This window comes from Streptomyces sp. A0958, from assembly GCF_004795035.1.
GTDB lineage: Bacteria > Actinomycetota > Actinomycetes > Streptomycetales > Streptomycetaceae > Streptomyces.
The window spans coordinates 222496-431010 of record NZ_SSBK01000001.1 but is presented as its reverse complement, the minus strand read 5'-3'; the positions used below and the strand labels follow the sequence as shown (position 1 = coordinate 431010).

Genomic DNA, 208515 nt, shown 5'->3' with positions numbered 1-208515 from the left:
TGCGACGGACTGACCGGCCTGCCGGACGCGGTCAACACGGTCTGGCCTGCGACGATCGTACAAACGTGCGTGGTTCACCTCCTGCGGAACAGCTTCCGCTACGCGGCCGGGCAGGACTGGGAGAAGATCGCGAAGGCGCTCAAGCCCGTCTACACCGCGCCGACCGAGGACGCCGCCCTGGAGCGTTTCCTGGAGTTCAGCGAGGCCTGGGGGCGGAAGTACCCGGCGATCGTGCGGCTGTGGGAAAGTGCCTGGGCGGAGTTCGTCCCCTTCCTCCAGTTCGATGTCGAGATCCGGAAGATCGTGTGTACCACCAACGCGATCGAGTCCGTCAACGCCCGTATCCGCAAGGCCGTGAGGGCCCGCGGCCACTTCCCCACGGAACAGGCCGCGCTGAAGTGCGTCTACCTCGCGGTGATGAGCCTGGACCCCAAGGGCACCGGAAGCAAGCGCTGGACCATGCGATGGAAGGCCGCACTCCAAGCCTTCGACATCACCTTCAACGGCCGGCTCACCGCCGGACGCCGGTAGAAACAATCAACCGAGTCCCACCGTTCGCTGTACAGACCCCCACTGGGAAGACCTCGACCTCGACGGCGGCACCGCCACCATCCACCGCTCCCTCCAGCGCACCCGCACCCAGGGCCTGACCGTCCTGCACACCAAGACCCTCGCCTCCGAACGCCGCATCGCGCTCCCCACCGAATGCATCAACTCCCTCAAGATCCACCAGGAACAGCAGCAAGAAGAGCGTCAGGCAGCCCGGGCGGATTGGACGGACAACGGGCTCGTCTTCACCACCCCGAAGGGCAGGCCGCTCGACCCCGGCAACCTCACCCGCCGCTTCCGCCGCCTCCTTCACAAGGCTGGACTCCGGATGATCCGCTTCCACGACCTCCGTCACTCGACGGCCACCCTGCTCCTGGAACAGGGCGTCGACCTCGTCGTCATCAAGGAACTCCTCGGACACGCCCACATCGGCGTCACCGCCGGCGTCTACGCCCACGTCCGGCTCCGCCTCCAGCGCCAGGCCATCGACACCCTCGGCAGCATCCTCGGCCCGACCGACACCCCCGACGACCCACCCACTGCTGCCGTCGTCCGCTGACGTTGCCGTCACCGCTGCCGTCAAACGGCCCGAGGGCCCCCTCCGCACAGAAGCGCGGAGGGGGCCCTCTTCTGGGCAACGGCTACCCGACCTCCCATTAGGAATGACCTAGTGGGAAATTACCGACGAGCGCCGCCTAAACGTCTACGGCAGGCCCTGAACCGTCCATACCAATCAATTCCGGCCGCTTCTCAAGAGAGCCCCAGTCGAGGATCTCGCGAAGCTTCCGAGACAGATTCCCTTCGTCGACCTGAGCTTCACTCAGGTTCACTTCGACAGGCGTCGAGATTTCAAGAATCTCCGCATCCTCAGCAGTGAATTCCAGCGCTAGAACCAGATTGGAAAACCGCACGCTCCGAAGGCAACCGTAGACGGTGAAGCCTCGCTCAGTAGAGACGTTATAGGAATCCATTCCAGACTGGACTTCTTGCTCATCAGGCTCATACGTGGATCGCTGAATTGAGAACGATCGCGGGACCCCAGCACCATCCACGCCAGCAAGTCCCACCTCAAGGGTCTCTTCGTCCTCGTAATCCTCGAAGAACCCAACCTCTGTGGCAGTCAATCTCATCATTAGCGCCTCCTCCTTCCAGCTGTCCATGACCCAGCTCCCTTGGCGCCAGACCATTCGTATGTGACCGAAACTCCCAACTCATTGACCATGCGGTTCATCGCACCCTTGCACCGCGAGCAAGGGGGGAGTTGGCCTTGCATCTTAACCGAGTCGCCAGCACTCAACGGGAACTTGCCAGCGAAGGGATCGTTCGGGAGCGAGACCTTCGGTCCAGTGGAAGCACCCGCCATGCGTGAGAATCGATGCTCCGTATGCGTGAAAGCCGAGTTGTTGGGATATCCGAGCGAAGCCTCTTCAGGCGTCATATCGCCGCTCTCCAGCGAGATATCGCTCTTACTTCCATCTGACGACGTCACGGAGATATCGCACATGTGCCCGTTACCGCCAGTGTTGTGAACGAGTACCGGCGTGGCCCCCGCCAGCACATAGTACGTGTGCGTGTCACGGACGGTGAGGTTGTGGACGGTTTCGCCGGCTGCGGTCCAGCGTTCGACCGCGGTGATCTGGACATACGTTCCGGCGCTGGTGCGGAGCCATTCGCCGGCCTTGAGGTCGGTGGCGTCGATCCAGGCGTCGAGCGCTTCGACCCAGAAGGGGTGGCCGTCCGTCGCGGTGACCGAGGCGGTCTCGTCGCCCCGGTCGCCGTCGGTGTCGACCGTGACCTTGACCAGGTGCTTGAGACCCTCGCCCTTGATCTCGGCGGTGACCGTCTCGACCGTCTTCCGCCCGGTCTCCGGGTCGGTGGCCAGGACCTTGTCGCCGACCTTGACGTCCTCGATGGCCTTCGTCGAGCCGTCGGCCATCACGACCTTGGTGCCGGGGACGAAGCTGTTGGCGACCGAGCAGGACCCGCTCGACTCTCCCGCCTTGCCCGCACCGCCGTCACCGCTGCTGCCGCCCTTGCTCCGTGAGGAGCCGCCGGAGGAACCACCCGACTTGGTGGTATCGGCCTTGGCGCCACCACCCGAGCTCTTGTGGGTCGCCGACGCCGAGGAGACCTTGGGCGCCGCCTTGGCCTGGGCCTGTTTCTGGACCGGGCTGCCTGTCTTCTTCGTCTGGTTGACGGCCTTGTTACTGGTCGTCTGTTTCTTCTCCGCCGCCTTCTTCTTCGCGGCCTGCGCCGCCTTCTTCGCCTTCTCTATCGCCGCCTTCTTCGCCGCGAGCGCCTTGTGCTGCGCGGCCTTGGCCGCGGCCAGGACCGCCTCGGCCTTCTTCTTCGCCGAACGCCAGGCCTGGATCGCGTTGATCGTGCGTTTGACGGCCTTCAGGACGGAGGGGATCTTGCCGAGCTTCGTCCACGGAATCGCGCCGATGATCAAGCTGCCGCACGACCACATGTCACCGCCGAAGCACGCCATCGCGTCGTTGAATCCGATGAAGTCCTTCAACGTCGACCAGGCGACGGACAGCACCACCGAGGACAGCGAACGCCCGGAGTCGGACTTGGCCTGCGCGATCTGCGCCAGGCTCAGCCCCGCGCCGGCCAGGGCCGCCGCCGTCTCCGACGCCGTCAGGGAGACCGCCAGACCCGTCGGGTCGGACAGCGTCACCGGGTTGTTGTGGGCGTAGGTGTACCCGTTGGCCTGCATCGGGTCCGCGATGTCCAGCACCGGGTCCGCCGACAGGAAGCGCCCGACGGCCGGGTCGTACATACGGGCACCGAGCTGGGTGTAGCCGGAGGCGTCGTCCGGGGAGACGCCCAGGAACGCCGCACTGGTCCGCGGGCCGGTACCGGAGGCAGCGGCGCCGCGCTCGTTGCCGAAGGGGTCCTGCTTACGGACCCGCACCGGCATCCCGTCGGTCATGGCGACCTCGGCATACGTACTGCCCTGGTGGTCACCGACCTCGGCGGCCAGCGTGCTGGCCTTCTGGTAGCCGTACTGGTGACGCAGCACGCTGCCGCCGGGCGCCCCGTAGCTGCGCTGCGTGGAGACCAGCTTGCCCGCCGCCTGCGTGGTGACCTCGGTCTCCGCCAGGTGGAGCGTGGCCTGCTTGCCCTGGACGGTCAGCAGACGGCCGCCGTCCGGACCGTAGATGTAACGGGTCTCGTTCTGCGCCTCCCACTTCTGCGCGGCCGAGGTGGCCGAGCAGGTGGTGAGGACGGTGGAGGTGCTGTCGGCGGTCGCGCCGCCCTCGACCGCGACGCAGAGGCCGGTGCCGACGTGCATCAGCTGGCCCGACGCGTTGCGCTTGATCTTCTGGTCGGCGGAACCGTCGCACTTGTGGAGTCGCAGATCAGACCCCGCGGAGGGCGAACCGGGCGCGACGCACCAGGTGCCGCCGTGGAAGGTCATCGTGCCGACGTCCGGGTCGGACTGGCCGGGCGCCACCTGGAAGGACCACTTCTGGGAGGCCGCTCCGTTGCAGGAGTACAGGTTGACGGGCCTGTTCTCCTCCGGCTTGCCGCCGTTCAGGTCCAGGCACTTGCCGCCGGGGCCGACGTAGGAGGTCTTGCCGCCGCTGCCCTGGCCTGTGAGGCGCTCCACCTGGCCGTCCCAGGTCCAGGTGAGGTCCTGGGTGTCACCGTTCTCCAGCGAGGTGACCTGCTTGGTCTCGCCCGTGAGCTCGTAGAGCCGTTCGGCCTCCGCGGTGACCTGGGCGCCGGCCGGAGTGGTGTACTTCTTGGTCACCTTGGTCAGGGTGTGCGGCTGGGAGCCGTCCGCCTTGCCGTAGGTGTAGGTCGTCACCGCGTCCTTGGCGGTGGCACCGGTGAGGTCCTTCTCGGTGAGCTTCGTCCGGTTGCCGAGCAGGTCGTACTCGTAACTCTGCCAGTAGCCGGAGTCGTCCGGGCCGGCCGTCACGTTGAGGGCGCCGCCCTCCTTGACCGGGCCGTCGGCGCAGTGGTCGAGGTCGGCGGAGGTCCACGCCTCGGTCAGCTGGCCGATCGGATCGTAGGTGAAGCACTGGCGTTCCTGGATGCCGGTCGAGCGCTCCCGGATACCGGTGACGTTGCCCGCGTTGTCGTACGAGTACGACCGGTGGGAGGCGAGCTTCCCGCCGACCACCGAGGTGTCGCCGTTCTGCTCCCGGTACACCTGCTGGTCGGTGAGGGCCCCGGAGGCGTCGTCGAAGCCGGCGAGCGCCCACACCCGGTGGGGCTGGGCTCCCAGCGTGGAGCGCAGCAGCTGGCCGTACGGGGAGTACTGGGCCTCGGAGCCGTACCAGTCCTTGCCCGAGACCGAGAGCGGCAGCCCGTCCTCGTTGTAGCGCACGACCAGCTTCTCGCTGTCGAACGCCCCCGCAGCGGGGATGGTGCCGTCCAGGAGGAGACCGGTGTCGCTGTAGTGGTACGTGGAGGTGTAGGACTTCCGCAGGCCCCAGGTGGTGGCGACGGATTCCGGCAGCGACAGCGTGGTGGAGCGCGGCTGGTAGTCGGCGGTGTAGCCGTCGACCGACATCGTGTATTCCTGGCCGTCCGTGACCCGCCCGGATGCGGCCGGCAGGCCCTTGCCGCCTGCGGCGGTGTCGTACGTGCTCCAGGCGAGCAGGTCGCCGGTGGGGCCGTCGAGGCGTTGCTTCGTGGGGCGGGACAGCTCGTCGTACTCGGTCCAGACGGTGACTCCGCGCGCGTCGGTCGTGGTGACGGGCCGGTCGCGGTGGTCGTACGCGGTGGTGCTGGTGCCGCTGTCCGGGTCAGTGGCCGAGACCATCCGGCCGCGACCGTCGTACTTCCAGCTCCAGCTCCGCTTCGGGTTCTGTGCGCTGTACGCCTTCACCAGCTGGCCGAGTGCGTCGAACTCGTACTTCACCGAGGTGTACTGGGTGCGTTCGGCGTCGGTGAAGGTGTCGACCTGGGTGGTGCGGCCCATCGAGTCGGTGCGGACGCGGTAGGAGGCCGCGCCGGAGGGGTTGATGACCGTGGACCAGTCGGCGCCGTACTCGTAGCGGGTCGAGCGGGCCGCCATCTCGCTGCCGCCGAGGATCGGCAGTTCCTTCACCACACGGCCGAGGCCGTCGTAGGTGTAGCGGGTCGCGTTCGGTACGGCGGTGTCGGCGAGCGGGGTGAAGAGCCGGCCGTTCGGCTTGCCGTCGGCCAGGTAGGCGTTGTTGGTCTGCCAGACCTCGCCCGAGCTGTTGTACAGCGTGTCGGTGATCAGCCGGCCGCCGCCGGTGGCCTCCTCCTGCGCCTGGCGCTCACGGCCCAGGCCGTCGTAGATGGTGACGGAGGTCTCGACCCGGTCCCTGTGCCCCCGGCTCTTGGTGACCACGTACGGAGGGAAGCGGTCCGACTCCTCCGGGTCGTTCTTCGAGATGTGGTACTCGGCGGCGAAGTCCGGCACCGCGGCGGACGACCGGGCGCGGCCCGGGGCCCATGCCTGGACGATCCGGCCCAGTGGGTCGAACTCGGTCTGCGTGGCGTGCCCGTTGGCGTCGGTGCTCTTCGTGGTGGTGCCGCGGCCGGGCTCGACCTCCTGGGTGGAGGCGTGGCCCTTGGAGTTCGTCTCGGTGACGCCGAACGTCTGGCCGTGGACCATGGTGTACTCGGTCGTGGACGACCTGCCGTCCGGGTCGGTGGCCTTCACCACGCGGCCCAGGGAGTCGAACCCGACGGTGCCGTCGGACTGGAACCCCGACCCGTCGGCCTTCAACGACCAGGTCTGGGTGGCCAGACCCCGGGTGGAGCCGGTCAGCGCGGCACCGTACTCGCCGCTGTCGTAGGCGGTGCGGGAGCCGGAGGCGAGCTTCTTCAGGTCGGTGAAGTCCGCCGTGGCACACGGAGTGGCGCTACTCAGGGTCTGCTTGGTCAGACCGATGATGTTCTTGTCCGTGCGGTGGACGTACTCCAGCTCGGTGCAGGAGACGTCACCGACGAGGCCGGGGTCGGCCTTGTCCTTGAGGGTCTCGATCCGTACCGGCAGGCCGTACTCCGCGTCGTAGCCGGTCTTCGTCTCCGATGTGTGGACGGTTGACTTGCCGTCCTTGCTGTAGGCGAGCTGGCGCGGTTCGGTGACCCGCCAGGCCTTCAGTGGGTCGAGGCCGTCGCCCCGGGTGCGGGAGGCCAGTTCGGTGGCTTCCGGAACGGTGACGGAACGAGTCAGCCAGGCGGTGTCCGCGTCGGTGGCCTCCGCGTAGGTGAGCTCCTCGGCTATGCGGCCGGCGAACGGCTCGCGGTCGTAGGCGATGTGTGTGCCTGTGATGTCCTTGACCGGGACGCTGTCGCCCATGCCGCGGAAGAACCGGGTGACGGCCTTCGTCCGCTTGCTGCCGATCGTCTTGTCGTCGGCGCCCGTGAGCACGGTGGTCCGGTCGAAACCGGCGAACTGCGAGTACGTCCGCGTGGACTTCTTCGTGAACTCCTGCTGGGCCAGCTTCCAGCCGGCGGTGCCGTACGTGTACTTGGTACTGGTCGAGTAGGCGCCGTCGACGTTGGGCAGTTCCTCGATCTCCTGGACCACGTACTTGTGGAACCAGTCGATGTCCTCCTTCTCCGGGTCCGGGTGCCAGAAGGAGGGGTAGCACAGACGTGTGTTGCCCTTCAGCGCGGCCTTGTCCGACTTGCCGGGCAGCCCCTGTCCGGTGGCGCACTGCCCTTCCGGCTGCTTGTACGTGACGACGGTCTCGCCCCCGTACTCGTTGATCACGCGGCCGATGCGCAGACGGGAGAAGCCGGGGCGGGGGTCCTTGTCACCGCGCATCACGCGGTTGGGCATGTCGTCCGCGTTCGCCTCGAACCGGACCGGGTTCAGCTGCTCGCTCGCGTCGGTGTCACCGTTGCGGGCGAAACCGGTGCGGGTGATCGTTTCGAGCCACAGAGCGGTGTTCGGGCCGGTGCGCAGAGAGGGGAAGGACTGCTTGAGCTGGTAGCGGTCCACCGCCTGACGGGCCGTGGTGTCGGTACGCCGCTGCGCGGAGGTCTCGATTCGGTCCAGGCGCTTGGTGGACCAGAATGAGGGCGCGGCGTTCCAGCACATCTTGCCGGAGGCGCACCGCAGATCGGCCGGGGTGTCGTACCAGATGCGGTACTTGCCGGGGTCCTTGGACGTGAAGTTGGCCTCGTTGCACGCGAGGGAGCCTTCGGCGTAACAGCGTGGGGCGACCTCGAAGGCGACGCGGCCGGGGGCCTCCGCGGAGAAGATGGTGTTCTTGCGCTGGCCGTAGTCGATGTGCAGGAGGTAGCCGTCACGGTCGTAGGAGACCGGGGCCTTCCAGTTGAAGTTCCGGGCGTAGTGGTTGGTCTCCTTCTTCCACCACAGGGACATGGCGTTGCCGTGGACGTCCTCGACGTAGTCGAGGTTCCACCGCCAAGCCTGCTCGCAGTCGGAACCCTTCCAGTCGCCGGCCTTGTAGCAGGGCTCGCCCGCGTGGTTGCCGAACACCGGGACCGTCAGGACCGAGTGGGTGACCGGGTCCCCCTTGGACCAGCCCGGCAGATGGTTCAGGCCGAAGTGGTACCTGGTGCCGTCACGGGTGGTGACGATCCAGTACTCGCCGTCGGCGTCCGTGTTGTCCTTGGACGTGTCCTTGATGATCTGGATTCGGGAGCCGTCGCCGTTGGCGGTGAACCACTCCTTCTGGTCCGCGTCCCAGACCAGCTCGGTCGTCGCTCCGCCGAGCGTCAGGGTCGCGTTGTCCGAACCCCAGCACAGGTCCCCCGTCTTGTGGGACGCGTTGTTGGAGCCCGCCTTCTTGGCGTCCTCGCGACAGGAGGCGTAGGTGCGGGTGATGGAGCCGGCGTTGTAGTCCCAGCCGTCACCGATCCAGGACGCCTGGTTGTTGGTGGCCGACGTCCGGCCGTCCACCGACTGGGAGGAGTAGGACAGAGCCACCTGAGGGGTCAGACCGCCGGCCGCCTCGGGCACCTGCACCTGGTAGCCGTAGGTGAAGGCGCCGGAGGACGAACCGGCCGCCCAGGAGCCGGACGACTGGAGCGGGGTGGCGGTGAAGTCGCCCGCCGCGGAGGCTCCGGTGTCCAGCACGCCGACGGCGCGGGAGCCGGTCTCGGCCGAGCCGGCCGCGCTCATCGCACCGGACGCCTTGGAACCACTGTCGGGTCCGAGGAGTTCGGACACCGGGACGGTGGCGGAGACCACCCGGCGGGTCCGGAGGGTCTCGCCCTCCTTCTCCGCGGCAGCCCGCAACTTGGCGGTGCCCTTCGGGTGGACCAGTTCGATCTCGCTGGCCAGCGGCTGCACCTGCGCCGTCGCGCCGTCCGCCGCCTCCTCGGCCGCCGGTTCGGGAGCGCACTCGCCTTCGGTCGGCGCGTCGACCACGCAGTTGGGCAGCAGGACGACGCCGAACCGGTCTGCGGCCTGCGGTCCGTACAGGTCGGCGAAGGAGGTGTAGTCGACCCCGACGGTGACCTCGGCGTCCGGGTCGGCGGTGGCCGGCGGGGTAATCTCCATCAGCAGGCCGTCGACCTCGGCGGCCTGTGAGTCCTCTGGCGCCTTCAGATCGACGGTCCACTCTCCGGCCAGCGCTGCCGGATCGCCTTCCTCGGGTACGCCGAGCGAGACCGTCGGTACGTTCTCGACCGGGACCGACCTGCCCGGTTCCACGTCCGTCAGGTCGGCGGTGCCCACACCCGGTGACCACTGCTCCACGGCTTGCGGGGCGTACGGGGTGGTGGCCTGCTCGGGTGCGGTCGTCAGGTGCTTCTCGGCGCTCTCGTCCTGTTCCGTCCGCGTGCTCTCGGGCAGATCGGGGAGTTCGACCGCCATCGCCTCGCGGGGCTTCGGCGGAACGGCCACCGCCTCCAGCGACAGGCCGCCCCAGGTGAGCGCCGACGCCAAGGAGACGATCACCGCCATACGGAGATGCCGACGTCTCCGTCGGCATCTTCCGGACAAGGCCGGCCGGCGAAGCCCCGGCCAGGACCCCGGACCTGCTGCACGCATGCGTCGACTCCCACCTTGCGCAAAGGACGGCGGACATTGGAAACGCCAAGCAGCGCCCCCTGTGTGGACGCACGCGCCGGGAATCTTCACAGGAACCACAAAGAATGATCAAGAAACGCAGCGTGACCGCCCGGCGCCGTAAGTGATCTCCGCCACGGGAGAAAATGATCTTGAACCCATCCAATGAGCCGAACGGGATCTTCCGCCCACACCGCTTCACTCGGGTGCCTTGCGCCCCAAAAAGCCATGGGTCGCAATCCCTTTCGCCCCCCGACCCCGTCACGCTGAGTTTTGATCACAAAACAATAAGTCTTTACTTTTGGGTGGTTGCCCCGGTCGCATGCGATCGTGCGGGCGCCTGTCTCCCCGCGCTCGGCAAGGCGGGGACACGGACATATCGACCCGCCCATCCGTCCGGTCCCCTCGGAGAAGCCCGTGACCGTGCCACGCCCGCTCAGACCGTTCGTGCGCAGCCGCACACGGCTGTCCGTCACCCTCGGCCTGCTCGTGGCCGCGCTCACGGCGTCCCTGCTGCCGTGGCTCACCGGCTGGCCCGGGGACGAGGACGCGACGCCGCAGGCCCGAGGCGGCGCCGCCGAGGCGTCCCCCGCCGGCGACCACCCGCGGACCGAGTCGGAGGCGATCGACGCGGCCCACCGCACCGGCAAGAAGGTCCTCGTCGAGGCGGCCACCACCGCCACCACGCTCACCTGGGCTCTGCCCGACGGAAAGATGCGTCAGCAGATCCACGCCACCCCGCAACGGGCGAGGAACGCCGACGGACAGTGGGCGCCGATCGACACGACTCTGCGCCGCACCAAGGACGGCATCACCCCGGTGAACGCCGTGACACCGGTCCGCTTCTCGGCCGGCAGCCGTCCGGAGCGCGCCGACCGCGGCTTCCTCCGGGCCACGCCCGGCGCCGAGGACAGCGTCCTGGCCGAGGTCGAGCTGGAAGGCCACACCGTGGCCTACACCTGGCCCGAGCCACTGCCCGAACCGGTGCTCGACGGCCCACGGGCGCTGTACCAGGAGGTCTTTCCGGGTGTCGACATGCTGCTGGTCGCCCGTGAGGAGGGCGGCTTCGCCCAACTGATGGTCATCAAGTCGTCCGAGGCCGCGCAGAACAAGGAGCTGAAGACCCTCGTCTTCGGACTGCGCTCCGAGACGGCACAGTTCGAGCACAACCCCACGACCGACACGGTCCGTGTGCTGGACTCGAAGAAGGGCAGGGAGATCGGTTCCGTGCCCACCCCGTTCGCCTGGGACTCATCGGGCCGCGACCCCGAGCTGGAACCCGGCTCCGAGGCGCACACGGCCACCGGAACCGCCGAGGACGTCCTGGCACTGTCCGGCCTGAGCGGCATCGAACCCGGCGCGCAGAGCAGCCCGTTGCGGACCGCCCTGGACAAGGACGACGACGGGGCCCGTCTCAGCCTGGACCTGGCCGAGACCGGTCTGCTGCAGAACGACGACGTCCACTACCCACTATTCGTCGACCCGTCGATCAAGCCGGCCTGGAAGTCCTGGACCGTCGCCTACAGGCCCTACCCGAACTCCAGTTTCTACAACGGCACCAACTTCAGCTCCGGCACGTCCGACGCGCGCGTCGGCTACGAGAGCGACACCAAGGGCCTGGCACGCTCGTTCTGGACGATGGGCTTCTCCAGCACCCTGAAGGGCGCCACCGTCACCAAGGCGCAGTTCAAGGTGCTCAACAACCACTCGTGGTCGTGCGACGCCCGGCAGTTCCACCTCTACCGCACCGGGGCCATCTCCTCCGGCACGACATGGAACAAGCAACCGAGCTGGTCGTCGCTGCTCCAGTCGCAGTCGTTCGCCCACGGCTACAACAGCTCCTGTTCCGACGAGTACGTGCTGTGGAACGTGAAGGCCGGTGCCCAGTACGCGGCCGACGCCGGCGCGTCGACCCTCACTCTGGGCATGCGGGCCAACACCGAGACCAGCGCCTACACCTGGCGCAAGTTCCGCGCCACGTCGGCCGCCCTTGAGGTGGACTACAACCGCAAGCCCAACGAGCCGACCGGCGGCACCACCACCCCCGGCGGCGCCTGCCTGGCCGCCCCGGCCAGCCGAGCCGTCGCCAAGACGAACATCGTGCTCTCCGCGACCGCGACCGACCCGGACAAGAACCTCTCCAAGCTGCGCTTCCGCTGGTGGAAGTCGGGGGCCAGCGCCCCCGCGGGCACCCTGGTCACCCCGAACAGCAGCGGCAAGGCGACGCTGACGATCCCGTCCAGCAGCCTCGCGGACAAGACCACCTACAAGTGGGACGTCCGCTCGGAGGACACCGCGGGCGCGGTCTCCACCTACTTCCCGCCCGGTGACCAGCCCTGCCAGTTCACCGTCGACGGCTCCGCGCCGCCCGCACCCGACGTGACCAGCGTGGACTTCCCGGAGGCCACCCCGGACGGCCTGACGTGGTCCGAGAAGAAGTTCGGCGCGACCGGCGTCTTCACCTTCAGCTCCCCCGGCGCCACCAAGTTCTCGTACACGCTCACCGGCGCCGACTACACCGAGAAGGCCGCCACCACCACCAAGGACGAGTCGGGCAACAGCGTCGGCGTGCTCACCCTGACCCTTGCCCCGCCCGGCGCCGGCCCCAACAGCATGCGGGTCTACGCCCTCGACGCGGTCGGCAACAAGTCGAAGGACTACACCGACTACGTCTTCTACGTGCCGCCGCGGGACACCGCGGACGCGCCGGGCGACCTCAACGGTGACGGACGTGCCGACCTGCTCACCATCAACGCGAACGGCGACCTCCGGTCCTACCCCGGCCTGCCCGACGGCGAGCTCTACACCTCGCTCGCGGCCGGCTACTCCACCGGCGGGAAGCTGAACCCCGCCGGCCACTGGTACGCCCCGGCCACCGGCAAGGCCGCGTTGATCACCCACTACGCCGACGTCTACCCCGGCGACGGCGTCACCGACCTGTTCGCCCGTACCCCGGACGGCAGGTTCTGGCTCTACCCGGGTGACGGCTACGGCAGCTTCGACGTGGACAAGCGCCTGGAGGTCCGTCTGCCCTCGGACACCCCCGACCCGGCGGCCTGGGTCCAGCTCAAGGCCGTCGGCGACATCACCGGTGACCGGCTCCCGGAGGTGTTCGTGCGCACCGGCGACGCCCTCTGGGTGCTGCGCGGCTACACCGGCGGCGCCTTCCAGGAGGCGGTCCGGTTGAGCGCCAGCGCGTGGGAGGTGCGGGACATCGTCAACGTCGCCGACATCGACCTGGACGGTACGCCCGACCTCCTCTGGCGGAACACGTCCAACGGGAACATGTACATCCGGCACGGCAAGCCCGGCACGGCCACCGGGAGCGTGGACCTGAACTCGCTCAGGACGGCCGCTGACTCCCGGGAGGGCAAGGACACCTCGTACGGCACGGGGTGGACCGGCGCGAAGATCGACACCGTGATCGGCATTCCGGACATCAACGGTGACCGCGTCCCCGACATCTGGGCGCGCTTCACCGCCGACGGATCGGTGAAGGTGTACCACCCCTCCACCACCAACACGAACCCCGCCGCGAAAACCGTGATCTCCGGCGGCTGGGGGACCATCAGGGCCTTCGGCTGACGCCCCGTCCCGGCAAGGCCGGCGGTCCTGGCGCCACCCCGCACCCGGACCGCCGGCCCCTCATACCGCGCCCTCCCCGCACGGCCCCGTTCCCCTACGTGACCGAGCCCACCCCCCGCTCCCGGGGAACTCCCGCGACAATGAAGACGTGATCACCTCACCCGCGCGGAGCCCCCGGCGCGCCGAGCACGCCGCGACGCCGTACGTCGACCTCTCCCGGGCGGAGTGGAGCGCGCTGCGCGACAAGACACCGCTGCCGCTGACCGCCGACGAGGTGGAGCGGCTGCGGGGGCTCGGGGACGTCATCGACCTCGACGAGGTGCGGGACGTCTATCTGCCGCTCTCGCGCCTCCTCAACCTGTACGTGCAGGCCACCTCCGGGCTGCGCGGCGCCCTGAACACCTTCCTCGGGGACGCGGGCAACGGGCAGGGCGCGCAGCGCGGGACGCCGTTCGTCATAGGGGTCGCGGGCAGTGTCGCCGTGGGCAAGTCCACCAGTGCCCGTATCCTCCAGGCGCTGCTGGCCCGGTGGCCGGAGCACCCGAGGGTGGAGCTGGTGACCACCGACGGCTTCCTGCTCCCGATGAAGGAGCTACACGCGCGCGGCCTCATGTCGCGCAAGGGGTTCCCGGAGTCGTACGACCGGCGCGCCCTGACCCGTTTCGTCGCCGACATCAAGGCCGGCAAGGACGAGGTGACCGCACCCGTCTACTCGCACCTGATCTACGACATCGTGCCCGGCGAGCGGCTCACCGTACGGCGTCCGGACATCCTGATCGTCGAGGGGCTGAACGTCCTCCAGCCCGCCCTGCCCGGCAAGGACGGCCGCACCAGGGTGGGACTCGCCGACTACTTCGACTTCAGCGTGTACGTGGACGCCCGGCCCGAGGACATCGAGACCTGGTACCTCAACCGCTTCCGCAAGCTGCGCGAGACGGCGTTCCAGGACCCGTCCTCGTACTTCCGCAAGTACACGCAGGTCTCCGAGGCGGAGGCGTTGGAGTACGCGGCCACCATGTGGCGCACCATCAACCGGCCGAACCTCGTGGAGAACGTCGCTCCGACGCGTGGACGTGCCACGCTGGTGCTGCGCAAGGGGCCCGACCACAAGGTCCAGCGGCTGTCCCTGCGCAAGCTCTGAGCCGTTCGAGCCGCCCGAGCCTTCACGAGGAGCGTTGTGCTGCATCTGCGCCTGATCGTGCCCGCCGACCGTACGGACGAGGTGACGGGCCTGCTGGAGCGGACCGCCGGCACCGCCCACCTCGTGGTGCTGCCCGGGGTCGCGCGCGACCCCGCCGGTGACGTGGTGGTGTGCGACGTCGCGCGCGAGGCGGGCGACGAGCTGATCGGGGCGCTGCGGCGGCTCGGGGTCGACCGGTACGGGGCGGTCACCGTCGCCAACCTGGACCTCACGCTCTCCGCGTGCGCCGAGGAGGCGGAGCGGGCCGCGCCGGGCGAGGGTGCGGACGCGGTCCTGTGGGAGGAGCTGTCCGAGGCGACCCACGAGGAGTCCACGTTCAGCGTCACCTACCTGGCGTTCCTCTCCGTCGCGACGATGCTCGCGGCCTGCGGTGTGATGCTCGACAACTCGATCCTCATCGTGGGCGCGATGGCGGTCGGCCCGGAGTTCGGGCCGCTGGCCGGGATCTCCACCGCCCTGGTGCAGCGCGCCCCGCACCTCGTGTGGCGCTCGCTGTCGGCGCTCGTCGGCGGCTTCGCGGCGGCCATGGTGCTGACGTCCGGGTTCTCCTGGCTGATGGACCTCTTCGGACTGTTCGACCAGGGCATGATCGAGGCCGACCGGCCCAACACCGCGTTCGTCTGGCAGCCGGACTGGCTGTCCTTCGTCGTCGCGTTCCTCGCGGGCGTCGCCGGGACGCTGTCGCTGACCTCGGCGAAGTCGGGGGCGCTGATCGGGGTCGCCATCTCGGTGACCACCGTGCCGGCCGCCGCCAACGCGGCGGTGGCCTTCAGCTACAGCGACTACGCCCAGATGTCCGGCTCCGCGCGCCAGCTCCTGGAGAACCTCGGCGGCATCGTGCTCGCCGGCACGCTGACGCTGATCGCCCAGAAGGCGCTGTGGCGCGCCGCCCAGCGCCGGCAGCGCGCCCAGGAGCCCCCGGCGGCGGCCGAGGGGAACGGCTGAGGCGGGTGGGCGGCGAGCCTTCGCGGCGCCACCGCCCACCCCCGGCCCCGGCCGCAGCCCGAGCCCCACCCCCGGCCCCGGCCGCAGCCCGAGCCCCGGCCCCGGCCCCGGCCGCAGCCCGAGCCCCGGCCCCGGCCCCGGACTACCCCAGCGCCGACTTCACGACATCCGCCAGCTGCCCGGCCACCGCGCGTGCCTGCTCGATGTCCGCCGCCTCGACCATGACCCGTACCAGCGGCTCCGTGCCCGACGGGCGCAGCAGGACGCGGCCGGTCGCGCCCAGCTCGCGTTCGGCCTCGGTGACGGCTGCGGCCACCTCCTGCGAGGTGTGCACGCGGGACTTGTCGACGTCCGGGACGTTGACGAGGACCTGCGGCAGGCGCTCCATCACGCCGGCCAGCTCCGCGAGCGGGCGGCCCGTCGCGGCGACGCGGGCCGCCAGCATCAGGCCGGTCAGCGTGCCGTCGCCGGTCGTGGCGTGGTCCAGGACGATGACGTGGCCGGACTGCTCGCCGCCCAGCGCGTAGCCCTCGGCCTTCATGGACTCCAGGACGTAGCGGTCGCCGACGGCGGTCTGGACGAGCTGGATGCCCTCGCGCTCCATGGCGATCTTGAAGCCGAGGTTCGACATCACGGTGCCGACGACGGTCTCCCCGCGCAGTTGTCCGGCCTCCCGCATGGCGAGGGCCAGCACGGCCAGGATCTGGTCGCCGTCGACCTCCTCGCCCGCCGCGTCCACGGCCAGGCAGCGGTCGGCGTCGCCGTCGTGCGCGATGCCGAGGTCGGCGCCGTGCTCGACGACGGCGGCGCGCAGCAGCGCCAGGTGCGTGGAGCCGCAGCCGTCGTTGATGTTCAGGCCGTCCGGCTCGGCGCCGATCGTGATGACCTCGGCCCCGGCGCGGGCGAAGGCCTCGGGCGAGACGTGGGCGGCGGCGCCGTGGGCCTCGTCCAGGACGACCTTCAGGCCGTCGAGCCGATTGGGCAGGACGCCGATGAGGTGGGCGACGTAACGGTCGAAGCCCTCGGTGTAGTCGGTGACGCGGCCGACGCCGGAGCCGGTCGGGCGGGACCACGGCTCACCGGTGCGGTGCTGCTCGTAGACCGTCTCGATGCGGTCCTCCAGCTCGTCCGCCAGCTTGTGGCCGCCGCGCGCGAAGAACTTGACACCGTTGTCCGGCATGGCGTTGTGGCTGGCCGAGAGCATGACCCCGATGTCGGCGCCCAGCGCGCCCGTGAGGTAGGCCACGGCCGGGGTCGGCAGCACGCCGACGCGCAGGACGTCGACGCCCGCGCTGGCGAGGCCGGCCACGACGGCGGCCTCCAGGAACTCTCCGGAGGCTCGTGGGTCACGGCCCACGACGGCCGTGGGCCGATGGCCCTCGAAGGTGCCCGCCTCGGCCAGTACGTGCGCCGCGGCCACTGAGAGGCCGAGCGCGAGCTCGGCCGTCAGGTCCGCATTGGCGACACCGCGCACGCCGTCCGTGCCGAAGAGTCGTCCCACTGGTGTCCTCCGAAAGTGCTCCGAAACGCAAAGTTCAGATCAAGTAACCAACAAGCCTATGAACGTCTTATGTCGTTATATGCCCGAGGATGTCGATAAACGAACGCCCCGGCAGCACGAGGTGTGCCGCCGGGGCGAACGTGTAACGCGGATGAGCAGGCGGTTTAGCGCTTGCTGTACTGCGGGGCCTTGCGGGCCTTCTTGAGACCGGCCTTCTTGCGCTCGACCGCACGGTCGTCGCGGGAGAGGAAGCCGGCCTTCTTCAGCGTGGCGCGGTTGTTGTCCACGTCCGCCTCGTTCAGCGCACGGGCCACACCGAGGCGCAGGGCGCCGGCCTGACCCGAGACGCCGCCACCCGAGATGCGGGCGATGACGTCGTAGCGGTTGTCGAGCTCGAGCACCTTGAAGGGCTCGTTGACTTCCTGCTGGTGCACCTTGTTCGGGAAGTAACCCTCAAGGGTGCGACCGTTGATCTTCCACTTGCCGGTGCCCGGGACGATCCGGACGCGGGCGATGGCGTTCTTGCGACGGCCGAGGCCGGCGGCGGGCTGCGGGTCGCCGAAGCGGCCGGCGAGCGACTCGGAGGTGTACTCACCCTCGACGGGGACCTCCGACTCGAAAGTGGTCACCTCGGCGAAGGTCTCCTCGCCCTCGGTGCCCACAGCCTCGTCGGTGCTTGTCTCAACAGTGGTCTCGGCCACGATTCTCCTCAGATCTTTCTTTACGTCTTTGGGGGGAGGCCGGAACTACTGCGCGACCTGGGTGATCTCGTACGGGACCGGCTGCTGCGCAGCGTGCGGGTGCTGGTCGCCCGCGTAGACCTTCAGCTTCGAGATCATCTGACGGCCCAGGGTGTTCTTGGGGATCATGCCCTTGATGGCCTTCTCGACGGCCTTCTCGGGGTTCTTCGAGAGCAGCTCGTCGTAGCGCACGGAGCGCAGACCGCCCGGGAACCCGGAGTGGCGGTACGCCATCTTCTGGGTCTTCTTGTTGCCCGACAGGTGCACCTTGTCGGCGTTGATGATGATGACGAAGTCGCCCATGTCCATGTGGGGGGCGTAAATCGCCTTGTGCTTGCCTCGGAGGAGGTTCGCAGCCGTGGTGGCCAGACGGCCCAGGACGATGTCCTGCGCGTCGATGATGTGCCACTGGCGAGTGACATCGCCGGGCTTGGGGCTGTACGTACGCACTTCGTAGCCTTCGCTTCTTCAGTGGATGGGGTCCAGACACACGGCACCTCTGAAGCGATCATGCAGCTGGGGCTCACAATGCCGGGGACGCTGCCCGTATGCGAGCCACTGGTAACTGCTCCAGAGAACCTACGTAAGGGCCCTTCGCGTGAGAACGACGCAGCCAATACGTATAACAAGGGTCGACACTACCCGCCCCGCCCCGGACGGGTCAAAACGCGGGGCGGCCCTTGGGCGGGCGGCATCCCCGGGGCTCGCCCCGGTCCGGGGCGCGGGTCTCTGTCCTCAATCGCCGGACCGGCTTGAATAAGGCGCCGGCCCCGTGGGTTCGCCCCGTCCCGAGGCGGAGGGTTCCGTCCTCAATCGCCGGACGGGCTCAAAAGCACGCCCGCGCTCCCTGGGTGGGGTCCGGGGTCCCTCCGGGGCGTCTCCTCGGACGACGAACGTTCCGCCGGTACGCAGTGGCACCCGGGTATCCGTTCCCCGTCCTGCGGGGACTCCCCTGCACGCCCCCGGACCGGCCGCCGTGCGTCTGCGGCAGACGTACCACCGGCGTACAGACGCAGGCACACGTGGGTGGGGGCGTGCAGGGCAGTCCCCGCAGAAAATGGCGTACGACCCGGGTCCTCCACGTACCCGGGTGAACACGCCGTTTTTGAGGAGTCTGCCCGGAGGGCCCCCACCCCCACCCACCGGACAGAGGCGCGGCCCGCACCCACCGGACAGAGGGCGCGACCCGCACCCCGCGGAGGGGCCCCGCGTCACCGCGCCCGCTCCACCCGCCGCTCGTCCCACACCGGCTCGGGCGTCTCCCGTACGACCCCGTCCGAGCCGAAGACCAGGAACCGGTCGAAGCTCTTGGCGAACCACCGGTCGTGCGTGACGGCCATGACCGTGCCGTCGTACACCTCCAGGCCGTCCTGCAACGCCTCCGCCGACTCCAGGTCCAGGTTGTCCGTCGGCTCGTCCAGCAGTAGCGCGGTCGTGCCGGACAGCTCAAGCAGCAGGATCTGGAACCGGGCCTGCTGGCCGCCGGACAGCTTCTCGAACGGCTGGTCGCCCTGCCGCTCCAGCTCGTAGCGACGCAGCACGGACATCGCCGCGCCCCGGTCCTTCGCGTGCTCCGTCCACAGGATGTCGACCAGCGTCCGGCCCAGCAGCTCCGGGTGGGAGTGGGTCTGCGCGAAGTGGCCGGGGACCACCCGCGCGCCGAGCTTCCACTCCCCCGTGTGCGCGACCGGCTCGCCCGCCAGCAGCCGCAGGAAGTGGGACTTGCCCGAACCGTTGGAGCCGAGGACCGCGACCCGTTCCCCGTAGTAGATCTCCAGGTCGAACGGCTTCATCAGGCCGGTCAGCTCCAGGTTCACGCAGGTCACCGCCCGCACCCCGGTCCGGCCGCCGCGCAGCCGCATCCGGATGTCCTGCTCGCGCGGCGGCTCCGGCGGCGGGCCCGCCTCCTCGAACCTCCGGAAGCGGGTCTGCATCGCGTGGTAGCGGCTCGCCATGTCGGGGCTGTTCGCCGCCTGCTGCCGCAGCCGCAGGACGAGCGCCTTCAGCCGCTTGTGCTCCTCCTCCCAGCGCCGCAGCAGCTCCTCGAAGCGCGCGAACCGCTCCTTGCGGGCCTGGTGGTACGTGTCGAAGCCGCCACCGTGCACCCATACGTCGCTGCCGGCCGGGCTCGGCTCCACGCTGACGATCTTCTGCGCGGCCCGGGACAGCAGCTCGCGGTCGTGGGAGACGAAGAGGACCGTCTTACGGGTCTCCTTCAGCTTCTCCTCCAGCCACCGCTTGCCGGGCACGTCCAGATAGTTGTCCGGCTCGTCGAGCAGCAGCACCTCGTCGGGCCCGCGCAGCAGCGCCTCCAGGACCAGCCGCTTCTGCTCACCCCCGGACAGCGTGCGCACCTCGCGCCACTGCGCCTTCTCGTACGGGACGCCGAGCGCGGCCGTCGTGCACATGTCCCAGAGCGTCTCGGCCTCGTACCCCCGCGCCTCCGCCCAGTCGCTCAGCGCCTGCGCGTACGCCATCTGCGCGGCCTCGTCGTCCACGGTGAGGATGCGCTCCTCGGCCCGGTCGACGGCGAGCGCGGCCTCCCGGATGCGGGGCTGGGCGACGGAGACCAGCAGGTCGCGGACCGTACGTTCGTCGCGCACCGAACCGACGAACTGCCGCATCACGCCGAGCCCGCCGCTCACCGACACCGAGCCGCCGTGCGGCTGGAGCTCCCCGGCGAGCAGCCGCAGGAGCGTGGTCTTGCCGGCCCCGTTCGCCCCGACGAGGGCGACCACGGCACCGTCCGCCACCCGGAACGAAGCATCGCCGAGCAGCACCCGCCCGTCCGGTAGGTAGTACTCAAGATGGCCTGCTTCGAGATGTCCCATGCACAGCATTGTCACGGGCCGCGAAGCATTGGCCCAACCGATTTGGCTTCGGTCTAGGATGCGCGGCATGAGCTTTGGGCAAGGGGGGCCCTCCTGGGGGCCGGCGGGGCCGGGAAACAGCGGGACTCCGGACTGGGAGGCACTGGCCGAGGCGTCCGCGGCGCGCGCCAGGCGCAAGAAGTTGCTGCTGATCGGCGGGGGCGCGCTGGCCACCGCGGCGGTCGCCGCGATCGTGGCGACCGCGGTCATCTCGGCCAACAGCAACCACTCCGACGGCACCGCCGGCAAGCACACCGGCGAGCTGCCCTCGGCGAGCGCGCTGCCCAGCGAGACCACCGAGCCCGAGCCGTCCTTCTCCTCGGTGGCGCCGCCGCCCCCGCCGGACCCCAAGGACTACATATCCGACGTGAAGAAGGACCGGCTGCCCGTCACCGTCGACGCCTTCTTCCCCGGAAAGACCCTCACCTCCGGCGACCGCGTCCACACCAAGGGCGCCACCCACAGCACCACCCACTGCGCCACGACCACGCAGGGCGCGCTCGGCTCGATCCTCACCGCCAACGGCTGCGACCGGGTCATCCGGGCCACCTACAGCCACGACGGCGTGGCGGTCACCGTCGGCATCGCGGTCTTCGACACCGAGGCCCAGGCCAAGAAGACCGCCCAGCAGGCCAGTGGCGGCATCGCCTCGCTGAGCGGGTCGGGCGTCCCCGTCTTCTGCCGCGACGGCGCGATCTGCCGCCGCACCGCCAACTCCTACGGCAGGTACGCGTACTTCACGGTCGGCGGCTTCACCAACGGCAAGGACGTCACCAAGGCCGACAAGAACGTGTACGCCGTCGGCGACGACCTGACGAACTTCACGTTCCGTCAGATCCGCCACCGGGGCGAGGTCCAGGCATCGGCCGCCGCGACCGTCACCACGACCTGAGCCTCCCGGGTCAGCAGCAGCCGGCCCCCGGCAGGGTCCGCACATTGCGGGCCTCCACCGCCCGCGCGGCCAGCAACTCATCGGCCGGGTACGCCACTTCCTCCAGCGTCAGCCCGTGCGGGCGCACCACGTGCACCCCCGGGTCGCGCACCCCGGCCGCCAGCACCTCGGCCGGCCACGGGTCGGGGCGGCGCCCGTCGCCCACGAACAGCATCGCCCCCACCAGGGCGCGCACCATGTTGTGGCAGAAGGCGTCGGCCTGCACGGTCCCGGTGATGACCCCGGACGCCTCGTCCCGTACCCAACTCAGCTTCTGCAGCGTCCGGATGGTCGTCGCGCCCTCGCGCTTCTTGCAGTACGCGGCGAAGTCGTGCTCCCCGGTCATGCGCACGGCCGCGGCGTTCATCGCGGCCACGTCCAACGGCCGGTCGTGCCACAGCACATGGCCCCGCACCAGGGGGTCCACCCCGCCGGGCCGGTCCGCCACCCGGTAGGCGTACCGACGCCACAGGGCCGAGAACCGGGCGTTGAACCCCGCCGGTGCCTCCGCGATCCGCCACACCCGCACATCGGGCGCCATCCGCCCGGCCAGCCGCCGCAACAGCTTCTCCGCGTGCTCGGCCCACACCTCGGCCGGCAGGTCCACATGGGCCACCTGGCCACGGGCGTGCACCCCGGCATCGGTACGCCCGGCCACCGTCAGGTCGTACGTGCGCGAGGAGCGGGTCACGGTCCGCAGCGCGTCCTCGATCTCCCCCTGGACCGTCCGCCGCGCGGTCTGCTTCGCCCAGCCCGAGAAGTCCTTGCCGTCATAGGCCAGGTCCAGCCGCACCCGCACGAAGCCGGGCTCCACCTCGTCACTCACCAGCGCATCCTCTCAAGATCCCGCACAGCCGAACGGGCCCGCACCGCCCCGGAGGGTGATGCGGACCCGTTCAGTGGTTCCGGAACGCTCAGGCGTCCTTCGCGTCCTCGACGGACTCGACCGGGGTCTCGTCCTGCTTGGCCGCGTCTTCCTTGACCGCACGCTTGGTGGCGGCCTCGGCCTCACCGGTGGCCTGCTGCGCCACGGTCAGCGCCTCGACCAGCTCGATGACGGCCATCGGGGCGTTGTCGCCACGACGGTTGCCGATCTTGGTGATGCGGGTGTAACCACCGGGGCGGTTCTCGTACCGCGGGGCGATCTCGGTGAAGAGCGTGTGGACGACGCCCTTGTCCGTGATCGACTGCAGCACCAGGCGACGGTTGTGGATGTCGCCCTTCTTCGCCTTGGTGATGAAGCGCTCCGCGACCGGACGCAGGCGACGCGCCTTGGCCTCGGTCGTGGTGATGCGGCCGTGCTCGAACAGCGACTTCGCGAGGTTGTTGAGAAGAAGCTTCTCGTGCGCGGCGCTGCCGCCCAGACGGGCACCCTTGGCGGGCTTCGGCATGGGTTTTCTCCTTGTGTGCTGCACCGGCCGTATCAGGTACCGATGTCAGTTCCCGCGCGGCGGTCGCCACGCGGAAGTCTTCCTTTCAAGCCCGTCCGGCGATTGAGGACAAAGCCCTCGACCCGGGGTCCGGGCTCAGTACTGCTCGGTCTCCACGAAACCGGCGTCCGCGTCGTCGTCCGCCCCGAAGGCGTCCGCGGCGGCGGTCGGGTCGAAGCCGGGAGGCGAGTCCTTCAGCGCCAGGCCCATACCGGCCAGCTTGGCCTTGACCTCGTCGATCGACTTCGCACCGAAGTTGCGGATGTCGAGCAGGTCCGCCTCGGAGCGGGCCACCAGCTCGCCCACCGAGTGGATGCCCTCGCGCTTGAGGCAGTTGTACGAGCGGACCGTGAGCTCCAGCTCCTCGATCGGCAGCGCCAGGTCGGCCGCGAGGGCGGCGTCCGTCGGCGACGGGCCCATGTCGATGCCCTCGGCGTCGATGTTGAGCTCGCGCGCCAGACCGAACAGCTCGACCAGGGTCTTACCGGCCGACGCCATGGCGTCACGGGGGCGCATGGCCTGCTTGGTCTCGACGTCGACGATCAGCTTGTCGAAGTCGGTGCGCTGCTCGACACGGGTCGCCTCGACCTTGTACGTGACCTTGAGCACCGGCGAGTAGATGGAGTCGACCGGGATGCGGCCGATCTCCTGGCCGACCTGCTTGTTCTGGACGGCGGAGACGTAGCCGCGACCGCGCTCGACGGTCAGCTCCATCTCCAGCTTGCCCTTGCCGTTCAGCGTGGCCAGGACCAGGTCCGGGTTGTGCACCTCGACACCGGCCGGCGGGGCGATGTCCGCGGCGGTGACCAGGCCGGGGCCCTGCTTGCGCAGGTACATCACGACCGGCTCGTCGTGCTCCGAGGAGACGACCAGCTGCTTGATGTTGAGGATGAGGTCGGTCACGTCCTCCTTGACGCCCGGCACGGTGGTGAACTCGTGCAGGACACCGTCGATGCGGATGCTGGTGACAGCGGCACCCGGGATCGAGGAGAGGAGCGTGCGGCGCAGGGAGTTGCCGAGCGTGTAGCCGAAGCCGGGCTCCAGCGGCTCGATGACGAAGCGCGAGCGGAATTCGTCGACGACCTCTTCGGTCAGCGACGGACGCTGAGCGATCAGCATGATGTGAATCCTTCAGTCGTGGGCGCCCACTATTTGACACCCGACAGATGAAACAAGGATACGGGCGGTACGCCCCCGCAGGGGGCACACCGCCCGTACCCACGCTCCTGCCGTACGGCCGTCACCGGCCGTGACGGATCAGACGCGGCGACGCTTCGGCGGACGGCAGCCGTTGTGCGGCGTCGGGGTGACGTCCTGGATCGAACCGACCTCCAGGCCCGTGGCCTGCAGGGAGCGGATCGCGGTCTCGCGGCCGGAGCCCGGACCCTTCACGAAGACGTCGACCTTGCGCATGCCGTGCTCCTGCGCGCGGCGGGCGGCCGACTCGGCGGCCATCTGCGCGGCGAAGGGGGTGGACTTGCGCGAGCCCTTGAAGCCGACGTGGCCGGCGGAGGCCCAGGAGATCACGTTGCCCGAGGGGTCCGTGATCGAGACGATGGTGTTGTTGAACGTGCTCTTGATGTGCGCGTGGCCGTGAGCGACGTTCTTCTTTTCCTTGCGACGCACCTTCTTGGCTGCGCCCTGACGACCCTTGGGGGGCATGTCTTGACTCCAGATGGAGAGGGGAGGTGATCGGTCCTACAGCGAAGACCGCTGGTTGCTGCGCCTGTCCGGAGGTCCGGACGCGCGCAGTGCGTCCGCTGAGGACTACTTCTTGCCCGGCTTCTTCTTACCGGCGATCGCGCGACGCGGACCCTTGCGGGTACGGGCGTTGGTGCTGGTGCGCTGGCCGTGGACCGGCAGACCGCGGCGGTGACGGAGACCCTGGTAGCAGCCGATCTCGACCTTGCGGCGGATGTCGGCCTGGATCTCGCGGCGGAGGTCACCCTCGGTGCGGAGGTTGGCGTCCACGTACTCGCGGATCTTGACCAGGTCCTCTTCGGCCAGGTCACGAACGCGGGTGTTCGGGTTCACGCCGGCGGCGGCGAGGATCTCCTTGGACCGGGTGCGCCCGATACCGAAGACGTAGGTGAGGGCAACCTCCACGCGCTTTTCGCGCGGGATGTCAACACCTGAAACGCGTGCCATTCAATGGCTCCAGTTGTCATTTCGGGGGTCTTCCGCAGAACCACTCCCGACCGCCGACCCCTCGCTGGGAGAGGTGGTACGCCCGGGTCCCCGGCCCCCGCCGGAGGTGTCGTCAGCCGTGGCTTGGACGGGCTCTGCGTATGTACGTATTACGTGCGTCGCGCGAAGAACTGCGAGATGCAGGGGGTCGTGCGTCAGCCCTGGCGCTGCTTGTGGCGCAGGTTGTCGCAGATGACCATGACCCGACCGTGACGGCGGATCACCTTGCACTTGTCGCAGATCTTCTTGACGCTCGGCTTGACCTTCATGGGATGTCAGGTTCTCCGGGTCAGTGCCAGCACCCCGCCGAAGCGAGATGTGGGCAAGATCTACTTGTAGCGGTAGACGATCCGGCCACGCGTCAGGTCGTACGGGGAGAGCTCCACCACGACCCGGTCGTCCGGGAGGATTCGGATGTAGTGCATCCGCATCTTGCCGGAGATGTGCGCGAGGACCTTGTGACCGTTCTGGAGCTCTACCCTGAACATGGCGTTAGGGAGAGACTCGATCACGGTGCCCTCAATTTCGATGGCACCTTGCTTCTTGGCCACGCTTCGCCTTTCGAATCGGCTACCTTGATCGTCTCTCGTCGCCGCATGCGGACACACGGATGCACGAGAGCCGACGAGTCAGTCTACGTCAGCGGACTCCAAAAGACGAATCCGTCAAGTTTGCCCACCGCGGGAGATCCTTAGACCTCGCGGTGGCCGTCAATCATCCCAGAGGGTCGGGAGCCGCTTCCACGCCATATTGCGCCAGCTTCTCGCGGCCGCAGTCCGGAGCGGTCAGGACCAGCGGCCCCTGCTCCGTGAGGGCGATGCTGTGCTCCCAGTGCGAGGACCAGGTGCCGTCCGTGGTGATGACCGTCCACTCGTCCTCCAGCACCTCGGTGTGGGGCGTGCCGAGGGACACCATGGGCTCGATGGCCAGGCAGACGCCCGGGACCAGCTTGATGCCCTTGCCGCGCTTGCGGGAGACGTAGTTCAGCAGGTGCGGGTCCATGTGCATCTCGGTGCCGATGCCGTGCCCGCCGTAGTCCTCGACGATGCCGTACTTGCCGGTCGCCGGGCGGGGCTGGCGGCGGATGTAGGACTCGATCGCCTTGGAGATGTCGACCAGGCGGTTGTTCACCTTCATCGCGGCGATGCCGGCCCACATCGACTCCTCGGTCACCCGGGAGAGCTCGACCAGCTCCGGAGCGTGACCCGTGCCGACGAAGGCCGTGTACGCGGCGTCGCCGTGCCAGCCGTCGACGATCGCGCCGGCGTCGATGGAGATGATGTCGCCGTCCTTGAGAACCGTCTTGTCGTCCGGGATGCCGTGGACGACGACCTCGTTGACCGAGGTGCAGATGGTCGCGGGGAACCCGCCGTAACCGAGGAAGTTCGACTTCGCGCCGTGGTCGGCGATCACCTTGCGGGCGACCTGGTCCAGGTCCCGGGTGGTGGCGCCGGGCACCGCCGCCTCACAGGTGGCCGCGTGGATGGCAGCGACCACCAGCCCCGCCTCACGCATCTTCGCGATCTGCTCGGGGGTCTTGATCTGCACCATGCTGCGGCGCCTTTCGGGTGGGGACGGTGACGGGGGGCGGGTGATCCACGATACGGCGGATACGGGGGCAAGCAGTCGGCCGCGGCGCCCCAAGGGCGCCGCGGCCGACTTCACTGCCGAGTACTACACGTGCGCGCGCTCAGCCCTCGTCGGACTTCTTCAGCGCCTCCATGGCCCGGTCGGTCACGTCGGTGACCTTGCCGAGCGCGGAGATGGTGACCACCAGGTCCTGCGACCGGTAGTAGTCGATGATCGGCTCGGTCTGCGTGTGGTAGACCTCCAGCCGGGTACGCACCGTCTCCTCGCTGTCGTCCTCGCGCTGGTACAGCTCGCCGCCGCAGGTGTCGCAGACACCCTCGGTCTTCGGCGGGTTGTAGGTGGCGTGGAAGACGTGCGCGCTGTCGTTGCGGCAGATGCGGCGACCCGCGATCCGCTTCACGACCTCGTCCTCGGGGACCTCCAGGTCGAGCACGGCGTCCAGCTTCACGCCCTCGTCCTTGAGCATCACATCCAGGGCTTCGGCCTGACCCACGTTGCGCGGGAAGCCGTCGAGCAGGAAGCCGTTGACCGCGTCCGGCTGGGACATGCGGTCCTTGGCCATCCCGATCGTCACCTCGTCCGGCACCAGCTGCCCCGCGTCCATGTAGGCGCGGGCCTGCTTGCCAAGGTCAGTGCCCTGGCTGATGTTGGCGCGGAAGAGGTCGCCCGTTGAGATGTGCGGAATCGACAGGTTCTTGGCAAGGTACGCAGCCTGCGTTCCCTTGCCGGCACCCGGCGGGCCGACGAGGACGATTCGCATCAGCGGAGGAACCCTTCGTAATTGCGCTGCTGGAGCTGACTCTCAATCTGCTTCACGGTCTCCAGACCCACACCCACGATGATGAGGATGCTCGTCCCGCCGAACGGGAAGTTCTGGTTAGCGCCGCCGAAGCCTGCCAACGCCATCGTCGGCACCAGAGCGATCAGACCCAGGTACAGCGAGCCCGGCCAAGTGATCCTGTTGAGCACGTAGCTCAGGTACTCGGCAGTAGGTCGACCAGCCCGGATACCCGGGATGAAGCCACCATACTTCTTCATGTTGTCGGCCACTTCCTCGGGGTTGAACGAAATCGCCACGTAGAAGAAGGCGAAGAAGACGATCAACAGGAAGTAGGCGGTGATGTAGTACGGGTGGTCACCCTTGACGAAGTGGTCCTTGATCCAGGTGGCCCAGCCCGCGGTGGAGTTGGAGAACTGGACGATCAGGGCCGGGATGTAGAGCAGCGAAGAAGCGAAGATGACGGGGATCACACCCGCCTGGTTCACCTTGAGCGGGATGTAGGTGGACGTACCACCGTAGGAGCGGCGCCCGATCATGCGCTTCGCGTACTGCACCGGGATACGGCGCTGGGCCTGCTCGACGAAGACGACCAGGGCCACCATCACGAAGCCGATCAGGATGACGGTGCCGAACTCGATCCAGCCGTCCGCGAGCTTGCCGCTCGTCTTGATGGCCCACAGGGCGCCGGGGAAGCTCGCGGCGATCGAGATGAACATCAGGATCGACATGCCGTTGCCGATGCCGCGGTCGGTGATGAGCTCACCGAGCCACATGACGGCGGCGGTGCCGGCGGTCATCGTGACGACCATGACGACGGTCGTGAACATCGACCGGTTCGGAACGATCTGGTCGGCGACGGGGCAGCCGCTGAAGAGCGCACCGCTGCGGGCGGTGGCCACCAGGCCGGTTCCCTGGAGGATGGCGAGCGCGACCGTCAGATAACGCGTGTACTGCGTGATCTTGGTCTGGCCGGACTGCCCCTCCTTCTTGAGCGCCTCGAGTCGGGGAATGACGACGGTCAGCAGCTGGAGAATGATGCTGGCCGTGATGTACGGCATGATGCCGAGCGCGAAGATCGTGATCTGCAGCAGCGCACCACCGCTGAACATGTTCACCAGGCCGAAGAGGCTGTTGTTGCCCTTACTTGCCTGATCAACACAGGTCTGGACGTTCTCGTAGCTGACTCCCGGTACCGGGATGTGGGCCCCGAGCCGGTAGAGCACGATGATGCCGAGTGTGAAGAACAGCTTCTTGCGCAGGTCGGGCGTCTTGAACGCCCGGGCGAAGCCGGTGAGCACGGTGCCTCCTGCGACCCCCGCGCAGAGCGTAGAGGTGACGGTCTTGAGGATCGACGGATACGTAACAGTCAAAGGGCTCCCGGGCGCGTGCGCCCAGGGGTTACCACAGCAACGGACGCCACCTTACCGGCGTACATGCCCCCCTAGGAACGACCAACCGGGGATGCCCTATATGAGAGGGCATCCCCGGTCGGATGTTCAGGCCACCGATGTGTCCGAGTTGTCTCAGACGAGCTCGGTGACGGTGCCGCCGGCGGCGGCAATCTTCTCCTTGGCGGAGCCGGAGACGGCGTCAACCGAAACCTGCAGCGCCACGGAGATCTCGCCCTGTCCGAGGACCTTGACGAGGTGGTTGTTGCGCACGGCACCCTTGGCGACCAGGTCGGCCACCGTGACCTCTCCACCCTCGGGGTAGAGCGTCGCGAGCTTGTCCAGGTTCACGACCTGGTACTCCGTGCGGAACGGGTTCTTGAAGCCCTTGAGCTTCGGGAGACGCATGTGGAGGGGCATCTGCCCACCCTCGAAGCGCTCCGGAACCTGGTAACGGGCCTTGGTGCCCTTGGTACCACGACCAGCGGTCTTACCCTTGGACGCCTCACCACGACCCACACGGGTCTTGGCGGTCTTGGCGCCCGGGGCAGGCCGGAGGTCATGCGCCTTCAGCGGCTTGTTCTCCGCCATGTCAGTCGACCTCCTCAACCGTCACGAGGTGGCGGACGGTGTGCACCATGCCGCGGAACTCGGGGCGGTCCTCCTTGACAACCACGTCGTGCAGGCGCTTGAGCCCGAGCGAACGCAGGGTGTCGCGGTGGTTCTGCTTGCTGCCGATGTACGACTTCGTCTGCGTGATCTTGAGGCGAGCCATTACGCACCCGCTCCCGCACGCGCACGAAGCAGGGCCGCGGGGGCGACGTCCTCGAGCGGCAGACCGCGGCGGGCCGCGATCTCCTCGGGACGCTGCAGGCCCTGGAGGGCCGCCACGGTCGCGTGCACGATGTTGATCGGGTTCGAGGACCCGAGCGACTTCGACAGGATGTCGTGAACGCCGGCGCACTCGAGAACGGCGCGCACCGGGCCACCGGCGATCACGCCGGTACCGGGGGAAGCCGGCTTGAGCAGGACGACGCCCGCAGCCTTCTCGCCCTGGATCGGGTGAGGAATGGTGCCCTGGATGCGGGGGACCTTGAAGAAGTTCTTCTTGGCCTCTTCGACACCCTTGGCAATGGCCGCGGGAACTTCCTTGGCCTTGCCGTAACCGACACCGACGGTGCCGTCACCATCGCCCACCACGACCAGCGCGGTGAAGCTGAAGCGACGACCACCCTTCACAACCTTGGCGACACGGTTGATCGCGACGACACGCTCGACGTACGCGGTCTTCTCGGCGGCGGCAGCGCCGCCGTCACGGCCCTTCCGGTCCCGCCGCTCGCCGCCACCGGCACCGCTTCCGCGGCGCTGGGGTCCAGCCATTGGATTTACCTCTCTCTGTTACGTCCGCTGTGCGTAGGAACCGGGGCTAGAACTTCAGCCCGGCTTCACGGGCGGCGTCAGCCAGAGCGGCAATCCGCCCGGCGTACTGGTTACCACCGCGGTCAAACACGACGGCCTCGACGCCTGCGGCCTTGGCACGCTCGGCGACCAGGGCGCCGACCTGCTTGGCCTGGCTGCTCTTGTCGCCCTCGCCACCACGGATGGAGACGTCCAGGGTCGACGCCGACGCGAGCGTGTGGCCCGCGATGTCGTCGATGACCTGAGCCACCATGTGGCGGTTGGACCGCGTCACGACCAAGCGCGGACGCTCCGGCGAACCGGAGATGTGCTTGCGGACGCGGATGTGGCGACGCTTGAGAGCGGCGCGCTTGTACGCGTCGCCCTTGGCGATCTTCACGCCGTATGCCATCGCTACTTACCAGCCTTTCCGACCTTGCGGCGGATGACCTCGCCGGCGTACTTGACGCCCTTGGCCTTGTACGGGTCAGGCTTCCGCAGCTTGCGGATCTTGGCCGCGGTCTCGCCGACCTTCTGCTTGTCGATGCCCTCGACGGTGAACTTCGTGGGGGTCTCCACCTTGAAGGTGATGCCCTCCGGGGCCTCGATCAGGATCGGGTGGCTGTAGCCCAGGGCGAACTCCAGGTTGGAGCCCTTCGCCTGGACGCGGTAACCGACACCACTGATCTCGAGCGCCTTGATGTATCCCTGGGTCACACCGGTGATCATGTTCGCCACCAGCGTGCGGGACAGGCCGTGCAGGGCCTTGTTCTGACGCTCGTCGTTCGGGCGGACGACGTTCAGAACGCCGTCCTCACCCTTGGTGACCTCGATCGGCGCGGCAACGGTGTGCGTGAGGGTGCCCTTGGGGCCCTTCACCGCGACCGTACGGCCATCGATGGTGACGTCCACACCGGCGGGAACCTGGATGGGGAGCTTGCCGATTCGCGACATGAGCTATTCCTCCGTTCCCGACTACCAGACGTAGGCGAGGACTTCCCCACCTACGCCCTTCTTCTGAGCCTGCTGGCCGGTCAGGAGACCGTGGGACGTGGAGATGATCGCCACGCCCAGGCCGCCGAGGACCTTCGGCAGGTTGGTGGACTTTGCGTAGACACGCAGACCCGGCTTCGAGATTCGCTTGATGCCGGCGATCGAGCGCTCGCGGTTCGGGCCGAACTTCAGCTCGAGAACGAGGTTCTTGCCGACCTCGGCGTCCTCGACCTTCCAGCCCGTGATGAAGCCCTCCTGCTGGAGGATCTCCGCGATGTGCGACTTGATCTTGCTGTGCGGCATCGTGACGTCGTCGTGATACGCCGAGTTCGCGTTACGCAGACGCGTGAGCATGTCTGCGATGGGATCAGTCATGGTCATGAGTTGGCCTTCGGCCTCTCTCGCCGGGGTTTCCTGTATGCGCCATCCCTCTCCCCGCTCAGAGGCGGGACGGGTGCGGTGCGGGGACCTACGGCGTAGTAAGTCGGTCTTGGGCGGCAGGCGCCCAACCCTGCAAGCCTACGGCATGCGGGGCCGGACTCCTGCCGACCAGATGCTTACCGAGAGTCTCCGGTGATTCCCAACGCCCAAAGGGCGAAGGAGAATTACCAGGAGCTCTTGGTCACGCCCGGCAGCTCGCCACGGTGAGCCATCTCACGAAGGCACACGCGGCACAGGCCGAACTTGCGGTAGACGGAGTGGGGCCGGCCGCAGCGCTGGCAGCGGGTGTACCCGCGGACGCCGAACTTCGGCTTGCGGGCGGCCTTAGCGATCAGAGCCTTCTTCGCCACGGTCAGTTCTCCTTGAACGGGAAGCCGAGGTGACGAAGGAGGGCACGACCCTCGTCGTCATTGGTCGCCGTGGTGACCACGGTGATGTCCATGCCCCGGACCCGGTCGATCTTGTCCTGGTCGATCTCGTGGAACATGACCTGCTCCGTGAGACCGAAGGTGTAGTTGCCACGGCCGTCGAACTGCTTGGGCGACAGGCCACGGAAGTCACGGATACGCGGCAGCGCGAGCGACAGCGTACGGTCCAGGAACTCCCACATGCGGTCACCGCGGAGGGTGACGTGGCAGCCGATCGGCTGCCCCTCGCGCAGCTTGAACTGCGCGATCGACTTGCGGGCCTTGGTGACGGCCGGCTTCTGACCGGTGATCGTGGTGAGGTCGCGCACGGCGCCGTCGATCAGCTTGGAGTCGCGGGCGGCGTCGCCCACACCCATGTTGACCACGATCTTGACCAGACCGGGGATCTGCATGACGTTCTCGTAGGAGAACTCCTCACGCAGCTTGCCGGCGATTTCCTCGCGGTAGCGCGTCTTGAGACGCGGCGCGGTGGTGGTAGTCATCAGATGTCCTCACCGGTGCGCTTGGCAACACGGATCTTGTTGCCCTCGTCGTCAAAGCGGTAGCCGACGCGAGTAACGACCTTGTTGCCGTCCTTCTCAACAACCAGCTGCACGTTGCTGACGTGGACGGGCGCCTCGGTCGTCACAATGCCACCGGTCTGCGAACCGCGAGCGGTCTGGCCGGCCTTGGTGTGCTTCTTGACCCGGTTGACACCCTCGACGAGGACGCGGTCCTGAGCGGGGTAGGCCACGATGACCTTGCCCTGCTTGCCCTTGTCCTTACCGGTGATGACCTGAACCAGGTCGCCCTTCTTGATCTTCATGCTTACAGCACCTCCGGCGCGAGCGAGATGATCTTCATGAACTTCTTCTCGCGCAGCTCACGGCCCACCGGGCCGAAGATACGGGTGCCGCGGGGGTCGCCGTCGTTCTTCAGAATGACGGCGGCGTTCTCGTCGAAGCGGATGTACGAGCCATCCTGACGACGACGCTCCTTGACGGTGCGAACGATGACGGCCTTGACGACGTCACCCTTCTTCACGTTGCCACCGGGGATCGCGTCCTTGACGGTGGCGACGATGACGTCACCGATGCCCGCGTAGCGGCGACCCGAGCCACCGAGAACACGGATGGTGAGAATTTCCTTCGCACCCGTGTTGTCGGCGACGCGCAGTCGCGACTCCTGCTGGATCACGTCTATCTCCTGATCGTCTGCCGGTTCCCGGCAGGGGCTCCGTTGCGGGAGCCCCTGCCGAGCCTGGCGGAACTGACCTGAGGGGAATGCCCCTCAGGAATTACTTGGCCTTCTCGAGGATCTCGACGATGCGCCACCGCTTGGTGGCGGACAGCGGCCGGGTCTCCATCAGGAGGACGCGGTCGCCGACACCGGCGGAGTTCTGCTCGTCGTGGGCCTTGAGCTTGTTCGTACGGCGGATGACCTTGCCGTACAGCGCGTGCTTGACGCGGTCCTCGACGGCGACGACGACGGTCTTGTCCATCTTGTCGCCGACGACGAGGCCCTCACGGGTCTTGCGGAAGCCGCGCTCAGTGTTCGTCTCAGTCACAGTGTTCTCGCTCATCAGACGCTCTCCACCGTCTCGATGCCCAGCTCGCGCTCGCGCATCAGGGTGTAGATCCGGGCGATGTCCTTACGGACGGACTTGAGCCGGCCGTGGTTTTCGAGCTGTCCGGTCGCCGCCTGGAAGCGGAGGTTGAACAGCTCTTCCTTGGCCTCGCGGAGCTTGTTGAGGAGCTCCTCGTTGCCCAGCTCGCGCAGCTCGGACGCCTTGGTACCGGCCGACATCACGACTCACCTGCCTCGCGCCGAACGATCCGGCACTTCATCGGAAGCTTGTGAGCAGCGCGGGTGAGCGCCTCACGAGCAATCTTCTCGTTCGGGTAGGACAGCTCGAACATCACCCGACCCGGCTTGACGTTCGCGATCCACCACTCGGGAGAACCCTTACCGGAACCCATGCGGGTCTCGGCCGGCTTCTTCGTCAGGGGACGGTCCGGGTAGATGTTGATCCAGACCTTGCCGCCACGCTTGATGTGACGGGTCATCGCGATACGAGCGGACTCGATCTGACGGTTCGTCACGTACGCCGGGGTCAGCGCCTGGATGCCGTACTCGCCGAACGCAACCTGCGTGCCACCCTTGGACATACCGCTGCGCTTCGGGTGGTGCTGCTTGCGGTGCTTGACCCTACGGGGGATCAGCATTTCGGTCAGGCCTCCGTTCCGGTGCTCTCAGCAGCCGGAGCAGCGGCGGGCGCCTCGGCCTTGGGGGCCTCGGCGGCCGGAGCCGACTGCTGCGGCTTGCGGCCGCGGCCGCCACGCTCGCCACCGCGGCCACCGCGGCCGGCCGGGCGGTCAGCGCCGCCACGGGCCGGGCGGTTGCCCGCACGGGCAGCAGCGTTCTCGGCGCGGACCTCGGCGATGTTCTTGACGTCGCCCTTGTAGATCCAGACCTTCACGCCGATGCGGCCGAAGGTCGTCTTGGCCTCGAAGAAGCCGTAGTCGACGTTCGCGCGGAGCGTGTGCAGGGGCACGCGGCCCTCGCGGTAGAACTCCGAGCGGGACATCTCGGCGCCGCCGAGGCGGCCACCGCACTGGACCTTGATGCCCTTGGCGCCGGCCTTCATCGAGCTCTGCATGCTCTTGCGCATGGCCCGACGGAAGGAGACGCGGGAGGAGAGCTGCTCGGCGACGGCCTGGGCCACCAGCTGAGCGTCCACCTCGGGGTTCTTGACCTCGAGGATGTTCAGCTGGACCTGCTTGCCGGTCAGCTTCTCCAGCTCGCCACGGATGCGGTCGGCCTCGGCGCCGCGGCGGCCGATGACGATGCCCGGGCGGGCGGTGTGGATGTCAACGCGGACGCGGTCGCGGGTGCGCTCGATCTCGACCTTCGAGATGCCGGCCCGCTCCATGCCCTTCGTCATCATGCGACGAATGGCGACGTCTTCCTTGACGTAGTCCTTGTACAGCTTGTCGGCGTACCAGCGGGACTTGAAGTCCGTGGTGATGCCGAGCCGGAACCCGTGCGGGTTTACCTTCTGGCCCATTACCGGGTTCCTTCCTTGCTGCTGACGACCACGGTGATGTGGCTGGTCCGCTTACGGATCCGGTAGGCACGGCCCTGGGCACGCGGACGGAACCGCTTCAGGGTCGGGCCCTCGTCCACGTACGCCTCGCTGATGACCAGCGAAGAGGCGTCGGTGTGGTCGTAGTTGTGTGCAGCGTTGGCAATGGCGCTGTCCAGCACCTTGCCAACCGGCACGCTCGCGGCCTGCGGGGCGAAACGCAGGACCGCCTGAGCCTCCGTGGCATCCATGCCACGGATGAGGTCCACCACGCGGCGGGCCTTCATGGGCGTGACGCGGATGTACCGCGCCTGGGCCCTGGCTTCCATGGTTGTCCCTTCGGTGTAAGTCATAGTCAGGTCACCCCGCGTTAGCGGCGCTTCGACTTCCGGTCGTCCTTGACGTGGCCGCGGAAGGTGCGAGTCGGCGAGAACTCGCCGAGCTTGTGGCCGACCATCGACTCGGTGACGAACACCGGGACGTGGATCTTGCCGTTGTGCACCGCGATGGTGTGACCCAGCATGGCCGGGACGATCATCGAGCGACGGGACCAGGTCTTGATGACGTTCTTGGTGCCTGCCTCGTTCTGTACGTCCACCTTCTTGGCGAGGTGGCCGTCGACGAAGGGCCCCTTCTTGAGACTGCGCGGCATCTAAACCCGCTCCTAGCGCTTCTTGTTCGTCTTGCGGCGGCGGACGATGTACTTGTTCGACGCCTTCTTGGGCGAACGAGTACGACCCTCCTTCTTACCCCACGGCGAAACCGGGTGACGGCCACCGGAGGTCTTACCCTCACCACCACCGTGCGGGTGGTCGACCGGGTTCATGACGACACCACGGACGGTCGGGCGGACGCCCTTCCACCGCATGCGGCCGGCCTTGCCCCAGTTGATGTTCGACTGCTCGGCGTTGCCGACCTCGCCGATGGTGGCGCGGCAGCGGGCGTCGACCAGGCGGATCTCACCCGACGGCATACGAAGGTGGGCCATGGTGCCCTCCTTCGCCAGCAGCTGCACGGAGGCACCCGCGGAACGGGCGAACTTCGCGCCGCCGCCGGGCCGCAGCTCGATGGCGTGGATGGTCGTACCGACCGGGATGTTGCGCAGCGCCAGGTTGTTGCCGGGCTTGATGTCGGCGGCCGGGCCGTTCTCGACACGGTCGCCCTGCGCCAGGCCACGCGGCGCGATGATGTAGCGCTTCTCGCCGTCCGCGTAGTGCAGGAGCGCGATGCGCGCGGTGCGGTTGGGGTCGTACTCGATGTGCGCGACCTTGGCCGGCACGCCGTCCTTGTCGTGACGACGGAAGTCGATCACGCGGTAGGCGCGCTTGTGGCCACCACCCTGGTGGCGAACGGTCACACGACCGGCGTTGTTACGGCCGCCCTTGCTGTGCAGGGGGCGGACCAGCGACTTCTCCGGCGTGGACCGCGTGATCTCGACAAAGTCGGCGACGCTGGAGCCACGACGGCCCGGGGTCGTCGGCTTGTACTTGCGGATACCCATTTCTCAGTCCTCGTCCGATTCCGGACGACTCGACCTCACTTAAGAGGTCGGGCCGCCGAAGATGTCGATACGGTCGCCCTCAGCGAGGGTCACGATGGCGCGCTTGGTGTCAGCGCGCTTGCCGAAACCGGTCTTGGTGCGCTTGCGCTTACCCTGCCGGTTGATCGTGTTGACCCCGGTGACCTTGACCGAGAAGACCGCTTCCACGGCCTGCTTGATCTGGGTCTTGTTGGAGCCGGGCGCGACGATGAACGTGTACTTGTTCTCGTCGAGCAGCGCGTAGCTCTTCTCCGAGACAACCGGCTTGACGAGAACGTCGCGCGGGTCGGAGTAGGTCTTGCTGGTAACGGTCGCCTCGCTCATCAGGCGTCGCTCCCTTCGGTCTCAGCGGTCTGGGGGCCAGACACGAAGGACTCGAAGGCGGCCTGGGTGAAGACCACGTCGTCAGAGACGATCACGTCGTACGTGTTCAGCTGGCCCGGCTCCAGGATGTGCACCTGGGGCAGGTTGCGTGCGGAGAGCCACGCGGCCTCGTCGTTGCGGTCGACGACCAGGAGCACGTTCTTGCGCTCCGAGATCTTGCCGAACAGCGACTTGGCGGCCTTCGTGGAGACTCCACCCTCGACCACGCCGGTGACGACGTGGATGCGGGAGTGACGCGCCCGGTCGGAGAGGGCACCGCGCAGGGCGGCGGCCTTCATCTTCTTCGGGGTGCGCTGCGAGTAGTCACGCGGCTGCGGGCCGTGGACGACGCCACCGCCGACGAACTGCGGCGCACGGGTCGAGCCCTGGCGCGCGCGGCCGGTGCCCTTCTGGCGGTACGGCTTGCGCCCACCACCGCGGACCTCGCCACGGGTCTTGGTCTTGTGCGTGCCCTGACGGGCAGCTGCCAGCTGTGCGACGACGACCTGGTGGATCAGCGGAACGCTGGTCTTCGCGTCGAAGATCTCCGCGGGGAGCTCGACGGTACCGGCCTTGTCGCCTGCCGGCGAAAGGATGTCAATGGTGCTCATTACCTCAAGCCCCCTTGGCCGCGGTACGGACCAGGACCAGGCCGCCGTTCGGACCGGGGACCGCGCCCTTGATGAGCAGCAGACCCTTCTCCGCGTCGACCGCGTGGATGGTCAGGTTCTGGGTGGTGACGCGCTCGTTACCCATCCGACCGGCCATGCGCATGCCCTTGAAGACACGCCCAGGGGTGGCGCAGCCACCGATCGAACCGGGGGAACGGTGCTTGCGCTGGACGCCGTGACCGGCACCGAGGCCCTTGAAGTTGTGACGCTTCATGACACCGGCGAAGCCCTTGCCCTTGCTCTTGCCCGTGACGTCGACCTTGACGCCGGACTCGAACACCTGGGCGGTGATCTCCTGGCCGAGCGTGTACTCGCTGGCGTCAGGGGTGCGGAGCTCCACCAGGTGGCGGCGCGGGGTCACGTCGGCCTTGGCGAAGTGGCCCTTGAGGGGCTTGTTCACCTTGCGCGGGTCGATCTCGCCGAAGGCGATCTGGACCGACTCGTAGCCGTCGCTGTCGTTGGTGCGGACCTGGGTCACGACGCAGGGCCCGGCCTTGACGACGGTCACCGGGACAACCCGGTTGTTCTCGTCCCAGACCTGGGTCATGCCGAGCTTCTCGCCCAGGACGCCCTTAATGTTCTTAGCCATCTCGCGCGTCACCTCAGAGCTTGATCTCGATGTCGACGCCCGCCGGCAGGTCGAGGCGCATGAGCGAGTCAACCGTCTTCGGCGTGGGGTCGAGGATGTCGATGAGGCGCTTGTGCGTGCGCATCTCGAAGTGCTCGCGCGAGTCCTTGTACTTGTGCGGCGACTTGATGACGCAGTACACGTTCTTCTCAGTGGGCAGCGGCACCGGGCCCGCGACCGACGCACCAGTGCGGGTCACCGTCTCGACGATCTTCTTCGCCGAGGAGTCGATGACCTCGTGGTCGTAGGCCTTGAGCCGGATGCGGATCTTCTGTCCCGCCATGGCTACTAGTAGTCCTGTCTCTCGTTAACGCTCTGGAACCCGAGGTTCTGGTAACTCCGCCTCCGACCCACGCGGTCGGGCGTGTCGCATCCCCTCTACGTAGAAGTCCCGAAGGATTTCCCAACCAAGGGGGTGCGGGCCAAGGACCGCGCTGCCGGGGGTGAAACCCCACCGGGTGCCTGGCCGGTGCCCCACTTACGCTTCCCGAAAGATTCCCGTACGTCCGGCCCGCATGGGGCCGACGAGTACTGTGGGACTCGCTTCCGGTCCTCCCGGCGGGAGGCGCGCAGCATTGACACTCAACCGAGCAACCTGGCCAGTGTGCCACACGGGTCATGAGCCTGGCCAATTGGGCCGGGGATCTTACCCCTCCCGAGTGGCTGGTCAAACGCGGGCAGGCCCCGGCCCCCCTCCCCGTACCGCATATTCGGTCGAGCGCTCCCCGCCCCCGCCCCTACAGTGACCGGCCTGGCACGGCGTCGTCACGGGGGCACAGATATGCGTACGCACTATCCGCGGACCTCCCATCTGCCCTGGTCCCCCGGGGCCACCTCGGACGACGTACGGATGACGGACCTCGCCGCGCTGACCGGCGCGGAGGTCGTGGTCACCGAGAAGCTGGACGGCGAGAACACCACGCTGTACGCCGACGGGCTGCACGCCCGCTCCCTCGACTCCGCGCACCACCCTTCCCGCACCTGGGTGAAGGCCCTCCAGGCCCGGATCGGCGCCCGCATCCCGCAGGGGTGGCGGATCTGCGGCGAGAACATGTTCGCCCGGCACTCCCTCGCGTACGACTCGCTGGAGAGCCACTTCTACGGCTTCTCCGTCTGGGACGGCGACCGGTGCCTGGACTGGGACCGGACCGTGGCGTTCCTGCGCGACCTGGGCGTCCCGGCGCCTCCGGTGCTGTGGCGCGGGGTGTTCGACGCGAAGGCGCTGCGCGCGCTGAAGCTGGATACGGGGCGGCAGGAGGGGTACGTGGTGCGCCCCGTCGAGAGCTTTCCGGCCGTCGTGTTCGGGCGCCGGGTGGGCAAGTGGGTGCGCCCCGGGCATGTGGCGACGGACACCCACTGGATGCACGCGGAGGTCGTGGAGAACGGCCTCGGACCGGCCGCCGCCCTGTGGGCCGTACGCTCCGGCGCCCCCGTCGACCCGGCGGCCCTGGCCACGTCCGTCGGCGCGGGCCCCGGCGACGGGGTCGCCGCCACGGGCCCCGGCGATGCCCCCGCCGCGCACGCCACCGCCGACGCCCTCGACGCGCTGGGCCGCGGCGGCGACGACCGGCTCGCCGGTGTCCTCGCCGCGCTGCTGCACGACACCCGCCGCACCACCCTCGCCCCCGCGCTCGCCGGCCCCCTCGGCATGCCGCTCGCCCGCCGCGTCGCGGACCTCGTCGGGCTGTACCCCGCCCTGCACCGCCCCTACCCGGACGAGGAGCGGCGGGCCGGTCTGGCCCGGATGGCGCTCGCCGCCGACCTGAGCGTCCTGCACGCACTGTCCGGGGTGCTGGCGGACACCCCCGAGGCGCGGGAGCAGGTCGAGTGGTCGGCCCTGCACGCGGAGGAGGTACGGGAACCGGCCGGCCTGAGCGAGGCCTTCACCGATCTCGCGCCCGAGGCCGGGGCCCGCTGCCTGGCGCAGGCCCGCGAGGCGTACGCGCTGGGCCGCATCACCTCCGCCGACGAGGCGGTCGCCGCGACCTGGCGGTGGCGGTCCGGGGACTTCCCCCGCCTGATCCAGCTGGCCGGCCCCTCGGGCAGCGGCAAGAGCACCTTCGGCCGGGGCCTGCCGGGCACCGCCACCTGTATAACCCTGGACGATCTGCGCCTGGCGAGGGGTTCGCGCGCCGACCAGAGCGCCAACGAGGACGTCCTGCGCGAGGGCCTGGACCGCCTGGACGCCGCACTCGTCCCGGGCGCGACGGTGGTCTGGGACGCCACCTCGCTCAACCCACGCCAGCGCTCCCTGGTCCACGCGGTCGCCCGCCGTCGCGACGCTCTCGTCACCCACGCCGTGGCGTGGATCGGCGAGGACGAACTGACCGCGCGCAACGGGCGGCGCGAGCACCCCGTACCCCCGCAGGTGCTGGCGTCCCAGCTGCACCGGTTCGTCCCGCCGTACCCCGGCCAGGCGCACCGCACCTGGTACATCGGCACCAGCGGAACCGTGGAGGACCGGGCCTGATGCGCACGAGCGAGGAGATCTACCACCGGGTCCGCTGGGACGCCCGCTTCGACCCGGCACGCTTCGTGCTGGGCGTGGCGCAGCGCGGCCGGGAGCCGAAGCGGGTGCCGCTGGACCGGTTCACGCCGGGCGGCGACATCCCCTGGCACCGGGTCCTCTTCTTCGAGGCGGACGGTGAGCTGGTCTGGGACCGGGCCACGGGCACGGACCGCATCGACGCGACGGACGCGGGCCGGATAAGGGAGTCGCGCCGCCTCCCGCCCCCGTACTTCACGGCCCGCACCCCGCACACGTACTCCCCCGCGACCGGCACCTGGGAACCGGCGCCGGCGCGGACACCCGGCCCGCCCGGCCCGCCCGGTCCGCTGACGGTCCTCACCTGGAACACGCTCTGGGACCGCTACGACAGCGACCGCATCGACACCGCCCGCCGCCGCCCCCTGCTCACCGAGGCTCTGCGCGCGGCGGACGCGGACGTCATCGCGCTCCAGGAGGTGGAGCCCGCGCTGCTCACGCTGCTGCTGGCCTGCGACTGGATACGCGAGGGCTACACGCTCGCCACCGAACCGTCCGGCCATGACGTGCCGGACCTCGGCCTGCTGCTGCTCAGCCGCCTGCCGGTGAGCGAGGCGGCCGTGCACGTGCTGGGCCCGCACAAGGCGGTGGCGGCGGCGGTCGTCGAGACGGCGGACGGCCCCGTGACGGTGGCGGTCACCCACCTCAGCAGCGACCACTCCCCCAAGGGCGCGGTCCGCCGAGACACCGAACTGGCCGATGTGGCCACGGGGTTGGCGTCGGTGGCGGGTGAGCTACTGCTCGTCGGCGACTTCAACGACGGCGGCGACCGCCCGCAGACCCGGCTCGCGATGGCGGACGCGTGGACGGAGATACACGGCCCCGCCGACGACACCCCCACCTTCGACCCGTCCACCAATCCCCTCGCCGCGATCTCCTCCCTCTCGGGCCGCGTCTCCCGCCTGGACCGGGTGCTGCTGCGCACGGACCGGCTGCGAGCGCGTACGGCGACGCTGTGGGGGGAAGCGCCGGGACCGGGCGGTCTGTACGTCTCCGACCACTACGGGGTACGGGTGGAGCTGGGCGCGGCTTCCCCGGCGGCGGGGGGCGAAACCGCCGGCTCTTCCCAAGCGGCCGGGGCCGAAACCGCCGCGGCTTCCCCGGTGGCCGGAGCCGAAACCGCTCGGTCTTCCCGCGAAGCCGGAGCCGGAACGGCCGGGTCTTCCCCGGCAGCCGAGGCCGAAACCGCCGGCTCTTCCCAAGCGGCCGAGGCGGTAACCGCCCGCGTCGCTGCGGCGCTTCCCTGGGCGCGCGTGCACCTCGTGGGCTCCCGGCGCATGGGCTGCGCACGCCCCGGCGCGGACCTGGACCTGGTGGCGGCGCTGCCCGACCTCTCAGGCGTACGGGACCGGCTCGCGGCCGCGTTCCCGGAGGCGCGGGGCCTGCGCGAGGTCACGGGCGCCCGGGTCCCGGGGCTGCGCTGGTGCGTGGACGGCCTGCGGGTGGACCTGGTCACCGTGGCGACGGGAGCCATGCCCCCGACCGAGGCGGTGGCCCGGCGGGCGGAACTGGGCGGGGCGGCGGCGGTCGCGCTGAGCGCGGTGAGCGACGCGGAGGCGGTACTCACGGCGGCGGAGCCGCATCGGGAGGCGTTCACCGCGCTCGCCCGGGAGGTCAAGGAGTGGGCGGCGGCCAGGGGCCTGGACTCCGCCCCGTGCGGCGGTCTCCCCGGCATCGCCTGGGCGCTCCTCGCCGCCCGCACCGCGCACGAGGGGGGCGGTCTCCGGGACTTCTTCGCGACGTGGGCGGCGTGGGACTGGCGCGACCCGGTGGGCGGGGGCCCGGCGGACGGCCACCCGGTCACGGTGTACACGCCGACGTCCCCGGTCCGCTCGTGCACGACACAGGTCTCCCCGGCCGGCCTCGACCTGCTCACGGCGGAACTGTTCCGGGCGTGGGAGACCCTGGACGCGGCGGACGCGGACGCGCGCGGCCGGCTCTGCGCCCCGCCCCCGCTCACCGAGCACCGCGCCTGGGCCCTGGCGGCAGCCGCCCCCTCCGACGAGGGCCGCCTGCGCGGCCGCCTCCTGGCCCTCACCACCGCGTTGTCCGAGGCGGGCGCACCGGACGTCCGGGTCTGGCCGCGCTCGCAGTCGGTGGGCAGTCGCACGGGCTACGCGATCGGCCTGGGCGCGAGGCCCCCGGAGGCGCACCGGCTGGCGGAGATCGGGGCGGAGGTCCTGCGCGGGATCAAGGGGGCGTCGCTGGCGTGGACGGACCGGGTGGGGGCGTGACGCCCGGTTGCACCGGGCTCGGGCCCGGATTCGTTCTCAGACGCCGGATGGGCTTCCGCGGACAGCCAACCGTGGCCGAAAGCGTACCGTTCAGAGTTCGCCGTAATCCAAGAGGCCATGCTCCAGCACGTGCTGCCGGAAGCCACCTGACCCGAAAGGCAGATAGTACTTCCCCTCAAGGAGGTTATCGGCAAGCTCTTCAACCATGACTGTCGTTAGTTTTTGCTCACGAATTGCATCGCACAGAATAGGGACGGTCGCCGTGACTCTGATCCCCTCCTCTTCCGCGATCCGACGCGGGGCAGCATCGTCCACCACGATTTCACAACCGTAGATTTTCCCCATGGCAAGAACTTCACATTCGCCAACGTTCTTACCACCGGCGACCAGTCGGTCGTGGTAACGGGAGAACGCCCCCACATATTCCATGGATTCCGATGAGTGGACGTGAATCCAGTCGGCCTCGACCACCTGCCGCACAGCAGGTATTTGGTCGGCGGCATTGTAGAGTTCGCGCTCAACGGCGCTCGGAATGTACACGCGCCGATCCCCTGCGAGGAACCGTAAGACGCCCAACCACCCCTGGGCGGCGAAGTGGCGCAAGGGGCCCGTGTCGAACACCCAGGCGTCTTCGGGCACTGTCACGAAACGAACCGCCAGATCTCGTCGGGCCGCCGCACGCGATGTCGCGGCAGATCCGCCTCATTGAAAGTACCTTGCAGCAATTCGAGAGCCCGGTCGCGACTGATCCGTTCGTCACGCACCAGCCGCAGTACTGCCCGCGCGAAATCGCGAGGAATTGATGTACCCTCCAGTTCCTCGATGGGCACGTTCAGATTCAGCTCGATGATATCGGTCCGGGTTGTGCGGAATTCGCGCACCGAACGGCTCGTCTCACCGTCAGCCAGGTCCAGCTCCCTCAGCCGTGTCGCCAGGGTGGCCATATCGACGCGGTATTCGCTGGCCAGCAAGATGGCCGCACTGCGCTCCTCATGCTGCGCAACCTTCTTTAGCCATTCCCGGCAGACCGCCGTCCGAGGCAGGAGAAGGGCGCGCGCAAACCGATCAAGGCGCGACTCCATCGGATCGTCACCGCCAGAATGCGCGGAGACTCGCCAGTCCACGGTGTAGTCGTCTGCAATGAGGTAGTGGCCGAGTTCATGCGCAAGCGCCAGTCGTCTGCGACCGACTTGCATGTGGCTGTTGACGAGACTGACCCCGCCACGGCGCAACAGGATCGTCCCGGCGTCGGCGGTGTCCTCTCCGATGTCGCGAGAAAAGGCCAGGAGCCCGAGGGCCGCGGCCTTGTCGGAGAGCCGACAAATCGGTTCGTCCGCCGAAAGCTCCATCAGTGCACGTGCTCTCGCGGCCAGCGCTTCGGCGTCGGAGTTCGTCGAAGGCGCCCTGATGTCGGCTTGAGCGACTACGTCAGCAGCATCAAGGCCGAGTTCCTGAACGCCCAACGCATCGATGAACTCGACCTCGCCGGCAAGGTTCGCAAGAAGCGTGTCGATCTGCGAGTCGACAGTGTCCAGGCCCTGACTGGACCTGTGCGAGACAAGCGCCGGGACAGGCTCCTCGAAGAACGTGAACATGCGAACACCGAGCGCGGAGGCGATATCGGACAGCTCCAACGCCGTGACTCTGCGGACGCCCCCCTCGATCTTGTTCACCGCCGTGCGCTCGATGCCCACCATCTGACCAAGTTCCTCTTGGCTCATACCCATACGTTTACGGGCATCTCGGATGCGCTCACCAAGCGTGCGTGCGTCGATGCTAGCCATACGTGCGATTCTCGCACGCTGCCGGGCGAGCGTCGAGCTGATCAGCGGCCCAGCCCCGCGCTCTTCCGGAAGGGCCGGCCCCGCCCGCCCGGGGCCGTGGCGCGGGCCCGATGCACGGCGGGGCGCACCTACTACTGATCAGCGCCCGGCGGCGTACAAAACGAAGCCCGCCCACGCGGCCGTTCCGAAGGCGAGCTGCGGCACGGACAGGTCCTTCGAGTCACGGACGCGCACGGAGCCGGGCGCAGCCGCGACCTCCACGCATTCGTTGCTGTTGCCGCTGTCGCTGTAGCTGCTCTTGAACCACTCCAGCCGAGAAGTGTCGCCGCCAGAGTCCTTGGTGATCATGTCTCTCCCAGTGCGTGCTCGATGAAGGCCCGCGACTCCCGAGGTGTGAGAGCCTGTGCCCGGATGATGCCATGTCGCAACTCGATGATGCGCACATGCTTCGGGTCAGCGACCGGGCGGCTGCCGAACTCGCCTTCAGAGCGCCCCACCGCCGAACCGTCCCTGAACTTCAGCACCTCCATCTCGCCGCTCATTCCCGCATGGTCCTCGCGGCTGGTCGGCATCACCTGGATCTCGACGTTCCTCAACTCCCCTACCTCCAGAAGGTATTCGAGCTGACGTCGCAGCACCATTCTGCCCCCGATGGGGCGCCGCAGCGTTGCCTCTTCCTGCACAAAGCTGAGTTCCGGCCCAGGTGAGCGGCTGTAGATGGACTTCCGGGCCATACGAGCAGCAACCAGCCGCTCCACCTCGTCCGACGAGAAGGCGGGCCGCCGCATCCCGAACAGAGCCCGCGCGTACTCCTCCGTCTGCAACAGGCCATGGAGGTTGTGGCTGCCGTACGCCGACAGCTCAACCGCCTTCGCCTCCAGCTTCGCCAGGTCCCGCACCTTCTTCGGGTACCGCACAGCCGCCAGGTCCTGCTTCATCGCGGCGATCTTCCCGCCCGCCCCGCACACCTCATCCGCCTTGTCCAGGAACTCCGGGCGGGGGATGCGCCGGCCGCCCTCCACCTTGTAGATCAGGTTCTCGCCGTACCCCATCGCGGCCCCCAACTCGGCGGCCGTCAGGCCCGCCGCCTCCCGCCACGCCCTGAGCTGGCGCCCCACCGCAGCGATCACCGCGACGCCCGACTCGTCGTCGGGGTCGACGTCCCAGCCCGGTTCGTCCGCCCCGGCGTCGGCCTGCCACTCCGTACCGATCTCGTCCACACTCATCCGTGCCCCGCTTCCGCGCCGCGTGCCGTTCTTCCTCAACCCTCTACGTCCCCCGGCCGTCACCCCGTACAGCAGGGACAACGCTGGACAAGCTCGGGACAATGACCGTACGTAAGCGCCGAGTCACCGTGCACGGTACGCACGCGCGGCCACCCTGAGTGACGTGAATCGAGAAATCAACCGAGCCGAACTTTCCGCTCCCGCCCGCGAGTTCGCCGTGCAGCTCTCCCCCACGCGCCGGGGCGCACGGCTCGCCCGGCTGCTCACCACGGCGCATCTGGGCGACTGGGGGCTCCCCACCGAAGCGGCCGCGCACATCGTGGCCGAGCTGGCCGCCAACGCCGCCGCGCACGGGCGCGTGCCGGGCCGGGACTTCCGGTTGAGTCTCACCGTGAGTGACGGGTCCCGGCTGCGGATCGAGCTGACCGACACCCGGGGCGACCGGCTGCCCGTGCCCGACTCCCCGGGTCCGTACGCGGAAAGCGGGCGCGGTCTGCTCATCGTCGAGGCGCTGGCGGACCGCTGGGGCGTCGTGGAGGGACCGGTACCCCGTAAAACGGTGTGGGCCGAGCTCGACCTCGTACCGTGACGGACCCCTCCGCGTCGCGGCCGGCCGCGTCCCGGGCCACCGGGTCGCGGTCCTCCACGACGTAAGAAAGGCTTTTAAAGAACCCGGGAAAGAACCAGACCCAACCCCACCCCACCCCGCTCTGACCTGCATCACTCGCGCGAGTGAACTAGGCCAACTGAGCTGGATTCGGCACGGGTTGCCTGGCATATGCTCGCCGCGACAAGCCCAGAACATGAGACGGCCCCCGGCGAGACGCCAATCTCGACCGAGGGCCTGACCAACGAGGAAGAAAGCAGCTTCCTGATGGCTACCCCGCAGGTTATCGCGCCCCCGCGCGCCCCGTCCGGCTCCCCCGGGCCCCACCCCGACGTCACGCCGACCTCCGGCGTCATCCACGTCAACGTCCGCCACATCTCCGGCTTCACGGTCATCGGCAACCACCTCGCCCAGCACGCGGACCTCTCGCTCACCGCGATCGGGCTCGCCGCGCACATCCAGTCGCTGCCCGCCGGGGCCAGGGTCGGCATCAAGGTCCTCGCCGCCCGCTTCCCGGAGAGCGAGGCCCGTATCGCCGCCGCGCTGAAGGAGCTGGAGGCCACCGGCTACCTGCACCGCAGCCGCGTGCGCCTCCCGGACGGCCGTGTGGTCACCCGCACGACCTCGTACAACCAGCCGACCGCCACGGCGCCCGCGCCCGCTCGGCAGCACCCCCAGAAACCCGCGCCCGCACCCTCCCGGCAGACACCCGCCCCCGTACCCTCGCCCGCCCCGAGGAAGAAGCAACCCCCTACCGAGCAACGGCACCCCGCGGCCACCACGCTCCTCGCCGGGCTCCGCCGCCACGCGCCCCAACTCACGCTCTCCGCGAGGGACATCAGCGAACTCGCCCCGGCGGTCGCCGCCTGGCTCGATCGCGCCGTACACCCCGCGACCATCCAGCACGCCCTGACCAGCGACCTCCCGGCCCTGGTCAGACGCCCGGCGGCATTCCTCCGCAACCGCCTGACCGCACTTCTGCCGCCCCCCACTCCCGGAGGCGGCAGAACCAGGCCCCGAGGTCGTCCCACTCCAGGACTGCGACCTCTGCGAACGCGTCTTCCGGGCGCCGGAGCCCGGACACTGCCGCGACTGCCGCGAGGCGGAGCCGTACAGAGCCGCCTGACCCCAGACAACGCCCCGGCGCGCAGCCGTCACCGGCACCGCCGGGTTCCCGGCAGCGGCACTCGCCGCCCTGGCCGCCTTCGCCGCTGTACGAGGCCGGTGGCGCACCGCTCGGGCCCGGCGGCGGCCGTCGCGGGAGTCCGGCGGGAGGGCCGCGGGAGCCCCCAGCAACACCGAAGGGCCCCGCCCCACCGCGTGAACGGTGGGACGGGGCCCTTCTTGGTGCTCTGTGCGGAGCAACCAGGTCAGACGAACAAGTGACTACTTGTTGATCTTGGTGACCTGGCCGGCGCCCACGGTCCGGCCACCCTCACGGATGGCGAACTTCAGGCCCTCTTCCATGGCGACCGGCTGGATCAGCGCGACGGACATGACGGTGTTGTCACCGGGCATGACCATCTCGGTGCCCTCGGGGAGGGTCACAACGCCCGTCACGTCCGTGGTACGGAAGTAGAACTGCGGGCGGTAGTTGTTGAAGAAGGGGGTGTGACGGCCACCCTCGTCCTTCGACAGGATGTAGGCCTGGGCCTCGAACTCGGTGTGCGGCGTGACCGAACCGGGCTTGATGATGACCTGGCCGCGCTCGACGTCCTCGCGCTTGATGCCACGGAGGAGCAGACCGACGTTCTCACCGGCCTGGCCCTCGTCGAGCAGCTTGCGGAACATCTCGATGCCGGTGACCGTGGTGGTGGTCTTCTCCTGCTTGATACCCACGATGTCAACGGTCTCGTTGACCTTGAGGATACCGCGCTCGATACGACCGGTGACGACGGTGCCACGACCGGTGATCGTGAAGACGTCCTCGATCGGCATCAGGAACGGCTTGTCGACGTCGCGCTCGGGCTGCGGGATGTTCTCGTCCACGGCCTTCATGAGCTCGAGGACGGTGTTGCCCCACTCCTTGTCGCCCTCGAGCGCCTTGAGCGCCGAGACCTTGACGACCGGAAGGTCGTCGCCCGGGAACTCGTACTCGGAGAGCAGCTCGCGGACCTCGAGCTCGACGAGCTCCAGGATCTCCTCGTCGTCCACCATGTCGGCCTTGTTCAGCGCGACGACGATGTACGGCACGCCGACCTGGCGGGCCAGGAGCACGTGCTCCTTGGTCTGCGGCATCGGGCCGTCGGTGGCGGCGACCACGAGGATGGCGCCGTCCATCTGCGCGGCACCGGTGATCATGTTCTTGATGTAGTCCGCGTGACCCGGGCAGTCGACGTGAGCGTAGTGACGCTGCTCCGTCTGGTACTCGACGTGCGCGATGGAGATGGTGATACCGCGCTGGCGCTCCTCGGGAGCCTTGTCGATCTGGTCAAAGGCCGAGGCCTCGTTCAGGTCGGGGTACGCGTCGTGCAGCACCTTGGTAATGGCGGCCGTGAGGGTCGTCTTACCGTGGTCGATGTGACCGATGGTGCCGATGTTGACGTGCGGCTTAGTCCGCTCGAACTTCGCCTTCGCCACTGGGTCCTCCTGTGGAGTGGTTCTGTACGCCTTGCTTCATCGGCGCCAGGTGATCTTTGCTGGGATGCCGGCCCCCGGGGGCATTCTCCGCGAAACCTGCGTTCTGCGACGAATGCCCCGCGAGGCTCCGGTGACAAGCCTAAAGCGTGAGCTCGGGAGAGTTACTCGCCCTTGGCCTTCGCGATGATCTCCTCGGCGACGTTCCGCGGAACCTCGGCGTAGGAGTCGAACTGCATCGAGTAGCTTGCGCGACCCGAGGTCTTGCTGCGGAGGTCTCCGACGTAGCCGAACATCTCCGAGAGGGGCACGAGGCCCTTCACGACGCGAGCGCCGCTGCGCTCCTCCATGGCCTGGATCTGGCCACGGCGGGAGTTGAGGTCGCCGATGACATCGCCCATGTAGTCCTCGGGCGTGGTGACCTCGACGGCCATCATCGGCTCCAGGAGCACGGGGGACGCCTTGCGGGCACCCTCCTTGAACGCCTGCGAACCGGCGATCTTGAAGGCGAGCTCCGAGGAGTCGACCTCGTGGTAACCACCGTCGAGAAGGATGACGCGGACGCCGACCATCTCGTAACCGGCCAGGATGCCGAACTGCATGGCTTCCTGGGCACCCGCGTCCACCGAGGGGATGTACTCACGGGGGATGCGGCCACCGGTGACCTTGTTGACGAACTCGTAGGACGCGTCGCCGCCCTCGAGGGGCTCGATGGCGATCTGCACCTTCGCGAACTGGCCGGTACCACCAGTCTGCTTCTTGTGCGTGTAGTCGATGCGCTCGACGGCCTTGCGGATCGTCTCGCGGTACGCGACCTGCGGCTTGCCGACGTTCGCCTCGACGCGGAACTCGCGCTTCATGCGGTCGACGAGCACCTCGAGGTGAAGCTCGCCCATACCACCGATGATGGTCTGGCCGGTCTCCTCGTCGGAGTGCACCTGGAAGGACGGGTCCTCCTCGGAGAGGCGCTGGATGGCGACACCCAGCTTCTCCTGGTCACCCTTGGACTTGGGCTCGATGGCGACCTGAATGACCGGCGCCGGGAAGTCCATGGACTCCAGGATGACCGGGTTCTTCTCGTCGCACAGCGTCTCACCGGTGGTGGTCTGCTTCAGGCCCATGACGGCGATGATGTCGCCGGCGCCCACCGAGTCGATCTCCTCACGCTTGTTCGCGTGCATGCGGTAGATCTTGCCGATGCGCTCCTTCTTGCCCTTGACGGAGTTCAGCACCGCGGTGCCGGCGTCCAGGCGGCCGGAGTAGATCCGGACGAAGGTGAGCTTGCCGAGGTGCGGGTCGCTCGCGATCTTGAACGCCAGGGCGGACAACGGCTCGTCGTCCGAGGGCTTGCGCTTGATCACGGCCTCGGCGTCCTTGGGGTCGTGGCCCTCGATGGCCTCGACGTCCAGGGGGGAAGGCAGGTAGCGGACGACCGCGTCGAGCAGGGGCTGGACGCCCTTGTTCTTGAACGCCGTGCCACAGAACACCGGGGTGACGGTGACGGAGTCGGCGCCGCCCCGGGAGGCGAGCGTGATGCGGCGGATCGCCTCGTGCAGCTGCTCCTGGGTGGGCTCGGTGCCCTCCAGGTACAGCTCCATCATGGCGTCGTCGTTCTCGGCCACGGACTCAAGGAGCTTGCCGCGCCATTCCTCGGCGGCCTCCTTGAGGTTGTCCGGGATCTCGACGATGTTGTACATCTCGCCCTTGGCGGCCTCTTCGGGGTACACGAAGGCCTGCATCGACACGAGGTCGACGACACCCGTGAAGTCGGCCTCCGCGCCGATCGGCAGCTGCATGACGATCGGGGTCGCGCCGAGGCGGTCCACGATCATGCCGACGCAGCGCAGGAAGTCGGCGCCGGTGCGGTCGAGCTTGTTGACGAAGCAGATACGCGGCACGCCGTAGCGGTCCGCCTGACGCCAGACGGTCTCGGACTGCGGCTCGACGCCCGCCACACCGTCGAACACGGTGACGGCGCCGTCGAGGACGCGGAGCGAACGCTCCACCTCGACGGTGAAGTCGACGTGACCCGGGGTGTCAATGATGTTGATGGTGTGGTCAACATCGTTGAGCGGCCAGTGGCAGGTCGTCGCGGCGGACGTGATCGTGATGCCGCGCTCCTGCTCCTGCTCCATCCAGTCCATCGTCGCGGAACCCTCGTGGGTCTCGCCGATCTTGTACGAACGACCGGTGTAGAACAGAATCCGCTCAGTGGTGGTCGTCTTGCCCGCGTCGATGTGGGCCATGATCCCGATATTGCGGACCTTGGCCAGGTCAAGCGAAGTGGTGGCCATAAGGCTCAGTCTTCTCTCGGTCTCGATGGGGGTAGCGACTACCAGCGGTAGTGCGCGAAGGCCTTGTTGGATTCGGCCATCTTGTGGGTGTCCTCACGCTTCTTGACGGCAGCGCCAAGACCGTTCGAGGCGTCGAGCAGCTCGTTCATGAGCCGCTCGGTCATCGTCTTCTCGCGGCGGGCGCGGGAGTAGCCGACGACCCAGCGCAGCGCGAGGGTGGCGGCGCGACCGGGCTTGACCTCGATCGGCACCTGGTAGGTGGCGCCACCGACACGGCGGGACTTGACCTCGAGCGAGGGCTTGACGTTCTCCAGCGCGCGCTTCAGCGTGATGACCGGGTCGGCGCCGGTCTTCTCGCGAAGACCCTCCATGGCGCCGTACACGATCCGCTCGGCGGTGGAACGCTTGCCGTCGAGCAGGATCTTGTTGATCAGCGACGTGACAAGAGGAGAGTTGTAGACCGGGTCGATGATGACCGGGCGCTTCGGGGCGGGGCCCTTACGAGGCATTCTTACTTCTCCTTCTTGGCGCCGTAGCGGCTGCGGGCCTGCTTGCGGTTCTTGACACCCTGGGTGTCGAGCGAGCCGCGGATGATCTTGTAACGAACACCCGGCAGGTCCTTCACACGGCCACCACGCACGAGCACGATGGAGTGCTCCTGCAGGTTGTGTCCCTCACCCGGGATGTAGGCCGTGACCTCGATGCCCGAGGTCAGACGCACACGCGCGACCTTCCGGAGGGCGGAGTTCGGCTTCTTCGGGGTGGTCGTGAACACACGCGTGCAGACGCCGCGGCGCTGGGGCGAACCGTCCAGTGCGGGCGTCTTGTTCTTCTCGACCTTGTCCTGCCGGCCCTTCCGGACCAGCTGCTGGATCGTAGGCACTACTTCTCCGGTTTCTGTGTGCCGTCGGTGAAACTAACCTGGAACGTCACCGACCCACGCGGTCGGGTGTGTCGAATCCAGCAAGCTTCTGCCGCGAGGGCACGAAGAGCACGGATCACGGTGGCCAAAGACAGGCTCGCCGTGCGGTTGAGGACACGCACACGAGCCCAGGCACACCCCAGGCACAAGGTCTGAGCGTACCTACCTCACGGACTCCGGTCAAAACAAATGCCGTCCACCCCGGCCCGCCGGCCCGCCCGCCCGGCTTGTCCCGACCCGTACGGATGCCGCACGGCCCCGCGTGGACGCCCGCAGGGGCCCGTACGGGCCCCGCAGCGCACCCTCGGGCCCCCGGAGCCACTGCCACCCTACCCGAACCGGTGTGACGCATCGCACGCCGGAGGGCGGCCACCCCGCGTACGGGATGACCGCCCTCCGGTCGTATCAAGCGACTCGCTTACTGGTTGTACGGACCGTAGTCGTAGTCCTCCAGCGGAACGGCCTGGCCGGAGCCCGTGCCGAACGGCGAGTAGTCGATGTCGTCGTAGCCGACGGCCGAGTACATCGCGGCCTTGGCCTCCTCGGTCGGCTCGACCCGGATGTTGCGGTAGCGGGACAGGCCCGTACCGGCCGGGATGAGCTTACCGATGATGACGTTCTCCTTGAGGCCGATCAGGGAGTCGGACTTGGCGTTGATCGCCGCGTCCGTCAGGACCCTGGTCGTCTCCTGGAAGGAGGCCGCGGACAGCCACGACTCCGTCGCCAGCGAGGCCTTGGTGATACCCATCAGCTGCGGACGGCCGGAGGCGGGGTGACCGCCCTCGGTGACCACACGACGGTTCTCGGTCTCGAACTTCGAGCGCTCGACGAGCTCGCCCGGCAGCAGTTCCGCGTCGCCGGACTCGATGATCGTCACGCGGCGGAGCATCTGCCGGATGATGATCTCGATGTGCTTGTCGTGGATCGACACGCCCTGCGAGTTGTAGACCTTCTGGACCTCGCCGACCAGGTGGACCTGGACCGCGCGCTGACCGAGGATGCGCAGCACGTCGTGCGGGTTGGTGGCACCCACGGTGAGCTTCTGGCCCACCTCGACGTGGTCGCCCTCGCCGACCAGCAGACGGGCGCGCTTGGAGATCGGGAAGGGGATCTCGTCGCTGCCGTCGTCCGGCGTGACCACGATCTTCTTGGTCTTCTCGGTCTCCTCGATCCGGACCCGGCCCGCGGACTCCGAGATCGGGGCGACACCCTTGGGCGTACGGGCTTCGAAGAGCTCGACGACTCGGGGCAGACCCTGGGTGATGTCGTCACCGGCCACACCACCGGTGTGGAAGGTACGCATCGTCAGCTGGGTACCGGGCTCACCGATGGACTGGGCGGCGATGATGCCGACCGCCTCACCGATGTCGACCAGCTTGCCGGTGGCGAGCGAGCGGCCGTAGCAGAAGGCACAGGTGCCGACCGCGGACTCGCAGGTCAGGACCGAGCGGGTCTTGACCTCCTCGACGCCGGCGCCCACCAGGGCGTCGATCAGGACGTCACCGAGGTCGACGTTGGCAGGCGCGATGACCTTGCCGTCGACGACGACGTCCTCGGCGAGCATGCGGGCGTAGACCGAGGTCTCGACGTCCTCCGTCTTGCGGAGCACGTCGTCGTGGCCCTTGACCGCGATCTTCAGCTTCAGGCCGCGGTCGGTGCCGCAGTCCTCCTCGCGGATGATCACGTCCTGCGAGACGTCCACCAGACGACGGGTCAGGTAACCCGAGTCGGCGGTACGCAGGGCGGTGTCCGCCAGACCCTTACGGGCACCGTGCGTGGAGATGAAGTACTCCAGAACGGTCAGGCCCTCACGGAAGGACGCCTTGATGGGACGCGGAATCGTCTCGTTCTTGGCGTTGGACACCAGACCACGCATACCGGCGATCTGACGCATCTGCATCATGTTTCCTCGGGCACCCGAGTCAACCATCATGAAGATGGGGTTCGTCTTGGGGAAGTTCTCGTTCATGGCCTCGGCAACCTCGTTGGTCGCCTTGGTCCAGATCGCGATGAGCTCCTGCGTGCGCTCGTCCTTGGTGATCAGACCGCGCTCGTACTGCTTCTGGACCTTCTCGTCCTGCTCCTCGTAGCCCTTGACGATGGCCTTCTTGGCCTCGGGCACGACGACGTCGGAGATGGCCACGGTGACGCCGGAACGGGTCGCCCAGTGGAAGCCGGCCGCCTTCAGGTTGTCGAGCGTCGCCGCCACGATGACCTTGGGGTAGCGCTCGGCGAGGTCGTTGACGATCTCGGAGAGCTGCTTCTTGCCGACCGAGTAGTCGACGAACGGGTAGTCCTCGGGCAGCAGCTCGTTGAAGAGCGCGCGGCCCAGGCTCGTCCGCAGCCGGAAGGTGTCGCCCGGCTGGTACTCGGGCTCGCCCTCCTCGGCGACCGGCGGCACCCAGCCACGCGGCGGGATGGTGCCCACCGGGAAGCGGATGTCGACGGACGACTGAAGCGCCAGCTCGCCGGCGTCGAACGCCATGATCGCCTCGGCCGTGGAGCCGAACGCGCGGCCCTCGCCCTTGGTGTCACGGAGCTCGCCGTCGGTGGTCAGGAAGAACAGACCCAGCACCATGTCCTGGGTCGGCATCGTGACCGGACGGCCGTCGGCCGGCTTCAGGATGTTGTTCGAGGACAGCATCAGGATGCGGGCCTCGGCCTGCGCCTCCGCGGACAGCGGCAGGTGCACGGCCATCTGGTCACCGTCGAAGTCCGCGTTGAACGCGGTGCAGACGAGCGGGTGGATCTGGATGGCCTTGCCCTCGACCAGCTGCGGCTCGAAGGCCTGGATGCCGAGGCGGTGCAGGGTGGGCGCACGGTTCAGCAGCACCGGGTGCTCGGCGATGACCTCTTCGAGGACGTCGTACACCACGGTGCGGCCGCGCTCGACCATCCGCTTGGCCGACTTGATGTTCTGCGCGTGGTTCAGGTCGACCAGGCGCTTCATCACGAACGGCTTGAACAGCTCCAGCGCCATCGCCTTCGGCAGACCGCACTGGTGCAGCTTGAGCTGCGGACCGACGACGATCACGGAACGCGCGGAGTAATCCACACGCTTGCCGAGCAGGTTCTGACGGAAACGACCCTGCTTACCCTTCAGCATGTCGCTGAGGGACTTCAGGGGACGGTTACCGGGACCGGTGACCGGGCGACCGCGGCGGCCGTTGTCGAACAGCGCGTCGACGGCCTCCTGCAGCATCCGCTTCTCGTTGTTCACGATGATCTCGGGCGCGCCGAGGTCGAGGAGACGCTTGAGGCGGTTGTTGCGGTTGATCACACGGCGGTACAGGTCGTTCAGGTCGGAGGTCGCGAAGCGGCCACCGTCCAGCTGCACCATCGGACGCAGGTCCGGCGGGATGACCGGCACGCAGTCCAGCACCATGCCCTTGGGCTTGTTGCTGGTCTGCAGGAACGCGGAGACGACCTTGAGGCGCTTGAGCGCACGGGTCTTCTTCTGGCCCTTGCCGGTACGGATGATCTCGCGGAGGCGCTCGGCCTCCTCGTCGAGGTCGAAGGACTCCAGGCGCTTCTGCAGCGCGGCGGCGCCCATGCAGCCGTCGAAGTACGTGCCGAAGCGGTCACGCAGCTCGCGGTAGAGCAGCTCGTCGCCCTCCAGGTCCTGGACCTTGAGGTTCTTGAAGCGGCTCCACACCTCGTCGAGGCGGTCGATCTCGCGCTGCGCACGGTCGCGCAGCTGCTTCATCTCGCGCTCGGCACCCTCGCGCACCTTGCGGCGCACGTCGGCCTTGGCGCCCTCGGCCTCCAGCTCGGCCAGGTCGGTCTCGAGCTTCTTGGCGCGGTTCTCCAGATCGGAGTCGCGGCGGTTCTCGACCTGCTGGCGCTCGACGGAGACGTGCGCCTCCAGCGACGGGAGGTCGCGGGTGCGGCGCTCCTCGTCCACGAACGTGATCATGTACGCGGCGAAGTAGATGACCTTCTCGAGGTCCTTCGGCGCGAGGTCCAGCAGGTAGCCCAGGCGCGACGGGACGCCCTTGAAGTACCAGATGTGGGTGACGGGAGCGGCGAGCTCGATGTGGCCCATGCGCTCACGGCGCACCTTGGCGCGCGTGACCTCGACGCCGCAGCGCTCACAGATGATGCCCTTGAAGCGGACACGCTTGTACTTGCCGCAGTAGCACTCCCAGTCCCGGGTCGGACCGAAGATCTTCTCGCAGAAGAGTCCGTCCTTTTCGGGCTTGAGGGTGCGGTAGTTGATGGTCTCCGGCTTCTTGACCTCGCCGTGGGACCAGGTCCGGATGTCGTCCGCGGTGGCAAGGCCGATCCGCAGCTCGTCGAAGAAGTTGACGTCGAGCACTTGTCGTCAATCCCTCTTTCGGGGGTTCGAGCCCCCTCGCGTCACGCGAGAAATCGGGGCACTTCAGCAATGGTCTGAACGGGTCCGGGGAGAGCCGGCCGGATCACGGAGATCCGGCCGGCCAACCCGTCAGACCTCTTCGACGCTGCTCGGCTCGCGCCGGGACAGGTCGATACCGAGCTCCTCCGCCGCGCGGAAGACGTCCTCGTCCGTGTCGCGCATCTCGATGGACATGCCGTCCGAGGACAGCACCTCCACGTTGAGGCAGAGCGACTGCATTTCCTTGATGAGCACCTTGAAGGACTCGGGAATGCCCGGCTCGGGGATGTTCTCGCCCTTGACGATCGCCTCGTAGACCTTCACGCGGCCGGTGACGTCGTCGGACTTGATCGTCAGCAGTTCCTGGAGGGCGTATGCGGCGCCGTAAGCCTCAAGGGCCCACACCTCCATCTCGCCGAATCGCTGCCCACCGAACTGCGCCTTACCACCCAGCGGCTGCTGCGTGATCATGGAGTACGGGCCGGTCGAGCGGGCGTGGAGCTTGTCGTCGACCAGGTGGTGCAGCTTGAGGATGTACATGAACCCGACCGAGACCGGGTCCGGGAACGGCTCGCCGGAGCGGCCGTCGAACAGCTTGGCCTTGCCGGAGGGCTGCACCAGGCGGTCGCCGTCGCGGTTGGGGATCGTGGCATCGAAGAGACCGGAGATCTCGTCCTCGCGCGCACCGTCGAAGACGGGCGTGGCGACGTTGGTGCCGGGGGCGACCTGGTCGGCGCCGATGGCCTGCAGGCGCTTGGCCCACTCGTCACCGAGGCCGGAGACGTCCCAGCCGCGGCTGGCGAGCCAGCCGAGGTGGATCTCCAGGACCTGTCCCGGGTTCATTCGGGACGGGACACCCAGCGGGTTGAGGATGATGTCGACCGGGGTGCCGTCCTCCAGGAACGGCATGTCCTCGATCGGGAGGATCTTCGAGATGACGCCCTTGTTGCCGTGACGGCCGGCGAGCTTGTCACCGTCGGTGATCTTGCGCTTCTGCGCGACGTAGACGCGGACCAGCTGGTTCACACCCGGCGGCAGCTCGTCGCCTTCTTCGCGGTCGAAGACGCGGACGCCGATGACCTTGCCGATCTCACCGTGCGGCACCTTCAGCGAGGTGTCGCGCACCTCGCGCGCCTTCTCACCGAAGATCGCGCGGAGCAGGCGCTCCTCGGGGGTCAGCTCGGTCTCACCCTTGGGCGTGACCTTGCCGACGAGGATGTCGCCGGCGACGACCTCGGCACCGATACGGATGATGCCGCGCTCGTCGAGGTCCGCGAGGACCTCCTCGGAGACGTTCGGGATGTCCCGGGTGATCTCCTCGGGGCCGAGCTTGGTGTCACGGGCGTCGACCTCGTGCTCCTCGATGTGGATCGAGGAGAGGACGTCGTCCTGCACGAGGCGCTGCGACAGGATGATCGCGTCCTCGTAGTTGTGACCCTCCCACGGCATGAACGCCACGAGCAGGTTCTTGCCGAGCGCCATCTCACCGTTCTCGGTGGCCGGACCGTCGGCGAGCACCTGGCCCTCGATGACCCGGTCGCCCTCGGAGACGACGACCTTCTGGTTGACCGAGGTGCCCTGGTTGGAGCGCATGAACTTGGCGATGCGGTACGTGGTGTACGTGCCGTCGTCGTTGGTCACGGTGATGTAGTCCGCGGAGACCTCCTGGACCACACCGTCCTTCTCGGCCTTCAGCACGTCACCGGCGTCGGTGGCGCAGCGGTACTCCATGCCGGTGCCCACGAGCGGGGCCTCCGACTTGATGAGGGGCACGGCCTGGCGCATCATGTTCGCGCCCATGAGGGCACGGTTGGCGTCGTCGTGCTCCAGGAACGGGATCATCGCGGTGGCGACGGACACCATCTGGCGCGGCGAGACGTCCATGTAGTCGACCTCGGCGCCGGGCACGTAGTCGACCTCTCCGCCACGACGGCGGACCAGGACGCGGGGCTCGGTGAAGCGCAGCTCGTCGGAGAGCGTCGCGTTCGCCTGGGCGATGACGAAACGGTCTTCCTCGTCGGCCGTGATGTAGTCGACCTCGTCGGTGACCTGGCCGTCGACGACCTTGCGGTACGGCGTCTCGATGAAGCCGAACGCGTTGACGCGGCCGTACGAGGCGAGCGAACCGATCAGACCGATGTTCGGGCCTTCGGGGGTCTCGATCGGGCACATGCGTCCGTAGTGGGACGGGTGCACGTCACGGACCTCGAAGCCGGCCCGCTCACGGGAGAGACCACCCGGGCCGAGCGCCGACAGGCGACGCTTGTGGGTGAGACCCGACAGCGGGTTGTTCTGGTCCATGAACTGCGACAGCTGGCTGGTGCCGAAGAACTCCTTGATGGAGGCGACGACCGGCCGGATGTTGATCAGGGTCTGCGGCGTGATCGCCTCGACGTCCTGGGTCGTCATGCGCTCGCGCACGACGCGCTCCATGCGGGCCAGACCCGTACGGACCTGGTTCTGGATGAGCTCGCCGACGTTGCGCAGACGGCGGTTGCCGAAGTGGTCGATGTCGTCGGTCTCGACGACGATCGAACGGCCGGACTCGCCCACCGTCTCGGTCTCACCGGCGTGCAGCTTGACCAGGTACTTGATGGTCGCGATGACGTCGTCGGTGGTGAGCACGCCGGCGTCCAGCGGCTCGTCGGCGCCGAGCTTCTTGTTCACCTTGTAGCGGCCGACCTTCGCGAGGTCGTAGCGCTTCGGGTTGAAGTAGAGGTTCTCGAGCAGCGTCTGAGCGGCCTCGCGGGTGGGCGGCTCGCCCGGGCGGAGCTTGCGGTAGATGTCGAGCAGTGCGTCGTCCTGGCCCTGGGTGTGGTCCTTCTCCAGGGTGGCGCGCATGGACTCGTACTCGCCGAACTCCTCGAGGATCTGCTCGGTGCTCCAGCCGAGAGCCTTCAGGAGGACGGTGACGGACTGCTTGCGCTTGCGGTCGATGCGGACACCGACCATGTCGCGCTTGTCGATCTCCATCTCCAGCCAGGCACCCCGGGACGGGATGATCTTGGCGGAGAAGATGTCCTTGTCGGACGTCTTGTCGATCGACGAGTCGAAGTAGACACCCGGCGAGCGGACCAGCTGCGACACGACGACACGCTCGGTGCCGTTGATGACGAAGGTGCCCTTGTTGGTCATGAGCGGGAAGTCGCCCATGAAGACCGTCTGGGACTTGATCTCGCCGGTCTCGTTGTTGGTGAACTCGGCCGTGACGAAGAGCGGGGCGGCGAACGTGAAGTCGCGCTCCTTGCACTCGTCGATCGAGTTCTTCGGGGGCTCGAAGCGGTGGTCGCGGAACGTAAGCGACATCGACCCGGAGAAGTCCTCGATCGGCGAGATCTCCTCGAAGATCTCCTCCAGGCCGGACTTGGTGGGGACGTCTTGTCCACTGTCCAGAGCAGCCTCGACGCGAGCCTTCCAGGCGGCGTTGCCGAGGAGCCAGTCAAAGCTCTCGGTCTGCAGCGCGAGGAGGTTCGGAACCTCGAGGGGCTCCTTGATCTTTGCAAAAGAGATGCGCAGCGGGGCGGTGCTGGCGCCGTTGTTCGTATTCGCGGTCGAGGCGTTGCGCGAGGCGGCCAAGAGGGGGTCCTTCCGAGGGCTCGGACTCACTACGCGCGTACCGGTCCCAAACTGGACAGGTGGACAGATATCCCAGGTAAGGGATGTTCTGGTCCACGGTGCACAAGATGGGTATGCCCCTGGTGACGGGCAGGAGGCAGCTAACAGGCAGCGCAAAGGGTCAGTGTAGCCAAGTGCCACACTGATGTCCAGTCGGGGTTTTCAGAGACCCACGTTGCTCTCAACAGCTGTTCTCAACACCTATGTCTAGCCCTGCGCGAGGTGCGCTCTTCTTTACTGCCCGCTTCACCATCGATCCATGCCTCGGATTCGGATCGATTCGGCGACGCGCCTTGAGAATTGCGCGCCTCGTGCGGTTCGTCAAGGCCCCCTCGGCCCGGCCGGCCCCAGAGGCCCGCGGACGCCGCCCCTCGGACGACGGTCGCGTACCCCACGAGAGGCGCACGGCGAAAGATCACCATACTCGTCAACGCGGGAAGGGCAAGGCACCCGCCACGGATACGCCGAAAGGCGATCACCCGTAAGGGTGATCGCCTTTCGCGATGTGACACCGCGCCTCGCGGCACGGCGGTCCTGAGGAGTCAGAGGACTCGCAGGGTCACTTGACCTCGACGGAGGCGCCGGCGGCCTTGAGGGACTCGGCAGCCTTCTCGGCGGCCTCCTTCGCGACCTTCTCGACGACGGGCTTCGGGGCGCCGTCGACGAGGTCCTTGGCCTCCTTCAGGCCGAGCGAGGTGAGCTCGCGCACGACCTTGATGACCTGGATCTTCTTGTCACCGGCGGCGGTGAGGATGACGTCGAACTCGTCCTTCTCCTCCTCGGCCGGGGCAGCCGGGCCACCCTGGGCCGGGCCCGCGACGGCGACGGCCGCGGCGGCGGTGACGTCGAACTTCTCCTCGAAGGCCTTCACGAACTCGGAGAGCTCGATGAGGGTGAGCTCCTCGAACTGGGCGAGCAGGTCTTCCTGGCTGAGCTTCGCCATGACAGGCGTCCTTCCACTATTCGGCAGGTGCCGGATGTATATGTCGGCGGGCGTACGTGGGGCCCGCTGGACCGCTGAGCGAAATTACTCGGCGGCCTCGGCGGGAGCCGGCGTACCGGCACCGCCCTGCTCCTCGAGCTTGACGCGAAGCGCTTCCGCGGTGCGGACGAACTTCGACGGCAGCGCCTGGAAGAGCTGCGCAGCCTGAGTCTGCTTGCCCTTCATGGCACCGGCCAGCTTGGCGAGCAGAACCTCGCGGGACTCGAGGTCCGCGAGCTGCTTGATCTCATCGGCGGACAGCGCCTTACCGTCAAGGACACCGCCCTTGATGATGAGGTTGGGGTTGTCCTTGGCGAAGTCACGAAGACCCTTCGCCGACTCCACCGGGTCACCGGTGACGAAGGCAACCGCCGTCGGGCCTGCGAACAGGTCGTCCAGCGTGTCGATCCCGGCCTCGTTGGCCGCAATCTTGGTCAGCGTGTTCTTCACCACGGCGTACTGGGCGTTCTCACCGAGCGAACGGCGCAGCTGCTTGAGCTGTGCCACGGTGAGACCCCGGTACTCGGTCAGCACGGCGGCGCTCGAGCTGCGGAACTGGTCCGCGAGCTCGGCTACCGCTGCAGCCTTGTCGGGCCTTGCCATGAGCGTCGGCCTCCTTCCGGGTGATGAGGACCGCTCAAAAGGCCCGGAAAGACGAAACGCCCCGGCGCAGGCGCCAGGGCGTAGCTCGACCGGAACGAAGTCCGGGAGCTATCCACAGTCACCTGCGCAGGTCGTCCGCATCAACGGAGCCTTCGGTTGCTCGAACCCGTCACGGATTCAAGACAACGACCAGCGGTCTTTGGCTTCTGCGAAAGACTACGCGACCGGGGTCGCGCCGAGCAAATCCGTCCCACTTCGGGTGGGCCCGGGGGGTTTGAACTCGCCGGAATCCGGTTAGGAAGCCGCTCCCCCGATGGCCCCCTGCTGCTGCTTCATCAGCTCGGTGAACTCGACGGTCTGGGCGGCCGGCGGACGCTCGACCGAGACCTTGGTTCCGTAGTCGCTGTAGAACACCGTCGAGTTCAGCTCGCCGGTCTTCATCCGGCCGCGCTCGGTCTTCTTCACGAGCAGGTCGTTCCCGTCGACCCAGATGTCCACGGTCTCCGTGGTGATCCCGGCGTCGGCCAGCTGCTTCTTGAGGGCGGCCAGCTCGTCGGCGTCGAGCTCGGCGTTCTTGGCAGTCAGGTCGGCGACGTCCACCGTGCCCGAGTAGTGCGTGGCGGAGACGCCCCGGACGTCCTCCTGGCCGACCTTCTTCACGTCGCCGGAGGCCAGCAGCGACTTCACCCCCTGGTCCGGGGTGGTGTTCTCCATCTGTTCCTTCAGCGCCGCCCCGGAGGCGCCGCCCATCTGGGCGAGGTCGTCGTAGCTGTAGCTGATCCAGCGCTTGCCGCCGGTCTGCTGGGACATGGCCTCGCCCATGTCCACCGCGTACCCGTCCTTGAAGTAACGGGCCTCCATCGTGCCGTCGCTGCCGAGCTGCTCCATGGTGTCGGCCATGGCGCCGCCGGTCTGCGTGATCTGCATGGTGCCGGTGATGCCGTCGGACCAGTCCATGACACCGGACTGCTTCATGGACATCGCGCTGCCCATGGTGGTGGTGCCCTCGACCTTGGCCGAGTGCGCGTTGCCGGTCTTCTTCTGCACGGCGATCAGCGCGGCGATCGGGCTCGCCTTCGCCACCGAGTCGCCGCCGCTCCCGCTCTTGGCCTTGCCCCCGTCGTCCGATCCGCCGCAGGCCGCGACCGACGTAAGAGCCGCCACCACGGCCACGGACAGACCCACGCGCCGTACGGTATTGCTCACCATCTGCGATTCCACCCCTCGTTCGAATCTCGGTGACCCACGCCGAAGCGGGGCACCGACAGTCATGTCCACGTACGAATGAGGACGAGCCCCGCACCTCGAAAGGTTGCGGGGCCCGTCCCATGTCACACGTGACGCGACGGTCGTACGAGCGCGAGGGCTCAGACGGCGGCCGGGTCCTCCTCGACGAGGAGGTTACGGGTGCGGTTGGAGTCCAGCGGGATGCCGGGGCCCATCGTGGTCGCCAGCGCGGCCTTCTTGATGTAGCGGCCCTTGGCGGCGGACGGCTTCAGACGGAGGACCTCTTCCAGCGCCGCCGCGTAGTTCTCCACCAGCTTGGTCTCGTCGAAGGAGACCTTGCCGATGATGAAGTGCAGGTTCGAGTGCTTGTCGACGCGGAACTCGATCTTGCCGCCCTTGATGTCGTTGACAGCCTTCACGACGTCGGGGGTGACGGTGCCGGTCTTCGGGTTCGGCATCAGACCACGCGGACCGAGCACGCGGCCGAGGCGGCCGACCTTGCCCATGAGGTCCGGGGTCGCGACGACGGCGTCGAAGTCCAGACGGCCCTTCGCCACCTCGTCGATGAGCTCGTCGGAGCCGACGATGTCGGCTCCGGCGGCTTCCGCGGCCGCAGCACGGTCACCGGTCGCGAAGACCAGGACCCGGGCGGTCTTGCCGGTGCCGTGCGGGAGGTTCACGGTGCCGCGGACCATCTGGTCGGCCTTGCGCGGGTCGACACCCAGGCGGAAGGCGACCTCGACGGTGCCGTCGAACTTCGTGGAGGCGGTGTCCTTGGCGAGACGGACGGCCTCGAGCGGGGCGTACAGGCGCTCCCGGTCGATCTTGGCGTCCGCAGCGCGGAGGTTCTTGCTGCGCTTCACTTCTACTCCTGATGGTTTCAGAGTGTGGAGTCGTGGTGCGGACCAGCGCTTGGTCCTACCACTGAGGGGGTGGGGCTGAATCAGCCTTCGACCGTGATGCCCATGGAACGGGCGGTGCCGGCGATGATCTTCGACGCGGCGTCGAGGTCATTGGCGTTCAGGTCGGGGAGCTTCGTCGTGGCGATCTCGCGGACCTGGTCGGCCGTCAGCTTGGCGACCTTGGTCTTGTGCGGCTCGCCGGAGCCCTTGTCCACACCCGCGGCCTTGAGGATCAGCTTGGCGGCCGGCGGAGTCTTGGTGATGAAGGTGAAGGAGCGGTCCTCGTAGACCGTGATCTCCACCGGCACGACCATGCCACGCTGCGACTCGGTCGCGGCGTTGTAGGCCTTGCAGAACTCCATGATGTTGACGCCGTGCTGGCCCAGCGCGGGGCCGACCGGCGGGGCCGGGTTGGCCGCACCGGCGTTGATCTGGAGCTTGATAAGCCCCGTGACCTTCTTCTTCTTGGGAGGCATGTGCTCTCTCCGGGTCCTAGTGAGAGTTTTCGCCGTCATCCGGTCATCCGGATGCAGGCATACCGCACAACGATAACGGGTATAGCTGCGCGACCAAAAACCGAGCAGGTCAGACCGGCTTCGACAGCCTGTCTGACCTGCTCGGTAGGCATGTGTCCAGAAGCGAGCGGAAAGCGCTAGTTCTTCTGGATCTGGTCGAAGCTGAGCTCGACCGGGGTCTCGCGACCGAAGATCTCGACGAGGCCCTTGACCTTCTTCGAGTCGGCGTTGATCTCGTTGATCGTCGCCTGCAGCGTCGCGAACGGGCCGTCGGTGACGGTGACCGAGTCGCCCACCTCGAAGTCCAGGACCTGGACCTCGACCTTGCGGGACGGGGCCGGCTTGCCCTCGGCCTCGGCGGCCTCGCGGGCGGCCTTCTCCTCGGCCTCCGGCGCGAGCATCTTGACGATCTCGTCCAGGGTCAGCGGGTACGGGTCGTAGGCGTTGCCCACGAAGCCGGTGACGCCGGGGGTGTTGCGGACGACGCCCCAGGACTCGTTCGTCAGGTCCATACGCACCAGGACGTACCCCGGGAGCTTGTTCTGACGGACGTTCTTGCGCTCGCCGTTCTTGATCTGGACGATTTCCTCCTCAGGCACCTCGGCCTGATAGATGAACTCCTCCACGTTCAGCGAGACGGCGCGCTGCTCCAGGTTGGCCTTCACACGCTTCTCGTAACCGGCGTACGTGTGGATGACGTACCACTCGCCCGGCAGGCCGCGAAGCTCCTCGCGCAGGGCGGTGACGGGGTCGACGGGCTCGGCCGGCTCGGCCTCCTCCTCGTCGGCGGCGTCCGTGGTCTCCTCGGCGTCGTCCTCGGAGTCCTCGTCGGCGGCACCGGCCTCGGGGGCCTCGTCGGCGGCGTCGGCAGCTTCGGCCTGGTCCGGCTCCTCGGCGTCCGCCGCCTCGACGATGTCGAGCTCGTCCTCGGCGGACTCGAAGGCGCCCGCCGTCGGCTCGACGGCGTCGTTCAGGTTCGGGTCAGACACGGTGGCTGCTTCTTCCTGGATACATATGGGTGGAACATGCGAAAGGGGCGCCCATGAGGCGCCCTCCGCGTGGATCAGCCGAAGACGTACTTGACGACCCGCGCGAAACCGAAGTCAATCACGGTTACGAGACCAATCATGACGACCACGAACACGATCACCACGGAGGTGTACGTCGTCAGCTGGTTGCGCGTCGGCCAGACGACCTTGCGCAGCTCGGCGATGATCTGGCGGTAGAAGAGCGCGAGACGGCCCAGAGGGCCCTTCTTGCCGCGCTTGCCGCCCTTCCGGGTCTTCTTCGACTCGGGGACTTCGTCCTCGGCATCAGGCATGTCGATGGAGCCCACGGCGTCCGTCACGCTTCTCACCTGATTCCGGGTCGTGGCCGTGCCGCGCCCGGTGGAGCCGCACGGCGGTGCATTGAAGTACGTACATGCGCACACATCCTGGCGAAGGAGTGTGTAGCAGGGCCGGAGGGACTTGAACCCCCAACCGCTGGTTTTGGAGACCAGTGCTCTACCAATTGAGCTACGACCCTTTGTGGTTTCCACCAACCTACCGCATGCTCCCGGATGTGCCGGATGCAGGAACGGTGCGGCTGGTGAAGGCCAACGACAGGTGAGTGTACGTGCTCAGCGGCCCGGCGTCGAACAGATAGCTCCTGACCGCTCCCGGCCTCTTCGTGTCCGCATCCTGTCCGAGTGCTGTCCGGTCCCTGAAACCCCTGTGCCGACGGGGAAAACGGTCTGCGAGCATGGGGGGCATGAGCGCTGCTACTTCTCCGTCCGAGAGCCGGGTCTCCGCCCGCATCGGTGCCATCTCCGAGTCCGCCACCCTCGCCGTCGACGCCAAGGCCAAGGCCCTCAAGGCCGCCGGCCGCCCGGTGATCGGCTTCGGTGCCGGCGAGCCCGACTTCCCGACCCCCGGCTACATCGTCGACGCCGCGGTCGAGGCCTGCCGCAACCCGAAGTACCACCGCTACACGCCGGCCGGCGGGCTCCCCGAGCTCAAGGCCGCCATCGCGGAGAAGACGCTGCGCGACTCCGGCTACGAGGTCGACGCCTCCCAGATCCTGGTGACCAACGGCGGCAAGCAGGCCATCTACGAGGCCTTCGCCGCGATCCTCGACCCGGGCGACGAGGTCATCGTCCCGGCGCCGTACTGGACCACCTACCCCGAGTCGATCCGCCTGGCCGGCGGCGTCCCGGTGGAGGTCGTGGCCGACGAGACCACCGGCTACCGGGTCTCCGTCGAGCAGTTGGAGGCGGCCCGTACCGAGCGTACGAAGGTCGTCCTGTTCGTCTCCCCGTCCAACCCGACCGGTGCGGTCTACAGCGAGGCGGATGCCGAGGCGATCGGCCGCTGGGCCGTCGAGCACGGCCTGTGGGTCATGACGGACGAGATCTACGAGCACCTGGTCTACGGGGACGCGAAGTTCACCTCGCTGCCCGCGATCGTGCCCGAGCTGCGCGACAAGTGCATCGTGGTCAACGGCGTCGCCAAGACGTACGCGATGACCGGCTGGCGCGTGGGGTGGATCATCGGCCCCAAGGACGTCGTGAAGGCCGCGACCAACCTCCAGTCGCACGCCACGTCCAACGTCGCCAACGTCTCCCAGGCAGCCGCGCTGGCCGCCATCTCCGGGGACCTGGAGGCGGTCGCCGAGATGCGCACCGCCTTCGACCGGCGCCGCAAGACCATCGTGCGGATGCTCAACGACATCGACGGCGTGTTCTGCCCGGAGCCCGAGGGCGCGTTCTACGCGTACCCGTCGGTGAAGGATCTGCTCGGCAAGGAGATCCGCGGCAAGCGCCCGGCCACCTCGGTGGAGCTGGCGGCGCTGATCCTGGACGAGGCCGAGGTGGCGGTCGTCCCGGGCGAGGCCTTCGGCACGCCGGGCTACCTGCGCCTGTCGTACGCGCTGGGCGACGACGACCTCACCGAGGGCGTCTCGCGCATCCAGAAGCTGCTGAGCGAGGCGAAGGCGTAGTCTCCGCCCCGATCCCGTGAGCGACCCCCGGCCCCGGCCGGGGGTCGCTTTCGCGTTCGAGGGGCAACTCGATGGGGAAAGCGGCTACCGCGACGCCCCGTCCGTGCGGCAGGATCTTGGAATGGAGCGTGATGTACGTCTGTTGCCCAAGGCCCACCTGCACCTGCACTTCACCGGGTCGATGCGGCCCACGACGCTGCTGGAGCTCGCCGACAAGTACGGCGTGCGGCTGCCCGAGGCCCTGACCGGCGGGGAGCCCCCCGAGCTGCGTGCGACGGACGAGCGCGGCTGGTTCCGCTTCCAGCGGCTGTACGACATCGCCCGGTCCTGCCTGCGGGCCCCCGAGGACATCCAGCGGCTGGTGCACGAGACCGCCCAGGAGGACGTGGCGGACGGTTCCGGCTGGCTGGAGATCCAGGTCGACCCCACCTCGTACGCGCACCTGCTCGGCGGGCTGATTCCGGCGATCGAGATCATCCTGGACGCGGTGGACAGCGCCTCTCGCGGGACCGGGCTGCCGATCCGGGTGGTCATCGCGGCCAACCGGATGAAGCACCCGCTGGACGCCCGGACCCTCGCGCGGCTCGCCGTGCGGTACGCGGACCGGGGCGTCGTCGGCTTCGGGCTCTCCAACGACGAGCGGCGCGGCATGGCCCGTGACTTCGACCGGGCCTTCGCGATCGCCAGGGAGGGCGGTCTGCTGGCCGCCCCGCACGGGGGCGAGCTGTCGGGCCCGGCCAGCGTCCGCGACTGCCTGGACGACCTGGATGCCTCCCGGGTGGGGCACGGCGTGCGGGCGGCCGAGGACCCCCGGCTGCTGCGCAGGCTGGCGGAGAGCGGGGTGACCTGCGAGGTGTGCCCGGCGTCGAATGTGGCGCTCGGCGTCTACGAGAAGCCGTCCGACGTGCCCCTGCGCACGCTGTTCGACGCCGGTGTGCCGATGGCGCTCGGTGCCGACGACCCGCTGCTCTTCGGCTCCCGGCTGGCCGCGCAGTACGACCTGGTGCGCCGCCATCACGCGTTCACGGACGAGGAGCTGGCCGAGCTGGCCCGCCAGTCGGTACGGGGTTCCTCGGCGCCCGAGCCGGTGCGCGCGGAGCTGCTGGCGGGGGTCGACGACTGGCTGGCGAAGCCCGCGGCCTGAGCCCGGGGCCGGCGGCCCGGGGCCGGCGGCCGCCGGCCGGCTACTGGCCGAGGCCGCGCAGCAGGGTCCGGGCGAGGGACGCGGCGAAGGCGTCGAGGGACTGCGGCGGTTCGCCGGTCTCCGTGGCGTCGTACGCGAACGCGCGCTGGGCGCAGGCCCCCACCAGCAGGGAGGCGGCCGCGTAGGTGTCGGCGTCGGCGGGTACCCGGCCCGCGGTCTGTTCGGCCCGCAGATAGGTGTCCACGCCGCGAATGGGCAGGTGGGGGCCGGTTCCCAGTTCGCGCATGGCTGCGTCGTGGCGTTCCTTGAGCCTCGGCTCGGCGTACAGGGACGCGGCGATCGGGAAGCTCTGCTCGTAGAACAGGGCGGCCTGGCGGGCGATGGCGGTGAGGATCTCCTCGACCGAGCGCTCTCCCGCGCCCGGGTCGGCGATGAGCTTGCGCAGGTCGACCTTGGGGAGCCGTTCCTGCAGGACGACCACGAAGAGCTCTTCCTTGCTGAGGAAGTGCTTGTAGAGCGCGGCCTCCGAGCAGCCGGCCGCCTTGGCGATCTCCTTGGTGGTGGTCCGGGCCAGGCCCTTGGTCTGCATGAGCTGGTGGGCGGCGTCGATGAGGCGGGCGCGGGCCGGCTTCTGCTCCATGTGCGCTCCAACGAGGCTTGACGGGTGGGTGAGTACCCACTCACTCTAGAGGTGAGTGAATACTTACTCACCTTGGAAGGATGTGCCATGAAGCTCACGGTGTTCGGTGCGACAGGCGGTATCGGGCAGGAGATCGTCCGCCAGGCGGTGGCGGCGGGGCACGAGGTGACGGCGGTGGTCCGCGATCCCGCCCGGCTCGCGGTGCCCCTCTCGGACGTCACGGTGCACGCCGCTGCCCGGATCGACGACCCGGAGGCGCTCCGCGAGGCGGTGGCGGGCCGCGACGCGGTCCTCTCCGGCCTCGGGGCCAGGGGCCGCAAGGCCGAGGGGATCGCCGAGCGGCTGACCCGCACCGTGCTGACGGCCATGGAGGCGGAGGGCACCCGGCGGCTGCTGGTGGTCAGCGCCGCCCCGGTCGCCCCGGAGCCCGCCGACGACCCGCTGCTGGACCGGATGGTGCGCTCGGTGATCGGCGCTGTCCTCAAGGATGTGTACGCGGATCTCACCGCGATGGAGGCGGCGCTGGCGGCCTCGGCCACGGAATGGACGTCGGTGCGTCCGCCGAAGCTGACGAACGGTCCGATGACGGGCACCTACCGGACGGTCGTCGGCGGCAATCCGCGCAGCGGCCGGACCATCTCCCGGGCCGATGTGGCCCACGCGATGCTGGCGCTGACCGACGACCCGGCGACGGTGAAACAGGGCGTCGGCGTGGCGTACTGAGCGCGGCGTGCCGAGCGTGCCGCGCGCAGGTCCTACAGGCTCACGCCCACGGTCACCGGTTCGTTGACGAGGGTGACGCCGAAGGCCGCGTGGACCCCGGCGACGACCTCGCGGGCCAGGGCCAGCAGGTCTTCGGTGGTCGCCGCGCCCCGGTTGGTGAGGGCGAGCGTGTGCTTGGTGGAGATGCGGGCGGGTCCGGTGCCGTAGCCCTTGGTGAAGCCGGCCCGGTCGATGAGCCAGGCCGCGGAGGTCTTGGTGCGGCCCTCGCCGGCCGGGAAGGCGGGGGGCGTCACGTCGGGGCCGAGCCGGTCCGCGACCCGGGCCAGGAAGGCGTCGAACTCGGCCTGTTCCAGGATCGGGTTGGTGAAGAAGGACCCGGCCGACCAGGTGTCGTGGTCCTCGGGGTCGAGCACCATGCCCTTGCCGGCGCGCAGCCGCAGCACGGTTTCGCGGGCGGCGGCCGCAGGAACGCGCTCACCCTCCGCGACGCCCATGGCGCGCGCGGTTTCGGGGTACTTGAGCGGCGCGGAGAGGCCGCCGGACTCCTCCAGACCGAAGCGGACGCGCAGCACCACGTACCGGTCGGGTTCGGCCTTGAAGCGGCTGTGCCGGTAGGAGAACGCGCACTCGGAGTTCGGGAGGGTGACGGTTTCGCGGGTCCGCCGGTCGTAGGCGACGACCTCCGTGATGGTGGAGGACACCTCCTGCCCGTACGCGCCGACGTTCTGGATGGGGGTGGCGCCGGCCGAGCCGGGGATTCCGGCCAGGCATTCGAGGCCCGCGAGGCCGGCGTCCACGGTGCGGGCGACGGCGTCGGTCCAGGTCTCCCCGGCGGCCAGTTCGAGGGAGGCGCCGTCGAGCACGAAGCCCTTGGTGGCGATGCGCAGGGCCGTGCCCTCGAAGCCCTTGTCCCCGATGACCAGGTTGCTGCCGCCGCCGATGATCAGGAGCGGGGTGCCGCTGTCGTCGGCCTCCCGCACGGCCTCGACCACCTCGGCGTCCGTCGTGGCGGCCAGGAGGCGGGTGGCGGGGCCGCCGAGCCGGAAGGTGGTCAGGGGGGCGAGGGGCGCGTCGTGGAGTTCCTGCACGGGGACAAGAGTACGGTCCGTGGCCCCGCCGGCTGGGCGGGGCCACGGACCGTACCGGGTGTGGAGCCGGTTCAGGCGGGTACGGAGACCCGCTCGTCGGCCGACTCCGCGACCCGCACCGTCTCCGTGGCCGGTTCCGGCGTCCCGGCGGCGCGGCGGCCCGGGATCATCAGCGCGACGAGCGCGGCCAGGGCGACCACTCCGGCCCCGATCCAGACCGCCGGCACGGTCCCGTCGGTGAAGGACCGGGCGGTGTCGATGCCGCCCTGCGAGGAGAAGACGGTGGCGAGCACGGCGACCCCGAGGGCGCCGCCGACCTCGCGCAGGGCGTTGTTGGCGCCGGAGGCGATGCCCTGTTCGCCGGGGCGGACGCTGGACATCACCAGGCTGGCGGCCGGGGCGAAGTACAGGGCCATGCCGATGCCGCCGGTGATCAGCCCGGGCAGTTGCGAGGCGTAGGAGGCGTCCGGGGCGATGGCCATGGCGAACAGGCCGAGGCCGGCCGCCTGGAGGGCGAGACCCGTCACGACCACCGGGCGGCCGCCGAACCGGTCGGAGAGCATTCCGGCGACGGGCGCCACGAGCATCGGCATCCCGGTCCAGGGCAGCATCCGCAGTCCGGCCTCGGTGGGCGAGTAGCCCAGCACGCCCTGGAGGTACTGGCTGAGCAGGAAGATCGAGCCGAACATCCCGAGGAACATCAGCATGCTGGAGACGTTGATCCCGAAGAACCCGCGGTCCCGGAAGAGGCGCATGGGCAGCATCGGCTTCTCGGCCCGGAAGCCGTGGTGGACGAAGCCGCCGGTCAGCGCGGTGCCGGCGATGAGGGAGGTCAGGACGGTCGGGCTGGTCCAGCCGTCGGAGTTGGCGTTGACGAGGCCGTAGACGATGCCGAAGAGTCCGCCGCTGACCAGGAGGGTGCCGGGGATGTCGAGCCGGGCGCCGGGGGCGTACGACTCCGCCAGGCGGAAGCGGGCGAGCGGCAGCAGGAGCAGGCCGATCGGCACGTTGAGCCAGAAGATCCACTGCCAGGAGATGTGCTCGGTGAGGCTGCCGCCGATCAGCGGTCCGCTGGCCACCGCGAGGCCGGTCGCGGCGCTGAAGATGCCCAGCGCCATGCCCCGGCGGGCGGGTTCCACGGCGGCCGTGAGCAGGGTGAGCGTGAGCGGCATCATGATCGCGGCGCCGACGCCCTGGACCGCGCGGAAGGCGATCAGTTCGTTGATCCCGGGCGAGAGGGCGGCCGCGGCGGACGCGCCGGTGAAGACGGTGAGCCCGGTGAGGAAGAGCCGGCGGCGGCCGAAGCGGTCACCGAGGGCGGCGCCGAACATCAGCAGGACGGCGAAGGTGAGCGTGTAGGCGTTGACCGTCCACTCCAGCTCCTCCATCTCTCCGCCGAGGCTTTCGCGGATGGACGGCAGGGCGGTGGTGACGACGAGGTTGTCGAGGGCCGCCATGAATCCGGCGACGCTGGTGATGACGAGGGCCCAGGCCGCTCCCGCGCGGCCTGTCGTGTGGTGGTTCACTGCTCCCCCTGGCGGGTTAGTCATTGATTACTAACTTCTTCGGGCAGAAAACCGGGCCGAACCCGGGTCGCGTTGTTTCAGATGATCGGTTGGACCGTTCAGATGATCGGCTGGGCCGAGGCGTAGAAACCGGACCACATCCGGTGACCGGCCGGAAAGCCGAGCGAGGTCAGGGTGTTGGCGAGCATGCCGTAGGCGAGGAAGCCCGTGGCCTCGTCGACATCGGCGCCGAGCGCGATGTTGACCGAGTCGAACAGCTCCACCCAGCCGGCCCGCACCGACTCCCCGAACGCGTGGTCACCGGCCGCCTCCGCGGCGGCGACGGCCGCGTACACCTGCATCTGCATCAGCAGTTTGTCGGGGTCGTCGGCGATCAGCAGCTGATAGGCCCTCGCCATGGAGTGGAGCGCCTCTTCGCCCTCCAGTCCCTCGGCCGCCTCCGCGAAGACCTGACGGGTCTCCAGGAAGCAGCGCTCGGAGGCCGCGAGGAACATCGCCTCCTTGTTGGGGAAGAGGCGGAAGAGGTACGGCTGCGAGACACCCACGCGCTTGGCGATCGCCTCGGTGGACGTGGCGCTGTATCCACCGCGGGCGAATTCGGTGATCGCCGCCCGGATGACGCTCTCGCGCCGTTCATCTGCACTCATCCTTGCCATGCCGGTAAGTTATTACTCAATCACTAACTTAGTCAAGCGGGTTACCGCCCCGGCACGCCCGGCGGGACGCGCTGCCCCGGCCGGGCGCCCCGCCGCGCAGCCGCAGGAGGTCAGTCCCGGACCGGTGTTCCCGGGCTCATGTCGTACGCCTTCTGCACCAGGTCGGGGCGGCGGCCGTCGTTGAGCTGCCGGTCCCACTGCCCATCGACCTGCTCGCGGGCCTGCTGCTCCATCTCGGCGGGCAGCAGGTGCCGGTAGCGGCGGTCCTCGCCGAGCAGGACCCGGACGGTGCGCTCGTAGACCGGTTCGGGGTCGTACTGCTCGTGCGGGAAGGCCAGCTCGGCGTAGTCGAAGAGACGGTCGGCGGGGCTGTCGCGCCACTCCTTCCACGTTTCGAACATGGTGTCGTTGAAGCCGGTGAGGAAAGGGCCGGGATTGATCGTGGCGACCGTCACGCCGAATTCGGCGAGTTCCTGGTCGAGGGCGTCGGCGAATGCCTCCACGGCGTGCTTGGAGCCCGCGTAGGCGCCGGTGAACGGGTCCACGGTGAGACCGGCGACCGAGGACATGAAGACGATGCGTCCGCTGCGGCGGGCCGCCATCTGCCGGGCGATGCCCTGAGTGAGCAGGACGGGGCCGAAGACGTTCACCTCGAACTGCCGGCGGAGCCGCTCCTCCGGGATGTCGGCGGTCGCACCGCCCTCGGACACCCCGGCGTTGTTCAGAAGGACCTCGACACCCCAGCCCCAGGCGCTCTCCCGGTCGCCGGGGTCGGTGACGTCCAGCTTCTCCACGCGCAGCTCGACACCCCGCTCCCGGGCCTCGGCGCGCACCGCGGCGACCTGGGCGATGATCTCCACGCCCGCGATCACCTCGTGCCCCGCCGCCGCGAGCCGCAGGGCCACCTCCTTGCCGAAACCGCTGCCCGCTCCGGTGATGAGAATCGGTCCCGTCATGGTTCTCCCGCTTTCCGTGCTGGTACCCGGCCGGTCCGCACCGGGCCTCTCGGCGTCTCCCCGCCCGGCCCGTATGCCCGCATATCGGCACGATAGGTCCACGACCACGAGGGCGCCTCCGGGCGGAACGGGCACGCACGGCCCACGCGTAAGGGGCACGGCCCATGGACCGTGCCCCTTACACCGCGTACGGCTTCAGCTCAGCTGCACCACGGCCCGGGACATGCCCAGGACCTTCTTGCCGTCGCTCATGACCGTCAGGTCGACGCGCACCCGCCGGTCGTCCAGCAGGGCGCCCACCTTGCCGCTGACCTCGATGACCGCGCCCTTGTCGTCATCGGGCACCACGACCGGCTTGGTGAACCGCACGCCGTACTCGACGACCGAGCCCGGGTCCCCGGCCCAGTCCGTGACCACCCGGACCGCCTCGGCCATCGTGAACATGCCGTGCGCGATCACGTCCGGCAGCCCGACCTCACGCGCGAAGCGCTCGTTCCAGTGGATCGGGTTGAAGTCGCCCGAGGCACCCGCGTACTGCACGAGCGTCGCCCGGGTCACCGGGAAGGACCGCGCCGGCAGCTCCGTGCCGACCTCGACCGCCTCGTAACTCACCTTCGCGGTCATCACGCCTCCTCGGCGGCGCGCGCCACCAGCTTCGTCCACGCGGTCACGACGTGCTCACCGGACTCGTCGTGGACCTCGCCCCGGACGTCCAGGATGTCGTTGCCCGCCATGGACTTGACGGCCTCGATGGTCGAGGTGACCGTCAGCCGGTCCCCCGCGCGCACCGGGCGCGTGTAGACGAACTTCTGGTCGCCGTGCACCACCCGGCTGTAGTCCAGGCCCAGCTGCGGGTCCTCGATGACCTGGCCGGCGGCCTTGAAGGTGATCGAGAACACGAAGGTCGGCGGCGCGATCACGTCGCTGTGGCCGAGCGCCTTGGCGGCCTCGGGGTCGATGTACGCGGGGTGGGCGTCGCCCACGGCCTCGGCGAACTCGCGGATCTTCTCCCGTCCGACCTCGTACGGCGCGGTGGGCGGATAGGTCCGCCCCACGAAGGACTGGTCGAGCGCCATGAGCTCGCAACCTCCTGATGAAAGACGACTGGGCCGACGTGCAGCCCCATTCAACGGCACACACACCCGCACAACGACACGAGGCCGCCCCCAGAGGGGACGGCCTCGTGTACGAGCCTGATTCAGCGCGTTTCGCGGTGCGCGGTGTGCGAGTTGCAGCGCGGGCAGTGCTTCTTCATCTCAAGACGGTCCGGGTTGTTACGCCGGTTCTTCTTGGTGATGTAGTTCCGCTCCTTGCACTCCACGCAGGCCAGCGTGATCTTCGGGCGGACGTCGGTGGCAGCCACGTGAGTGCTCCTTGGACGGACGATGGACGGATGAACGCAAAAAAGAGTAGCCGATCGAAGGACCGACCCCACAATCGGCTACTGTTAGTAGCGGTGACCGGACTTGAACCGGTGACACAGCGATTATGAGCCGCTTGCTCTACCGACTGAGCTACACCGCTTTGATGACGAGTCCCCCCGCCGAAGCGGGGTTTCCCGATCACCAGAGCCCCAATGCGGAATCGAACCGCAGACCTTCTCCTTACCATGGAGACGCTCTACCGACTGAGCTATTGGGGCGAGCGATGAAGACATTACACGCTCGGTCGCCGATCGCCCAAATCCGTTTCGCGGCCCCCGGCCGACCCCACCTCGTACCCCGGTCCGGCCGCCCGTACGCCGCTGATCAGCAAGGCCGCACCGGTACGACTATTGCGCTCCTCCTCGAACGGGACCGAGCACGCCCCTGAGGGCTGTCCCGTAATCCCTGACGGGCGCACGACGACAGCCACGGCCCCTCGCAGCGTTGTCGGAACGCCCGAATACGCCAGTACGCGGACGCCACTCCGCCTTGCGACGCACCGCACCTGACGCCACGCGCTGATCCACCAGGGATTACCGGACAGCCCTTAGGCTCAACTCACTCTGCGTGATCTTGCCCCCTCCCCAGGAGCGCGATGCCCGACAGCCAGCCGCGGCGGCCCGGCGACCACGCGGCCGACGCCACCGTCAGCCCGGACAGCTCCGCGCTGACGCTCTGCGGCGCCCGCCTCACCGATGGCCGCGTCGTGGACGTACGGCTCCGCGGCGGCCGCATCGAGGCCGTCGGCACCGCCGGCAGCCTCCCCGCCCCCGGCGCCCGACTGGATCTGCGCGGCCACCTGCTGCTCCCCGCGCCCGCCGAACCGCACGCCCACAGCGACACCGCCCTCACCGCCGACACCGCCGGGCCCGCCCCTCAGCACCCCGACGCCATCCAGCGGCGCGCCACCGAGGCCGCGCTGCTCCAGCTCGGCCACGGCGCGACGGCCCTGCGCTCGCACGTGCGGATCGGCGACGTACAGGGCCTGGCCGCGCTGGAAGCCGTCCTGCAGGCCCGGCGCTCCCTGCGCGGCCTGGCCGACCTGACCACGGTCGCCATGCCCCGGCTGCTGACCGGCGTCGCCGGCGCGGACAACCTGGCCATGCTCCGCGACGCCGTGAAGATGGGCGCCGGCGCGGTCGGCGGCTGCCCGGACCTCGATCCGGACCCGGCCGGGTACGCCGAAGCCGTCCTGGAGGTGGCCGCGGAGCACGGCTGCCCCGTGGACCTGCACACGGACGGTGACGATCCCGCCCGGCTCGCCCGCCTCGCCGCGATGGCGGGCGGCATGCGCCAGGAGGTCACCGTGGGCCCCTGCGCCGGCCTCGCCCGCCTCCCCGGCGACACGGCCGCCCGGGCCGCCGCCCAGCTGGCCGCCGCCGGGGTCGGCGTGGTCTGCCTCCCCCAGGGCGGCTGCCGCGGCGCGGAGTGCCGGGGCACCGCCCCCGTACGGCTGCTGCGCGAGGCCGGGGTGCGGGTCGCGGCGGGAAGCGGGGCGCTGCGCGATCCGGCCAATCCGGTGGGCCGCGGCGACCCGCTGGAGGCCGCCTTCCTGCTTGCCTCGCAAAGCGGGCTGCGCCCCGAGCACGCCTACGCGGCGGTGTCCGCCGAGGCCAGGCGCGTGATGGGGCTCCCCGAGGTCCGCGTCGAGGCGGGCTTCCCCGCCGAGCTGCTCGCCGTACGCGGGGACGGGCTCGCCGGTGCGCTGTCGCTGGCGTACAGCCGGGTCGTGGTGCACCGGGGCCGGGTGGTCGCCCGGACCAGCGCGGTGCGCGAGTACTGCGACTCGGAGACGGGCGGCGGCCCCGGACTGCCGCGCCAGGGACGGCCGGAATCGACCGGCGGGCCGTGAGCGTCGCGGCGCGCTCCGGCGTACCGTCGGTTCCATGCGCATTGTCATCGCAGGTGGACATGGTCAGATCGCGCTGCGGCTGGAGCGGCTGCTCGCTGCACGCGGGGATGAGGCGGCCGGCATCATCCGCAACCCCCAACAGAGCGACGACCTCCGGGCGGCGGGCGCCGAGCCGGTGGTGCTGGATCTGGAATCGGCCACGGTGGAGGAGGCCGCCGAGGTGCTGCGGGGCGCCGACGCGGCGGTCTTCGCGGCCGGCGCGGGCCCCAACAGCGGTACGGCCCGCAAGGACACCGTGGACCGGGGCGCGGCCGTGCTGTTCGCGGACGCGGCGGAGCGGGCGGGGGTGCGGCGTTACGTCGTGGTCTCGTCCATGGGCGCCGACCCGGACCATCCCGGCGACGAGGTGTTCGACGTCTACCTGCGGGCCAAGGGCGCGGCGGACGCGGACGTACGGGCGAGGTCCGGGCTGGACTGGACGGTCCTCAGGCCCGGCATGCTGACCAATGACGCGGGCACCGGGCAGGTCCTGCTCGCCGCGTCGACGGGCCGGGGCCCGGTGCCGCGCGACGACGTGGCGGCGGTGCTCATGGAGCTGCTGGACACCCCGGCCACGGCGGGGCTGACCCTCGAACTGATCTCGGGCAACGTGCCGCTGACGGTCGCGGTGAAGGACATCGCCGGGAACTGATCCGGCACGTGGACCGGCCTGGACGGCGCGCTCCGGCCGGTCCGCCGCGTTCAGCCGCGGGGCGCCTGGCGCACGGTGATGCCGTGCCGCTCCAGCAGGGCCGCGGTGACTCCGTCGCCGGGCCGCAGCTCGCCGGTGAACGTACCGTCATGAACCGCGCCCCGCCCGCAGGAAGGGCTGCGGGGCATGAGCAGCGCCTCGGTGCAGCCGGACCGCCGCGCCGCCTCCAGCGCCCGCCGGGCGCCGTCCACGAACGCCTCGGTCACATCGCGCCCGGTGTCCTCCACGACGCGGGCCCGGCCGTCCAGCACGTCGTGCCCGTCGCCGCCGACGATCTCGGCGGGGCGGCGGGGCGTGGGCAGCCCGCCGGCGGTCTCGGGGCAGAAGGCGACGGCCCTGCGGTCGCCGATCGCGCCGGCCATCGGCTCCGATTCCTTGCTCCGGCCGTCGAAGCGGCAGGGCACGCCGCGCAGGCAGGCACTGACGAGTACGGAATCCACGCTCACACCCTTCCCTTTCCCATCTCTCGTCGGACAACAGAGAAGGCCCCCGTCCGAAGACAGGGGCCTTGCTTTGTGGCGGCGCCAGGGTTCGAACCTGGGTAGGCTGAGCCGGCAGATTTACAGTCTGCTCCCTTTGGCCACTCGGGCACACCGCCAAGGGATGCTGCCGTGAGACCCGCTTTGTGGCGGTGCTCCGTGGCAACGACGTAAACGATACCTGATGACCGGGGGTGCTACGCCACCGGATTGACCAGCGGCCCCGGCGGGCGCGGGTGGCTAGGCTTTGCCGGGCGGCAGGGGCCCGCGCATCCTGAAGGTCCCGCGGCCGCTTCGTACGCACATCCTTTCCAGCACCCCCGATCCAAGGAGCCACACGTCATGGCCGACTCCAGTTTCGACATCGTCTCGAAGGTCGAGCGGCAGGAGGTCGACAACGCCCTCAACCAGGCCGCCAAGGAGATTTCCCAGCGCTACGACTTCAAGGGCACGGACGCCTCGATCGCCTGGTCCGGCGAGAAGATCCTGATGCAGGCGAACGGCGAGGAGCGGGTCAAGGCCATCCTCGACATCTTCCAGTCCAAGCTGATCAAGCGCGGCATCTCGCTGAAGTCGCTGGACGCCGGTGAGCCGCAGCTGTCCGGCAAGGAGTACAAGCTCTTCGCCTCGATCGAGGAGGGCATCTCCCAGGAGAACGCCAAGAAGGTCGCGAAGATCATCCGCGACGAGGGCCCGAAGGGCGTCAAGGCGCAGGTCCAGGGCGAAGAGCTGCGGGTCACCTCGAAGAGCCGGGACGACCTCCAGGCCGTGCAGGCGCTGCTGAAGGCCCAGGACTTCGATTTCGACGTGCAGTTCACGAACTACCGGTAGGACGCCGCGGTCCGGGAGCGGAACCTCTCGTTCCGCGCCCGGACTGGATGTCCGAATACCGCCGGTCGCGGCGGTCCGGGCGCAGCAGACTGGTCCGTGACGGCCGGCGTTCCGGCCGGTCGCACGGACGAGGAGAGGGACGAGCCATGACCATGTACGCGACGGTCGACAGCCCACTGGGTGAACTGCTGCTGGTCGGCGAACAGGCCCCGGGGCCGGCGGGCATCGCGCTCGTCTCGCTCTCCCTGCCCGGGCAGAAGGGCGCGGCGGTCGTCCAGGACGGCTGGGCGCCCGCGCCCTCGGCGTTCGCGCCGGTCGCGGCCCAGTTGCGGGAGTACTTCGAGGGGCGCAGGACGCGTTTCGACCTGGTGTACGCCGAGGGCCGGGGCACGGACTTCCAGCGCCGGGTCTGGGCCGCGCTGGACGCCGTCCCGTACGGGGAGACGGTGTCCTACGGGCAGATCGCCGAGCGGGTCGGCGCGAGCGGGGCCGGGGTGCGGGCCGTGGGCACGGCGATCGGGCGCAATCCGCTGCTGGTCGTGCGGCCGTGCCACCGGGTGATCGGTGCGGACGGGGCGCTGCGCGGCTACGCGGGCGGGCTGGAGCGCAAGGAGCGGCTGCTGGGGCTCGAAGGCGCCCTGGCCGCGCGCTGATGGAGGGGCTGTTCCCCAGGCCGCGTGCGGTGGTCGCGCCGGGGGCGGTGCATGTGCCCGACTGGCTGTCGCCGGAGCGGCAGCGGCAGTTGGTGGCGGCGTGCCGGGAGTGGGCGCGGGGGCCCGTTCCGCTGCGGCACACGGCGTTGCCGGGCGGTGGGGTGATGTCGGTGCGGACGGTGTGTCTGGGCTGGCACTGGCAGCCGTACCGCTACTCGCGTACGGCGGACGATGTGAACGGCGCGCGGGTCGCCCCGTTCCCTGGCTGGCTCGCGGAGCTGGGGCGGGCGGCCGTGGCGGAGGCGTACGGGCCACGGAGTCCGGCGGGGGCGTACGAGCCGGATGCCGCGCTGGTCAACTTCTACGACGACTCGGCCCGGATGGGCATGCACCAGGACAACGAGGAGCGGTCCGGGGCGCCCGTGGTGTCGTTCAGCATCGGCGACACGTGTGTCTTCCGCTTCGGCAACACGGAGGGGCGGGGGCGGCCCTACACGGACGTGGAGCTGGCCTCCGGGGACCTGTTCGTGTTCGGCGGGCCTTCGCGGCGCGCGTTCCACGGGGTGCCGTCGATCCGGCCGGGCACCGCCCCTCCCGGAACGGGGATGAGCGGTGGCCGGCTCAATGTGACGTTGCGTGAGACGGGGCTGGGGCGGCCTTCGGTGTAGTCGTCAGCGGCGTTCGCGGGAGTTGCCGAAGATCAGCCGGTAGGCGATCAGCAGGACCAGTGAGCCGCCGACGGCCGCGATCCAGGTCGCCGGGTCGAAGAAGTCCTTGGTGATCTCGCGGTCCAGGAAGCGCGACGATATCCAGCCACCGAGGAAGGCACCGACGATCCCGATGAGGGTGGTGCCCAACACGCCGCCGGGGTCCCGCCCCGGCAGCAGGACCTTGGCGATGACGCCGGCGACAAGCCCAAGAATGATCCAGCCGATAATGGTCATGCGTGCGAACCTACCCGTCACTCGGTCTTGAAAGCCAAGACGCCCACGACGGGCGGGCGGTTGCGCGGCACGGCCTGTCGGCCCCGTTTCGTCTACCAGCCCGCGAACTGCGCGTCGGTGCTGACGATCTCCTTGCCGAAGGGCATCAGGGACACCGGGATCAGCTTGAAGTTGGCGATGCCCAGGGGGATGCCGATGATCGTGATGCAGAGGGCGATGCCGGTGGTGATGTGACCGAGCGCCAGCCACCAGCCGGCGAGAATCAGCCAGAGCACGTTGCCGACGCACGAGGGGCTCCCCGCGTCCCGGCGGTCGACGACCCGGTACCCGAAGGGCCACAGCGCGTAGATGCCGATACGGAAGGCGGCCAGGCCGAACGGGATGCCGATGATCGTGACGCAGAGCAGGAGCCCCGCGAGCAGATAGCCGAGGAACATCCAGAAGCCGCACAGGATCAGCCAAATGACGTTCAGAATGGTTTTCACGGGCGAGGACCTGCCATCTGCTCGAGTCGGGCGATGCGCTCCGCCATCGGCGGGTGGGTCGAGAACATCTTGGACATCCCCTGCCCGGCGCGGAACGGGTTGGCGATCATCATGTGGCTCGCGGTCTCGATCCTCGGCTCCGGGGGCAGCGGGAGCTGCTGGGTTCCGGCCTCCAGCTTCCGCAGGGCGCCGGCCAGGGCCAGCGGGTCGCCGGTCAGCCGGGCGCCCGAGGCGTCCGCCTCGTACTCCCGGGAGCGGCTGACGGCCAGTTGGATCACGGACGCGGCGAGCGGGCCCAGGATCATGATCAGCAGCATGCCGAGGAGGCCGGGGCCCTCGTCGTCGTTGGAACGGCCGACCGGGATCAGCCAGGCGAAGTTGACCAGGAACATCACGACGGAGGCCAGCGCGCCGGCGACGGACGAGATGAGGATGTCGCGGTTGTGGACATGGCTGAGCTCGTGGCCCAGGACGCCGCGCAGCTCCCGTTCGTCCAGGATCTGGAGGATGCCCTCGGTGCAGCAGACCGCGGCGTTGCGCGGGTTGCGGCCGGTCGCGAAGGCGTTGGGTGCCTGGGTCGGGGAGATGTAGAGGCGGGGCATGGGCTGGCGCGCCGAGGTGGAGAGCTCGCGGACGATGCGGTAGAGCTGGGGCGCCTGGAACTCGCTGACCGGGCGCGCGCGCATGGCCCGCAGCGCCAGCTTGTCGCTGTTCCAGTAGGCGTAGGCGTTGGTGCCGACGGCTACCAGGAGCGCGACGATCAGACCCGTACGGCCGAAGAAGCCGCCGATGACGATGATGAGTGCGGACAGGCCCCCGAGGAGTACGGCGGTTCTCAGCCCGTTGTGCCGGCGGTGCACGGTACGCCCTCCAAATCGTGCAGCAGGGGAACCCTTGCTGGGTGGGGCTCCACTCCCCAGTGGAGCCTCCCGTACTGGTCAACGCGAGGCGGGGAAAGCTAGTTCCCTTGTGCGTGGGGGCGGGCGGCCCGGCCCCGTTCCCGCATGCGAGCGCCGGGGCCGGCCTGGGCCGTGCGGGTGGCGGCGCGGGGCGGCTCAGCGCTGGGCGGGGAGCTTCGCGAGCTCCACGGCCTCGGGGTCGGGCTCGACCTCGCTGGTGCAGTGGGCGCAGCGGGAGGCGATGGCCGGGATCTCGGTGTAGCAGCGGGGGCAGTCGCGCAGGGCGGCCTTGATGTCGACCGCCTCCTGGACCTTCCTGGCCGTGAACCGGTCCTGGACCTTGGACATGGGCACGACGACACAGAAGTAGAGGATCGAGGCGGTGATGAGGAAGGCGATCGCGGCGCTGACGAAGAGGCCGTAGGGGAACGTCACACCGTCGAACTTGAACTCGGCCTTGCTGAAGTCGCCGGTGCCGCGGGTGATGATGCCGATCATCGGGACGATGAAGGCGTTGCTGAACCCCGTGACGACTGCGGTGAACGCGGCTCCGACGGCGAGACCGACCGCCATGGAGATGACGTTTCCGCGCAGGATGAAGTCCTTGAACCCGCTCAGCACTGCTCTGGCTCCTCTGTGGTGATGTGAAGGTCGTACGCGCCCACGCGCGGGCACGACCCTGCCCTGCGGGGGCTGCCGGGGGCAAACCGATCTCGTGGCCGTCAGAACAGGTTGACGGCGGCGAACCGGAGCACGGTCTGCGGGGCGCCCGACAGGACGATGCCGGCGACGGCGGTGAGGACGATCGCGGCGGTGAGGGGTGCCGGGGTGCGGTGCCGGGTGGCGGGGGCGGGCTGCCGCGTACCGTCCGGCTCGGGCGCGCGGAACAGGGCGGCGGTCCACTGGAGGTAGTAGTACAGCGCGACGACGACGTTCACGGCCATGACGACGGCGAGCCAGCCCAGTCCGGCGTCGACGGCCGCGGAGAAGACCGTGACCTTGGCGAAGAGGCCGATGATGCCCGGCGGCAGCCCGGCCAGGCAGAGCAGGAAGAAGGCCAGCGCGAGGGCGGCGAGCGGCCGGGTCGCGTACAGGCCCCGGTAGTCGGCGAGGCGGTTGCCGGGGTGGGTACGGGCGACGAGGGCGGCCACCGCGAACGCGCCGAGGTTCACGACGGCGTACATCAGGGCGTACGCGACGGTGGAGCCGATCCGGCGGTCCCCGGCGTACGCGGCGGCGGCGATCGGCACCAGGAGGTAGCCGGCCTGGGCGACGGAGGACCAGGCGAGCAGGCGGACCGCGCTGCGGGCGCGGGTGGCGCTCTGGCGGAGCGCGGCGACGTTGCCGACGGTCATGGTGAGCGCGGCGAGTACGGCGAGGGCGGGGCCCCAGACGTCCGCGTACGCCGGGAAGGCGATCACCGTGACGAGGATGAGGCCGGAGAAGCCGACCGCCTTGCCGACGACCGACAGGTAGGCGGCGATCGGCAGGGGGGCGCCTACGTAGGTGTCGGGCACCCAGAAGTGGAAGGGCGCGGCGGCCGTCTTGAAGGCGAAGCCGACGAGGGTCAGGGCGACGCCCGCCCCGGCGAGGGTGGAGAGCCGGCCGGGGACGTGGTCGAGGCGGCCCGCCAGGTCGGTGAGGTGGAGGGTGCCGGTGGCCGCGTACACGAAGCTGACGCCGAGGAGCATCACGGCGGTGGCGGTCACCGAGGACAGGAAGAACTTCAGCGCGGCCTCGGAGGAGCGCCGGTCGCCGCGCTTGATGCCGACGAGGGCGAAGGCGGGCAGCGAGGCGACTTCGAGGGCGATGACGAGCGTGGCGAGGTCGCGGGCGGCGGGCAGGAGGGCGGCGCCGGCTGCGGACGACAGCAGCAGGAACCAGAATTCGCCGGCCGGCAGCTTGCGGGTGTCACCGATGGAGAGCAGGGCGGTGAGCAGGGCGCCGCCGAGGACGAGGGCCTGGATGACCAGGGTGAAGTGGTCGGCGGTGTAGCTGCAGGCGCGGGTGCCGGTGCTGAGGCAGAAGGTGGAGCGGTCGCCGTCGTGGAGCGGGATGATCAGAGCGAGCCCGGCGACGAGTCCGGCGACGGCTCCGTAGCCGAGGAGGGGTTTGCGGGCCGCGGGGACGAAGAGGTCGGCGACCAGGACGGCGACGGCTACGGCCGCGACGGCTACGGGGGGTGCCAGGGCGAGCCAGTCGACGGACTGGACGAGGCTGCCGGTGCTCTCGGCCGCCGACTGGGCGATGCCGGCGGTTGCGGCCGCGGTGGTCACGACTTGCCTCCTGCGAGGAGCTTCTGCACGGCCGGGTCGGTGAGGCCGAGGAGGACGGCGGGCCAGAGGCCGGCGAGGACGGTGAGGGCCGCGAGGGGGGTCCAGGCGGCGAATTCGTAGCTCTGCACGTCGGCGATCGGCTGCGGTTCGTCGCGCGTGGCGCCCATGCAGACGCGGCGGACCACGATCAGGAGGTAGGCGGCGGTGAGCAGGGTGCCGAACGCGGCGATGGACATGAAGGTCAGGAAGGCGGGCCTGCTGAGCCCTTCGGCGGGGTCGAACGCGCCGAACAGGGCGAGCATCTCGCCCCAGAAGCCGGCGAGTCCGGGCAGGCCGAGGGAGGCGATCGCGGCGAACGCGAGGAGGCCTCCGAGGCGGGGGGCGCGGCCGTAGAGGGCGGCGCCGGTGGCCCCGGCGAGGGTGTCGAGGTCGGCGGTGCCGTGCCGGTCCTTGACCGCGCCGACCAGGAAGAACAGCAGCCCGGTGATGAGTCCGTGGGCGATGTTGGCGAAGAGCGCGCCGTTGACGCCGGTGGGGGTCATGCTCGCGATGCCGAGGAGGACGAACCCCATGTGGCCGACGGAGGAGTACGCGATGAGCCGCTTCAGGTCGCCCTTGGAGCCGGGGCGGGCGAGCGCCAGGCAGGCGAGCGACCCGTAGATGACGCCGGCGACGGCGAAGGCGGCGAGGTACGGGGCGAAGGTGTGCATGCCGTCGGGGGCGACGGGGAGCAGAATCCGGACGAACCCGTACGTGCCCATCTTCAGCAGGACGCCCGCGAGGAGGACGGAGCCGACCGTCGGGGCGGCGGTGTGGGCGTCGGGGAGCCAGCTGTGCAGCGGCCACATCGGGGTCTTCACCGCGAGCCCGATGCCGATCGCGAGGACGGCGATGACCTGCACGGACGAGGTGAGCCCGCGGCCGTTGTCAGTGGCGAGTGCCACCATGTCGAAGGTGCCGCTCTTCAGTCCGATGAGGAGCAGGCCCAGCAGCATGACGACCGAGCCGAGCAGTGTGTAGAGGATGAACTTCCAGGCGGCCGCCTGCCTCTGCGCACCGCCCCAGCGGGCGATGAGGAAGTACATCGGGATGAGCACCATCTCGAACGCCAGGAAGAACAGGATCAGGTCGAGGACGGCGAAGGTGGCGAGGGTGCCGGACTCCAGGACGAGGATCAGTGCGACGAAGGCCTTCGGGGAGGGGCCCGCGGGCATCTTGAAGTAGCTGTAGAGCGCGCAGAGGAAGGTCAGCAGCGCGGTCAGTACGAGCAGGGGGAGCGAAATGCCGTCGATGCCGAGGTGGATGCGTACATCCAGCGCCGGAATCCAGCTGATGTCGGTGGTGGCCTGCATCTTCGACGGGTGGTCGTGGTCGAAGCCGGCGGCCAGCGCGAGCGTCGCGAGGAGGATGACGCCGGTGACGGTCACGCCGTGGCGGAGCACGGCCTGGTCGGGGCTGCTGCCCTTGAGCCCGGGCGGGGCGGGGAGCAGGGCCGCGACGGCGCCGATGAGCGGGGCGACGACGACGAACGCCAGAAGGAACTGCATCACGGACGCACTGATATCGATCACGGCTCACGACCCGGCGTTGACGTTGGCGAAGACGACGGCGGCGACCGCCAGGACCAGGGAACCGGCGAGCAGTGCGCTGACGTAGGTCTGCACGTTGCCGGTCTGGGCGCGGCGGACGGCGGTGCCGAGCCAGCGTGCGCCGGTGGCTGAGCCGCGTACGTAGGTGTCGACCACCTCGCGGTCCAGGAAGCGGACGAGGCGCGCCGCGGCCTGGACGGGGCGGACGAACAGCGCCGCGTACAGGGCGTCCAGGTGGAAGCCGGTGGCCGCGTGGCGGTGGAGCGGGCCGAGCAGCAGGCGGCCGGGGTCGGCGGGGTCGGGGGCGTCACCGGCTGTGCCGTAGGCGGCGGTGCGGGCCTCGATGGCCTCGATCTCGACGAGGGCGGGTTCCGCGCCGGGGTGGGCGACGACCGAGCCCATCGGGACGCGGGCGGCGAGTGCGGTGGTGTGGCGCCAGGCCCCGTAGGTGACGAGGCCGCCGACGAGGCCGACGCCGGTGGAGAGCACGGCGGTGGTCAGCGACGGGGTGAGGCGGTGGCCGTCGAACCAGTCGCCGATCACGCCGACGGTCAGCCCGAGCGCGATGGTGGGGACGGCCAGCACCCACAGGACGGTGGTCATGGCGACGGGCTGCCTGCCGTGGTCGGGGGCCTCGGCGCCCCGGCCCCGGAAGGCGAGGAGCCAGAGCCGGGTGGCGTAGGCGGCGGTGAGCACGGCGGCCAGGAGCCCGGCGACGAGGACGGTCCAGCCGGCGGCGGCCGGGGCGACGTGCCGGTGGCCGAGCGCGGTGTGCTCGGCGGCGACGAGGACGGCTTCCTTGGAGAAGAAGCCGGCGAACGGGGGGATGGCGGCCAGTGCGAGGAGGGCGACGGTCATCGTCCAGTAGGCGTCGGGGATGCGCCGGGCCAGTCCGCTCATCCGGGACATGGCGGCCAGTGAGTTGGTGCCGGCGGCGTGGATGACGACCCCGGCGGCGAGGAAGAGGACCGCTTTGAAGGCACCGTGCGAGATGAGGTGGAAGACGGCGGCCCCGCGGTCGCCGACGGCCAGGGCGCCGGACATGTAGCCGAGCTGGCCGATGGTCGAGTAGGCGAGGACGCGCTTGATGTCGTCCTGGGCGAGGGCGGCGAGCCCGGAGCCGATCATCGTGACGGCCGCCATCACGGCGAGGACGACGAGGGCGGCGCCGGATGCCGCGAAGACGGGGAGGAGCCGGGCCACGAAGTAGATGCCGGCGGCGACCATCGTCGCCGCGTGGATCAGGGCGGAGACGGGGGTGGGGCCGGCCATGGCGTCGGGCAGCCAGGTGTGCAGGGGGAACTGCGCGGACTTGCCCGCGACCCCGGCGAGCAGGAGGAGCGCGATGAGGGTGGGGTGATCGAGGCCGTCGTGGGCGACGGCGCCCAGGATGCCGGTGATGCGGAAGGTGCCGGTGTCGGCGGCGAGGGCGAACAGGCCGATGAGGAAGGGGACGTCGCCGAGCTTGGTGACCAGGAACGCCTTGAGGGAGGCGGCGCGGGCCTCGGGCGTCTCCCAGTAGTGGCCGACCAGGAAGTAGGAGCAGATGCCCATGATCTCCCAGCCGACCAGGAGCACCATCAGGTCGCCGGAGTAGACGACGAGCAGCATCGCGGAGGTGAAGAGGGAGACGAGGGCCGCGTACGAGGGGTAGCGGGGGTCGTCGCGCAGGTAGGCGGTCGAGTAGATCTGCACGCAGCTCGCGACGAGGGCGACCAGCACGGCGACGAGGACGGCGAAGCCGTCGAGGTGCAGCGCGAGGTCGATCGGGACGGAGCCGGTGGGGGTGAGCTGGGTCGCCGCGTCGATGGCCCGGCCGCCGCCCTGGCGCGCGGCGACGACGGCCGCGAGGACGAGGGAGGCGAGGGAGGGCAGTACGGCGAGCGGCCGGACGTAGCCGGGCGCGGTGCGGCCGGTGAGGAGACCGGCGGCGGCGCCCAGGAACGGGAGGAGGGGGACGAGGACGGCGAGGGTCGTGGTGGTCACGCGGTGGCCTCTGCCTTCTTTGCCTTCCCTGCCGCAGCAGTGGCCTGGTCTTCGGGGCGGGCGGCGGTGCCCGTGGGGTCGTCGTCCTCGTCGTCGCCGGCCGGGACCGTTTCGGCCTCGTCGGTCTCGGCGGTGTCGCGGAGGCGGTCGATGTCGGAGGTGCCGCGGTTGCGGTAGACGGCGAGGACGATCGCCAGGCCGATGCCGATCTCCGCCGCCGCGATGGCGATGGTGAACAGGGTGAGGGCCTGGCCGGAGTGGAGGGTGTCGCGGAGCCAGACGTCGAAGGCGACCAGGTTGAGGTTGACGGCGTTGAGCATCAGCTCGACGGACATCAGGACGAGGATCGCGTTGCGGCGGGCGAGGACTCCGTACAGCCCGGTGCAGAAGAGGAGGGCGGCGAGCACGGCGGGATAGGCGAGGTGCATCAGCTCTTGTCCTCTCGGTGCGTGGTGGCCTGGGCCTTGGCCGCTCCGCTCGTGGTGGCCCGGGCCTTGGCCGCTCCGCTCGTGGTGGCCCCGCCCTTGCGGGACAGGACGATCGCGCCGACCAGGGCGGCGAGCAGCAGGACGGAGAGTGCTTCGAAGGGGAGCACCCAGTTCCGGAAGAGGAAGGAGCCGGTGGCCTCGGTGGAGCCCTGGGCGGGCCCGTCCAGCTCGATCCAGGTCGTGCGGAAGGCGTCCACGACGACCCAGACGAGGGTGCCGGCCGCGGCGACGGCCACCGCGAGGGCGGCCCAGCGGTTCTCCGAATCGGCGTCCGGGGAGCGGCCGATGGGGGCACGTGTGAGCATCAGGCCGAACAGGAGGAGGACGACGACGGAACCCACGTAGATCAGTACCTGCACCCAGGCGATGAACTCCGCGGTGAGCAGGAGGTATTCGACGGCGAGGCCGCCGAGCGCCACGATCAGCCAGAGGGCGGCGTGCACCAGCTGCCTGGTCGTGACGGTCACGAGGGCCGCGCCGAGGGTGGCGATGCCGACGAGGACGAAGGCGATCTCGACCCCGGTCGGGGAGAGGAAGCCGGGGTGGTGGTTCGCGGCTGCGGCGAGGGCGGGACCGGTGGTGGCTCCGGCGGTGAGGCCCGGGACGGCTCCGAGGGCGGTGATCACTCCTGGTCCTCCTGCGCGGCTTCCTGCGCCTGCGCGGCTTCCTGCTCACGCGCGGCTTCTTGCGCCTGCGCGGCTTCTTGCGCCTGCGCGGCTTCTTGCGCCTGCGCGGCTTCTTGCGCCTGCGCGGCTTCCTGCTCCTGCTGGGCGCGGAGCTTGTCGGCCGTCTTGCGGGCGGCGGCGATCTCCTTCGGTTCCTCGGCGCGCGGGTCGAGCGCGGGCGGCTCCGGGACCGTCCACATCCAATCGCGGAGCTTGTCGCGCTCGTGGGTGAGTTCGAGGATGTCCGTTTCCGCGTACTCGAACTCCGGCGACCAGAACAGCGCGTCGAACGGGCACACCTCGATGCAGATGCCGCAGTACATGCAGAGCGAGAAGTCGATCGCGAAGCGGTCCAGCACGTTGCGGCTGCGCTCACGGCCGCCGGGGGCCGCGGCGGGCACGGTCTCCTTGTGGGAGTCGATGTAGATGCACCAGTCCGGGCACTCCCGGGCGCAGAGCATGCAGACCGTGCAGTTCTCCTCGAACAGCGCGATGACGCCCCGGGAGCGGGGCGGGAGTTCGGGCTGCACGTCCGGGTACTGGGCGGTGACGGTCTTCTTCGTCATCGTCCGCAGGGTGACGGCGAGGCCCTTGGCCAGGCCTGAGCCGGGGATCGGGGGCACTAGTTGATCGCCACCTTCACGATGCCGGTGAGCGCGATCTGCGCGAGAGCGAGCGGGATGAGTGTGGTCCAGGCGAGCTTCTGCAACTGGTCCTCGCGCAGACGCGGGTAGCTCACGCGCAGCCAGATCACGAGGAACGCGAGGATGCCGGTCTTCAGCAGGGTCCAGACCCAGCCGAGTCCGTCGGCGCCCATCGGGCCGTGCCAGCCGCCGAGGAACAGGACGGTGGTCAGCCCGCACAGCACGACGATGCCCGCGTACTCGGCGAGCAGGAACAGTGCGAAGCGCAGGCCCGTGTACTCGGTGTACGCGCCGAAGATGATCTCCGAGTCGGCGACCGGCATGTCGAAGGGCGGGCGCTGGAGTTCGGCGAGCCCGGCCACGAAGAAGACCAGGGCGCCGATGATCTGCCACGGCAGCCACCACCACTCGAACGCGTCGAGGATGCCGGGGAGCGAAACCGTGCCGGCCGCCATCGCCACCGAGGCGGCGGCGAGCAGCATCGGCAGCTCGTACGCGAGCAGTTGGGCGGCGGTGCGGAGGCCGCCGAGCAGGGAGAACTTGTTGGCCGACGCCCAGCCGGCCATCAGCGAGCCGAGTACGCCGACGCCCATCACCGCGAGCACGAAGAAGATGCCCGCGTCGACGACCTGGCCGACCGCGCCCTCCCCCGGTCCGATCGGGATCACGACGAGCACGAGCAGGTACGGGAGCAGCGCGACGGCCGGCGCGAGCCGGAAGACCTTGCGGTCGGCGCCCGCCGGGACGATGTCTTCCTTCTGCGCGAACTTCACGCCGTCCGCGACGAGCTGGGCCCAGCCGTGGAAGCCGCCCGCGTACATCGGGCCCAGGCGGCCCTGCATGTGGGCCATCACCTTGTGTTCGGTCTGGCCGACGACGAGGGGGAGGACCATGAAGACCGCGAAGACGATGACGAGGCGGAGGGCGACGTCCAGTGCGTCGTTCACTCGGGATCGCCTCCGGTCGGGGTGTCGTCGGGGGTGGGGTCGGTTTCGGGCGCGGGGCCCGTGGGGGTGGGGTCGGTTTCGGGTGCGGGGGCGGTGGGGGGTTCGCTGCGCTGGGCTTCTCCCCTACCCGCCCCTTCCCGAACCGGGGGCTCCGCCCCCGGGCCCCCGCTCCTCGAACGCCGGAGGGGCTGGGAAGAGGGCTGGGAAGGGGGCTGGGATGCGTCGTCGGCCTCCGGGGACTCGTCGAACGCCGGGCGCGCGTTGTGCCACGGCGCTTCCGCGGCCGGGGTCTCCCGAACGGCCTCCGGCGCCTCCGCCCCCCGCTGGCTCGCCGAGCCCTGCGACGCGCTGCGGCTGCGGCGCGGCGGGGTGGCCGGGGCGCCCGGTGTCGCCTCGCCCGCGGTACGGGACCGGCGCGGCGGGGCAGCCGGTGCGCCGCCCTGCTCGCCCGTCCCCGACGTCCCCGGCGCCTCCGGCCTCGTCGGCGTCGCCTCGCCCGCCGTGCGGGTCCGGCGCGGAGGGCGGTCGCCCGCGGCCCTCGCCGTGCGGGCGGGGCGGGTGGGGGCCGGGGGGAGCTGGCCCTTGAGGGGGCCCCACTCGTTCGGGTCGGGGACGCCCGGGGGGAGCATCGTGCGGCGCTTCGGGCCGCCGTGTTCCGACTCGCCCGGCTCCTTCGCGCCCGGCCAGGCCTTCGCCACTCGGGCCGCCAGGACGAAGTCCTTGCGCAGGGGGTGGCCCTCGAAGCCCTCGGGGAGGAGCAGCGGGACGAGGTGCGGGTGGTCCGCGAAGTCGATGCCGAACATCTCGTGGGTCTCGCGCTCGTGCCAGGCGGCTCCGGCGTAGACGCCGATCGCGGTGGGCAGCGCGGCCGCCTCGTGCGGGACGGTCGTACGGATCAGCAGCCGGCGTACGCCGGAGCCCGCCGCCGGGAGCGCGGCGACGTGCGCGCAGACCCGGAAGCCGGTGCCCGGCTCGTCCACCGCGCTCAGCCAGTCGAAGTAGGTGCAGCCGAGCCCGTCGCGCGCCGTTTCCAGGGCGGCGATCCAGGAGGCGGGCGGCACGTCGACGGTCAGCAGGTCAAAGGCCCGCTCCGCCGTGGCGTCGTCGCCGAAGAGTTCCGTGACGGCGTCCGGCAGTCGGTCGAAGGAGGTCTCGGCGGTCACTTGCCCTCGCCCTCCCCGGGAGCGGCCGGCGGGGTCACCAGGCCGCTGCGCAGGGCTGCCGTGGAGGGGCGGTCGCCGGGGGCCGTCGCGTAACGCTCCCCCAGCGACTCGCGGGCGATCTTCTCCTGGAGCTTCAGGATGCCCTGGAGCAGGGCCTCGGGCCGGGGCGGGCAGCCGGGTACGTACACGTCGACCGGGATGATCTGGTCGACGCCCTTCGTCACGGAGTACGAGTCCCAGTACGGGCCGCCGCAGTTGGAGCAGGCGCCGAAGGAGATGACGTACTTGGGCTCGGGCATCTGCTCGTACAGGCGCTTGACCGCCGGGGCCATCTTGTCCGTCACCGTGCCGGAGACGATCATGAGGTCGGCCTGGCGGGGTCCGGGCGCGAACGGGATGACGCCCAGCCGGATGAAGTCGTGGCGGGCCATGGAGGCGGCGATGAATTCGATGGCGCAGCAGGCGAGTCCGAAGTTGAAGACCCAGAGGCTGTAGCGGCGGCCCCAGTTGAGGACCACCTTCATCGGCTCCGGGGCGAGCCGGGACAGTACGCCCAGGCGCTTCGGTTCCGGGAGGAACGTGGGTACGGCGGCGGGTTCGGCCCCCGCTTCGGCGGACGACGGGCTCGTCACGTCCATTCGAGGACGCCCTTCTTCCATGCGTAGAGCAGTCCCACGGCCAGGAAACCGAGGAAAATGAACATTTCCACGAGCGTCGTCGCGCCGTATCCGGGTGCGGCGAAGACGGTCGCCCAGGGGAAGAGGAAGATCGAGTCGACGGCGAAGATCACGTACAGGAAGGCGTAGACGTAGTAGCGGACCTGGGTGTGCGCCCAGCCCTCCCCCACGGGGTCCACGCCGCACTCGTACGTGAGGAGTTTCTCCGGCGTCGGGACCACGGGGCGCAGCAGCCGGCCGGCGCCGAAGGCGACCGCGACGAACAGGACGCCGACGACGGCGAGCAGTCCGACGACCGAGTAGCTGTGGAAGTAGTCCGACGCGAGCACGGCCGGCGCCGGTGCCGGTCCCGGCGGGTTCGCCACGTCCGGAAGTTCCGACGGGCCCGGCAGGTACGCCGCGCCCGGAAGGTCCGTCACGTCGGCCACGTCCGCCCCCTCGCTCCCTCAAACCGTTCGACGATCTGTACGCACGGGAGTCTAGGCCCTGTAAAGGACGGGTAAGCAGTTGCGTCGGGCAACGAACGGGGTTGGGCGGGGTCGGGCGGGACAACGGGGTCGGGCGGGGCACGGTGGGGATATCCCTACTCCGCCTCACCCACGAGCCCCATGGCATCCGCAGGTCCCGCCCGGCAGGCTGGTCGTATGACCATGAGCCCCCAGGTGCCCTCCAACGACGGGCCGCCTCCTGTCCGCTTCGCCTTCGGCCGGTGGACGTGGAAGGAGGTCGCGCACCTCCTCGCCAACTTTCCGATGGCGGTCGTCGGATTTGTTTACACAGTGTTGATGATCAGCGTCGGCGTGGGCCTCGCGGTCACCGTGGTCGGGCTGCCCCTGCTAGCCGCCGGGTTGCAGGGTGCCCGGCTGATCGGGCGGGCCGAGCGGGGCCGTGCGCGCAAGCTGCTGGGGGTGCGGGTCGAGGAGCCGAGTCCGGTGGCCCGGGCACGCCGGGAGGAGGGGTTCTTCGCCTGGCTGTGGTCGAGCCTGATGGACCCGGTGGCCTGGCGGGCGGCGCTGTACTCGTTCATGCGGCTGCCGTGGGGCATCCTCACCTTCGTGGTGACGCTCCTGTGCCTCGTGCTGTGGCCGGCGCTCCCCTATACGTCGCGGTTCCTGGCCAACGCGGACCGGGCCATGGTGCGCGGCCTGCTCTCCCCCTCCGACGACCTCGAACGCCGCATCGCCGAGTTGGAGTCGGACCGGGGCGTGGTGGTCGACACGGCCGCCGCCGACCTGCGCCGCATCGAGCGCGACCTGCACGACGGGGCGCAGGCCCGGCTCGTCGCCCTCGCCATGGGTCTGGGCCTGGCCAAGGAGAAGCTGGCCGACGACCCGGAGGCCGCGGCGAAGATGGTCGACGAGGCCCACGGCGAGGTCAAGGTCGCCCTCCAGGAACTGCGCGACCTGGCACGCGGCATCCACCCGGCCGTCCTCACCGACCGCGGCCTGGACGCCGCCCTGTCCGCCATCGCCTCCCGCTGCACCGTCCCGGTCACCGTACGGGTGGATCTGCCGGGGCGGCCGGCCCAGGCCATCGAGGGCATCGCGTACTTCACCGTCTCCGAACTCCTCCAGAACGTCAGCAAGCACAGCGGGGCCCGTACGGCGTCCGTCGACGTGTGGCGCACGGGCGACCGGCTGATGCTCCAGGTCTGCGACGACGGGCGGGGCGGGGCCTCGATGGACGGCGGTACGGGGATGGCGGGGCTCGCGGAGCGGCTGGACGCCGTCGACGGGGTCTTCGTCCTGGTCTCCCCCGCCGGCGGCCCGACGACCGTCACCGCCGAGCTGCCCTGGCGCGACCGGGAGACCGAGAAGAGCGCGGCCGGCGGGCACACCTCAGGGCCCAGGAGGTAGGGGAAACCCCCGGTCCGAGACGGATACCGGCCTGATGGTGCGCCGGCGCGCGACCCAGCACTCTTGAATCAGAACGCACAGACAGCACGCACGCACAGCCCCGGACGACGCGGACGCAGAAGAAGAAACGGACGGAACCCATGGCCACGGCATACGGACCGGACACACGTGACCCCCAGCGGTCGGGAAGCGGTTCCGGGGAGCGCCCGGCGACTCGGCGCGTCCTGCCGGCCGCGCTGCGAGCCCCTCTGGAGGCCAGGACCTGGCGCGAGTTCTGCTACCTCCTGCTGAGCCTGCCGATCAGCATCGTGCTCTTCGCCTTCGCGATCACCATGGTCTCGCTGGGGGCCGGACTGCTCGTCACCTTCCTGGGGATTCCGGTGCTGGCGGCCGGTCTGGTCATGTGCCGGGGCTTCGGGATGGTGGAGCGGACCCGGGCGCGGGCCCTGCTGAAGCTGGACGTGGCCGACCCGGCTCCGGCGCGCGGCCGGACCGGCGGGCTGATGTCCTGGGTCGGGGCGGTCCTGAAGAGCGGGGTGTCCTGGCGCCACCTGCTCTACTCGCTGCTGCACTTCCCGTGGGCGGTCTTCGCCTTCTGCGTCTCGCTCACGGTGTGGGCCTGGGGCTGGGCGGCCCTCAGCTACCCGCTGTGGCACTGGGCCGTTCCCTCGCACACGGGCGTCCGGGGGATTCAGCTGTACGGGGACTCCACGCACGAGGTCTATCTGGACTCGCCCCTGGATCTGGCCCTCACCAGCGTGCTGGGTCTGGTCGTCGTCCTGCTGTCGGCGTGGGTGATCCGGGGTCTGGCCGCGGTGGACCGGCTGATGGTGGCCGGGCTGCTGGGCCCGTCCCGGCTGGCGACCCGCGTCACGGAGCTGGAGTCGGACCGGGGCGTGGTCGTGGACACGGCCGCCGCCGACCTGCGCCGCATCGAGCGCGACCTGCACGACGGGGCGCAGGCCCGGCTCGTCGCCCTCGCCATGGACCTGGGGCTCGCGAAGGAGAAGCTGACCGCCGACCCCGAGGCCGCAGCGAAGATGGTCGACGAGGCCCACGGCGAGGTCAAGGTCGCCCTCCAGGAACTGCGCGACCTGGCACGCGGCATCCACCCGGCCGTCCTCACCGACCGCGGCCTGGACGCCGCCCTCTCCGCCATCGCCTCCCGCTGCACGGTCCCCGTCACGGTCGAGGTGGACCTGGCGTCCCGGCCGGCGCAGGCCATCGAGGGCATCGCGTACTTCACCGTCTCCGAACTCCTCCAGAACGTCAGCAAGCACTCCGGCGCCACCCACGCCTCGGTCGACGTGTGGCGTACGGAGGACCGGCTGCTGCTCCAGGTGACCGACGACGGCCACGGGGGCGCCGACCTGACGGCGGGCAGTGGTCTCGCCGGGCTGACCGAGCGGCTGGACGCCGTGGACGGGGTCCTGGTGGTCGACTCCCCGGTGGGCGGCCCGACCAAGGTGACCGCCGAGCTGCCCTGGCGCGGCTGACCGGAAACCTGCGGTTAGTCATTCGTACCGCCCCGGGGGGAGCCTCCCCCCGGGGCGCGGTCAACCCCGCGCGCGCTCGCGACGTCACTGCCGTTACTGGGATGCTGGACGGCATACGGATCACAAGAGCGAGCAGGTGGGGGAATCAGCGTCGTGGTGGAGGACAGGGTGCGCGTGGTCATCGCCGAGGATTCGGTACTGCTCCGGGAGGGACTGACCCGGCTGCTGACCGATCTCGGGCATGACGTCGTCGCGGGCGTGGGGGACGCGGAGGCGCTGATCAAGACGATCGGCGACCTCGCCGGGCAGGACGCGCTGCCCGATGTGGTGGTCGCGGACGTGCGGATGCCGCCGACCCACACCGACGAGGGCGTACGGGCGGCGGTGCGGCTGCGCAGGGACTACCCGGGGATCGGGGTGCTGGTCCTGTCGCAGTACGTGGAGGAGCAGTACGCCACCGAGCTGCTGGCCGGGTCCAGCCGGGGTGTGGGGTATCTGCTGAAGGACCGGGTCGCCGAGGTCCGGGAGTTCGTGGACGCGGTGGTGCGGGTGGCGCAGGGCGGTACGGCGCTGGACCCCGAGGTGGTGGCGCAGCTGCTGGGCCGCAGCCGCAAGCAGGACGTGCTGGCGGGGCTGACGCCGCGCGAGCGGGAGGTGCTGGGGCTGATGGCGGAGGGGCGTACGAACTCCGCGGTGGCCAAGCAGCTGGTGGTGAGCGACGGGGCGGTGGAGAAGCATGTCAGCAACATCTTCCAGAAGCTGGGGCTGGCCCCGAGCGAGGGCGACCACCGGCGAGTTCTCGCCGTACTGACCTATCTGAACTCCTGACACCGGCGACGGACCTCCCACACAGCTGACGGTCTGTCAGACTGAAGATGCCGGATGTCCCCAGCGAGGGTCCAACGGGGAACGAGGCCGCTGGTGAATCATGACGGAGCAGCGCCGGGAATCGTCCGGGAAACGTCTCACCATCTTGATATGAAGCGTCTCGAAATGCCGTCCACCATGTGATCGGTCAGAGGAAGGCGACCCTTACAGACGTAGGGTGGGGCTGGGGACCTCCGGCGGGCCGGACGGTTCCGAGCCGCCGCGCCGAGGGAGGTCCAGTAAGTGACCAGCCAGGTCAGTAGCCCAGCGGAACAGGCCGACGAGGCCAGTGACGCGCTCGTAGGGGGACAGCGTGACCCCCAGTCCGCAGCCGGATCAACCGGTGGCAAAGAGGTCCGCCGTCTGGACCGGGTGATCATCCGCTTCGCGGGTGACTCGGGTGACGGCATGCAGCTCACGGGGGACCGGTTCACCTCCGAGACGGCGTCCTTCGGGAACGACCTCTCCACGCTGCCCAACTTCCCCGCCGAGATCCGCGCCCCCGCAGGCACCCTGCCGGGGGTCTCGTCGTTCCAGCTGCATTTCGCCGACCACGACATCCTGACCCCGGGCGACGCGCCGAACGTGCTGGTGGCGATGAACCCGGCGGCGCTCAAGGCGAACATCGCCGATGTGCCGCGCGGGGCCGAAATCATCGTGAACACCGATGAATTCACCAAGCGGCCGATGGCGAAGGTGGGCTACGAGACCAGCCCGCTGGAGGACGGCTCGCTGGAGGCGTACAACGTCCATCCGGTGCCGCTGACCACGCTCACCATCGAGGCGCTGAAGGGGTTCGAGCTCTCCCGCAAGGAGGCCGGGCGCTCCAAGAACATGTTCGCGCTGGGGCTGCTGTCCTGGATGTACCACCGGCCGACCGAGGGCACCGAGGCGTTCCTGCGGGCCAAGTTCGCCAAGAAGCCGCAGATCGCCGAGGCGAACGTGGCCGCGTTCCGGGCCGGCTGGAACTTCGGCGAGACCACCGAGGACTTCGCCGTCAGCTACGAGGTGGCCCCGGCCTCGCAGGCCTTCCCCACCGGCACGTACCGCAACATCTCGGGGAACCTCGCCCTGTCCTACGGGCTGATCGCCGCCGGCCGGCAGGCGGACCTGCCGGTGTACCTCGGCTCGTACCCGATCACCCCGGCCTCCGACATCCTGCACGAGCTGAGCCGGCACAAGAACTTCGGCGTGCGCACCTTCCAGGCCGAGGACGAGATCGCGGGCATCGGCGCCGCGCTGGGCGCCGCGTTCGGCGGGTCGCTCGCCGTGACGACCACGTCAGGGCCGGGTGTCGCACTGAAGTCGGAGACCATCGGCCTCGCGGTCTCCCTGGAACTGCCGCTGCTCATCATCGACATCCAGCGCGGCGGCCCGTCCACCGGGCTGCCCACCAAGACCGAGCAGGCCGACCTGCTCCAGGCGATGTACGGGCGCAACGGCGAGGCCCCGGTGCCGATCGTGGCCCCCAGGACCCCGGCCGACTGCTTCGACGCGGCCCTGGACGCGGCCCGGATCGCCCTGACCTACCGCACCCCGGTCTTCCTGCTCTCCGACGGGTACCTGGCCAACGGCTCCGAGCCCTGGCGCATCCCGGAGCTCGACCAGCTCCCGGACCTGCGCGTCCAGTTCGCGGGCGGCCCGAACCACGAACTGGCCGACGGCACCGAGGTGTTCTGGCCGTACAAGCGCGACCCGCAGACGCTCGCCCGCCCCTGGGCCGTCCCCGGCACGCCGGGTCTCGAACACCGCATCGGCGGCATCGAGAAGCAGGACGGCACCGGCAACATCTCGTACGACCCCGCCAACCACGACTTCATGGTCCGCACCCGCCAGGCCAAGGTGGACGGCATCGAGGTCCCGGACCTGGAGGTGGACGACCTGGCGGAGGCGAGGACCCTCGTGCTGGGCTGGGGCTCGACGTACGGCCCCATCACCGCCGCCGTCCGCCGGCTGCGCGCCGCCGGACGCCCCATCGCCCAGGCCCACCTGCGCCACATCAACCCGTTCCCGCGGAATCTCGGCGAGGTGCTGAAGCGTTACGACAAGGTGGTCGTCCCCGAGATGAACCTCGGGCAGCTGGCCACGCTCATCCGGGCCAAGTACCTGGTGGACGCGCACAGTTACACCCAGGTCAACGGCATGCCGTTCAAGGCCGAGCAGCTGGCGACAGCCCTTGAGGAGGCCATCGATGCCTGAGACGAACGAACTGCTCCAGCTGGTGCCCAAGGCCGAGGCGAAGCAGTCCATGAAGGACTTCAAGTCCGACCAGGAAGTGCGCTGGTGCCCCGGCTGCGGTGACTACGCGGTCCTCGCCGCCGTGCAGGGCTTCATGCCCGACCTCGGTCTGGCGAAGGAGAACATCGTCTTCATCTCCGGCATCGGCTGCTCCTCCCGTTTCCCGTACTACATGAACACCTACGGGATGCACTCGATCCACGGCCGCGCCCCCTCCATCGCGACGGGCCTCGCCACCTCGCGGCGCGACCTGTCGGTCTGGGTCGTCACGGGTGACGGCGACGCGCTGTCCATCGGCGGCAACCACCTGATCCACGCCCTGCGCCGCAATGTGAACCTGAAGATCCTGCTGTTCAACAACCGGATCTACGGGCTGACCAAGGGCCAGTACTCCCCCACCTCCGAGGTGGGCAAGATCACCAAGTCGACGCCGATGGGCTCGCTGGACGCCCCGTTCAACCCGGTGTCGCTGGCGATCGGCGCGGAGGCGTCGTTCGTCGCCCGTACCGTCGACTCCGACCGCAAGCACCTCACGAGCGTGCTGCGCGCCGCCGCCGACCACCCCGGCACGGCGCTGGTGGAGATCTACCAGAACTGCAACATCTTCAACGACGGCGCTTTCGAGGTCCTGAAGGACAAGGAGCAGGCCCAGGAGGCGGTGATCCGCCTGGAGCACGGGCAGCCGATCGTCTTCGGGGCCGACGGCACCAAGGGTGTCGTACGGGACTCGCTGACCGGGGACCTTCAGGTGGTCGCGGTCACCGAGGAGAACAAGTCGCAGATCCTCGTCCACGACGCGCACGCCCCGAGCCCGACGACGGCGTTCGCCCTGTCGCGGCTCGCCGACGCGGACACCCTGCACCACACCCCGATCGGGGTGCTGCGCAGCGTGGAGCGGCCGGTGTACGACACGAAGATGGCGGAGCAGCTGGACGCGGCCGTGGAGCGGGACGGCAAGGGCGACCTGGCCGCGCTGCTCGCGGGCAACGACAACTGGACGGTGGTCGGCTGACCCGCCGGCCCCCGTAACGCTGAAGCGCGCCGGTCACGCCCCTCGCGGGCGTGACCGGCGCGCTTTCGTGTGTTCGCCCACCCGGTTCATCCTCCCGGTTCACCATTCCCTAGCACTATCTTTTAGTTAGCGCATTCCGTAGGGTGGCGCAAGAGAAGCGAAGACAGAGGAGAGACCCCATGAGCATCGTCGTCACCGGAGCCACCGGAGCACTCGGCCGACTCGTCGTCGAGCACCTGCTGACCACCGCCGCCGTCCCCGCGAGCGAGATCGCGGCCGTAGTCCGCGACAAGGAGAAGGCCGCCGGCCTCGCCGCCCGGGGCGTCGAGCTGCGCATCGCCGACTACGACCGGCCCGAGACCCTGGCCGAGGCGTTCCGGCCCGGCGACCGGGTGCTGCTCATCTCCGGCAACGCGGTCGGCAGCCGGGTCGCCCAGCACACCGCGGTCATCGACGCGGCGAAGGCGGCGGGGGTGGCGCAGCTCGCGTACACCGGCATTCTCGGCGGGCCCGAGGCGGACTTCACCCTGGCCGACGAGCACAGGGCGACCGAGCAGCTGATCCTCGACTCCGGCCTGCCGTACACGTTCCTGCGCAACGGCTGGTACACGGAGAACCTCACCGACAACCTGGCCCCCGTCCTGGCACACGGCGCGGTCGTCGCCAACGCGGGCGAGGGCCGGATCGCCTCCGCCACCCGCGACGACTACGCCGCCGCGGCCGCCGCCGTCCTGGCCGGCGAGGGCCACCTGAACCGCGCGTACGAGCTGAGCGGGGACACCGCCTGGTCGTACGCCGAGTACGCGGCCCAGGTCGCGAAGGCCACCGGCAAGGAGATCGCGCACCGGGACGTCCCGGCCGCCGCGCACCAGGAGATCCTGACCGGTGCCGGGGTGCCGGAGGGCTTCGCGGCGATCCTGGTCGACGTGGACGAGGCGGTGCGGCGCGGGCGGCTGGCCGGGACCAGCGGCGAGCTGGCCCGTCTGATCGGCCGCCCGACGACCCCGCTGGCCGACACCGTCGCCGCCGCGGTCGCCGCACTGTAGGGCGCACCCTTCGGCCCCCGGGTCCGGTGTCATGACCGTCTGACGATACGGCTATGACATCGGGCCCTGTCGGCGTTACCTTCGTCTGGTTGACGGTCGTACGACAGACATACGACAGAGATCCGCCAGGAGGGGCCCGTGAAGGGGACGAATGACCAGCGGGCCGGGCTCCTGTCCGGGTTCACCGCGTACGGCATGTGGGGGATCGTCCCGCTGTTCTGGCCGCTGCTGAAGCCCGCCGGCGCGATCGAGATCCTGGCCCACCGCATGGTGTGGTCGCTCGGCGTGGTGGCAATCCTGCTGCTCGTGCTGCGGCGCTGGTCCTGGATCGGCCCGCTGCTGCGCCAGCCTCGCAAGCTGGGGCTGCTCACCCTCGCGGCGGCGGTGATCACCGTCAACTGGGGTCTGTACATCTGGTCCGTGAACAACGGCCATGTCGTCGAGGCCTCGCTCGGCTACTTCATCAACCCGCTGGTCACCATCGGCATGGGCGTTCTGCTCCTGGGCGAACGGCTGCGCCCGGCGCAGTGGGTGGCGGTCGGCACCGGCATCGCGGCGGTGCTGGTGCTGGCGATCGGCTACGGGAAGCCGCCGTGGATCTCGCTGGTCCTGGCGTTCTCGTTCGCGACGTACGGCCTGGTCAAGAAGAAGGTCGACATGGGCGGCCTGGAATCGCTCACCGCCGAGACCGCCGTGCTCTTCGTGCCCGCGCTCGGTTATCTGCTGTGGCTGAGCGCCCGGGGCGAGTCGACCTTCACCTCGGACGGCGCCGGACACGCGGCGCTGCTCGCGGCGACCGGTGTCGTCACGGCCGTGCCGCTGATCCTGTTCGGGGCCGCCGCGATCCGGGTACCGCTCTCGACGCTCGGGCTGCTCCAGTACCTGGCCCCGGTCTTCCAGTTCCTCCTGGGCATCGTGTACTTCCACGAGGAGATGCCGCCGGAGCGGTGGGCCGGGTTCGGCCTGGTCTGGGTGGCCCTCGCCCTGCTGACCTGGGACGCGCTGCGGACGTCCCGCCGTACGAGGGTGCAGGCGCAGGCGGCCCGGCTGGCCGCGACGGCGACGGCCGCCCCGGCGGGCCCGGACCGCACGGAGACCAGCACAAGCGCAACCTAGTTGCTTTTTTAACTCGGTTACGTTTCCCTTGGGTCCACGGTAATCCGACCGGACCCAGGAGTACGCATGCCCGCGCCCGCACCCCCGATCCCCGTCCTCGTCGTCGGCTCAGGCCCCACCGGACTGACCCTGGCCATCGACCTCGCCCGCCGGGGCGTCGGCGTACGGATCATCGACAAGTCCGCGCGGTTCCCCCGCAGCTCGCGCGCCAAGGGCCCCAACCCGCGCTCCCTGGAGGTCCTGGAGGACCTCGGGGTCATCGACGCGGTCCTGGCCGCCGGGGCCGCGCCACTGCCGATGCGCAAGTACCGGGGCGGGGTGGCGATCGCCGACGCCGAGCCGTACGCGGGCCTGCGGCCGACCCCGGACGCCCCCTACGACCGCCCCCGGATGATCGCCCAATGGCAGCTGGAGGAGGTGCTGCGGGCCCGGCTCGCGGAGTACGGCGTACGCGTCGAACTCGGCTCCGAACTCGTGGCACTGGCCGAGGGCGAGGCATCCGTGACCGCCACGCTGGCCGGTGGCGGCCGGATCGAGGCGTCGTACGTGGCCGGCTGCGACGGCGGCCACAGCGCGGTGCGCAAGCTGCTCGGCATCCCGTTCGAGGGGAGGACGGCCGAGACGCAGCAGATGGTGTGCGGGGACGTCGAGATCGAGGGGTTGGACCGCGGGTTCTGGCACCAGTGGTTCGACGAGGACGGCGCCGTGATGCTCTGCCCGATCCCCGGCACCCGGTCGGGCTGGTGGTTCCAGGCCGGCCCCGAGACCGACGCCTCCGGCGCCCCGGTACCCCCGTCGCTCGCCGGGTTCCGCCGCCTCTTCGCCAAGCACACCGGTCTGCCCGGCGACCGCCTCACCGAGGCGACACTGCTCTCCACATACCGGGTCAACGAGCGCATGGCCGCGCGCTACCGGGTGGGCCGGGCCTTCCTCGCCGGGGACGCGGCGCACGTGCACTCGATCGCGGGCGGCCTCGGCATGAACACCGGCATCCAGGACGCGTACAACCTGGGCTGGAAGCTCGCCCGGGTCGTCTCCGGGCTCGCCGGACCCGCCCTGCTCGACACGTACGAGGAGGAGCGGCTGCCCGTCGCCGCCGAGGTCCTGGACATCAGCGGGCAGCGGCTGCGGGCCACGCTCGAAGCGATCAGGAAGCCGGGCGGCGGGCTCGACTCGGCGGTCGGCCCCGGCACCAACGGCCTGGGCGGCGGCTACCGCTGGAGCTCCCTGGCCGCCTCCCCGCTCGCCACATCCCGCCTCCGGCCGGGCGACCGCGCCCCCGACGCGCCCTGCCGCGACGCGACGACCGGCGCCCCCATCCGCCTCTTCGATGCCTTCGCCGGCCCGCACTTCACCCTGCTCGGCTTCGGTACGGGCACGACCCGGGCGCTCCGGGAGGCGACTGCGGCCCACGGCGAGGACCTGCGGGCGTACGGGGTGGACGCGCCCGGCCCGTACGAGCCGGGCCATCACGCGGGCGGGCCGTACGGGCTGGCCGACCACGCGGGCCACGCCCGTTCGGCATACGGCATCGGCCCGGACGACGACCTGCTGGTCCTGGTCCGCCCGGACAACCACGTCGGCCTGATCGCCCGGTCCGACGACGGACGGGCCGTTGCGGAGATCGCGGCGCACCTGGGCGGAATCCCCTATTCCGGGACAGAATGCCGATCATGACTCTTGAGTGGAAAGTCGTCATCGACGCGGCCGACCCGCACGCTCAGGCCGGCTTCTGGTCCCAGGCCCTCGGCTACGAGATCGAGGACAACAGCCCCCTGATCGAACGCCTCCTGGGCACCGGTGCCGTACCGGAAACGCTCACCACGACCGCCCACGGCCGCCGCGCCTGGCTCGACCTGGCGGCCGTACGGCACCCTGACGACCCGTACGACCAGGACAGCGGCACCGGTCACGGCCGCCGGCTCCTCTTCCAGCGCGTACCGGAGCCGAAGACGGTGAAGAACCGCCTCCACCTGGACCTCCACGCGGGCCCGGACCGCCGCGACGCGGAGGTGGCCCGCCTGGAGACCCTGGGCGCGAAGGTCCAGCGCAAGGCCGAGGAGCCGGGCGGCACGTGGACGGTGCTCACGGACCCCGACACGTCTGACTACCAGTTCTAAGCATACGGGCTGGTCCGCAGCAACAACAGAGCCCCGTCCGGCACTTGGCCGAACGGGGCTTCCGCGTCTCTGTGCGCCTTCCTAGCGCTCTCTCGTCTCCTCCGTGGGGCTCGGCTCCGGCGCGTGCTTCGGGCAGCCGTACAGGGTCACCCCGGGGCCGCTCTGCCTTTCGATGTACCGGAGCGGTCGCGGGGTGTCGGTCCACTTCTTGCAGACCGCACAGACGGCCCCCCGGTGCTCGGCGGTCATGCGGTCACCCCCACGGCGGCGAACTGGTCGTTCTCGTAGCGGTAGACAGGGGAGTCCGGGGCGCCGATGGCAGCGCGGACCAACGCGCGTTGCCGCTCGCGGATCACCCGGAGCCGGACCGTGTGGGACGGGTCGTTCTCCCACGCTCGGTAGTACGGCCGGATGGGGTCCAAGTCGTCCGGTCGGGGGCGGATGGTGCGTGCGAGGACGTGCGCGGGAACGGTCACGTCCATGTGATGGACACAGAACCGGTGAGGCTCGGGGCGGGCGGCGGCGAGGAATTCGGCGGAGTGCCGTCCGGGGCGGCGGGGCGTCTTCTTCGGACGGGGGTTGATCAGGTACCACAGCGCCGCTGCGGCGGGGGCGAAGGAAAGCAGGGCGATAAACTCGCGCACGGTCGGTCAGCTCCCTAAAGCTGGTCGGCTGAGCCCCGGCGGACCGCTTAGGACCGGTTCGCCGGGGCGTCTTTCTTTCCCGAGCATAAGCCTTAACGTCAACACACGTCAGCACTTGTAAAGGCACGTAAATGGACATGGCCTGATGTGCTCGCTTGTCCCGGGGCCGATAGCGTTTCCGTATGGACTACGGCCCGGATGACCTGGTGGAGCGCGACGCTCCCGAGCCCCCGTTTCAGCAGCTCGCTGGCATCCTTCGCGCACGGCTCGCGCGGGGCGACTGGAAGCCCCGTCGGCCTATCCCGTCTGAGTCGCGCTTGTGCGATGAGTACGGGCTGTCACGCCCCACGGTGCGCCGTGCCGTCGCAGAACTGGTCGCGGCGGAACTGGTCTTCACCGTGCCTCAGCGCGGTACCTACGTGGCCGAGCCGACACGCGGCGACGACGGCCAGGACGACGCTCCGGACGCATGAGAGCCCCGCGCGGCAGTCTCGGGGGAGGGACCGCCAAGCGGGGCTCTCGCGGGTCACGAAGGTGCGGGCGGGAACCGCACCCCGGACGCCGTGACCCGTGCTGTCAGCCCCACGTCACGCGGGGGCCGACGACCACCCGCCCGGCGGAGAGAGAACACGCCGGATGGGTGGGGCTTGAGAGCGCTACAAGTGAGTGGTGCCGGAGGTCGCGGGCGGGGTGTCGCTCTCGAACGGGCACCGGCCCGGGTGTCCCTCGTACAGCGGGCACGCCTGCCCCTCCGGGTTGATCACCCGACAGTCGGGAATCTGCCGGACCCGGTACGGGGGGATGCGGTCCGTCCAGACGACCCAGACGGCCCCGGTGTGCGGGCCGTCCAACTCGCGGACGAGCGCCCAGTGTTCTTCGTCGTCGGGGTGGTCTTCGATGGCGCAGGAAACTACCTCCTCCACCTCCTTGCCGGGCCAGACGACGACGGACAGGGCGAGTTCGGCGACGCGGGGCGGGATCGGGGTTTCGGCCCCGCAGACACGGACCGGAGCGCTTACGGCGGGCATCGTGCAATCCCTTCGGAGTTGCCCCGTCCCGGCTCCCCGTGGGGGAACACGAAGCCGGGACGGGGGTCTAGGCGTAGGCCACGGGGCGGGCCGGCGCGGTACGGCGGAAGGGCGGGGCGGCGGGGACGGGCACCAGGGACCGGGCGGTCAGTTCGAACCAGCACCCCGACCACCGGTCGGTCACCCGCAGCACCAGCGGGAAGCCGTTGACGAGCTGGTCCAACGCGTCGTCCTGGTGCACGGAGGAGACCACCCACGCCCGAAGTTCGGCGGGGGCGTCCGGCAGCGCTTCGGGGGCGTCAGGGAGGCGGACGAGCCCCCCGTTCCCCAGCCACCACGTCCCCGGGTGCGGGTCCAAGCCGTCAGCGATCCGGAGCGCCTGCCCACGGAGGCGGACGAGCGCCACCCGAGCGCTTCGCGTCGTCGTCCCGCCGAGCTGGAAGCCCCGCGACGCGTCCCCGCCCCTCACCGCGACGACGTACCGGTGTTCGCCGCTCATGCCGCCCCCTCCGGCTCGGGGTGGCCCCCGAACAGTTCCGGGGTGGTGGCGACGTAGGGCAGCTCGGGGGCGTAGGCGTACGACCGGTGGTCGGGGTTCTCGGCGGCGTGGCGAAGTGCCCAATCTTCGGCGGACGCGCCGTCTTCGGTGCGCGCGGACTCGGCTCCGCACACGTTCCCGGCTTCGTCCTCACTGGTGCACCGGTACAGGTGCGTGACGGGGGCGGCGTCGGGCTCGCGGTCGGGCTTGACGGTCCAGGAGACGAAGCGGAACAGACTGCGGGTGCTCATGCGGCACGCTCCGGACAGCCGGTCTCCGCGCGATGAATCGACGCGATGCCGTCGAACTTGCGCGCCGCTTCCGCGTCGCCCCGAGCGGCGGCGGCGTTCTCCTGTCCGGCGAGGTACACACACCGGGGGCAGTTGACGGGCGGGGGAACCGGGGGTGTCCAGCTCACGGGGACACCGCCGTTCGTCCGGCGCGCTGCCGCTCGGCGGTCTCCCGTTCCGCCGGGGTCGGCTCGCGCACGTCGTCGGGCTCGGCCTCCCACTCACACCCGCCACGCACGGGGCGGAGCATGTAGCGGGGGCCGCCCTTGCCCATGAACACGCCGAGCTTGCCGTTCGCGTCCACCAGCAGCGTGCCCGGCTCGGGCGGTTCGGTGTGGTGCTTGCTCACAAGCTGCCCCCTTTCGCGGTGCGATGGGGGACACGCTAGGAACGGCGATGTGCCGATAGACAGCCGATTCTATGTGATTGCACGCGGATCACCTGAGCGAATCCCGAGCACTGACGATCAAGGAGCGGGCCTGTGTTCCGTAGACGGAGAGACCGGAAAGTGCGGCGAAGGTGTCGGCGTAAGTCTTGATCTCACTTGGCTGCGTCAGCGTCAGGAACCCGGAAACCAACTCCACGTTCACTTGCCCACTATCGAAGATCCAGAACCCCTCGACGGGCATCCGAACCCGATTCAGGCGAGCGGGGATGATGCCGATGCTGATATTCGGGACAGAAACCAGCGTGAGCAAGTGATCCAATTGTTCGATCTGGTTCTCTGTACCCCCGAGCGCATTTCGCAGCACGCATTCCTCGACAATGAATGCGAAAGTGCGGTGTCCATCGCGGAGGACCTTCTGTCTTTCCATGCGCGAGGCCACAGCGTCGGCAACGTCGTCAACCTCGACACGGCGTCGCTGTACGGCACGCAAAACATCTTCGGTATATCCAAGAGTTTGCAGAAGTCCCGGAAAGAGTCCAGGGGAATATGACCGAAAACGATGCGTTCTCTCGTAGAGCGGAACGCGCGAGTCTTGCACCCTGCGCAGCCCTGTGCGTTCCATGCGGCTCCACGAAAGCCACATCCCTTCCACGGCGCGCAGGGAGGCAACCAAGTCACTTGTTTGGCCCTCAGCGTTGCAGGCTCGACACCAAGTGCGGATGTCTTCTTCGCTCGGTTGGGTCTTGCCGGTGCAGATTCGAGAAACCTTGGAAGGATGCCATCCGCAAAGGGCTGCCAATCCCTTTCCGTCAAGACCGGCGTCTCTAACAATTTCTCGGAGCCTGTCAGCGAGAACCTGCCGAGCCTGCTGAACGCTGGAGGAGGACGACTGTGCCATTATCAATCAGGTCAGCTTGTAGTCCTCGTGTGGCGTGGCCCGGCGCCATACTTCACGAAATGCCACAGCGGCCATCGCCACGACATCATGATCCCGACACCATTCCCTGTCCACTACTTCTCCGGTGCCGGAGAAGTAGGTGAAGAGCACCGACTCTTCATCGAACATCCAGAAGTCGGTACCGGGAAGTGGGATATCGGCAGCCAGACGTCTTGGAAGCCAGCGGATCAACTCCCCAGCCGCGATATTCGGGAAACTGACGTGGTGCTCGTAGCGGATGTACTCGGTTACGGGTTCCGAGACGATCCGCGCTCGCTGCATGACGACCCCTCGGGAGGTCACTTCCTGGACCACATCCAGAAAAGGACGCCACCATGTGGACCTTTCGGCGTTGGGGTCCAGACGCTTCCCGCGCTGCCAAGCGACGAACTCAGGGTCGCCAGGTAGATAGGAATCCCGCATCTCCAGATGGACTACCGAAGTCCGAGCGGTGGAGAGCCCTTCAAGTACTGGGTTCTTCATTTCCCTACTCGTTGTCGAGAGCTGGCAAGTACTGCCGCATGACCTTGGGCAGTCGAAGAATTACCTCGTGGTCCGGCACGTCCGTGCCGTGACCGGGGATCGACCCAACCTCCTTACATGCCTTTACCTCTTCCTCGCTCGCCCGGTACGACTGAATCAGCAGGTCCCCGCTGTCCTCGTCGAGCCAGATGGTGGGCGAATCCGTGTCGGGAGAGTTCGGAATGATCCCGAGGAAACGCAAGCGCATGACTACCCCCTGTGTCGACCTGATTGCAGATGATTGCTCGATCGTTGCCCAGTCAAGGGGGGTCGTCAAGACCGCCCGCAAGCCGCGTCGGGGCCACTGACGCAAAAGAGCCCCCCGTGCTGCCTGCCCCACGCGGGACGGGCGGCACGGGGGGCTTGTAGGTGCGTAGGGGTCAATCCCAAAGGTCGCTGTCGTCGTCGGCCGGCTCGGGGGCCGCGAGGCCGGTACGAGCACTGGGGGAGAGCCCAAGTTCACGGATGTAGCGGGCGACTTGAACCCGGTACTGCCCTGCGATAGTGGCGGCGCCGTTCTTCTGCCACCCGCGCTCTCCTCGGAGCATCAACCCGTGCTCGGACAACTCCCGCTCGCACTGGTCGATGCGGGCCACGGCGACGCAGTAGTCCTTGACCAACGAGGCGTCGACGTCTCCGAGCCCGACCGTCAGGGCGAGTACCGGAACGACGCGCCGCCACTCGGCCGAAGCAACCGACCGACAGCGGGCGTTGACCGTTTCCTGTTCCGGGCTCTCAACCGTGCGGAACGTCTCCTGCCAGTCGGGTTCGATCATTTTGGCGGGCGGCACGGCCACGGTGTCCGGCGCTGCCCGCTTTCCCGGGTTTCCCTCTCGGACGATTTGAAGTGCTGGTTTCTTGCGCCACGGGTCGGCCAAGGTCACTCCCTTTCGCTATGCGGGCGGCGTTTGCGGGCCCGCGCAAATGGCTTTAGTTGCGGCGCGAGCTTCGGCCCTCCCTGCCGTGCAGGATCGGGGAGGGCGAGGGGCACCCCCCTGGGTGCCCACGAAAAAATGGAGACGGGCGCTACTCAGCGGAAATGAAATCCCTTCGCGCGGTTCGCATCTCTTCGCCGAATTTGTCGGCAGACTCATACGCCTTCTTTTCCAGGTGTTCCAGAAGGTCATCTGCGAATCGGTTATCGGTCCATCGCTGATCAGGGACCGTGCACACCTGTCCCAAGTTTCGCTGCGCGGCGCGGGCTTCGGAAAGAATGTATTCGCGCTTGTGTCGGGCGGAACGGTATTCCACGTAGGCTGCGAACCAGGGTTCACCGGAAAGCGCTTCGAAGAAGCGTTCCCGTGCGGCATGTGCCGACTCGGTCATTTCCTGCAAGCGATCCTTGTAGGTGGCGGCAACCCGGGTGTCATAGTTTTCCGCCCGGTGGGCCCGGCGGTCCTCTTCGGCGCGCTCGGCCTTTTCGAGCTGTGCTAGCGCATCATCGAGCGGGGCGGACAGCTTGTCCGCCTGTGCTCGCAGCTTGGCAACGCGCTCGGCAGCCTTCTGGATGTCGTTGTTCATGCTCAGTTCCCCTCGTCAACATTGCGGCCATGAGCTGCCGCATTCTTCTTGTCGGCCTCGTAGTGACCGAGGGCAATGTGTGCGACCGCGCCGAGATGGCCGTACAGGTCGGGCTGTGTGTCGCGCAGATTGGCGAGCTTCTCCAACCGCTCATCACGGTTCCACGCTGCGGCGCGCAGCCTCTCTCGGTCGACTCGTCCGCTCACGCGATCCGCATTCCAAAGGTGCTTACTCGTCATCGTCATTCCTTCCCTTTCGGATGTGTGCCGGCCGTCCTCGCGGCAATGCGCTTCCGGTAGTCGGCTTGCCTGCACTTCGACGAACAGAATCGCCTAGGTCGCCCCCTGCCGCCCCATCCCGTGGGGCCCGCACAATGGGTGCACCGTGCTGCCGTGCGGGCTTCTCTGGCGTCCTCTGCGGCTTCTGCGATGTCTTCCTGTGCGTTGATGCAGTCGTATCCCGCTTCGTCGTAGGCGCAATATTTCTGCCAGCGATTCAGGGGCTCGAAGAGTTGCCCACACAGCGGACACGACTTCTCGGCCGGGTGGGGGCGGGTTCTGGCGCGGTGTGCGGCTTGTCGGCATCTTCCGGAGCAGTAGCGTTCCTGGCGTCCGGAGAGAGGTCCGCCGCATTGGTCGCAGCGCGCGGAGTGCGCGGCGGGTGCGTAGTAGCCCATGTTCAGTGCTCACCGGGCAGGCGGGGTGATGAATTGCTGTGATGAGTCACGCTCTCTGTTTTTCCTTAGATTTTTTCTATGCATTCTATTTATTGTTACGCGTCACCAAAATAAGTAACTCTGTCTCTTGGGGGCGCGGTTTCATCCGCTGTGCTCCTACGGGCGTGCGGCTCGTAAGGCGGCAGCGCGAAGCCCCGGCCGTCCTCGTGGGCGTCCGGGGCTCCGGGGCGTCTGCATCTGCCGCGCAGCGCCGTTTGTTGGTGGGATCTTTCGTCTTCCTACTCGCTGTAGGGAGCGGAAAGATCCCGGCATCGTGACGGGCGCTACGCGGCGACCAGTTCGCGCACGGGCTCGGGCTCGGCGAGACGAGCGGCGGAACCGGGGGCGGGGTGGTCTCCGCGCTCAACGGACGCCACGTCTTCGGCTGCCGTGGTCACGGTCTCGGCGGCAGGATCGAACGCGCCGTTCACCGTGAACGACACCCGCCGTACGTCGAGCTTGCGCCACCCCCCACGCGTGCCGCGCGTGACCTCCAGGCGTGCCCCCGCTTCGATGAGCAGCGCGCGCCGACCGGCGGTGTCCGATGCCGCCCACTCGTCCGCGATGGTGCGCCCTGTGAGGGTCACGATGCGCTGTTCGGGACGGGCTTCCCGGGTCTCCAGGTCGGCAATGCGCGCGTCGAGTGCGTCCGCCCGTCGCTGCCACTCTGCGGCGGCGTGCTTGGACTTCTGACGCCCCTTCTGTTCCTGGTGCTCGGCGTACTCGGCCACGGTGGCGCGCAACTCGGGCTCGGGGTCGTACCCGGGGATGGTCACGACGTGCGTTGTCTGGACGGAGCCGACCAGCCGCAGGAACTCGGCGCTCACGTAGTCGTCGGTCCAGTCCGCGCGGACGTTGGCGGGCTGTTCGCACAGTTCGCCCCGCGCGTGGCTGTTGCACTTGTAGAACGGGTTCCGGCCCTCTTGCTGGCTCTTGTACATCCGGTGCCCGCAGTGGGCGCAGTGGACCACCCGCAGCAACAGCGCATCCGTGTCATTGCGAACGCTGTTGTTGATGGACCGTTCGTCCAGTACGGCCCCGATGCGGTCGAATTCCTCGCGGGTCATGATCGGCTCGGCAGTGCTCATGATCGGGTTGCCCTGGTCGTCGCGGACGGGCTTGCCGTTGTGCATCTTCCAGCCGAGCAGCGTCGGGTTACGGAGCATCCGGGTAATGACCGCCGGGTTCCAGGACCAGCGTTCGCGGGTCACACCCTTTTCGCCCTTAGCCCCACCGGTCTTGCCGCCCGTCTTCCGCTTCATCTTCAACGCCCAGTGATCACGCGGGGAGGGAATCCCGTCGGCGTTGAGACCCGCAGCGATCATGGAGGCGGTAACGCCGCCCAACAGTTCCTTCACGATGCGCTCAATGACCTTGACCGCATCGGGGTCCGGGACGAGCGTCCAGCCCTTGCCCCCGTGCTCGTCGGGCATCTCGGCGGGCATGTAGCCGTAAGGCGGCTTGCCGCCCCCGCGCCACCGGAGGGTCATCCGGCGGATTGCCGCCATCGCGCCGGTAACGCGGTCCTTGATGCTCTGCGACTCCACCTGAGCGGCGAACGCAAGCATCATCATCATGAGTTCGCTGGTGGGGTCCATCGGGTTGCGGAAGTCGAAGACGAGCCGACCCCCGCCGATGCCCTCAGCGAAGACGAGCATCTTCCGGTGCTGCTTCGCCCACTTCGCAAGCTCGTGCATGTGGCCCATCGACCGGATGGCACGGTCAAAGCGCCACCAGACAAGGGCGTCGTACTCGTCGGGCCGGTTGAGCCACCCGCCAAGCTCGGGCCGCTCGAAGGGCCCGAACGCGCTCGCGCTCACGTCAAGGTCTACGGCTTCCCGAAGCTGGTCGCCCGACCCAAAGTCGATGTTGAGTGCCGCTGCGGCGATGTCTCCGGCTTCGCGCTGCCGCTCGGGCGAAGTGGTCTCGTCGGTGAGCACGGACAGACGGACACACCGCACACCCCGAAGGGTCTCGGTGTAGACCGTCCCCGCGAGGGGGTTCCGGGTGCTGGCAGTCGTCATGCCCGCTGTAGGGAGCGGGGGGATATCGCTGTTCGACTCCGTACCGGGCTTGACCAGGACCGATGCAACCATGACGACACTCCAGAACTGCTAGTTCCGTGTGTCGGGAGACCCGGAGGGCAACGAGTTCTGCGTGCAGTAGACGCGGGCGGGAGCGGCGGACAGCCCTGCGGGAGACCACCTATACGGTCAAGCCGGGACCGAAGTAGCGGGGCGTCCGGAACAGGCCTGCGAACGTCCCTGGGGCCGTGCCGCTCGTCCAGCCACGTTCCCAGCGCCATCACGTCACCGCTGACGGTGGCGACGAGAAGGCGCGTGTGGCACTCGCTCTCCTCCCCCGGGGGCGAACTCCAGGAAGCGCGAGTACCGGCGGTTGACACCTCTGCCGTAGTCGCTGAGCGCGGCCGCGTATCGCATCTGCTCCTCGCCTTCCGCCAGGTCCACCACGCACGCGGCTTCCCCGCCGGCCAACGTGCCCGTCACGTCCCGCAACGTGAGCGAACCAAGAACGTCCGAAGGTTCCGTCACGCCGAACCGTTCCGTCGTCCGCCGGGTGATGGCCCGTGCCTCTCTGTCGCACGCTCCCTCCATGACGATGCCCAGAGTCCCTGTGTGCCCGGTTCCGCGCTGGCCGGCGGCCGAGTAGGACTGTCCGCTTGGACGGCGGAAGTTGATGCCGTACTGAGTGCGGACGGGTACCCCTGCCACTTCCACGTGACGCCGACGCGATCCGTAGTGACGGCAGTCATGGGCGTACGCGCGCAACAGATCGAGCAGGGCCAGCGCGGGGCGCTCCGGACTCCGGCGTTCCAAGGGCCCGTACATGGTGATGACGGCCATCATCTGGAGATGCCGGTATCCCTGGTCCGGGTGGTGGAATCCGCCGAACGCGCCGGTGCGCAGGGAGTCGCAACCGACCAACACGCGGTCGAGCGGCAGCATCTTCACCAGCCCGTATCCGGCGTAACGGCGCATGGCCTCTTCGACGCCGGCATGGAAGAGCGTGGTGTCGATTCCGCCCGCCGCCCATCGGCTGAGCAGTTCCGAGAGGGGGCGGAATCGCCCAGCAACTCGGCCGCCGCGGACACGACCTCAAATCACGCTCAGTTCTCATGCGCAACGCTACGTCAGCGCATGCGGGTGTGGCCTACTGATCCCATAGCCGCTTCAGGGGGCGGCATGGGGGGGGAAGGGTGCCAAGTTGACGACCAAAATGGGCCATTGGATCTCCGTGGGTACTCCGTCGAAGAAGACCGTTACCAGCTACACGCCCATGAAGGTCGGCTGGTACCTGTCGGAAAGCTGATCGCACCGCACCTCGCGCGCCCTTCCATCGCTCTCGCCGCAGCGGCCATGGCCGGAGCCCTGGCCCTGACCGGATGCAGCGGCGAGGAGAAGCCCGCATCGGCCGCTCCGCCCGCCTCACCAACCGGGTATCCCAGTCCGTCGCGTCCAGAAAGGGAAATGCCGAACTCCCCCTGGCCAAGGAAATCGGCAACGGAACCCCCGCCATCCAGGTCAACTGCCAGGGCAACGGAACCCTCGACGTGGCCCTCAAGCCAGTGGGGCTCTCCTTCCCGCTGAAGTGCGTCAACGGGGAAGTGAGCAGCAGCTACGACGAGATTCGGCTGAAGAGAGCCCGGAGCGAGGGGAGCGTGCAGATATCGGCGCCCTCGACTGTCTCCTGGTCGCTCACCGTCGAACAGTGACGCCGGGGATCACGGTAGTCATACGCCGTCGGCCGTGATCCGAGGCCGTCTCAACGCGGCCTCAGCACTGCGTGACGGCCCGCCGGCCCCCGGCGGGCCGTCACGGTCGTACGTGTCCACGCCGACGCGAACACGTAACCCGCAGCAACTCGGCCGCCGCCGCCTCGGTCGCGTGCGCCTCTGCTTCGCGTACGGCGTCGCGCTCGGCGATCGCCGCGTCCAGCCGGGCCCGGAACACCGCCCGGTTCGCCGGGTCAGTTTCGAGGCGCCGGAGTTCGGTGAACAGAGCGGGGTTCGGGGCCGGTTGGCGCGTGAGTGCCCATGTCAGCCGGGGGAACCGGGCGCGTAGCCGGACCTCCGCCGCCCCTGCGGCCAGTACGAGCCGCAGCCGCCACTGCCTCACGGCTGCGGCTCCCCGTGCTCCGCGGCCACGTGGCGTCGGCGCAGCACCCGGCAGTCGGTCTCCCTGCTCCCGTCCCGTTCGCTCCGGGCGACGGCTTCTTCGAGGTCGAACTCCTGGCACGTACGGCAAGGGGTGGCGGGCTGAGGGCCCTCCTGGTCGCTCATGCCACCTCACCCCGGCTCCGGGCGTTCTCCCGCGCGGTCCTGGCCCCGAGCCGCTCGGCGGGCGTGGCCGCCCGCGTGTGCTCGGGCAGCACCTCCCACTCGGCTCCACCCTTTGCGGGCCGGAGCATCCAGTAGGGGCCGGCGACCCCTCGGAACTCCCCGACCCGGACCCGGTCCGCCCGGCTGATGTCCGCGACGAGCGTGCCGGGGGCGGGGATTCGGACTTGCGGGGCGCCCGGTCCGGGCGGTGGACCATTCTCTGCGAACATGACCGTTCCTCTCCGTAGTCATTCCACTACCAAGCGGACTCAGCGTGTCCTAGAGTCAATAACCGTTCAACGTGTCAGTTGCGAACGAAAGGTCGGTGACAGCCCTTGAACCGCAAGGAGTTAGAGCCCGACAGCAGCCCTCAGGCCGCCTTCGGCGCGCGTATCCGCAGCATGCGGGAGGCCCGGGGATGGAAGCAGGAGGACTTGGCCGAACGTACGGGCTACTCCAGCACGCACATCTCGGCCGTGGAAACTGGGCGCAAGATGCCAACCCTCCGTTTCGCGCGCCAAGCTGACAGAGCGTTCGGCACCGAAGGAACCGCTGACACGTTCGAGCACCAGTGGCGGGAGATCCGGCACGGTTCGCTCCTGGAGGGGTTTCCTCAGTACGTAGGACACGAAGGCCGGGCGGTCGAACTCCGCCTGTACGAGATCGGGATCATCCCGGGGCTGCTGCAAACTCCGGAGTACGCACGGGTGCTGGCCGACAGCGCAGTGCGACGCGGGGCGATTGCACCGGAGCAAGCAGACGAGCGCGTCGCGTTCCTGGCAGGACGGCAGGCGGCTCTCGTACGGCCCAAGCCGCCCATGCTGTTCGTCATCATGGACGAGAGCTGCATCCGCCGCCCTGTCGGCGGTGCGGCCGTCATGGACGCCCAGCTGGCACGGCTGATCGAGTTCGCCGAGCTGCCGAACACCCAACTCCAGATCGCCCCGTACGAGATAGGGGAACGGCGGACGTTCGACCTGCCCGTCAATCTCCTGACTCTTCCGGATCGGTCCGTCGTCTGCTATGCCGAATCCCAGACTCAAGGCCATCTCGACCGGGAAAGTACGTCGGTGCTACCCGTGCTGACGGCATACCATCAGCTACAGGCCGAAGCGCTGTCCCAAAAGGCGTCCGTGGCCATGATCAGGCAATTGCGAAAGGGCACATCGTGACGACCGAATCCCCCCGCTGGCACACCTCCTCGTACAGCAACAACGGCGGCAACTGCGTCCAGGTCGCCACCAACCTCGCCGCCACCACCGGCCTGGTCCCCGTCCGCGACAGCAAGAACCCGACCGGACCGGCCCTGGACCTGCACGCCCACGCCTTCGCCACCTTCGTGGACGACGTCAAGCGCGGCGGGTTCGACACCATCTGACCGCCGTACCGAAGGGAAGCCCGTGACGACGACCGAATCCCCCCGCTGGTACACGTCCTCGTACAGCGACAACGGCGGCCAGTGCGTCCAGATCGCCACCAACCTCGCCGCCACCACCGGCCTGGTCCCCGTCCGCGACAGCAAGAACCCCACCGGACCGGCCCTGGACCTGCACGCCCACGCCTTCACCACCTTCGTGGACGACGTCAAGCGCGGCGGGTTCGACACCATCTGACCCCCGTACCGAAGGGAAGCCCGTGACGACGACCGAATCCCCCCGCTGGCACACCTCCTCGTACAGCGACAACGGCGGCAACTGCGTCCAGGTCGCCACCAACCTCGCCGCCACCACCGGCCTGGTCCCCGTCCGCGACTCCAAGAACCCCACCGGCCCCGCCCTGGGCCTCCACGCCCACGCCTTCACCACCTTCGTGGACGGCATCAAGCGCGGCGGGTTCGACACCGTCTGACCCCGCCCTCCTCACCCCACCCCGCTGATCCGCCGCAGCATGTCCAGGAACTGGGCCCGCTCGTCCGGCGACAGCGGGGCCAGGAGTTGGACGTTGGCCGGCTCGCCAGCTTCCGTGCACTCCTCCAGGCGGCGGCCGTCCTCCGTCAGGCTCACCGCGTTCTTGCGGCGGTCCTTGGGGTCCGGGGCGCGGACGATCAAGGCCGCCGACTGGAGGTCGTTGAGGACTCCGACCAGGTCCTTCGGGTCCAGGGCGACCGCTCGGCCCAAGTCGGCGTGGGCGACCGGGTCCGGGGCGGCGCCCGCCGCCAGGACCACCAGCCCGCGCGGTACGCGGGGTGGACCGCCGGGCTGTGGGCGCGCTACGGGGAGGGCAGCCTACGGCCCTGCGTCCACGCCGCCCTTCCACTGGACCGACGCCGCGCACGCTCACACGGCGATCGAAGGGCGGGCCGACCGGGGCAAGGTCGTCCTGACCGTCTCGTGACGCCGTCCTACCTCTCGCCCGCGTGCTCCTTCAGGAACGCACCCGCATGGGCGGCCGCCTCCTCCTTCGTCGCGAACGAGCGCTCAGCCTCGCCGGCCTCGCTGCGGGTCCCGTCAGCGCCCCGACCCTTCCAGCACCAGCCGCCCGGCGTCCCCTCCCAACTCAACTCGGCGCGGCCGCCGAACAGGTCCAGCGTGCTCGCCTCCCGCTTCCCCACGACGGCGTCCGGCCACTTCTTGCGCGCGCCCTGCCGCGTGATCCCCCACGCGGCCCCCAGCCGCTCATAGCTCGCGCCGTAGGCGCCGGCCGTCCGCGCGGCTATCGCCGTCAGCCGCTTGACCTCCTCGTCCACCACCTTCCAGGCGCCGAGCACGGACAGCGACACGTCCACCGGGTCCGCAGCCCACATCCGGTCGGGCGGCAGCCCGGTCGCGCGGGCGTGCACGGATGCGGCCAGTGGATCGAGCGCGTCGAGCAGGGCCTTGGCCAGCTCCACCCGCTCCGGCTCCGGTTTCACTTCCGAGGTTTCCGGTGTCTGCATGCTGGTAACTATAGTTGTCATGAAGGCATTCGGCAACCTTAGTTGTCACATCGATTCGGCGCCCCTACAGGACGTCCCCACCCCGCCACAACTCCGGCCGGGCTCCGGCAGCCACCGCCTACGCTGGCTGCCATGCCCATCCCACCCGCATATGCCCTCCTCGCCACCGACCTGGACGGCACCCTGCTGCGCGGCGACGACACCGTCAGCCCCCGCACCCGCGCCGCGCTCCGCCTGGCCGGCGCCGCCGGGGCGCGGCATCTGGTGGTCACCGGGCGGCCCGTGCCCGGCGTGCGGGAGCTGCTGGCCGGGCTCGGCTATCAGGGGCTCGCCGTCTGCGGGCAGGGGACTCAGGTGTACGACGCCGGGGCCGGGCGTACCGTCCGGTCCGTCACGCTCGACCGGGAAGCGGCCGACGCGGCGCTCGGGAAGATCGAGGCGCAGGTGGGGCAGGTCTTCGCGGCCGTCGATCAGGACGGGGCACATGGGCGGACCCTGGTCGAGCCCGGGTACCGGATGCCGCACGCCACGCTGCCCTCCCAGCGCACCCGGCACCGGGACGAGCTGTGGGCGGAGCCCGTCGTCAAGGTGCTCATCCGGCACCCGGAGCTCACCGACGAGGCGCTGGCCGCCGAGGCGCGGGCGGTCGTCGGGGACCTCGCCACCGTGACGCACTCCGGGCCCGGGACCGTCGAGTTGCAGCCGTACGGGGTGGACAAGGGCGTCGGGATCGCGCTGGCGGCCGAGGAGTTGGGGGTGGACCCGGGCACGGCGATCGCCTTCGGGGACATGCCCAACGACCTGCCGATGTTCCGCAGCTGCGGGTACGGGGTCGCCATGGGCAACGCCCATCCCGAGCTGCGCGCGGCGGCCGACGAGGTGACCCTGTCCAACGAGGACGACGGGATAGCGGTCGTCCTTGAGCGGGTCTTCGGCTGACCCTCAGCGGGTGGCTACCGCCCCCAGCGAGCGCAGTACGTGGTCCACCAGCTTCCCCACCGCCTCCGCGTCCTGCATGGGCTTGCGCAGCACGTGGCGGTAGTAGACCGGGCCGTACAGCATCTCCACCGCGAGGTGGAGGTCGGCGTCCGGGGGGATCTGGCCCTGTTCCTGGGCGCTGCGCAGTCGGCCGACCGCTTCCTCGAAGCGGGGTTCGATGAGTTGGGTGCGTACTGTTTCGGCCAGCTCGTCGTCGTGGTGGACCTCGGAGAGTATGCCCGCGTACGCGGGGCCGAAGGGGGGTACGGCGAGGATGTCGACCGCGCCCGTGATGTGGGTGCGCAGGTCCTTCGCGATGTCGCCGGTGTCGGTGAAGGGGGTGGCCGTGACCAGCCTCTCCGTGAACGCTTCCAGCAGCACGGCGCTCTTCGACGGCCACCAGCGGTAGATCGTCTTCTTGCTGACGCCCGCCCGGGCCGCGATCGCCTCGATGGTGACCCGGCCGTACCCCTTCTCCGTACACAGGTCGAGGGCGGCTTCCAGGGTCGCCCTGTGCGAGCTCTCGCTCCGGCGCAGTGAACGCGGCGATGAACTCGGCGATGTGTTCATTCGGTGAGCATAGGCCTGTTCGAGCCAATCCTTGTTGACAGTCCGTCGCCAAAAAACGAACAATGCTCAGGCGGAAACGGAACGTGCCGTGTCGGTTCGTTCTCTCGTTTTTCGCACCGTTCGTGCCGTTCGTGCCGCGACGAGCCGATCGGGGGACGGCTCGCCGGCCGACGGTGCGGCTGTCGCTTCCGTATCAGGTCGCTCCCGCATCAGGTCGCTCCCGCATCAGGTCGCTCCCGCATCAGGTCGCTCCCGCATCAGGTCGCTCCCGTGCCAGGTCGCTTCCGTATCAAGCGGTGATGTCCTTCGCCGTGAAGCGGGCCCAGGCCGCCGAGCCGAACACCGCCGCGTACAGCGCCTGGAGCCCCAGGTTCTTCAGTGCCTCGTCCCAGTAGACGGGGTCGCGCAGCAGGTCCGCGAAGGACAGCCAGTAGTGCGGGAACAGGTAGGGGTGGACCCCGCTCAGCTGGGGGATGGTGTCCACGATCTGTACGGTGATCAGCACCCCGACCGTCGCCGCCATGGCCGCGATCCCGCTGTTGGTGAGGGTCGAGACGAACAGGCCGAGTGCCGCGAAACCGGTGAGGGACGCGGCCACGAACACCGCGACGAGCCCGGCCCGTAGCAGCCCCTCACCGAAGCCGATCGTGGTCCCGGAGATCGTGGTGACCTCGCCCACGGGGAACAGCAGCGCGCCCACGGCCAGGGCGGAGGCGGCCACGACGAGCGTGGCGACCAGGCAGAAGCCCAGCGTGGCGGCGTATTTGGCGAGCAGCAGTCTCGTCCGGCCGGCCGGGGCGACCAGCAGGTAGCGCAGCGTGCCCGCGTTGGCCTCGCCCGCCACGGCGTCGCCCGCGATGACGCCGACCGCCATGGGCAGGAAGACGGGGAGGGTCGCGGCGAGGGAGGCGAAGACCAGGAAGAGGCCGTTGTTGGTCACCTGGGAGAGGAACGCCGGGCCGCCCTCGCCACCTCCCGGACCGGCCGATGAGCCGTCGGCCGTCTCGATGCGTACCGCGATCCCGATCAGTACGGGGACGGCGGCCAGCACGCCGAGCAGGGCGAGCGTGCGCCAGCGGCGCAGGGTGGTGGTCAGTTCGGAGCGGAGGATGCCGAACGTCCACAGGGGGTTGCGGACGGCTCCGACGCGGGTGGTTTCAGCCGACGACATTTCAGCGTGCGACATTTCAGCCTGCGACATCGAATCCTTCTCCCGTCAGGGCCACGAACGCGTCCTCCAGCGAGGCCCGTTCGACGCCGAATGCTCGCACCCGGACGCCTTCCCGCACCAATGCCGCGGTGAGGTCCGCGAGTTCGACCGCGGCCGGCGGGGCGTCCGCCCGTACCCGGTCGCCGTCCAGCGTGATGCCGGTGAGCCCGTGCTCCTTCAGTACGCGGGCGGCGTCGGCCGGGTCCGGGGTGGTGACGGCGAGACGGCCGCCGGTGCCGGAGGCGAGGCCGGCGACGGGGCCCTGGGTGAGGAGCCGGCCCCGGGCCATCACCGCCGCGTGCGTGCAGACCTGCTCGATCTCGTCGAGGAGGTGCGAGGAGAGGAAGACGGTCGTGCCATCGGCCGCCAGCTCCCGGACCAGGGCTCGGATCTCGCGCATGCCCTGCGGGTCCAGGCCGTTGGTCGGCTCGTCCAGGACGAGCAGCCGGCGGGGCCGGAGCAGGGCGGCGGCGAGGCCGAGGCGCTGCTTCATGCCCAGCGAGTACGCGCGGGCCTTCTTGCCGGCCGCCGGGGCGAGCCCGACCCGTTCCAGGGCGTCGCCGACGCGGGCGGTGCGGGTGCGCGGGTCGGCGGTGGGGTCGGCCCGGTCGTAGCGCACGAGGTTGTCCCGGCCGCTGAGGAACCCGTACAGCGCGGGGCCCTCGATCAGCGCGCCGACCTGCGGGAGCACCGTGCGCGACGCGTCCGGCATGGGGCGGCCCAGGACGCTCGCGGTGCCGGAGGTCGGGGCGATCAGGCCCATGAGCATCCGGATGGTGGTGGTCTTGCCCGAGCCGTTGGGCCCGAGGAAGCCGAAGACGCTGCCGCCGGGGACGGTGAGGTCGAGGCCGTCCACGGCGAGCTGACCGCCCCGGTAGCGCTTGGTCAGCCCGCGCGTCTCGATCACGGGCGCGGTCTCGGGCCTTGTCATGTCTGCTCCCCACTATCGCGCCGGCCCCGCCGCGCAACGCACGGCGGGGCGGGCGAGGGACTCGGGTGTCAGCCCGCGTTGTTCGCGGCCTCGACCAGCGCGTCCTTGGTGACCGCGCCCACGTAGACCCGGCCGTCGTCCGTCATCAGCGCGTTGACCAGGCGGGTCTTGAAGACCGTGCCCGAGCCGAACTTGCCGGTGACCTTGTCACCGAGCGCGTCCAGGAACTGCAGGGCCTCGGCCGGTACGTCACCGGACGCCTCGGAGGGGAGGGCCGCGCCGCCGGGGGTCTTGATCTCGGCGATGCTGTTCCAGCCCTCGCCGATCACGTTCACCCCCTCGAACGCGCCCAGGTCGCCCTTGGCCTGCTCGATCGCCTTCCGGGCCTCCTTCTCGTGGCCGCCTGCGGCCTGCTCCGCCTCGTCGGCCTCGGTGACCTTCGCGCCCTTGGGCGGGGTGAAGGTGAACGAGGAGGCGGCGGGCTTCTTGAAGTCGACCGAGGTGAACCCGGCGTCCACCGCCGCCTTGCCGCCGCTGCTGGGCCGGAGCGTGAACTTGAGCGGTACGCCGTTCTCCGCGTCCACGGCGACGGTGATGGAGCCGATCGTGGAGCCGCCCTGCTCGGGCTTGAGGACCAGGCGGTACGCGTCGCGTCCGGCGACCCGGGCGGTGCCGTCGACCGCGACGGACGTGTTGCCGTCGGCGGCCTTCAGCGCCTGCTCGGCCAGGGCCTTCGGGGTGGTCGGCACGCCCTCGGGGAGGGCCTTGTCCTTGCCCCGGGTGGACTTGTCCTGCTTGTCCTTGGTGTCGGCGTGGTAGGCCTCGTTGGACGCGCTGTCGTACGCCCAGACCTGGTCGCCGTTGTGGATCAGGCTGTACTCGGACGCCTTGTCCAGGACGGAGAGGCGCTGCTTGCCGGGGCCGTCGGCGGCGACCCGCAGGGTGTGCGTGCCGGAGACCAGCTCGGTGAGCCTGGCCTCCGGGTCGGCGCCGGACGCGTCCTTGCCGCCCGCGTCCGGGAGGAGGGAGCCGGCCAGGCCGCCGATCGACGGGATGCCGAGGTCCGTGCTGATCTTCACCGTGCCGGAGAACTGCTGCGTGTCCGAGGCGGCGATCTTCTCGATGAGTTCCTGAGCGGTGATCTTCGGCAGATCGGGGTCGCCCGAGCTGGCGAGCGCCGGGACCAGGCCGATCGTCGCGGCCGCCACCCCCGCCACCGCGACGGGGACGATGTAGCGCGCCGCCTTGCGGCGGCCGGCGCTCCCCCGGGCGGCCGTGCCGTTGGTCTCCGCGCTGTCGTTCGGTGCCATGTGTGCCCTACCTCCGTGGTCGGCGGCTTCCGTCGGGATGCACTCGTCCACTCCGTGCCGCCATTCTCACCCGTTTTGGTCAGGAGTGGTTGTTCTCCATCTGACCAAATCGGACGGCCGGAGGCGTCAACCCCCGGGAGCAACTGCGCCTACCCCTTCGGTATGACCCCGGGGCGCCGTTTCCCCGCCATCCCCTAGGGACCGTCACGGACCGTCAGAGGCCGTCAGAAGCCGCCAGAGGCCGTCAGAAGCCGTCAGGGGTCGTCGAGGACCGTCAGCCCGCGCGGTGCACCACGGCGTCGCACATCTCTTCGAGCGCGAGCTTGGCGTAGCACTCGGGCAGCGGCTTCAGCGTGGCCCGTGCCTCCTGGGCGTACCGGACGGTGTCGCGGCGGGCCCGGGCCAGCGCCGGGTGGGCGCGCAGCAGGCGCAGCGCCTCGGCGAGCGTGTCCGGGTCCTGGAGGTCGCCGTCGAGCAGTTCGACCAGGGCGAGGTCGTCCGGCTTGCCGTCGGCCCCGGCCTGCGCCCTGAGGTGGAGGACGGGGAGGGTCGGGATGCCCTCCAGGAGGTCGGTGCCGGGGGTCTTGCCGGACTCGTGGGAGTCGGAGGCGATGTCGAGGACGTCGTCGGCGAGCTGGAAGGCCACGCCGAGCCGTTCACCGTACTGGGTGAGGATGTCGATCGTGGACTCGTCGGCGCCGGACATCATCGCGCCGAAGCGGCAGGCGACGGCGATCAGCGAGCCGGTCTTGCCGCGCATCACTTCGAGGTAGTGGTCGACGGGGTCGCGCCCGTCGCGCGGGCCGGCCGTCTCCAGGATCTGGCCGGTGACCAGGCGTTCGAACGCCTCCGCCTGGATGCGGACGGCCTCCGGGCCGAGGTCGGCCAGGATGTGCGAGGCGCGCGCGAAGAGAAAGTCGCCGGTCAGTACGGCGACCGAGTTGCCCCAGCGGGAATTGGCGCTGGGAACCCCGCGCCGGACGTCGGCCTCGTCCATGACGTCGTCGTGGTAGAGCGTCGCGAGGTGGGTCAGCTCCACGACCACCGCGGCGGGCACCACGCCCGGGGCGTCGGCGTCACCGAACTGGGCGGCGAGCATCGCCAGCAGCGGCCGGAACCTCTTGCCGCCCGCGCGCACCAGGTGCTGGGCGGCTTCCGTGATGAACGGCACGTCGCTCTTGGTGGCATCGAGCAGGCCCGACTCGACAGCAGCCAAACCGGCCTGGACACCGGCCTCAAGAGCCTGGTCCCGCACGCTCAGTCCGAACGGCCCGACGACGGTCACGAGGGGATCTCCTGTCTGCTGACGATCACACGGAATGTCGATGTGTCGTTGTCATCACTCAAGTCAGCGTATCCGGTCCCCTTTGGATCACCGTGGGCGCCTTCCCGCCACCGCCGGTATGTTCGGGATCAGCTCATACGATCAGGAGTTGCCGCTTTGTCCCACGCAGCCGCAGAGACCGAACCGGCGCAGCCGCCCCCGGCTGACGACCACGCATTTTTCGGCCAGCCACGGGGTCTGATGACCCTGTCCGGCCTGGAGGTGTGGGAGCGGTTCTCGTTCCTCGGCATGCAGGCGATCCTGGTCCTGTATTTCGCGGACACGGTCGCGCACGGCGGCATGGGTATGGAGGCCGGGACCGCCGCCTCCGTCTCCGCCGCGTACGGCACGCTCGTCTATCTGGTGTCGGTTGCCGGGGGCTGGCTGGCCGACCGCATCCTCGGCTCGTACCGGGCCGTCCTGTACGGCGGCATCCTGATCGCCTGCGGGCATTACGCCATGGCGGTGCCCACGGACGCCATGACGTGGGTGGGGCTGGGGCTGATCAGTGCAGGTACGGGGCTGCTCAAGCCGAATGTGGCCACCATGGTCGGCAAGCTCTACCGGACCGAGGACGAGCGCCGGGACGCGGGCTTCGCCCTCTATTACATGGGCATCAACGTCGGCGCGTTCCTCGGGCCGCTGATCACCGGCTGGCTCGGCGACCACGCCGGCTGGCACTGGGGCTTCTCGGCCGCCGCCTTCGGTATGACGCTGGGCCTCATCCAGTACGTGGCGGGCCGCCGTCACCTGGCCGGGCGAAAGCGCGCCGCCGAATACGCGCTGGCCCCCGGACCCATGCGGCGCGCGGTCCTGCTCATCGTCGTCGGGGCCGTGGTGGTCGCGGCGGCGGCCACCGGTCTCGCCCTGGCGGGCTGGCTGACCATGGACCGGTTCGTGGACCTGCTCACCCTTATCTCGGTGATCGCCCCGGTCGTCTACTTCGTGGTGATGTTCCGCAGCCCCAGGGTCAGCGCCGACGAGCGCGGCAGGCTGCGCCCGTACGTGGTGCTGTTCCTGGCCTCCGTCGTCTTCAACTTCATCCTCTTCCAGGCGTACTCGACGATGATGCTGCTCGCGTCGACCAACGCCCGCACGGAGATCTTCGGCTTCCACTTCCCGGCCAGCTGGTACGCCTCCGCGCTCGGCGCCTTCGAGGTGGCGCTCGCTCCGGTGGTCGCGGCCGTCTGGGCGAGGATGGGGCCGCGCCAGCCGCACGCGTCCAACAAGATCGCGATCGGGGTGATCCTCGGCGGTCTCTCGTTCCTGCTGATGGTCCTGCCCACCTCCGGCCACTCGGGCGACACGTACCGGATGGCCGCCTGGTGGATCGTCGGCTCCTACCTGCTGCTCGGGCTCGGCGACATCCTGCTGGAGACCTCCGGCATGTCCGCGACCACCAAGCTCGCCCCCAGGGCGTTCGCCAGCCAGACCATGGCGCTCTGGTTCCTCTCGCTGGCCCTCGCCAACGGCATCCAGGCCCAGATCGTGAAGCTGTACGGCGAGGTGTCCAACCCCGCCTACTTCGGTGTCAATGGCGCTGTCGCGGTGGTGGCCGGTGTGGCCGTCATCGCCGCCGCCCCCTGGCTCAAGCGCACCATGCACCCCGTCCACTGAGGTACGCCCATGCACATCCAGACCGCGTTCCCGTACGAGACGACCCACGAGGACCTCTACATCCCGCTCCCGGGAGGCACCGAGCTGTACGCCCGGATCTGGCGGCCGGTCACGGACGAACCCGTCCCCGCGCTCCTGGAGTACCTGCCCTACCGGCTGAGCGACTGGACCGCGCCGCGCGACTGGCAGCGCCACCCCTGGTACGCGGGCCACGGCTACGCCTCGGTCCGGGTCGACGTGCGCGGCCACGGCAACAGCGAGGGCATGCCGGGGGACGAGTACGACGCGACGGAGCTGGCCGACGGGGTCGCCGTCATCCAGTGGCTGGCCGAGCAGGAGTGGTGCTCGGGCCGGGTCGGCATGTTCGGCATCTCCTGGGGCGGCTTCAACTCGCTCCAGATCGCCGCGCTCGCCCCGGAGCCGCTGAAGGCGATCGTCACGGTGTGCTCGGCCGACGACCGCTACGACAACGACGTCCACTACATGGGCGGCTCGGTCCTGGCCGTGGACATGCACGCCTGGGCGGCGACCATGCTGGCCTTCGTCTGCCGGCCGCCCGACCCGGCGGACGTGGGCGACGACTGGCGCCAGATGTGGCTGACCCGGCTGGAGGCCGTCGACCCCTTCATCCACACCTGGCTCGCGCACCAGACCCGCGACGCCTACTGGCAGCACGGCAGCGTCTGCGAGGACTACTCCGCGATCAAGGCCAGTGTCCTGGCGGTCGGCGGCTGGCACGACCCGTACCGCGACACCGTCCTCAGGCTGGTCGAGCACCTGGACCCGGCGAAGGTGCGCGGGATCATCGGGCCCTGGTCGCACCAGTACCCCGACCGGGGGCTGCCGCCCGGACCCGCCATCGGCTTCCTCCAGGAGACGCTGCGCTGGTGGGACCAGCACCTGAAGGACGAGGACACCGGCATCCTGGACGAGCCGCTGCTGCGGTCCTGGATCAGCGAGTCGCACCGGCCCGCCACGGTCTACGAGACGCTGCCCGGCCGCTGGGTCGGGGAGACCAGCTGGCCGTCGGAGAACGTCACCCCGGTGGCGTACGCCCTTCAGGGCGGGGCGCAGATCGTCCACTCACCGCAGCAGACCGGGCTGGACGCGGGCCGGTTCTTCCCCTTCGGCAACGACGCCGACCTGCCGCCCGACCAGCGGGACGAGGACGCCAAATCGCTCTGCTTCGAGTTCCCGGTCGCCGACGCGCCGATCGAGATCCTGGGCCGGCCCCGGGTGAAGCTGCGCATCCGGATGGACGTGCCGCGCGGCCAGGCCGTCGCCCGGCTCTGCGACGTCGCCCCCGACGGCTCCTCCACCCTCGTCACGCGCGGCGCCCTCAACCTCGCCGCCCGCCACGGCCGCGACCGCGCCGAGGACTGGCCGGCCGGCGCCACCGAGGACGTGACCTTCGAGCTGAACGGCATCGGGCACACCTTCCCGCCCGGCCACCGCATCAGACTCGCCGTCTCCTCCTCGTACTGGCCGTGGATCTGGCCGCAGGCCGGCTCGGCGGGCTTCACCCTGGAGGCCGACGACAGCCTGGTCGAGCTGCCGGTGCGCCGGCACACCGAGGACCCGGCGATCCGCTTCGAGGAGCCCGAGCAGTCCGAGCCGCTGGGCGTCGTCTTCCCGGAGACCCTGGACACGCCACGCCCCGAACGGCTCGTCGTCCGCGATGTCGCCAAGGGTGAATGGCGGCTGGAGGTCGACCCGCGCTACGGCGGCACGCGCGTCTACCCCGACGGGCTCGAATTCACCGAGGAGGCGGTGGAGACGTACACGATCCAGGAGGCCGACCCGCTCTCCGCGCGCACCCGGTCCGACTGGACGATCCGGTTGCACCGGCCCGAGATGTCGTGGGACGTGCAGATCGACACCCGCTCGGAGATCACCGCCGACGCGGACGACTTCCACACCGTCAACGAGGTCGTCTGCACCGAGGGCGGCGAGGTCGTCTTCCACCGGACCTGGGAGAAGACCATCCCGCGAACAGCCGGTTAGCGCACGGCCCCAGGCGTACTTTCCGGGTCATTGGGGATGGTTGGGGCACTGCCCGGGTCGTGTCCGTGAAGTCCCGTCGTAGGCCCGGGTCGGGCGGGACTTCACGGACACGGCCCAAGGCGGTGCCCCCGACGTAACGTGTCCCCCAAGCGACCTGGAAAGCGAGGCAGCAACCGATGCCCGAGCAGAGCAGCCCGCTCGATCTGGCCGAGGGCGATCCCTTCGGCCCGCACAACCTTCCCTACGGCGTGTTCTCCACCCCCGACCGGGCCGGTGAACAACGCGTCGGCGTCCGCATCGGCAACCACGTCCTGGACGCCGGGGCCGCCGCGCTCGCCCTCGGTTCTCCGTACGCCCAACTGCTGGCCCAGCCCGACCTGACGGCCCTGCTCGCGGCCGGGCGCAACGCCTGGCGCGATGTGCGCCGGGCGCTGACCGCGTGGGTGACGGTCCCCGCCCACCGCGCGGACATAGTGCCGCTGCTGCACCCCCTGGACACGGTGACCCTGCACCTGCCCTACCAGGTCGCGGACTACGTGGACTTCTACGCCAGCGAGCACCACGCCACCAACGTCGGCCAGATCTTCCGCCCCGACGGCGACGCGCTCACCCCCAACTGGAAGCACCTGCCGATCGGTTACCACGGCCGCGCGGGCACCGTCGTGGTCTCCGGCACCGACGTGGTCCGCCCGGCGGGCCAGCGCAAGGCCCCCGCCGACCCGGCGCCCGTCTTCGGCCCGTCCGTCAAGCTCGACATCGAGGCCGAGGTCGGCTTCGTCGTCGGCACCGGCTCCGAGCACGGCAGGCCCGTGCCGCTGGCCGACTTCCGCGAGCACGTCTTCGGCCTCTCCCTACTCAACGACTGGTCGGCGCGCGACATCCAGGCCTGGGAGTACGTCCCGCTCGGCCCCTTCCTCGGCAAGTCCTTCGCCACCTCCGTCTCGGCGTGGGTGACCCCGCTGGAGGCCCTGGACGCCGCGAGGACCGCCCCGCCCGCCCGCGACTTCCCGCTGCTGCCCTACCTGGACGACGCGGAGGAGGACGAGCCCGGCGGCTACGACCTGCGGCTCTCCGTCGCCATCAACGGCCAGGTCGTCGCGGAGCCCCCGTTCTCCACGATGTACTGGACGGCCGCCCAGCAGCTCGCCCAGATGACGGTCAACGGCGCCTCGCTGCGCACCGGCGACCTCTACGGCTCCGGCACCGTCAGCGGCGCCGAACCGGCCCAGCGCGGTTCCCTGCTCGAACTCACCTGGAACGGCCGCGACCCGCTGGAGCTGCCCGAGGGCGAGCGGACGTTCCTGGAGGACGGCGACACGGTCACCATCACCGCCTGGGCCCCCGGCCCGGACGGCACCCGCGTCGGCCTCGGCGAGGTCACCGGCCGGATCGTCGCGTCGGCCTGACCCCGACGGCCCGGCCCAGCCTGCCGGGGGCGCTGCCGGGTCCGGGCCGGGTACGCCGAGCGGGCGGTGGCCGCGCTGAACGACTCGGTCCGCGTCACTCCCACTCCGGCGGCTCCTCGTCCCAGCCGAACCCGGGGTCGTCGGCGGGCGCGGGGGCCGGGGCCCTGGTGGGGGCGGGCGCGGGGGCCGGGGCGGGGGCAGGTGCGGCAGCCGGGGCCGGGGCGGGCACCCGGGCGGGGGCCGGGGTGGCCGGAGGTGCCTCCGTGGGGGCCGCGGCTTCCGCCGCGTCCGGGAGACCCGCCAGCACCCCCGTGGGGGCCGCGGCTTCCGCCGCGTGCGGGAGACCCGCCAGCACCTCCAGCACGCCCTCCCCGTACGTCGCGAGCTTCTTCTCACCCAGGCCGCTGATCCCGCCCAGCTCGCCGAGCGACGACGGGCGGAGCGTCGCGATCTCGCGCAGGGTCGCGTCGTGGAAGATCACGTACGCCGGGAGGCCCAGCTCCTTGGCCTGGGCGGCGCGCCAGGCGCGCAGGGCCTCGAAGACCGGGACGGCCGTCTCGGGGAGGTCGGCGGCGGCCGTCGCCTTGCTCTTGCGCTCGCCCCGGCCGGACGACGAGCGGGAGGCCGTCGGCTTCTTCGGCTCCTTGCGCAGCTCCACCTCGCGCTCCCGGCCGAGGACGGTGCCGCTCTCCTCGGTGAGGACCAGCGTGCCGTACTCGCCCTCGACGGCCAGCAGGCCCTGGGCGAGGAGCTGGCGGACGACGCCGCGCCACTCCACCTCGGCCAGCTCCTCGCCGATGCCGAAGACCGAGAGCTGGTCGTGGTCGAACTGGATGACCTTGGCCGTGCGGCGGCCGAGCAGGATGTCGATGATCTGGCCGGCGCCGAACTTCTGCCCGCGCTCCCGCTTCAGCCGCACCACCGTGGACAGCAGCTTCTGGGCGACCACCGTGCCGTCCCAGGTCTCGGGCGGAGTGAGGCAGGTGTCGCAGTTGCCGCAGGAGGCGGCGGTGGGCTCCTGACCGAAGTAGGTGAGCAGCTGGGCGCGGCGGCACTGGGCGGTCTCGCACAGGGCCAGCATGGAGTCCAGGTGGGAGGCGGCCCGGCGGCGGAAAGCCTCGTCGCCCTCGCCGCCCTGGATGAGCTTGCGCTGCTGGACGACGTCCTGGAGGCCGTACGCCATCCAGGCCGTGGACGGGGCTCCGTCGCGGCCCGCCCGGCCGGTCTCCTGGTAGTAGCCCTCGACGGACTTCGGCAGGTCCAGGTGGGCGACGAAGCGGACGTCCGGCTTGTCGATGCCCATGCCGAAGGCGATCGTCGCGACGACGACGAGGCCCTCCTCGCGCAGGAAGCGGGACTGGTGGACCGCGCGGGTCCCGGCGTCGAGGCCCGCGTGGTACGGGACGGCCTCGATGCCGTTGCGGCAGAGGTACTCGGCGGTCTTCTCCGTGGAGGCGCGCGAGAGGCAGTAGACGATGCCCGCGTCCCCGGCGTGCTCCTCCTTGAGGAAGGAGAGCAGCTGCTTCTTCGGATCGGCCTTCCCCACGATGCGGTACTGGATGTTGGGCCGGTCGAAGCCGGCCACGAAGTGCCTGGCGTCGGGCATGCCAAGGCGCTGGGTGATCTCGCGGTGCGTGGCGCCGGTCGCGGTGGCCGTCAGGGCGATGCGCGGCACGTCGGGCCAGCGCTCGCCGAGCACGGACAGGGCGAGGTAGTCGGGCCGGAAGTCGTGGCCCCACTGGGCGACGCAGTGCGCCTCGTCGATGGCGAAGACGGAGATCTCACCCCGGGAGAGCAGGGAGAGCGTGGAGTCCAGCCGCAGCCGCTCGGGGGCCAGGTAGAGCAGGTCCAGCTCCCCGGCCAGAAACTGGGACTCCATCGAGCGGCGCTCGTCGAAGTCCTGCGTGGAGTTGATGAAGCCGGCCCGCACGCCGAGCGCCCGCAACGCGTCCACCTGGTCCTGCATGAGGGCGATCAGCGGGGAGATCACGATGCCGGTGCCCCGCCGGACCAGGGCCGGGATCTGGTAGCAGAGGGACTTGCCGCCACCGGTCGGCATGAGCACGACGGCGTCCCCGCCGGCCACCACATGGTCGACGACCGCTTCCTGCTCGCCGCGGAACGCCTCGTACCCGAAGACGCGGTGCAGGGTCCGCCGGGCCTCGGTCTCGGTCGTCCCGGCGGCCCCGCCCGTGGTCACATCCGTGGTCACATCCGTGGTCATGCTCGTCCCGCCCGTCCCGCTCATTGCTCTGTCCCCCGATATCCGTACCGACCATCCGTACCGCTGCGTCCCCGCACTCTCCCCTGCCACGATAGGCGCCGCCTACGACAACGCCGGACGGGCTCGACCTCCGAGCCCGTCCGGCGCCTCGCAGCGGTGGTGTCTCCGGCTACCTCACGAACACCCCGGCCTGGCCCGCCAGGTCCAGGAAGTACTGCGGGGCCACGCCCAGCACCACGGTGACGGCCACGCCGATCGCGATCGTGGTCATCGTCAGCGGGGACGGGACGGCGACCGTGGGGCCGTCCGCCTTCGGCTCGCTGAAGAACATCAGCACGATGACCCGGATGTAGAAGAACGCGGCGATCGCCGAGGAGATCACACCGACCACGACCAGGCCGCCCGCGCCGCCGTCCGCCGCGGCCTTGAACACCGCGAACTTCCCGGAGAAGCCCGAGGTGAGCGGGATACCGGCGAAGGCCAGCAGGAACACCGCGAAGACCGCGGCGACCAGCGGCGAGCGCCGGCCGAGCCCGGCCCACTTCGACAGGTGCGTCGCCTCGCCGCCCGCGTCCCGCACCAGCGTGACGACGGCGAAGGCGCCGACCGTCACGAAGGAGTACGTGGCGAGGTAGAAGAGGACGGACGAGATGCCGTCGGGGGTGGCCGCGATGACACCGGCGAGGATGAACCCGGCGTGCGCGATCGAGGAGTAGGCCAGCAGCCGCTTGATGTCGGTCTGGGTGATGGCGACGACCGCGCCGCCCACCATCGTGACGATCGCGATGCCCCACATGACCGGCCGCAGGTCCCAGGTGAGGCCCGGCAGCACCACGTACAGCAGGCGCAGCAGCGCGCCGAACGCGGCGACCTTCGTGGCCGCGGCCATGAAGCCGGTGACCGGGGTCGGGGCGCCCTGGTAGACGTCCGGGGTCCACATGTGGAACGGGACGGCGCCGACCTTGAAGAGCAGGCCGGTCAGGATCATCGCGCCGCCGATGAGCAGCAGCGCGTCGTTGCCCATGGTGTCGGCGAGCGCCGGGTCGATCTTCTGGATGGAGCCGTCGACCACGGTGGCGATCTGCGCGTACGAGACGGAGCCCGCGTACCCGTAGAGGAGGGCGATCCCGAAGAGCAGGAACGCCGAGGAGAACGCGCCGAGCAGGAAGTACTTCACCGCGGCCTCCTGCGACATCAGCCGCTTGCGGCGGGCGACGGCGCACAGGAGGTACAGCGGGAGGGAGAAGACCTCCAGGGCCACGAACAGCGTCAGCAGGTCGTTGGCCGCCGGGAAGACCAGCATGCCGGCCACCGAGAACAGGACGAGCGGGAAGACCTCGGTGGTCGTGAACCCGGCCCTGACCGCGGCCTTCTCGCTGTCGCTGCCGGGCACGGAGGCGGCCTGCGCCGCGAAGGAGTCCACCCTGTTTCCGTGCGACTCCGGGTCGAGCCGCCGTTCCGCGAAGGTGAAGACGGCGACCAGTGACGTCAGCAGGATGACGCCCTGGAGGAACAGGGCCGGTCCGTCGACGGCGATGGCGCCCATCGCGGCGATGTGCGCCTTGGTCGTCCCGTACCCGCCGGCCGCCAGGCCGACCACCGCGGCGAACGCGGCGACCAGGGCGATGACGGTCAGGAACACCTGCGTGTAGTAGCGGGCCCGGCGCGGCACGAAGGCCTCGACGAGCACGCCCAGGACGGCGACGCCGATCACGATCAGGACCGGGGTCAGCTGGGTGTACTCGATGACCGGGGCCTTGAACTTCTCGTCCGGGGCGGCAGTCGTCACCCCGCTCGCCGTCGTCCACAGACTGTGGACAGCTGTTGCGCTCACTTGGCGGCCTCCACCTCGGGCTGGGGGTCCTTCTTCTGTACGTCCGACATGGTGTGCCGCACCGCCGGGTTGACGATGTCCGTCAGCGGCTTCGGGTAGACACCCAGGAAGAGCAGCAGGGCGATCAGCGGGACGACCACCACGAGCTCACGGGCCTTGAGGTCCGCCATCCCCTGCACCTCGGCCTTGACCGGTCCGGTCATGGTGCGCTGGTAGAGGACCAGGACGTAGATCGCGGCGAGCACGATGCCGGTGGTGGCGATGATGCCGACCGCCGGATACGCGGCGAACGCGCCGACCAGGACCAGGAACTCACTGACGAACGGGGCGAGCCCCGGCAGCGACAGCGTGGCCAGGCCGCCGATCAGGAAGGTGCCGGCCAGCACCGGGGCCACCTTCTGCACCCCGCCGTAGTCGGAGATGAGGCGCGAGCCGCGCCGGGTGATCAGGAAGCCCGCCACCAGCATCAGCGCGGCCGTCGAGATGCCGTGGTTGACCATGTACAGCGTCGCGCCCGACTGGCCCTGGCTGGTCATCGCGAAGATGCCCAGGACGATGAAGCCGAAGTGCGAGATGGACGCGTAGGCGATCAGCCGCTTGATGTCGCGCTGGCCGACCGCGAGCAGCGCCCCGTACACGATGCTGATCAGCGCCAGGACCAGGATCACCGGTGTCGCCCACTTGCTGGCCTCCGGGAAGAGCTGGAGGCAGAAGCGGAGCATCGCGAAGGTGCCGACCTTGTCCACGACGGCGGTGAGCAGCACGGCGACCGGGGAGGTCGCCTCGCCCATGGCGTTGGGCAGCCAGGTGTGCAGCGGCCACAGCGGGGCCTTCACCGCGAAGGCGAAGAAGAACCCGAGGAAGAGCCACCGCTCGGTGCTGGTCGCCATGGTGAACGAGCCGTTGGCGCGGGCCTCGGCGATCTCGGAGAGCGAGAACGACCCGGCGACCACGTAGAGGCCGATCACCGCGGCCAGCATGACGAGGCCGCCGACCAGGTTGTAGAGGAGGAACTTGACCGCGGCGTACGAGCGTTGCGCCGCCGCGTTCTCGTCGCTCCCGGCGTGGGCCCGGTCCCCGAAGCCGCCGATGAGGAAGTACATCGGGATGAGCATGGCTTCGAACAGGATGTAGAAGAGGAAGACGTCGGTGGCCTCGAAGGAGAGGACCACCATCGCTTCGACCATCAGGATCAGGGCGAAGAAGCCCTGGGTGGGCCGCCAGCGGGAGGAGTGCGTCTCCAGGGGGTCGGCGTCGTGCCAGCCGGCCAGGATGACGAAGGGGATCAGCAGGGCGGTGAGCGCCATGAGCGCCACCCCGATGCCGTCCACGCCCAGCTCGTAGCGCACGCCGAAGTCCTTGATCCAGGCGTGCGATTCGGTGAGCTGGAAGCGGTCGCCGCCGGGCTCGAAGCGGGCGAGCGCGATGCCCGCCAGGACGAGCGTGGCCAGCGAGAAGATCAGCGCCAGCCATTTGGCGGCGGTGCGCCGGGCCGCCGGGACGGCGGCGGTGGCGACCGCGCCGATCGCCGGGAGCGCCGCCGTCGCTGTCAGGAGGGGAAAGGACATGTGATCAGACCGCCCTCATCAGCAGGGTCGCGGCGATGAGAACCGCCGTACCGCCGAACATCGAGACCGCGTAGGAGCGGGCGTAGCCGTTCTGCAGTTTGCGCAGCCGGCCGGAGAGCCCGCCCATGGTGGCGGCCGTGCCGTTGACGACGCCGTCCACCAGGGTGTGGTCGACGTAGACCAGGGAGCGGGTCAGGTGCTCGCCGCCGCGGACCAGGACCACGTGGTTGAAGTCGTCCTGGAGGAGATCGCGGCGGGCGGCCCGGGTGAGCAGCGAGCCGCGTGGGGCGACCACGGGCACCGGCTTGCGGCCGTACATCGCCCAGGCGATGGCGACACCGACGACGAGCACCACCATGGTGGCGGCGGTGACGGTGGTCGCGCCGATCGGGGCGTCCCCGTGGTCGTGGCCGGTGACGGGCTCCAGCCAGTTCAGGAAGCGGTCGCCGATGGAGAAGAAGCCGCCGGCGAAGACCGATCCGAAGGCCAGGACGATCATGGGGATGGTCATGGACTTCGGGGACTCGTGCGGATGGGGCTCCGCGTGCGCGCCGCGGGTCTCGGCGGCCGGTTCGACGTCCGGCGCGTCGGGGGACGGCGTCGGGGTGTGGCGCCAGCGCTCCTCGCCGAAGAACGTCAGCAGCATCACGCGTGTCATGTAGAACGCGGTGATCGCGGCGCCCAGCAGCGTCACGGCGCCGAGAATCCAGCCCTCGGTGCCGCCCTTGGCGAAGGCCGCCTCGATGATCTTGTCCTTGGAGAAGAAGCCGGACAGGCCGGGGAAGCCGATGATCGCGAGGTAGCCGAGCCCGAAGGTGACGAAGGTGACCGGCATGTACTTGCGCAGGCCGCCGTACTTCCGCATGTCGACCTCGTCGTTCATGCCGTGCATGACGGAACCGGCGCCGAGGAAGAGACCGGCCTTGAAGAAGCCGTGCGTCACCAGGTGCATGATCGCGAAGACGTAACCGATCGGGCCGAGCCCGGCGGCCAGGATCATGTAGCCGATCTGCGACATCGTGGAGCCGGCGAGGGCCTTCTTGATGTCGTCCTTCGCGCAACCGACGATCGCACCGAAGATCAGCGTGACCGCGCCGACGACCACGACGACCAGCTGCGCGTCCGGGGCGGCGTTGAAGACGGCGCCCGAGCGGACGATGAGGTAGACGCCGGCGGTGACCATGGTGGCGGCGTGGATCAGGGCCGAGACCGGGGTCGGGCCCTCCATCGCGTCGCCGAGCCAGGACTGCAGCGGCACCTGGGCGGACTTGCCGCAGGCGGCCAGCAGCAGCATCAGGCCGATGGCCGTCAGCTTGCCCTCGCCCGTCTGACCGGTCGCCTCCAGGACGGGGCCGAAGGCGAACGTGCCGAACGTGGTGAACATCAGCATGATCGCGATCGACAGGCCCATGTCGCCGACGCGGTTGACCAGGAACGCCTTCTTCGCGGCGGTGGCCGCGCTGGGCTTGTGCTGCCAGAAGCCGATGAGCAGGTACGACGCCAGGCCGACGCCCTCCCACCCGACGTACAGCAGCAGGTAGTTGTCGGCGATGACGAGGATCAGCATCGCCGCGAGGAACAGGTTCAGATAGCCGAAGAAGCGGCGCCGGCGCTCGTCGTGCTCCATGTAGCCGATCGAGTAGATGTGGATCAGCGTGCCCACACCGGTGATCAGCAGGACGAAGGTCATCGACAGCTGGTCGAGCTGGAAGGCCACATCGGCCTGGAAGCCCTCGACCGGAATCCAGCTGAACAGCTTCTGGTGCAGCGCCCGGTCGTCGGCGCCCTTCCCGAGCATGTCGGTGAAGAGCACCACGGCGACGACGAACGAGGCGGCGGCGAGCACGGTGCCGATCCAGTGGCCGGCACGGTCCAGCCGCCGGCCGCCGCAGAGCAGCACCGCCGCTCCGAGCAGGGGCGCCGCGACGAGCAGCGCAATCAGGTTCTCTGCGTTCATTGGGTCCAGCGCCCCTCTACAGCTTCATCAGGCTGGCGTCGTCGACCGAGGCCGAGTGGCGGGAACGGAACAGCGACACGATGATCGCGAGCCCGACCACGACCTCCGCTGCGGCGACGACCATCGTGAAGAAGGCGATGATCTGGCCGTCGAGGTTGCCGTGCATACGGGAGAAGGTGACGAACGCGAGGTTGCAGGCGTTGAGCATCAGCTCCACGCACATGAACACCACGATCGCGTTCCGCCGGATCAGCACCCCGGCCGCGCCGATGGTGAACAGCAGTGCGGCGAGATAGAGGTAGTTGACCGGATTCACTTGGCGACCTCCTCTTCTTCGGTGTCCCGGCCGAGCCGCTCACCGGAGCGCTGCTCCAGTGCCTTGAGGCCGGCCAGTGATTCGTGGGACACGTCGCGCACCTGGCCGCGCTTGCGCAGTGTCTGCATGACGGTGAGTTCGGACGGGGTGCCGTCGGGGAGCAGGCCCGCGATGTCCACCGCGTTGTGCCGGGCGTAGACGCCGGGGGCGGGCAGCGGCGGGAGGTGGTTGCCGCGCACGCGCTCCTCGGACATCTCCCGCTGGGTCTTGGCCCGTTCGGTGCGCTCGCGGTGCGTGAGCACCATCGCGCCGACGGTCGCGGTGATCAGCAGGGCGCCGGTGATCTCGAAGGCGAAGACGTACTTGGTGAAGATGAGGCTGGCCAGCCCCTCCACGTTCCCGCCGTGCGCGGCGTTGGCCGTGCCCAGTCCGTTGAAGCTCTTCAGCGAGGCGTTGCCGATGCCGGCGATCAGCAGGACGCCGAAGCCGACCCCGCATCCGGCGGCCAGCCAGCGCTGGCCCTTGATGGTCTCCTTCAGCGAGTCCGCCGCCGTGACGCCGACGAGCATGACCACGAAGAGGAACAGCATCATGATCGCGCCGGTGTAGACGACGATCTGCACGATGCCGAGGAAGTAGGCGCCGTTGGCGAGGTAGAAGACCGCCAGGATGATCATCGTCCCGGCGAGGCTCAGCGCGCTGTGCACGGCCCTCTTCATCAGCACGGTGGACAGGGCGCCGATCACGGCGACCGTGCCGAGCACCCAGAACTGGAAGGCCTCGCCGGTCGAGGTCTGCGAGGCCGCTGCGGCCAGGCCGGTCATGCGTCCACCTCCTGCGTGGCGCCGTTGCTCTCGCCGGCCTCGTCGGACGGCTTCTCGCCCTTGGAGACGGCGAGCTGGCGCTCCGCACCGGGAGCGGCCTCGGTGACCAGGCCCCGGTAGTAGTCCTGTTCGTCCATGCCGGGGAAGATCGCGTGCGGGCTGTCGACCATGCCTTCCTGCAGGCCCGCGAGCAGCTCGTCCTTGGTGTAGATGAGGCTCTCGCGGGTGGTGTTGGCGAGCTCGAACTCGTTGGTCATGGTGAGCGCCCGGGTCGGGCATGCCTCGATGCACAGTCCGCAGAGAATGCAGCGCGCGTAGTTGATCTGGTAGACGCGGCCGTAGCGCTCGCCCGGGGAGTAGCGCTCCTCCTCGGTGTTGTCCGCGCCCTCCACGTAGATCGCGTCGGCCGGACACGCCCAGGCGCACAGCTCGCAGCCGACGCACTTCTCCAGGCCGTCCGGATGGCGGTTGAGCTGGTGGCGGCCGTGGAAGCGGGGCGCCGTCACCTTCGGCGTCTCCGGATACTGCTCGGTCAGCCGCTTCTTGAACATGGCCTTGAAGGTCACGCCGAAGCCGGCCACCGGATTCAGGAACTTGTCCTCCGAGGACCGGGAGGACTGCGAGGACGCCGTCGACCCCGTCGGCCCGGTGGACTCCGCCGGCCTCTTGGACCCCGGCGAATCAGGCAGTTCAGACACCGTCGGCCTCCTTTCCGTCACTCGGATTTCCGTCACTCTGAGTATCCACGCCACCACTGACAACGAGCTCCCGCTCGCGGCGCGGCCTGCGCCGCGGCACGGGCGGCAGGGTCTGTCCGGGCAGCGGAGGCACCGGGAACCCGCCCGCCATCGGGTCGAACGCCGGCTCGGGCCCGGCCTCTGCGGCGGCGGCCCTGTTCTGCCGGTCGCGGAAGATGTCGACCACGAAGGAGATCAACAGGACCGCGATCACGGCCCCGGCCACATAGAGCAGGATCTTCGAGAAGTCGTGGCCCTCGTTGCGCAGCGCCCGCACCGTCGCGACCAGCATCAGCCAGACGACGGAGACCGGGATCAGGACCTTCCAGCCCAGCTTCATCAGCTGGTCGTAGCGGACGCGAGGCAGCGTGCCGCGCAGCCAGATGAAGAAGAACAGCAGCAGCTGGACCTTGACGATGAACCAGAGCATCGGCCACCAGCCGTGGTTCGCGCCCTCCCAGAAGGTGCTGATCGGCCACGGGGCCCGCCAGCCGCCCAGGAACAGGGTCGTGGAGACCGCCGAGACGGTGACCATGTTGACGTACTCGGCGAGCATGAACATCGCGAACTTGATCGACGAGTACTCGGTGTTGAAGCCGCCGACCAGGTCGCCCTCGGACTCCGGCATGTCGAACGGGGCGCGGTTGGTCTCGCCGACCATCGTGATGATGTAGATGATGAAGGAGACCGGCAGCAGGATGATGAACCAGCGGTCCTCCTGCGCCTCCACGATCTTCGAGGTCGACATCGACCCGGAGTAGAGGAAGACCGAGGCGAACGCGGCGCCCATCGCGATCTCGTACGAGATCATCTGCGCGCACGAGCGCAACCCGCCGAGCAGCGGGTACGTCGATCCGGAGGACCAGCCGGCCAGCACGATGCCGTAGATCCCGACCGAGGCGACCGCGAGGATGTACAGCATCGCGATCGGCAGGTCGGTGAGCTGCATCGCCGTACGGTGGCCGAAGATCGAGACCTCGTTGCCGGACGGGCCGAAGGGGATCACCGCGATCGCCATGAACGCCGGGACGGCGGCGACGATCGGGGCCAGGACGTAGACGACCTTGTCCGCCCGCTTGACGATGACGTCTTCCTTCAGCATCAGCTTGATGCCGTCGGCGAGCGACTGGAGCATGCCCCAGGGGCCGTGCCGGTTGGGGCCGATGCGCAGCTGCATCCAGGCGACGACCTTGCGCTCCCACACGATGGCGAAGAGCACGGTCACCATCAGGAACGCGAAGCAGAAGACGGCCTTGACGACGACGAGCCACCAGGGGTCGTTGCCGAACATCGACAGGTCCTCGGCGGCGAGCACCGCGCCGTGCGGTGGAGCGGCCAGTTGAGCGAAGGCGGTCACGCCCGCACCTCCGGTGTGACGTCGGGAGTACCGGGAGCGGCGGGGCCGATCCGGACCAGGCCGCCGGGGCGGGCCCCGGTCATGGCCGGCACGCCCCGCCCGACGGAGTTCAGCGGCACCCAGACCACGCGGTCCGGCATGTCGGTGACCTGGAGAGGGAGTTCCACGCTGCCCGCGGGGCCGGAGACGGCCAGCAGGTCGCCGTCCTTGACCCCGGTCTCGGCGGCGGTGGCGGCGGAGAGCCGGGCGAGGGCCGCATGCCTGGTCCCGGCCAGCGCGGGGTCGCCCTCCTGGAGCCGGCCCAGGTCGAGCAGCATCCGGTGGCCCGCGAGGACCGCCTCGCCGTCACCGGGCCGGGGCAGCGGCTGCGCGGAGACGCGCGGTTCGTCCGCGTGCTCACCCTGCCAGCCGCCGAGCCGGTCCAGCTCGCGGCGTACGGACTTCAGGTCCGGCAGCCCGAAGTGGACGTCGAGCGCGTCGGCCAGCATGTGCAGCACCCGGGCGTCGCCCGGGGCGAGCGTCCGCGTCATCTGCTCGGGCTTCAGCGCGGCCTCGAACATCCGCGCCCTGCCCTCCCAGTTGAGGAAGGTGCCGGACTTCTCGGCGACCGCGGCGACCGGGAACACCACGTCGGCGCGGTCGGTGACCTCACTGGGCCGCAGCTCCAGCGAGACCAGGAAGCCGACCCGGTCCAGGGCTTCGAGAGCCCGCGCCGGGTCAGGCAGGTCGGCGGTCTCGACCCCGGCGACGAGCAGCGCGCCCAGTTCGCCGGTGGCCGCGGCCTCGATGATCTGGCCGGTGTCGCGGCCGAAGCGGGACGGCAGTTCGGCAACGCCCCAGGCGGCCGCGACCTCGTCCCGGGCCCGCGGGTCGGTGGCCGGGCGTCCGCCGGGCAGCAGCGACGGGAGCGCGCCCGCCTCCACCGCACCGCGCTCGCCCGCCCGGCGCGGAATCCACACCAGGCCGGCCCCGGTCGCGGTCGCGGCCCGTACCGCGGCGGTCAGCCCGCCCGGCACACCGGCCAGCCGCTCACCGACCACGATCAGCGCGCCCTCACCGCGCAGCGCTTCGGCCGCGGCGGCACCCTCGCCCTCCAGGCCGACGCCGCCCGCGATGGCGTCCAGCCACTCGGTCTCCGTACCGGGGGCGGCGGGCAGCAGCGTGCCGCCCGCCTTCACCAGGCCACGGGTGGCGTGCGAGGCGACCGAGAAGGTGCGCTGCCGGCCCCTGCGGTGCGCCTTGCGCAGCCGCAGGAAGACGCCGGGCGCCTCCTCCTCCGACTCGAAGCCGACCAGCAGCACGGTCGGCGCCTTCTCCAGCGAGGTGTACGTGGTCCCGCTGCCGTCCAGATCACGGCCGCGTCCGGCGACGCGGGCGGCCAGGAAGTCGGCCTCCTCGTCGCTGTGCGTCCGGGCCCGGAAGTCGATGTCGTTGGTGTCCAGGGCGACCCGGGCGAACTTGGCGTACGCGTACGCGTCCTCGACGGTCAGCCGGCCGCCGGTCAGGACACCGGCCCGGCCGCGCGCCCCGGACAGCCCCTGGGCCGCCGCGGCCAGCGCCTCGGGCCAGCTCGCCGGTTCCAGCTCCCCCGACTCGCCCCGCACCAGCGGGGTGGTGAGCCGGTCGCGCTGCTGGGCGTAGCGGAAGCCGAAGCGGCCCTTGTCGCAGAGCCACTCCTCGTTGACCTCGGGCTCGTTGGCGGCCAGGCGCCGCATGACCTTGCCGCGCCGGTGGTCGGTGCGGGTGGCGCAGCCGCCGGCGCAGTGCTCGCACACCGAGGGCGTCGACACCAGGTCGAAGGGGCGGGAGCGGAACCGGTAGGCCGCCGAGGTCAGCGCCCCGACCGGGCAGATCTGGATGGTGTTGCCGGAGAAGTACGACTCGAACGGGTCGCCCTCGCCGGTGCCGACCTGCTGGAGCGCGCCGCGCTCGATCAGCTCGATCATCGGGTCGCCCGCCACCTGGTTGGAGAACCGGGTGCAGCGCGCGCACAGCACGCACCGCTCGCGGTCCAGCAGTACCTGGGTGGAGATCGGGACGGGCTTCTCGTACGTCCGCTTCTTCCCGTCGAAGCGGGAGGTCGCGTCGCCGTGCGACATCGCCTGGTTCTGCAGCGGGCACTCGCCGCCCTTGTCGCAGACCGGGCAGTCCAGCGGGTGGTTGATGAGCAGCAGCTCCATCACGCCGCGCTGCGCCTTCTCGGCGACCGGCGAGGTGATCTGCGACTTGACGACCATGCCGTCGGTGCAGGTGATGGTGCAGGACGCCATCGGCTTGCGCTGGCCCTCGACCTCGACGATGCACTGGCGGCAGGCGCCGGCCGGGTCGAGGAGGGGGTGGTCGCAGAAGCGCGGGATCTCGATGCCGAGGAGTTCGGCGGCGCGGATGACCAGGGTGCCCTTGGGCACGCTGATCTCGATGCCGTCGATGGTCAGCGTGACCAGGTCCTCGGGCGGGATCGCCGCCTCGCCGCCCCCGGAGGGCGCACTCGTGGTGACTGTCATGCGTTCACCCCCTGGTGAGCGTTCTTGTCGTCGGCCCAGACCGTCGACCTGGCGGGATCGAAGGGGCAGCCCTTGCCGGTGATGTGCTGCTCGTACTCCTCGCGGAAGTACTTCAGCGAGGAGAAGATCGGTGAGGCGGCGCCGTCGCCGAGGGCGCAGAACGACTTGCCGTTGATGTTGTCGGCGATGTCGTTCAGCTTGTCGAGGTCGGACATCTGCCCCTTGCCGGCCTCGATGTCCCGCAGCAACTGGACGAGCCAGTAGGTGCCTTCGCGGCAGGGTGTGCACTTGCCGCAGGACTCGTGGGCGTAGAACTCGGTCCAGCGGGTGACGGCCCGCACCACGCAGGTCGTCTCGTCGAAGCACTGGAGCGCCTTGGTCCCGAGCATGGAACCGGCCGCGCCGACGCCCTCATAGTCGAGGGGCACGTCGAGGTGTTCCTCGGTGAACATCGGGGTGGAGGAGCCGCCCGGGGTCCAGAACTTCAGGCGGTGGCCGGGGCGCATGCCGCCGCTCATGTCGAGGAGCTGGCGCAGCGTGATGCCGAGCGGGGCCTCGTACTGGCCGGGGCCCGCGACGTGTCCGCTGAGCGAGTAGAGCGTGAAGCCCGGGGACTTCTCGCTGCCCATCGACTTGAACCAGTCCTTGCCCTTGTTCAGGATCGCGGGAACCGAGGCGATGGACTCGACGTTGTTCACCACGGTGGGGCAGGCGTACAGACCGGCGATCGCGGGGAAGGGGGGCCGCAGCCGGGGCTGGCCGCGCCGTCCTTCGAGGGAGTCGAGGAGTGCGGTCTCCTCACCGCAGATGTAAGCGCCGGCGCCCGCGTGCACGGTGAGTTCCAGGTCGAGCCCGGAGCCCATGATGTCCGTGCCGAGGTAGCCCGCCTCGTACGCCTCGCGCACGGCCTCGTGCAGCCGGCGCAGTACGGGGACGACCTCGCCGCGCAGGTAGATGAAGGCGTGCGAGCAGCGGATCGCGTAGCTGGCGATCACGATGCCCTCGATGAGGCTGTGCGGGTTGGCGAACAGGAGCGGGATGTCCTTGCAGGTCCCCGGCTCCGACTCGTCGGCGTTGACCACCAGGTAGTGCGGCTTGCCGTCGCCCTGCGGGATGAACTGCCACTTCATCCCGGTGGGGAAGCCGGCGCCGCCGCGCCCGCGCAGACCGGAGTCCTTGACGTACGCGATGAGGTCGTCCGGGGACATGGCGAGGGCCTTGCGCAGCCCCTCGTACCCGTCGTGGCGGCGGTAGGTGTCCAGGGTCCAGGATTCCGGCTGGTCCCAGAAGGCGGACAGGACAGGCGCGAGAAGCTTCTCGGGGCTGGTCCCGTTCTGGTCGATTTCGGCGGCCAACGTCATCACTCCCCCTCCTCGGCGGCGGGGCCGGCCGGGTTGTCCGGGTCGGATGCCGAGGTCTGCTGCGGTGCGTCGTGGGAGCTGAGGTGCTCGGCACCCTTCTGCGGTTCGTCGCGCGGCGCCTCGCCGCGCGGGCCGACCACGCGGGCCTGCGGTCCGGCCTCGCCCTTGGCGAGCTTGAGGCCGATCAGCGAGGCGGGGCCCGCGCCGCCGGAGGCCGCGACGGCGCCGGGGCGCTCGTCGGGGAAGCCGGCCAGGATGCGGGCGGTCTCCTTGTACGTGCACAGCGGGGCGCCGCGGGTGGGCTCGACGGTGCGGCCGGCGATCAGGTCGTCGACGAGCCGCGTCGCGCTCTCGGGGGTCTGGTTGTCGAAGAACTCCCAGTTGACCATCACGACGGGCGCGAAGTCGCAGGCGGCGTTGCACTCGATGTGTTCGAGGGTGACCTTGCCGTCCTCGGTCGTCTCGTCGTTGCCGACGCCGAGGTGCTCCTTGAGCCGGTCGAAGATCGCGTCGCCGCCCATCACCGCGCAGAGCGTGTTGGTGCAGACGCCGACCTGGTAGTCGCCGCTCGGCCTGCGCCGGTACATCGTGTAGAAGGTGGCGACCGCGGTGACCTCGGCGGTGGTGAGGCCGAGCTGTTCGGCGCAGAACGCCATGCCCGTACGGGAGACGTACCCCTCCTCGGACTGCACGAGGTGCAGCAGCGGCAGCAGCGCGGAGCGGCTGCCGGGGTAGCGGGCGATCACCTCCTTCGCATCCGCTTCGAGCCTGGCGCGCACCTCGGCCGGGTAGGCGGGGGCGGGGAGCTGCGGCATCCCCAGACTGACTTCGCTACGTGCTTCGGTCACCGGTCGACGCCTCCCATCACGGGGTCGATGGATGCGACGGCGACGATGACGTCGGCGACCTGGCCGCCCTCGCACATCGCCGCCATGGCCTGGAGGTTGGTGAAGGACGGGTCGCGGAAGTGGACCCGGTAGGGGCGGGTTCCGCCGTCCGAGACGACGTGCACGCCGAGTTCGCCCTTGGGGGACTCGACGGCGGTGTACGCCTGTCCGGCGGGGACCCGGAAGCCCTCGGTCACCAGCTTGAAGTGGTGGATCAGGGCCTCCATGGAGGTGCCCATGATCTTCTTGATGTGGTCGAGCGAGTTGCCGAGGCCGTCCGGTCCGAGCGCGAGCTGCGCGGGCCAGGCGATCTTCTTGTCGGCGACCATGACCGGTCCGGGTTCGAGCCGGTCGACGCACTGCTCGATGATCCGCAGCGACTGACGCATCTCCTCCAGGCGGATGAGGAAGCGGCCGTAGGCGTCGCAGCTGTCCGCCGTGGGGACGTCGAACTCGTAGTTCTCGTACCCGCAGTAGGGGTCGGTCTTGCGCAGGTCGTGCGGGAGTCCGGCGGAGCGCAGGACGGGGCCGGTGGCGCCGAGCGCCATGCAGCCGGTGAGGTCGAGGTAGCCGACGTCCTGCATGCGGGCCTTGAAGATGGGGTTGCCGGTGGCGAGCGCGTCGTACTCCGGCAGGTTCTTCTTCATGGTCTTCACGAACTCGCGCAGCTGGTCGACCGCGCCCGGGGGCAGGTCCTGGGCGAGGCCGCCGGGGCGGACGAACGCGTGGTTCATGCGCAGGCCGGTGATCAGCTCGAAGAGGTCGAGGACGAGCTCCCGGTCGCGGAACCCGTAGATCATGATCGTCGTGGCGCCGAGCTCCATGCCGCCGGTGGCGATGCACACCAGGTGCGAGGAGAGCCGGTTGAGCTCCATCAGGAGCACGCGCAGGACGCTGGCCCGGTCGGGGATCTGGTCCTCGATGCCGAGGAGCTTCTCGACGCCCAGGCAGTACGCCGTCTCGTTGAAGAACGGCGTCAGGTAGTCCATGCGCGTGACGAAGGTGGTGCCCTGCGTCCAGTTCCGGAATTCGAGGTTCTTCTCGATGCCGGTGTGGAGGTAGCCGATGCCGCAGCGGGCCTCGGTGACGGTCTCGCCGTCGATCTCCAGGATGAGCCGGAGCACGCCGTGCGTGGACGGGTGCTGGGGGCCCATGTTGACGATGATGCGCTCGTCGTCGGACGCGGCCGCATTCTCGACGATCTCGTCCCAGTCGCCGCCGGTGACCGTATATACGGTCCCCTCGGTCGTGGCGCGGGGCGTTGCACGGGGAGTGGTCATCAGGAGTACGACCTCCGCTGGTCCGGAGCCGGGATCTGGGCGCCCTTGTACTCGACGGCGATGCCGCCGAGGGGGTAGTCCTTGCGCTGCGGGAAGCCCTGCCAGTCGTCCGGCATCATGATCCGGGTGAGGGCGGGGTGCCCGTCGAAGACGAGCCCGAAGAAGTCGTAGGCCTCGCGCTCGTGCCAGTCGTTGGTCGGGTAGACCGCGACCAGGGACGGGATGTGCCGGTCGTCGTCCGGCGTGGACACCTCCAGCCGGATCAGCCGGCCGTGGGTGATCGAGCGCAGGTGGTAGACGGCGTGCAGCTCGCGGCCCTTGTCGCCGGGGAAGTGGACGCCGCTCACCCCCGTGCAGAGCTCGAAGCGCAGTGCAGGGTCGTCGCGCAGGGTCCTGGCGACGGTGGGCAGGTGCTCGCGGGCGATGTGGAAGGTGAGTTCGCCGCGGTCGACGACGGTCTTCTCGATGGCGTTCTCGGGGACGAGGCCCTGTTCCTCCAGGGCGCCTTCGAGCTCGTCGGCGACCTCGTCGAACCAGCCGCCGTACGGCCGCGAGGAGGCGCCGGGCAGGGCGACGGTACGGACGAGGCCGCCGTAGCCGGAGGTGTCGCCGCCGTTGTTGGCGCCGAACATGCCCCGGCGTACGCCGATGACCTCGCCGTGCTCGTCGCGCGGGGCGGGGACGGCGGAGCCGTTCTGCTCGTCGCTCATCGCAGCAGCCCCTTCATCTCGATCAGGGGCAGTGCGTTGAGAGCCGCTTCCTCCGCCTCGCGGGCGGCCTCCTGCGCGTTGACCCCGAGCTTGGAGCCCTGGATCTTCTGGTGCAGCTTGAGGATCGCGTCCATCAGCATCTCGGGCCGCGGCGGGCAGCCCGGCAAGTAGATGTCGACCGGGACAATATGATCAACACCCTGAACAATGGCGTAATTGTTGAACATCCCGCCCGATGACGCGCAGACGCCCATGGAGATGACCCACTTGGGGTTCGGCATCTGGTCGTAGACCTGCCGCAGGACGGGCGCCATCTTCTGGCTCACCCGCCCGGCCACGATCATCAGGTCCGCCTGCCGCGGCGAGCCGCGGAAGACCTCCATGCCGAACCGGGCCAGGTCGTACCGGCCCGCCCCGGTGGTCATCATCTCGATGGCGCAGCAGGCGAGGCCGAAGGTCGCCGGGAAGACGGAGGACTTCCGCACCCAGCCGGCCGCCTGCTCGACGGTGGTCAGAACGAAGCCGCTCGGCAGCTTCTCTTCGAGTCCCATGGTGTGCCCCTCAGCCCCTCAGTCCCATTCCAGGCCGCCGCGACGCCACACATACGCGTAGGCGACGAAGACGGTGAGCACGAAGAGCAGCATCTCCACGAGCCCGAAGATCCCCAGGGCGTCGAAGGTGACCGCCCAGGGATAGAGGAAGACGATCTCGATGTCGAAGACGATGAAGAGCATCGCCGTCAGGTAGTACTTGATGGGGAAGCGGCCGCCTCCGGCCGGAGTGGGTGTCGGTTCGATACCGCACTCGTACGCTTCGAGCTTTGCCCGGTTGTACCGCTTGGGGCCGATAAGCGTGGCCATGACCACGGAAAAGATCGCAAACCCTGCCCCGAGGGCGCCGAGCACGAGGATGGGCGCGTAGGCATTCACGCTCCTCGCTCCTTCCAGTCGTCCTTGACCGTTGGACCGCATCGGGCGACCTGGCTCGCCACCTCACCAAGATCGTGCACATGTGAGGCAGTTCACAAGCCCGACTGCCCCGCATCCTATGCCTGCCGTCCTGTGATCTGCGACACGGGGTACGACAACGTCTTTGTGATCTCCACCACCTGACGAACGATCATGAAGTCGGATGAGCGGTGATCTTCGTACACGAAGCGGCCGAGTGATCACGAGACGTGACATCTGCTGCCGTTATCGCTGGTCAAAGGGGTATCGCCCTATCAAGCCGCAGCGCTGCGCGCAAAATTGGCGATGGACACGATGGGGTGATAAAGGGATCTGCCCCACTCTGCGACCGGGGCGACGCGGAGAGGGTCACCCGCGAGGGGGTTCCCACGGAACGAAGTGGACGCACTGCGACATACAGTCCTTATTACGCGGATCGGCCGCCTCGCGCCGCGAGTTCGGCACCCACACCCCGCCGCTCGTGCGGAGCGCTCGTATGCCCATCACCCCGAGAGCATGCTGTGACCTGCGTCACTCGGTGGAGGTCGTTATAAAAGCGGGGCTTGGCCAACCGTGTGAGCGGGTGGTAAGTGGCGGGCAATTCGGGCGTATTGCAGAAAACCCGTGATCACAGCCATGATCACGACTGCCCGTTATGCCCGTTACGGCGTCAATAAAGGCCATCAGAAAGCGGATTCACAGATTCCGGACGTAACTGTGTCGCAACACACGTTTCTTGATGGGACCCCGGGAGCCCTGATAGCGCTAGTACCCATGTCCCACACCGCTCTCATACCCAGCCACCGGAAGCCCCGCCGAAACGCCTCGAAGACGGCGCTGCGGGCCGGAGTTGCCGGTGGCGTCCTCAGCACCATCGCGGTCGCGGGTGCCGCCGGTCCGGCCCAGGCCGAGCCGGTGACCCAGACGATCGAGATGCCCACCATCACGGCGGGACTCTCCACCACCGTCGCCGCCTCCGCCGAGGCCACGCAGCAGATCGCCCTGGACCTGGAGACGCAGGCCCACGAGGAAGCGGCCGCCGCCGACGCCGCCAAGGACGCCAAGAAGGCCAAGGCCGAGGCCGTCCGCAAGGCCGAGGCCAAGAAGAAGGCCGAAGCCGCCGCCGCGAAGGCCAAGGCGGAGGCCGCCGAGCGCGCCTCCCGCGCCGCCGCGCGCACCACCCTGCAGACCACGTCCGGCACGTCGACGTCCGGTACGTCGACGTCCGGCTCCACCACGGCGGCCACCACGACGTCGTACTCCTCCAACGCCACCGGCTCCGCGGCCTCCGTCGTCGCGTTCGCGCAGGCGCAGGTCGGCGACGCGTACGTGCCCGGCGGCACCGGCCCCAACTCGTGGGACTGCTCCGGCCTGGTCCAGGCCGCGTTCCGCACGGTGGGCATCGACCTGCCGCGCGTCTCGCAGAGCCAGTCGACCGCCGGCACCCAGGTCTCCCTGAGCAACCTCCAGCCGGGCGACATCCTGTACTGGGGCAGCGCGGGCAGCGCGTACCACGTCGGGATCTACGTGGGCGGCGGCCAGTTCGTCGGTGCGCAGAACTCCTCCACCGGTGTGGTGCAGCGCCCGCTGAGCTACGACATGCCGACGGGCGCGGTCCGCGTCCTCTGAGCCGCTTAGGCTACGTTCACGGATTCACAAGCGCCTCGGCGCGCTTCGAAGGGCCGTCGCTCCCCCGCTCGGGAACGGCGGCCCTTCGGCGTTTCCCGTATCACCTGCCCGTGGCCCGCTTCCAGCGGAATCACGGAAAGGTGCCACCACCCCGCCGGTCGCCACGGACATCGCGAACCTGCCGGACACCGGCCGCGTGCGCTTGTGAAGCGGGGCGCACAGCCCACGCTCCACCGAGCACAGGACGGCCATGCCGTGCACCCGACGACCCAGGCGTTCACCCCGTCGTACGTAGTGCGCCCCCGGCACACTGCCCCGGTTCGACCAGGACGAACCAGACCGTCTTGGCGTGCCCTGCCCGCCCGCCGCGCGTCGTGGTCCCCCAACGATCGGTCAGGCTCTCCACGATGAGGAGCCCGCGTCCGCTCTCCGCATCCGGGGCGGTCCCAGGCTTCGGCAGCCGGTTCGGCTCGTCGTCGGTCACGTAGACCATCACCTGGCGCCGGTTCACCGTCACGTCGACCCGGATGCGCGCCGACTCTGTATGGCAGTGCGCATTGGACACCACCTCGCTCACGCACAACCGGGCGTCGTCGACCAGCCCGGGGTGCTCGGTAGCCCGCAGCAGCGTCCCCACGAAGTCCCGCGCGACACGGGGCGCCGTGGGGCTGTTCGGTGCGACGAGCCGGTAGCGCTCGCCGCGCTGGGGGAGGTACGGGACGGACGGGGACGGAACGGTTACGGAGGTCATGACGCGGTCTCCCTACGTGAGCGGGTCTCCGGGTACGCCGGCGGACCACTGCGGTGGACCGTGACATCGGCCGATCCCGGGCAAAGTGAACTCGCCTGCGGACGGCTGCACTTCGGGCCACCGAGCCGTTGCCGGCCGGCAGGGATGAACGTAGGGGACATGTATGCACCGGTACAAGGATGATCCCGGCGATTCACACGCAGGGGTGAGCCCGTCGCACACCCCCGAGAGGCCCTGCGAGACTGCATACGCGAACAGGAGAAGGTGACATGCCGCCAAGGGACAACCCGACCGCACGCCAGGCCCGCTTGGGCAGCGAGTTGCGCAAACTCCGCGAACGCGCGGGCAGAACCGCCCGCGAAGCAGCCGGGCTCATCTCGACCGACCAGGCCAGAATCAGTCACATCGAGGCCGGTCGCAGTGGTATCGGCGAAGAACGGATTCGCCGGCTGGCGAGCTTCTACGCGTGCGACGACGAAGCGCTGATCGAGGCGTTGTGCGTGATATCCCGCGAGCACCGGGGCCAGTTCTGGTGGGACGAGTACCGCGGCACACTCGCTCCCGGCTTCCTGAACATCGCGGAACTCGAACACCACGCGAGCCACATGCGGTGCCTCCAGTCCATGACGCTGCCCGGACTGCTCCAGACTCCGCAGTACGCCCGAGCCCTGTTCGAGGGAGTACTCCCCAAGCTGCCCGAGGACGAGGTGGAGGCGCGGGTCGAACACCGCATGCGCAGGCAGTCGGTGCTTGACCGCGACAAGCCGCCCGCGTTCGAGGCGATCGTGCACGAGGCGAGCCTGCGCATGCGGGTCGGCGGCCGCAAGGTTGCCCGCGATCAGCTCGAACACCTGCTGGAGGCAACGGCCCGGCCGAATGTGACGGTACGGGTGATCGCCTTCGCGAGCGAACAGTTCATCGAGGTCACGCAGACAGTGCTGTACGCGGGCGGAGTCGTGCCCCAGCTCGATACCGTGCACATCGACGCACCGTTCGGGGGCGTACAGCTGGATGCCGCCGCCGATCTCCGCCGGTATCGGATGCAGCTCGACGTCGCCCGGCAGGCATGCCTGACACCCGAGGAGTCACGCAGCTTCGTTCACCACATCGCAAGGGACCTGTGATAATCCGCAGCATGAACACAGAGATCGAGTGGCAGAAGTCGTCCTTCTCCGGGGGCGGTGGGGAGCAGTGTGTCGAGGTGGCCCAGCAAGCCGGGCAGATCCTGATGCGCGAGAGCGACGATCCCGATGCGGTGACCACCACGAGCCGGGCCAAGTTCGCCGCGTTCATCGAAGGCGTCAAGGCAGGCGAGTTCGACCACTTCGCCCAGTAAGGGCCTCCAGCCGCAGCATCCACGTGAGCCCCCCGCCCGACGGCGGGGGGCTCACGCACGTTTCGGGAACATACATGCCCCGGGGCATGGTTGCGCCGCACGGACCGGTGACGCTACCGTCACCGTACGTCGCCGACCCGGCCGAGCGCATCGCACGACCGCGCTGTGTGATGTGTCAACGGACCCTGCGTTCGCGCCTGTTGAAGGCCACGCCTCGATCGGACGGTCGACCTTGCGTACATCCCCCCGAGCCACTCCCATGACGGCACTCGTAGCGCACGGCTTCCGGTTCGAAGTGCTCCGGTACGGCCCCGCCACCGGATTCGTCCCGGAACCCATCGACCTCCGCATCCTGCCCGGCCCCCGCGACGCGATCCGGATCATCCGCGTACAGCTCCGTACGAGCCACGTCCTGGGGCTGACACCTCGGGAGACGACAAGGGCTCTCCACTGGGCCGACCAGGGCGGCTGGGTGCAGGCTCTGGCCGCACTCCATCGCGGCGAATCGTGCGGATTCACCCTCCTGCTCCGCAAGGGGCGCCACATCGAGTGGCACGTGCGCCCCGTGCGCTGCCTGACGCTCGCCCCTTCGGGCCCCCTGACCGAGCAGCCTGCCCCGGAAGGCGAGGGCGCCGACACGCCTGCATGCCAACCGGCCACAGGTAGCAGGTAGGCGCCCGCCGCCCCGGCAGGGGCGACGGGCTCGGCTCGTGAACGAACGTTACGAGCTGGGTGCCACCTTCGCCAGGCCGTTGATGATGCGGTCCATCGCGTCGCCGCCCGTCGGGTCGGTGAGGTTGGCGAGCATCTTCAGCGTGAACTTCATCAGCAGCGGGTGCGTCAGGCCGCGCTGGGTGGCGACCTTCATGACCTTCGGGTTGCCGATCAGCTTCACGAAGGCGCGGCCCATCGTGTAGTAGCCGCCGTAGGTCTCCTTGAGCACCTTCGGGTAGTTGTTCAGCGCCAGTTCCCGCTGGGCCGGGGTCGCGCGGGCGTGCGCCTGGACGATGACGTCGGCCGCGATCTGGCCGGACTCCATGGCGTACGCGATGCCCTCGCCGTTGAAAGGGTTGACCATGCCGCCCGCGTCACCGACGAGCAGCAGGCCCTTGGTGTAGTGCGGCTGGCGGTTGAAGGCCATCGGGAGGGCGGCGCCGCGGATCGGCATCGTCATGTTCTCCGGGGTGTAGCCCCAGTCCTCCGGCATGGACGCGCACCACGCCTTGAGGACCTCGCGCCAGTCCAGCTCCTTGAAGGCGGACGAGGAGTTGAGGATGCCGAGGCCGACGTTGGAGGTGCCGTCGCCCATGCCGAAGATCCAGCCGTAGCCGGGCAGCAGCTTCTCCTGGGGGCCCCGGCGGTCCCACAGCTCCAGCCAGGACTCCAGGTAGTCGTCGTCGTGCCGGGGCGAGGTGAAGTACGTACGGACCGCGACGCCCATCGGGCGGTCCTCGCGGCGGTGCAGGCCCATCGCGAGGGAGAGCCGGGTGGAGTTGCCGTCGGCGGCGACGACGAGCGGGGCGTGGAAGGTGACCGGGGTCTTCTCCTCGCCGAGCTTCGCGTGCACGCCGGTGATGCGGCCGGTGCGCTCGTCGGTGATCGGGGCGCCGACGTTGCAGCGCTCGTACAGCCGGGCGCCGGCCTTCTGCGCCTGGCGGGCCAGCTGCTCGTCGAAGTCGTCGCGCTTGCGGACGAGTCCGTAGTCCGGGTAGGAGGCGAGATCCGGCCAGTCCAGCTGGAGCCGGACGCCGCCGCCGATGATGCGCAGGCCCTTGTTGCGCAGCCAGCCGGCCTCTTCGGAGATGTCGATGCCCATGGAGACGAGCTGCTTGGTGGCGCGCGGCGTGAGGCCGTCACCGCAGACCTTCTCGCGCGGGAACGCGGTCTTCTCCAGCAGGAGGACGTCGAGCCCTGCCTTGGCGAGGTAGTGGGCGGTCGTGGAGCCGGCTGGGCCCGCCCCGACGACGATGACGTCCGCGCTGTGTTCGGACAGGGGCTCGGTCACGGTCGGCTCTCCCGAAGACTCGAATTCGCGTGCCGCGCGGCACAGGTCCAAGGCAGTCTATGGGGGCCTGCTGGCCATCCCTCCGAAGGGCTGCCTGATGTCGATCGCGCCTACCGCCCCTCCCGTCGTACAGCTGCGTGGAGGGCGTCAGTCCACGTCGTTGAGCATCCAGGTGGACAGGATCGTGTCGAAGACCTCCCGGGCATCGACCCATTCGACATCGCGTTCGGTGACGTGGATCGCGTACTCGGTGCCGTCCTCGGCGATGTAGCTCTGGTCGATCGCGTGGATCGTCACACCGCCCTTCTCGTACGTGTACTCCCACCGGGCGCCCTGCCGGCCCTGGAACGTGTTGGCCGTGAGCTGGATCTGCTGATAGCCCTTCCGGTCGGCGTCGGCGGTCTTCTCCAGAGCCTTGAAGTTCTCGTACGAGGTGTAGGGCGCGTCCCGGACGACGCCGACCTCGAGCTCGGCGTGGCCGGCGGACCTGGAGTAGGTGACCCGGTGGTTCTCCTCGCCCTGCCGCTCCCAGAGGTCCGGCACGGCGAAGGCGAAGCCGGCGGTGTCGGAGACCAGCCGGTACCCGTCCGGGACGGTGGGCACGGCGTGGTCACCGACCCGCTCCTGGGCCGGCTCCGCCCCGCTGTCCTCGGTGCTTGTGGTGTTTTCGGTGTTTTCGGTGTCTTCGGTGTTCTTGGTGTTCTTGGTGTTCTTGGTGTCGGAGGTGCCGGGGTCGTCGTTGTGGCGGTCCACCAGGGCGATGACACCGGCGGTCGCGCCGCCGCCGAGGACGAGCGCGGCAACGAGCGTGGCACCCCAGACGAGGGCGGGCCGCCGACGCCGGGGCTCGGGCGCGGGCGCGGTCGCCTGCGCGGGGATGTACGGGCCCGGGGGCGTGCCGGTCGGCGGGGCGTACGCCTCCGGGGCGGCGGTCATCCCGGCGGAGGGGTCGTACGGGCCGGGCGGGGGCGTGGCCCCGGGCGGGGGCGTGCTCCCGGGCGGCGGGTTGTACGGGCCGGGCGCGGGGGGCGTTCCCGGCGGCGGGCCGTACGGGGACTGCCCGGGCGGGTACATCGGGGTGGCGCCCTGCGTGGGGCCGCCACCCAGGCCGCCACCCGGGCCGCCACCCGGGCCGCCGCCGCGCCCCGTCAGCCGCAGCAGGTACGGCGCGACGAGCACCGCGCAGCCCACCCACAGCAGCCCGAACAGCAGCGCGTCCGCCACGCTCGGCGCGACCTCCATGTTGCCCCGGCCCGCCAACTCGGAGACCCCGCCGGAGACCTCCGCGGACAGGCCGCACATCTCGGTCAGCGCCAGGTACCCGAACAGGAACAGGCCGCCCGCGGTGACCTGTTCGCGCCGGTCGGCCGAGCGGCGGGCGGCGAGCAGGCCGACGACGAGGGCGCAGACGAGGCCGGTGGCCAGGGCGCCGGTCACGGCCCAGCCGCCCAGCTCGTCGCCGAGGTCACCGAGGCCGAGCGCGCCGTGCTCCCCGCCGGAGCCGAAGACGTCCGCCTGCCCGCTGAGGTCGTAGTCCACGGTCCCGCCCCAGCTCACCGAGAGCACCAGCAGCGCGATGTTGGGCAGCAGCGGCAGGGCGACCAGCAGGTCCCGGCCGGAGACGTCGTCCACGTTGGCGTAACTGATGAACCCGACCAGGGCGCACAGCAGCAGGACGGCGGCGAGCGCGCGGACGGCGGTCCCGGCGGCGCGTACGAGGCTCTGCGCGGCCGGTCGCCGGGCCAGCCACTGCGCGGCCACGTCGCGTTGCAGGACCGCGCCGGTGGTGACGAGGGCGATGAGGAGGGCGATGAGGGCGGCCAGGACCGGCGAGGAGTGCACCTCGACGCCGTCCACCTCGGGCTGCGCGTAGAGCCCGAGAACCAGCACGGCGGCGGCGGCCACGACGCTGATGCGTACCGCCGCCTCCAGGCCGTCGCCCTGTCTGCGGACGGCCCGGGCACCCAGGATCAGCGCGCCGATCCACAGGACGGTGACGGTGAGCGGGATCAGGGAGAGGGTGACGTGGCCCTGGCCGCCCGAGCCGAAGTCACCGTACGAGCCCCCGTACGCCGAACCGCCGCGGTAGCCGCCGCTGTTCATGCCGCCCGGCGTGGCGTCCCGCACCTCGAAGCCGCCGCCGACCGCCTGGAGCAGCATGGCGAGCGCGATCCGCAGCCGGTCGCTCCAGCCGACGTAGTCCTCGTCGCCCTGCCCGTAGCGGGGCATGGCCAGCGCCACCGCGAGGGCCACGATCAGCCCGGTCGGCCAGAGTGCTGCCTTGAGCGAGCCCGCCCAGTCACCGCGTACCACCCGCCCGAAGAAGAGCCCGAGCGGCGAGGGACCGGGCGGGGCGGCCGGCATCGGCGCGTACCCGGGCGGCGGCGGAGAACCGGGCCCCGCCGCGAAGGGCGGCACGCCGGGGGGCGGCGAACCGGCGGGCGGTGCGGCGGCCGGGGGCGGGGGCGCGGCGGGTTGCGGCGGTGCCACAGGGGCCGCGGGGCGTTCGCGCCCGCACTTCATGCAGAAGCGCGTCTCGTCCGGCGCCGGGGTTCCACAGAACGGGCAGTACGACGGCATGAGGGCTCCGCAGCGGGGACGGTGGCGAGCGAAACGGTGACACACGGAAACGGGGAAGACGCGTGCCGTGTCAACGACACATCTTCCCCGCCCTCCGGTTCCCGTCAACTCGGAATACGTGCGACCGCTTTCGCGGGCACCGCGGAACCCGTCGACGGTGCGTCCGGTACCGGCCAGCGGATGTCAGATGCCGGTGCGATCATTTCCCGTGACCATCAAGAAGATCATCACTCTGCGCGGCTCCCTGATCGCCGCCGCGCTCGCCCTGCTCTGCTCGACGTTTCTGGCCCTGCCCGCGAACGCCCAGGCCTTCGACGACTGCCCGGCCGGGCAGCTCTGTCTGTACAGCGCCTCGGGCGGCGCAGGAACGAAGCGGACCTTTGCCGTGCAGGACAACGGGCAGCGCTACGACGCCTCCTGGGACAACGCCACGCTCTCCGCGAAGAACAACACCACCTACTGGGCCTGCGTGTACGTGGACACCGATTACGGCGGGCTGCTCCAGACAATCAAGCCGGGTAATTCGGATGAGTACGGGAATGACTCGCGTTTCGCCGGAACGATCAGCTCCCACAAGCTGGTTCCGTCCCGGGCACACTGCTTCACCGGATACGAGCGCTGCCCCGACAACCGCGTCTGCACCTTCACCGAACCGGCGGGCCGCGGCGCCATGACGGTCCACATCCCCGCGACCGATCCGGCCACGAGGAACTACGGCAACGCCTACGGCGCCGAGGTGGCACCCGCGTCCGTCTGGAACCGCACCAGACGCCACCTCTGCTTCTACCCGACCGAGAAGTTCACGGGCACCTGGAGCGACCCGGCCACCCCAGCCACCAAGTACGGCGCCTACGTCGTACTGAAGGGAGACAGCACCACCGTCCCGTCGCCCTTCGCCAGGACTTTCCGCTCGCACGAACTCGTCAACGGAACCTCGGAGTGCCAGTAGCCATGACCAGAACACTCACTCGCACCTGGGTAACCGTGGCGACGGCGCTGAGCGCCCTCGCCCTCACCGCCCCCGGAGCCCCCGCCGCGGAGGAAACGCCGAGCCCGCTGGCCGCCGACTGGAAGCAGGAGACCCCGACCAGGCTCGCTCCCGGCGTCACCCACACCCGCTACACCGAGCGCGTGCCCGACAACCGGACCCGGGGCCGGGTCCTGAGCATCGTGGAGATCGACCCGGCCGCCTCCGCGCTCACCCTGGAGAGCGTCGTCGGCAAGGGCGACGGGCTGACCGAAACGGTCGCCGACCAGCTGGCCGGCGTCTCGTCGGTCGCCTCCCGCCGTCCGTACGCCGGCGTCAACGGCGGTCTGTTCAAGTCCGAGCCCAAGCACCGCGACCACGTCCTCCCGGCCGGCGCCGAAGGCACCACACTGATGCACATGGGTGTCTCGGTCACCGATGGCGTCCTGCACAGTTCCAGCTGCTGGATGAACGGCGCCGGCAGCAGCGGGGCGGTCATCCAGTACGGCATCCCCTACATCACCAAGCTGCGCACGGACCTGCGGCTGACCGCCGCGTCCGGGGCGACCATACGGATCGACGACGTCAACCGCGATCCCGGCCGCAGCCGGGGCTGCGCCCGCGACGCCGAGGACACGGCCGTACCGGGCCAGTCGGGGCTGTACACCGACCCGGACGAGATCGTCCTGTTCACCGACGACTACGGATTCCCGGTCCCCAAGCCGGGCATCGACCCGCACATCACCGCGGACGACGACCCCGGCTTCGAAGTCGTCATCGACGCACACGGCGTCGTCACCGACGCCCGGGAGCGCCGGGGCGGCCAGACCGCGGCCGAGCAGGTCCACGTCCCGGCCGGGGGCCGCATCCTGCAGGGTGTCGGCGCCGGAGCGGAGTGGCTGCGCAGCAACCTCACCCGCGACGACCATCCGACCGTTGACCAGAAGCTCCACGACGTGACACTCGACCGGGACATACCGCTGGACGACTCCGTCGACGTCGTGAGCTCCTTCCATCAGCTGCTGCGCGCCGGCTCGATCCCCACGGAACTGCCCGACTCGTGCAGCGGCCGGGAGACCGGCGCCGACGGCACGACCGCGATCTGCACGGACTCCCGCACGGCTCTCGGCACCAACATCAAGGGCCACCCCGTACTCATCACCCTGACCGGACAGCCTCAGACCAGCCCCTCGGCCACCCACGAGGACGGAGACTCCCTCCGGGCGTTCGCGGGACTGCTGGACTCCGCGGAGCTGGCGCTGGTCGACGTGCTCAACCTCGACGGCGGTGGGTCCACGACACTCATGACGGGTACCGGGGCGCAGACGCCGCCCACGGACGCGGGCAAGGACCCCGCCGGGCCGAAGTACGTCCACCGGAGGGTCGCCGACTCCGTGTACACCGGTGTCGGCGGCTACGGCATGTACGCCAAGTAGGAAACCGCGTCAGACCGCCCTGACGCCCCGGTGCAGGGCCACCACGCCGCCGGTGAGGTTGCGCCAGGCGACCTGGGACCAGCCGGCCTGCTGGAGCTTCTTCGCGAGGCCGGACTGGTCGGGCCAGGCGCGGATCGACTCGGCGAGGTAGACGTAGGCGTCGGGGTTGGACGACACCGCGCGCGCGACCGGAGGCAGGGCGCGCATCAGGTACTCGGTGTAGACGGTCCGGAACGGCGCCCAGACCGGCTGGGAGAACTCGCAGATGACGACCCGGCCGCCCGGCTTGGTGACCCGGTACAGCTCGCGCAGGGCCGCGTCCGTGTCCTGGACGTTGCGCAGGCCGAAGGAGATGGTCACCGCGTCGAAGGTCTCGTCGCGGAACGGCAGTTTCGTGGCGTCGCCGGCGGTGAAGGGCAGCCAGGAGTTACGCTTCTTGCCCTCGCGGAGCATGCCGATGGAGAAGTCGCACGGTACGACGTACGCGCCGGTCGCCGCGAACGGCAGCGAGGACGTCGCCGTGCCGGCCGCCAGGTCGAGGACCTTCTGCGCGGGCCGGGCGTCCACCGCCCTGGCGACCTCCTTGCGCCACAGCCGGTCCTGGCCGAACGAGAGCACGTCGTTGGTGAGGTCGTAGTGCGCCGCCACGTCGTCGAACATCGAGGCGACTTCGTGCGGCTGCTTGTCCAGGGAGGCTCGGGTCACGCACCCATTCAAGCAGCCCGGCCGTAAGGGGCGGGGGCGGGCCCGCTGTGCGAGCGGGCCCGCCGGGCCGCTCAGCGGCGCAGTGCCTCGGCGGGTTGGACACGCGAGGCCCGCCACGCCGGATACAGCCCGGCCAGCAGCCCCGTGACGAGGCCGATCGCGGGGGCCGCCGCGGCTGTGGCCGGGTGCACGACCGGGGTCCAGTCGCGGGCCAGGGCCACGCCCACCACCGTGACCACGCCCAGCGAGGTCCCGATCAGTCCGCCGAGGGCTCCCAGTGCCCCGGACTCGGCGAGGAACTGCCGCGTGATGTGCCCGGCCCGGGCGCCGAGCGCGCGCCGCAGTCCGATCTCGCCGGTGCGTTCCAGGACCGACACGAGGGTGGTGTTGGCGATCCCGACCGCGCCGATGACCAGACAGATCCCCGCCAGGAGCAGGAACAGCTGGCTCAGGTCCCCGCTGACCCCTGAGCGCAGGGTCCGCGGGTCCGGTGGCGGGACCGCCTTGAGGTATTCGGGGTGGTCGGGCCGCAGCGCGGTCGGGGCCAGCCGGGCGACCTGCCGGGCCGCGCCCAGTTCCGTCGAGATCAGCATCACCGCGCTGCTGCCCTCGGGCGGGCCCCAGACCCTCTCGGCCGTGGTGCGCGGGACGACGACCGACAGCAGCAGGTCGGCCTTGCGTTCGGTGTTCTCGACGATCCCCGTGACGGTGAACGGCTGGTCGCCGATGAAGACGGCGGGCCGGGTCTCCAGCGTGGTGATGCCGAGCCGGGACGCGACACCCGACCCGATGACCGCGACGTACGCCTCGTCGTCGGACATCAGCTCGTCGTAGAGCCGCCCCTGGGACAGCGTGGGCCCGGCCGCCTCCAGCACACCGGGGGACGCGGCGACCACCTCGGTCCTCCCGTCACCGGCGGCTGCCCGGCCCACCGGGGCGGAGCGCACGGTCACGGACGCGTCCAGCCGAACCGGCCAGTACACCCCGGCGCTGCGCACCCCGTTGAGTGCGCCCACGCGCTCGTCGGCGTCCGGCGGGAAGGCGGGTCCGGCGAACTCGTCCTGCTGCGAGGCCTTGTCCTCGACCGACACCTCCGTGGCGGTCAGGGAGTTGAAGCGGGCGTCGATCTGCGAGGAGGCCGTGGCGGTCAGCCCCAGGATGGCCACGAAGGTGCCCACACCGAGGACCGTGCCGAGCGCGGTCAGCGCCGAGCGCGCCGGACGCTGCAACATGCCGGCGAGCGATTCACCCAGCAGATCGCCGAAGGAGAACACCGAGGGTTCCACCGGCCGGTTGCCGCGCCGTCGCGGCAAGCACCGGATCACCGGGGCGTCCCCGCCATTTCGCGCAGGACACCGTCGCGGATCGTGACCGTACGCGCGCCGCGCCCCGCCACCTCCGGATCATGTGTGATCACCAGTACCGTCATGCCGTCGGCGTGCAGCTCCGCCAACAGGGCCAGCACCGCTTGGGCGTTGGCCGTGTCCAGGTTGCCGGTCGGCTCGTCGCACAGCAGCAGGGAGGGCCTGGCCACCAGAGCCCGCGCGATGGCCACCCGTTGCCGCTCGCCGCCCGACAGTCTGGTGGGCAGCGACCCGACCCGGTGTCCGAGCCCGACCCGTACCAGGGCCTCCCTCGCCCGCTGCCGGCGCTCCTTGCGGGCCACTCCGCTGTAGACCATGGCCAGCGTGACGTTCTCCAGGGCGCTGCGGTGGGGCAGCAGGTGGAAGGACTGGAAGACGAAGCCGATCCTGCGTCCGCGCAGCGCGGTGCGGTCGCCGTCCTTCAGGGCTCCGGTGTCCAGCCCGTCGAGGAGGTACGTCCCCGAGGTGGGCGCGTCCAGCAGTCCGGCGATGTTGAGGAACGTGGACTTGCCCGAGCCGGACGGGCCGACGACGGTCACGAACTCACCGCGGCGGATCACCAGGTCGCAGGGCCTGAGGGCGGCGACCGGCGGTGGTCCGGGGTAGGTCAGGGCGACCTGCCGGAACTCGATGACGGGGGCGGTCACTTCCGTACCCCGGTGACGACCCGGTCGCCCGCGCGCAGGGCGTCCTTCACCACGGGCACGACCGCCACGAAGCCGTCGCCGGAGGTTCCCGGCCGCACCTCGACGCGTTTCTGCGCACCGGACCCGGCCCGCACCGTCACCACCGTCCGGCCGTCCGCGCCCGCGGTGATCGCGGTGACCGGAACCACCAGGGCCTTGCCGCCGGTGGAGGCGGCCTCGATGGTCAGCCTGACGTCCTGGCCGTTCAGCTGGGCGTCGAGCGCCTTGTCCGGGGTGATCTGCACCAGGTAGCCGGACGGGCCGGCGGCCGGGGCGCCGCCGGCCTCCGTCCCCGACGCGGCGTCGCCGTCCGGTGCCGGAGCGGTCTGCGTGTCCGCGACGCGGGAGACCTTCGCCCCGGCCGACACCCCGGACACCTCCGAGTAGATCTCCACGTGCTGACCGGCGCGCAGCAGCCCCTTCTGGTACTCGGGGACGTACGCCTGCACGACCAGCCGCCCCGAGGACAGCGTCATGGCCGTCCCCGACACCTTGGCGCCCACGACGCCCTGCACCGCGTTCACCCGGGCCGGGAAGCTCTTCAGGAACACCGCCTCACCCGCGGGCAGCATCGGTCCCGACTTCGCCTGCACCTCGGCAAAGGCGGCCCGTGCCTCGTTCAGGTCCTCCGTCGCACGTTTCACGGCCTTGCGCGGATCGCCGGGCGCCTTGTCGTCGATCTTCGCCGAGGACCGGGAGTCCTCGGCGTCCTCCAGCGCCCGCTCGGCCGACCGCACCGCGGCACCGGCCGACCTGAGGCCCTCGCCGTCGTCGTCCTGGGCCGGCAGCGGGTCGTAACCGATGGACGCGTAGAACGAGTCGAGGGCCGCCTTGGTCCCCGCTCCGAAGGTTCCGACGCCATCGGGTGCGGTGGGGTGCCCCAGGTCCTGGAGCGCCTTCTGGACCTGCTCGACGTCCTCCCCCTCACTGCCGGGGCGCAGGTCGCGGTAGACGGGCAGGGCCCCCCGCAGTACGAACACGGGCCTGCCGGAGACCTCCATCAGCAGCCGGCCGCTCCGCAGGACGTCGTGGGCCTCGACCGCCAGCTTCGTGATCACCGCCCCGGTCGAGCCCTCGTCGCCTCCGGAGACCTGCGGGGACACGTTCACCGTCTGCCCCGCCAGCACCTGGCCCCGGGTGATCACCGACGACACCAGGACGCGATGTTCCACCGCCGCGGTCAGTACGTCCTCCTGCGGTGCGCCGGCCTCGGCCGCCGCCTGCGCCGGTGACTTGACGATCATCGACGCGCCGACGCCCGCCGCGCCGAGGAGCAGGGCCGCCGAGGCGACGGCGACCACCCAGTGACGGCGCCGGCGAAGACCGCCGTCGGCCGTCCCCTCGTCGGTGCCGCGGTTCTCGTCACTCATCGAAGAACCCTCCCGGCCGAGACGTCATCCGCCGACTACGGGATCGCCTGCGGGTCGGGGGTCACACACCCGGCGTGCCTCGCGGTAGTCGGGGTTCGTCTTCATCGCGTGGGCCAGTTCGTCGCTGAGCCCGAAGTCCCCGTTCGGGGCGGGGTCCGGATAGTCCTTGACGCCGTGCTCGCGCAGGCACGCACTCAGCTTCCTGGCCCGCGCCATGTCCTCCTTCGTCGCGGGCACCATGGCCGGCGGACTCGGATGGAGAGAGGCGCACTCCTTCTCGGCCGCCAGGGCGGCCGCTTCGTTGTCCGCCCCCTTCTCGATCCGCAGCGAGCCGTCGTCGGTCGTGTCCAGCGGGATGCCCTGGTCCTCCATGCACCTGTAGTAGGCGACCTCGCCCGCCCCCTGCGTGGACTTCGCCTGCGGCTTCACCGAAGGCTTCGGCTGCCCGGAATCCGTCGAACCCGAACATCCGGCAGTCGCCAGCGAGAACAGCACCAGCGCCGCGACAGCTCTGGCGACAGCGGGGAGGGGGCGCATACGGGACTCCCGGGAGAGAGCGGAAGCGAGGGAGACGGCCGCGCGCCTGACGCGGAACCCACTCGCCATATCCCCAACTCGCGCCAGGGCAAGGAGGCTTGAAAGCGCATGACGAGGCCTCGGAATGCCCGACGCTACAGATCTTCCGGAGGGGCGACAACTGTCCTCGGGGCCAGTAGCCACATCCGTGCCCGCCGCATTTGATTGTCGGCGCTCACGCCCAGCGGACTCGTACATCACGGGACCAGCACACGAAGGAGCAGCGGAATGACTCGTTCACCAGCAGTACGGCGCCTGACCGGCGTCGCCCTGGCCGCGACCGCCGTCACCGGGCTGACGCTCACGACGGCCGGCCCCGCGTCGGCCGCGACCAACAAGAACGGGAACGTGGAGAGCGGCGAGTTCGGTCTCTACTACAACTCCAACTACGCCGGCTGCGTCTTCGATCTTCTCAACTCGGACGGCAACTTCTCCGGCGACTACTTCCGCTCGTCGACGAGCTCCCAGACCTGCCCCGGCCAGGGCCAGTCCACCGACAACAACACGGCTTCCTACTGGAACCGGGACGTGACGGCCTGGGAGGTGTACACCAAGGCCGGCCGCGCCGGCATCGAAGGTTATCTGCCGCTCGGCTACTACGGAAACGCCTCCGTCACGTTCAAGAACGAGATCTCGTCGGCGTACTACTTCTGACTCCGACCGTCCCGAGACGCCACATCACAGCACCGCTGTTCTGCCCGAAGGCACCGGGCGGAACAGCGGGCTGTCGCATCGTACGACCCGGTCACCGCGAAGGATCATCCGCATGCTCCCGTTCCCCGGCCCCCGCCACCTCCGCCGTTCGGTCGGTGTGGCCTGCGCCGCCGTGCTCCTTGCCGCCTGCTCCTCCACCACGGACGGAGGGCCCGGCGACGAGAAGTCGGAACCCGAGGTCTCTGCCACCCCCACGATGCTGAGCACCTCGGGTCTGAAACTCCCTCTGGACGCCTACGACGCGACCCGCGAAGAGACCGAGGCGTTGCAGGAGGGCCAGGGGGTGCTCATCTCCCGGTGCATGGAGCGCTTCGGCTTCCGCTACAGCCTCCCGGCACGCCCCGCCTCCCCCGCGTCGGGCAGGCAGAGCGCACGGATCTTCGGCGTGGTGGACCCGGACGAAGCCGCCCGGTACGGCTACAGCGTCCCCGGCGAGGAACGGGCGCCTGCGCGGACCTCGCCGAGGCTCACCGCGTCCGAGGAGATCGCGTTGAACGGCGCCCCGGACCTGAAGCCGACCGACATGCCGAAGAGCCAGGCGGAGGCGGAGAAGAAGGGCGGCGGCAAGGAGCGGATCAACGGCAGGGCGGTGCCGGTCGGCGGCTGCAGCCGTGAGGCGTTCCTCAAGCTGTACGCCCCCGAACCGAACGCCGTGGACGCCATATACGTGTTCAACCTCAAGGCCCAGGCTGAGTCCCAGGCGCGCGAGGACTCCCGCACGAAGACCGTGAACACGTCATGGTCCGACTGCATGGCCCGCAAGGGTCACACCGCGACCGATCCCATGAACGCGACGACGGAGCTCGGTATCGCCGATGACGCCCTCGCGTCCCCCGCCGCGATCACCGCTGCCAAGGCCGATGTCGGCTGCAAAAAGGAGGTGAATCTGGTCGGCGTCTACTTCGCCGTCCAGTCCTCCTATGAGAATAGGCTGATCGACAAAAATGCCGAAACACTCGACCTGGCAAAAAAGCAGCTGTCGGATCGGCTGAAACTCGCCGCTTCGCTCGTCTCGTCATCCTGAGCAACCCCTCGGACGTGCCGCCCGCCCACGTTCCGAACCGTCCGTACCGCGGTCCCCCACCGGGGAATCCCTTCCCCTCGTGCTAGATTCCTGGCGCTCTCGAACCAGTACCCGGGGGGGAAACATGACGGTTCATTGCCTTGCCTGTGCTGCCCCGATCCTTGACGGCGCACGCGAACACCCGGCCAGGGACCGGCTCTCGACGATGTCTCTCCGACGGCTCACACCGACGGAGAAGCAGTTCTTCATGACGCTGCACAGCGCTCCGTCGAATGAGGAGGTCGCGGCCTGTATGCATGTCGCTCCGCGGACGGCGAAGTTTCACATCGCCAATATCCGGTCGAAGCTCGGTGGAATGTCGAGACTCCGACTCTGTCTGCTGTCCGCTCTGCACCACAGAGGACTTCTGTCCCTATGCGCTTCCTGCATGCTTCTGCTCACCCCTACGCCGTTGGAGGAACCGGCGCGCACCTGAGTCCGCGTACCGCCTCGTTCCGCATCGTTTCCGCCGCGTTCGGACACGCGCTCGTGAAGTACGCGGACAGCCATCCGATGGAAGCGAAGGACCGTGCGATCCGTGGCCGCTGAGACGAGACAGGACCGGCGCGGCCGGAGCGGACGGCGCCGGGCCCGGCGCGCCCGGCGACGCCGCAGCCGAATACGGGTGCTGGCCGCCGTGGCCGTCACCGCCGCACTGGCCGGCGCCGCCGTGGCCCTCGCCCCCCGCTGGGCGGGCGGGGACGACGCACCGGCCGCCACCGCCACCGGGCCCACCGCCGCCGCCCGGCCGACCACCGCCGCCCGGCCGACCGCGAGGCCCACCAAAAGCTCCGAGGCCACCACCGGCGCGAAGCCGTCCCCCTCCCCCAGCCGTTCGCGCGTCAGCATCCCCGCCTCCGGGCCCGGGACCTTCACGGTCGCCCGCGCCTCCGGCCCGTCCGGTGGGCAGAACGCCTACCGGGTCGAGGTGGAGGACGGTTCGGGCGTCGACCCGGACCAGGCCGCCGAGCGGATCGCCGACATCCTGGCCGCGCCGCGCGGGTGGGCGCACGGCGGGACGCGCTCGTTCCACCGGGTCGCGACGGGGCAGGCGGGGCTGGTCGTCCGTATAGCGACCGCGGCCACCACCGACCGGATCTGCGGGCAGGGCGGCATGAACACCCACGGCGAGGTCAACTGCCGGATCGGCGAAGTGGTGATGGTGAACCTCAAGCGCTGGCAGACGGGTTCGCCGGAGTTCGCCGGTCCGCTGGCCGAGTACCGCGCCCTGATCATCAACCACGAGGTCGGCCACTGGCTGGGCCACGGCCACGAGACCTGCCCCGGCAAGGGCCGCCCCGCCCCCGCGATGATGCAGCAGATCTACGGGCTCAAGGGATGCGTCGCCAACGCCTGGCCCTACGCCGAGAACGGGACATATCTGGGCGGACCCTCCGTGCCATAACGTTTCTCCACGCACGCGCGCCCCGACCCCCCGCCCCGACCTCATATGCGTGTGGACTGAACCAATCGGCCCCGTCTCCGGTCCTACAGCGGGGGGCGGAACAGCCGATCACTGGGGAGGGGCACGGATGCCCGAATGGAATGGGCGCCGGGGGAAGCGGGGCGACAACGGGCGGAGCCGCCTGCTCGTCGTGGCCGTCGTCCCGATCGTGCTGGCCGCCGCCGCCGTGGGCCTCCGCTGGAACAGTGCGCACGGCCCCGGCCACTCCTCCCCCACGGCCGCCTTCACCGTGGCCCGCGCCGCCGCCACCGACAGCGGTACGGGGAACGCCTACCGGGTCGAGGTGGAGGACGGTTCGGGTCTGGACCCGGACGGGGCCGCCGCCGTCGTCGCGCACATCCTGGCCTCGCCCCGGGGCTGGTCGCACCACGGGGAGCACAGGTTCCGGCAGGTCGCCGAGGGGCCGGCGGGTCTGGTCATACGGATCGCCACCCCGGAGACGACCGACCGGATCTGCGGGAAGAGCGGGCTCGACACCCACGGCGAGGTCAACTGCCGGGTCGGCGCCGACGTCATGGTCAACCTCAAGCGCTGGCAGACCGGTTCGCCCGAGTTCGACGGTCCGCTGGCCGACTACCGCGCCCTGATCATCAACCACGAGGTCGGCCACTGGCTGGGCCACGGCCACGAGACCTGCCCCGGCAAGGGCCGCCCCGCCCCCGCGATGATGCAGCAGATCTACGGCCTGAAGGGATGCGTCGCCAACGCCTGGCCGTACGACACCGAGGGGCGGTATCTCGGCGGTCCTTCGGCGCCGTAACGATGGCCGGGCGCGGCAAGCGGGCCCGGGTGCACCAGGGGGCGCGGCAAGCGGGCCCGGGTGCACCAGGGGGCGCGGCAAGCGGGCCCGGGGCACACCAGGAGGGCGCGGGGCCAGCGGGCCCGGGGCACACCAGGAGGGCGCGGGGCCAGCGGGTCCGGGGCACACCAGGAGGGCGCGGGGCCAGCGGGTCCGGGGCACACCAGGAGGGCGCGGGGCTAGCGGCCCCGGTACACCAGTCGGCCCGCCGCGATCGTCGCCACGCAGCTCACCGCGCCCGCCGCCAGCAGCGCCGCCTCGTCCGGCGCGTCGAAGGCGGCGAGGTCCGCGCGGCCCCCGGCGGTGAGCCGGGCCGCCGTCGCGTCGGCCACCGCCCCGGCCCCGGCCAGCGGGTCGAGCCGGGGCTCGCCGCCGGTGGACGCGGGCGGGCCGAGGACGGTGAGGCCGGACCGGCGCACGGCGGTGAGCAGGGCGGGCGGGGTGGTGGGGGCGGCGGTCACGGCGGTCGTGCCGTGCCGAAGCATCCGGTGCAGCCCGCGCCGCACGCTGCCCGCCCGCCAGGTGTCCTCGGGCCCGAGCGCGTCGAGCGCGGCGCCGGTCAGGGGCTCGGTGCCCAGGGCGCCGGCCTCGCGCGGGTCGGGGAAGTACCACTCCTCCAGCAGCCGGACCGCGTCCCGCTGGAGGAGGCCGGGGGTGAGGACGCCCGGCCAGCGCCGGACCCGGGCGGTGGGGTGGGCGGCGGCCAAGTCCCCGTACGGCCCGAAGGCGGCGACCACCGCGTCCCGCACGGCCACCGCGCCACCGGGCACGGGTGCGTGGCCGCCGCCCGGCAGCAGCAGGGCGGCGGCGTGGATCGTCAGCAAGGCGCGACTAGTTGGCGCCCAGGAGCTTGAGCTCCGGGTGGGCCGTGCCGCCCTCGATCGCGACGGACGAGATGTGCGAGACGACGCGCTCGTCGACCGGGTCGTTCGCCGGGTCGTCGTGCACGACGAGGTGCTCGTACGTGGTGGAGCGCTGGGCCGGAACCCGGTCCGCCTTGCGGATCAGGTCGATGATCTCCAGGCGGTTGGAGCGGTGCTTGGCCCCGGCGGAGGAGACGACGTTCTCCTCCAGCATGATCGAACCGAGGTCGTCCGCGCCGTAGTGCAGCGACAGCTGGCCGACCTCCTTGCCGGTGGTGAGCCAGGAGCCCTGGATGTGGGCGACGTTGTCCAGGAAGAGCCGGGCGATGGCGATCATCCGCAGGTACTCGAAGAGCGTGGCCTGCGTCTGCCCCTTCAGCTTGTTGTTCTCCGGCTGGTACGTGTACGGGATGAACGCGCGGAACCCGCCGGTGCGGTCCTGCACGTCACGGATCATGCGCAGGTGCTCGATGCGCTCGGCGTTGGTCTCGCCCGTGCCCATCAGCATGGTGGAGGTGGACTCGACGCCGAGGCCGTGGGCGATCTCCATGATCTCCAGCCAGCGTTCGCCGGACTCCTTGAGCGGGGCGATGGCGGTACGCGGCCGGGCCGGCAGCAGTTCGGCGCCGGCGCCCGCGAAGGAGTCGAGACCGGCGGCGTGGATGCGGCTGATCGCCTCCTCGGCGGAGACCTCGGAGATCCGGGCCATGTGCTCGATCTCGGAGGCGCCGAGCGAGTGGATGACCAGCTGGGGGAACGCCTTCTTGATCGCGGAGAAGTGCTCCTCGTAGTACTCCACGCCGTAGTCCGGGTGGTGCCCGCCCTGGAACATGATCTGCGTGCCGCCCAGCTCGACCGTCTCCGCGCAGCGGCGCAGGATGTCGTCCAGGTCCCGGGACCAGCCCTTGGCGGTGTCCTTCGGAGCGGCGTAGAACGCGCAGAACCTGCACGCCGTCACACACACGTTGGTGTAGTTGATGTTGCGCTCGATGATGTACGTCGCGATGTGTTCCGTCCCGGCGTACCGGCGGCGGCGCACGGCGTCGGCGGCCGCCCCCAGGGCGTGCAGCGGTGCCGACCGGTACAGGTCGAGCGCCTCCTCCGGGGTGATCCGGCCGCCTTCGGCGGCTCGGTCGAGGATGGGCTGAAGGTCGGCCTTCTCGGTCACCGGGCTGTCACCTTTCGGCGGTTTTTCAACGGATCTACGGACCGGTTCAGCGTACGCCAGCGCCGCCGGCGGTCAGTCGCCGGACCGGGTCAGCGTGCCGTACGGGAGGCCGGCGCCCCGCTCGTCGGACCGGAACCGCAGGGTGCCCTCGGGGGTGCGGGTGAAGTGCAGGTCGGAGGGTGTGGTGGTGCAGACGCCGGCCGTGCCGGAGCGGTCGGGGTCGGAGCGTTCGCGCAGCTCCAGCTCCCGTTCGGTGGCGGAGGTGAGGGTGGCGACGCTGTAGCAGGTGACGTCCACGCCGAGGGCGGAGATCGAGGTGGTCAGGTGGACCACGTCGGTGCCCTTGCGCCCCTTCTCGAAGACCGCCGTGAGCGTGCCGTGCGGTGCGCCGGTCGTCTTCTCGGTGAGCGGTCCCTTCCAGGCGCCGACGAACCCCTCGGGCAACTCGCCGACCTGGTCCGGGCTCGCGGAGGCGGAGTCGGCGGGCGGGGAGGGCTCGGAGGCGGAGGGGCGCGAGGAGGAGGCGGCGGACGGGTGGCGGTCGACGCCGCCGTGCCCGACGTTGCCGGAGTCGCCGCCGCCCGGCACCAGGTCCAGGAGGAAGGCGCCGCCCACGGTCACCGCGGCGAGCGCCCCGGCCACCGCGAGGGCGACGGTGCAGCTCACCCGGCGCCCCCGGACCCCGTCCGCCCCCGTGCCGAGGGTGAGGCGGCGCTCGCCGGTGCGCTGCCCCGGCAGCCCGCCCGCCCCCGCGGTGGGCGGGTGCGGCGGACGCGGCGGACCGACCGGCGGGCCGAAGGCCCCGGGGGCGGCGGCCGGGGCGCCCGTACCGAAGGAGGGGTTGCTGAAGGGCACCGGGCCGGACCGGTCAGGCGCCTCCTGCGGTTCCAGGTCGAGCAGCGCGACCGCCGAACGGCTGACCTCGCGCACCAGCGGACCGGGCAGCCAGCCCGCCGCCACCGCGGCCGCCGCGCCGCCGGGCGTCAGCTCCCGGGCCAGCTCGGCCGGTGTCGGCCGCCGGGCCGGGTCCTTCGCCAGGCAGGCGGCGACGGTCTCGCGCAGCCCGCCCTCCAGGTCGCCGAGCTCCGGCTCCTCGTGGACCACCTTGTAGAGGAGGACGGCGGAGGAGTCGCCGAGGAAGGGGGCGGAGCCGGTCGCCGCGTACGCCAGGACCGCGCCCAGCGAGAAGATGTCGGCCGCCCCCGAGATGTCCACGCCCCGGATCTGCTCGGGCGCCATGTAGCCGGGCGAGCCGACGGAGACCCCGGTGGACGTCAGCGAGGCGGTCGCGTCGATGGCCCGGGCGATGCCGAAGTCGATGAGCCGGGGGCCGTCGAGGGCGAGCAGGACGTTGGACGGCTTCACGTCCCGGTGGATCAGGCCCCGCTCGTGGACGGCGGCCAGCGCCTCGGCGAGCCCGGCGCCCAGCACCCGTACCGCGTGCTCGGGCAGCGGGCCGTGTTCGGTGACGGCCGCGGAGAGCGGCGGCCCGGCCACGTAACCGGTGGCGACCCACGGGACGGGGGCGTCCGGGTCGGCGTCCAGGACGGGCGCGGTCCACTGGGCGCCGATCCGCCGGGCGGCCTCCACCTCGCGCCGGAACCGGGCGCGGAACTGCTCGTCGAGCGCGAAGTGCGGATGGACGACCTTCACGGCGACGGTCCGGCCGCCCGCGCTGCGGCCGAGATAGACGCGGCCCATGCCGCCGGCCCCGAGTCTGCCGAGCAGCCGGTAGGCGCCGATGCTCAGCGGTTCCCCGGCTTCCAGCGGCTGCATATAAGGACTCCCCCTGTGAACCGGCCAGGCCTCCGAGCGAAGCCTAGTTCGTGTCCGTGAAGTCTCGTCCGGGCACGGGAGAAACCATCCGCCGATTTCACCTCCAAGGGAACGAACGACGTCATTCACCGCAACAAAAGGCGTGAATGCGCCGGTCCCCCGGCGGCCGATTGCGGGAGGCGCCGGGGACGATTGCGGGAGACATCGGGGACGTATCCCCGATGTCTCCCGCTATCGGCCATTCACCGCGCGTTCACCCGAATCGAAAAGGGCATTCCCGGAGGGGTCGTAGCCCTCTCGTCCCTCTCATCCGCCGAGCAGCTCGACCTTCACGTCCGCCGGGAAGCCCGCCACGTCGCCGGCCCGGCGGGCGAACTCCTCGACGCCCGCGAGCTGCGCCGGGCCGAAGCGGAAGTCGAGCGTGGTGAAGTAGCGCTCCAGGACCTCCGCGTCGAAGGCCTCCCAGCGCGCCGCCTGCTCGGCGACCTTGGTGACCTCCTCCAGGGAGAGGTCGCGGGAGGCGAGGAACGCCTCGTGCACCTGCCTGACCGCGTCGGGCTCGGCCGCCAGGTAGTCCTTGCGCGCGGCCCAGACGGCGAAGACGAACGGCAGGCCCGTCCACTCCTTCCACATCGCGCCCAGGTCGTGGACCTGGAGCCCAAGGCGGGGCGCGTCGTGCAGGTTGGCGCGGAGCGCGGCGTCACCGATGAGGACGGCGGCGTCCGCCTCCTGCATCATGACGCCCAGGTCGGGCGGGCAGGTGTAGTAGTCGGGGGTGACGCCGTACCGCTCGGCGAGCAGCAGGCGCGCCAGCCGTACGGAGGTCCGGGAGGTCGAGCCGAGCGCCACCCGGGCCCCGTCCAGGTCCTCCAGGGGGCGCTGCGAGACGATCACGCACGACATGACGGGGCCGTCGCAGCCGACCGCGATGTCGGGGAAGGCGACCAGGTCGTCGGCGTTGCGCAGGAACTCCACCAGGGTGACGGGGGCGATGTCCAGGTCGCCCCTGACCAGTTGCTCGCTGAGCTTCTCCGGGGTGTCCTTCGACAGCTCCAGGTCGAGCAGTGTTCCGGTCCGTGCCAGTCCCCAATAGAGGGGAAGGCAGTTGAGGAACTGGATGTGGCCGACGCGCGGCCGGGGGCGACGGTCGTCGACCGCGACGTTTGAAACGGTTGAATTGTCCACATCGCGAGGCTAGACCCGTCGCCGCCCGGCGACCCCACCGGGGGCGTACGACGTCATCCGATCCGCTCATCGGCGGTGCCCGCAATCGCCCGGCAAGGCCGCCCGGAACGCCCTCCCGGAGCGTTCGACGACGCGGCAATCAAACATCCGAGTGAAGTGATCTTTCCCTCTACCCTTCGGGACATGCTGCGTGCTAGGCTCGTCGCCAAGTTGCAGTTTGGTTTCCCTTGCAGTACAGAGCCTGCGGAGCATGTGACCCCGCAGGCTTTTGTAGTTTTCAGACTTCATTGCAGGTTCTGGAGCAGGGCAACCCTTTGGCCCAAGGAGGGCTTATGGCTACCGGAACCGTCAAGTGGTTCAACGCTGAAAAGGGCTTCGGCTTCATCGCCCAGGACGGCGGCGGCCCGGATGTCTTCGTCCACTACTCCGCGATCAACGCGTCCGGGTTCCGCTCCCTCGAGGAGAACCAGGTCGTGAACTTCGACGTCACTCAGGGCCCCAAGGGTCCGCAGGCTGAGAACGTCACCCCGGCCTAGTTGCCCGGGTCGGCCGATCGCGGCCGGTAAGAGCAGTACCCAAGGAGCCCCGCTCCTCCGCGTCGGCGGAGGGACGGGGCTCCTGCCCGTGCGGCCCGCTCCGACCGCCCCTTGACCTTCACACCGTGTGAGGCCGTGCAGTGGGAGACGTCATGTTCACCATCGGAGACTTCGCCCGGTACGGACGGGTGTCGGCCCGCATGCTGCGTCATTACGACGAGATCGGGCTGCTGCACCCCGACCGCACCGACCCCTCGACCGGCTACCGCTACTACGGTGCCGCCCAGCTCGCCCGGCTCAACCGGATCATCGCGCTCAAGGACCTCGGCTTCACGCTCCAGCAGGTGCGGGCCGTCCTGGACGACGCGGTGGGCCCGGAGGAGCTGCGCGGGATGCTGCGGCTGCGCCGGACGGAGCTGGAGGCGGCGATGGCCGCGGCGGCCGCACGGCTGGCCCAGGTCGAGGCGAGGCTCCGGTCGATCGAGAGCGAGGGACGCATGTCCACGAACGATGTCGTGATCAAGAAGGTTCCGGCGGTACGGGTCGCGGAGCTGACCGGGGTGGCCGGCGGCTACGAGCCGCAGGACATCAGCCCGGTGATCGGCCCGCTGTACGACCGGCTGTTCCCCCTCCTCGGCGAGGCCGGGATCAGCCCGGCGGGCCCCGGGATCGCCCGCTACGAGGACGCCCCGGACGGCGGCGGCAAGGTCGTCGTCCACGCCGGGGTGACGGTCTCGGCGCCGGTGGGGCCGCTGGGTGACACCGGGGTCACGGTGGTCGAGCTGCCCGCGTTCGAGGCGGCGACCGTCGTGCACCGGGGCCCGATGGACGGCGTCCTGCCGACGGCCCAGACCCTGGCCCGCTGGATCGACGCCAACGGCTACCGCTCGGCGGGGTACGCCCGCGAGATCAGCCTGGAGTGCCCGCAGGACCGGGAGCAGTGGGTGACCGAGCTCCAGGAGCCGGTGGCCCGATCGGCGGCCTGACGGCCGGGGCGCCCGCCGCGTGACGGGCGCCCTCCCTCTCCCCTACGCCCCCGCCCAGAGCCCGTCCGGGGTCAGTCCGAGCAGGTCGATCGCGTTGCCGCGTACGATCCGGTCCACGACGTCCGCGTCCAGGTGCCCCATCTGTGCCTCGCCGACCTCGCGGGACTTGGGCCAGGTGGAGTCGGAGTGCGGGTAGTCCGTCTCGTACAGGACGTTGCCGACCCCGATCGCGTCCAGGTTCTTCAGCCCGAAGGCGTCGTCGAAGAAGCAGCCGTAGACGTGCTCGGCGAACAGTTCCGACGGCGGCCGGTGGACCTTGTCGGCGACCCCGCCCCAGGCGCGGTTCTCCTCCCAGACCACGTCGGCGCGTTCCAGGATGTACGGAATCCAGCCGATCTGGCCCTCCGCGTACATGATCCGCAGGTTCGGGAAGCGTTCGAACTTGCCGCTCATCAGCCAGTCGACCATCGAGAAGCAGCAGTTGGCGAAGGTGATGGTGGAGCCGACGGCCGGCGGGGCGTCGGCCGAGGTGGACGGCATCCGCGAGGACGAGCCGATGTGCATGGCGATGACCGTGCCCGTCTCGTCGCAGGCCTGGAGGAACGGATTCCAGTCGTCCGTATGAATGGACGGCAGGCCGAGATGTGGAGGTATCTCGGAGAAGGCGACCGCGCGTACGCCGCGGGCCGCGTTGCGCCGGACCTCCTCGGCGGCCAGGGCCGCGTCCCAGAGCGGGATGAGGGTCAGCGGGATGAGCCGGCCGTGCGCGTCGGGCCCGCACCACTCCTCGACCATCCAGTCGTTGTACGCCCGCACCCCGAGCAGCCCCAGTTCGCGGTCCTTCGCCTCGGTGAAGGTCTGGCCGCAGAAGCGGGGGAACGTCGGGAAGCAGAGCGCGGACTGCACGTGGTTGACGTCCATGTCGGCCAGCCGGTCCGGCACGGAGTAGGAACCGGGACGCATCTGCTCGTACGTGATCACTTCGAGCTTGATCTCGTCCCTGTCGTAGCCGACGGCGGTGTCGAGCCGGGTGAGCGGGCGGTGCAGATCCTCGTACACCCACCAGTCGCCGACCGGGCCCTCGTCGCCCTTCGCGCCCATCACGGGCGCGAACTTGCCGCCCATGAAGGTCATTTCCTTCAGCGGTGCGCGGACGATGCGCGGCCCGGAGTCCGCGTACCTGGACGGGAGCCGGTCCCGCCAGACATGAGCGGGCTCCACCGTGTGGTCGTCCACCGAGATGATCTTCGGGAAGGTCTCCATACCTCCCACGGTAGCGCCGATCTGACGAACCGTCAGCTACTTGGACGCGACCCCGTTCCACAATCGTTGTCGAAGGCTTGTGCAGAGAGTCATCCGCTGCTGACGTGTCCACCCTTCACAAGGCAGACTGTTGACGGCGATATCAACGGTATGGAGCAATCCGGATGGTCTGGCACCGATCCGGACAGAGTGACCGTGCCGGGCCGTGCGCAGGCAGGACAGGAGGCAGCAATGGGCCGTGACGACGGGCCACGGGTACGCGTTCCGGAGCAGCGGGCCCCGGAGCAGCGGCCGGCGGACGAGGCCGTGCTGCACTTCTCCGTACTCGGTCCGGTGCGGGCCCGGCGGGACGGCGAGGCGCTGCCGTCCGGTTCGCCGCAGCAGCGTGCCCTGCTGACGGCGCTGCTGCTGCGCGGTGGCCGCACCGCGACGGCGGCCGAGCTCATCGACGCGATCTGGGGCGACGAACCGCCCTCGCAGGCGCTGGCCGCCGTACGCACGTACGCCTCCCGGCTGCGCAAGGTGCTGGGCCCCGACACCCTGGCCAGCGACTCCGGCGGCTACGCGATGCGGACCGGGCCGGACGCGCTGGACCTGACCGTGGCGCAGGAGTTGGCGGCCGGTGCGGAGAAGGCGCGGGCGGCGGGCGACCGCGACGGGGCGCGGGCCCTGCTGAACAAGGCGCTCGGCCTGTGGGACGGCGAGGCGCTGGCCTCGGTGCCTGGCCCGTACGCCGAATACCAGCGCACCCGGCTCGAGGAGTGGCGGCTCCAGCTCACCGAGACCCGTCTCGATCTGGACCTGGAGGCCGGCTGCCACGCGGAGGCGGTCTCCGAACTGACCGCGCTCACCGCGGCGCACCCGCTGCGGGAGCGGCTGCGGGAGCTGTTGATGGTGGCCCTGTACCGCAGCGGCCGGCAGGCGGAGGCGCTCGCCGTCTACGCGGACACGCGCCGGCTGCTCGCCGAGGAGCTGGGCGTCGACCCGCGCCAGGAGCTGGCCCAGCTCCAGCAGCGCATCCTGCGCGCCGACGAGGAACTGGCCCGCCCGGCGGACGAGCCGGCCCCGGCCGCCGCGCCGGTCCGCCCCGCGCAACTCCCCGCCACGGTCCCCGACTTCACGGGCCGCGTCGCCTTCGTCCGCGAGCTGAGCGACCGGCTCGCCTCGGCGGAGGGCTCCGTGATGGCGGTCTCCGCGCTGGCCGGTATCGGCGGCGTCGGCAAGACGACCCTCGCCGTCCACGTCGCCCACCAGGCCCGCAAGCACTTCCCGGACGGGCAGCTCTACGTCGACCTCCAGGGCGCGGGGGCCAGGGCCCTGGAGCCGGAGACGGTCCTCGGCGCCTTCCTGCGCGCGCTCGGCACGTCGGACTCGGCGATCCCGGACACGCTGGACGAGCGGGCCGCGCTCTACCGCTCCACGCTCGACGGCCGCCGCGTCCTGATCCTCCTGGACAACGCGCACGACGCGGCCCAGATCCGCCCGCTGCTGCCCGGTACGGAGGGGTGCGCGGCGCTGGTCACCAGCCGGGTCCGGATGGTCGACCTGGCGGGCGCGCACCTGGTCGACCTGGACGTGATGTCACCGGAGGAGGCGCTTCAGCTCTTCACCCGGATCGTCGGCGAGGAACGCATCAACTCCGAGCGCGAGGCCGCGCTCGACGTGGTCGCCGCGTGCGGTTTCCTCCCCCTCGCGATCCGCATCGCCGCGTCCCGCCTGGCCTCCCGCCGCACCTGGACGGTCTCCGTCCTGGCCGCCAAGCTCGCGGACGAACGCCGCCGGCTGGACGAGCTCCAGGCGGGCGACCTCGCGGTGAAGGCCACCTTCGAACTCGGCTACGGCCAGCTGGAACCGGCCCAGGCCCGCGCCTTCCGCCTCCTCGGCCTCGCGGACGGCCCCGACATCTCCCTGGCCGCCGCGGCCGCCCTGCTCGACCTGGACCCGCACACGGCGGAAGACCTCCTGGAGGCCCTGGTCGACACGTCCCTGGTCGAGTCCGCCGCCCCGGGCCGCTACCGCTATCACGACCTGGTCCGCCTCTACGCCCGCTCGTGCGCGGAGCGGGACGAGCAGTCGCCGGGGGAGCGGGAGGAGGCGCTGTCGCGGCTGCTGGACTTCTACCTGGCGACGGTCGCCTGTGTCAGCGCCATGGAGAAGCCGGGCGACACCCTGGTCGACCACCTCGCGCCCACCTCGTACAGCGGGCTGACGTTCGCCAGCCGGCGCGAGGCACAGGACTGGCTCTACAACGAGGCCGGGACGCTGCTGGCGTGCGCCCGCCAGGCCGCGCACGGACCTGCGCTGTCCCATGCCGTCGACCTCCTCTGGGCGGCCATCGAGCTGGCGGAGTCGGGGGCGAACTCCAAGGAGTACGAGGCGACCGTCACCGCGGCCTGCCGCGCGGCCGAAGAGTCCGGTGACGCCAAGTCGGAGGGGAGGGCCCTCATCACCCTCGCCAACGTGCACCACGTGTCCGGCCGCTTCGACCTGGCCGAGCACGAGTGCACGCGGGCCCTGCGGCTCTCGTCGGTCGCCCAGGACCCGCTGCCGGGCTGCTGGGCGTCGAATCTGCTGGGCATCGTCGCGCTCTACGAGAACCGGCACGCGGACGGCGAGACGCATCTGACCCGCGCCATCGAGGACTTCCGCGAACTGGGCGACCGGCCCGGGGAGGCTTCCGCCCTGTGCAACCTGTCGCGCGTCCACCTGGCCATGGGACGCACGACCACGGCCGTGTCCCTCGCCCAGCAGGGCACGGCCATGTACGACGAGATGAACCACGCGCTCAAGGGCGCGAACGGCCGCTATGCGCTGGGGCTCGCGCTGACGCAGAGCGGCCGGCTGGAGGAGGCGGCGGACAGTCTCAAGGAGGCCTACCAGGTCTTCAAGGACAGTCGGCAACGCCTCTGGGAGGGCATGGCGCTGTTCCGCCTGGCGGAACTCGACATAGCGGCCCACCGGCCGGCGCAAGCTGCCGCCAACTCCGAGACGGCGCTCACGGTTCTCCGGGGTATCGGCGGGGAATGGCGTCGCGGCAATGTGCTCACGGTTCTGGGCAGGTCGCTGCGCGGCATCGGACAGACCGGCCGCGCCCAGGTCTGCTGGCGCGAGGCGCTGGAGATATACGAAGCCCTCGGCTCCCCCGAGGCCGCCGACGTCCGGCACCTCCTCACCTCGGCCACCGTCTCCTGACCTCCCGGCCTGGCCGTTCATCGTTCGTTTATCGCGGCGGTCCAGTCTCTGCTCAGTCGGTCCGTCGCGTCGGGGGGCAGGCGGGGCGACGTACGGCCGCGGCACTAATGTGAGCGGCCCCGACAGGCCCGTCCGGCAGTCCACGGGGGAACAGCCGGACGGGCCTCGCCGACCCAGCACGACGAACCACTAACGGGAGTAGACGATCATGGCCGACGAGAGCAACGAGCCGATCATCAAGCCGCTCAACACCCACGCCACCAGCGCCCCGGCGGACATCCTGGGCACGGACGGCAAGATCAAGCCGCTCAACACCCACGCCACGTCGGCGCCCGCGGGCGAGACCGAGGACAAGACGGACAACACCCACGCGACGAGCGAGCCGGCCAACTAGAGCCGCAATTCGACGGGGGTACGGGGGGAACGGCCGCGGCGGCGCGGAGGGGGAGCCGTCGCGGCCGCCGCGCGTCCGGGGGCGGGGCGCTACATCCCCCGCACCAGCACCCCCGCCCCGCACAGCTTGCCCATGTCGTCGCGGTCCGAGGTGAAGACCACCGTCCGGCCCGGCTGCCGGTTCGCGATGACTGCGAGGGCGGCGCCGACGGCGTACTTGTGGCCGTGCAGGCCGGTGGTCCTGAGCAGATCGATCGCCTCGTCCGCCACCGCCTTCGTCACCGGCTCGACGACGACCCGGGACATCGCCCAGTCCCACACGGGCCGCCGGACCTTGCTGTGGTACGCCTCGACAAGCGTCATGGCACTCGTCACCACGCGGACGCCGGACCGGTGGGCCCTGGCCAGCGTGACGGCCATCGTCCGGTCACGCAGAACCATCCTGGACAGGGCCTCGCTGTCCAGGACGTACGTCATCTCCGGCATCATGCGGCGTCCGCCCGATGCCGAGGGCCGGATTCCCGCGTCTCGAACCAGCGCTCGATCTCGCGCATCTCCTTGTCGGCCGCGGCCTCCTCCTCCTCGGTCAGCGGGCCGTCCTCCGCCAGCAGCCGCGCCACCAGCTCGCCCAGCCGGTCGTGCTCGCGCTGGCGCTCTACGGCCCGCGTGACATACGCGCTGAAGGCCCCCGGGCCGACCTCGCTGCGGATCTCCTCCGCCAGCTCCTCCGGGAGGGTGACGGTGTACTTCCTGGTTGCCATACTTCGCACCATACCCGCCACCCTTTCGGCCGAACGGCCGGATTCGCCACCTGGGGTCATCAGCTCACCCCCAGGAGTGACCGGCCACCCTCCGCAGCTCCCCCTTCACCACCTTGCCGCTCGCGTTGCGCGGGAGTTCCGGCACGAACTCCACCGCCCTCGGCACCTTGTAGTTGGCCATTTCCCGGCGGGACCAGGCGATCAGGTCGTCCGCCGTCACCGTCGCGCCCGGGCGGCGCACCGCGTACGCCTTGCCGACCTCGCCCAGGCGGGGGTCGGGGATGCCGATGACCGCGACGTCGGCGACGTCCGGGTGGAGGCCCAGGAGCTGTTCGATCTCCGCGGGGTAGGCGTTGAAGCCGCCGACGATGAACATGTCCTTGATCCGGTCCGTGATCCGCAGGTTGCCCGCCTCGTCCAGGACGCCCACGTCGCCGGTGCGCAGCCAGCCGTCCGGGGTGATCGTGGCGGCCGTGGTCTCGGGGTCCTCGAAGTAGCCGCGCATGACGTGGAAGCCGCGCACCAGGATCTCGCCGGGTTCGCCGGGGGCGGCCAGGACGCGCAGTTCCGTGCCCGGGATCGCGCGGCCGGAGGTGGCGGCGACGGTCTCCGGCGGGTCGCCCCGGCGGCACATCGTGACGATGCCGCTCGCCTCGGAGAGGCCGTACGCGGTCAGGACGGTGCCGATGTGGAGTTCCGTGCGCAGCCGTTCGACCAGTTGCAGCGGGACGACCGCCGCGCCCGTCACCACCAGGCGCAGGGCCGAGAGGTCGTGGGTGGCGCGGGCCGGGTGGTCCAGGAGGGACTGGTGGAGGGTGGGAGGGCCGGGGAGGACCGAGACGCGTTCGGCGGCGATGTTGGCGAGGACCGTGTCCACGTTGAACACCGGCTGCGGGATCATCGTCGCCCCGCGCATCAGGCAGGCGATGACGCCCGCCTTGTAGCCGAAGGTGTGGAAGAACGGGTTCACGATGAGGTAGCGGTCGCCCTCGCGCAGGCCCGCCAGCTCGCTCCAGATCGCGTAGCAGCGCAGGGTCTGGGCGTGGCTGATGACCGCCCCCTTGGGCCGGCCCGTGGTGCCCGAGGTGTAGATGATGTCGGAGGGGGCCGAGGGGGCGATGGCGTCCGCCCGGGCGCGTACGCGCTCGGCCGGTATCCCCTCCCCCGCCGCCAGGAAGTCCTTCCAGGTGACGTAGTCCTCGGGCGCGGTGTCGGCGAGCACCACCACCTGCTCCAGGTGCGGGAGTTCGGCGGCCGCGCGGCGCAGGGACGCCACGTACGACGTACCGAGGAAGGTGCCCGTGACGAAGAGCAGCTTCGCGCGGCACCGGTCCAGGACGTACGCCGCCTCCGCGCCCTTGAAGCGGGTGTTGAGCGGGACGAGGACCGCGCCGGCGGTCACCGCGCCCAGTGCGGAGACGATCCAGTCCAGGGTGTTGGGCGCCCAGACCGCGACCCGGTCCCCCGGCTCCACACCGGAGGCCATGCACGCGGCGGCGGCCCGCTCCACGCGTGCGCCGAGTTCGGTGTACGTGAGGCGGGTGCGGCCCTCGACCACGGCCTCCCGTTCGCCGTACCGCTCGGCCGCCGCCCGGACCAGCTGGGCGACGGTGGACCACTCCTCGTCTCCGCGCATCTCGTGCCCTCCCGTCGTACGGAACCCCGGCAGCAGTAGCTGACTAACCGTCAGATTAGCTGTAGCCTCCTCCGCTGTCAGCAGTCACGACGTCCGCGGAGGTGGCGGTGGCGACGCTCAGGGACAGGACGCTCAAGGACAGGACGGCGATAGCCGGTATAGGGCAGACGGAGTTCGCCAGGCGACTGGACGAGCCGGAGAAGACGCTGGCCTGCCGGGCGATCGTGGCGGCGCTCGACGACGCGGGCATCGACGCCTCGGAGGTGGACGCGTTCGCCTCCTACACCATGGAGGAGACCGACGAGGTCGAGGTCGCCAAGGCGATCGGAGCCGGTGACGTCACCTTCTTCAGCAAGGTCGGGTACGGCGGCGGCGGCTCCTGCGCGACGCTCGCGCACCTGGCCGCCGCCATCGCCACCGGCCAGGCGAGCGTCGGGGTCGCCTGGCGCGCCCGCAAACGGGGCTCCGGGCCGCGCCCCTGGCGGGCCACCGCCGCGCAGCTGCCGACCCCCGCCCAGTGGACCCGCCCCTACGGGCTGCTGCGGCCCGCCGACGAGATCGCGATGCTCGCCCGCCGGTACATGCACGTGTACGGGTCCACCCGCGATCATCTCTTCAACGTGGCCCTCGCCTGCCGCAACCGGGCCAACCAGAACCCCGCCGCCGTGATGTACGACCGGCCGCTGACCCGCGAGATGTACATGACCTCGCGCTGGATCAGCGAGCCGCTCTGCCTCTTCGACAACTGCCTGGAGACGGACGGGGCGCTCGCCTGCGTCGTCGTCTCCGCCGAACGCGCCCGCGACCTGCGGCAGAAGCCCGTCTACCTCCACTCCGTCGCCCAGGGCCTGCCCGCCCAGCACCACGGGATGGTCAACTACTGGAACGACGACCCGCTCACGGGCCCTTCCTGGGCCGCCGCCCGGCGACTGTGGAAGCAGGCCGACTTCGGGCCGGAGGACGTCGATGTGGCCCAGATCTACGACGCGTTCACCCCGCTCGTCCCGCTCTCCCTGGAGGGCTACGGCTTCTGCGGACGCGGCGAGGGCGGCGCCTTCACCGAGGGCGGGGCGCTGGAGAGCGGCGGGCGGCTGCCCCTCAACACCGGGGGCGGCGGACTCAGCGAGGGGTACGTGCACGGCTTCAACCTCATCAACGAGGGCGTGAAGCAGCTGCGCGGCACCTCCACCTCCCAGGTGCCCGGCGCCTCGACCTGCCTGGTCACCGCCGGTGAGTGCGTCCCCACGTCCGCCGTACTGCTGAGGAGCTGACCCGCGATGGACGACCTTCTGCTGCCCGTCGTCGACGAGGACGGCGCGCCCTTCTGGGAGTACGCGGCACGCGGCGAACTGCGCGTCCAGGCGTGCGCCGACTGCGGGCGGCTGCGCTTCCCGCCCCGGCCGTGCTGCCCGCACTGCCGGTCGTTCGCGAGCGAATGGCGGGCGATGAGCGGACGCGGCCGCATCTGGTCGTACGTGCTGCCGCACCCCCCGCTGCTGCCCGCGTACGCCGCGCAGGCCCCGTACAACGCCGTCGTGGTGGAACTGGCCGACGCCCCCGGCATCCGGCTCGTCGGCAATGTGGTGAGCGGGCCGGACGCGCCGCTGGACTCCGTCGATCCGGAGCGGCTGCGGATCGGGGGGCCGGTGAGGGCGGTCTTCTGTCCCGTCTTCCCCGACGTGACCCTGGTGCGCTGGCTGCTGGAGAGGTGAGCGGGGACATGGGGCTGCGCGTGGAGAGGGACCGGGGCACCGGGGTGGCGCTGCTCACCCTGGACCGGCCCGAGAAGCACAACGCGATCGATCTCGCGACCGCCGCCGAACTGGGCGCCGCCTGGCGGGCGTTGCGTTACGACGACGAGGTGCGGGCGGCCGTCGTCACCGGGGCCGGCGGCCGGGCGTTCTGCACGGGCGTCGACCGGGGCGTGGACGTGCCACAGCCCTCGTCCCCGTACACGATCGACGATCCGCTGCTCGCGATCGGGCCGAAGGCCAACGACCTGTGGAAGCCGGTGATCGCGGCCGTGGAGGGAATGGCCTGCGGCGGGGCGTTCTACCTGCTGGGCGAGGCGGAGTTCGTCATCGCCTCCGAGGAGGCCACGTTCTTCGACCCGCACACCACGTACGGCATGGTCAGCGCGTACGAGGCGATCTCGATGGCGCAGCGGATGCCGTACGGGGAGGTCGCGCGGATGGCGCTGATGGGGACCGCCGAGCGGGTCGGCGCCCGGCGCGCGTACGAGACGGGGCTCGTCAGCGAACTCACCCCGCCCGGCGGCGCGGTGGCCTCCGCGCTGCGGGCGGCGGCGGTCATCGCCTCGTACCCGACCGAGGCGGTGCAGGGCACGGTACGGGCCGTCTGGTCGGCCGGGGAGGCGGCACGGTCCCAGGCGCTCGCCCATGCCCCGCACCTGATCGCGCTCGGCAACCTGGCGCCGGAGCGGCAGGCGGAGCTGTTCGGGGAGCGGGGCAGGGGTGGCGGTGGCGGGTACCGGCTGCGGTGAGGGGCCGGGGGCTCAGTAGCTGAGTTCGGCCGTGACCGTGCAGCTCTCCACCCGGGAGACCTCGTCCGGCCGGTCCATCCGCACGGACACGGTCTTCGTCTCGCCGCGGGCCGCCCGCACGGTCGCCTCGCCCGTGTCGATCGTGGTGCCGGCCGCGTCGAGGAAGGCCACGTCGACCTCGTAGGTGTGCGTGCCGGACGCGTTCGCGCTCAGGCGCACGGTCGAGGCGGTGACGGCCCCGCTCGCGCCCTTCGCGGGCTGGGCGCAGCGGAGGACGTACGCGTTCGGCGCGGCCGTCGCGGTGGGGGTCGGGGTGGTGCGCGTGGAGCCCGAGGTACCGCCCGACGTGCGGTAGCGGGTGCCGGAGTCGGTGTCGCGGTAAGTGCCGTTGCTCTTCTTGGAGTTGGAGCACCCGCCGCCGCCGCCGCTGCTGCTGCTGCGGCTGCTGGACTTCCCACTCTTGCCGCTCTTGCCGCTCTTGCCGCCGTGGCTGGAGCTGGAGAAGCCGGTGAGCGCGAGTACCACCGCGACCAGGACCACCGTCAGCTTCACATGCTGCCGTCTCATCGATTCCGCCCCCGATTGTGTGGTTGTTCTGCCGTTGTGTGGTTGATCTGCCGTGCGGTGCGTCGGAGCCGGCCGGGTGGCCGGGCGCGCGACACCGTAACGCACAGCATGACGCCCGGGACCGGTGGCCCGGTCATGGCCCTGTCACGGTCTCGTCATCGTCTGGTGGCGGGTGCCACACGTCCGGCGTAGCGTCGGAGCGAGAGCGCGAAAGGTACTGAAAGGTGCTGAACAGTGCTGAAAGGTACGGAGATGATTCGCAACGTCCTCGGTGCGATCGTCGCTCTCGTCGGAGCGGCGGCCGCCGTGCTGAGCCCCTTCCGTGACTGGTACGACGGCCGCCTCGGGCGGCACTACCGGATCGGCGACCTCTTCACCGGTACCGGTGTGACCGGCGCGCATCCCGGTGGGCTGTTCTCCTCGCTGTGGCTGCCGTTCCTCTGCGCGGCGGTGGTGACCGTGGTGGGTGTGGTCCTGCGGTCCCGGCTGCTCGTCGCCCTCGCGGGCGTGGTGGTGCTCGGGTTCACGGTGCTGTGGATGGTCCGCCAGGGCCAGGCCACCGGCAGCCTTGCCGTCGCGGGCGACGGCTCGGGGCTGCAGTGGGGCGTGGCGTCGGCCTGCGGTGGCGGGGTGCTGCTGTTGCTGGGGGCGGCGCTGATGTCCGGGAGGCGGCGGGGCCGGACGGGGCGGGCGTACGAGGCGCCTGGGTCCGGCGACCCCGACACGTGGCCGCCCACCCGGGAACCGGGCCCGTCGGTCCAGACGAGCCCCTGGCCGGAGCCGGAGGGGGATGCGCCTTATCCGGGGCCCGGGGCTGACCCCGGTCGCCCCGGGGCGCCCGGCGACGAGCCGTGGCCGTCCGGCGACGAGCCCTGGCCGTCCGGCGAGAAACCCGGGCCGTCCGGCGGGAAACCCAGCCCGTCCGGCGATTGAGGACGGAACCGGCGATCGGGCGGCGCGCACCCATGAGACCGGGGCAACCCATCCCAGCCCGTCCGGCGATTGAGGACGGAACCGGCGATCGGGCGGGCCCGAGCCCTTGTACAACCGGTCACCACCGCCAGGGTTCCGTCCTCAAACGCCGGACGGGCTGGGAGCAACGGCCAGGCCCGACTCGGTTTTGGCGCCGCCCACCACCGCCAGGGTTCCGTCCTCAAACGCCGGACGGGCTGGGAGTAACGGCCAGGCCCGACTCGGTTTTGGCGCCGCCCACCACGGCAACGGTTCCGTCCTCAAACGCCGGACGGGCTGGGGGTGCCGGCCGCCCCCGGCTGTGCGTTTTGGCGCCGCCCACCACCGCCACGGTTCCGTCCTCAAACGCCGGACGGGCTGAGGGTGCCGGGGCGGACGCGCACGGGTCGGGGCGGGTCCGGGTGGGCTGGAGGGTTACGCCCTCGCCCTGCCCCCCGTGCCCGTGCCCTTCAGCGCGTCCAGCGCGTACACGCAGCGGTCCTTGCTGCAGGCGTAGACCACGCCGGACCGGGCCACGGGTGAGCCCGTGATCTCGCCGCCCGTGGCGAGCTTCCAGCGGAGTTGGCCGCCCGCCGCGTCGAGGGTGTAGAGGACGTGGTCCGCGGAGCCGAAGTGGACCCGGCCGTCGGCGACGACCGGCGCGCCGACCACCTCGCCACCCGCGGCGAACCGCCACTTCGGGGTGCCCGTGACCGCGTCCAGGGTGTACAGCGCGCTGCCGCTGCCCACGTGGACGTTGCCCGCCACGACGAGCACCGGTTCGGTCGACTGGCGGGCCTCCGTGGCGATGCGCCAGCGGTCCTTGCCGGTCGCGGCGTCCAGGGCGTACACCGTACCGAGGTAGTCCGCGAGGTAGACCCCGCCGCCGGCGACCGCCGGGCCCGGCGCGAACGCGGGCGGCGAGACGAAGACCGCCGGGCACTCGAAGTGCCAGCGCACCCGGCCGGAGCCGATGTCCACCGCGAGGACCCTGGTCCCGGCGGAGACGTACACGTAGCCGTCGGGCGCCGGGGCCACCCGGACCGGCACCCCGCCGCAGGAGGCCGCGTCGCCCACCGGGTAGGACCAGCGCTCGACGCCGGTCCGGGCGTCGAGGGCCCGCAGGCGGGCGTCCTGCCACACGTAGACCGTGCCGTCGTGGATCGCGGGCCCGGCCTCCGGCGTCTCGAAGTCCGTCTGCGCGCCGGTGAGGTCCCACAGCCTCTCGCCGGTCGCCGCCTCCCACGCCTGGACGCCGCCACCCCGGGTGCCGGTGACGACCGTGCCGCGGTCGGCCTTGAGCGTGTACACCCACGCGTCGGCCTGGACCCGCCACCGCTCGGCGCCGGACGCCGCGTCCAGGGCGTAGAGCGAGGGGCCGTCCGACGCGTGGATGCGGCCGCCCTCGACGGCCATCGCCCAGGCCACGTCGCGGGTCTTGAACTGGCGCCGCCCGTTGCCGGTGTCCAGCGCGTGGACCTCGAAGGACGTGACGTAGAGGAGGTCACCGACGACGACCGGGGTGCCCCACACGTCGTTGGACATGCGGAACCGCCAGGGCCGCCACCGCTCGGGCCCGGACCGGTCGCTGTCGGGGGCCTGGGCCGGGGCGGGTACGGGCGCGGCGGTCGGGGCGGAGCCGTTGACCCCGGCGGGCGGGCGGACCCAGCCGGTCGCCGGTCCCGCGTCGGCACCGGCCGCCGACGCCCGGGCGTCCTGGGCGCGCGGGCCGGGCCCGATCGGCACCTGCGCCCCGGTCAGCAGGACCGGCCCCCCGGCGTCGGGCACCGGCGCGGGCGGCGCCGGCGGGCGCGAGGAGGGGACCCCGCTGTGCCAGGGGCCGTCCCAGTCGGCGCCCGGCGGCTGCTGGGGCGGGGGCGGCACGGGGGCCGGGGGGACGGGCGGGGCGGGGGCGACCGCGCGGCCACCGCCCCGACGCTGCTCGATCATCGCGGTGGCGGCGGCCGGCAGCCAGGCCGAGGCCGTGCCGCTGTCGTCACCGCCGCCGGAGGCGAAGAGGTGCGGGGCGAGCTGGGCCTGCAACTCGGCGGGCGTGGGCCGCAGCGTGGCGTCCATCTGCATGCAGGAGTCGATCAGCGACCGCAGGTCATCGGGCAGGCCGGCGAGGTCGGGGCCCTCGCGCAGCAGCATGAACACCGTCTCGACGGGGTTGGCACCCCGGTACGGCGCGTGGCCGGTCGCCGCGAACACGAGCGTCGAGCCGAGCGAGAAGATGTCACTGGCCCCCGTCACGCTGCGCGAGTCCCGCGCCTGCTCCGGGGACATGTACGCGGGCGTGCCGACGGCCACGTTCGTCATGGTGAGCCGGGTGTTGGAGACGCCGGACGCGATGCCGAAGTCGATGACCCGGGGGCCGTCCTCGACGACGAGCACGTTCGACGGCTTCATGTCGCGGTGGACGAGCTGCGCGCCGTGGATGGACTGCAGGGCCTCGGCGATGCCCGCCGCCAGCCAGCGCACCGCCTGGGTCGGCATCGGCCCGCACTCATTCACTATCTCTTCGAGCGAGGGTGCGGGCACGTACGCGGTGGCGAGCCAGGGCACGGCGGCGCGCGGGTCGGCGTCCACCACGGCGGCCGTGTAGAAGCCGCTGACGGCACGCGCGGCCTCCACCTCACGTGTGAAGCGCACCCGGAACAGCTGGTCCTCGGCCAGTTCCGTGCGTACCGTCTTGATCGCCACCCGCCGGCCCGACGCCGACCGGGCGAGATAGACCAGCCCCATGCCGCCGGCCCCGAGCCGCCCCAGCACCTCGAACGGGCCGATCCGCCTCGGGTCGTGCTGCGTCAGCTGCTCCACCACTTGCCTGCCACCTCCCCGTACGGACCTCAGGGAACAGAGGTCCGCGAAAAACCCGCCGTGTGCAGCGTCTCATCACTGGGCACCACCCGGCGGTGCGCACCCCGATTGTTCCTGGCCGAGGCCCCGGTTGCGAACCCGGGGGCGGATCGGGGTGTCCCGGGTCACTCGCGCCGTATCAGGACAGGGAGGGCTGAAGTACGGCGAACTCGGCGCCCTGGTCGTCGTGGAGCACGGCCATCCGTCCGTACGGGATGTCCAGCGGCGGCGTGGTGATCCGGCCGCCGAGCCGTTCGACGGTGGCGGCGGAGGCGTCGCAGTCCGCGACCGCGAAGTAGCTGAGGAAGTGGCTGGGCATCTCGGCGGGGAACGCGTCCGTGATGACGCTGCGCCCGCCGACGGCGGTGCCGGGGCCGGGTTCGGTGCCGGCCGGGGACCAGATGCGGAAGTCGACGTGCGTCTCGTCGGTGCCGGGGGCGGCGGCACCCGGCTCGTCGTCCGCGTCGGCGGAGCGGAAGCCGAAGACCTCCTCGTAGAAGGGGTCGACCCGGTCCTTGACCCGGGTGTGGACCTCGGTCCAGCAGAAGGAGCCGGGCTCGTTCTGCTTCTGGAAGCCCGCGCGCTCACCCGCCTGCCAGAGGCCGAAGACCGCACCGCCCGGGTCGGCGGCCTGGGCGAGCACCCCGTAGTGGCCGGCCGGTACCGGTTCGGTGATCACCTGGCCGCCTGCCGCGCGGACGCGAGCGACGGACGCGGCGATGTCGTCGGTGGCGAAGTGGACGCCCCAGGCGGTCGGCATCCTGCCGTCCTTCTTCGCGGCCAGCGCGGCGACGAGTCGCCCGTCGCTGAGGGCGTCGGCCCAGGGGCCCTCGCCCGCCCGGAAGGTCCAGCCGAACAGCTCGCCGTAGAAGCGCTTGCCCGCCTCGAGGTCGGGGAGCTGCACATCCACCCAGCACGGTGCGGACTGCGCGAATGCGGCCATGGGCCCGAATCCTTCCGTTGTCATGGTGACGTGTCGTCGTGACGCGTCATGGTGACCCTCGTCACAGCCAACGTAGCCGCGCGGCGCCTCCCGCGCGCCCGGGACCTACCCACCCCATACCCCCAAAGCGAACGCACTTTCGAAAGTTATCCACCGAAGTTATCCACAGGCTGTTAATAACACTGATCACACCGTGGGCGGGGAGGGGCGGCAGCGGGCCGCATTCCCCATTTGCACTCGGCCGAATCGCGCTCCGATCACCCGTCGGTAAGCTGACGGCATGACAGGACAAGTACGCACCGTCGACGGCCGCGTGGCCGGTCGGCGCGGACAGGCGACGCGGCAGAAGCTGCTCGACTGCCTCAGCGAGATGCTCAGTTCCTCGCCGTACCGGGACGTCAAAGTCATCGACGTCGCCCGGAAGGCGGGGACTTCACCCGCGACCTTCTACCAGTACTTCCCCGACGTCGAGGGCGCGGTCCTCGAAATCGCCGAAGAAATGGCCAAGGAGGGCGCCGGCCTGACCGAACTGGTCGCCGGACGTTCCTGGGTCGGCAAGTCGGGCCGGCAGACCGCCGAAGAACTCGTCGAGGGCTTCCTCGACTTCTGGCGGCGCAACGACGCGATCCTGCGCGTGGTCGACCTCGGCGCGGCCGAGGGCGACAAGCGGTTCTACAAGATCCGCATGAAGATCCTGAACTCGGTCACCAACTCCCTCACGGAGTCCGTGAAGGAGCTCCAGGCCAAGGGCAAGGTCGACAAGGACGTCAGTGCCGCCGCGATGGCGGGCTCCCTGGTCGCGATGCTGGCCGCCGTCGCCTCGCACCAGAAGGGCTTCACCACCTGGGGCGTCAAGCAGGCCGAACTCAAGCCGAACCTGGCCCTGTTGGTGCATCTGGGCATCACCGGTAAGAAGCCGGCGAAGTAGCGCCCGCGCCCGGACTCCCCTCCACTGGGTGACGCGCGGTGACCCCGGGCGCCCCCAGGTCCTGTCTCACCGACGGCGGACCACGCATGTGGTCCGCCGTCGGCGTACCCGGACCCCTCACGGACCGCTACGGAGAAACCTCCCGCCGCTCCAGCCGGAACAGCCGTATCTCCCGGTCGATCCGCGCCTGGTACGCGGCATAGGGCGGCCAGAACGCCAGCGCCGCCTTCCACACCACCGCGCGCTCCTCACCGGCCAGCAGCCGGGCCCGTACGGGGATGTCGCGGCCGTTCCAGTTGATGACGGCCTCCTCCGGGTGCGCCAGCAGGTTCGCCGTCCAGGCCGGGTGCCCGGGCCGGCCGAAGTTGCTGCCGACCAGGACCCAGCCGGCCGGCCCACCGTCACCCGGGCCGCCGTCACCCGGCTGCGGCATGCAGGCCAGCGGGGTGGTCCTCGGCTGCCCGCTGCGCGCCCCCGGCACCGTCAGGACGACCCCCGGCAGCATCCGCGCGCTGAGCAGCACCCGGCCCCGGGTGAGCCGGTGGACCGTGCGGTCCATGGCGGGCACCACGTGCGGGGCGATCCGGGCGAAGACGCGGGTGGAGGAGACCTTCTGGACGAGCCGGACCCCGACCGCCGCCATCAGACCGCCACCTGCCCGGCCGCCCCGTGCCCGGCGCCCCCGCTCCCTGGCGCCCCGTGCCCGGCGCTTCCGCTCCCTGGCGCCCCGTGCCCGGCGCTCCCGTCCCCGGCCGGCCCGTGCCCGGCGCCCCCGTCGTCTGCCGTCGCGAAGAGCCCGGAGCGGCGGGCCGCGTGGTCGCGCAGGCGGTGGGCGGGGCCGAGGAGGAGCTGCCCGACGGCGGCCCGCCCGGCGTACGGGTGCGCCTCGTGCTCCCGGTCAGGCGGGCCCGCGTCCCCCGGCAGCCGCACGGCCTCCGCCGTGGCGGCCCGCAGCGCCTCCAGGGCCTGCGCGAGGGCGAGCCCGGCGGTCTCCGCGTCCCAGGCGGCGAAGTACGCGGCGGAGCGGGCCGACCGTACACGTACGTACAGCTCCGCGATCCGGTGCTTCTCGGCCTGGAAGGCGTGGGACGCCGGGAAGGAGCCGCCGGACCGTTCGCGCGCCGCCACGTACGCGGCGGCGCGTTCCAGTGCGCCCGCCGCCGCGCCCACCGCCTCGGCGGCGAGCGCGGCTGCGGCCGTGCGTCCGGCCGCCGCGAGGGCCGGGCCCGCGTCCACGGTGTCGTCGGCGCCCAGGAGTACCGCCTCGGTGTCGCGCAGCTGGACCCGGGCGAGCGGGCGGGTCGGGTCAGGTGAGGTCCGCCGGGTGCGGGCGAGCCCGGCGGGCGGCCGGGGCCCGTCCGCGCGGACCAGGAAGAGCAGGGTGCGGCTGCGCGGGAAGCCGCCCGCGTGGGCGGCGACCAGGAGCAGCCCGGCCAGGTCCCCGTCCGGCACGCGGTCCGCCTCCCCGTACAGCCGCCACCCGCCGCTCCCGCCACCGGCCGGCCGGGCCTGCACCCCGCCCGCCCGGCCGCCGCCCGCCCAGGAGCCGCCGGTCGGGTCGCCGGCGAGGCCGAGGGCCGTCGACAGGGAGCCGCCGGGCACGGCCAGGGCGGCGGTGAGGTCGCCTGCGGCCACGGCCGGCAGCAGGGCGGCGCGCTGCTCCTCGGTGCCGAGGGCCAGGATCAGGGGCGCGGCGAGCACGGCGGTGGCGAGCAGCGGGGACGGCAGCAGGGCGCGGCCGGTCTCCTCCAGGACGACGGCCAGCTCGGCGGTGCCCCGGCCGGCGCCCCCGTACTCCTGCGGGATGCCGAGTCCGGGCAGCCGGAGGTCCCGGGCGAGCCGGTGCCACAGCTCGTCCCCCTCCCCTCCCCCGTCGAGCAGTTCGCGCAGGGTGCGGCGTATCTCGTCCTGTTCCGCGGTGAAGGCGGCATCCATCGTCGGACTCCTTCCCCTCAGAGGCCGACGGCCTCTGAACTGACGGCCCGTCATGCTAGGGGTGTGGCGGCGAGATTCCCAGAGCCGTGCGGGGCGACGGGGACCACAGTGCACGACCGGCCCCACTCCACCCCACCTGATGTACCGTCAGATTCATGCCCCCTACGCCTCCTCCTCCCCGCCGGGTCGCCGTCGTCGGCATATCCCTCGCCGACTGCGGGCGCGTCGACACGGCCACTCCGTACGCCCTGCACGCCCAGGCCGCCCGCCGCGCGCTCGCCGACTCGGGCCTGGACCGCTCGGTGGTCGACGGCTTCGCCTCGGCGGGGCTCGGGACGCTCGCCCCGGTGGAGGTCGCCGAGTACCTGGGGCTGAAGCCGACCTGGGTGGACTCCACATCGGTGGGCGGCTCGACGTGGGAGGTGATGGCGGCCCATGCGGCGGACGCCATCGCGGCGGGCCGCGCCAACGCCGTCCTGCTGGTGTACGGGTCGACGGCACGGGCCGACATCAAGGCGGGCCGCCGCACCTCCAACCTGTCGTTCGGGGCGAGGGGCCCGCTCCAGTTCGAGGTGCCGTACGGGCACTCGCTGATCGCCAAGTACGCGATGGCCGCCCGCCGGCACATGCACGAGTACGGCACGACGCTGGAACAGCTCGCCGAGGTGGCGGTGCGGGCGCGGGCGAACGCGGCGGACAACCCGGACGCGATGTTCCGCACCCCCGTCACGGTGGACGAGGTGCTGTCGGGCCCGATGATCGCCGACCCGTTCACCAAGCTGCACTGCTGCATCCGCAGCGACGGCGGCTGCGCGGTGCTGCTGGCGGCCGAGGAGTACGTGCCGGACACGGCGAAGTCACCCGTCTGGGTGCTCGGGACCGGCGAGCACGTCTCGCACTCGACGATGTCCGAGTGGGACGACTTCACGGTCTCCCCCGCCGCCGTCTCCGGCCGCCTGGCGTTCGAGCGGGCGGGGGTGCGGCCCGCCGACATCGATCTGGCCGAGATCTACGACGCGTTCACCTATATGACGCTGGTGACGCTGGAGGACCTGGGCTTCTGCGCGAAGGGCGAGGGCGGCCCGTACGTGGAGGGGGGCCGTACGGGCCTTACGGGGGCGCTCCCGGTCAACACGGACGGCGGCGGCCTGTCCGCCTGCCATCCCGGGATGCGCGGCCTGTTCCTGCTGGTGGAGGCGGTACGCCAGCTGCGCGGCGAGGCGGGCGCCCGCCAGGTGCGCAAGGCGGGGGGCCGCCTCCCGGAACTGGCGGTGGCGTCGGGCACGGGCGGCTGGTTCTGCTCGTCGGGGACGGTGGTGCTGGGGCGGGGATGAGGGGTCGTGCCCACACCGCACGGTCCCAGGGGCCGTCATCCCCGGCGCGATCCTCGGCGCCCGAGAACCCGCCGGCCGCGCGGCGCATGAGCGCGCCGTCCACGCGGGGCGACTGCCGGTGCTCGGCCACCAGCTCCTCGGTGCCCGGCCACCTTCAGCGTAGCGTCGGCCGCATGACCGACGCATCCGATCCCGCCTCCCGGCAGTCCTTCCTCGATCTGCTGCACGCCCAGCGCGTCTGGGACACCGACCTCCCGGCCTTCGCCCCGGACACCGCACCGGGCACACCCCTCGCCCTCTTCCGTTCCTGGTTCGCCGAGGCCGTGGCCGCCGGGCAGGCCGAGCCGCACACCATGACCGTGGCCACCGTGGACGCCGACGGCCTGCCCGACGTACGGACCCTGATGCTGCACGACGCGGACGAGCGGGGCTGGCACTTCGCCACGCACTCCACCAGCGCGAAGGGCCGCCAGCTGGCCGCCCGCCCGTACGCCGCGCTCGGCTTCTACTGGCCGGCGCAGGGCCGCCAGGTACGCGTCCGGGGGCCGGTCACCGCGTGCTCCACGGCCGAGAGCGCCGCCGACCTGCACGCCCGCTCGACCGGTGCGCTGGCCTCGGCCCTGGTGGGGCGGCAGAGCGAGATCCTGGACTCGTCGGCCGCACTCGACCGCGCGTCGGACGCCGCCTGGGACCGGGCGCGCGCCGAGCCCGACGCGGAGGTTGCGAGCTGGACCCGGTACGTGGTCGAGCCGCGCGAGGCCGAGTTCTTCCAGGGCGACGCCCGGCGGCGCCACGTACGTCTGCGGTACCGCCGTACGGCCGACGTGCGGACGGGGACGGGGGCCTGGGAGCGGGAACTGCTCTGGCCCTGACCCCGCCCCCGGCCGCCCGCCTCAGCCCACCGTGATCGCCTGTACCGGGCAGGCGCGGGCGGCTTCACCGACCATGGGGCCCGGCTCGGCCCCCTCCAGGAGTTCGCTCAGCCCGTCGTCGTCCTGCGTGAACACCTTCGGTGCGGCGAGCGCGCACTGACCCGCGCCGATGCACACGTCCTTGTCGATGTCGATCCGCATGCCCATCGCTCCTCCCGTCCGCGTTGCGGCCGTCACCAGGTCACCGGCAGTTCCAGCAGCCCCTGCACCGTGTCGCCCGGTTTGAACGGGACCTCCTCGGGCGGAACCGCCAGACGCAGCCCGGGGAAGCGGTGGAAGAGCGCGGGCAGGGCGATCTCCAGTTCGGCGCGGGCGAGGTTCTGACCCAGGCACTGGTGGATACCGAAGCCGAAGGCCACGTGGTTGCGCGCCCCCCGTCCGAGGTCCAGCGCGTCCGGCTCCGGGTAGACGGACGCGTCCCGGTTGCTCACGGCGGTGGACAGCAGCACCCCGTCCCCCGCCCGCAGCGTCTCCCCGCCGATCTCGATGTCCTCGACCGCCACCCGGGAGAGCCCGTCCGCGATGGACAGGAACCGCAGCAGCTCCTCCACGGCGGCCGGCACCCCGCTGCCGTCGCCGTCCGTCAGCCGGGCCAGCTGGTCCGGGTGCTGGAGAAGCGTGAAGGTGCCGAGCGAGATCATGTTCGCGGTCGTCTCGTGGCCGGCCACGAGCAGGATCTCGGCGAGCCGCACCAGCTCGTCGCGCTCCACCGCACCGGTCTCCAGCTGCTTGGCGATCAGCTCGTCCAGCAGCCCGTCCCCCGGCTCGCGCCGCTTGCGTTCGATCAGGACGCGGAAGTACTCGTCCAGCTCCTCCCGCGCCGCCACGACGTCCGACGGCGCCGGCCCGCGCAGCAGCTTGCGCGACTGGGCCTCGAAGAAGTCGTGGTCCGCGTACGGCACGCCGAGCAGCGCGCAGATGACCATGGACGGCACCGGCAGCGCGAAGGCGCCCACCAGCTCGGCCGGCGGGCCCTGCTCGGCCATCGCGTCGAGCAGCCGGTCCACGGTCTCCTGGATGCGCGGCCGCAGCGCCGCCGTCCGCCGGACCGTGAAGCTCGGGATCAGCATCCGGCGCTGCGCGTTGTGCTCCGGGTCGTCGACGCCGATCAGCTCGACGCGACGCTGTGCGAGCGTGGCCAGCCTCGGCGCGAAGAAGGGGAACCCCGGGTTCGCCCGGTCGGACGACAGCCTGGGGTCCGCCAGGAGCGCCCGGACCTCGGCGTGCCCGGTGACCAGCCACACCGTACGGCCGTCGAAGAGCCGGACACGGGACACGGAGCGCCGGCCCCGGCTCTCGCTCGGGTAGCCGGTGGGCGGGTGGTAGGGACAGGTGCGGTCCTGCGGAAAGGCGATGGTCTCGGACTGGGTGCCGGGCTGGGTCTCGGACTGGGTCTCTGTCATGCGGACCTCGCAGCGAGGGGGGTGTGTCCTGCTTACCGATCACCCTCACTAGATGCCTCAGGCACCTATCTGGTCCAGTCGGTCTTCGGCCACATCTCCCGTCCGCCCCCGTTTCCTCCATTTTCGGCCGGTGAGGAGCACCATGGGAGACAGGTGGGACAGCCTGGACAGGTGAGGACTGGAGGTCGACCCGATGAGCCGAACCCGTAGCCGGTATGCGCCGGACCGTGGTCTGACCACGCGCATGGTCACCACGATGTTCCTGATCGGGCTGCTGTACGTGGTCCTGGTGGGCGTGCTGCTGGCCGCGCTGCGCGGGGCCTGGCCGATCATCCTGATCATCACCGGCGGCATGTTCATCGCGCAGTTCTGGTTCAGCGACCGGATCGCCGCGTTCAGCATGGGTGCGCGTGAGGTCACCCCCGAGCAGGCGCCCGAACTGCACGGCGCGATCGACCGGATCTGCGCTCTTGCCGATATGGACAAACCGAGGGTCGCCATCGCCGAGAGCGACGTGCCGAACGCGTTCGCCACCGGCCGCAGCGAGAAGACCGCCCTCGTCTGCGCCACGACGGGTCTGCTGCGCAGACTGGAGCCGGAGGAGCTGGAGGGCGTCCTCGCCCATGAGATGTCGCACGTCGCCCACCGGGACGTCGCCGTCATGACGATCGCCTCGTTCCTCGGCGTCCTCGCCGGCATCATCACCCGGGTCGCCCTGTGGGGCGGCTTCTCCCGGGGCAGCCGCAACAACGACCCCATCGGCATCGCGATCATGCTGATCCCGCTGATCAGCGCGGTCGTCTACGCGGTCAGCTTCCTGCTCACCCGCCTGCTCTCCCGCTACCGCGAACTCTCCGCCGACCGCACGGCCGCCCTCCTCACCGGCCGCCCCTCGGCCCTGGCCTCCGCCCTCACCAAGGTGAGCGGCCAGATGGCCCGGATTCCCACGGAGGACCTGCGGAAGGCGGAGCCGTACAACGCCTTCTACTTCGTCCCGGCCTTCGCCTCCAAGGAGAGCTTCGCCCGGCTGCTCTCCTCGCACCCGACCCTGGAACAGCGCCTCGACCAGCTGGCCCGCATCTCGGCCGACCTGTCCCGTCCGTAAGGAGACCCCGTGGGCCTGCTCGACACGATCCTGGGCCGCAGCAAACCGGTCCGCCCCGACCTCGACCAGCTCTTCGCCGTCCCCTCCGCCGCCCTCACCCTCCAGGCCGCCACCGGCTTCACACCCACCGGCCTGGGCTCGGTGTGCTTCGCGGGCGTCGAGGGCGCCACCTTCGCCCGCGTCCAGCAGGACGTACGCGAACTGCTCGACGCGGACACCGGGCGCGGCGGTATCCCGGTGGAGTTCAGCCGCGACACCTACGGCTACACCTGGCTGCTCTCCCGCCAGCCGCCCGAGGACACGGCCGCCCTGGTCAACGACCTGCACGCGGTGAACACCCTGCTCCAGGACGGCGGCTTCGGCCCCCAGCTGCTGTGCTCCCTGGTCGCCTTCCGGGACGACCGGGACCGTTCGCTCGCGCTGGTCTACCTCTACAAGCGCGGCACGTTCTACCCGTTCGCCCCGGTCGCGGGCGGCGCCGAGAAGCGCGACAACCAGCTGGAGTTGCAGGTCAGGGCCGCGCTGGGGGACGACCTGCGGGTGGAGCAGGACCTGTCGCGGTGGTTTCCGGTGTGGGGGGCGCCGGGGGTGTGAGGGGTGGGGCCTCAGAGGGCGAGGACGTGTTGGAGGGCCGTGGCGACCTTCACCATCGTCTGGTTCGAGAGCGCGCCGAGGTCTCCCATGATCTCGTCTCTGTACATGGGCCCCAGGTCATCACAGAGCACACGGCCGACGAGCGGATCGTTGGGCACCAACTCGACAATGCTCGCCAGCGAAGGTTTGACCGATGTGGTGACGCGCACGACCAGGACGTCATTGAGCGCCCGGTTGCGCGCGTTGTTCGAGACCACAAGCCAGGGCTTGGGACCTGCTCCGAGGTCGGCGCGATACACGCGACCCCGGATGGGAACGATCTCGCTCATTCACCCGCCCCGACCCGGCTTCGCCGACGGGCCCCACGAGCCCGTACGGCCGCCTCGTACGCCCGGTCCTCCTCGTCGTGAGCTGCCGCGAGGGCGGCATAGCCGTTCTCCATGACCTTCTCCTGAACCGCGAGACGGCCCGCGTCCAGCAGCGCGCGAAGCACCTCGGCCTCGGACGTGTCGTCGTCCACGTGTATGCCCGTCACCTGCCACAGGGCTCGGTTCTCCGGGGTGTCGTTGTGCCGGACACGCTTCAGTGTCTCTTCGACGAGTGCGTCCAAGGGGACGCTTTTGCGGGTCACAGTTGCCATGCATCACATGGTGCAGCAATAAGTGCAGCACGTCAAAGGCGCCAGAACGCCCGGCGTCCGCCATCGGGGGGCTGTCCCCGCCGGATCAGTAAGTCGTGGCGGGACCCGGCGGCCGGTGGAGGTACAGGTGGGTGGTCGGGAGCGGTTCCGCCGCCCGGGACGAGGCATCAGGAGGCACTGGATGGCCGGCGTGATCCACAACACCGGGGACGTCGCGGACCCCGGCACCGCGCGAGCGGCCGTCTCCACCGGGCGGCTCCCCACGGCCGAGTCCGTACGGGCGGCCCTGGACGGCGTGCGCCGGCGGTTCCAGGAGGACCGCGAAGGGCGGGTCCCCGACTACATCCCGGAACTCGCCGAGGTCGATCCCGAACTGTTCGGCATCGCCGTCGCCCACGTCAGCGGCAACGTGTTCACGGCCGGCGACGCGGACCACCCGTTCTCGATCCAGTCGGTCTCCAAGCCGTTCGTCTTCGCCCTCGTCAACCACGAACTCGGCCGCGACACCGTCCGCCGGCGGATCGGGGTCAACAGCACGGGCCTGCCGTTCAACTCGGTCCTGGCCGTCGAGCTGAATCACGGCAGCCCGATGAACCCCATGGTCAACGCGGGAGCCCTGGCCACCACGGCCCTGGTGCCGGGCGCGTCGCCCGAGGAGCGCTGGGAGTTCATCCGCCACGGCCTCTCCCGCTTCGCGGGCCGGGAACTCCGGCTGGACGAGCGCGTCTACACCTCCGAGTCCGGCACCAACCAGCGCAACGAGTCGATCGCCCGCCTGCTGGACAGCTACGGCGCCCTCGCCCGGGACCCCGTCGCGACCACCGACCTCTACACCCGGCAGTGCTCCGTGACCGTCTCCGCCCGCGACCTCGCGGTCATGGGCGCGACCCTGGCCAACGGCGGCGTCTGCCCCCTCACGGGCGAGCAGGTCGTGGACGCAGGAGTCTGCCGCGACACCCTCTCCGCGCTGGCCACTGCGGGCCTGTACGAGCGCAGTGGCGACTGGCTGTACGAGGTCGGCATGCCCGGCAAGAGCGGCGTCTCCGGCGGCATCATCACCGTCGCCCCCGGCAAGGGCGGGCTCGGCGTGTTCTCACCCCGCCTGGACGAGGCCGGCAACAGCGTCCGCGGCCAGCGCGTCGCCCACTTCCTGTCCGGGGCGCTCGGCATGGACCTGTTCGCCTCCACGCCCCATGCGAAGGCGGCCGGCTGAACGGCCGCCCCCGGACTCGGTGGTCAGTTCGCGGTCGCGTGGTCCAGGAACGCGGTCCAGGCGGTCGGGGCGACGGCGAAGGTCGGGCCGTCGGTGACCTTGGAATCGCGGACGTGGACGGTGTGGGGGCAGGTGGCCACCTCTACGCAGTTCGCGTCCTCATAGTCGCTGTAGCTGGACTTGTGCCAGTTGTAGGCGACTTCGATGCAGGCTTCGCCCTCGGCGTTGCTGTAGCTGGACTTGAACCAGGTCAGTCCGGCGTCGTGGTAGCTCACAGTTGCCCCATCTTCTTCTCGATGATCTCCGCGGACTGCCACGGGTTGTGTGCCTGAGCCCGCAAGATACCGAAGAGGTCGAACATGTCGCTCACCTGCTCCGGCTTCGAGATCAACCTACCGCCGCCCTGCCCCTCTGCGAACAGCAGCGCACGACCCTCCGCAGTGGACATCAGCTGCATGGGGCCGTTCAACCCCGCGTGGGTGTGCTGTGCGGACGGCATCACCTGGACCGTCAGGTGGTTGTACCGCTCGATGCAGTCCAGCATGTGCCGCAGCTGCTCCTTGAGAACCTCCGGGCCACCCAGCGTGCGTTCCAGCACGGATTCCTCGATGACGTACCCGATGCGCGGAGGCGGCGTGCGTTCCAGCACCCTCTGCCGTTCCAGCCTCGCCTCGACGAGATAGACGATCTCACCTTCCGAGTACGCGGGAACCCGACCTCGGTGCAATGCCATTGCGTACGCCTCCGTCTGGAGCAGACCGGGGATCAGCATCGTCTCGTACGCACTGATCACCCGAGCCGTGCGCTCCAACTTGGCCCAGTCCAGGAACTTCGGCGCGTACTTCTCCTCGTCCACCAGATCGCAGCACGCCTTCAGCGCCCCGTTCGCCCGGTACAGGACCTCGGCGTCCGTCAGCAGGTCCAGCGACGGGATGCGTTCCGCGCGTTCCACCGCGCCCAGCAGCGATTCCGAGACGAGCAGGCTCTCCGACGCCGTCTTCTGCGTGAACCTCGCCTGCACTCGGTGAATGCGCATCAACTCCCCTACGAGCCTGCGCCCGTGGCTCACCTCTTCGCTCGTCCCCACAGACCACCGCCCCTTCCTCACATCGCCCTGATGTGGATCGTGTCCTCCTGGTCACGCTACGCACGCACGGGAATGCTTACTGCCATGACGCAGAAGAATCTCCCCGAATGGGTTCCCTCCTCGGGGCTCCAACTCCACCTCACCGGTATCCACTTCGACGCCATCCGGCTGCGCGGCGTCCGGGGTGAGGCGGTGGTGCACCATCTGGTGACGCTCACGGACGGCGATCCCGGGCCGGTGGTGCGGGAGATCGCGGGGGCGCGGTGGACGTACTTCCTGCTGGAGCCCGGGGCGAGCCAGGACTTCGACTGGCCGCCCGGCGCGAAGTGCTTCGGGCCGGCCGCGCGGGACCAGTACGTGGGGATTCCGGCGGCGCACGGCAACACGTATCCGCTGAGCTGGCGTTGCGGGGCGCCGGAGGACGGGGACTTCGTGGACGCGGAGTTGCTGCACGGCGTGGTGACCGCGCAGCTCGTGGCCGGGGAGTAGGCGGCTCAGGTGCCGGACTGGCGGCGGAGGCCGGCCAGGGTCAGTTCCAGGGCGGCGAGGAACTGCTCCTTGTCGTCGTGGCCGTCGAACTCGTCCACGATCTCGTGCAGGAACGGGTACTCCTCGGTGTCGAGCTCACGCCACATCGCGGCATAGCGGCCCAGGAACTCCTCGCGGCCCACCGAGCCGTCCAGCACCTCCTGGGGCGGTTCCTGGCCCAGGTCGGCCGCGCTGCCGACCACGACGGCCACGATCGCCGTGACGGCGTGGAACCGCTGTCGCGGGGTGAGGTCGAGGCGGAGCGTCTGCTGCCCCAGCTTCTCGTAGAGCCGCAGCGCGTTGCCCTGGGCGCCGATGTCCTGCATGAAGCGCCCGCCCAGCCACGGCCGGTCCACGATCGCGTCGAACAGGGTGACGGCCATCACGCGCAGGACATCGATCGGGTCCCCGCTGCGGTCCTGTTTCTCGACGGCCGCCAGGACCCCGCCGAGCACGTGGTCCATGGCGCGTTCGAGCAGGTCGTCCTTGCCCGAGACGTACCAGTAGATGCTGCCGACGCCGGTGCCGAGCCGGGTCGCGAGGGCGCGCAGGGTCAGCGCCGGCTCCCCCGCCTCATCGAGCAGGGCCACCGCTGCGGTGAGAACGGCATCGATGGAGTGCGAGGCGCGCCGGCGCCCCCGGGTCGGGCGGTCGGCGGGGCTGGGACGGGGGCCGGTCATGGGTCACATCCAATCACGCTTGCCTCATCATCGAACGGCGTTCTATCGTAGAACGTCGTTCGATAGTCGGCGACGTTCCCTGAGGAGGCCCGCCATCGCCACGACCGCCACCACTTCCGCTCCCACCCCACCGCGTACGTATCCCTCGCTGCGCGCCGCCTGGATACCCCTGGCCGCGCTCTGCCTGGCCTTCTTCGTCGAGATGGTCGACAACACGCTTCTCTCGATCGCGCTGCCCACCATCGGCCGGGACCTCGGCAGCGGCACGACCGCGCTCCAGTGGGTCACGGGCGCGTACTCGCTGACGTTCGGCGGCCTCCTGCTGACCGCAGGGTCGCTCGCCGACCGGCTCGGGCGCCGGCGCGTGCTGCTGGTCGGCCTGGCGGTGTTCGGTCTGCTGAGCCTGGCCGTCGTCGCCGTCACCACCACCGGGGAACTCATCACGCTGCGTGCCGGTCTCGGCATCGCCGCCGCCGCGATGGCCCCCATCACCAACTCGCTGGTCTTCCGGCTGTTCGACGACAAGGCGCTGCGGATGCGCGCGATGACGCTGATGATCGTCGTCGGCATGTCCGGCTTCGTCCTCGGCCCGCTGCTGGGCGGCACCGCCCTCGCGCACGTCCGGTGGCAGTGGCTCCTGCTCGTCAACGCCCCGATCGCGCTGATCGCCGCCATCGGCATCCGCCTCGGTGTCCCCGCGGACCGGCCGCAGGACCTGACGCAGGACAAGCTCGACCTGCCGGGCGCCGTCCTGAGCGTCACCGCCATCGGACTCGCCTGCTACGCGCTGACCAGCGGTGTCGAGCACGGCTGGCTCTCCGTGAGCACCCTCGCCTCGGTTCTCGGCGCCCTCGCGGCGGGGATCGCGTTCGTGTGGCACGAGCGCCGCAGCGCGGCGCCCATGCTGGACCTCCGCCTCTTCGCCAACGGCACCGTCCGGGGCGCCGCCATCGCGCAGATCGGCACGGCCATCGCGATGGCAGCGGTGATGTTCGGCCTGATCCTGCACTTCCAGTACGCCTACGGGTGGAGCCCCGTGCGGGCCGGCCTGGCGAACCTGCCGCTCATCGTGACCATGATCGCGGCGACCCCCCTGTCCGAGTGGCTCGCGGGAAGGTTCGGCCACCGCGTCGCCTGCCTGGTCGGCGCGGCCTGCCTGGCCGGCTCGCTGGGCGCCCTGTCCTGGGGCGTCGACCACGGGTACGGCGTCATCGCGGCGTGCATGGTCCTGATGACCATCGGGCTGCGCACCATCATGACGATCTGTGCCATCGCGCTCGTCGACGCGATGCCGGAGAACCGCACGTCCATCGGTACGGCGCTCAACGACACCGCCCAGGAGGTCGGAACCAGCATCGGCACCGCCGTGGTCGGCACCCTGATCGCCGCGCTGGTCACCACGCAGCTGCCCGCGGGCACCTGGAGCAGCGCCCTGGTGGCGTCCTTCTTCCACGGCGAGCGGATCACCTACGCCGTGCTGGCGGTCGTCGTCGGCCTGGTCGCGGCCGGCGGCGCGCTGACCCTCACCGACTCCCGCGCCACCGAGGAGGCCCACTGAGGCCGGCGGCGCGGGAGGACGGCGTCACCCTCATGTGCGCTTGAAGTACTCGATCTCCCCCAGGGCGATCGGGCCTCCGCCCTCCAGCCCGGCCGCCTCCCGCACGACGAACTCGATCGAGACGACGTCGCTGATGCCGGTCCGCAGCGTCTGCTTGCCGGGCCGGTCCCCGAGGGGCATGGCCTCCTCGTGGATCGTGCCGTCCTTCGACTTGATGATCAGGTCGGCCTTGACCGGCCTCGCGCCCGTCTTGAAGACCTCGGGCTTCTTCGACACCCCGGTGTAGACGGTGACACCGACCAGCCGGAACGGCTCGTCGAACACGGCGGTCAGCGAGTCGCCGACCTGCTCCGCGCCCCAGTAGGTGTTCGTCACCGTGTCTATGGCCTCCTTCGCCGGGTGCCCGGGGGCGGCGGCGCTCGCGGAGACGTGTTCGGGGCTGATCTGTGCCGTGCCGCCACGCTTGTCGCGTACGTCCTCGAACACGTAGCGCCCGGCCGGGATCAGCAGGTAGCCCGCGACCAGGAGACCCGCTATCACCAGGGCGATCAGGCTCGCCCGCAGCAGCCGGCCCGAACCCGCCCGCACCCGGCGGTTGAACGGCCACCGCGTCCGCCACCAGGGCAGCGGCGCGGCCTGCGCCCGCGGCTTCAGCGGGGAGGCGCAGTTGCGGCAGAACGTACGGCCCGGACGGTTGGACGTCCCGCACGACGGGCACGGCTCGCCGTCCGGCTCCTCGTCCACCGCCACCGGCCTGACCTTCGGCCGTGCGGCGATCGGTACGCCGGGCCGCACCGCCCCCACGGGCTCGTCGGCGGGCTCCGGTTCGGGTTCCGGTCGCGGACTCGGCTCCGGCCGTGCCGGCCGCACCGGTTGTACGGGGGCGGGGGCGGGGGCGGGAGCGGGTGCGGCCGGTTGTACGGGGGCGCGGCGCGGCGCCGGGGGCGTGGGTGTGGGCGGGGTCGTGGGTGCGGGCGGGGTCATCGGTTCCGGTTCCGGTTCCGGGGCCGTGCTCGGCCCCGAGGTCGGCTCCGGGGCCAGGGCCGGTGCAGGGGTCGGGGTCGGGGTCGGGGGCGGGGGCGGGGTCACGGACGTCGGGGTCGTAGCCGCCGGTTCCGGTTCCGGTTCCGGTTCCGGCGTCGGTGCCGGTTCCGAGGGCTCCGGCCGGGCGCTCCGCGTCGACCAGCCCAAGTACGTACCGCAGCTCCCGCAGAAGTCCTCGTTCTCGTCGTTCGCGGCGCCGCAGGCCGGGCACGGGCGCGTCATGTCAGGCTCCTGTCTCGTCGGCCGGGGCGCCCGGCAGGATCTCCACCCGGCAGGTGAGGTGGGCCGGGCACGAGGCGCGGACCACGGTCAGGACGCGGGCCGCGTCCACCGTGCGTCCGGCCGGGGGCCTGACCCGTACCAGCAGTTCCCCGGTCAGGGCGGGAGGGAGTGCGGCGCCCGGCTCGGACGACCAGGCCGCGCCGCCGCCGTCCTGGATGTCGGCCTCCACGCCGAAGCAGAGGCGCAGGTGTTCGGTGAGGCCCCGGCGGGTTCCGCGCCGGCGGTGGAGTTCGACGGCGCGGGCGACGGCGGCGCGGCGCAGTTCCACCGGCCAGGCCGGGTCGACGCCGGCGCCGACCCATGACGACAGCCAGGGCAGGAAGTCGTCCGGGGTCAGCACGGGGTCGAAGTAGGCGGGGAGGTTGTCGAGGGTGGACAGGACGGGGGCCAGGACCGTGTCGAGGCCCGCCGTGAAGCGCTGGGCGAGGTCGTCGTCCGCGTACAGGGCGGGCAGCAGCGCGCCGATCGGGTAGCGGCTGGGGAGTCCGGGGATCGCGGCCCTCGTCATGGGCGCTCACCGGGGCCCGCCGCCGTGACGGCGATCTGGTGCTGGTGGGAGAAGACCAGGGCGTTCGCGGCCACGTCGATCCGGTCGACGGCCGCGCCCCGGCGGCCCGTGAGCGGGTCGGCGGGGAACAGGCGTACCTCCTCCACCAGGCGCACCCCGGGCACGCTCTGCAGTACGGCGAAGACCTCGCCGTACTGCACGGGTCTGCCGAAGGGCCAGCCGTTGCCGTCCGCGCCGCCGCGCAGCGGGTCGATGTGGCGGAACAGCGCGTCGAGCGCGTCGGCCCGGACCCGGTCCACGTCGCCCTCGTCCGCCACCAGTCCGGCGACCACGGTGACGCCCTGGTAGGCGGGCGGTTCCACGATCAGGCGGGTGCCGACGAGGCGTCGTTCGTCGAGCCGGCCGGCCACCGCCGCGAGCACCGAGTCCGGCGGGATCAGCTGCTCGAACCGCAGCCGGCCGCCCTCGTCGGGGACCGCGTCGGGCACCACCAGGACCCGTACCGCACCGCCCTCGCCCGCGACGGCGGGCAGGCAGCGGACCCTGCGCAGCGAGGGGGCGGCCTCCCGGGCGATGACCTCGTGGTCCTCGGCCGTGACCGCCCGCTCCTGGACCCGCAGGATGTGCGGCGCGCGCACCTTCGCGTTCTCGACGCTCTCGCCGTCGACGCCGCCGCGCGCCGCCTCGCGGTTGTCGACCCCGGCGACGTACGGGACGGAGCTGCGCAGGACGCGGATGGCGCCGCGTGCCACGTTCCCGGCGGCCCCGCCGCCCGTGCGGTAGCGGGCGACGCGGAGCTGGGCGCCCTTCGGGGGCACCGCCCCGTAGGCCCGCATCGTGCCGTCCGCCTCGCGCACCTCCGGCGGGAAGGCGAACCGGCCGGTGGCGGCGTCGATCCGTACGTGCCGGTCGTCCGGGGACGAGGCGCCGAAGTGCTCCACGGGTGTCCAGGTCTGCCAGCCCCCGTCCGACGACACCTGGACGAGCGGTGGCTCCCCGTCGCGCAGGACCGGTGTCCGGGGTACGGAGAACGTCTGGCCCGCGACCCCCTCGGAGGTGCCGAGCGGTACGTCGAGGACGGTCTCCGCGTGCTCGACGCCGACCGTGCCGCCGACGGTGAAGACCTCGGCCTCCCGGATCGTCGGGGACTCCGCGTAGAAGGGCTGGCCGGGTGCGGGCTCGGTGACCCGGCAGCGCAGCCATCCGGCCCGGGTGCCGGCCGTGACGGACGCGGTGTGCCCGGCGGGCACGAACACGGTGATCTCGCCGGGCTTGTTGAGCCCGCCCGTGGAGTCGGTGCCGGTCGTGCACGGCACCCAGCGGGCGCCGTCCCACGCCTCCCACACCAGCGGAGGCTGCCGGGGGTCGACGCCCACGCCCTCCACCCGGCTGTCCAGCCGTACGGCGACGATGCACCGGGGAACGGCGGTGGGCAGCCCGAACAGCAGGGCGTCACCGGGCTCGGGCCGGGGCTGGAAGCAGGGGATGTCCTTGCCCTCGCCGAGCGGCGCGGTGCGGTCCGTCTGGTCACCGGAGGCCGGGACGGTGACCAGGCGGATCAGTGAACTCGGCACGATCGCCAGGTCCTCGTCGGTCGAGAAGACCACCGCCTCCTCCGTCTCGCCGCGCGCGGTGGCGACCTCCGTACCGGCCGGGAGCCGCACGGTGTCCGGCTGGGGTGCGGACAGCCAGAAGTCGACGTCGGCACGGGCGGCCGTCGGCGGGAACAGCTGCACGCCCAGCAGGTCGAGGAAGGCGAAGTAGTTCCGGTCGGGCACCCGGTTCAGCCGGTACAGCAGCTGGTCGACCATGTACGCGAACGTCTCGATCAGCGTGACGCCCGGGTCCGACACGTTGTGGTCGGTCCACTCGGGGGTCCGCTGCTGGACGTACCGCTTGGCCTCGTCCACGAGTTGTTGGAAGCGCCGGTCGTCCAGGTTGGGCGGGGGCAGGGACATCAGCGGGCCCCCGCTTCCGCGGAATCGCCGGAGGACGGGATCGTGTAGAAGGGGAAGACGAGGTTGCGCAGGTCGTTGGTGGACCGCACGGTGTAGTGCACGTCGATGTAGAGGGTGCCCTCCTCGACGGTGTCGAAGGCGACGACCACGTCCCGTACGTCGATGCGCGGCTCCCACCGCTCCAGCGACACCCGCACCTCGTGGGCGATGCGCCCGGCCGTTGCGCCGTCTCCGGGCGCGAAGACGTAGTCGTGGATGCCGCAGCCGAACTCGGGGCGCATCGGCCGCTCCCCGGGTGCGGTGCCGAGCACCAGGCCGATGGCCTCCTCGATCTCCTGCTCGCGCTCGACCATGCCGATGCCGCCCGTGGCGCCGACCCGCAGCGGGAAACCCCAGCCGCGGCCGATGAATCCGCCCTCGCTCATATCGGGCCTCCGATCAGGACGTTGGGCGCCCCGGCGACGATCTTGGCGCCGCAGCTCGTCGTGTCGCCCATGCGGGCGGCCGGCAGCCCTCCGATCAGTACCGCGCCACCGACCAGGGCGGCCGGGTTCGGCATGACGACGTTCCCCGGGCCGAGCAGGGCGTGCGGGGGGACGACGCACACGTGGAGGCTTCCGGTGACGGCGGCCGGTTTGCCGCCGATCAGCACGGTGGCGACGGCCACCGCACCCGGCGGCGGGGTGCCGATGACGCCTCCGTGGACGGTGGGGTCGCCCGTACGGGCTGCGGGGGGCATGGCTGCTGTTCTCCTTGTCGGGGCTGCTGGGACTGCTCGGTTCGGAAGTCAGTTGATGCGGATGAGCGCGGCCTTCAGGACGGCGAGCAGGCCGCCGTCCACGGTGACTCCGGTCTTGCCGTTGACGGTCACCGACGCCCCCTTCACGTGGACATCGCCCATGCCCGCGTCGAGCGTGATCCCGGACCGGCCGAGGGACAGGGAGCTGAGCACCCGGGAGGTGCCTCGGGCGTACACCTTCAGCGCGATCTCACCCCGCCGCTCGTCCAAGGTGACCTCCAGCTGCTCGTCGCCGGTGGCCAGCCGCACGCCGGACGGGCCGCGCGGGGCGTCGAGGAGTTCGATCCGGTTGCCCGAACGGGACACCAGTGAGCGGCGGTTGACCTTCCCGCTGGTCGGGTCGACCAGCGGTACGTCGTGCGGCGACGGCTTGTCGACGCCGTTGTAGAGGCCGCCCAGCACGTACGGGCTGTCCAGCAGGCCCTGTTCGAAGCCGACCAGCACCTCGTCGTTGACCTCGGGGCTGAACACCCCGCCGCCGCCCTGGCCG

At 70.2% G+C, this 208515-nt stretch carries 211 protein-coding genes, 4 tRNA genes and 3 pseudogenes (1 of these 218 only partly in view); 64 read left to right on the top strand and 154 right to left on the bottom strand.

The features are described from left to right. A partial coding sequence (locus E6P78_RS02195; protein WP_206307692.1) for a transposase occupies positions 1-531 on the top strand: 531 nt, incomplete at its 5' end. Between the two features lie 40 nt (positions 532-571). Further along, a pseudogene (locus E6P78_RS02190) lies at positions 572-1108 on the top strand (site-specific integrase); the annotation flags it as partial. Positions 1109-1244: 136 nt separating this feature from the next. On the opposite strand, the gene E6P78_RS02185 reads toward E6P78_RS02190, so the two are convergent. Together E6P78_RS02185 and E6P78_RS02180 are read right to left on the bottom strand one after the other, a co-directional pair. Next, positions 1245-1709, bottom strand: a complete 465-nt coding sequence (locus E6P78_RS02185; RefSeq protein WP_240799003.1) for an Imm10 family immunity protein — start codon at positions 1707-1709, stop codon at positions 1245-1247. Next, complete coding sequence (locus tag E6P78_RS02180; RefSeq protein WP_136201735.1) at positions 1682-9430, bottom strand: ricin-type beta-trefoil lectin domain protein; 7749 nt, start codon at positions 9428-9430, stop codon at positions 1682-1684. Before E6P78_RS02180 ends, E6P78_RS02185 begins: the two co-directional genes overlap by 28 nt. Positions 9431-9952: 522 nt before the next feature. Here E6P78_RS02180 and E6P78_RS02175 point away from each other — a divergent pair. The 3 genes from E6P78_RS02175 (at position 9953) to E6P78_RS02165 (ending at position 15266) form a co-directional block, all read left to right on the top strand. Further along, positions 9953-13120 (top strand): FG-GAP-like repeat-containing protein, encoded by a 3168-nt coding sequence (locus E6P78_RS02175; protein ID WP_136201734.1) that lies wholly within the window; start codon positions 9953-9955, stop codon positions 13118-13120. Between the two features lie 148 nt (positions 13121-13268). Next, the gene (gene coaA, locus E6P78_RS02170) at positions 13269-14261 is read left to right on the top strand and encodes a type I pantothenate kinase (RefSeq protein ID WP_136201733.1); all 993 of its coding nucleotides are present in this window, start codon (positions 13269-13271) and stop codon (positions 14259-14261) included. Between the two features lie 36 nt (positions 14262-14297). Beyond that, positions 14298-15266 carry a DUF389 domain-containing protein gene (locus E6P78_RS02165; RefSeq protein WP_136201732.1) on the top strand — a complete coding sequence of 323 codons (969 nt, stop codon included), beginning with the start codon at positions 14298-14300 and terminating at the stop codon, positions 15264-15266. 142 nt (positions 15267-15408) lie between these two features. Here E6P78_RS02165 and glmM read toward each other — a convergent pair whose 3' ends face one another. The 4 genes from glmM to E6P78_RS02145 form a co-directional block, all read right to left on the bottom strand. Next, positions 15409-16767: a phosphoglucosamine mutase gene (glmM, locus tag E6P78_RS02160; RefSeq protein WP_136201731.1), complete on the bottom strand. Its 1359-nt coding sequence runs from the start codon at positions 16765-16767 to the stop codon at positions 15409-15411. Positions 16768-16931: 164 nt separating this feature from the next. Next, complete coding sequence (gene rpsI, locus E6P78_RS02155) at positions 16932-17429, bottom strand: 30S ribosomal protein S9 (RefSeq protein ID WP_136201785.1); 498 nt, start codon at positions 17427-17429, stop codon at positions 16932-16934. A gap of 84 nt (positions 17430-17513) precedes the next feature. Beyond that, positions 17514-17957, bottom strand: a complete 444-nt coding sequence (rplM, locus tag E6P78_RS02150; protein WP_136201730.1) for a 50S ribosomal protein L13 — start codon at positions 17955-17957, stop codon at positions 17514-17516. A 761-nt stretch (positions 17958-18718) separates the two neighbouring features. Further along, positions 18719-20347, bottom strand: a complete 1629-nt coding sequence (locus E6P78_RS02145) for an ATP-binding cassette domain-containing protein (protein WP_206307698.1) — start codon at positions 20345-20347, stop codon at positions 18719-18721. Between the two features lie 58 nt (positions 20348-20405). Between E6P78_RS02145 and E6P78_RS02140 the strand changes: the two genes are divergently transcribed. Beyond that, positions 20406-21269 carry a hypothetical protein gene (locus tag E6P78_RS02140; RefSeq protein ID WP_136201728.1) on the top strand — a complete coding sequence of 288 codons (864 nt, stop codon included), beginning with the start codon at positions 20406-20408 and terminating at the stop codon, positions 21267-21269. A 10-nt stretch (positions 21270-21279) separates the two neighbouring features. Here the strand turns inward: E6P78_RS02140 and truA are convergent, their stop codons facing one another. The 31 genes from truA to rpsJ form a co-directional block, all read right to left on the bottom strand. After that, positions 21280-22134 carry a tRNA pseudouridine(38-40) synthase TruA gene (gene truA, locus E6P78_RS02135; protein WP_136201727.1) on the bottom strand — a complete coding sequence of 285 codons (855 nt, stop codon included), beginning with the start codon at positions 22132-22134 and terminating at the stop codon, positions 21280-21282. A gap of 88 nt (positions 22135-22222) precedes the next feature. Further along, the gene (gene rplQ / locus E6P78_RS02130; RefSeq protein WP_136201726.1) at positions 22223-22699 is read right to left on the bottom strand and encodes a 50S ribosomal protein L17; all 477 of its coding nucleotides are present in this window, start codon (positions 22697-22699) and stop codon (positions 22223-22225) included. A gap of 135 nt (positions 22700-22834) precedes the next feature. Then, positions 22835-23857 carry a DNA-directed RNA polymerase subunit alpha gene (locus E6P78_RS02125; protein ID WP_003966937.1) on the bottom strand — a complete coding sequence of 341 codons (1023 nt, stop codon included), beginning with the start codon at positions 23855-23857 and terminating at the stop codon, positions 22835-22837. 138 nt (positions 23858-23995) lie between these two features. Next, entirely contained in the window at positions 23996-24400 is a 405-nt protein-coding gene (gene rpsK, locus E6P78_RS02120; protein WP_003956432.1) for a 30S ribosomal protein S11, read from the bottom strand. 105 nt (positions 24401-24505) lie between these two features. Then, positions 24506-24886, bottom strand: coding sequence for a 30S ribosomal protein S13 (rpsM, locus tag E6P78_RS02115; RefSeq protein ID WP_136201725.1), 381 nt, complete (start codon positions 24884-24886; stop codon positions 24506-24508). Positions 24887-25080: 194 nt separating this feature from the next. Further along, complete coding sequence (gene rpmJ / locus E6P78_RS02110) at positions 25081-25194, bottom strand: 50S ribosomal protein L36 (RefSeq protein WP_003956441.1); 114 nt, start codon at positions 25192-25194, stop codon at positions 25081-25083. Positions 25195-25254: 60 nt separating this feature from the next. Next, positions 25255-25476, bottom strand: a complete 222-nt coding sequence (infA, locus tag E6P78_RS02105; protein WP_014047798.1) for a translation initiation factor IF-1 — start codon at positions 25474-25476, stop codon at positions 25255-25257. Positions 25477-25639: 163 nt separating this feature from the next. Then, positions 25640-26476 carry a type I methionyl aminopeptidase gene (gene map / locus E6P78_RS02100; protein WP_136201724.1) on the bottom strand — a complete coding sequence of 279 codons (837 nt, stop codon included), beginning with the start codon at positions 26474-26476 and terminating at the stop codon, positions 25640-25642. A gap of 139 nt (positions 26477-26615) precedes the next feature. Continuing rightward, positions 26616-27275 carry an adenylate kinase gene (locus E6P78_RS02095; RefSeq protein WP_136201723.1) on the bottom strand — a complete coding sequence of 220 codons (660 nt, stop codon included), beginning with the start codon at positions 27273-27275 and terminating at the stop codon, positions 26616-26618. Further along, entirely contained in the window at positions 27275-28594 is a 1320-nt protein-coding gene (gene secY, locus E6P78_RS02090; RefSeq protein ID WP_136201784.1) for a preprotein translocase subunit SecY, read from the bottom strand. The genes E6P78_RS02095 and secY overlap by 1 nt, the downstream gene beginning before the upstream one ends. A 225-nt stretch (positions 28595-28819) precedes the next feature. Continuing rightward, positions 28820-29275 (bottom strand): 50S ribosomal protein L15, encoded by a 456-nt coding sequence (gene rplO / locus E6P78_RS02085; RefSeq protein ID WP_018550610.1) that lies wholly within the window; start codon positions 29273-29275, stop codon positions 28820-28822. A 1-nt stretch (position 29276) separates the two neighbouring features. Next, positions 29277-29459: a 50S ribosomal protein L30 gene (gene rpmD, locus E6P78_RS02080; protein ID WP_018550611.1), complete on the bottom strand. Its 183-nt coding sequence runs from the start codon at positions 29457-29459 to the stop codon at positions 29277-29279. Then, positions 29459-30064, bottom strand: a complete 606-nt coding sequence (gene rpsE / locus E6P78_RS02075) for a 30S ribosomal protein S5 (RefSeq protein ID WP_018101216.1) — start codon at positions 30062-30064, stop codon at positions 29459-29461. The genes rpmD and rpsE overlap by 1 nt, the downstream gene beginning before the upstream one ends. A 46-nt stretch (positions 30065-30110) precedes the next feature. After that, positions 30111-30494 carry a 50S ribosomal protein L18 gene (gene rplR / locus E6P78_RS02070; protein WP_018550612.1) on the bottom strand — a complete coding sequence of 128 codons (384 nt, stop codon included), beginning with the start codon at positions 30492-30494 and terminating at the stop codon, positions 30111-30113. 2 nt (positions 30495-30496) lie between these two features. Next, positions 30497-31036, bottom strand: a complete 540-nt coding sequence (rplF, locus tag E6P78_RS02065; protein ID WP_018550613.1) for a 50S ribosomal protein L6 — start codon at positions 31034-31036, stop codon at positions 30497-30499. A 21-nt stretch (positions 31037-31057) separates the two neighbouring features. Next, the gene (gene rpsH / locus E6P78_RS02060; protein WP_018550614.1) at positions 31058-31456 is read right to left on the bottom strand and encodes a 30S ribosomal protein S8; all 399 of its coding nucleotides are present in this window, start codon (positions 31454-31456) and stop codon (positions 31058-31060) included. Positions 31457-31680: 224 nt separating this feature from the next. Further along, on the bottom strand, positions 31681-31866 hold the full coding sequence (locus E6P78_RS02050) for a type Z 30S ribosomal protein S14 (protein WP_003948630.1): 186 nt from the start codon (positions 31864-31866) through the stop codon (positions 31681-31683). Between the two features lie 2 nt (positions 31867-31868). Next, entirely contained in the window at positions 31869-32426 is a 558-nt protein-coding gene (rplE, locus tag E6P78_RS02045; protein ID WP_018550615.1) for a 50S ribosomal protein L5, read from the bottom strand. Next, a complete protein-coding gene (gene rplX, locus E6P78_RS02040) occupies positions 32426-32749 on the bottom strand; it encodes a 50S ribosomal protein L24 (protein WP_018550616.1) in 324 nt (107 codons plus the stop codon). Before rplX ends, rplE begins: the two co-directional genes overlap by 1 nt. A gap of 2 nt (positions 32750-32751) precedes the next feature. Next, positions 32752-33120 (bottom strand): 50S ribosomal protein L14, encoded by a 369-nt coding sequence (rplN, locus tag E6P78_RS02035; protein ID WP_003966950.1) that lies wholly within the window; start codon positions 33118-33120, stop codon positions 32752-32754. A gap of 100 nt (positions 33121-33220) precedes the next feature. Next, positions 33221-33505, bottom strand: a complete 285-nt coding sequence (gene rpsQ / locus E6P78_RS02030) for a 30S ribosomal protein S17 (RefSeq protein WP_136201721.1) — start codon at positions 33503-33505, stop codon at positions 33221-33223. Continuing rightward, entirely contained in the window at positions 33505-33729 is a 225-nt protein-coding gene (gene rpmC, locus E6P78_RS02025) for a 50S ribosomal protein L29 (RefSeq protein ID WP_014047786.1), read from the bottom strand. The genes rpsQ and rpmC overlap by 1 nt, the downstream gene beginning before the upstream one ends. Further along, entirely contained in the window at positions 33729-34148 is a 420-nt protein-coding gene (gene rplP, locus E6P78_RS02020) for a 50S ribosomal protein L16 (protein ID WP_003966953.1), read from the bottom strand. The genes rpmC and rplP overlap by 1 nt, the downstream gene beginning before the upstream one ends. Before the next feature lie 5 nt (positions 34149-34153). Next, a complete protein-coding gene (gene rpsC, locus E6P78_RS02015) occupies positions 34154-34990 on the bottom strand; it encodes a 30S ribosomal protein S3 (RefSeq protein ID WP_018550618.1) in 837 nt (278 codons plus the stop codon). After that, complete coding sequence (rplV, locus tag E6P78_RS02010; RefSeq protein WP_004571827.1) at positions 34990-35337, bottom strand: 50S ribosomal protein L22; 348 nt, start codon at positions 35335-35337, stop codon at positions 34990-34992. Before rplV ends, rpsC begins: the two co-directional genes overlap by 1 nt. 41 nt (positions 35338-35378) lie before the next feature. Beyond that, the gene (gene rpsS, locus E6P78_RS02005) at positions 35379-35660 is read right to left on the bottom strand and encodes a 30S ribosomal protein S19 (RefSeq protein ID WP_018101224.1); all 282 of its coding nucleotides are present in this window, start codon (positions 35658-35660) and stop codon (positions 35379-35381) included. A gap of 12 nt (positions 35661-35672) precedes the next feature. Further along, positions 35673-36509 carry a 50S ribosomal protein L2 gene (rplB, locus tag E6P78_RS02000; protein ID WP_018550620.1) on the bottom strand — a complete coding sequence of 279 codons (837 nt, stop codon included), beginning with the start codon at positions 36507-36509 and terminating at the stop codon, positions 35673-35675. 39 nt (positions 36510-36548) lie between these two features. Next, positions 36549-36872, bottom strand: coding sequence for a 50S ribosomal protein L23 (rplW, locus tag E6P78_RS01995; protein WP_014154589.1), 324 nt, complete (start codon positions 36870-36872; stop codon positions 36549-36551). Beyond that, complete coding sequence (gene rplD / locus E6P78_RS01990; protein WP_018550621.1) at positions 36872-37522, bottom strand: 50S ribosomal protein L4; 651 nt, start codon at positions 37520-37522, stop codon at positions 36872-36874. The genes rplW and rplD overlap by 1 nt, the downstream gene beginning before the upstream one ends. Before the next feature lie 4 nt (positions 37523-37526). Further along, positions 37527-38171, bottom strand: coding sequence for a 50S ribosomal protein L3 (gene rplC, locus E6P78_RS01985; protein WP_018550622.1), 645 nt, complete (start codon positions 38169-38171; stop codon positions 37527-37529). Positions 38172-38184: 13 nt separating this feature from the next. Next, positions 38185-38493, bottom strand: coding sequence for a 30S ribosomal protein S10 (gene rpsJ, locus E6P78_RS01980; protein WP_003948644.1), 309 nt, complete (start codon positions 38491-38493; stop codon positions 38185-38187). A 498-nt stretch (positions 38494-38991) separates the two neighbouring features. Between rpsJ and E6P78_RS01975 the strand changes: the two genes are divergently transcribed. Together E6P78_RS01975 and E6P78_RS01970 are read left to right on the top strand one after the other, a co-directional pair. Beyond that, positions 38992-40680, top strand: a complete 1689-nt coding sequence (locus E6P78_RS01975) for an RNA ligase family protein (RefSeq protein ID WP_136201720.1) — start codon at positions 38992-38994, stop codon at positions 40678-40680. After that, positions 40680-42989 carry an RNA repair domain-containing protein gene (locus tag E6P78_RS01970; protein ID WP_136201719.1) on the top strand — a complete coding sequence of 770 codons (2310 nt, stop codon included), beginning with the start codon at positions 40680-40682 and terminating at the stop codon, positions 42987-42989. The genes E6P78_RS01975 and E6P78_RS01970 overlap by 1 nt, the downstream gene beginning before the upstream one ends. 90 nt (positions 42990-43079) lie before the next feature. On the opposite strand, the gene E6P78_RS01965 is transcribed toward E6P78_RS01970, so the two are convergent. The 4 genes from E6P78_RS01965 to E6P78_RS01950 form a co-directional block, all read right to left on the bottom strand. Beyond that, positions 43080-43529, bottom strand: a complete 450-nt coding sequence (locus E6P78_RS01965; protein ID WP_240799002.1) for a nucleotide-binding protein — start codon at positions 43527-43529, stop codon at positions 43080-43082. Between the two features lie 101 nt (positions 43530-43630). After that, positions 43631-44773, bottom strand: coding sequence for an XRE family transcriptional regulator (locus tag E6P78_RS01960; protein ID WP_136201717.1), 1143 nt, complete (start codon positions 44771-44773; stop codon positions 43631-43633). Between the two features lie 138 nt (positions 44774-44911). Continuing rightward, positions 44912-45121 (bottom strand): DUF397 domain-containing protein, encoded by a 210-nt coding sequence (locus E6P78_RS01955; protein ID WP_136201716.1) that lies wholly within the window; start codon positions 45119-45121, stop codon positions 44912-44914. Then, positions 45118-45999: a helix-turn-helix transcriptional regulator gene (locus E6P78_RS01950; protein WP_136201783.1), complete on the bottom strand. Its 882-nt coding sequence runs from the start codon at positions 45997-45999 to the stop codon at positions 45118-45120. The genes E6P78_RS01955 and E6P78_RS01950 overlap by 4 nt, the downstream gene beginning before the upstream one ends. A gap of 163 nt (positions 46000-46162) precedes the next feature. On the opposite strand from E6P78_RS01950, the gene E6P78_RS01945 reads away from it, so the two are divergent. Together E6P78_RS01945 and E6P78_RS01940 are read left to right on the top strand one after the other, a co-directional pair. After that, positions 46163-46588: an ATP-binding protein gene (locus tag E6P78_RS01945; protein ID WP_136201715.1), complete on the top strand. Its 426-nt coding sequence runs from the start codon at positions 46163-46165 to the stop codon at positions 46586-46588. A gap of 285 nt (positions 46589-46873) precedes the next feature. Continuing rightward, positions 46874-47732: pseudogene (locus E6P78_RS01940) on the top strand (helix-turn-helix domain-containing protein). Between the two features lie 260 nt (positions 47733-47992). Here E6P78_RS01940 and tuf read toward each other — a convergent pair. The 14 genes from tuf to E6P78_RS01865 form a co-directional block, all read right to left on the bottom strand. Beyond that, positions 47993-49186, bottom strand: a complete 1194-nt coding sequence (tuf, locus tag E6P78_RS01935; RefSeq protein ID WP_018550640.1) for an elongation factor Tu — start codon at positions 49184-49186, stop codon at positions 47993-47995. Between the two features lie 161 nt (positions 49187-49347). After that, positions 49348-51477, bottom strand: a complete 2130-nt coding sequence (fusA, locus tag E6P78_RS01930) for an elongation factor G (RefSeq protein WP_136201714.1) — start codon at positions 51475-51477, stop codon at positions 49348-49350. A 38-nt stretch (positions 51478-51515) separates the two neighbouring features. Further along, positions 51516-51986 carry a 30S ribosomal protein S7 gene (rpsG, locus tag E6P78_RS01925; RefSeq protein ID WP_073964452.1) on the bottom strand — a complete coding sequence of 157 codons (471 nt, stop codon included), beginning with the start codon at positions 51984-51986 and terminating at the stop codon, positions 51516-51518. Positions 51987-51988: 2 nt separating this feature from the next. Next, positions 51989-52360, bottom strand: coding sequence for a 30S ribosomal protein S12 (rpsL, locus tag E6P78_RS01920; protein ID WP_007823146.1), 372 nt, complete (start codon positions 52358-52360; stop codon positions 51989-51991). A 457-nt stretch (positions 52361-52817) separates the two neighbouring features. Continuing rightward, positions 52818-56717 carry a DNA-directed RNA polymerase subunit beta' gene (locus E6P78_RS01915; protein ID WP_136201713.1) on the bottom strand — a complete coding sequence of 1300 codons (3900 nt, stop codon included), beginning with the start codon at positions 56715-56717 and terminating at the stop codon, positions 52818-52820. A gap of 129 nt (positions 56718-56846) precedes the next feature. Next, positions 56847-60332: a DNA-directed RNA polymerase subunit beta gene (rpoB, locus tag E6P78_RS01910; RefSeq protein WP_136201712.1), complete on the bottom strand. Its 3486-nt coding sequence runs from the start codon at positions 60330-60332 to the stop codon at positions 56847-56849. 598 nt (positions 60333-60930) lie between these two features. After that, the gene (gene rplL, locus E6P78_RS01900) at positions 60931-61314 is read right to left on the bottom strand and encodes a 50S ribosomal protein L7/L12 (protein WP_136201711.1); all 384 of its coding nucleotides are present in this window, start codon (positions 61312-61314) and stop codon (positions 60931-60933) included. Between the two features lie 84 nt (positions 61315-61398). Then, on the bottom strand, positions 61399-61956 hold the full coding sequence (rplJ, locus tag E6P78_RS01895) for a 50S ribosomal protein L10 (protein WP_018550657.1): 558 nt from the start codon (positions 61954-61956) through the stop codon (positions 61399-61401). 294 nt (positions 61957-62250) lie between these two features. Continuing rightward, complete coding sequence (locus E6P78_RS01890) at positions 62251-63165, bottom strand: hypothetical protein (RefSeq protein WP_136201710.1); 915 nt, start codon at positions 63163-63165, stop codon at positions 62251-62253. 158 nt (positions 63166-63323) lie between these two features. Further along, a complete protein-coding gene (gene rplA / locus E6P78_RS01885) occupies positions 63324-64046 on the bottom strand; it encodes a 50S ribosomal protein L1 (protein ID WP_136201709.1) in 723 nt (240 codons plus the stop codon). 80 nt (positions 64047-64126) lie between these two features. Further along, the gene (rplK, locus tag E6P78_RS01880; protein ID WP_018550660.1) at positions 64127-64561 is read right to left on the bottom strand and encodes a 50S ribosomal protein L11; all 435 of its coding nucleotides are present in this window, start codon (positions 64559-64561) and stop codon (positions 64127-64129) included. A 176-nt stretch (positions 64562-64737) separates the two neighbouring features. Further along, the gene (nusG, locus tag E6P78_RS01875; protein ID WP_136201708.1) at positions 64738-65589 is read right to left on the bottom strand and encodes a transcription termination/antitermination protein NusG; all 852 of its coding nucleotides are present in this window, start codon (positions 65587-65589) and stop codon (positions 64738-64740) included. Between the two features lie 74 nt (positions 65590-65663). Beyond that, positions 65664-65948 (bottom strand): preprotein translocase subunit SecE, encoded by a 285-nt coding sequence (gene secE / locus E6P78_RS01870; protein WP_136201707.1) that lies wholly within the window; start codon positions 65946-65948, stop codon positions 65664-65666. A 106-nt stretch (positions 65949-66054) separates the two neighbouring features. Continuing rightward, positions 66055-66127 (bottom strand) — tRNA-Trp (locus tag E6P78_RS01865). Between the two features lie 225 nt (positions 66128-66352). Here E6P78_RS01865 and E6P78_RS01860 point away from each other — a divergent pair. Next, positions 66353-67579, top strand: coding sequence for a pyridoxal phosphate-dependent aminotransferase (locus tag E6P78_RS01860; protein WP_136201706.1), 1227 nt, complete (start codon positions 66353-66355; stop codon positions 67577-67579). Positions 67580-67700: 121 nt separating this feature from the next. Further along, positions 67701-68723 (top strand): adenosine deaminase, encoded by a 1023-nt coding sequence (locus E6P78_RS01855; RefSeq protein ID WP_136201705.1) that lies wholly within the window; start codon positions 67701-67703, stop codon positions 68721-68723. 40 nt (positions 68724-68763) lie between these two features. Here E6P78_RS01855 and E6P78_RS01850 read toward each other — a convergent pair whose 3' ends face one another. Next, complete coding sequence (locus E6P78_RS01850) at positions 68764-69363, bottom strand: TetR/AcrR family transcriptional regulator (RefSeq protein WP_136201704.1); 600 nt, start codon at positions 69361-69363, stop codon at positions 68764-68766. 87 nt (positions 69364-69450) lie between these two features. Here E6P78_RS01850 and E6P78_RS01845 point away from each other — a divergent pair, with 87 nt between their 5' ends. After that, on the top strand, positions 69451-70086 hold the full coding sequence (locus tag E6P78_RS01845) for an NAD(P)H-binding protein (RefSeq protein ID WP_136201703.1): 636 nt from the start codon (positions 69451-69453) through the stop codon (positions 70084-70086). A gap of 32 nt (positions 70087-70118) precedes the next feature. On the opposite strand, the gene E6P78_RS01840 is transcribed toward E6P78_RS01845, so the two are convergent. From E6P78_RS01840 to E6P78_RS01800, 9 genes are all read right to left on the bottom strand, one after another. Continuing rightward, entirely contained in the window at positions 70119-71174 is a 1056-nt protein-coding gene (locus E6P78_RS01840) for a UDP-N-acetylmuramate dehydrogenase (protein ID WP_136201702.1), read from the bottom strand. 71 nt (positions 71175-71245) lie between these two features. Further along, entirely contained in the window at positions 71246-72700 is a 1455-nt protein-coding gene (locus tag E6P78_RS01835; protein WP_136201701.1) for an MFS transporter, read from the bottom strand. Positions 72701-72798: 98 nt separating this feature from the next. Continuing rightward, positions 72799-73347 carry a TetR/AcrR family transcriptional regulator gene (locus E6P78_RS01830; RefSeq protein WP_136201782.1) on the bottom strand — a complete coding sequence of 183 codons (549 nt, stop codon included), beginning with the start codon at positions 73345-73347 and terminating at the stop codon, positions 72799-72801. Between the two features lie 119 nt (positions 73348-73466). Continuing rightward, the gene (locus tag E6P78_RS01825; protein ID WP_136201700.1) at positions 73467-74312 is read right to left on the bottom strand and encodes an SDR family oxidoreductase; all 846 of its coding nucleotides are present in this window, start codon (positions 74310-74312) and stop codon (positions 73467-73469) included. Positions 74313-74507: 195 nt separating this feature from the next. After that, the gene (locus E6P78_RS01820; protein ID WP_136201699.1) at positions 74508-74936 is read right to left on the bottom strand and encodes a MaoC family dehydratase; all 429 of its coding nucleotides are present in this window, start codon (positions 74934-74936) and stop codon (positions 74508-74510) included. Next, on the bottom strand, positions 74936-75388 hold the full coding sequence (locus tag E6P78_RS01815; protein ID WP_136201698.1) for a MaoC family dehydratase N-terminal domain-containing protein: 453 nt from the start codon (positions 75386-75388) through the stop codon (positions 74936-74938). The genes E6P78_RS01820 and E6P78_RS01815 overlap by 1 nt, the downstream gene beginning before the upstream one ends. 122 nt (positions 75389-75510) lie before the next feature. Continuing rightward, positions 75511-75675, bottom strand: coding sequence for a 50S ribosomal protein L33 (gene rpmG / locus E6P78_RS01810; RefSeq protein ID WP_003956487.1), 165 nt, complete (start codon positions 75673-75675; stop codon positions 75511-75513). A gap of 88 nt (positions 75676-75763) precedes the next feature. Beyond that, positions 75764-75836, bottom strand: a tRNA-Met gene (locus tag E6P78_RS01805). A 45-nt stretch (positions 75837-75881) separates the two neighbouring features. Then, positions 75882-75954, bottom strand: a tRNA-Thr gene (locus E6P78_RS01800). A gap of 377 nt (positions 75955-76331) precedes the next feature. Between E6P78_RS01800 and E6P78_RS01795 the strand changes: the two genes are divergently transcribed. Together E6P78_RS01795 and E6P78_RS01790 are read left to right on the top strand one after the other, a co-directional pair. After that, entirely contained in the window at positions 76332-77588 is a 1257-nt protein-coding gene (locus E6P78_RS01795; RefSeq protein WP_136201697.1) for an amidohydrolase family protein, read from the top strand. A 34-nt stretch (positions 77589-77622) separates the two neighbouring features. Further along, entirely contained in the window at positions 77623-78279 is a 657-nt protein-coding gene (locus E6P78_RS01790; RefSeq protein WP_136201696.1) for an SDR family oxidoreductase, read from the top strand. Positions 78280-78329: 50 nt separating this feature from the next. On the opposite strand, the gene E6P78_RS01785 is transcribed toward E6P78_RS01790, so the two are convergent. Together E6P78_RS01785 and E6P78_RS01780 are read right to left on the bottom strand one after the other, a co-directional pair. Next, the gene (locus E6P78_RS01785; protein ID WP_136201781.1) at positions 78330-78779 is read right to left on the bottom strand and encodes a DUF523 domain-containing protein; all 450 of its coding nucleotides are present in this window, start codon (positions 78777-78779) and stop codon (positions 78330-78332) included. 76 nt (positions 78780-78855) lie between these two features. After that, positions 78856-78937: transfer RNA gene (locus E6P78_RS01780), tRNA-Tyr, on the bottom strand. A 223-nt stretch (positions 78938-79160) separates the two neighbouring features. On the opposite strand from E6P78_RS01780, the gene E6P78_RS01775 reads away from it, so the two are divergent. The 3 genes from E6P78_RS01775 (at position 79161) to E6P78_RS01765 (ending at position 80970) form a co-directional block, all read left to right on the top strand. Next, complete coding sequence (locus E6P78_RS01775) at positions 79161-79649, top strand: YajQ family cyclic di-GMP-binding protein (RefSeq protein WP_136201695.1); 489 nt, start codon at positions 79161-79163, stop codon at positions 79647-79649. A gap of 146 nt (positions 79650-79795) precedes the next feature. Then, positions 79796-80302 (top strand): methylated-DNA--[protein]-cysteine S-methyltransferase, encoded by a 507-nt coding sequence (locus tag E6P78_RS01770; RefSeq protein WP_136201694.1) that lies wholly within the window; start codon positions 79796-79798, stop codon positions 80300-80302. After that, positions 80302-80970, top strand: coding sequence for an alpha-ketoglutarate-dependent dioxygenase AlkB (locus E6P78_RS01765; protein ID WP_136201693.1), 669 nt, complete (start codon positions 80302-80304; stop codon positions 80968-80970). The genes E6P78_RS01770 and E6P78_RS01765 overlap by 1 nt, the downstream gene beginning before the upstream one ends. Before the next feature lie 3 nt (positions 80971-80973). On the opposite strand, the gene E6P78_RS01760 is transcribed toward E6P78_RS01765, so the two are convergent. The 14 genes from E6P78_RS01760 to E6P78_RS01695 form a co-directional block, all read right to left on the bottom strand. Further along, complete coding sequence (locus tag E6P78_RS01760) at positions 80974-81246, bottom strand: GlsB/YeaQ/YmgE family stress response membrane protein (RefSeq protein ID WP_136201692.1); 273 nt, start codon at positions 81244-81246, stop codon at positions 80974-80976. A gap of 92 nt (positions 81247-81338) precedes the next feature. Continuing rightward, entirely contained in the window at positions 81339-81731 is a 393-nt protein-coding gene (locus E6P78_RS01755; protein ID WP_136201691.1) for a YccF domain-containing protein, read from the bottom strand. Beyond that, entirely contained in the window at positions 81728-82591 is an 864-nt protein-coding gene (htpX, locus tag E6P78_RS01750) for a zinc metalloprotease HtpX (RefSeq protein ID WP_136201690.1), read from the bottom strand. The genes E6P78_RS01755 and htpX (E6P78_RS01750) overlap by 4 nt, the downstream gene beginning before the upstream one ends. A 195-nt stretch (positions 82592-82786) precedes the next feature. Then, entirely contained in the window at positions 82787-83251 is a 465-nt protein-coding gene (gene mscL / locus E6P78_RS01745; RefSeq protein WP_136201689.1) for a large conductance mechanosensitive channel protein MscL, read from the bottom strand. A gap of 101 nt (positions 83252-83352) precedes the next feature. Next, positions 83353-84906: an NADH-quinone oxidoreductase subunit N gene (locus E6P78_RS01740; protein WP_240799001.1), complete on the bottom strand. Its 1554-nt coding sequence runs from the start codon at positions 84904-84906 to the stop codon at positions 83353-83355. Further along, entirely contained in the window at positions 84903-86453 is a 1551-nt protein-coding gene (locus tag E6P78_RS01735) for an NADH-quinone oxidoreductase subunit M (RefSeq protein WP_136201779.1), read from the bottom strand. The genes E6P78_RS01740 and E6P78_RS01735 overlap by 4 nt, the downstream gene beginning before the upstream one ends. A 27-nt stretch (positions 86454-86480) precedes the next feature. Then, the gene (locus E6P78_RS01730) at positions 86481-88481 is read right to left on the bottom strand and encodes an NADH-quinone oxidoreductase subunit L (RefSeq protein ID WP_136201688.1); all 2001 of its coding nucleotides are present in this window, start codon (positions 88479-88481) and stop codon (positions 86481-86483) included. Continuing rightward, a complete protein-coding gene (nuoK, locus tag E6P78_RS01725) occupies positions 88478-88909 on the bottom strand; it encodes an NADH-quinone oxidoreductase subunit NuoK (protein WP_136201687.1) in 432 nt (143 codons plus the stop codon). Before nuoK (E6P78_RS01725) ends, E6P78_RS01730 begins: the two co-directional genes overlap by 4 nt. Next, entirely contained in the window at positions 88909-89481 is a 573-nt protein-coding gene (locus E6P78_RS01720) for an NADH-quinone oxidoreductase subunit J (RefSeq protein ID WP_240799007.1), read from the bottom strand. Before E6P78_RS01720 ends, nuoK (E6P78_RS01725) begins: the two co-directional genes overlap by 1 nt. 110 nt (positions 89482-89591) lie before the next feature. Next, positions 89592-90257 (bottom strand): NADH-quinone oxidoreductase subunit I, encoded by a 666-nt coding sequence (locus tag E6P78_RS01715; protein ID WP_136201686.1) that lies wholly within the window; start codon positions 90255-90257, stop codon positions 89592-89594. Beyond that, positions 90257-91225: a complex I subunit 1 family protein gene (locus E6P78_RS01710; protein WP_136201685.1), complete on the bottom strand. Its 969-nt coding sequence runs from the start codon at positions 91223-91225 to the stop codon at positions 90257-90259. The genes E6P78_RS01715 and E6P78_RS01710 overlap by 1 nt, the downstream gene beginning before the upstream one ends. Next, positions 91222-92388 carry an NADH-quinone oxidoreductase subunit C gene (locus E6P78_RS01705; protein WP_136201684.1) on the bottom strand — a complete coding sequence of 389 codons (1167 nt, stop codon included), beginning with the start codon at positions 92386-92388 and terminating at the stop codon, positions 91222-91224. Before E6P78_RS01705 ends, E6P78_RS01710 begins: the two co-directional genes overlap by 4 nt. Further along, on the bottom strand, positions 92385-93026 hold the full coding sequence (locus E6P78_RS01700) for an NADH-quinone oxidoreductase subunit B (protein ID WP_136201683.1): 642 nt from the start codon (positions 93024-93026) through the stop codon (positions 92385-92387). The genes E6P78_RS01705 and E6P78_RS01700 overlap by 4 nt, the downstream gene beginning before the upstream one ends. Further along, positions 93017-93430 (bottom strand): NADH-quinone oxidoreductase subunit A, encoded by a 414-nt coding sequence (locus E6P78_RS01695; RefSeq protein WP_136201777.1) that lies wholly within the window; start codon positions 93428-93430, stop codon positions 93017-93019. The genes E6P78_RS01700 and E6P78_RS01695 overlap by 10 nt, the downstream gene beginning before the upstream one ends. Positions 93431-93709: 279 nt before the next feature. Here E6P78_RS01695 and E6P78_RS01690 point away from each other — a divergent pair, with 279 nt between their 5' ends. The 9 genes from E6P78_RS01690 (at position 93710) to E6P78_RS01650 (ending at position 104816) form a co-directional block, all read left to right on the top strand. Continuing rightward, positions 93710-94921 (top strand): sensor histidine kinase, encoded by a 1212-nt coding sequence (locus E6P78_RS01690; protein WP_206307689.1) that lies wholly within the window; start codon positions 93710-93712, stop codon positions 94919-94921. Between the two features lie 140 nt (positions 94922-95061). Continuing rightward, positions 95062-96417, top strand: coding sequence for a sensor histidine kinase (locus E6P78_RS01685; RefSeq protein WP_136201682.1), 1356 nt, complete (start codon positions 95062-95064; stop codon positions 96415-96417). Between the two features lie 168 nt (positions 96418-96585). After that, entirely contained in the window at positions 96586-97245 is a 660-nt protein-coding gene (locus E6P78_RS01680; protein ID WP_026171285.1) for a response regulator transcription factor, read from the top strand. 282 nt (positions 97246-97527) lie between these two features. Further along, positions 97528-99483, top strand: a complete 1956-nt coding sequence (locus E6P78_RS01675; RefSeq protein WP_136201681.1) for a 2-oxoacid:acceptor oxidoreductase subunit alpha — start codon at positions 97528-97530, stop codon at positions 99481-99483. Further along, positions 99476-100534 (top strand): 2-oxoacid:ferredoxin oxidoreductase subunit beta, encoded by a 1059-nt coding sequence (locus E6P78_RS01670; RefSeq protein WP_136201680.1) that lies wholly within the window; start codon positions 99476-99478, stop codon positions 100532-100534. Before E6P78_RS01675 ends, E6P78_RS01670 begins: the two co-directional genes overlap by 8 nt. A 179-nt stretch (positions 100535-100713) precedes the next feature. Continuing rightward, positions 100714-101580, top strand: a complete 867-nt coding sequence (locus E6P78_RS01665) for an SDR family oxidoreductase (protein WP_136201679.1) — start codon at positions 100714-100716, stop codon at positions 101578-101580. Positions 101581-101718: 138 nt separating this feature from the next. Next, on the top strand, positions 101719-102696 hold the full coding sequence (gene rarD / locus E6P78_RS01660) for an EamA family transporter RarD (RefSeq protein WP_136201678.1): 978 nt from the start codon (positions 101719-101721) through the stop codon (positions 102694-102696). 66 nt (positions 102697-102762) lie between these two features. Next, positions 102763-104373, top strand: a complete 1611-nt coding sequence (locus E6P78_RS01655) for an FAD-dependent monooxygenase (RefSeq protein WP_136201677.1) — start codon at positions 102763-102765, stop codon at positions 104371-104373. Then, a complete protein-coding gene (locus tag E6P78_RS01650; protein ID WP_136201676.1) occupies positions 104361-104816 on the top strand; it encodes a VOC family protein in 456 nt (151 codons plus the stop codon). The genes E6P78_RS01655 and E6P78_RS01650 overlap by 13 nt, the downstream gene beginning before the upstream one ends. Before the next feature lie 245 nt (positions 104817-105061). Here the strand turns inward: E6P78_RS01650 and E6P78_RS01645 are convergent, their stop codons facing one another. Then, positions 105062-105460 carry a hypothetical protein gene (locus E6P78_RS01645; RefSeq protein WP_009062502.1) on the bottom strand — a complete coding sequence of 133 codons (399 nt, stop codon included), beginning with the start codon at positions 105458-105460 and terminating at the stop codon, positions 105062-105064. A gap of 182 nt (positions 105461-105642) precedes the next feature. On the opposite strand from E6P78_RS01645, the gene E6P78_RS01640 reads away from it, so the two are divergent. Next, positions 105643-105933, top strand: coding sequence for a winged helix-turn-helix domain-containing protein (locus E6P78_RS01640; protein WP_008749506.1), 291 nt, complete (start codon positions 105643-105645; stop codon positions 105931-105933). A gap of 183 nt (positions 105934-106116) precedes the next feature. On the opposite strand, the gene E6P78_RS01635 is transcribed toward E6P78_RS01640, so the two are convergent. The 12 genes from E6P78_RS01635 to E6P78_RS01580 all read right to left on the bottom strand — a co-directional run bounded on the left by E6P78_RS01635 (position 106117) and on the right by E6P78_RS01580 (position 114398). After that, positions 106117-106488 carry a hypothetical protein gene (locus E6P78_RS01635; RefSeq protein WP_008747589.1) on the bottom strand — a complete coding sequence of 124 codons (372 nt, stop codon included), beginning with the start codon at positions 106486-106488 and terminating at the stop codon, positions 106117-106119. A gap of 67 nt (positions 106489-106555) precedes the next feature. Continuing rightward, on the bottom strand, positions 106556-106987 hold the full coding sequence (locus E6P78_RS01630; RefSeq protein ID WP_009062506.1) for a hypothetical protein: 432 nt from the start codon (positions 106985-106987) through the stop codon (positions 106556-106558). After that, positions 106984-107277 (bottom strand): hypothetical protein, encoded by a 294-nt coding sequence (locus E6P78_RS01625; protein WP_008747591.1) that lies wholly within the window; start codon positions 107275-107277, stop codon positions 106984-106986. The genes E6P78_RS01630 and E6P78_RS01625 overlap by 4 nt, the downstream gene beginning before the upstream one ends. A gap of 163 nt (positions 107278-107440) precedes the next feature. Then, a complete protein-coding gene (locus E6P78_RS01620; protein ID WP_009062510.1) occupies positions 107441-107665 on the bottom strand; it encodes a hypothetical protein in 225 nt (74 codons plus the stop codon). A gap of 88 nt (positions 107666-107753) precedes the next feature. Further along, a complete protein-coding gene (locus tag E6P78_RS01615) occupies positions 107754-108602 on the bottom strand; it encodes a helix-turn-helix transcriptional regulator (protein WP_008749503.1) in 849 nt (282 codons plus the stop codon). Positions 108603-108608: 6 nt separating this feature from the next. After that, complete coding sequence (locus E6P78_RS01610; RefSeq protein WP_008749502.1) at positions 108609-109124, bottom strand: DUF6879 family protein; 516 nt, start codon at positions 109122-109124, stop codon at positions 108609-108611. A 4-nt stretch (positions 109125-109128) separates the two neighbouring features. Beyond that, positions 109129-109371 (bottom strand): hypothetical protein, encoded by a 243-nt coding sequence (locus E6P78_RS01605; protein ID WP_008749501.1) that lies wholly within the window; start codon positions 109369-109371, stop codon positions 109129-109131. Between the two features lie 172 nt (positions 109372-109543). Further along, positions 109544-110047: a phage terminase small subunit P27 family gene (locus E6P78_RS01600; protein WP_234010825.1), complete on the bottom strand. Its 504-nt coding sequence runs from the start codon at positions 110045-110047 to the stop codon at positions 109544-109546. A gap of 142 nt (positions 110048-110189) precedes the next feature. After that, complete coding sequence (locus tag E6P78_RS01595; protein ID WP_009062516.1) at positions 110190-110684, bottom strand: hypothetical protein; 495 nt, start codon at positions 110682-110684, stop codon at positions 110190-110192. 2 nt (positions 110685-110686) lie between these two features. After that, a complete protein-coding gene (locus E6P78_RS01590; protein WP_240799000.1) occupies positions 110687-110923 on the bottom strand; it encodes a hypothetical protein in 237 nt (78 codons plus the stop codon). A gap of 760 nt (positions 110924-111683) precedes the next feature. Further along, positions 111684-113423 (bottom strand): recombinase family protein, encoded by a 1740-nt coding sequence (locus tag E6P78_RS01585; protein WP_136201775.1) that lies wholly within the window; start codon positions 113421-113423, stop codon positions 111684-111686. A 285-nt stretch (positions 113424-113708) separates the two neighbouring features. Further along, positions 113709-114398 (bottom strand): hypothetical protein, encoded by a 690-nt coding sequence (locus tag E6P78_RS01580; protein WP_206307688.1) that lies wholly within the window; start codon positions 114396-114398, stop codon positions 113709-113711. A 404-nt stretch (positions 114399-114802) separates the two neighbouring features. Here E6P78_RS01580 and E6P78_RS01575 point away from each other — a divergent pair, with 404 nt between their 5' ends. Further along, positions 114803-115132: a hypothetical protein gene (locus tag E6P78_RS01575; RefSeq protein ID WP_240798999.1), complete on the top strand. Its 330-nt coding sequence runs from the start codon at positions 114803-114805 to the stop codon at positions 115130-115132. 100 nt (positions 115133-115232) lie between these two features. Here the strand turns inward: E6P78_RS01575 and E6P78_RS01570 are convergent, their stop codons facing one another. Genes E6P78_RS01570 through E6P78_RS01565 form a run of 3 tightly spaced genes read right to left on the bottom strand, consistent with a single transcriptional unit; the run spans position 115233 to position 115968 of the window. Beyond that, positions 115233-115535 (bottom strand): hypothetical protein, encoded by a 303-nt coding sequence (locus tag E6P78_RS01570; protein WP_136201674.1) that lies wholly within the window; start codon positions 115533-115535, stop codon positions 115233-115235. Next, entirely contained in the window at positions 115532-115699 is a 168-nt protein-coding gene (locus E6P78_RS32615; protein WP_168712529.1) for a hypothetical protein, read from the bottom strand. Before E6P78_RS32615 ends, E6P78_RS01570 begins: the two co-directional genes overlap by 4 nt. Beyond that, complete coding sequence (locus E6P78_RS01565) at positions 115696-115968, bottom strand: hypothetical protein (protein ID WP_136201673.1); 273 nt, start codon at positions 115966-115968, stop codon at positions 115696-115698. Before E6P78_RS01565 ends, E6P78_RS32615 begins: the two co-directional genes overlap by 4 nt. Positions 115969-116073: 105 nt before the next feature. Here E6P78_RS01565 and E6P78_RS01560 point away from each other — a divergent pair, with 105 nt between their 5' ends. Genes E6P78_RS01560 through E6P78_RS01545 form a run of 4 tightly spaced genes read left to right on the top strand, consistent with a single transcriptional unit; the run spans position 116074 to position 117586 of the window. Beyond that, complete coding sequence (locus E6P78_RS01560) at positions 116074-116910, top strand: helix-turn-helix transcriptional regulator (RefSeq protein WP_136201672.1); 837 nt, start codon at positions 116074-116076, stop codon at positions 116908-116910. Further along, positions 116907-117116, top strand: a complete 210-nt coding sequence (locus E6P78_RS01555; protein ID WP_136201671.1) for a DUF397 domain-containing protein — start codon at positions 116907-116909, stop codon at positions 117114-117116. Before E6P78_RS01560 ends, E6P78_RS01555 begins: the two co-directional genes overlap by 4 nt. Positions 117117-117138: 22 nt before the next feature. Then, positions 117139-117351, top strand: coding sequence for a DUF397 domain-containing protein (locus E6P78_RS01550; protein WP_136201670.1), 213 nt, complete (start codon positions 117139-117141; stop codon positions 117349-117351). A 22-nt stretch (positions 117352-117373) separates the two neighbouring features. Continuing rightward, on the top strand, positions 117374-117586 hold the full coding sequence (locus tag E6P78_RS01545; protein WP_136201669.1) for a DUF397 domain-containing protein: 213 nt from the start codon (positions 117374-117376) through the stop codon (positions 117584-117586). Between the two features lie 11 nt (positions 117587-117597). On the opposite strand, the gene E6P78_RS01540 is transcribed toward E6P78_RS01545, so the two are convergent. Next, positions 117598-117906, bottom strand: coding sequence for a MarR family transcriptional regulator (locus E6P78_RS01540; RefSeq protein ID WP_136201668.1), 309 nt, complete (start codon positions 117904-117906; stop codon positions 117598-117600). A gap of 173 nt (positions 117907-118079) precedes the next feature. Continuing rightward, positions 118080-118613 (bottom strand): hypothetical protein, encoded by a 534-nt coding sequence (locus E6P78_RS01535; RefSeq protein ID WP_136201667.1) that lies wholly within the window; start codon positions 118611-118613, stop codon positions 118080-118082. Between the two features lie 132 nt (positions 118614-118745). Here E6P78_RS01535 and E6P78_RS01530 point away from each other — a divergent pair, with 132 nt between their 5' ends. Continuing rightward, complete coding sequence (locus tag E6P78_RS01530; protein ID WP_136201666.1) at positions 118746-119552, top strand: HAD family hydrolase; 807 nt, start codon at positions 118746-118748, stop codon at positions 119550-119552. A gap of 3 nt (positions 119553-119555) precedes the next feature. Here the strand turns inward: E6P78_RS01530 and E6P78_RS01525 are convergent, their stop codons facing one another. The 5 genes from E6P78_RS01525 to E6P78_RS01505 form a co-directional block, all read right to left on the bottom strand. Next, positions 119556-120161, bottom strand: coding sequence for a TetR/AcrR family transcriptional regulator (locus E6P78_RS01525; protein ID WP_136201665.1), 606 nt, complete (start codon positions 120159-120161; stop codon positions 119556-119558). A gap of 289 nt (positions 120162-120450) precedes the next feature. Then, entirely contained in the window at positions 120451-121332 is an 882-nt protein-coding gene (locus E6P78_RS01520) for an ABC transporter permease (protein WP_136201664.1), read from the bottom strand. Between the two features lie 16 nt (positions 121333-121348). Further along, the gene (locus E6P78_RS01515) at positions 121349-122302 is read right to left on the bottom strand and encodes an ABC transporter ATP-binding protein (protein WP_136201663.1); all 954 of its coding nucleotides are present in this window, start codon (positions 122300-122302) and stop codon (positions 121349-121351) included. Positions 122303-122370: 68 nt separating this feature from the next. Next, complete coding sequence (locus E6P78_RS01510) at positions 122371-123612, bottom strand: outer membrane lipoprotein carrier protein LolA (protein WP_136201662.1); 1242 nt, start codon at positions 123610-123612, stop codon at positions 122371-122373. Positions 123613-123886: 274 nt separating this feature from the next. After that, the gene (locus tag E6P78_RS01505; protein WP_136201661.1) at positions 123887-124897 is read right to left on the bottom strand and encodes a polyprenyl synthetase family protein; all 1011 of its coding nucleotides are present in this window, start codon (positions 124895-124897) and stop codon (positions 123887-123889) included. Between the two features lie 156 nt (positions 124898-125053). Here E6P78_RS01505 and E6P78_RS01500 point away from each other — a divergent pair, with 156 nt between their 5' ends. From E6P78_RS01500 to fahA, 3 genes are all read left to right on the top strand, one after another. After that, the gene (locus E6P78_RS01500) at positions 125054-126553 is read left to right on the top strand and encodes a peptide MFS transporter (RefSeq protein WP_136201660.1); all 1500 of its coding nucleotides are present in this window, start codon (positions 125054-125056) and stop codon (positions 126551-126553) included. A gap of 9 nt (positions 126554-126562) precedes the next feature. Next, positions 126563-128557: a CocE/NonD family hydrolase gene (locus E6P78_RS01495; RefSeq protein ID WP_136201659.1), complete on the top strand. Its 1995-nt coding sequence runs from the start codon at positions 126563-126565 to the stop codon at positions 128555-128557. Positions 128558-128733: 176 nt separating this feature from the next. Next, positions 128734-129963, top strand: a complete 1230-nt coding sequence (gene fahA, locus E6P78_RS01490) for a fumarylacetoacetase (protein ID WP_136201658.1) — start codon at positions 128734-128736, stop codon at positions 129961-129963. Positions 129964-130057: 94 nt separating this feature from the next. Here fahA and recQ read toward each other — a convergent pair whose 3' ends face one another. The 15 genes from recQ to E6P78_RS01415 form a co-directional block, all read right to left on the bottom strand. After that, a complete protein-coding gene (recQ, locus tag E6P78_RS01485; protein WP_136201657.1) occupies positions 130058-132187 on the bottom strand; it encodes a DNA helicase RecQ in 2130 nt (709 codons plus the stop codon). 169 nt (positions 132188-132356) lie between these two features. Next, positions 132357-134021: an NADH-quinone oxidoreductase subunit NuoN gene (nuoN, locus tag E6P78_RS01480; RefSeq protein ID WP_136201656.1), complete on the bottom strand. Its 1665-nt coding sequence runs from the start codon at positions 134019-134021 to the stop codon at positions 132357-132359. Next, positions 134018-135589, bottom strand: coding sequence for an NADH-quinone oxidoreductase subunit M (locus tag E6P78_RS01475; RefSeq protein WP_136201655.1), 1572 nt, complete (start codon positions 135587-135589; stop codon positions 134018-134020). Before E6P78_RS01475 ends, nuoN begins: the two co-directional genes overlap by 4 nt. A 4-nt stretch (positions 135590-135593) precedes the next feature. Then, positions 135594-137546, bottom strand: a complete 1953-nt coding sequence (gene nuoL, locus E6P78_RS01470) for an NADH-quinone oxidoreductase subunit L (RefSeq protein ID WP_136201654.1) — start codon at positions 137544-137546, stop codon at positions 135594-135596. A gap of 16 nt (positions 137547-137562) precedes the next feature. Further along, positions 137563-137862 carry an NADH-quinone oxidoreductase subunit NuoK gene (gene nuoK, locus E6P78_RS01465; protein WP_018101339.1) on the bottom strand — a complete coding sequence of 100 codons (300 nt, stop codon included), beginning with the start codon at positions 137860-137862 and terminating at the stop codon, positions 137563-137565. Continuing rightward, positions 137859-138686, bottom strand: coding sequence for an NADH-quinone oxidoreductase subunit J (locus E6P78_RS01460; protein WP_136201653.1), 828 nt, complete (start codon positions 138684-138686; stop codon positions 137859-137861). The genes nuoK (E6P78_RS01465) and E6P78_RS01460 overlap by 4 nt, the downstream gene beginning before the upstream one ends. After that, complete coding sequence (nuoI, locus tag E6P78_RS01455; protein ID WP_136201652.1) at positions 138683-139384, bottom strand: NADH-quinone oxidoreductase subunit NuoI; 702 nt, start codon at positions 139382-139384, stop codon at positions 138683-138685. Before nuoI ends, E6P78_RS01460 begins: the two co-directional genes overlap by 4 nt. Then, positions 139377-140780: an NADH-quinone oxidoreductase subunit NuoH gene (nuoH, locus tag E6P78_RS01450; RefSeq protein ID WP_136201651.1), complete on the bottom strand. Its 1404-nt coding sequence runs from the start codon at positions 140778-140780 to the stop codon at positions 139377-139379. The genes nuoI and nuoH overlap by 8 nt, the downstream gene beginning before the upstream one ends. Next, on the bottom strand, positions 140777-143284 hold the full coding sequence (locus E6P78_RS01445; RefSeq protein WP_136201650.1) for an NADH-quinone oxidoreductase subunit G: 2508 nt from the start codon (positions 143282-143284) through the stop codon (positions 140777-140779). Before E6P78_RS01445 ends, nuoH begins: the two co-directional genes overlap by 4 nt. Then, complete coding sequence (gene nuoF, locus E6P78_RS01440) at positions 143281-144645, bottom strand: NADH-quinone oxidoreductase subunit NuoF (protein WP_136201649.1); 1365 nt, start codon at positions 144643-144645, stop codon at positions 143281-143283. The genes E6P78_RS01445 and nuoF overlap by 4 nt, the downstream gene beginning before the upstream one ends. Then, complete coding sequence (nuoE, locus tag E6P78_RS01435) at positions 144645-145460, bottom strand: NADH-quinone oxidoreductase subunit NuoE (protein WP_136201773.1); 816 nt, start codon at positions 145458-145460, stop codon at positions 144645-144647. Before nuoE ends, nuoF begins: the two co-directional genes overlap by 1 nt. A 29-nt stretch (positions 145461-145489) precedes the next feature. Further along, positions 145490-146812, bottom strand: a complete 1323-nt coding sequence (locus tag E6P78_RS01430; RefSeq protein ID WP_136201648.1) for an NADH-quinone oxidoreductase subunit D — start codon at positions 146810-146812, stop codon at positions 145490-145492. After that, entirely contained in the window at positions 146812-147522 is a 711-nt protein-coding gene (locus tag E6P78_RS01425) for an NADH-quinone oxidoreductase subunit C (RefSeq protein WP_136201647.1), read from the bottom strand. Before E6P78_RS01425 ends, E6P78_RS01430 begins: the two co-directional genes overlap by 1 nt. Continuing rightward, entirely contained in the window at positions 147519-148073 is a 555-nt protein-coding gene (locus E6P78_RS01420; protein WP_018553506.1) for an NADH-quinone oxidoreductase subunit B, read from the bottom strand. The genes E6P78_RS01425 and E6P78_RS01420 overlap by 4 nt, the downstream gene beginning before the upstream one ends. Before the next feature lie 18 nt (positions 148074-148091). Next, positions 148092-148451: an NADH-quinone oxidoreductase subunit A gene (locus E6P78_RS01415; protein WP_003992243.1), complete on the bottom strand. Its 360-nt coding sequence runs from the start codon at positions 148449-148451 to the stop codon at positions 148092-148094. 792 nt (positions 148452-149243) lie between these two features. On the opposite strand from E6P78_RS01415, the gene E6P78_RS01410 reads away from it, so the two are divergent. Beyond that, complete coding sequence (locus tag E6P78_RS01410) at positions 149244-150098, top strand: C40 family peptidase (RefSeq protein WP_136201646.1); 855 nt, start codon at positions 149244-149246, stop codon at positions 150096-150098. A 277-nt stretch (positions 150099-150375) separates the two neighbouring features. Here E6P78_RS01410 and E6P78_RS01405 read toward each other — a convergent pair whose 3' ends face one another. Beyond that, complete coding sequence (locus E6P78_RS01405; protein WP_136201645.1) at positions 150376-150849, bottom strand: ATP-binding protein; 474 nt, start codon at positions 150847-150849, stop codon at positions 150376-150378. Between the two features lie 269 nt (positions 150850-151118). Here E6P78_RS01405 and E6P78_RS01400 point away from each other — a divergent pair, with 269 nt between their 5' ends. The 3 genes from E6P78_RS01400 (at position 151119) to E6P78_RS01390 (ending at position 152858) form a co-directional block, all read left to right on the top strand. Further along, positions 151119-151973, top strand: coding sequence for a helix-turn-helix transcriptional regulator (locus tag E6P78_RS01400; protein ID WP_136201644.1), 855 nt, complete (start codon positions 151119-151121; stop codon positions 151971-151973). An 11-nt stretch (positions 151974-151984) separates the two neighbouring features. Continuing rightward, complete coding sequence (locus tag E6P78_RS01395) at positions 151985-152185, top strand: DUF397 domain-containing protein (protein WP_136201643.1); 201 nt, start codon at positions 151985-151987, stop codon at positions 152183-152185. 259 nt (positions 152186-152444) lie between these two features. Beyond that, the gene (locus tag E6P78_RS01390) at positions 152445-152858 is read left to right on the top strand and encodes a hypothetical protein (RefSeq protein ID WP_136201642.1); all 414 of its coding nucleotides are present in this window, start codon (positions 152445-152447) and stop codon (positions 152856-152858) included. Between the two features lie 48 nt (positions 152859-152906). On the opposite strand, the gene E6P78_RS01385 is transcribed toward E6P78_RS01390, so the two are convergent. From E6P78_RS01385 to E6P78_RS33975, 3 genes and pseudogenes are all read right to left on the bottom strand, one after another. Beyond that, positions 152907-154190, bottom strand: a complete 1284-nt coding sequence (locus tag E6P78_RS01385; protein WP_136201641.1) for a geranylgeranyl reductase family protein — start codon at positions 154188-154190, stop codon at positions 152907-152909. A 147-nt stretch (positions 154191-154337) separates the two neighbouring features. Continuing rightward, positions 154338-156554, bottom strand: coding sequence for a hypothetical protein (locus tag E6P78_RS01375; RefSeq protein ID WP_206307687.1), 2217 nt, complete (start codon positions 156552-156554; stop codon positions 154338-154340). A gap of 148 nt (positions 156555-156702) precedes the next feature. Then, positions 156703-156770: pseudogene (locus E6P78_RS33975) on the bottom strand (zinc-ribbon domain-containing protein); the annotation flags it as partial. Between the two features lie 208 nt (positions 156771-156978). Between E6P78_RS33975 and E6P78_RS01370 the strand changes: the two are divergent. Further along, positions 156979-157719, top strand: coding sequence for a peptidase inhibitor family I36 protein (locus E6P78_RS01370; RefSeq protein ID WP_136201639.1), 741 nt, complete (start codon positions 156979-156981; stop codon positions 157717-157719). A gap of 2 nt (positions 157720-157721) precedes the next feature. Next, complete coding sequence (locus tag E6P78_RS01365) at positions 157722-159173, top strand: phosphodiester glycosidase family protein (RefSeq protein WP_136201638.1); 1452 nt, start codon at positions 157722-157724, stop codon at positions 159171-159173. 9 nt (positions 159174-159182) lie between these two features. Here the strand turns inward: E6P78_RS01365 and E6P78_RS01360 are convergent, their stop codons facing one another. The 5 genes from E6P78_RS01360 to E6P78_RS01340 all read right to left on the bottom strand — a co-directional run bounded on the left by E6P78_RS01360 (position 159183) and on the right by E6P78_RS01340 (position 163835). Beyond that, positions 159183-159878, bottom strand: coding sequence for a demethylmenaquinone methyltransferase (locus tag E6P78_RS01360; protein ID WP_136201637.1), 696 nt, complete (start codon positions 159876-159878; stop codon positions 159183-159185). 71 nt (positions 159879-159949) lie between these two features. After that, positions 159950-161191, bottom strand: coding sequence for an ABC transporter permease (locus E6P78_RS01355; protein WP_240798998.1), 1242 nt, complete (start codon positions 161189-161191; stop codon positions 159950-159952). Between the two features lie 8 nt (positions 161192-161199). Next, a complete protein-coding gene (locus tag E6P78_RS01350; protein WP_136201636.1) occupies positions 161200-161889 on the bottom strand; it encodes an ABC transporter ATP-binding protein in 690 nt (229 codons plus the stop codon). Beyond that, positions 161886-163298, bottom strand: a complete 1413-nt coding sequence (locus tag E6P78_RS01345; RefSeq protein ID WP_240798997.1) for a peptidoglycan-binding protein — start codon at positions 163296-163298, stop codon at positions 161886-161888. Before E6P78_RS01345 ends, E6P78_RS01350 begins: the two co-directional genes overlap by 4 nt. A gap of 24 nt (positions 163299-163322) precedes the next feature. Beyond that, positions 163323-163835, bottom strand: a complete 513-nt coding sequence (locus E6P78_RS01340) for a hypothetical protein (protein ID WP_136201635.1) — start codon at positions 163833-163835, stop codon at positions 163323-163325. 267 nt (positions 163836-164102) lie between these two features. Between E6P78_RS01340 and E6P78_RS01335 the strand changes: the two genes are divergently transcribed. From E6P78_RS01335 to E6P78_RS01315, 5 genes are all read left to right on the top strand, one after another. After that, complete coding sequence (locus E6P78_RS01335) at positions 164103-164528, top strand: peptidase inhibitor family I36 protein (RefSeq protein ID WP_136201634.1); 426 nt, start codon at positions 164103-164105, stop codon at positions 164526-164528. A 112-nt stretch (positions 164529-164640) separates the two neighbouring features. Beyond that, on the top strand, positions 164641-165612 hold the full coding sequence (locus E6P78_RS01330; RefSeq protein WP_136201633.1) for a hypothetical protein: 972 nt from the start codon (positions 164641-164643) through the stop codon (positions 165610-165612). Between the two features lie 414 nt (positions 165613-166026). Further along, positions 166027-166200: a hypothetical protein gene (locus tag E6P78_RS32605; RefSeq protein WP_168712518.1), complete on the top strand. Its 174-nt coding sequence runs from the start codon at positions 166027-166029 to the stop codon at positions 166198-166200. Continuing rightward, on the top strand, positions 166190-167056 hold the full coding sequence (locus E6P78_RS01320) for a DUF3152 domain-containing protein (RefSeq protein WP_136201631.1): 867 nt from the start codon (positions 166190-166192) through the stop codon (positions 167054-167056). Before E6P78_RS32605 ends, E6P78_RS01320 begins: the two co-directional genes overlap by 11 nt. A 127-nt stretch (positions 167057-167183) precedes the next feature. Beyond that, complete coding sequence (locus E6P78_RS01315) at positions 167184-167876, top strand: DUF3152 domain-containing protein (protein ID WP_136201630.1); 693 nt, start codon at positions 167184-167186, stop codon at positions 167874-167876. Positions 167877-168094: 218 nt separating this feature from the next. Here E6P78_RS01315 and E6P78_RS01310 read toward each other — a convergent pair whose 3' ends face one another. The 4 genes from E6P78_RS01310 to E6P78_RS01295 form a co-directional block, all read right to left on the bottom strand. Beyond that, on the bottom strand, positions 168095-168739 hold the full coding sequence (locus E6P78_RS01310; RefSeq protein ID WP_136201629.1) for a hypothetical protein: 645 nt from the start codon (positions 168737-168739) through the stop codon (positions 168095-168097). A gap of 7 nt (positions 168740-168746) precedes the next feature. Then, complete coding sequence (gene mqnC, locus E6P78_RS01305) at positions 168747-169946, bottom strand: cyclic dehypoxanthinyl futalosine synthase (protein ID WP_136201628.1); 1200 nt, start codon at positions 169944-169946, stop codon at positions 168747-168749. 72 nt (positions 169947-170018) lie between these two features. Continuing rightward, positions 170019-171722 carry a serine/threonine-protein kinase gene (locus E6P78_RS01300; protein ID WP_136201627.1) on the bottom strand — a complete coding sequence of 568 codons (1704 nt, stop codon included), beginning with the start codon at positions 171720-171722 and terminating at the stop codon, positions 170019-170021. Positions 171723-172028: 306 nt separating this feature from the next. Beyond that, complete coding sequence (locus tag E6P78_RS01295) at positions 172029-172907, bottom strand: menaquinone biosynthesis protein (protein ID WP_136201626.1); 879 nt, start codon at positions 172905-172907, stop codon at positions 172029-172031. Positions 172908-173239: 332 nt separating this feature from the next. Between E6P78_RS01295 and E6P78_RS01290 the strand changes: the two genes are divergently transcribed. Together E6P78_RS01290 and E6P78_RS01285 are read left to right on the top strand one after the other, a co-directional pair. Continuing rightward, a complete protein-coding gene (locus E6P78_RS01290; RefSeq protein ID WP_003967102.1) occupies positions 173240-173443 on the top strand; it encodes a cold-shock protein in 204 nt (67 codons plus the stop codon). A 152-nt stretch (positions 173444-173595) separates the two neighbouring features. Further along, positions 173596-174429 (top strand): MerR family transcriptional regulator, encoded by an 834-nt coding sequence (locus tag E6P78_RS01285; protein ID WP_136201625.1) that lies wholly within the window; start codon positions 173596-173598, stop codon positions 174427-174429. Positions 174430-174471: 42 nt separating this feature from the next. On the opposite strand, the gene E6P78_RS01280 is transcribed toward E6P78_RS01285, so the two are convergent. Further along, complete coding sequence (locus tag E6P78_RS01280) at positions 174472-175692, bottom strand: amidohydrolase family protein (RefSeq protein ID WP_136201624.1); 1221 nt, start codon at positions 175690-175692, stop codon at positions 174472-174474. Positions 175693-175923: 231 nt separating this feature from the next. Between E6P78_RS01280 and E6P78_RS01275 the strand changes: the two genes are divergently transcribed. Together E6P78_RS01275 and E6P78_RS01270 are read left to right on the top strand one after the other, a co-directional pair. Then, the gene (locus E6P78_RS01275) at positions 175924-178884 is read left to right on the top strand and encodes an AfsR/SARP family transcriptional regulator (RefSeq protein ID WP_136201623.1); all 2961 of its coding nucleotides are present in this window, start codon (positions 175924-175926) and stop codon (positions 178882-178884) included. A 208-nt stretch (positions 178885-179092) separates the two neighbouring features. After that, positions 179093-179278: a hypothetical protein gene (locus tag E6P78_RS01270; protein ID WP_136201622.1), complete on the top strand. Its 186-nt coding sequence runs from the start codon at positions 179093-179095 to the stop codon at positions 179276-179278. Between the two features lie 89 nt (positions 179279-179367). Here the strand turns inward: E6P78_RS01270 and E6P78_RS01265 are convergent, their stop codons facing one another. The 3 genes from E6P78_RS01265 to E6P78_RS01255 form a co-directional block, all read right to left on the bottom strand. Continuing rightward, entirely contained in the window at positions 179368-179763 is a 396-nt protein-coding gene (locus tag E6P78_RS01265; RefSeq protein ID WP_136201770.1) for a hypothetical protein, read from the bottom strand. Next, complete coding sequence (locus E6P78_RS01260; RefSeq protein WP_136201621.1) at positions 179763-180038, bottom strand: hypothetical protein; 276 nt, start codon at positions 180036-180038, stop codon at positions 179763-179765. Before E6P78_RS01260 ends, E6P78_RS01265 begins: the two co-directional genes overlap by 1 nt. Before the next feature lie 64 nt (positions 180039-180102). After that, complete coding sequence (locus E6P78_RS01255; protein ID WP_136201620.1) at positions 180103-181674, bottom strand: FadD3 family acyl-CoA ligase; 1572 nt, start codon at positions 181672-181674, stop codon at positions 180103-180105. Positions 181675-181781: 107 nt separating this feature from the next. Here E6P78_RS01255 and E6P78_RS01250 point away from each other — a divergent pair, with 107 nt between their 5' ends. Genes E6P78_RS01250 through E6P78_RS01240 form a run of 3 tightly spaced genes read left to right on the top strand, consistent with a single transcriptional unit; the run spans position 181782 to position 184177 of the window. Further along, positions 181782-182945, top strand: coding sequence for a lipid-transfer protein (locus tag E6P78_RS01250; RefSeq protein WP_136201619.1), 1164 nt, complete (start codon positions 181782-181784; stop codon positions 182943-182945). Positions 182946-182951: 6 nt separating this feature from the next. After that, a complete protein-coding gene (locus E6P78_RS01245) occupies positions 182952-183386 on the top strand; it encodes an OB-fold domain-containing protein (RefSeq protein ID WP_136201618.1) in 435 nt (144 codons plus the stop codon). Between the two features lie 8 nt (positions 183387-183394). Further along, positions 183395-184177: an enoyl-CoA hydratase/isomerase family protein gene (locus tag E6P78_RS01240; RefSeq protein WP_136201617.1), complete on the top strand. Its 783-nt coding sequence runs from the start codon at positions 183395-183397 to the stop codon at positions 184175-184177. 12 nt (positions 184178-184189) lie between these two features. Here E6P78_RS01240 and E6P78_RS01235 read toward each other — a convergent pair whose 3' ends face one another. Then, a complete protein-coding gene (locus tag E6P78_RS01235) occupies positions 184190-184744 on the bottom strand; it encodes a hypothetical protein (RefSeq protein WP_136201616.1) in 555 nt (184 codons plus the stop codon). Between the two features lie 252 nt (positions 184745-184996). Here E6P78_RS01235 and E6P78_RS01230 point away from each other — a divergent pair, with 252 nt between their 5' ends. Then, entirely contained in the window at positions 184997-185677 is a 681-nt protein-coding gene (locus E6P78_RS01230) for a hypothetical protein (RefSeq protein WP_136201615.1), read from the top strand. 453 nt (positions 185678-186130) lie between these two features. On the opposite strand, the gene E6P78_RS01225 is transcribed toward E6P78_RS01230, so the two are convergent. Together E6P78_RS01225 and E6P78_RS01220 are read right to left on the bottom strand one after the other, a co-directional pair. Beyond that, positions 186131-188515 (bottom strand): PQQ-binding-like beta-propeller repeat protein, encoded by a 2385-nt coding sequence (locus E6P78_RS01225; RefSeq protein ID WP_136201769.1) that lies wholly within the window; start codon positions 188513-188515, stop codon positions 186131-186133. A gap of 178 nt (positions 188516-188693) precedes the next feature. After that, positions 188694-189497 (bottom strand): VOC family protein, encoded by an 804-nt coding sequence (locus E6P78_RS01220; protein WP_136201614.1) that lies wholly within the window; start codon positions 189495-189497, stop codon positions 188694-188696. A 280-nt stretch (positions 189498-189777) separates the two neighbouring features. Here E6P78_RS01220 and E6P78_RS01215 point away from each other — a divergent pair, with 280 nt between their 5' ends. Beyond that, positions 189778-190425, top strand: a complete 648-nt coding sequence (locus E6P78_RS01215; RefSeq protein ID WP_136201613.1) for a TetR family transcriptional regulator — start codon at positions 189778-189780, stop codon at positions 190423-190425. Positions 190426-190552: 127 nt separating this feature from the next. Here E6P78_RS01215 and E6P78_RS01210 read toward each other — a convergent pair whose 3' ends face one another. After that, on the bottom strand, positions 190553-191068 hold the full coding sequence (locus E6P78_RS01210) for a nitroreductase family deazaflavin-dependent oxidoreductase (RefSeq protein WP_206307686.1): 516 nt from the start codon (positions 191066-191068) through the stop codon (positions 190553-190555). Continuing rightward, complete coding sequence (locus E6P78_RS01205) at positions 191068-192360, bottom strand: acyl-CoA dehydrogenase family protein (RefSeq protein ID WP_136201611.1); 1293 nt, start codon at positions 192358-192360, stop codon at positions 191068-191070. The genes E6P78_RS01210 and E6P78_RS01205 overlap by 1 nt, the downstream gene beginning before the upstream one ends. Before the next feature lie 155 nt (positions 192361-192515). Between E6P78_RS01205 and E6P78_RS01200 the strand changes: the two genes are divergently transcribed. Beyond that, the gene (locus E6P78_RS01200; RefSeq protein ID WP_136201610.1) at positions 192516-193694 is read left to right on the top strand and encodes an acetyl-CoA acetyltransferase; all 1179 of its coding nucleotides are present in this window, start codon (positions 192516-192518) and stop codon (positions 193692-193694) included. Positions 193695-193867: 173 nt separating this feature from the next. Continuing rightward, on the top strand, positions 193868-194566 hold the full coding sequence (locus tag E6P78_RS01195) for a pyridoxal 5'-phosphate synthase (RefSeq protein WP_136201609.1): 699 nt from the start codon (positions 193868-193870) through the stop codon (positions 194564-194566). A gap of 21 nt (positions 194567-194587) precedes the next feature. Here the strand turns inward: E6P78_RS01195 and E6P78_RS01190 are convergent, their stop codons facing one another. Further along, on the bottom strand, positions 194588-194767 hold the full coding sequence (locus E6P78_RS01190) for a ferredoxin (protein WP_136201608.1): 180 nt from the start codon (positions 194765-194767) through the stop codon (positions 194588-194590). Positions 194768-194799: 32 nt separating this feature from the next. Further along, positions 194800-196029 carry a cytochrome P450 gene (locus tag E6P78_RS01185; RefSeq protein ID WP_136201607.1) on the bottom strand — a complete coding sequence of 410 codons (1230 nt, stop codon included), beginning with the start codon at positions 196027-196029 and terminating at the stop codon, positions 194800-194802. A 193-nt stretch (positions 196030-196222) separates the two neighbouring features. Between E6P78_RS01185 and htpX (E6P78_RS01180) the strand changes: the two genes are divergently transcribed. Then, positions 196223-197134: a zinc metalloprotease HtpX gene (gene htpX, locus E6P78_RS01180; RefSeq protein ID WP_026249957.1), complete on the top strand. Its 912-nt coding sequence runs from the start codon at positions 196223-196225 to the stop codon at positions 197132-197134. 9 nt (positions 197135-197143) lie between these two features. Continuing rightward, positions 197144-197728, top strand: a complete 585-nt coding sequence (locus E6P78_RS01175) for a hypothetical protein (RefSeq protein ID WP_018553460.1) — start codon at positions 197144-197146, stop codon at positions 197726-197728. An 11-nt stretch (positions 197729-197739) separates the two neighbouring features. On the opposite strand, the gene E6P78_RS01170 is transcribed toward E6P78_RS01175, so the two are convergent. Beyond that, on the bottom strand, positions 197740-198057 hold the full coding sequence (locus E6P78_RS01170; RefSeq protein ID WP_136201606.1) for a type II toxin-antitoxin system PemK/MazF family toxin: 318 nt from the start codon (positions 198055-198057) through the stop codon (positions 197740-197742). After that, a complete protein-coding gene (locus E6P78_RS01165; RefSeq protein WP_136201605.1) occupies positions 198054-198368 on the bottom strand; it encodes a hypothetical protein in 315 nt (104 codons plus the stop codon). The genes E6P78_RS01170 and E6P78_RS01165 overlap by 4 nt, the downstream gene beginning before the upstream one ends. A 181-nt stretch (positions 198369-198549) precedes the next feature. Between E6P78_RS01165 and glsA the strand changes: the two genes are divergently transcribed. Then, positions 198550-199581, top strand: a complete 1032-nt coding sequence (gene glsA, locus E6P78_RS01160) for a glutaminase A (RefSeq protein ID WP_136201604.1) — start codon at positions 198550-198552, stop codon at positions 199579-199581. Positions 199582-199604: 23 nt separating this feature from the next. On the opposite strand, the gene E6P78_RS01155 is transcribed toward glsA, so the two are convergent. Further along, positions 199605-199856 carry a DUF397 domain-containing protein gene (locus E6P78_RS01155; protein WP_136201603.1) on the bottom strand — a complete coding sequence of 84 codons (252 nt, stop codon included), beginning with the start codon at positions 199854-199856 and terminating at the stop codon, positions 199605-199607. After that, complete coding sequence (locus E6P78_RS01150; RefSeq protein WP_136201602.1) at positions 199853-200617, bottom strand: DUF5753 domain-containing protein; 765 nt, start codon at positions 200615-200617, stop codon at positions 199853-199855. Before E6P78_RS01150 ends, E6P78_RS01155 begins: the two co-directional genes overlap by 4 nt. 135 nt (positions 200618-200752) lie before the next feature. On the opposite strand from E6P78_RS01150, the gene E6P78_RS01145 reads away from it, so the two are divergent. Then, entirely contained in the window at positions 200753-201157 is a 405-nt protein-coding gene (locus tag E6P78_RS01145; RefSeq protein ID WP_018553065.1) for a hypothetical protein, read from the top strand. Positions 201158-201162: 5 nt separating this feature from the next. On the opposite strand, the gene E6P78_RS01140 is transcribed toward E6P78_RS01145, so the two are convergent. Beyond that, the gene (locus tag E6P78_RS01140; protein ID WP_136201768.1) at positions 201163-201810 is read right to left on the bottom strand and encodes a TetR family transcriptional regulator; all 648 of its coding nucleotides are present in this window, start codon (positions 201808-201810) and stop codon (positions 201163-201165) included. A 160-nt stretch (positions 201811-201970) separates the two neighbouring features. On the opposite strand from E6P78_RS01140, the gene E6P78_RS01135 reads away from it, so the two are divergent. Beyond that, positions 201971-203434: an MFS transporter gene (locus tag E6P78_RS01135; RefSeq protein WP_136201767.1), complete on the top strand. Its 1464-nt coding sequence runs from the start codon at positions 201971-201973 to the stop codon at positions 203432-203434. 30 nt (positions 203435-203464) lie between these two features. On the opposite strand, the gene E6P78_RS33170 is transcribed toward E6P78_RS01135, so the two are convergent. The 6 genes from E6P78_RS33170 to E6P78_RS01105 form a co-directional block, all read right to left on the bottom strand. After that, entirely contained in the window at positions 203465-204184 is a 720-nt protein-coding gene (locus E6P78_RS33170) for a zinc ribbon domain-containing protein (protein ID WP_240798995.1), read from the bottom strand. Positions 204185-204701: 517 nt separating this feature from the next. Continuing rightward, positions 204702-205268: a phage tail protein gene (locus tag E6P78_RS01125; RefSeq protein ID WP_136201600.1), complete on the bottom strand. Its 567-nt coding sequence runs from the start codon at positions 205266-205268 to the stop codon at positions 204702-204704. Continuing rightward, positions 205265-207226 (bottom strand): putative baseplate assembly protein, encoded by a 1962-nt coding sequence (locus E6P78_RS01120; RefSeq protein ID WP_136201599.1) that lies wholly within the window; start codon positions 207224-207226, stop codon positions 205265-205267. The genes E6P78_RS01125 and E6P78_RS01120 overlap by 4 nt, the downstream gene beginning before the upstream one ends. Beyond that, complete coding sequence (locus E6P78_RS01115; protein WP_136201598.1) at positions 207226-207651, bottom strand: GPW/gp25 family protein; 426 nt, start codon at positions 207649-207651, stop codon at positions 207226-207228. Before E6P78_RS01115 ends, E6P78_RS01120 begins: the two co-directional genes overlap by 1 nt. Beyond that, positions 207648-207965, bottom strand: a complete 318-nt coding sequence (locus E6P78_RS01110; RefSeq protein ID WP_136201597.1) for a PAAR domain-containing protein — start codon at positions 207963-207965, stop codon at positions 207648-207650. The genes E6P78_RS01115 and E6P78_RS01110 overlap by 4 nt, the downstream gene beginning before the upstream one ends. Before the next feature lie 48 nt (positions 207966-208013). Further along, a protein-coding gene (locus E6P78_RS01105) for a VgrG-related protein (protein WP_136201596.1) crosses the window boundary here: on the bottom strand, positions 208014-208515 show its 3' end. The gene runs 1268 nt beyond the window's last position; the window shows 502 of its 1770 coding nt (coding positions 1269-1770); its start codon lies beyond the right edge, outside the window; it ends in the stop codon at positions 208014-208016.

Coding starts and splice junctions, on each gene's coding strand:
- rpsM (WP_136201725.1), bottom strand. CDS start 24,886: ATGGCACGCGTTTCAGGTGTTGACATCCCGCGCGAAAAGCGCGTGGAG.
- E6P78_RS01390 (WP_136201642.1), top strand. CDS start 152,445: ATGACGGCACTCGTAGCGCACGGCTTCCGGTTCGAAGTGCTCCGGTAC.
- E6P78_RS01400 (WP_136201644.1), top strand. CDS start 151,119: ATGCCGCCAAGGGACAACCCGACCGCACGCCAGGCCCGCTTGGGCAGC.
- E6P78_RS01845 (WP_136201703.1), top strand. CDS start 69,451: ATGAAGCTCACGGTGTTCGGTGCGACAGGCGGTATCGGGCAGGAGATC.
- E6P78_RS01640 (WP_008749506.1), top strand. CDS start 105,643: ATGGACTACGGCCCGGATGACCTGGTGGAGCGCGACGCTCCCGAGCCC.
- rpsJ (WP_003948644.1), bottom strand. CDS start 38,493: ATGGCGGGACAGAAGATCCGCATCCGGCTCAAGGCCTACGACCACGAG.
- E6P78_RS01625 (WP_008747591.1), bottom strand. CDS start 107,277: ATGAGCACCCGCAGTCTGTTCCGCTTCGTCTCCTGGACCGTCAAGCCC.
- rplJ (WP_018550657.1), bottom strand. CDS start 61,956: ATGGCAAGGCCCGACAAGGCTGCAGCGGTAGCCGAGCTCGCGGACCAG.
- E6P78_RS01585 (WP_136201775.1), bottom strand. CDS start 113,423: ATGACGACTGCCAGCACCCGGAACCCCCTCGCGGGGACGGTCTACACC.
- E6P78_RS01655 (WP_136201677.1), top strand. CDS start 102,763: ATGCCCGCGCCCGCACCCCCGATCCCCGTCCTCGTCGTCGGCTCAGGC.
- E6P78_RS01690 (WP_206307689.1), top strand. CDS start 93,710: ATGACCATGAGCCCCCAGGTGCCCTCCAACGACGGGCCGCCTCCTGTC.
- E6P78_RS01665 (WP_136201679.1), top strand. CDS start 100,714: ATGAGCATCGTCGTCACCGGAGCCACCGGAGCACTCGGCCGACTCGTC.
- rplK (WP_018550660.1), bottom strand. CDS start 64,561: ATGCCTCCCAAGAAGAAGAAGGTCACGGGGCTTATCAAGCTCCAGATC.
- E6P78_RS02140 (WP_136201728.1), top strand. CDS start 20,406: ATGAGCTTTGGGCAAGGGGGGCCCTCCTGGGGGCCGGCGGGGCCGGGA.
- E6P78_RS01195 (WP_136201609.1), top strand. CDS start 193,868: ATGACCGACGCATCCGATCCCGCCTCCCGGCAGTCCTTCCTCGATCTG.
- rplW (WP_014154589.1), bottom strand. CDS start 36,872: ATGAGCGAGGCGACCGTTACCAGCAAGACCTACTCCGACCCGCGCGAC.
- E6P78_RS01525 (WP_136201665.1), bottom strand. CDS start 120,161: ATGAACACATCGCCGAGTTCATCGCCGCGTTCACTGCGCCGGAGCGAG.
- E6P78_RS01285 (WP_136201625.1), top strand. CDS start 173,596: ATGTTCACCATCGGAGACTTCGCCCGGTACGGACGGGTGTCGGCCCGC.
- E6P78_RS01405 (WP_136201645.1), bottom strand. CDS start 150,849: ATGACCTCCGTAACCGTTCCGTCCCCGTCCGTCCCGTACCTCCCCCAG.
- rpmJ (WP_003956441.1), bottom strand. CDS start 25,194: ATGAAGGTCAAGCCGAGCGTCAAGAAGATCTGCGACAAGTGCAAGGTG.
- E6P78_RS01635 (WP_008747589.1), bottom strand. CDS start 106,488: ATGCCCGCCGTAAGCGCTCCGGTCCGTGTCTGCGGGGCCGAAACCCCG.
- E6P78_RS01535 (WP_136201667.1), bottom strand. CDS start 118,613: ATGCAGACACCGGAAACCTCGGAAGTGAAACCGGAGCCGGAGCGGGTG.
- E6P78_RS01775 (WP_136201695.1), top strand. CDS start 79,161: ATGGCCGACTCCAGTTTCGACATCGTCTCGAAGGTCGAGCGGCAGGAG.
- E6P78_RS01765 (WP_136201693.1), top strand. CDS start 80,302: ATGGAGGGGCTGTTCCCCAGGCCGCGTGCGGTGGTCGCGCCGGGGGCG.
- E6P78_RS01260 (WP_136201621.1), bottom strand. CDS start 180,038: ATGGCAACCAGGAAGTACACCGTCACCCTCCCGGAGGAGCTGGCGGAG.
- recQ (WP_136201657.1), bottom strand. CDS start 132,187: ATGACCACGGATGTGACCACGGATGTGACCACGGGCGGGGCCGCCGGG.
- E6P78_RS01515 (WP_136201663.1), bottom strand. CDS start 122,302: ATGACAAGGCCCGAGACCGCGCCCGTGATCGAGACGCGCGGGCTGACC.
- E6P78_RS01575 (WP_240798999.1), top strand. CDS start 114,803: ATGCAGCGGCGAGGAGAAGCCCGCATCGGCCGCTCCGCCCGCCTCACC.
- rplF (WP_018550613.1), bottom strand. CDS start 31,036: ATGTCGCGAATCGGCAAGCTCCCCATCCAGGTTCCCGCCGGTGTGGAC.
- E6P78_RS01975 (WP_136201720.1), top strand. CDS start 38,992: ATGCGTACGCACTATCCGCGGACCTCCCATCTGCCCTGGTCCCCCGGG.
- rpsH (WP_018550614.1), bottom strand. CDS start 31,456: ATGACCATGACTGATCCCATCGCAGACATGCTCACGCGTCTGCGTAAC.
- map (WP_136201724.1), bottom strand. CDS start 26,476: ATGGTGCAGATCAAGACCCCCGAGCAGATCGCGAAGATGCGTGAGGCG.
- fusA (WP_136201714.1), bottom strand. CDS start 51,477: ATGGCCACCACTTCGCTTGACCTGGCCAAGGTCCGCAATATCGGGATC.
- E6P78_RS01760 (WP_136201692.1), bottom strand. CDS start 81,246: ATGACCATTATCGGCTGGATCATTCTTGGGCTTGTCGCCGGCGTCATC.
- E6P78_RS01630 (WP_009062506.1), bottom strand. CDS start 106,987: ATGAGCGGCGAACACCGGTACGTCGTCGCGGTGAGGGGCGGGGACGCG.
- E6P78_RS01590 (WP_240799000.1), bottom strand. CDS start 110,923: ATGACGAGTAAGCACCTTTGGAATGCGGATCGCGTGAGCGGACGAGTC.
- E6P78_RS02095 (WP_136201723.1), bottom strand. CDS start 27,275: ATGCGAATCGTCCTCGTCGGCCCGCCGGGTGCCGGCAAGGGAACGCAG.
- E6P78_RS01565 (WP_136201673.1), bottom strand. CDS start 115,968: ATGTTCGCAGAGAATGGTCCACCGCCCGGACCGGGCGCCCCGCAAGTC.
- E6P78_RS01460 (WP_136201653.1), bottom strand. CDS start 138,686: ATGACCGGCCTGGCCGCAGCGGCCTCGCAGACCTCGACCGGCGAGGCC.
- E6P78_RS01670 (WP_136201680.1), top strand. CDS start 99,476: ATGCCTGAGACGAACGAACTGCTCCAGCTGGTGCCCAAGGCCGAGGCG.
- E6P78_RS01790 (WP_136201696.1), top strand. CDS start 77,623: ATGCGCATTGTCATCGCAGGTGGACATGGTCAGATCGCGCTGCGGCTG.
- E6P78_RS01345 (WP_240798997.1), bottom strand. CDS start 163,298: ATGAGTGACGAGAACCGCGGCACCGACGAGGGGACGGCCGACGGCGGT.
- rplO (WP_018550610.1), bottom strand. CDS start 29,275: ATGGCGGAGAACAAGCCGCTGAAGGCGCATGACCTCCGGCCTGCCCCG.
- E6P78_RS01165 (WP_136201605.1), bottom strand. CDS start 198,368: ATGGCAACTGTGACCCGCAAAAGCGTCCCCTTGGACGCACTCGTCGAA.
- rpmC (WP_014047786.1), bottom strand. CDS start 33,729: ATGTCGGCCGGTACCAAGGCGTCCGAGCTGCGCGAGCTGGGCAACGAG.
- rplC (WP_018550622.1), bottom strand. CDS start 38,171: ATGGCTAAGAACATTAAGGGCGTCCTGGGCGAGAAGCTCGGCATGACC.
- E6P78_RS01115 (WP_136201598.1), bottom strand. CDS start 207,651: ATGAGCGAGGGCGGATTCATCGGCCGCGGCTGGGGTTTCCCGCTGCGG.
- E6P78_RS01230 (WP_136201615.1), top strand. CDS start 184,997: ATGATTCGCAACGTCCTCGGTGCGATCGTCGCTCTCGTCGGAGCGGCG.
- rplX (WP_018550616.1), bottom strand. CDS start 32,749: ATGAAGATCAAGAAGGGCGACCTGGTTCAGGTCATCACCGGTAAGGAC.
- E6P78_RS02125 (WP_003966937.1), bottom strand. CDS start 23,857: ATGCTGATCGCTCAGCGTCCGTCGCTGACCGAAGAGGTCGTCGACGAA.
- E6P78_RS01395 (WP_136201643.1), top strand. CDS start 151,985: ATGAACACAGAGATCGAGTGGCAGAAGTCGTCCTTCTCCGGGGGCGGT.
- E6P78_RS01820 (WP_136201699.1), bottom strand. CDS start 74,936: ATGACCGCGAAGGTGAGTTACGAGGCGGTCGAGGTCGGCACGGAGCTG.
- nuoE (WP_136201773.1), bottom strand. CDS start 145,460: ATGCCGCAGCTCCCCGCCCCCGCCTACCCGGCCGAGGTGCGCGCCAGG.
- E6P78_RS01255 (WP_136201620.1), bottom strand. CDS start 181,674: ATGCGCGGAGACGAGGAGTGGTCCACCGTCGCCCAGCTGGTCCGGGCG.
- E6P78_RS01410 (WP_136201646.1), top strand. CDS start 149,244: ATGTCCCACACCGCTCTCATACCCAGCCACCGGAAGCCCCGCCGAAAC.
- E6P78_RS01735 (WP_136201779.1), bottom strand. CDS start 86,453: ATGCAGTTCCTTCTGGCGTTCGTCGTCGTCGCCCCGCTCATCGGCGCC.
- rpsE (WP_018101216.1), bottom strand. CDS start 30,064: ATGGCTGGACCCCAGCGCCGCGGAAGCGGTGCCGGTGGCGGCGAGCGG.
- E6P78_RS01275 (WP_136201623.1), top strand. CDS start 175,924: ATGGGCCGTGACGACGGGCCACGGGTACGCGTTCCGGAGCAGCGGGCC.
- nuoF (WP_136201649.1), bottom strand. CDS start 144,645: ATGACGTTGGCCGCCGAAATCGACCAGAACGGGACCAGCCCCGAGAAG.
- E6P78_RS01510 (WP_136201662.1), bottom strand. CDS start 123,612: ATGGCACCGAACGACAGCGCGGAGACCAACGGCACGGCCGCCCGGGGG.
- E6P78_RS01190 (WP_136201608.1), bottom strand. CDS start 194,767: ATGCGGATCGACATCGACAAGGACGTGTGCATCGGCGCGGGTCAGTGC.
- rplQ (WP_136201726.1), bottom strand. CDS start 22,699: ATGCCGAAGCCCGCCAAGGGTGCCCGTCTGGGCGGCAGCGCCGCGCAC.
- E6P78_RS01850 (WP_136201704.1), bottom strand. CDS start 69,363: ATGGAGCAGAAGCCGGCCCGCGCCCGCCTCATCGACGCCGCCCACCAG.
- E6P78_RS01150 (WP_136201602.1), bottom strand. CDS start 200,617: ATGCGCATTCACCGAGTGCAGGCGAGGTTCACGCAGAAGACGGCGTCG.
- rplV (WP_004571827.1), bottom strand. CDS start 35,337: ATGGAAGCCAGGGCCCAGGCGCGGTACATCCGCGTCACGCCCATGAAG.
- E6P78_RS02145 (WP_206307698.1), bottom strand. CDS start 20,347: ATGCTGTGCATGGGACATCTCGAAGCAGGCCATCTTGAGTACTACCTA.
- E6P78_RS01220 (WP_136201614.1), bottom strand. CDS start 189,497: ATGGCCGCATTCGCGCAGTCCGCACCGTGCTGGGTGGATGTGCAGCTC.
- rpsG (WP_073964452.1), bottom strand. CDS start 51,986: ATGCCTCGTAAGGGCCCCGCCCCGAAGCGCCCGGTCATCATCGACCCG.
- E6P78_RS01375 (WP_206307687.1), bottom strand. CDS start 156,554: ATGCCGGCCGCCCCGCCCGGTCCCTCGCCGCTCGGGCTCTTCTTCGGG.
- E6P78_RS01290 (WP_003967102.1), top strand. CDS start 173,240: ATGGCTACCGGAACCGTCAAGTGGTTCAACGCTGAAAAGGGCTTCGGC.
- E6P78_RS01530 (WP_136201666.1), top strand. CDS start 118,746: ATGCCCATCCCACCCGCATATGCCCTCCTCGCCACCGACCTGGACGGC.
- E6P78_RS02185 (WP_240799003.1), bottom strand. CDS start 1,709: ATGGACAGCTGGAAGGAGGAGGCGCTAATGATGAGATTGACTGCCACA.
- rplB (WP_018550620.1), bottom strand. CDS start 36,509: ATGGGTATCCGCAAGTACAAGCCGACGACCCCGGGCCGTCGTGGCTCC.
- E6P78_RS01340 (WP_136201635.1), bottom strand. CDS start 163,835: ATGCGCCCCCTCCCCGCTGTCGCCAGAGCTGTCGCGGCGCTGGTGCTG.
- E6P78_RS01185 (WP_136201607.1), bottom strand. CDS start 196,029: ATGACAGAGACCCAGTCCGAGACCCAGCCCGGCACCCAGTCCGAGACC.
- E6P78_RS01110 (WP_136201597.1), bottom strand. CDS start 207,965: ATGCCCCCCGCAGCCCGTACGGGCGACCCCACCGTCCACGGAGGCGTC.
- E6P78_RS01860 (WP_136201706.1), top strand. CDS start 66,353: ATGAGCGCTGCTACTTCTCCGTCCGAGAGCCGGGTCTCCGCCCGCATC.
- E6P78_RS01365 (WP_136201638.1), top strand. CDS start 157,722: ATGACCAGAACACTCACTCGCACCTGGGTAACCGTGGCGACGGCGCTG.
- nuoL (WP_136201654.1), bottom strand. CDS start 137,546: ATGAACGCAGAGAACCTGATTGCGCTGCTCGTCGCGGCGCCCCTGCTC.
- rplD (WP_018550621.1), bottom strand. CDS start 37,522: ATGAGCACCATTGACATCCTTTCGCCGGCAGGCGACAAGGCCGGTACC.
- E6P78_RS01595 (WP_009062516.1), bottom strand. CDS start 110,684: ATGAACAACGACATCCAGAAGGCTGCCGAGCGCGTTGCCAAGCTGCGA.
- E6P78_RS01855 (WP_136201705.1), top strand. CDS start 67,701: ATGGAGCGTGATGTACGTCTGTTGCCCAAGGCCCACCTGCACCTGCAC.
- rplR (WP_018550612.1), bottom strand. CDS start 30,494: ATGGCATACGGCGTGAAGATCGCCAAGGGCGACGCGTACAAGCGCGCC.
- E6P78_RS01330 (WP_136201633.1), top strand. CDS start 164,641: ATGCTCCCGTTCCCCGGCCCCCGCCACCTCCGCCGTTCGGTCGGTGTG.
- rplE (WP_018550615.1), bottom strand. CDS start 32,426: ATGACTACCACCACCGCGCCGCGTCTCAAGACGCGCTACCGCGAGGAA.
- glsA (WP_136201604.1), top strand. CDS start 198,550: ATGGCCGGCGTGATCCACAACACCGGGGACGTCGCGGACCCCGGCACC.
- E6P78_RS01615 (WP_008749503.1), bottom strand. CDS start 108,602: ATGGCACAGTCGTCCTCCTCCAGCGTTCAGCAGGCTCGGCAGGTTCTC.
- E6P78_RS32605 (WP_168712518.1), top strand. CDS start 166,027: ATGCGCTTCCTGCATGCTTCTGCTCACCCCTACGCCGTTGGAGGAACC.
- E6P78_RS01170 (WP_136201606.1), bottom strand. CDS start 198,057: ATGAGCGAGATCGTTCCCATCCGGGGTCGCGTGTATCGCGCCGACCTC.
- E6P78_RS01200 (WP_136201610.1), top strand. CDS start 192,516: ATGCCCCCTACGCCTCCTCCTCCCCGCCGGGTCGCCGTCGTCGGCATA.
- rpsC (WP_018550618.1), bottom strand. CDS start 34,990: ATGGGCCAGAAGGTAAACCCGCACGGGTTCCGGCTCGGCATCACCACG.
- E6P78_RS01825 (WP_136201700.1), bottom strand. CDS start 74,312: ATGACGGGACCGATTCTCATCACCGGAGCGGGCAGCGGTTTCGGCAAG.
- E6P78_RS01700 (WP_136201683.1), bottom strand. CDS start 93,026: ATGGACGTGACGAGCCCGTCGTCCGCCGAAGCGGGGGCCGAACCCGCC.
- E6P78_RS01475 (WP_136201655.1), bottom strand. CDS start 135,589: ATGTCCTTTCCCCTCCTGACAGCGACGGCGGCGCTCCCGGCGATCGGC.
- E6P78_RS01610 (WP_008749502.1), bottom strand. CDS start 109,124: ATGAAGAACCCAGTACTTGAAGGGCTCTCCACCGCTCGGACTTCGGTA.
- E6P78_RS01125 (WP_136201600.1), bottom strand. CDS start 205,268: ATGACGAGGGCCGCGATCCCCGGACTCCCCAGCCGCTACCCGATCGGC.
- rpsQ (WP_136201721.1), bottom strand. CDS start 33,505: ATGAGCGAGAACACTGTGACTGAGACGAACACTGAGCGCGGCTTCCGC.
- E6P78_RS01830 (WP_136201782.1), bottom strand. CDS start 73,347: ATGAGTGCAGATGAACGGCGCGAGAGCGTCATCCGGGCGGCGATCACC.
- E6P78_RS01240 (WP_136201617.1), top strand. CDS start 183,395: ATGGGGCTGCGCGTGGAGAGGGACCGGGGCACCGGGGTGGCGCTGCTC.
- E6P78_RS01335 (WP_136201634.1), top strand. CDS start 164,103: ATGACTCGTTCACCAGCAGTACGGCGCCTGACCGGCGTCGCCCTGGCC.
- E6P78_RS01445 (WP_136201650.1), bottom strand. CDS start 143,284: ATGACAGTCACCACGAGTGCGCCCTCCGGGGGCGGCGAGGCGGCGATC.
- E6P78_RS01315 (WP_136201630.1), top strand. CDS start 167,184: ATGCCCGAATGGAATGGGCGCCGGGGGAAGCGGGGCGACAACGGGCGG.
- E6P78_RS01420 (WP_018553506.1), bottom strand. CDS start 148,073: ATGGGACTCGAAGAGAAGCTGCCGAGCGGCTTCGTTCTGACCACCGTC.
- E6P78_RS01430 (WP_136201648.1), bottom strand. CDS start 146,812: ATGACCACTCCCCGTGCAACGCCCCGCGCCACGACCGAGGGGACCGTA.
- E6P78_RS01300 (WP_136201627.1), bottom strand. CDS start 171,722: ATGCAGCCGCTGGAAGCCGGGGAACCGCTGAGCATCGGCGCCTACCGG.
- E6P78_RS01890 (WP_136201710.1), bottom strand. CDS start 63,165: ATGGTGAGCAATACCGTACGGCGCGTGGGTCTGTCCGTGGCCGTGGTG.
- E6P78_RS01495 (WP_136201659.1), top strand. CDS start 126,563: ATGCACATCCAGACCGCGTTCCCGTACGAGACGACCCACGAGGACCTC.
- E6P78_RS01520 (WP_136201664.1), bottom strand. CDS start 121,332: ATGTCGTCGGCTGAAACCACCCGCGTCGGAGCCGTCCGCAACCCCCTG.
- rpsK (WP_003956432.1), bottom strand. CDS start 24,400: ATGCCCCCCAAGGGTCGTCAGGGCGCAGCCAAGAAGGTGCGTCGCAAG.
- E6P78_RS01970 (WP_136201719.1), top strand. CDS start 40,680: ATGCGCACGAGCGAGGAGATCTACCACCGGGTCCGCTGGGACGCCCGC.
- E6P78_RS01280 (WP_136201624.1), bottom strand. CDS start 175,692: ATGGAGACCTTCCCGAAGATCATCTCGGTGGACGACCACACGGTGGAG.
- E6P78_RS01650 (WP_136201676.1), top strand. CDS start 104,361: ATGCCGATCATGACTCTTGAGTGGAAAGTCGTCATCGACGCGGCCGAC.
- E6P78_RS01960 (WP_136201717.1), bottom strand. CDS start 44,773: ATGGCTAGCATCGACGCACGCACGCTTGGTGAGCGCATCCGAGATGCC.
- E6P78_RS01210 (WP_206307686.1), bottom strand. CDS start 191,068: ATGGCGGCGGTCGGGGTCCGGCTCGTCCAGAAGGTCTCCTCCACCCGC.
- E6P78_RS01215 (WP_136201613.1), top strand. CDS start 189,778: ATGACAGGACAAGTACGCACCGTCGACGGCCGCGTGGCCGGTCGGCGC.
- E6P78_RS01950 (WP_136201783.1), bottom strand. CDS start 45,999: ATGAGTGTGGACGAGATCGGTACGGAGTGGCAGGCCGACGCCGGGGCG.
- rpsS (WP_018101224.1), bottom strand. CDS start 35,660: ATGCCGCGCAGTCTCAAGAAGGGGCCCTTCGTCGACGGCCACCTCGCC.
- E6P78_RS01265 (WP_136201770.1), bottom strand. CDS start 179,763: ATGCCGGAGATGACGTACGTCCTGGACAGCGAGGCCCTGTCCAGGATG.
- E6P78_RS01145 (WP_018553065.1), top strand. CDS start 200,753: ATGACGCAGAAGAATCTCCCCGAATGGGTTCCCTCCTCGGGGCTCCAA.
- E6P78_RS01685 (WP_136201682.1), top strand. CDS start 95,062: ATGGCCACGGCATACGGACCGGACACACGTGACCCCCAGCGGTCGGGA.
- fahA (WP_136201658.1), top strand. CDS start 128,734: ATGCCCGAGCAGAGCAGCCCGCTCGATCTGGCCGAGGGCGATCCCTTC.
- htpX (WP_026249957.1), top strand. CDS start 196,223: ATGAGCCGAACCCGTAGCCGGTATGCGCCGGACCGTGGTCTGACCACG.
- E6P78_RS01235 (WP_136201616.1), bottom strand. CDS start 184,744: ATGAGACGGCAGCATGTGAAGCTGACGGTGGTCCTGGTCGCGGTGGTA.
- E6P78_RS01815 (WP_136201698.1), bottom strand. CDS start 75,388: ATGGCGCTCGACCAGTCCTTCGTGGGGCGGACCTATCCGCCCACCGCG.
- rplP (WP_003966953.1), bottom strand. CDS start 34,148: ATGCTGATCCCCCGTAGGGTCAAGCACCGCAAGCAGCACCACCCGAAG.
- nuoK (WP_136201687.1), bottom strand. CDS start 88,909: ATGCACCTCGCCTATCCCGCCGTGCTCGCCGCCCTCCTCTTCTGCACC.
- E6P78_RS01205 (WP_136201611.1), bottom strand. CDS start 192,360: ATGGATGCCGCCTTCACCGCGGAACAGGACGAGATACGCCGCACCCTG.
- E6P78_RS01795 (WP_136201697.1), top strand. CDS start 76,332: ATGCCCGACAGCCAGCCGCGGCGGCCCGGCGACCACGCGGCCGACGCC.
- E6P78_RS01270 (WP_136201622.1), top strand. CDS start 179,093: ATGGCCGACGAGAGCAACGAGCCGATCATCAAGCCGCTCAACACCCAC.
- rplL (WP_136201711.1), bottom strand. CDS start 61,314: ATGGCGAAGCTCAGCCAGGAAGACCTGCTCGCCCAGTTCGAGGAGCTC.
- E6P78_RS32615 (WP_168712529.1), bottom strand. CDS start 115,699: ATGAGCGACCAGGAGGGCCCTCAGCCCGCCACCCCTTGCCGTACGTGC.
- E6P78_RS01245 (WP_136201618.1), top strand. CDS start 182,952: ATGGACGACCTTCTGCTGCCCGTCGTCGACGAGGACGGCGCGCCCTTC.
- E6P78_RS01955 (WP_136201716.1), bottom strand. CDS start 45,121: ATGATCACCAAGGACTCTGGCGGCGACACTTCTCGGCTGGAGTGGTTC.
- E6P78_RS01770 (WP_136201694.1), top strand. CDS start 79,796: ATGACCATGTACGCGACGGTCGACAGCCCACTGGGTGAACTGCTGCTG.
- E6P78_RS01425 (WP_136201647.1), bottom strand. CDS start 147,522: ATGAGCGACGAGCAGAACGGCTCCGCCGTCCCCGCCCCGCGCGACGAG.
- E6P78_RS01580 (WP_206307688.1), bottom strand. CDS start 114,398: ATGCGCCGTTACGCCGGATACGGGCTGGTGAAGATGCTGCCGCTCGAC.
- rpmD (WP_018550611.1), bottom strand. CDS start 29,459: ATGGCTCGCCTCAAGATCACGCAGACGAAGTCGTACATCGGCAGCAAG.
- E6P78_RS01120 (WP_136201599.1), bottom strand. CDS start 207,226: ATGTCCCTGCCCCCGCCCAACCTGGACGACCGGCGCTTCCAACAACTC.
- E6P78_RS02180 (WP_136201735.1), bottom strand. CDS start 9,430: ATGGCGGTGATCGTCTCCTTGGCGTCGGCGCTCACCTGGGGCGGCCTG.
- E6P78_RS01605 (WP_008749501.1), bottom strand. CDS start 109,371: ATGCGCTTGCGTTTCCTCGGGATCATTCCGAACTCTCCCGACACGGAT.